Source organism: Streptomyces sp. NBC_00887 (genome assembly GCF_045207585.1).
Genome location: NZ_CP108788.1, coordinates 9327827 through 9554004 on the forward strand (window position 1 = coordinate 9327827; position 226178 = coordinate 9554004).

Sequence of the window (226178 nt, forward strand, 5' to 3'; positions counted from 1 at the left end):
TGACCTACTTCGTCGACGTGACAGTGCGCGGCTACGAGCTCGACACCCAGGGCCACCTCAACCAGGCCGTCTATCTCCAGTACGCGGAACACGCGCGCTGGGAGCTGCTGCGGGCCGCCGGACTGCCCCAGGAGAAGCTGCTGGCCGACGGAATCGGCCCGGTGCAGCTGGAAGTGACGGTGAAGTACCTGAGCGAACTTCGTGGCGGTGACAGCGTGCGCGTGAGCTGCGCGTTCGTCTACGGCGCGGGCAAGACGTTCGAGGTCGTGCAGCAGATCGTCAAGGAGGACGGCACCCTGGCCGCGGACATCAGGGCCGTCGGCGGCATCCTCGATCTGGCGGCCCGTCGGCTGGTCGCGGATCCGGCCCGGCGTCTCGCCTCGCTGGCCGAGAAGCCGGACCTCCTCGGCGTCACCGTCTGACCGGGTCGGGTGACGCCGGCCTGACCGGGGCCGGGTGACGCCGACCTGACCGGGCGACACCGGCCACCGGGGCCGGGCGGCTCAGTCCGCCGTGCCGCCCGACTCCAGCTTCGTGATCGCCCGTGCGAGGCGGGCAGCCCTCAGCCCGGGCGTTCTCGCCTTGAGGAGCTCGAGAATCACCAGGTACCTGTCCGTCCTGCCGAGCTCCTCGAACCGCCGCGCCGCCAGGGAGCCGGGGACCAGCGCGGCCGCGAGGTCCTCGGGCACGGTGGCCTCCTTCTGCGAGGGGTAAGCCGCCGCCCACCGCCCGTCCTCCCGCGCGGCCCGTACCTCGGCCAGCCCCGGCTCCCGCATCAGTCCGGCCGCCGTCAGCGCCTCGACCTTGCGCACGTTGACCTGGGACCAGTGACCGCCCTTGCGACGGCGCGAGATCCGCTGGAGGTAGTACGTCTCGTCGAGGGACTTGCGCTGCCCGTCGATCCAGCCGTAACAGAGCACGGCGTCGATGATCTCGGAGGCCGTCACGGACTCGATGCCGGTGCTCTTCTTCGCGACCTTCACCCACAGGTCCGACCGCACCCCGTGATGCCGCTCCAGCCAGTCCCTCAGTTCCTCGACCCGCTCGAAGACCTGCGGCTCCACGCCCGGTTCCGTGCCGTCGGCCATGGTCACGTCCGCCTCCTCCAGGGGAGCCTGGGGCATCTCCCCGAGCTCCTGAGCACACGTTAGGCGCCCTGTAGGACAGTTTCCGTCCTACAGGGCGCCGGGGTGATCCCTGTCAGGCGGAGGCGGCGAACTGATGGGTGCCCGATCCGGCGGCGAAGACCGCACATCCGTCGTCCAGGCGCAGGAACCTCGCGGAGGCCTGGCCGGCGCTCCGCTCGTCGCCACCCGGAATCCACACCTCGGCGGTCGTGTTGGCAGGCAGGACGACCCTCAGCGCGAAGCCGTCCGCATCCGTCTTCCAGCGCGTCGTGACCGGCCCGTACAAGGAGTCGAACCGGCCCTCGGCCTGCGTCACTCCGCCGCCCGGACGCGGTCGCACGACGACCTTCCGGAAGCCGGGGCTCCCCGGTGCGATGCCCGCGATGTTCGCGTACATCCACTCACCCACGGAGCCGTACGCGTAGTGGTTGAAGGAGTTCATCCCTGCGTCCTGGAAGCTGCCGTCCGGCCGGATGGAGTCCCACCGCTCCCACATCGTCGTGGCGCCCCGGTCGATCTGGTAGCCCCAGCTCGGGAAGGTGCGCTGCGTCAGCAGCCGGTAGGCGACATCCGTGTGCCCGGTGTCGGTCAGCACCGGCAGCAGCCGCGGGGTCCCGAGAAACCCCGTCGACAGATGCCAGTCCTTCGCCTCGATGAGCGCGACCAGCCGGTCGGCCGCCGGCCCTCGGTCGCCCTCCGTCAGCAGATCCATGGACAGAGCAAGTACGTAGGCCGTCTGTGTATCGCCCTTGACGCGTCCGCCGGCCGTCACGTACGCGGCCCGGAACGCGTCGCGCACCCGGCCGAAGAGGCTCCGGTACGGCGCCGGGTCCTTGCCCAGCGCCTCGGCGATGCGGGCGACGAGGTCGGCGCTGTGGGCGAAGTACGCCGTGCCGATGACGTCCTTGGGCGTCTCGTCCTCGATGTTGAGCCAGTCGCCGTAGCCGTCGGCGGGCCGCAGCAGCCCGGTGCTGTGTGCCTCCAGGTACTCGAGCCACTTCAGCATCGAGGACCAGGACTGCTCCAGGACCCGCACATCGCCGTACGCCTGGTACAGGGCCCACGGTACGGTCACCCCGGCGTCTCCCCAGCCCGCCGCACCGCTGCCGACACCCGGAAGGTCCGGGGCGACGTTCGGGAACGCGCCGTCGGCGACCTGGTCGTCGCGCAGGTCGTGGAGCCACTTCGTGAGGAAGCGTGCCGACTCCATCGTGTACGCGGCGGTGGGCGCGAAGACGTTGATGTCACCGGTCCAGCCGAGGCGCTCGTCCCGCGCGGGGGTGTCCGTCGGGATGGAGAGGAAGTTGCCGCGCTGCCCCCAGGTGATGTTGCTGTGGAGCTGGTTGAGCATGGGCACATCGGTCGTGAAGTCCATGGTGAACGGTGCCGAGGTGTGGATGACACGGCCCACGATCGCGTCGGGACCCGGCCGGCCGGGATAGCCCGTCACCTCCACGTAGCGGAAGCCGTGGAAGGTGAAGCGGGGTTCGTACGTCTCCCGGCCGCCGCCCTTGAGCGTGTACGTGTCCGTGGCACGGGCGGTGCGCAGGTTGGTCGTGTAGATCGTGCCGTCCGGGTTCAGGACCTCGGCATGCCGCAGCCGCACCGTCGTGCCGGCCGGCCCCGACACGGTGAGGAGCGGGGTGCCCACCATGTTCTGGCCGAGGTCGAACACGAACACACCGGGCTCCGGTTCGGTCACCTCACGTGCCGTCAGTTCGCGCTCGACACGACATGCCCCGTCCACTTCGGCGACGAGTGCCGCCGTGACGTCGTCCACCCGATCGGCGCCGAGCCACCCCGACGCGTCGAAGCCGGCCCGCGTCCAGCCGTCGGTCTCCAGTCGGGCGTCGTACTCCTCGCCCGCCATGAGATCGGCGCCGGTGACGGGCCCGGTCGCGGCGCGCCAGTCGGTCCCCGACACCACCCGATCGGTCGAGCCGTCCGTGAAGGTGATTTCCAACTGGGCAAGAACGGCAGGCTGTTCGCCGTACTGATGCGGGCCGAACCAGGCGATGTTTCCGGCGTACCAGCCTGCCGCGAGCGTGACCCCGAGTGCGTTCCCGCCCGGTGCGAGCAGTCCGGTCACGTCGTACGTCTGGTACTGGACCCGCTTGTCGTAGTCGGTCCAGCCCGGTGCGAGCCGGTCCTCGCCGACCCGCCGACCGTTGAGGAACACCTCGTACAGCCCGAGTGCGGTCGAGTACAGCCTGGCGCGCGCCACCCGCTTGCGGCCGAGCCGGAACTCCCTGCGCAGCTGGGTGGCGGGGGAGTGCGCCACCTGGACGCGGCCCCAGGGCCCGGAACCCCAGGGGGCGAGGACCTTGGCGGCGGACCACGCCCTGTCGTCGTAGGTACCGGACCCCCAGTCCCCCGAAGGCTCCTTGTCGGTGGTCCGCCAGTCTGCGCCGGTGGCCAGGGTGACCACACCGTCAGCGGTGGTCACCTCCAGCAGGCCGAGCAGTCCGGCGGGTCCTTCCGTCGCGTTGGTGGCCGACACGGCGATCACGTGGACGCCCGGGGAGAGCCGGTCCGTCACATCCCTCAGGACGGGCCGCTGCCAGTTGTTGGCGGGGCCGTCCGCCTCGGTGTGCGCCACCTCCACGCCGTCGACCCGGGCGGTGAACCCGTCATCGGCCGTCATGACCAGGCGCGCGCGGGTGACACCGGCCGGAACCTCCACCCGGCCCCGGAACCAGCGGGTGGCCGCGGGCGCACCGGCGGCCGGATCGCCCTCGGGGAACCAGATCCACGAGGCGTCGTCCAGAGCGGGCGCAGCGGTCAGCGCGGCCGGCGCGCCGATCCAGCCTGCCGACCAGTCCGATTCGGCCAGGAGCCCGGTCTCCCACCAGGACGGCTCGCTCCACCCGGAGACCTGCCCGCCGGAGTCCCACACACGCACCGACCAGTGGTAGCGCGTACGGGACACCGGCGCCGGGCCCGCGTACGGGACCAGCACCGACCGGTCGGACTCGACCTTGCCGCTGTCCCAGACGTCGGGCTTCGTGAGGCGTTCCGGGGCGGTGGCGACCCGCACCTGGTACGCGGTCTGGGTCCGGCCCGGGACCTCCGACGCGACCGGCCAGCTCAGCCTCGGACGCGGGGTGTCGAGACCGAGAGGATGGCGCACGTACTCGACGGTCGGCTCGGTGACACGGGCCCGGCCGGCGGCTGCCCGCGCCGGTCCGGCAGCGTGCGCGGCTGGTGCGGACACCGCGGCGAGCGCCGCGGTGGCTGCGGTGGTGCTGAGCAGTCGTCTTCTGCTGATCACAACTCGGCTCCGTAACGACGCGGGGATGAATCGTTTCAGTCCTGTGAAGCTAGAGTTGTGTCCGGTCCCTGTCAAGGGTTCGTTCGCGATCGAGGTCTTTCTGGCTTGATGATTGAAAGCCTGCTGTGTGCGGCATTGACGTCCGTAGGGGAGGGGGTTTACGTTCGCCCGCAGAAGCAGGTTGAAACCTTTCACGTGATCGGCCAAATGGGCCTGCCCCGGTACCGATCTTTGCGCTGTCCGGCTGACGCGACTCAAGGCGCGCCCGGGATGTGGACGAAAGGTCAGGTGTTCGCACCTCGCGGGCCTGTCCTGGTCCGCGACCGGATCCTCCACGTCAAGGGAGAACGCATGCGCCTGCGCGCCCACTGGGCCCCGGCCGCTCTACTGTTGATCGCCCCGCTGATCGGCACCACCCCGGCCACGGCCGACACCGGCGACCGTCTCGTACCGGTGCAGAAGTCGTCCCGGGCCGTGCCCGGTCAGTACATCGTCACCCTGTCGTCCGCGCAGACGGCTGATGCCATGACCGAGGATCTCGGGGTCGCCACGCTGTTCACGTACAGCAAGGTCCTGCACGGCTTCGCGGCTTCGCTCACCCCCGCCCAGCTGGACAAGGTGCGCGGAACGGCAGGCGTCCAGGCCGTGGAGGAGAACAGCGAGGCCTCGCTCGCACCGCCGCCCGCCAAGAAGACGGCAGGTGCCCGTGCGGCCGCCACAAGCTGGGGGCTTGACCGGATCGACCAGCGGGCCCTGCCGCTGGACTCCATGTACAACGCGGCCGGTACGGGTGCCGGCGTGACCGCCTACATCGTCGACACCGGCATCGAGGCCGCCCACAGCGAGTTCGGCGGCCGGGTGGGCGAAGGCTACGACGGCATCGGCGACGGCCGGGGCGCCGAGGACTGCAACGGCCACGGCACGCATGTGGCCGGTACGGTCGCCGGCGCGACGTACGGTGTCGCGGGCTCCGCCTCGCTCGTCCCCGTCAGGGTGCTCAACTGTGAAGGGTCGGGAACCTGGGCCGGGATCATCGCGGGGCTCGACTGGATCGCCGAGAACGCCGAGCCGCCCAGCGTGGTCAACGCGTCGCTCGGCGGACCCTCGTCCGCGGCGGTCGACGACGCGTTCGACGGACTGGCCGAGCTGGGAATCCTGCCTGTCGTCGCGGCGGGCAACGAGAACCAGGACGCCTGCGACGTCTCCCCGGCGGGCGCCGACCAGGTGCTCGCCGTGGGTGCCAGCGACAACCAGGACCGGCAGGCGGACTTCAGCAACTGGGGCACCTGCGTGGAGGTGTACGCCCCCGGGGTCGACATCGTCTCCGCCAGGCTCGGCGGCGGCTCCACCGCGCTGAGCGGAACGTCCATGTCCAGCCCGCACGTCGTCGGCGTCTCCGCCCTCTATCTGGAGCAGAACCCTGCCGCGACTCCCGGGGAGGTCTCCGACTGGATGGCCGGCCAGGCCACGACGGACGTGCTGACGGATCTGGGTACCGGCTCGCCCGACCGGCTTCTGTACACCGGCGGCCTCTGACCCCCGTCCCGGCCGCACACTGATCCGCCTCCACCGAGCGGGGTCCGCACATGCGGGCCCTGCTCCGTGCTGTGCCGTGGAGCAGGCACTTTGCAGCGCCTTTCCATTGTGCGCAAACAGCTTGCGTTGATTGCGCTTCCTTGCGGTCTCTGAGGCTTCCTTCCGGTCGCACCCAAATCTCATTGAAAGCACGGTGCTTGTGCTCCCATCGCTTCTCGATCCGGATCGCTCGGTTCTGTCCCAACGGTGGACGCTCTCGCAGTTCTCTGCAATTCTCTGACCGCAAAACGCAAAACTCATGCTCAGTGAGCGCAGAAACAGGTGTCACCGAGCCGAGCAGACAGAGCCGCGCCCTCGGTGCGCTTCGCGCCGAGGCCGAAGATCGGGGACCAATGAGAGCCACACGCTGGAGATGGCGGGTTGTTTCCGCCGCGGTCACCACCAGTCTTCTGATGATCGGATGGCCGTCGCTCGCCGCCTCGGCGGCCGACGGCCCCAGCATCGCCGCGGGCAGGGCCGCGGCGGCGAGCAGTACGGGCGACGGGCACGCCGCCCGGAGCGTGACGGACGGCAACCAGTCGACGTACTGGGAGGGATCCGGCAGCTCACTTCCGCAGTGGGTGCAGACCGACCTCGGCCCGGATGCCCGGATCGACGAGGTGACGCTGAAGCTTCCCGCAGGATGGGAGAGCAGAAGGCAGACCCTCTCCATCCAGGGGAGCGCCGACGGCACGAGCTTCGCCACCCTGAAGACCTCGGGGACGTACACCTTCAGCCCCGGTACGTCCAACAAGGTGACGATCCCCTTCCCGGCCACGAAGACCCGCTTCGTACGGGTGAACATCACGGCCAACACGGCGGGACGCAACGCCCAGCTCGCCGAACTGGAGGTCCGTGAGGCCGAGGAGTCGTCGGCCGACCTCGCCGCAGGCAGGACCCTCACGGCGAGCAGCCACACCGAGGTGTACGTGGCGGCCAACGGCAACGACGGCAACAGGGCCAGCTACTGGGAGAGCCGGAACAACGCCCTCCCGCAGTGGATCCAGGCGGACCTCGGCTCCTCGGTCCGCGTCGACCGGGTCGTGCTGCGGCTGCCCGACGGCTGGGAGCAGCGGACCCAGACACTGAAGATCCAGGGCAGTGCCAACGGGTCGGAATTCAGTGACCTGACCGCCTCCAAGGCGTACACCTTCAACGCCGCGGGCGGGCAGGCGGCGACGATCTCCTTCGACGCCACCACCACCCGCTACGTACGGGTGCTGGTCACCGCCAACTCGGTCCAGCCGGCCGGGCAGGTCTCCGAACTGGAGGTCTACGGCCCCGGGACCGGCGACACCCAGGCGCCCACGGCCCCGGCCGACCTGGCCTTCACCGAGCCGGCCACCGGGCAGATCAGGCTGACCTGGAAGGCCTCCTCGGACGACACGGGTGTCACCGGTTACGACATCTACGCCGGCAACACACTGCTGACGAGCGTGGCGGGCAACGTCACCACGTTCACCGACACCCGGCCGGCCGGCGAGAGCGTCTCGTACCACGTACGGGCCCGGGACGCGGCGGGCAATGAGTCGGGCAACAGCAACACCGTCACCCGCCAGGGCACCTCCGGCGACACGCAGGCACCCACCGCACCCTCGCAACTGGCCTTCACCGAGCCGTCCGCGGGACAGATCAGGCTGACCTGGCAGGCGTCCTCGGACAACAAGGGCGTGACCGGCTACGACATCTACGCCAACAACGTGCTCCGCAGGAGCGTGGCCGGTGACACCACGACGTACACCGACACCCAGTCGGCCGGCACCACGGTCACCTATGTGGTGCGCGCCAAGGACGCGGCCGGCAACATATCCGTCGCGAGCAACTCCGTGACCCGCAACGGTTCCACGAACGCCGCGTCCAACCTCGCCGTCTCCAAGCCGATCACCGCCTCGTCGGTGGTCCACACGTTCGTCGCGGCGAACGCCAACGACAACTCCGTCACCACCTACTGGGAGGGTGCGGGCGGCAGCTACCCCCACACCCTCACCGTGAAGCTCGGTTCCAACGCAGACACCGAGAGCGTCGTCGTCAAGCTCAACCCCGACAGCAGCTGGGGCGCACGCACCCAGAACATCGAAGTGCTCGGACGGGAGCAGAACGCCACGTCCTTCACGAGCCTGGCCGCGGCCAGGAACTACGCGTTCGACCCGGCGAGCGGCAACACGGTGACGATCCCGGTCACGGCCAGGGTCGCCGACGTCCAGCTGAAGTTCACCTCCAACACCGGGGCCCCGGCAGGCCAGGTCGCCGAGTTCCGGGTGATGGGCGCTCCCGCCCCCAACGCGGACCTGCAGGTGTCGGCAGTCGGCGCCTCCCCGGCCGCTCCCGTGGAGTCCGACCAGATCACCCTGTCGGCGACCGTACGCAACACGGGCGCCCTAGCCGCTCCCGCGGGCAGGCTCGACTTCGAGCTGGGCGGCTCCAAGGTCGCCACCGCATCGGTGGGCGCTCTCGCCGCCGGCGCGTCCGTACAGGTCACCGCCGGTATCGGAGCGCGCGACGCGGGCAGTTACACACTGGGCGCGGTCGTCGACCCGGCGGGCGAGATCATCGAGGAGAACGAGACCAACAACCGCTTCACCAGCAGTTCCCCGCTGGTCGTGAAGCCGGTCTCCAGCTCCGACCTCGTCGCGAACGCGGTCACCACCGCCCCGTCCGCCCCCTCCGAGGGCGACACCGTGGCCTTCTCCGTCGCCCTCAGGAACCAGGGCACCGTGGCCTCCGCGAGCGGCAGCCACGGCATCACCCTGACTCTGGTCGACTCCAAGGGAGCCACGGTCAAGACCCTGACCGGCGCGCACAGCGGCGCCATCGCGGCGGGCTCCACGACGGCGCCGGTCTCCCTCGGCACCTGGACGGCCGCCAACGGCTCGTACACGGTGAAGGTGGTGGTCGCCGACGACGCCAACGAGCTTCCGGTGAAGCGCGAGAACAACACCCGCACCGAGTCGCTGTTCGTCGGACGTGGCGCCGACATGCCGTACGACATGTACGAGGCCGAGGACGGCGTCGCGGGCGGAGGCGCCAAGGTGGTCGGTCCCAACAGGACCGTCGGCGACGTCGCAGGGGAGGCGTCCGGGCGCAAGGCGGTCACCCTCGACAGCACGGGCAACTACGTCGAGTTCACCACCCGGGCGTCCACGAACACCCTGGTCACCCGGTTCTCCATCCCGGACTCCGCGGGTGGCGGCGGCATCGGGTCGAAACTGAACGTCTATGTGGACGGCACCTTCCTGAAGGCCATCGACCTCACGTCGAAGTACGCGTGGCTGTACGGGAACGAGACGGGACCGGGCAACTCCCCGGGCTCGGGAGCGCCCCGGCACATCTACGACGAGGCGAACCTCATGCTGGGCAGGACCGTCCCGGCAGGCAGCAAGATCCGCTTGCAGAAGGACACAGCCAACACCAGCACCTACGCGATCGACTTCGTCAGCCTGGAGCAGGTCGCCCAGGTGGCCAACCCGAACCCGGCCACGTACACCGTGCCCGCCGGCTTCACCCACCAGGACGTCCAGAACGCCCTGGACAAGGTCCGGATGGATACCACGGGCACCCTCGTGGGCGTCTACCTGCCGGCCGGTGACTACTCCACCGCCAGCAAGTTCCAGGTCTACGGCAAGGCCGTGAAGGTCGTCGGCGCGGGACCCTGGTACACCCGCTTCCACGCCCCGTCCACACAGGACAACACCGACATCGGGTTCCGTGCGGAGGCCAGTGCGAAGGGTTCGTCGTTCTCGAACTTCGCGTACTTCGGCAACTACACCTCCCGCATCGACGGGCCGGGCAAGGTGTTCGACTTCTCCAACGTCTCGGACATCGTGATCGACAACATCTGGAACGAGCACATGGTGTGCCTCTACTGGGGCGCCAACACCGACAGCGTCACCATCAAGAACTCCCGGATCCGCAACATGTTCGCCGACGGCGTCAACATGACCAACGGATCCACCGACAACCACGTCACCAACAACGAGGCGCGTGCCACCGGGGACGACAGCTTCGCGCTGTTCTCCGCGATCGACGGCGGCGGCGCGGACATGAAGAACAACGTGTACGAGAACCTGACGTCCATCCTCACCTGGCGTGCCGCGGGTGTGGCCGTGTACGGCGGGTACGACAACACCTTCCGCAACATCCACATCGCCGACACCCTGGTCTACTCCGGAATCACGGTCAGTTCGCTGGACTTCGGCTATCCGATGAACGGCTTCGGGACCGGCCCCACGGCGATCGAGAACGTGTCGATCGTGCGGTCGGGCGGACACTTCTGGGGGTCGCAGACCTTCCCGGGCATCTGGCTGTTCTCGGCCTCCAAGGTGTTCCAGGGCATCCGGATCTCCCATGTGGACATCGTCGATCCGACGTACAGCGGGATCATGTTCCAGACGAACTACGTCGGTGGACAGCCCCAGTTCCCGATCAAGGACACGGTGCTCACCTACATCTCGATCACCGGAGCACGCAAGAGCGGTGACGCGTTCGACGCGAAGTCCGGCTTCGGTCTCTGGGCCAACGAGATGCCGGAGACGGGCCAGGGCCCGGCGGTCGGCGAGGTCACGTTCAACGGGCTGAAGCTGAGCGGCAACGCCGTGGACGTCAGGAACACCACCTCCACGTTCAAGATCAACATCAACCCGTAGGGGGCCTGGGAGGTACGGAGGACCCAGAGGGTTCCACGGGAAAGGAGTAGGGATGAGGGGGTGCCTCGCGACTTCCGCGAGGCACCCCCGCCTGCGTACACTCTTTGCGGCGATAAGTCGGTGACTTGCATGAGTTGCGCTAGCGTTGCGGTCATGACGCGACGACTTGCCCAGGTGGCACAGAAGGTAGGGGTCAGCGAGGCCACGGTCAGCCGGGTGCTCAACGGCAAGCCCGGAGTCTCGCGGACGACCCGCCAATCGGTGCTGACGGCACTGGACGTGCTCGGATACGAGCGGCCGACCCAGCTGCGCGGCGAGCGGGCCAGGCTCGTCGGCCTCGTCCTGCCCGAGTTGCAGAACCCGATCTTTCCGGCGTTCGCCGAGGTGATCGGCGGCTCCCTCGCACAGCAAGGGCTCACGCCCGTGCTGTGCACCCAGACCAAGGGGGGCGTCTCGGAGGCCGACTACGTCGAACTGCTGCTCCAGCAGCAGGTGTCCGGAGTCGTCTTCGCGGGAGGACTCTTCGCGCAGGCCGACGAACCGCACGACCACTACCGGCGGCTCGCCGAGCGCCGCATCCCGGTCGTGCTGATCAACGCACCCATCGAAGGGCTCGACTTCCCCTGTGTGTCCTGCGACGACGCCGTCGCGATCGAACAGGCGTGGCGGCACCTCGTGTCCCTCGGGCACGAGCGCATTGGCCTGGTCCTCGGCCCCTCCGACCACGTCCCCTCGCGGCGCAAACTCGCCGCCGCGCTCGCCGTCGCGGGAGCGCTCCCGCAGGAGCGCATCGAGCGGTCCATGTTCTCGCTCGAGGGCGGCCGGGCCGCGGCCTCGCGCCTGCTGGAGCGGGGTGTCACGGGGATCGTCTGCGCCAGCGACCCGCTGGCGCTCGGTGCCGTTCGTGCCGCCCGCCGGCGGGGCCTCAGGGTCCCCTCGGACGTCTCGGTCGTCGGCTTCGACGACTCCGCCTTCATGAACTGCACCGAACCGCCGCTGACCACGGTCCGTCAGCCCATCGAGGCGATGGGGCGGGCGGCCGTCGAGCTGCTCTCCGCGCTGATCCAGGGCGGCACCGTGCCGCCGGGCGAGCTCCTCTTCGAGCCCGAGCTCGTGGTCCGCGGCTCGACCGCGCAGGCGTACACCTGACGGCCCCGCGGGACGGATCGCAGTCCGGGGCGGCGGGTGCGTCACCGGGCGCGTCACGCTTCGGATGCGGAAGGCTGTCAAACATTTACGAAAACTGCGCGAGATATTGCGTTCACATGTCGGCGGTGGTTGAGTAAGCCGCGCCCCGGCAGAGAGTTCGCCGAGGGCCTTCCATGCTCATGCCCGAAGGGGACCACCGATGAGAAGTGCTGGGTTCCGCCGTTCTCGCACACGTCGAACCTCCGCCGCCGCGCTCGTCACCGCGCTCGCGCTGACTGCCCTTGCCTCCTGTGGCACGAGCAGCAGCAACAGCGACGACGACAAGAGCGGTTCCGGCAGCGGCTCGTCCGATCCGTCAGCACCGCTGGACCCGAAGGCCAAGGTGACGCTGTCGATCGACTGCATGCCGCCGGCCGCGAAGGCCGCGGAGCTGCGCGAGTGGAAAGAGGACATCAAGGCGTTCGGCAAGATCTACCCGAACGTCACGATCAACGGAAAGTCCACGCCCGGACAGTGCCTGGAGCCGCCGCGCTTCACGGCGATGCTCAAGGGCAAGTCGCAGCCGGACGTGTTCTACGCCTACTTCACCGACCTGCAGCAGGTCCTGGACAACGACGGGGCGGAGGACATCTCGGCGTACGTCACCGACAAGTCCGTCCCCGCACTCAGGGACATCCAGCCCCAGGTGCTCGACGTGGCCCGCAAGGACGGCAAGCTCTACGCCCTGCCGACCAGCAACTACACCATGGGCCTGATCGTCAACCGGAAGCTGTTCACACAGGCCGGCCTGGACCCGAACACCCCGCCCTCGACCTGGGAAGAGGTCCGCGCGGCGAGCAAGAAGATCGCGGCGCTCGGCAAGGGCATCGCCGGCTTCGGCGAGTACAGCGCGGGCAACAACGGCGGGTGGCACTTCGCCGCGACGCAGTACGGCCTCGGCGGTGACGTGGTCGACGCCAGTGGCAATAAGGCGGCCTTCAACGACGAGAAGGGCAAGCAGGTCCTCCAGCAGCTGCACGACATGCGCTGGAAGGACAACAGCATGGGCCAGACCCAGCTGCTGAAGTGGGGCGATCTGCAGAAGCAGATATCCACCGACAAGCTCGGCATGTTCCTTGCCGCGCCCGACGACATCGCGTACATGGTCCAGCAACTCGGAGCCGAGTACGAGAACTTCGGGATCGGTCCGATCCCCGGCGCGCAGGGAACCCTCTTCGGCGGCAACAACTACATGATCAAGAAGGGCAGTTCGCCCGACAAGATCAAGGCGGCCGTCGCCTGGCTGAACTTCAAGAACCTCTCGCCCGGCAAGGGCCAGTTCGACTGGGCCCGCACCAAGGCCGACCAGCTGCCCGTCGGGCTGCCGCAGCCGAACTTCTTCACCGGTGAGAGCAAGGCCAAGGACGACGCCAGTCGCGTCGCCAACGCGACGATGCCCATCGAGAACTTCAAGGCCTTCATGGACAACCCCGTCCAGGGCAAGGCCGAGCCGCCGAAGGCCCAGGAGATCTACAAGATCCTCGACGTCGCGATGTCTGGAGTCCTGACCAACAAGGACGCCGACATCGACAAGCTGCTCTCCACCGCTGAGCAGCAGGTCAATCAGGTTCTGGCGAACCAGTAACGGACGCGCGGGGCCGGGTCACGCGGACCCGGCCCCGCAATCCCGACCGTCCGACTGCGAGCGACTGCACCGGCACCGAGGAGACACCATGTCGGCCCCCACCCTGTCCACGAGCAAGGCGAGCCCGCCACCGCCCGGACACCCCCGCCCCGCCCGGCCGGACTTCCCCCGCGAGGAGTTCGTGCGCGCCCTGCGCCGCAACATATCCGCGCACGGCTTCCTGATCGGCGCGGTCCTCTGCTTCTCGTTCTTCTCCTGGTACCCGATGGTCCGGGAGTTCTTCCTGGCCTTCCAGAAGACCGAGGACGGACGCACGACCTGGGCCGGCTGGTCCAACCTGAGCTACGTCTTCAACGACCCGGCCTTCTGGCAGGCCTGGCGCAACACCCTGCTCTTCACCGTCCTGGCCCTCGTGCTGGGCTTCGCGGTCCCGTTCGTCATCGCCGTCGTGCTCAACGAGTTCCGGCACGCGCAGGGATACCTGCGGCTGCTGGTCTACCTGCCGGTCATGCTGCCGCCGGTCGCCTCCGTACTGCTCTTCAAGTACTTCTACGACCCCGGCTACGGACTCTTCAACCGGATCCTGGAATTCCTCCATCTCCCCGCCCAGCAATGGCTCCAGGACCCCGACACCTCCATGCTCTCCGTCGTCATCGCGGCGACCTGGATGAACATGGGCGGAGCCACCCTCATCTACCTCGCCGCGCTCCAGGGCATCCCCGGCGAGCTGTACGAGGCGGCGGAACTCGACGGGGCCGGACTGCTGCGCAAGATCTGGCACGTCACCATTCCGCAGACCCGGCTCATCCTGTCGCTGCTGCTGCTCATGCAGATCATCGCGACGATGCAGGTGTTCACAGAGCCCTTCCTGCTCACCAACGGAGCGGGTCCCGAAGGCTCCACCACGACGGTCGTCTACCTCATCTACCAGTACGCCTTCAATTTCAACAACTACGGCAGCGCGGCGGCTCTCGGACTCGTCCTGCTCGTCGTACTCGCGGGCTTCTCCGCGGTGTACGTACGGCTCAGCCGCAACAGCGAAGACTAGGACGGGAGTACGAGGATGGCATCGAACACGCTTGTCTCCCGGCGAGGTACCGGCGGGCGCAGGGGAGGCCCCCGCGAGTCGGACCTCGGCCGCCAGCGGACCCTGATCTCGCCCGCCCAACTGGGCCGCCCCCGCGGCAAGGTCCTCTACTGGGTCATCTTCGCCGTGGTGATCGCCGCCTTCACCATCGCATTCCTCGGGCCCCTGTACTGGATGGTCACCGGGGGGCTCAAGACCACGCAGGAAGTCGTACAGAGCCCGCCCACGGCCTTCCCCACCTCGGTCCACACGGAGAACTACTCCCAGGCGTGGAACGTGATGGACCTGTCCCGGCTGCTCTTCAACACCCTGTACTACGCGTTCGGCGCGCTGGCCTTCCAGCTGATCTTCGACGTCGCCGCCGCCTACTCGCTCTCCAAGCTGCGGCCGGTCTTCGGCAAGGTCATTCTCGGCATGATGCTCGCCACCCTGATGATCCCGGCGACCGTCCTCGTCGTACCGCAGTACCTCACCGTGCTCGACGTGCCGATCTTTGAGCGCAACCTGCTCAACTCGCCGTGGGCGATCTGGCTGCCGTCGGTCACGAACGCCTTCAACATCTTCCTGCTGAAGCGGTTCTTCGACTCGATCCCACGCGAACTGCTGGACGCCGCCGCCATCGACGGAGCCTCACCCCTGCGCACCCTGCGCTCCGTGGTGCTGCCGATCTCCCGGCCGATCCTCGGCGTCGTCTCCATCTTCGCCGTCGTCGGAGTCTGGAAGGACTTCCTCTGGCCGATGCTCACCCTGCCCGACCCGAGCAAGCAGACGCTCAACGTGGGCATCTACTCCCTGGCCAGCGGAGTCCCGGAGAACGTCCTCATCGCCGCGCTCACCATCGCGTCCGTCCCGACGCTGCTGATCTTCCTTCTCTTCCAGCGCAACATCATGAGCGGTCTCACCGCGGGCGGCCTCAAGGGCTAGGGATTCTCGTCCGGATCACGATCCCGCCTGATCCGGACGGAAGACCCCAGCAGCACCCCTGCCGCCCCCCACCAGCACTCCGCCGCCGGCCATCCCACCACGCGCCCCGTGTCCGGGGCCGGCGGCGGAGTACCACCTGCCCGAAAGGAACGCCACGTGGCAGCCATCCGTCCGACCGAGGCCACCGCAACCTGGTGGCGCGACGCCGCCATCTACCAGATCTACGTACGCAGCTTCGCCGACGGCGACGGAGACGGCACCGGCGATCTCGCGGGAGTACGGGCCAGGCTGCCCTACCTCGTGGAGCTGGGTGTGGACGCCCTCTGGTTCACCCCCTGGTATCTCTCGCCCCTGGCCGACGGCGGCTACGACGTCGCCGACTACCGCGTCATCGACCCCGCCTTCGGTCATCTCGCCGAAGCCGAGAAGCTGATCGCCGAGGCCCGTGCACTGGGCATACGCACCCTCATCGACATCGTTCCGAACCACGTCTCCGACCGGCACAGCTGGTTCCGGGCGGCTCTCGCGGCGGGCCCCGGCAGCCCCGAGCGCGATCTCTTCCACTTCATGCCAGGACGCGGTGAGAACGGTGAGATCCCGCCCAACGACTGGGTGTCCGAATTCGGCGGCACCCCCTGGACCAGGCTCGACGACGGCCAGTGGTACCTCCACCTGTTCGCTCCCGAGCAGCCCGACCTCAACTGGGCACACCCGGCCGTCCGCCAGGAGCACGAGGACGTACTGCGCTTCTGGTTCGAACGGGGAGTGGCGGGCGTACGCATCGACTCGGCGGCCCTGCTGGCCAAGGACCCGGCACTGCCGGACTTCACCAAGGGCGTCGACCCCCACCCGTACATCGACCGCGACGAACTCCACGGCATCTACCGCGCCTGGCGTGCGATCGCCGACGAGTACGAGGGCATCTTCGTCGGCGAGGTATGGCTTCCCGACTCCGAGCGCTTCGCCCGCTACCTGCGGCCCGACGAGCTGCACACCGCCTTCAACTTCAACTTCCTGGCCTGCCCCTGGGACGCCCGGCTGCTGCGTACCGCGATCGACGACACCCTCGCCGAGCACGCGCCGGTCGGCGCCCCCGCGACCTGGGTGCTGTGCAACCACGACGTGACACGCACCGTGACCCGGTACGGACGCGAGGACACCGGGTTCGACTTCGCCGCCAAGGTCTTCGGCACCCCCACGGATCTGGAACTCGGTACCCGCAGGGCCCGGGCCGCCGCCCTGCTCTCGCTCGCACTGCCCGGCGCCGTCTACCTGTACCAGGGCGAGGAGCTCGGCCTTCCGGAAGCCGACATCCCGCAGGCGCGGATCCAGGACCCCATGCACCTGCGCTCCGGCGGGATCGACCCCGGCCGCGACGGCTGCCGGGTGCCGCTGCCGTGGGCCGAACAGGAACCGCACGCCGGATTCGGGTCCGCGGACGAACCCTGGCTGCCGCAGCCGGCCTCCTGGCCGTCGTACGCCGCCGATCGCCAGAACCGCGATCCCGGCTCGATGCTCAACCTGTACCGCGAAGCCCTGAGTCTGCGCCGCAGCGAACCCGGATTCGCCGCAGCCGCCGCGGAAACGGCGGACGGCCGGCTGAACTGGCTGCCCTCGGAACCCGGGGTGCTCGCCTTCACCCGGGCCCACGGCCTGATCTGCGCCGTCAACCTGTCCGGGGCTCCGGTGCCGCTCCCCGACCACACCGAGGTGCTGCTGACCAGTGCTCCGCTGGACGGCTCCGGCCTGCTGCCCAGTGACGCGGCGGCCTGGCTGCGGAGCTGATACCGCCACCGGGCCGGGCCGTCACCGTACGCATCGGTGGCGGCCCGGCCCGAGGCGGATAGCGGGGGAGCGGAGGCTGCGGCACAGTGGTCGTATGGATGATCTCAACGCTCTCGCCGACGAGCACCTGACCGCAGCCCGCGCCAGCGCGCACGGGCGCAGCGCGCACCTGCTGCTGCGGCAGGAACCGCTGCGGCAGACGGTGATCGCACTCACCTCGGGATCCGCCCTCGACGAGCACAACGCACCCCCCGCCGCCTCGCTCCAGGTACTGCGCGGCCGGGTCCGGCTCACCGCCGCCTCCGGGGACGTGGAACTGACCACGGGCGGGCTGCACCCGATTCCCCAGGAACGGCACGGGCTGCTGGCACTCGAGGACGCCGTGGTGCTGCTGACAGCTGTCAACGACTGAGCGCCCAGGAATACACCTGCGATACGGAGGCATGAGAGAAAGGTGGCAGCCGGGCCGTTCTCCGACGCCGTCCGGCCCGCCGATTCTTCCTTCGTCCCCCGGAGTACCAGCGTGCCCAGCAGGACCGACGCCCCCGCCGCGGACAGCACCGCGCCCCCTTCCGGGCGGGCCGCACCGAGCTGGCGCACCGCCTTGCGCCGTACTCCCCTCTCGCTCTGGAACGACGACCTCTCCGACTGGGCAGCGGCCCTCACGTACTACGCCATCCTCGCCCTGCTCCCGGCGCTCCTGGTCACGGTGTCCGTCATCGGCCTCGCGAGCCCCGGCGCCACCAACGCCCTGATCATCGACATCACGGCCTTCGCGCCCGCCGAGTCCGGAGCGGCGCTGCGCCAGCCCCTGGAGGCGGCCACCCACGAGCGCACCGCCGTCTGGCTCCTCGTGGCCACCGGGAGCGTCAGCGCCGTGTGGTCGGCCTCCAGCTACCTGGCGGTCTTCCGCAGAGCGCTGCACGCCATGCACGACGTGAAGGACACCAGGCCCGCCCTGCGCCAGGCGCACATCATCGTGGCGTCCGCGATCGGACTGCTCGTCCTGCTGATGGCCAGCGCGTTCGCCCTGGTCCTCACCGGTCCGCTGGCCCGCTGGTTCGGGGAACGGACTGGCCTGACCCACGCCGGTGAGACTGTCTGGGCGGTCCTCAAGTGGCCCGTGCTGCTCTGCCTGGTCGCCTGTCTGATCCTGGTCCTCTTCAGCACCGGTCCGCGTACCGCCCGGGGCGTCCGGCGCGGGCTGCCGGGCGGAGTGCTCGCGGCGTTCCTGTGGCTGTTCGCGTCGGCCGGATTCGCTCTGTACGCCACCCACATCGGCAGCTACAGCCGGCTGTACGGTTCGCTGGCCGGTCTGGTCGTCTTCCTGATCTGGATCTGGTTCACCAATCTGGCACTTCTGGCCGGTGCCCAGTTCAACGTCGAACTCGGGCGCTTGAAGGGCGGCGACAGCTGAGGGCAAAGCCCTTGTGGGAGCGCTCCCAAATAGGCAGGATGGGGCGATGACCCAGGCAGCGCACGTACGTCCCTACCGACCCGGCGACCGTGAGGCCCTTGCGGAGATCTGCATCCGCACAGCGGACAACGGCGGTGACTCCCGGCATCTGTACCCCGATCCGGAGCTGATGCCGGCGCTGTTCGCGGCGCCCTACGCGTACCTCGAACCCGAGCTGACGTTCGTCCTGGACGACGGGTCCGGGCAGGCGGTCGGCTACATCCTGGGGACCGCGGACACCCGGCAGTTCGTGGACGCGTTCCGCAAGGTCTGGCTCCCGCTGGTGACGGAACGCTTCCCCCGGCCCGACGGAACGCCGAGCACCTCCGTCGAGGAGATGACCGCGCTTCTCTACAACCCCGAACGCATGATCCTTCCCGAGCTGGACGGACATCCGGCGCATCTGCACATCGACCTGCTGCCGCCCTGGCAGCGCAAGGGGCACGGGAGGGAGCTGATGGGCACCTTCCTGGACGCGCTCCACTCCAAGGGGGTCCCGGCCGTCCATCTGTCGATGCTGGTGGCGAACACCCCGGCCAGGGCCTTCTACGACCGCCTCGGATTCCGTGAGATCGAGGTCCCCGATCCGGGGCCACTCGCCTATGTGGGACGTTCCACCGAGGGGTGTGGCGACGACCGGCTGGGCAGGTAGTCAGCTGCGAGCCCGGGTGAGGGCCGAGGCAGCCGGTACGGAGGAGTGAGAGACGTGACGGAGCAGAGTGCGTGGAGGTTCGCGGACGACCGGGGGCAGCAGCTGGCGGCGGAGCGGCGCCCTTCGCGCGTGCTCGCCTACGTCCAGGCCGGAGCGACGCTGTGGGACTACGGTGTGCGCCCGGAGGGGATCTTCGGTTCCGGCCATGACGGTACGGCGCCCGACCGGGCGAAGACCGGCACGCTCCCGCTGGACACCGTCGACTACCGGGGTGCGGGCGCGGGCCTGGACGTGGAGACCCTCTTACGCGGACGGCCGGACCTGGTCGTCGCCGTCAGCTACGGCCACGGACAGGTCTACGGGCTGGACCCGGACGCCGCCAAGCAGTTGGAGGGGCGGGTACCGGTCGCCGTGATCGACGTGGGTCAGGCGCGCACGCTGGACCGCACAGCCGAACGGTTCGCCGAGCTGGCCCGCTCGCTCGGCGGCGCACCGGTCCCGGGTGTCGCCGAGGACCTGGAAGCCGCCAGGGCGCGGCTGCGCGCCGTGGCCGGAGCCGTTCCCGGCGGCCCGAGGGTGGTGGCACTGTCCCCGGCCGGCCAGGAGCAGGCCCACATCGCCCGCCCGCCGATGTGGCCCGAGCTGCGGGTGCTGGCCGAGCTGGGGGTCAACCTCGTGTCACCGGCCGCGGGCGGGGGAGTCAACTGGTCCACCACGGACTGGGGCCGGGCGGCGGAATTCCGGCCGGACGTCGTCCTCGCGGACGTCCGGTCGAACGCGACCCCGCTCGGTGAGATCGGTGCACCGGACTGGCGGGCGGCCACGGAGGCGGTGTGGATCGTCCCGTGGAACCCGGAGCCCTTGTGCAGTCCCCAAGCCCATGCCCGCTTCCTCGCGCTGGTGGCGGACGCCCTGGAGGGGGCGCGGAACGACTGAACAGGTTTCCCAAAAATATTCTGCAAAAATACTTTGGGAAAGTGCGGATCTCATCTAGCCTGCTGCCATGGACAGCGACGGCTCACCCCGAAAACTCGATCCCGCGCAGGACTCGGCAGCGCTGAAGGCGCTCACCCACCCGCTGCGTCTCCGGCTGCTCGGCCTGCTGCGGCAGCACGGTCCGGCCACCGCGAGCGAGCTGGCGGTCAGGACGGGAGAGTCGTCGGCGTCGACCAGCTACCACCTGCGCGTGCTGGCCAGGTACGCGTTCGTCGCGGAGGCTGAGCACCGGGACGGCCGCGAGCGACGGTGGCAGGCCGTGCACGCCGTCACCTCGTGGAGCAACGATGGGATGCTGGCCACGTCAGAGGGCCGGGCGGTGCTGGGCACGTTCTGGCGTCGCTCGCTCGAGCACCTGCAGCAATCGGTGGTCCAGCACGAGGCGGACATCGAGGACGGCAGGCTGGGGGAGGAGTGGCACGAGCCCTCCGGTGTCAGCGACCTGATGCTCCGACTGACACCGGAATCCCTGAGAGAGCTCTGGGACGCGTTCGAAGCCAAGGTGGCGGAGCTGAACGCCCGGGACGAGCACGATCCGAGGGCCGAGCAGGTCGTGCTGGTCACGGCCGGACTCCCGCTGGCGGCGAGCGAACCCACGTCACCTGAGTCCGCGAATCCCCTCACCGCGGACCTCCGCTCCGACCGCGACACACGTACCGGCGGCACTCGCGCCGACGTCACGTCCGAGGCCGGCCCGCGCTCCCAGGGCACCTCATGACCCGGCCCGCGCCCGCCACCGCGCGCACCGGGCTGGACGAACGCACCGCGCGGCGCCGCTTCGTCACGGTGTCGTTCCTGTTCTGGCTGCCGGCCGGCCTGACCGCCGCGCCCATGGTTCTGCTCTTCACCGAACGAGGCCTGGCCCTCGCCGCCGTGGCCGCGGCCTTCGCCGCACACTCCCTCACCGCCGCCGCCCTGGAACTCCCCACCGGCGGGCTCTCCGACGTCATCGGGCGCCGTACCGTCCTGGCCGGCGCCGGAATCCTCAACGTGTGCGCCCTCACCCTCATAGGACTCGGAACGGCCGGCTGGGTCCTCGCCCTCGGCATGGCGCTGATGGGCGCGGGCCGGGCCCTGTCCAGCGGACCGGCCGAAGCCTGGTACGTCGACACCGTGCACGCCCGCTCCGGCCCCGACACCGACCTGCGCACGGGACTGGCGCGCGGCGGCGCCGCGTCCTCGGCCGCCATGGCACTCGGCATGATGCTCGGCGGCGCGCTGCCCTGGCTGCTCGGCCTCGGCCCGGACTTCGGCGCCCGGCTGCGCGCGTACACCTCCGACCTCGTACTGCCGCTCTCCGTCCCCGTCCTCCTGGGTGTGGCCGTCGAGACCGTCTTCGTCCTCTACGCCCTCACCGCACTGCCCGAACCTCCCCGCCCCCGGGCCACCCTGCGGGGTGTGCTGCGCGGTGTTCCGGAGGCCATCGGCGCGGGTCTGAGGCTCGGCGCCCGGGACACGCTGATCCGCCGCATCCTGATGACCGCGGGCGCCGCCGGCACCGCGCTGGCCGCACTCGAACTGCTCACGCCCGGCCGCGCCGCAGCCATCACCGGAGCCTCCGAGTCCGGGGCGGTGCTCTTCGCGGGACTGGCAGCCGTCGGGTTCGTCTGCTCGGCAGTCGGCAGTCAGATCGCCCCGCTCGTCGCCCGGTTCGCGGGCGGGAGCGAGCGTGCGGTCCTGGCGAGTCTCGCGGCGAGTGCCACCGGTCTCCTGATGCTCGCAGCGACCGTGTCCTTCACCGGGGCGGCCGCCCTGACCTTGGCCGTCGCCGGATACGCCCTGGTGTACCTGGGGCTCGGGGCCGCCGGTCCCAGCGAGAACGACCTCCTGCACCGCCGCGTCGACACCTCGGGCCGAGCGACGGCCCTTTCCGTGCAGTCACTCTCGTTGCAGCTCGTCGGGGCGGCCGGAGGGCTGGTCACGGGTGTGCTGCCCGCAGGCCCCCTGCCCTGGCTGCTCGGTGCCACGGCGCTGCTGGCAGGCGCCCTGCTGTGGGTCCGTCGCGCCGCCGGCCCTGCCGTACGGCTCAGCGGCCGGCCGGGACCCGTCACGGGAGACGGCATCGGCTGACGTCCGCACGCACCGCCGCGCGTGAGGGACGCCCCTGGTGTCGGTACCGGGCGCGGGGTCTCCCGGAACCCTCCGCGCACGAGGCAGAATCGGCGGCAGCGTGTCCGCCGACCACCGCGTGCCGGACACTCCCGCCCGGCGCCACTCCTGGAGATCCTCCTCATGCTCGACAGACTCGCTCTGCTGGTCATCGGCGAATGCGTCGCCGACATCGTCCGGGAGCCGGGCGCGGCAGACCGCGTCCACGCGGGCGGCAGCCCCGCGAACGTCGCATACGGTCTGGCCCGCCTGGGCCGGAGCACCACGCTCCTCACCCAGCTCGGCCAGGACGTGAACGGACGGCTCATCCGGGACCATCTGGCATCGGCAGGCGTCCGTGTGCACACCGACGGGCGCGGCGCGCCCACACCGTCCGCCGCCGTCACCCTGGACGACGCGGGGCGGGCCTCGTACACCTTCGAGATCACCTGGTCACTGGCCCCGGTGACGCCGGAGCGGCCGCCGCAGCATGTGCACACCGGGTCGATCGCCGCCGTCGTCGAGCCGGGGGCCGGTACGGTCCTGGCCACCGTCGAAGCACTCCGGGCGACCGCGACCGTCAGCTACGACCCGAATGTGCGCCCTGAGCTGATGGGAGACCACACCGAGGCCGTACGCAGGGTCGAACGCTGTGTCGCCCTCAGCGACGTGGTCAAGGCGAGCGACGAGGACCTGGCGTGGCTGTACCCGGGTGAGACACCGGAGGAGACCGCCGGGCGGTGGCTGCGCTCCGGTCCTGCGGTCGTCCTCGTCACGCGGGGAGCCGAAGGGGCGCTGGCGGTTCTCCCCGGTGCGACGGTGAAGGTCGACGCGGTGCCCGTCCGGGTCGTCGACACCGTGGGAGCGGGTGACGCGTTCATGTCCGGCACGCTGCACAGCCTGGCTGCGCACGGACTGCTCGGAGAGGGCGGCCGCGCGCGGCTGCGTTCACTGGACACCGGGACGCTGGGCGACGTGCTGCGCCACGCGGCGGCATCGGCCGCCGTGACCGTCGCACGGGCCGGTGCCCTTCCGCCCGATGTGGAGGAGCTGGCGGCGGGACTGACCGGGGCACCTGTCCCCAAGGCCTGACAACGCCGGTGTCCTCCCGCCCGCCCCGGTCGTTTAGTCCTTCATGACCGTGACCCTTACCGACACCGTTAAACCGTCCACGGCCGATCTGCTGACCGGCGTCGTCCTCGGCGCGGACTTCCGCCGGGAGCACGGCTTCTGGCGGCGGCTGATCGGTACAGAACCGTTCCGCCGCCCCGCGGGCGGTACGCCCGAAGAGCGTCTCGCCCTCGCCTACGACCGGCTGCGCATCCTCAACCGCTCCCTCGACAGCGGAGCCCGCCTCGCAGCCGACCCGCGCGCGCTGGCCGCCCTGCACGAATGGCTGGGCCCGGTGGACCCCGCGCTCACCACCGTGGCGGGCATCCACTACAGCCTCTTCCTCGGCAGTCTCCTCGACCACGACGCAGGCACGGACCGCGATCTGTCCGACTTCCTGGGGATGCGGCGCATCGGCACGTTCCTCTGTACGGAGGTGGCGCACGGCAACGACGCGGCCTCCCTGGAGACCACCGCGACGTACGACCGTGAGCGGGACGGGTTCGTCCTGCGCACCCCGAACGCGGGGGCGCAGAAGTTCATGCCCAACACCAGCCCGGCGGGCGGACCGAAGACCGGTCTCGTCGCCGCACGTCTCCTCGCCGACGGTAAGGACCACGGCGTCCACCTCTTCCTGGTGCCGCTCACCGACGACGTACAGGCTCTTCCAGGGGTACGGATCCGGCGGTTGCCGGCCCGGATGGGCAGCCCCGTGGACCACTGCCTGACCTCGTTCGACCGGCTGTTCGTCGGGCGGGACGCCCTGCTGGGGGAAGGGAGGGGACTCGGCGGGGACGGCGAGGTCAGCAGCACCCCCGCCGACCGGCGGCGCCGCTTCCTGACATCCATCGGCCGTGTGACCCCGGGGCGGATCTCCATGAGCGCCTGCGCGGCCGGCTCCGCCCGCGCCACGCTTGCGGTAGCCGTCCGCTACGGCAGCCATCGCATGGTCTCCGGCGCCCGGGGCGCCGGGCAGATTCCGGTGAACGCCCACCGGACCCACCACGGGCCGCTCGCCTCGGCGATGGCCACCGTCTTCGCCATGAGTCTGCTGCACCGCAGGGCACTCGACCGGTGGGAGCGCCGCACCGACGCGGACAGGGCGGAGGCGGAGCGCCTGGTGGCCGTCGCCAAGGGGTGGATCACCTGGCAGGCCCGCTCGGTCATCGTCGAGTGCCGTGAACGCTGCGGGGCGCAGGCACTGTTGGAGAACAACGGCATGACGGAGCTGGTCACCGGAATCGAAGGTGCCATCACGGCGGAGGGCGACAACCTCGCCGTCCACGCCAAGGCGGCGGCCGACATGGTCTTCGCCCCCGAACCCGCCTCCGTGGACCCCTCGCAGGACGCGGCGGACGGGACCGGCGACACCCCGGCCGACCGGACCCCCGGTGAGCTGGCCGACCCCCGGTTCCTCGGCAGGCTCCTCGACGCGGTGGAGGACATCTGGTTCGCCCGGGCCAGGAAACGCGCGCTCCGGGCAGCGCACGGCGACCCCCTCGCGCGGTGGAACGCGGCCTCCGGAGCCGCACTGCGCGGGGTCGAGGCCCACGCGTACAGACAGGCGGCCGAAGGCTACGCCGAGGCGCTGACAACGCTCCCCGAGGGCGCCGCCCGGGAGCGGCTGGCCGAACTGGAGCGGCTTTTCGCCCTCCAGTGGGTGGCCCGCAACAGCGGGGACCTGCTGGCGGCAGGTCACCTGACCCCCCAGCAGGTCGACGAACTGCCCGAAGCCACCGAGGAACTGATCGCAGCCGTCGCCGCACACGCACCCGAACTGGTCGAGTCCTTCGCGCTGCCGGAAGAGCTGCTCGCCGACTGGCCGATCGCGGGACCGGACTACGCCGACGCGTACGACGACGCGAAGGGCCCCTGGCACCAGGGGTCCGCCGAGCCGTCGCCGCCCGCCGCGCCGTGAGCGACCGACGGGCCGCGACGGTGTGGACATCGCGCCGCCGCCCGGTGCCACGCTCGGACTGCTGGGGCCGAACGGATCAGGCAAGTCCACGCTCCTCCGCATCCTGGCCGGAGTTCTCGGCCCCGGCGCGGGCACCGTGACCCTCGACGGCCGGACCTTCGCGGAGACCGGCCGCCGCACCGTCGCCCGACGCGTCGCCGTGGTCGACCAGCACGCCACCACCCAGGTCGAGTTGAGTGTCCTGGACGTCGTGCGCCTCGGCCGCATCCCGCACCGCCGTGCCTGGACGGCGCCCGGCCGCGAGGACGAGGACGCCGTGATCGAGGCGCTGGAGCGCACAGGCCTCGCCGAACGCGCCGAGCAGTCCTGGCACACCCTGTCCGGCGGCGAGCGCCAGCGCGTCCAGATCGCCCGTGCACTCGCGCAGCAGCCTCGTGAACTCCTCCTGGACGAGCCGACGAACCATCTGGACATCCAGCACCAACTGGAGCTGCTGGCCCTCGTCTCCGCGCTGCCCGTCACCGCTGTCGTGGCGCTGCACGACCTCAACCTGGCCGCGACGTTCTGCGACCGCGTCACCGTGCTGAAGGAAGGACGGGTGGTGGCCTGCGGAACGCCCGCGGAGGTGATCACCGGGGAACTCATCGCCGACGTCTACCGGGTACGGGCGGTGGTGACGCCCGAAGGGCCCGACGGCAGGCCTTCGGTGCGCTTCCTGCCGGGGGGCGCCGCGGGCGGCCCGGCTTCCGGCTGACCCACGGCGAAGGGGCGGGCCCTTGTCGTCCGGGTCCCGCCCCTCGCTGCTTGTCGCGCGGCCTGTCGCCGCTGAGTGAGGGGGTCAGCGGCGGCGTCCCTGGCCGAACTCGCCGCCCGTGTCCTTGCCGCTGCCCATGTCCTTGCCGTCCGCGTAGTCGATCTTCTCCTTGCGGAGTTCGGCGGAGACTTCCTTCTGCTCGGTGACCTTGTTGGTTTCGAGGCGGACGCGTTCCACCGGGACGGCCTCCTTACGGACGGTGGCGCGTTCGGCGTGCAGGGTGACTTCGACGTCCTCTTCGCCGATGCTCGTCGTTCCGGTCGACTTCTCGCCCGGCCGCATGGGTTCGCGCACCACGCGTACTTCCTCGTGGGACACGGGTACGGTCCGGGTGACGTTCTCGGTCACGACGTACTTGTGCAGGTGTGCCTTTCCGCTCTCGTACTCCTCCGTACCGACGAGGAGCTGTTCCTCGGAACGGACCATCTCCTCCCGGCCCCCGGTGCCCGCGGCGGACCGTTGGGCCCCGGCCCCGGCTCCGGCGAGCGGGCGCGACGTGGAGGACGTCTCCGTGTCACGGTGCCTGCCCATGCCGGCCCCCGAGGTGGCTGCGCCCGTGGTGCCGACCGCGGTCGCCTTGCCGGTCGTCCCGGGGCGGGCCGTTCCCGCGGCGCCGGCCGTTCCCGCGGCGCCGGCCGTTCCCGCGGCTCCGGCGGCGCCCATGGCTGCCGTTCCGGTGCCGGACGTGGTGCGCGCGTCGCCGCCGTCGGTGCCGGTGGTCTTCCTGGTCATGCCGTAGTGCCGGTAGAGCTCTTCCTCCTCGGCCACGGAGAGATGAGCGTCGGCGTCCACCCGGGGGGCGTCCTTGACGCGGTCCTTCGTGTGCGAGACGTGCAGGTCGGAGCCCACGCGGCGGGCTCCGGCGAGCGGTACGAAGCTCTCCTTCATGCCGAACATGCCGGTCTTGACCGTGATCCAGTCGGGCTTGCCGGTGTCGTCGTCGACGTACACCCGTCCTACACTGCCGACCTTCTCGCCATCACTGTCGTAGACGGTCAGACCGTCGAGTTCTCCGGAATCCGTGAAACCGTCAGCGGCTCCCATGGCCGATTCCTCCTCGCCCGGGCACGCCCTGTGGGTGGGTCCAGCAGAGAAGACGCGTCCGGCTTCCATCGCGCCTCACCCGGTTGGACGCTGCAACCTCCCGGCTCGGGCAGTGGGCGGCCCGGAGCAGCCGGGGTGGGCGGTGGCCCCGCGCAAAGCCTGTATCGGCCCCTTCCATCCGTTACGCCATTCGGGTGAGCACCCTCATGGGTGCACCGGGGATGCGGTCCCGCTCCGCACGTATGATCGACGCGCCGTCGCCGACCGTCGGGCGGCCTGTCCCCGGGGGTGCGCCATCGAATCCGTACGGACCCGCATCCCCGGACAGCGCGGTGAACTGCTGGCCAGGCAGGAGGAAGGCCTCCGCCTCCACCACCTGGTCTGGCGGCTGGGACCCGGCTGGCGGGTCTGCAGCAGCGCTGTCCTGGGCGGCGGCATAGGGCCGCGGGCCTGGATTCTCAATGCGCAGGTACCGGGTGGATACCCGCGGCTGGACCCGGACCGGCACCTCGCCGAGATCGCCGCGGCCGAGGAGCTCGGCGGCCCCGGGGCCGGTCTGATGACGGCCGCGGACGTCACCGCGTACACCGTCGCGTGCGACGCGGGCGTCACGGCCACCGTCACCAGCGGTCTCGGGGTACGGGGATGGGCCGCGGACCCGGCGGGAGGCACCGACGGCCCGCTGCCGCCGGGCACGGTCAACATCGTCGTCACCGTCCCCGTGGCCCTCTCCGACGCCGCTCTGGTCAACGCCGTGGCAACGGCCACCGAAGCCAAGGTCCAAGCGCTCGTGGACGCCGGCCTCAACTGCTCGGGCACCCCGACGGACGCCGTGTGCGTCGCCGCTCCGGACCCCGGGTCGCAGGCCGGGGAACCCTTCGCCGGCCCGCGCTCACGCTGGGGATCACGACTCGCCCGGGCCGTACACCGCGCCGTACTCGACGGCGCGCTGCGGCAGGCTTGAGTCCCGTCGCTCCGCCGCAGCCGTGCGGGGCGCACCGAGGAAGGGAATGCCCCCTTGACCACCGCCGCCCCCACGCCGACCGTCGCGGTCCTCGGCACCGGGATCATGGGATCCGGTATGGCGCGCAGCATGCTCAGGGCCGGACTCCCCGTCCGCGCCTGGAACCGTACGCAGGCCAAGGCCACGCCTCTTGCCGCGGACGGGGCAACCGTGACGGACACCGCGGAGGAAGCGGTGCGCGGCGCCGATGTCGTCCTCACCGCGCTGAACGACGGCCCGTCCGTGGCCCGGACACTCACCGCCGCGGCCCCCGGACTCCGCCCCGGACAGGTCTGGCTGCAGAGTTCCACCGTCGGCCTCGACGCCACCACCGACCTCGTCCACCGGGCCGCCGGCCTCGGACTCGTCTACCTGGACGCCCCGGTCTCCGGAACCCGGCAGCCCGCCGAGCAGGGCACCCTCACGGTGTTCGTCTCCGGTCCCTCCTCCGCCCGCGCGACGGCGCTGCCGGTCCTGGACGCGATCGGGCAGCGCACCGTATGGGTCGGGGAGGACCCGGGAGCGGCCACCCGGCTCAAACTGGTCACCAACACCTGGGTGATCAACTTGGTCAACGGCGTGGACGAATGCCTCAATCTCGCCGAAGGGCTCGGTATCGACCCGCAGTTGTTCCTGGACGCGGTGAGGGGCGGCCCGCTCGACACCCCGTATCTGCGGGGCAAGTCCGCCGCGGTGCTCTCCGGTGACCTCACCCCGAGCTTCGCGCTCTCCACGGCGCTCAAGGACACCCGGCTGATCCTCGACGCGGCCGAGACGTCCGGGGTGACGCTGGATCTGGTCGCCGCCTCCGCCGAGCGGTTCACCCGGGCGGAGGCGGCCGGACACGGAGCCGAGGACATGATCGCCACGTACTACGCGGGCCGCGCCGAATAGCGGCGGGACGGTTCAGGCGACCGTCACGGGGTGGCGGACCACCGCGTCGAAATAGCGGCGGGACGGTTCAGGCGACCGTCACGGGGTGGCGGACCACCGCGTCGAAGAGGTAGCCCTGGGCGTTGTGGGCCGCCGTCGCAGGCTGGGTACGGCCCGACCGGTCCGTCGCCCGGGCGAGCAGCACGGCGGGGCCGGTCTCCTTCGGAACCCAGTCGGCCGTCCAGCGGACCCAGCTGCCGCTCCTGGGCTCGTCGCGCAGCCGGGCGGGCCGCCACCGGGTGCCGCCGTCGGTGCTGACCTCGACGAGACGCACCGGTGCGCCGCCCGACCAGGACCGGCCCGTGAGCAGGTGCCTGCGGTGGGCGGCGAAGGTGGCACCGGGCGCCACCTCGAAGGCGCTCTTGAGCGTCTGCCGGGTCAGCGGATCGCTGCCCTCCGGCGGGTACCCGGGTCCGAACAGCCGGTACAGGCCCGTGTTCCACGGACTCAGCAGCGGCTCCGCGCTCACCTCGATGTCACCGACCCACTTGATGTTCGCGATGCCGACCCAGGACGGGACGATCAGCCGGACCGGATGGCCGTGGTCGGGCGGCAGCGGCTCGCCGTTCATCTCGTAGGCGAGGAGGACGTCGTCCAGAGCCTTCGACACCGGCAGAGGCCTGCGCACCCGGCCCAGGTTCGTCCCGTCGCTGACGACCTCCGCGTCCAGTCCACGCGGCAGGACGTCGACCGCGTTCCTGCCGATTCCGGCCAGCCGCAGCACATCGGCGAGCCGCACCCCGCGCCAGCGCGCCGTACCGATCGCACCGAGGGTCCAGGCGGTGCCGCTGACCTGCTGGTTCTGTTGCGAGGTGAAGAAACTGCGGCCGTTGCCCGCGCACTCGACATACGCGGTACGGGTGACGGACGGCAGGGCGCGTAACGCGGCGTACGAGAAGTCCACCGGCCCGCCCTCCAGCCCGCTGCCCCAGACCGTCAGCGTCCAGTCCGCCGCCTCGATGCGGGGTGTCGCGGTGTGGTTGCGGACGAAGAAGCGGTCGACGGGGGTGAGCAGCCCGGTGTCGCGCAGTGCGGCGAAGTTCGTCTCCGCGTTGGTGCCGCGCACCGTGAACAGCTCCGGCGGCAGCGGCTTCACCACCCCTGCCAGGGTTCCCGCCGCATGGGCCGGCGAGGCGGCGGCCGGTATCAGCGGGACGGCAGCCGACGCCGCCACGACCAGCTTCAGAAGATCGCGGCGGTCGACCCCCGCCGATCTGGCGCCGCCGCGGGACCACTGACGCAGTCTCATCCGGTCGTACGCGGCTTCGGACGGCTCTACGGAACTCATGGGCGCTCCAGGGGTAGGGGAGGGGAAGGGCGGTTACGAAGCGGGCAGTAACTCTTCTACGAGGCGGCCCACCTGGCCGGTCTCGATGAGGAAACCGTCGTGTCCGTAAGGTGATGCGATGATCCGGAGCCGGTCCGCACCGGGCAGCAGCGCCGCCAGTTCCGCCTGCTGCGAGGGCGGATAGAGCCGGTCCGATTCGATTCCCGCGACCAGCGCGGGCATGCCCGCACGGTGCAGCGCCTGCGCGACACCGCCGCGGCCCCGGCCCACATCGTGTCCGTTCATCGCCGCGGTGAGCGTCACATAGCTGCCGGCGTCGAAGCGGCGCACCAGCTTGGCGGCATGGTGGTCGAGGTACGACTCCACCTGGTAGCGCCCGCCCTGCGAGGGAAGCTCTCCGGACTGCGCCTCCCGGCCGAACCGCGCGCCCAGCTCCGCCTCGCTGCGGTAGGTGACATGGGCGATCCGCCGAGCCTGGCCGAGCCCACGGTGCGGACCCGAGCCGGGCGGGGCGTCGTGGTACCGGCCGCCCCGCCAGCCCGGGTCGGCGCGGATCGCGGAGATCTGCACGCTGCCCCAGGCGATCTGTTCCGCCGACGCCGCGGCCGGGGTGGCGAGTACCAGCAGCGATCCCGTACGGTCCGGCCGGCTCACCGCCCATTCGAGGGCACGCATGCCCCCCATCGAACCGCCGACGACCGCAGCCCAACGGCCGATGCCGAGAGCGTCGGCGAGCGCGGCCTCGGCCGCCACCTGGTCGCGGACCGTCAGATACGGGAAGTCGGTTCCCCAGTGGGTGCCGTCGGGGCGCCGGGAGGACGGACCGGTGCTGCCCTGACAGCCGCCCAGAACGTTCGGCGCGACGACGAACCAGCGGTCGGTGTCGAACGCCCGGCCCGGCCCGATCAGTGCGTCCCACCAGCCCGCGGTCGGATGCCCCGGGCCGGGAGGGCCCGCCGCGTGACTGTCACCGGTCAGCGCGTGCAGGACCAGCACCGCGTTGGCGCCGTCCGGCGCGAGCCTGCCCCAGGTCTCGTACGCGAGCCGTACGCCCGGCAGCTCGGACCCCGACTCGAGCCTGAGCGGACGGTCCAGCGCCACCCAGGAGCGGCGGCCGGACGGATCCCCCTCCCGCCAGCCTCCGGCGGCCGGCGGGAGAGGGAGTGCGGGGGACGTGGCGACCCGGTTCAGGACGACGCCTTGGCGGCGCGGAAGCCGGCCTCCAGATCGGCCTTGAGGTCGTCCACGTTCTCCAGACCCACCGAGAGCCGCACCAGGCCGGCGGTGGCGCCCGTGGCGGCGAGCTGTTCCTCGGTCAGCTGGCTGTGTGTCGTGGACGCGGGGTGGATGATCAGGCTCCGTACGTCACCGATGTTGGCGAGGTGGCTGAACAGCTCGACCGCGTCCACGAACCGCCTGCCCGCCTCCACCCCGTCCCGCAGCTCGAAGGCGAGCACGGCTCCGGCACCGCGCGGCAGGTAGCGCCGCCCCGCTGCGTACCAGGGACTCGACTCCAGCCCCGCGTAGTGCACGGCCGACACCTCGTCGCGGCCCTCCAGCCACCTGGCGAGCGTCAGCGCGTTGGAGGTGTGCCGCTCCAGGCGCAGGCTCAGCGTCTCCACACCCTGGAGCAGCAGGAACGCGGAGTGCGGAGAGAGGGCGGGCCCCAGGTCGCGCAGCAGCTGGACCCGCAGCTTCACGGCGAAGGCGCTGTGCCCCAGGTCCGGCCAGTACCGCAGACCGTGGTAGCTCGGGTCCGGGGTGTGGAAGTCCGGAAAGCGCTCCGCGTGGGCACCGAAGTCGAACGTGCCGCCGTCCACGACGACACCGCCGATGGTGGTGCCGTGCCCGCCGAGGAACTTCGTCGCGGAGTGGATGACGACGTCCGCGCCGTGCTCGAGGGGCCGCAGGAGGTACGGGGTCGGCACGGTGTTGTCGACGACGAGCGGAATCCCCGCCCCGTGCGCAGCGTCCGCCACGCCCCGGATGTCCAGGACGTCGCCGCGCGGATTGCCGAGCGTCTCCGCGAACAGGGCCTTGGTGTTGGGCCGGATCGCCGACCGCCACGCCTCGATGTCGTCGGGGTCCTCGACGAACGACACCTCGATGCCGAACCGGGGGAGCGTGTGCCGGAACAGGTTGTACGTACCGCCGTAGAGCGAGGCCGAGGAGACGATGTGGTCGCCGGCGCCGGCCAGCGTCAGGAGCGCGAGCGTCTCGGCGGCCTGTCCGGAGGCGAGTGCCACGGCGGCGACTCCACCCTCCAGCGCGGCGATCCGGTGCTCCAGGACGTCCTGCGTGGGGTTGTGGATCCGGGTGTAGATGTTGCCGGGCTCGGCCAGCGCGAAGAGGTCGGCCGCATGCTGCGTGTCACGGAAGACGAAGGACGTCGACTGGTAGATCGGTACCGCACGGGCACCGGTCGTGGGATCCGGGACGGCACCGGAGTGGATCTGCTTGGTCTCGAAGGACCAGGCGGCCCCGGCGTCCTGCCGGTCGTGGTCCTGCGGAGTGTGTCCTGCGGTGACGGAGTCGACGGGCTGGCTCATGTCATTCCTCGCACGGTGGTTCAGTGGCGGATGCGCGCGAGCACGGATGGCGACGCGGCGGCGACGGGCTGATTACGGACCGTAGAGGGCCGCACGAGGGGGTGGAAGCGTGCCGTCGGGATGGCCACGAACCTGCAACACCGCAGCAACAGAGGGCAGTTGTGTTGCCGGAATCGGTCCGCCGCACTCCGCGCATGTCGCGCGGAGTGCGGCGGACCGGGATGGCACGGGAGGCGGTGGGGAGGCCCCGATGGGCTCCCGACGAGATGCCTGTCGGGGTCGGGGCCGGGTGTCAGTCCTGCGTGAACATCCCGGTGCGGAGCTTGTCCAGAATGCGGCCCAGCAGCCGGGAGACATGCATCTGGGAGATCCCCAGACGGTCGCCTATCTGGGCCTGCGTCAGTTCCTGGCCGAACCGCATGTCGATGATGCGGCGCTCACGCGCGTCGAGTTCACCCAGCAGGGGCGCGAGTGCATGAAGATTCTCCACCGCCTCCATGGCGGGGTCGATCCTCCCCAGCACATCCGCGTAGGTGCGGCCGCTCGTCATGTGTCCCGCGGAATCCGCGGCGTCGGTCGGCATGTCGAGCGATCCCGCCGTGTAACCGTTGGCGGCGACGATGCCCTCGGTGATCTCCGCATCCTCGAGGCCCAGATGCTCGGCGAGTTCGTGCACGGTGGGGTCCCTGTCCAGGCCGGCCGACAGGGTCTCCTTCGCCTTGGCGAGCTCGACCCGCAGTTCCTGCAGGCGCCGGGGCACATGCACGGACCAGCTGGTGTCGCGGAAGAACCGTTTGATCTCACCGACGATATACGGCACGGCGAACGAGGTGAACTCCACCTCACGGGAGAGGTCGAAACGGTCGATGGCCTTGATCAGGCCCACGGTGCCGACCTGGACGATGTCCTCCATGTCGCCGCTGCCCCGGTTGCGGAAGCGCCCCGCGGCGAAGCGGACGAGGGACAGGTTCATCTCGATGAGCGTGTTGCGCGCGTACTGGTACTCGGGCGTGCCCTCCTCGAGCACCTGCAGCCGGTCGAAGAAGAGCTTCGACAGGGTGCGTGCGTCCTTGGGCGCGATCTTTCCCGCGTCCTCGATCCACGGCAGCTCGTCCGCCGCTCCTGCTCGCGTCACGTCGGCGGTCTGCGCGGTGTGCTCCGTCATATGCCGTCACGCTCCTCAGGTCGTAGGCCATGAGGTCTGGGCGCCTTCCCGGAGGCTCTGCCCGCATGCGTGAAAGGCGGATTTGAGCCGCATATGTGCCCGGAATTGGCCGGGAATCATCGCTATCGCCCCAGAAGCCGTCCCTGGGGGCCGTCCAGAGGAGCCGTTCCCGGAAGCCCGTCCCGCAGGCCCGCTGGGCGCGAGCAAGCACGGAACCGCCCCTGGGCGCGAGCAAGCACGGAACCGCCCCACCGGTACGGGGGAGCCCGGTGGGGCGGCCGTCTCCAGGGTGCCACAGCGAAGGGCACGTTGGGGGCACGATCCCCTTAGCGGCCCGCGATCCGGCCGACTGTCCTGCAGCGGCTGCCGGGGCGAGCCCGCCACCGGCCGTCGAGGGCCGCTGCCCGGTGCCTTGATTACACGCTCATGAACAGTCGGACGTCCCGGGAATAGGTGCATGGCGAATGGGCTTTCCGATGCTGTCGTCAGCTGCTGAGACCAACCGGAGCGAGGAGCCCATGCCCAAGGCCTGTGTACGCGACCGCCATGACGGACCCGGAACGGGAAGCCGACTTCCTGTGCCGTTCGTCGGTGCCGCCGTTCGGATCCGGGCAGTGGCACCCGAAGGGGTCGGTGCGCACGCGAGCGGGGCGGTGGCATGAGCTCCTCCGGCGACCCGACGCGTCCGGACGCGGCGCACCCTCTGGGCGACGCGGCGCACCCTCTGGACAATCCGGCCCGCGCCTCGCTGACCGGACCCCATGCCCACTTCGCGGAGCACCGGGGCAGGATCCTGCGCTACCCGCCCGACGTCACCCCGTGGCTCGCCCTGCCGGACCGGCCCGAGGCGCAGGACTGGGCCGATGTCGCCGCGCTCGCCGGGCCGGGCGAGTCCATCACCCTCACCGCCTTCCGGGAGCCGCCGCCGGACGACTGGGAGATCGTCTTCCAGGCCGAGGGTGTGCAGCTGGTGGACGACGGCGTGGACACCGCACCCGACCCGGAGGCGGTGCTCCTGGGCCCCGCCGACGTGCCGGAGATGCTGGAACTCGTCGCGCGCACCCGGCCCGGCCCGTTCCTGCCGCGCACGGTCGAGCTCGGTACCTATCTGGGCATCCGTCGCTCCGGGGTGCTCGTCGCGATGGCGGGCGAGCGGCTTCACCCGCCCGGCTGGACCGAGATCAGTGGCGTGTGCACCGATGAGTCCGTACGAGGGGAGGGGCTCGCGACGCGGCTCGTTCGGGCCGTCGCCCACGGCATCGAGGAACGCGGTGAGACGCCCTTCCTGCACGCGGCCGCGTCGAACGTCAACGCCATCCGGCTCTACGAATCGCTCGGCTTCCGGCTGCGCCGCCGGACCGCGTTCCTCTCGGCGCTGGTCCCTGCGGAACCGGAGCGGCGCACCGACGCCAGGACCCCGGCCCGAGGGAAAGGTAGTTTGGAACAGGTGGGATGACACCGACGAATCGGCGAGAGGCCTTTCGTGGTCATGGGGCTCCGGCTGCCGGCAGCGGCGCGCCGGACGCCGCTGCCCGGGACGGATCCGGGTGAGGCGGCGGCCGGTGCCTCCCGCGTCAGGAGCTGGGCGCTCGCCGCAGGGCTGGTGCTGCTGTCTGTCATGGTCGTCCTCCTCGACGTCCTCAGCGGCGAGGAGCTGCCCATCATTCCGCTCCTGGTGGTCCTGCCCGCGCTGGCCTCGGTCTTCTGTACGGTCCGCCAGACGATCTGTGTGGCGCTGTGGGTCACGGTCGTGGTGGCCGCGTCCCTCATCGGGTCCGCCGGGGCCTTCTGGGACGTCACCTTCGTCATCTGCTTCACCGCTGTGGCCAGCGCCCTGGGAGTCGCGGCCTGCGCCGCCCGTATCCGGCATGCCAGGGAGATCGCCCGGCTGCGTTCGGCGGCCGTGGCACTCCAGCGACAGATTCTCCGGCCGTTGCCCATCGTCACCGAGCAGGTCCGGGCGCACGGGATCTACGAGCCGATCGAGGAGGACCGCTTCGTCGGCGGCGACATCTACGACGTCGTGCAGTCGCCCTACGGGACACGGGTCATCATCGGTGACGTCCAGGGCAAGGGACTGCCCGCGATCGGCGCGGGCTTCGCCGCGCTCGGTGCCTTCCGCGAAGCGGCCATCCGGGAGGCCGAGCTCACCGGGGTGGCCGACGCCCTGGAGGCCGCGGTGGCCCGGCACAACCATTTCTCCGCCGAGACCGGGGACGCCGAGCGGTTCGTCACCGCCCTGCTGCTCGGATTCGACGGCGGCGACCGGGTGCGGGCCGTGAACTGCGGACACCTTCCGCCGAGATTGCTGCGCGGTGGGTCGGTGTCGAAGGTGCCCCTGCACCGGACGTCCGTACCCCTCGGGATGGCGGAGCTCAGCACGGAGGCGCGCGCCGCCGAGTGGCTCGCCTTTCCTCACGGCGCGGCGCTCCTGGTGTTCACGGACGGGGTGACCGAGGCCCGCGACTCCGGTGGGACCTTCTACCCGCTGGACGAACGGCTCGCCGAGTGGGCGGGGCGCGACCCCCGCCAGGTGCTGGACGCGCTCCAGGCCGACCTGGAGAAGTTCTCCGGAGGGGTGCGCCGCGACGACGTGGCGGCGCTCGTCCTGAGCAGGCCGCAGGACACGGGCAGGCTGCGCCGGATGCCCGAAGGTGACGACGCGCAGCACGCCACGGGAGCGTTGAGCGACCACTGACCCTCGCCTGCTGCCCCGAAGAGCGGTCCCACGAAGTGGCGGCCGCCCCAGTCTTGTCGCATACATGACCCTCGACAACTAAGGAACGCCTCTCCTTCGGCCACGGTGTGCACTACTGCATCGGCGTGCCGCTGGCCCGGCTCGGGGCGACGATCGCGCCGCCCGCACTCTTCGCCCGGTTCCCGGAACTGCGCCTGGCCGACCTGTCGGTCCCGGCCGGACAGGTCGAGTCGTTCATCGCCCACGGATTCGGCGCGCTGCCGGTACGCCTGACCTGACCCCGGCACGCCCTGCGAGCCCGACAGCCACCGCCGACGACCCACGACGACGGCTCGGAGCGCACAGCTCCGGGCCGCCCCGGCCGAAACCGATGCCGGTATCCGTCGGAGCGTGATTACACTGACCGCATGGGTTCGTACTCCTTCTTTCTCTGATTCCCGGCCAGGACGCCGCCGCGCGACGCCGAGCGTCGCCGCGTGACCCACCGGGTCGCGCAGTCGTGCCGCAGTCCTTCCCGCCGACCGACACCGCCGCCCCGCAGCTGTTCCGCTGAGCGCTGCCGAGGCCTGTCACCCCAGGGAAAGCCCTCATGACTCCCCAGTGCCACCGCGCCCAGTTGTCCATGAAAGACGTCTCCAAGGCCTATGGAGACCGACCCGTCCTCGACCAGGTGTCCCTCACCGTCCGTCCCGGCGAGAAGGTCGGCGTCATCGGCGAGAACGGTTCCGGCAAGTCCACCCTGCTCCGTCTGATGGCCGGGGCCGAGGCCCCGGAGAGCGGCGACATCACCGTCACCTTCCCCGGCGGCACCGGCTACCTCGCCCAGACCCTCACGCTCGACCCCGCCAGCACCGTCCAGGACGCGATCGACGCGGCCCTCGCCGAGCTCCGCACCCTGGAGCGCCTGATCGGCGCGGCCGAAGCGGCAATGTCCGACGGGAATCCCACCGAAGCGGAGCTCGGTGCGTACGGTGACCTGCTGTCGGCGTACGAGGAACGCGGCGGGTACCAGGCCGACGCCCGGGCCGACGCGGCGCTGCACGGCCTCGGTTCGGGCCACCTCGGCCGGGACCGCAGGCTCGGCACCCTGTCCGGCGGGGAGCAGTCCCGACTGGCCCTGGCCTGCGTACTCGCCGCCGCTCCGGAACTCCTCCTGCTCGACGAACCCACCAACCATCTCGACGTCGCCGCCGTCACCTGGCTGGAGGACCACCTCCGCGCCCACCGCGGCACCGTGGTGGCCGTCACCCACGACCGGGCGTTCCTGGAGCGGACCACCACCGTGATCCTGGAGGTCGACCGGGACCTGCGCGGCGTCTCCCGGTACGGGGACGGCTGGGACGGCTACCGCAAGGCCAAGGCGGCCGCACGTCGGCGATGGGCGCAGGAGCACCAGGAGTGGCTGGCCGAGCTGGCCCGTACCGAGGAGCTGGTGGGCGCGGCCGGTCAACGTCTGGCGGCCACCGGCAAGGATCCCGGGCAGGGCTTCGGCAAGCACCGCAGATCACACGAAGCCAAACTGTCAGGGCAGGTCAGGGCGGCAAGGACCCGTCTGGAGGCGCTGCGCCGCACGCCTGTGCCCGCGCCTCCCCGCCCGCTGAGCTTCACGGCCGAACTCGCGACATCAGCCGGCCCGGGGGCAGGGAGCTCCGAGCCGCCGGCCGAGCTCGATTCCGTCGTCGTCGGCGACCGCCTGGACCTGCCGGCGCTGCGCATCGGCCCGGGGCAGAGACTCCTGATCACCGGACCCAACGGTGCGGGCAAGTCCACCCTGTTGCGCGTTCTGGCCGGGGACCTCGCGCCCGACGCCGGCACGGTCCGGCGCCGGGCACGGATCGGCTTCCTCCCGCAGGAACTCCCCGTCAGGCCCACGCGCCGCTCGCTGCTCGCCACGTTCGCCGCGGGCCGGCCGGGGTTCGCCGATGAGTACGCCGAGGACCTGCTGGCGCTCGGCCTCTTCCGTCCCGAAGACCTGACCGTCTCCGTCGCCGCGCTCTCCGTCGGGCAGCAGCGCAGGCTGGCCCTGGCGCGCCTGGTGACCAGGCCCGCCGATCTGCTGGTTCTGGACGAGCCGACGAACCACATCGCGCTGAGCCTGGTCGAGGAGCTCGAGGCGGCACTCGCCCGGTACCGGGGCGCCGTCGTCGTCGTCTCGCACGACCGCAGCTTCCGCAGCCGCTTCACGGGGGACCGTCTCGAACTGCGGGCCGGCCGCCCGGTGACGGGCGCCGGGAACATGGATTCCGGGACTTACGGGTCCGTGGGCGCCCGCCCGTCCCGGACGTAACCGCGCAGCCGGTCGACGAAGACGCGCTGGCCCGCCACCAGGCGTTCCGCGGCCTCGTCCGGTGTGCACCAGGCGAACCGGTCCATTTCCGGGAACTCCCGCTGCACACCGGACCCTCTGGGCCACTCCATGGTGAACGTTCCCGGAACCGCCTGCGCGGGGTCCAGTTCGGCCTCCACGGCCCAGACGGTCACGGTCTTGCCGCTCGACTGACGCGCCTCGCCGAGCGACACCCACGTGCCGTCCGGTACCGGCAGCCCCAGCTCCTCCTCGAACTCCCGCCGGGCGGCTGCCGCCGGCTCCTCCCCGGGCTCGTACTCACCCTTGGGGATCGACCAGGAAGCCGCCTCGCGGCCCGCCCAGAACGGGCCGCCCATGTGCCCGATCAGCACGTCGACGTCCCGCCCGCCCCCGGTGATCCGGTAGAGCAGAACGCCCGCACTGCGCCTTGATGTCGGCATGTCGCCAAGTCTGCCGGGCGGTGTTCCGGAAGGCCATCGACGGCCGCCCGTTCGGCCGAGAACCGAGCCACCCGGTCCGACGGTCATTCCTTCGCCGCCCGCTGTTTCTCCTGATGTCCCCGTTGTCCTCTGGTGCGGCACCGCACGCCCGGCCATGCTGTGCGCCGACAGCGCTTACTGCCGGCGCAACCAGCTCTGCACCAGGAGGACTTGTGGGCCTTGGCATACTCGGCACCGCAGTGCGGCCGCTCGTGCTGCTCGCGACGGTGTCCGCGATGACGGTCGGGGCCATAGCGCCCGCAGCCGCCGATTCGGGTCCGGATCCGCGCCCCCGCAACTCCGCCGAGGTCCTCAGACCGGTGGCCCCGCCACCCGCGAGCAGTCCGTCGGGTGGGGCGAGAGCCGTCGTGGACGGCGACGGCATCGAGACCGCCCGGAGCTCCCGGCCGCTCGCCCCCGGCATCCGGCTCAGCTCCTACGACCGCCTCGAATCCGACAAGTGGCTACGGGTCGACACCCTCTCGGTCGACCTGGACGGCGGAGCGCGCGCCGACTACCTCTCGGCCGGCAAGGTCGCGGAACGGCGAACGGTCTCCGAACTGGCCGCCGGGCACGACCCGGGTCAGGGCCGGCGCACCGTGGCCGCGATCAACGCGGACTTCTTCGACATCAACCAGACCGGAGCGCCGCAGGGCCCCGGGATCAAGGACGGCAGCCCGGTCCACTCGCCCGCCCCGGGCGTCAACCGTGCTGTGGGCATCGGGCCGGAGAACGCAGGGCGTGTCCTGCAGCTGTACTTCGAGGGAAGCCTGACGCTTCCCTCCGGCCAGCATCCCCTCGCCGCGTACAACGCCGCGAACGTGCCCGCCGGGGGAGTGGGCGCCTACACCTCCGCCTGGGGCAGCGCGGACCGCGCCCTGACCGTCGACGGCGCGTCCCCCGTCGCCGAGGCAGCCGTACAGGACGGCAGGGTCGTCTCCGTGTCGGCCACCCCGGGCTCGGGGCCCGTACCAGAAGGCACCACCGTCCTCGTCGGACGCGAGGCCGGAGCGGCACTGCTGACCGCTCTGCAGCCGGGTGACCCCGTCGCCATGGAGTACCGGGCACGCACCGACAGCGGTGCGGTGCCGCGGACCGCCGTCGGCGGCAGGGAGCTCCTGGTCGTCGACGGCGCCGCCCAGAACCACGACGGCGAGGGCAACAACACGGCCGCGCCCCGCACCGCGGTCGGCTTCTCCAAGGACGGCCGCACCATGCAGGTCATCACGGTCGACGGCCGCCAGACCGACAGCGGCGGCGTCACGCTCACCGAACTGGGCCTGATGATGCGTCAGGCGGGCTCGTACAGCGCGCTCAACCTGGACGGCGGCGGCTCGTCGACACTCGTCGCCCGCGAACCCGGCAGCGACACGCTCCAGGTGGAGAACAGCCCGTCCGACGGAAGCGAGCGCACCGTACCCAACGGCCTCGCCCTCACCGCGCCCGACGGCAGCGGCAGCCTCCACGGATTCTGGGTGGAGACCCGCACACCGGCCGGCGCCGCCCCCGGCGCCGACCCCGTCGGGGGCGGCCACCCCGAGCGCGTCTTCCCGGGCCTGACGCGACAGCTCACGGCCGCCGGGTTCGACGAGACGTACGGGCCCGCCCGAGGCACTCCGCGCTGGCGCACCACCGCCCCGGCCATCGGCAGCGTCGACTCCCACGGCACCTTCACCGCCCGCCGCGGCGGCACGACCGACGTGCGGGCGGAACGGGCCGGTGCCCACGGCGCCACCACGCTCACCGTCCTGGACCGGCTGGTCCGGATCCAGCCGACGACGGTCCGGGTCGGCCTCGCGGACACGCAGGCAACCGGCACCTTCGGCATCGTGGGCCTCGACGCCCACGGCACCAGCGCACCCGTGGAGCCGGACGACGTCACTCTCGACTACGACCGGGCCCTGTTCGACATCGGCGACGACGGCCGGGGCTCGTTCACCGTCAGGTCCCGCACGGGCAGCGGTGCGGGACAGATCAAGGCCACCGTCCAGGGCGCCACCACCACCCTCGCGGTGAGCGTCGGGCTCACCGAGCAGGCGGTGTCGGCCTTCGACGACGCCGGGTCCTGGAAGTTCAGCCAGGCCAGGGCGGCCGGCTCCCTCGCCGCGACACCCGAGGGGCACACCGGTACCGGACTGCGGCTCACCTACGACTTCACCATGTCGACCGCGACGCGCGCCGCCTACGCCGCGCCACCGCAGCCCGTCCCCGTACCCGGCCAGCCCCAGTCGTTCACCCTGTGGATCAAGGGTGACGGCAACGGCGCCTGGCCGACCCTGCACCTCAAGGACGCCGCGGGTTCGGACCAGCTGCTGCGCGGCCCCTACGTCACCTGGACGGGCTGGCGCCAGGTCACGTTCGCCGTACCGCAGGGCGTGGCGATGCCGTTGTCCGTACACCGCTTCTATCTCGCCGAGACGGCGGCCGCCCGGCAGTACACCGGTGAGATCGTCATCGACGACCTGTCCGCCCAGGTGCCCCCGACCGTCGAGCTGCCCGAACAGACAGCCCCTGCGGACCCGTTGATCGACCCGGCCGCCGTCACCGAACGCAGGGACTGGCAGTTCGCGGTGATGTCCGACGCCCAGTTCGTCGCCCGCGACCCGGACAGCGCGATCGTCCGGCAGGCCCGTCGCACCCTGCAGGAGATCAAGGCCGCACAGCCGGACTTCCTGGTCGTCAACGGAGACCTCGTCGACGAGGGATCACCCGCGGACCTCGCCTTCGCCCGCCGTGTCCTCGAGGAGGAACTCGGCGACACACTGCCCTGGTACTACGTACCGGGCAACCACGAGGTGATGGGCGGGAAGATCGACAACTTCATCACCGAATTCGGCCCCGCCCAGCGCACGTTCGACCACAAGGGCACCCGTGTCATCACGCTCGACACATCGAGCCTCAGCCTGCGGGGCGGCGGCTTCGCCCAGATCAAGGAACTGCGCGCGCAGCTGGACGCGGCAGCGAAGGACTCGTCGGTCGGCTCCGTCATGCTGGTCGAGCACGTGCCGCCGCGCGACCCCACCGTCCAGAAGGGCAGCCAGCTCGGAGACAGGAAGGAAGCTGCTCTCGTCGAACAGTGGCTCGCCGGCTTCCGCCGCACGACGGGCAAGGGGGCGGCCCTGATCGGCAGTCATGTGGGCGTCTTCCATGCCTCGCACGTCGACGGCGTCCCGTATCTGATCAACGGGAACTCCGGCAAGGCACCGGCAGGGCCGGCGGACGAGGGGGGCTTCACCGGCTGGAGCCTGATCGGCGCCGACCGCGTGTCGCCCGCGGAGCAGACGACGGCACGCCACCGGCCGTGGCAGGGCGGACCCGACTGGGTGTCGGCCCAGACGCGTGCCCACGTCGACGCCCTGACGCTCGACGTGCCGTCCGTGATCGGCACGGGAGAGCGTACGAAGGTCGGCGCGAGCGTCACCCAGGGGGCGAGGACCGTGCCGGTCGCTTTCCCGCTCAGCGCCGACTGGACCGGTTCCCCGAATCTCCACATCGGCGAACCGGGCGATACCCGCGGGCGTCACGTCGCGGCGCTGGACCCGGTCACCGGCACGCTCATCGCCCTGCGGCCGGGCACCGTCACCCTCGCGGTGAGTGTGAACGGCACGACCCGGCAGGTGCGGATCGAGGTCGCTGCCGGGGCGGTGCTCGCCCCGGCAGCCTGAACCACCACCGGTGCGGCACCCTCCGAAGGGTGCCGCACCGACCCCTGGAACCGACGGTGCGGCCGGGGCCGCACCGCGCCCGGACGGTTCAGACGCGCTGATCGTCGGCCTTCTGATCGCCGGCCTTCCGGACGGATTCCTCGCCCCGGCCGACGGGCACGCCGACCGGGGCGGCGGCGGCCTCCGGCCGTGAACCCGGCTTCGAGTGAAGGTGGTTGAAGAGAATGTTCAGCACGATGGCCGTCAGACAGCCCGCGCTGATCCCGCTGTGCATCACCGTCTGGAACCAGGCCGGGAACTGGTCGTAGAGCGTCGGCACCCCGACCGGCAGCACACCCATCGCCACCGAGACGGCGACGATCGTCAGATTGTTGTTGTCCTTGAACTCGACCTGGGCCAGGGTTCGCAGACCGCTCGCCGCGACGGTCCCGAACATCACCAGGCCCGCACCACCCAGCACCGGAGCCGGAATGGCCGCGATGACGGCGCCCAGCTTGGGCAGCAGCCCGAGAAGGACGAGGATTGCGCCCGCCGCGGCGACCACCCAGCGACTGCGGACCTTGGTCATGCCGACCAGGCCCACGTTCTGGGCGAACGCCGTGTAGGGGAAGGTGTTGAACACGCCACCGAGGACCGTGGACAGACCGTCGGCCCGCAGCCCGTCGGCCAGGGCGCGCGGCTCGACCCTGCGGTCGGTCATCTCGCCGACGGCGATGAAGTCCCCGGTCGTCTCCGTCATCGTCACCAGGGCCACGACCAGCATCGCGATGACGGCCGAGGCGTGGAACGTCGGAGCGCCGAAGTGGAAGGGCGTGCTGATGCCCACCCAGTGTGCGTCCCCGACCCCGCCGAAGTCCGTGAACCCGAACGGCACCGATACCGCGAGGCCCACCGCGATGCCGATCAGCACGGCGATCCGGCTCAGGAAGGCCGGCGCGAAGCCCTGGACAGCCAGGACTACGACCAGGACGAAGCCCGCCAGCGCAAGGTTCTTCGGGGCGCCGAAGTCCGGCGCACCCGCGCCGCCGGCCACCCAGTTGCCGGCCACCGGCAGCAGCGAGACACCGATGATCAGGATCACCGTGCCCGTCACGAGAGGCGGGAAGAACCTCAGCAGCCGTCCGAAGACCGGGGCCAGGAGGACGATCGCGAGTCCGGCGACGATCACGGATCCGTAGATGGCCGGCAGCCCGCCGCCCTGCGTGCCGATCAGCACCATCGGCGAGACGGCTGCGAACGTACAGCCCTGCATGATCGGCAGACGCACACCGAAGCGCCAGAAACCGACACACTGGATGAGCGTCGCCACCCCGCATATCAGCAGGTCCGCGGTGATCAGATAGGCCAGATCGGCGGGCGGCAGCTTCATCGCGCCGCCCACGATCAACGGCACGGCCACCGCGCCGGCGTACATGGCGAGCACATGCTGCAGCCCGAAGGCCGCCAGTTGGCGTATCGGTGGGACCGCGTCGACGGGATGTACGGGTGTTGCGGACACCATGGGGCGCTCCAAGGGCGGGCGGGGAGGGACGGAGAAGGTCCAACAGCACGAGACCGTATGGGCTTTAAACAATTTGTTGATTGCGTGCCTGTTGCCGGGATGTGTCGTACCCGCCGGACCGTGTGCGACCCGTCCGCGCGGCGTCCGGCGTGGGGTGGCGCGGGAAGTGTTACGGAGGGGCCCTTGTGGAGAGTCCCGACAGCCCCATAGGTTCCACGCCGGAGCAAGAACTGGGAGCGCTCCCATCATCGGGTCCTACCGAAAGGACATCATGAAGAGCCTCATCGCCTCTCTCAGGTCCGCACGGAGCGCCGTGACGGCGTTACTCGTGGCACTGGCCTCGCTCGCGGCGCTCGGCACGGTCGCGACACCCGCTCACGCCGACACCCTGATCTGCGACCAGTACGGCACGGCCGTCATCCAGGGGCGGTACGTGGTCCAGAACAACCGCTGGGGCACCGCTGACGAACAGTGCGTCAACGTCACCGCCAACGGCTTCACCGTCGAGAGGGCCGGCGGGTCGGTTCCGACGAACGGGGCACCCAAGTCCTACCCGTCCGTCTTCAACGGCTGCCACTACACGAACTGCTCGCCCGGGACCGCACTCCCCGAGCGGCTGAGCTCGATCAGCAGCGCGCCGAGCAGCATCACGTACGCCTACGTCGCCAACGCGGTCTACAACGCGTCCTACGACATCTGGCTCGACCCGGAGCCGAAGACCGACGGAGTCAACCGGACCGAGATCATGATCTGGTTCAACCGGGTGGGTCCCATCCAGCCGATCGGCTCGCAGGCCGGCACCGCCTCCGTCGGCGGCCGCACCTGGGAGGTCTGGACCGGGAGCAACGGCGGCAACGACGTGATCTCGTTCGTGGCACCGTCCGCGATCAGCAGCTGGACCTTCGACGTCATGGACTTCGTCGACCAGACCGTCGCCCGGGGCATGGCCCAGCCCTCGTGGTACCTCACCAGCGTCCAGGCAGGGTTCGAGCCCTGGCAGAACGGCGCCGGCCTCGGAGTGACCTCCTTCTCCTCGGCCGTCAACACCGGTGGCGGCACGGAGAACCCGGGTGAGCCGCCCGTGCCCGGCACCTGCCGCGTGGCCTACGGCACGAACTCGTGGTCGGGCGGATTCACCGCCGACGTCGCGGTCACCAACACCGGAACCGCACCCGTCGACGGCTGGAAGCTCGGCTTCACCCTGCCGTCGGGACAGAAGGTCACCCAAGCCTGGAACGCGGCCCTCTCGCCGTCCTCGGGCGCGGTGACCGCGACCAACGTGGGCTTCAACGGCCGGATCGCCGCAGGCGGCACCCAGTCGTTCGGCTTCCAGGGCACGTACTCGGGTACCTTCACCGAGCCCCAGCAGTTCACGCTCAACGGAGCGGTCTGCACGGTGACCTGAACACGCGGGTGACTCCTGGCAGGCCGCCCCGCCGCGCGCGGGACGGCCTGCCTCCGCTCACACCTTGCGGTAGTCGTAAGCGTCCGCCGCCGCTGCCTCCACCGCGGCCAGATCGCCCCCGGCCGACGCGGTCACCAGGGCGGCGACCGCGCCCTCGACGAACGGCGCGTCCACCAGCCGTGCGCCGTACGGCAGTTCGCCACCCTCGGACAGCATGGCCTTCACCGTCAGCACCGCGCTCCCGAGATCGACGAGCAGCGCGACCCCCACGCCCCTGTCCACCGACCTCGCGGCCCCGGCGATCAGCTCCGCACTGGTCCCGAGCCCTCCGGCGGAGGTGCCCCCGGCCGCAGCAACCGGGGCGGTCGCCCCACCGGCCGCCAGCTCCTTGGCCAGCTCCACGACGGCTTCGGCCACCGGGCCGCTGTGCGACACCAGGACGATCCCGACCTGCTTCTCCTCACTCACGCGTCTCCTCCGCCGCTCGTCCCCGCGGCCTCGGCGAGCGCCGCGACCAGGAGCGCCGACGACGTCGCACCCGGATCCTGATGTCCGATGCTGCGCTCGCCCAGATAGCTGGCCCTGCCCTTGCGCGCCTGCAACGGCACGGTCGCCAGCGCACCTGCCTGCGCCGCGTCCCGGGCCGCCGCGAACGAAACCCCAAGCACGTCGACGGCGGGCAGCAGCGCATCGAGCATCGTCTTGTCGCCGGCCTGTGCACCGCCCAGCTGAGCCACAGCGGCGACGCCCGCACCGAACGCCTCGGCCAGTTGACCGGGCGTCACCTCGGGTGTGTCGCCCAGCGCCTTTCCGGTACGCCGCAGGAGCGTCCCGTACAGCGGTCCGGACGCCCCGCCCACCGTCGAGATCAACTGCCGCCCCACGAGCCTCAGCACGGCCCCGGGTGTCGCGGGAGGATCCTTCTCCAGTACAGCCGTCACCGCGGTGAAGCCGCGCTGCATGTTGCTTCCGTGATCGGCATCCCCGATCGCGGCGTCGAGGTCGGTCAAACGGCTCGCCTCACGCTGGACGGCCGCCGCGGTGGCGGCCATCCAGCGAAGGAAGAAGTCGGTGTCGAGCACAAGATCTCCTGTTCCCTCACGCGTGCCGGGCAGTGGTTCACCGGCCCCAGCGGAGCGCAGACGTCTGAACCGGCGCGTCCCAGAGCCGTAGCATCTCCTCATCCACCTGACAGAGCGTCACCGAGCAGCCCGCCATGTCGAGCGACGTCACGTAGTTCCCCACCAGCGTACGAGCCACGGCCACGCCCCGCTCGGACAGCACCCGATGTACCTCGGCATTGAACCCGTACAGCTCCAGCAGCGGTGTCGCGCCCATCCCGTTGACGAGGGCCAGCACGGGACCGTTCGGCCGCAGATCCTCCAGCACCGCGTGGACGGCGAAATCGGCGATCTCTCCGGACGTCATCATCGAGCGCCGCTCCCGCCCCGGCTCCCCGTGGATCCCGATGCCCAACTCCAGTTCCCCGGGCGGGAGATCGAAGGTCGGACTGCCCTTCGCCGGAGTGGTCACCGCGCTGAGCGCCACCCCGAAACTCCGGGAGGACTCGTTCACCCGCCGCGCCACCGCCTCCACCCTTTCGAGCGGCGCACCCTCGTCGGCGAGGGCACCGGCGATCTTCTCGACGAACACCGTCGCGCCCGTGCCGCGGCGGCCCGCCGTGAACGTGCTGTCGGCCACCGCCACGTCGTCGTCGACCAGGACCCGGGCGACCCGAATGCCCTCCTCCTCGGCGAGCTCGGCCGCCATGTCGAAGTTCAGCACGTCACCGGTGTAGTTCTTGACGACGAACAGCACTCCCGCACCACTGTCGACCGCGGCGGCGGCCCGCACCATCTGGTCGGGCACGGGGGAGGTGAAGACCTCCCCGGGACACGCGGCGGACAGCATTCCCGGCCCGACGAACCCCGCATGCAAGGGTTCGTGCCCGGACCCGCCGCCGGAGACGATCCCCACCTTCCCGGCCACGGGCGCGTCGCGCCGCACGACCAGACGGTTCTCGACGTCCACGGTGAGCTCGGGGTGGGCGGCGGCGATGCCGCGAAGGGCGTCGGCGACGACGGTCTCCGGCACGTTGATGAGCATTCTCAACGGTTCCTCCTGGGTTGGTTGCGGGCTGGGCCCTGGTCCAGGCTATTGCCCGCTCAGTAGGTCTGAAGGGGTTCGTGGGTTGTGGTGGCCGGTGGGTCTCTCGGGCGGTGTCCGGCGGGGCTGGAGGTCGAATGTGACCTCAGTGCCCGCCCGGTGGAACGGAACGCACCGGTCGAGGTCTGCATCTCGACCGGCGCCTCCGCGTACGACTGCCGCCCAGCAACTCGCACGAGTGGCGGGGCGACCCTGCACCTCGAATCTCCGGGCGGGGCCGGTGGCGAAACGCTGCGGGAGTGTCAGTCGGTGCGCCTCGTGAAGGCTGATGCTGCGAGCTTCCGGTAGTGCTGAGCGTGGGCATTGCTCGGGTGGAGGACTCAGCCCGGACCGAGGAGGGCGTCGCCCAATCCGCTGCCCGCAGCAGCGGCGTCCAGGAGGCGGCTGGGGTCCCAGTCGAAGCGTCGGAGCACCATCGCGGCGAGGACGACGGCAGCGATCAGCAGAATAGCCACTTCGGCCAGTTGTACGCGGGCTGTGCCGCGGATCCCGCCGTGGACGGCCAGGAACAGCATCAGTCCGCCGACGGTGATGATGACTGCCGAGGTGGTCGTGGTTCCGGAGAATCCCCTCACGAAGCTCGTGAGCCGGCCCATCGCGGTCGAAGCGCTGCTTGCCCGTTCCCGCTTGACCACTGGACCAGGCCCCAGGACCGGCAACGGCGCGGTGCCCGAGGGGCACCGCGCCGGAGCGAGTGGGTACGTGGGACGCCGAGGTCAGCCCACGCTGCAACTGCCGACCGATGGGGACGGGCTGCTGGGTCCGCTGACGGTGAAGCCGAACGACGTCGACTGCCCCGCGCCCAGGGTGCGGTTGTGACTGACCGGCGTCACGGTCAGAACGTTCCCGCTCCGGCTCGAGGTTCCGTTCCAGAGGGAGGTGACCGTCTGGCCGCCGGCCAGCGTCACCGGCACCTTCCAGTTGGTGACGCCGCTGCTGCCCGCATTGATGGTCACCTCACCGTTGAAGCCGTTGTTCCACGAGCTGGTGGTGCGGTAGGTGGCGGTGCAGGCACCTGTCGCCGGAGGAGGAGTGGTACCCCCGCCCGGAGGCGGGGTGGTGGGCGTGGTCCCGCCACCGCCCAGGCTGACGCTGGAGCTGCCGGTGCTCTGGTAGCCCTCCGTGGCCATGATCATGTAGTAGTTGAACGCCCCCATCGGCATCCCGGCCGCTTGCCAGGCGTCGAAGTGCGCGCCGGTGTTGATGGTGCCGCTGCTGCGCTTGCTCTGCCGGATGCTCCAGTACTGCTGGAAGGTCTTGGTGCCTTCCACGGAGGGCTGGTTGGTCCGGGTGGACTCGTAGATGTCGTACGTACCGCCGCCGTCGGTGACCGTGCCGCGCCTCGTGCCGGCGGAACCGGGGTTGTACGGGCCGAAGTTCTCCACGATGTAGTACTCGACCAGCGGGTTGGCGGTCCACCCGTACAGCGCCAGGTAGCCGTTGCTGCCCGGGTTGAACGAGCCGGAGTAGGTGACGGCCCGGCGGCTGCCGTTGCTCCAGCCGAGACCGCCGACCCAGTTGTTGGTGTTGCTCCACTGGCTGCTGTACGAACCGGCCGTGTCCGACAGCGTCATGCTGACGGAGCCCGGGGCGTCGGTCCAGAAGGAGTAGTAGTAGCCGTTGTGCGTACCGGTCGCGTTGCTGGTGAGGACCGTTGCGGCGCGCGCCGTGCTGGGAAGGAGCAGCCCTGCTGTCCCGGCCGCCACCAGCGCCCCGGCACCGCCGAAGACGAGCTTCCTGCGGCTGACCTGACGTGGTTCGGAGTTGTGCGGGGTGTCGCTCATGCGTTGATTCCTCCTCGCGAATTGCGCGGTCTGTGACCAAAAGACACGCCGAGCACACGTCGGCGTTCATCGATGAGGTGACACAGCCCGGCCGTGCGCATCCCGTGCACGGCCGGGGAGCGTCACAACAGTCGGGCCTGGCAAGGAAGTTGTCAACGGTTTACGTAACCTTTCCGAAACTCAGGCGACATTGTGGATCTCTTCTGTGCTGGTCAACACAGGTGTGGGAAGAAAAATGGTTGAGGGAGGCCGGGATGTCGCCGAACAGGCGGCACCGAAACTTTCGGAGTCTCGAAAGTTTCGGTGCCGATTTCGGCGGGGTGCGAGGCGGCTGCTCTCCGGACGGGACGGCCGTGGCGGCGGGGGACTTCCGGGGGCTCCATGGCAGTGGTCGTGCGGTGGCCGGCGGGGAGAAGACGGCACCGGTACCGATCCGGACCCGGCAGGGACGGACGGCCGGCCCGTCTCGTGGTCTGCGGGCCCGAGCACGGTCTGCCGGGGGATGCCGGAGGCCGTACCGCGCTCCCCTCTGTGGAGGCAAGGGCGGGGCGCGCGGTCACCCGAGGTGGCAGGCTAGCGGGGTGCTGATCAAGGGATACGACTGCGGCCCGCTGGTTGCGGGGGAGTCACTGCTGGCTCGCCCGGGCTTCTGGTCGAACTACCTCATGGCGATGTGTGTCGACGTGACAGGTGCTGAGAGGCCTGTTCCGGAGTGGTTCGGCGACGACGGTGCCGATGTCGATGCCCTGTCCGAGATCCTCTTCGATCCTGAACGCTGGCCGGTGTTCCGGCTGCCCGCGGCAGACGGCTCCGGAGTCGTGGTGGTCTGCCGCAACACGGTCGGCGACTACGGCTTCGACTATCTCCTCACTCACCCGGGGCAGAGGCACGGACAGCGGATCGCCACCTGGGAAGGAGGGTTCTCGGGGGCCGGGATCGACTGGAACCAGCTGGCCCGCATCGCTGACAACCCCGCTCCCGCGGCTGAAGGGGTGGAGGAATCCGCCGCCAGACTCCTGCTCGCCCTTCCCCTTCTCAACGACATGCACTGCCCGGAGTCGGCGCAGGCGCGGCTCGGTGCCGCCCTGACTGCGGCGGGCGCCCCCCGAGCCACCGCCCCGGACACCGCGGGGCTGCTGCTTGCGCACCTGATGGGCAGAGCCCACCACGACCACACCTGGGGCTCGCCGCTCAGCGGTACCTGATGCCGAGGCCGGCCCTGAGTCGCGGCGCGGGCCCAGCCCGGCCTCGCCCCCACCGGTGCGAACCTTCCTACCGGGCGTCCTGCCGGCGCACCAGCTCGGTGATCCAGACGGGCGCGAACGGCGACGTGCATCCCGGGGAAGTCGGGTAGTCCTTGAGTACTTCAAGACGCTCACCGATGCCGATCGCACGGGCGCGGTGCCCGGCGTGGTCGATCCCGATCTGAGCCAGGCAGTGGTTCATCGCCCACTGAAGGCGGTCCGGGGCGTTCTTCATCTCCGCCTCGATGACGTCGAGCAGTCCTGAGAGGTCGAGGCCCTCGGGCTTCTTCGCCACGCGTTCGGTGGTCAGCGCCCATCCGGCACTCGCGACCGCTGGATCCGGATCGGCGAACCAGGCCAGGCGCAGCTCTTCGGCATGCGGGTTCTTCTTCACCACGTAGTTCACGAGCCAGTCGTGCACCTTGGGCGTACGCGCTTCGCGCACCATGGCGTCCAAGTCGTCGCGCTCGAACGCCTTAGGGCGGCAGATCAGAATCGCCAGCAGCCGCGCCGCGGTGTCACCCGTCTCCCAGAGCCCGCACGCGAGATCCTGCTGCGTCTTCAGCCGCTTCGCGAGGGCGCGCAGCTTGCTGAGGTTCGCACCGTGGTCGTCACCGTGCTTCTTGTTCACCGCGCGCGCTTTCGGGTCCTCGAGCTCGGCCAGCTCGGCCATCACCTCGGCCAGCGTCGTCCCGGCCACCTGAGCCTCCTGTCCGTCACGTGCGAGGTCTCAGCCTACGACGGACCTCGGCCTCCTTCCGTACGCGCAGGTCCGACGACACCTCGTGCTGTCGGCCTCCCGGGAACAGCCGGACGGTGCCGGCGCCCCGGATGCAGGCATCCTGCCCGCGCTTCGACGACCGGGCCGCCGCTGTCGACGTCTGCCGGAGCGAGGACCCGCAACGTGTGAGCGCAGGCGAACGATCACGCGGAGGCCGCAGGCCACAGCGTGGACACTTCGGTACGCAGTGCCCTTCTCCCGTCGTATCTCTGTGCGATGGCACGGGGGAAGCGGTGAATCGCGTGTGGGTTCTGGCGGCGGTCGCCGCCACGGTCGGCGCACGCCGGGGACACCAGGTGGCGCAGCACCGGTTCTTCCGGCTATGCCCGCATGATCAGCCTGTCTACGACGCCGACCACCACGCCGTCTACGACCCGGCTCTGTCCTCGCCAAGGGCGCCTACCTGCCCCGAACCCAGGCGGGTGCCCCGCCGGCACCTTGTCCCCGCCCGGCCCCTCACCCCGTCCGCCCGGCGCGTCGAAGGTGGGGGCGGCGCTCCCGCGCGTTGCCGGCACGAGGGCTGAGGCTCGGTGGCAGGCTGCAGGGCACGAGCACCTGTCGTGCGCCCCGGGTCGTTCGCCACGGATGTGCGCCACGGGACAAGCCTGCCGCTTTCGAGGAGCAATGATGGAAGCCACCCGCATCACAGTGAATCTCCGTGTGCCGGACATCGCGGCCGCCCGTGACTTCTACACCGGCTATCTCGGCCTGAGCGTCGAGGACTTCAATCTGGGCTGGGTCGCTCGCTACCGGTCGCCCCACGGAGGTGCGGAGCTCCAGCTCCTCACCCGCGACGCCACCGCACCCCAGGACCCGGTCGCCTCGGTCAGGGTCGGTGCGGGCGTCGACGACGCGTACGCCGAGGCGCGACGGCGCGGGTACGAGATCGTGCACCCGCTCACCGACGAACCGTGGGGCTTGCGCCGATTCTTCGTCCGCGCACCCGACGGCAACATCCTGAACATCGCCGGCCACCCGGACGCCTGAACGGCGACGAGTGGCCCGTCGGTGGTCACCCAGGCCGTCGGTCCCGGGGGGCGGGTGTTCTGCGCGGGCGGAGGGCGCAGCGTGGACCAGCGTTCCAGCAGGCGCGCGCGGCCGGTGCCGCGCAGAGGCGGCCGAGTGCGTGCAGACGGTCGTGGTCGCGGGTCATGTCCGCGACCACACCGAGCCGGTGGACGAGGCGCTCCCCGGGCGGAGACGTAGCCCCACTCGAAATCCTCCGCCGGTACCCGCGCGAGGTGGTCGACCGACTCGCGACGGGCGCGTCCGACGAGTGCGTCGCCACGGATGAGCCAGCCGGCGCAGGCGTCGGCGAGGTCGCCGGGGACGTCGGTGCCGGTGAGGCTCCGCCAGAGGGCACGGTAGACGCCCTCGGCTTCCGCGAGGGGCGCACCGGTGACCGACATCGCACACCAGCAGGTCGGGAACCCGATGCGGAGGTAGGCGAGTTGGGCCAGGCCGTTGCCCAGCGACGGTGCTCGAATTCGACGAAGCGGACGTCGGTGGCGGTGCGCAGGTCGTTGCCTGGGCAGGGGTCGCCGTGAGGCAGCGCATGGTGGGGTGCGGGCCGGAGCCGGTCGATCAGGCCGGTGAGTTCGTCGGCACCGCGGGTGGGACAGGGACGTCGAGGGCCTCGGCGAGGGCGAGGAAGGAGTCGGCGTCCGCGGTAGTCGGCCCGGACCATGCGGGGAGCGTGCCCGTATCGGCCGGTCCGGTGAGTCCGCAGCCGGGCCAGGGACTCGGCGTAGCCCGGCATCCAGTCGTCGGCCGCGCCGAGGTCGTCCAGGTGTTCCGGAACCATCACACGGGAGGCGGGATCCGTTCCGGGCAGTGCGGGTGCGACGCTCGGGCGGGTGGCCCGTGCGGCGAGCCGCAGCGCGGCGACCTCCCGCGCATAACGCGCGTCCCCGGGCGGCGCGGTGCCGCCCCCGCCCCCAACGGTGATCTGTTTGACGATCACCCGGCCACCGTCGCGCAGCCCGACCCGCCACACCCGGGAGCGCGGGCTGCTGTCCAGGAGTACGGCCTTCGTGGGGAGCCCAACGCGGAGCGCAGCTCGTCGCTGATCGGCACCCGGGTCGGCATGCCGGTCAGCGTAGGCTTCCGCCGTGCGGTGTACGGACATCCGGTGAGCGCCCCACCGCTGTCCGGCCGGTCGACGGAACGCCTACTTCGGCTGCGTCGCGATCTGGATCAGGTTGCCGCAGGTGTCGTCGAAGACGGCGGTGGTGACAGGCCCCATGTTGAGGGGCTCCTGGATGAAGCGGACGCCGAGGCCGCGCAGGCGCTCGTACTCCGCCTCGACGTCGTCGACGGCGAACTGGGCGAGCGGGATGCCGTCCTCGACGAGCGCGTCGCGGTAGGTCCTGGCGGCCGGGTGGCCGACGGGCTCCAGGAGGAGTTCGGTACCGCCGGGCTCGTCGGGCGAGACGACGGTCAGCCACCGGTCCTTCTCGCCCAACGGGACGTCGTGCTTCGTCACGAAGCCGAGGATGTCGGTGTAGAAGTGCTGGGCCTTGGCCTGGTCGTCGACGAAGACGCTGGTCAGATGGATCTTCATGGGGTGCTCTTCTCCGGTCCGGATGTGTCGGGCACGAGCCACCGCTCGGCGATATGCCGCAGAGGGGCCGTGTTCAGGTCGTGGAACTTGTAGCGGCCCTCCCGCCTGGTCTCGACGAGCCCGGCGGCTTCCAGCACGGCGAGGTGCTGGGAGACCCCCTGGCGCGAGATGCCCAGCTGATGCTTCATGCTCAGCCGCGAGCAGATCTCGAACAGTGTCTGCCCGGACTTCTCGGTGAGCTCGTCGAGGATCGTGCGGCGGGTGGGGTCAGCCAGGGCTTTGAAGACGTCGTCGGCCACGCCCCCAAGAATAGGCAAACATTCACTTGCCTATCAAGTCGCGGTGCACCCCGCGTGGCGTTCACGATCCGAGGCCTGGACCGGCCGTCGCCCAGATGCTCCTCCATGCCGGTGCCTGGCAGCGCGGGGGCCCACCCCGCCGGGCACGCCGCCTTCCCCGCCTCCCGGAGGCCGACCGCCTTCCCGGAGGTCAGGCCCCGCCTTCGCCGGTGACCGACACGGCGGCCGCATCCAGTCCCGGTGCGGCCCTCCGTGCGAGTTCCGGGGCATCGTCCCGATCCGCCGCGTCCGCCAAGGTGATGCCCACGCGGGCGGACTGCAGGCTCGCGCCGACGACCGGGTGCTCAGCGACCACGGCCTCGTACGCGGCGATCGCCTCCGTCGGGAGGCCACCGTCGACGTCCGACTGGACGAGGAGGCCGGGCCGCACGTCGCGCCCCGTGCGGACCTCGACCGATGTCACATCCGACAGCGGTCGGTGCCGGCCGCCGCTGTCGGCCATGTCGTCGAACCCAAGGGCGCCGGCGGAGTCGACGGCGGTGACCTTGGACAGCCAGCGGTGGCCCTTCTTCGAGGACGAACCACTGATGTCGCCGTCCACCACCCGTTCATCCGTCGCCAGTGACCGCCACAGTGCCACGACTTCGCCGGCACGCCGCTTGTCCGCGTCAACGGTGACGGTGATGCCGTCCGCCGTGATCCGGCCGGTGATCGAGTCGTTGCGTGCGACGTACTCGCTCAGCTCGTTCGCCCGCTCGGCCACACGGTCGGGCGGGGTGTCGTCCTTGAGGACGAGCACACCGATCGCCTTTCCCATGAAGGGCAGGGTGTTGTCCCCGAGGGTGCTGACCTTCTCGACGTCCGAAGCGCCGACCCAGTCCTCTTCGAAATCCGCAGCGAGCGCCGTTCCCTTGTCGACGGCGCAGCCGGTCAGCAGCGGCATTGCCAGAACGAACGCGATGATCGGTATCGGCCACCGTGAGGCGTTGCTTCTCACCGCCGTCTCCTCGAATGCAGGTGAGCAGGCCGGAGCGGATCGGGCCCGGGCCCCGCCTGCGATAGTCAGTCAGGACAGCCGTAGCCTATGGCTGCGTTTGCTGACGGAAAGGAGGTTCGCCTTCTCCGGTGGCCGCTTCACTGTTCGGGCGTGCCCGCTGCTTCCATGGGGAACTCCTCGACGCCGAGCACGCGCAGCAGCTCCAGCCGCTCACGGGCCTCGTCGTCCGCCGTACACCCGGTCGCCGACCTGCAGATCGAGTACTCGCTGATCTCCCGCGCGGTGGAGGCGGACATTCTGCCCACGCTGCGGGAGCTCGGCATCGGCCTGACCGCGTACGGCGTCCTCAGCCGCTGCCTCATCTCCGGGCACTGGTCCGCCGGCCACACCGCCGGTCCCGGTGACAGCCGCAGCTTCAGCCCGCGGTTCTCGAGCGGGAACGTGGAACACAACCTCACCCTCGTGGAGGCTCTGCGCCGGGTCGCCGAGGCGAAGGGGTGCACCGTCGCCCAGCTGGCCATCGCCTGGGTGGCCGCCCAGGGCGAGGCCATCGTGCCGCTGGTCGGCGCTCGCACCCGCGAGCGGCCGGCCGAGGCGCTGCCCGCGATCGACCTGAACCTCACCGACGACGACCTCGCCGAGATCGAGAAGGCGGTGCCGCCGGGCGCGGCGCGCGGTGACCGGTACCCGTCCGCCTTCATGTCCGGCCTCGGCGTGGGGAACTGAGCGCACTCCCGGCGCGGGCGACGTGAGTCAGCCGGCCGCTTCGACGTAGGACGCCAGGTTGGCCAGCGAGGAGGCGATCCCGGCCTCGTGGTCCGTCCGGTCGATGCCGGGCGGTACGTCCGTGGCGGTGACGGTCACCTCGGTCCCCTCACCGGCGGCGGCGAGGTACCAGGTCATCGTCATGGTGCCCGCGTACGACGGGTCGTCGGCCTCGAACACAGCCCGCGTCACCACACGCTCCGGTGGCACGAGGTCGGCGAACCCGACGTCGACGACATCCGTCGCATCCGAGGTCTTGCCCGGGCTGTCGGTGGCGTCGAGGTAGGTGAGGATCATCCGGAATCCGCCACCCGGTCGGGGATCCCACCGCTCGACCCGCCCGCGCATGCCGTCCGGCGGCAGCCAGGCCTCGAGCGACTCCCGGTCGAGGAGGGCGCCGTAGACAGCCGCCGGTGGTGCCGCGATCATCCGGCTGGCGCGGTCGGTCCTGCTCATGGCCCGATCCTAGGGCCAGTGGACAAGGCCGGGCTGCCGAAGCCGGCGGGTCGATCGAGAAGCGCGCCAGGTGCCGTGGCGCAGTGCCCTTGAACGCCGTCACCAGACGATGACCCCGCCGCCCTCGGCCATGGCCCGCACGGCGGCGACAAGGATGTTGTCGAACCGTGCGGCGATGTAATCGGCGTCGTAGCCGCTCCGTTCAGCAAGATGATCAAAGTGTGCGCGTACCACTTCGCACTCGGCAAGGAAGTCGTCGACCTCGACCGGCTCCACGTAGAGGTCACCCCCGTCCAACCGGGGGAAGAACCGCGCCCCCAGAGCCCGGATCGCCTCGGATCCCCACAGGCGGCTGCGGGTGTTCTCGAATCCGGCCATGGTGTCGGCGTACTCGGGATCTTCCAGGAATTCGCGTGTACCGTCGGCGTCGTAGACGTAGGTGTGCACAAGGAGAGTCATGCGCCGATTCTCGGGAGCGGGGCCACCCGAAGTCGAACGCAATACTCGCTGCCGAGTCCCGCCCCGGACACAGGAAAGCCCCGCCCCAAGTCCTTCGTCAGCCCTATGGACCTGCCCCGTCGACCATGATCCACTGTCGGCGGCGCGGAACCTCATCACCAGGACGTTCGGGGCCTCCCCAACCGGCCGACCGCTTTCACTGCCCGACGTCTGTCGCTCGCCGGGCAGCCCGGTGCCCTGTATCCGCCGTATGCGCGTTCGGTTAGGCTGGCCTTGCCTGACGCGTGGACCTGCGCGGCGGGTTCGGGTTCCGGCGCCGCGGGAGGGACCCCGGTAAACGGAACGGGCAGAGGCAGGGCGCAGGTGAGAGACGGTGACCGGGATCGTGCGGGTCGTACTCCCGGTGGGGCGGGAACGTCCATGCGCGTGACGGGGGACGCGGGTTCTTGCCCGGCGTTCCGGACGAGGCGTCGTGGATAAGATCGCGCACACGGCCGGAGCCCTGTACGTCATCGTCCTGCTTCGCGCCGGAGGGACGTTCGCCGTCGGGTGGCTCGCCGGCGCGGGTGCCAGGCGCAGCAGGTTCGCCGGGCGGATCTCCTCGGCCAAGTTCCGGCGCGCGGAGCGGGCGATCCAGCGGTGGGGCGCGCCGGTGGTGGCCGTCTCCTTCCTGACCGTCGGTTTCCAGACCGCCGCCAACTTCCTGGCGGGCAACATGCGCATGCCGTTGCCGCGCTACCTCCCCGCGCTGTTCGTGGGCGGAGCGGCCTGGGCGCTGATCTACGCGACCGCGGGCCTGGGCGTGCTCGACGTGCTGGGAAGGCTCTTCGCCGAGCGGACGGCCCTCGGGGTGTCCGGCGTGGCCGTCCTCGTCCTCGCGGTGTGCGGAGTGGTCGCGTACCGCAGCCGGAGGGCGGTCCCGTCCTCCGGTGACACGGTGGCCGACGAAACATGAACCGGCCCGACCGGTGAACCTCCAACGCGCCGACCGCACCGCGAGCGGTCTGCGCGCGGGCCGTGTGGATCAACGCCTACGCGGACATGAGTGCCGGCACGGTCCCCTTCGGCGGCTCAAGCAGTCCGGCTTCGGCGGCGAACACGGCATCGAGACCCTGGACGCCTGCTCCGCGACCAAGACCGTCGTGGTCCACATCCGACCGGTCCGGGAACCGCCACGCTCCTTCCGGGCGTCGTCAGGCGCGCGTCACCATGCGTGTGCCACGCCGAAATGCCTTGCGTGCCACGCCAGATACCCAAGGAGCAGCAGCATGAGCGTTCACGGCAGCACGCGGCCCCGGAGCAGCAGACGAAGCAGCACCGGTGCGTCCTCGCGGCGCGGTCCTCGTACGGGCGTCAGGGCGGTGCTGCTCCTTGCGCTCGTCCTGGGGGCCACCACCGCCTGCAGCGAATCCTCCGGCGGCGGCGATCAGAAGGCCCGGGAGTGGAAGGTCGGAGACTGTGCCGGACCTGACAGCGGCGGGGCGAAGGGCAGTTTCCAGAGCCTCGACTGCGACGACCCCAAGGCGACGATCAAGGCCCTTGCCGTCATGGACGGTTCCTTCTTCGCCGGGGCCGTCGAATGCCCGGCCGGTACGGACGAGATCATCTCGGTGAAGGTCGCCATCGGCTCAGGTGACGCCAGCAACGGCCTCCCCAGCAAGACGATCTGCGGCCGTAACCTGTCCGGCGACCACCCCGGTGATGCCGGAGCGGGTGGTGGCCAACTGGTGGTGGGCGACTGCGTGGACGATACCGCCAAGGAAGTGGCCTGCGGTGCTGGGGGCAGCGGCGCGAGCAAGGTGGTGGCCCTGACGAAGACCGCCGAGGAATGCCCTGCGGGAGCCGACCCCATGGACCTGTTCCCGAGCCCGGGCAGGCCGTACGACACGATCTGCACCAGCAAGGCCTGACCTCCTGCCGGCCGAAGACGGTGCGGCGAGGCGGAGGTCCGCTTCGCCCCACCGTGGTGTCGACCCCCGCCCCGGCTACGGGGTCCCGCCGAACCCGTCCCGTGTCGCCTCAGGGTGCTCGCCCCGGCCTGCCACTGCGGATTCCCGGGGAAGCGCGTCCAGGCAGCTTGCGGCGTCCGAGAGTGCGGTGAGCAGGGCGCTCAGTGACGGCGGGACCGTCGTCGTGCCGCGCACGGCGGCGCAGATCTTCCTGACCGGTTCGGGCCCCCGGACCTGGCGCACGACGACGTCCGCATCGGTACCGCGCAATCCCATTCGAGGAATCAGTGCGACGCCGATGCCTGCGGCGACGAAACCCAGGGCCGTCGCGTAGTCCCCGCTCTCCACCGTGAAGCCGGGGCTGAAACCGGCGGCCGCGCACGCGGTGAGCACGATGTCCAGACACCGGTCGGAGGCCCGTTCGCTCCCCACCCATGCCTCGTCGGCGAGCGCGCCGAGATCGATCACCGGCTGCCCTGCGAGGCGGTGCCCGACCGGCAGGACCACGTGGTACGGGTCGTCGAGAAGAGGTACCAGACGGACCCCGCCCGGGATATCGCCCTGTGGCCGGACCACTACCGCCAGATCGGCCGAGCCCTCTTTGACCTCCGGCAACGGGTCGTGCGGATCGCTCAGCTTGAGCTCGACCCGGATTCCCGGGTGTCCGTGCCGCATGCGGGCGAGGGCCGGAGCCACCAACGAGGCGCCGGCGGAGCTGAAGTAGCGGACGCTCACATGGCCGGTCCGGCCCTCTCGGAGGTCGGCGAGTGCCGTCTCCGCCTCGGCCACGGTCCTGCTGATGGTGTCCGCGTAACGGGTCAGCAGCCGTCCGGCCTCGGTGGGCCGTACGCCCCGGCCGGCTCTCTCCAGCAGCGGCGTCGCGGCCTCCTTCTCCAGAGCCGAAACCTGCTGGCTGATGGCCGACGGTGTGTAACCGAGGTTCGCGGCCGCGGCGGACACGGATCCGCTGGTGACCACAGCGCGGAGGATCTGCAGACGCCTCATATCCAGCATGTAGGTGAGCTTAACAGTCGCTATAGATCATTTCACTTGTCCTGTCGAGTTGCTGGATGCAGGGTGAGCAGTGGAAAGCAGCGGCGGCCCTCGCCGAGGCGCCCGACACGACAGGAGCCTTCACCATGCCCTTCGGCCAGGATCCACACGAACCGTTCGACATCACGCACGGAATGGCGGATCTGTCCCCGGGCCTCCGGCTGCACTACGTGTCGGCCGGCGAGGGTGTCCGCACGATCGTGCTGGTCCACGGATTTCCCCAGACCTGGTGGGAGTGGCGTCGGGTGATGGGACCGCTCGTCGCGGCGGGCTACCGCGTGATCGCTCCCGACTACCGGGGTGCCGGGCACTCGTCGCGCCCTGCCTCCGGCTACGACAAGTGGACCGTGGCGCGCGACATCCACCAACTGCTGCACGAGCACCTCGGAATCCACGAGCCCGTCGTACTCGTCGGCCACGACATCGGCCTCATGGTCGCCTACGCGTACGCACAGCAGTTCCGCCACGACGTGTCCCATCTCGTGGCAGTGGACGCACCGCTTCCCGGTACCGAAGTGTTCGACCGGCTGCGCACCGACTCACGGGTGTGGCACTTCGCGTTCCACGGGGCGCGTGACATCGCGGAGATGCTGGTGGCCGGACGTGAACGGCAGTACCTCCAGGCATTCTTCGCCGTACGCAACTCCGATCCCTCAGCCATCGACGAAACCGACTTCGACGTCTACGTCTCGGCCTACTCCGCGCCCGGAGCGATGCGTGCGGGATTCGAGCTGTACCGAGCGTTCGACGCGGATGCCGAGGAGAACCGTGCAGCACTCGGGCGCGACGGCAAACTGACCGTACCGGTGCTGGCCGTCGGCGGGGCGATGAGTACCTCGGGGGCGCTCGTCGAGGAGATGATGCGGGAAGTGGCCCACCGGGTGACGGGCTTCATCGTGCCGGGTACCGCGCACTGGATCCCCGAGGAGAACCCGCAGGAATTCACCGCCGCAGTACTGGCGTTCCTCCGCGCACAGGACGGCTGACTGCGATCGGCCCGGCGCCCGGCGGTGTACGCCCCCTGCCTCGGAGCCGTCCCGGCCACGCGACCTGCCCGTCCGCCAGCGGCTGCTGCAGTGGGATCGGTACGAACCTGCAGGCGAGCGGCGACACGGATTCCGGGGCGGGTCATTTCCCGCAGTCGTTCACGGATCCGACCCGGAACGTGCCCGGGTCGGCCCGGCGGCCACAGATTCGTGACCGCCGGGCCTCGCCTCGGACTTCGCGGCGACATTCAGTCGCCCAGACAGAACTTCCGGTCCGTCATCCACTGGCTGAACCAGTCGCTCAGCGGGACGCTGATGCACCAATCGGAGCCGTTGGTGTCCGGTGCGGGCACGATCGGTGTGGGCTTGTCGGGCTTGGGCGTCCCGCTCGGCATGGGTACGGGCGAGGTGGGATCGGCGGTCCCCGGCTCCTGGTTCAGCATCTCGCGGTACACCCGGGACGACTCGGGGTTCGCGGCGCACTGCCACACACCGTGCGGGCAGTAGTCCGTGATCGTCTGGTACACCGGCTTGTGCTGCTCGAACCACTTCAGCATGCGACGCATGTACTCCGGGTTGTCGCCGTTGCGGAACAGGCCCCACTCCGGGAAGGAGATGGGCTTGCCGCGCTCCGCCGCGAAGTCGACCTGCTTCTGCAGCCCGTACGGTTCGTTGACCTGCTCGTCGAACGTCCGGGCCGGAGGCTGGTCGTAGGTGTCCATGCCGATGATGTCGACGACGTCGTCGCCGGGATAGCACTCGGTCCAGGGGACGGCGTCGCGCCCACGGCTCGGTGCGAAGTCGAAGCGGAACTTCTGGCCCGGGACCGAACGCATCGTGGTCACGATGCGACTCCAGTACGCCTTCCACGCGACGGGATCCGGACCGCAGCGGTGCGTGTACGTGGTGCCGTTCATCTCCCAGCCGAGGACGATGACCGTGTCGGGGATGCCCAGCAGGACGAGCCGGTCGGCCAGTCTGCGGAAGTGCTCGTCGAACTCTCCCCGGGCACCCGCCCGCAGGAGCCTGCGTACCTCCGAGTCCGGGACGCGCGCCTCGTTCCGTTCCAGCATCGGTGTGTTGAGCACGAACATCCGGTCCTCGGACGCACGCCGCCAGGCGCCCCACGCCGCGAGGAATCCGGGGCGGCCCTCGATGTTCTCCCACCGGTCGCCCGGCAGGTAGCTGTGCCCGACACGCAGATCGGTCCCGCCGAGCCAGCGCGACAGCTCCGCCATCCGCCGGATGCCGTCCGGTCCGTAGTTCAGGTAGGCGCCGATCGCGGTGGTGTCGGCAGACGCGGCGGGAGCAGGTGAGGCGCCCTTCGCGGCCTTGGAGTCCGACTCGGTCCGCTCCGTGACGACCGCGCCACCGACGAGGAGGCCGAGCACAGCCGTCCCGATGCAGAAATTGATGAGACGGCGCTGTGCGGGCACGGCTCCTCCTTGGGTTTTCGGCATACCTGCGACGATCTCGACCCTAGGGAGAAACGCCCGACAATGGGCTGCGTGGGAGCTTTTGAGTAGGCCATTTGTGACATCCGGAGAATCAGGCCGGACCATTCGGGTGACAATTATCGAAGGTGAAGGGAAGTGAGCGGACGCGGTTGTCGAAATTTGAATCGACCAGCACCGGTTCGCCCACCGCCCGCACGTTCGCGAGCCGCGTGAGCAGTTCACGGAAGAGCGCTTTCATTTCCAGCCGCGCCAAATGTGCTCCCAGACAGTGATGGGGCCCGCCCCCGCCGTAGCCCAGATGCGGATTGGGAGAGCGGGTGATGTCGAAGGCGTCGGGGTCGGTGAATACCGAGGCGTCCCGGTTCGCCGAAGCGTAGAGAAGCATGACCTTCTCGCCGGTAAGAAAGGTGCGCCCGCCGAGTGTGGCCTCGGCCGCGACCGTCCGGCGGAACTGGATGATCGGCGTCGAGTGCCGGACGATCTCGTCCACCGCGCCGTCGGCGTACCGGTCGAAGTCGGACTCGAGGAGGGCGCGCTGCTCCGGGTGCGCGGTCAGCAGGAGCAGGCCGTGGGCGATCGCGTTGCGTGTGGTCTCCACCCCCGCCACCAGCAAGAGGGAGAAGAAGGCGCCGAGCTGACGCGAGGACAGTGCCTGTCCGTCGACGTCCGCGCGCACCAGAGCCGAGATCACGTCGTCGGCGGGCCGGCGACGACGTTCATGCGCGAGTTCGGCCATCACCATCTGCATACGGCCCAGGGACCGCAGACCACGGCCGGGCACCCGCAGCCGGGCGCGGCCCCGGCGCTTCACGCCCACGTATTCCGACGCCTGATCGATCTGGGCGGCGATCCCGGGGCGATGGCGGCCGGGGATTCCCATCAGGTCGCAGATGACCTCGAACGGCATGCGGGAGGGAGCCGAAGGCATGAAGTCGCCGGGGCCGTCGGCGATCATCTCGTCCACCAGCCGCCGCGCGACGTCGTGGATGTTCTCCTCGGCGGCCGCGAGAAGCCGCGGGGCGAACGCACGGGAGATGGTCCTGCGCAGACCCGCGTGCTCGGCGCCGTCCATGTTGACCATGGAATTACCGAACACCGCTTTGGCCCAGCGGGCCGGTTCCGGCGTGGTGACACCGGGCGCGCTCGCGAAGAGGTGCGGCTGCCGGCTCGCCGCCTTCACATCGGCGTGCCTCACCAGCGCGTGGAAAGGCGCGTGCGAGCCCGTGCGAGGGGTGAACAGGACCGGTGCGTCGAGCTCCCGCAGCAGCGCGAACGCGGACAGCCGCTCGGGCCGGGGCAACCGCCAGAACGACGGGTCGGCCAGATCGACGTCCGCCGTCCTGCGCACGCGGCTCGTGGGTACCTGCGTCGGCGCGTCCATGCAACCTCCGTGAGATCGAACGGCCATGCTGACCCGCCGCGCGCTGCCGCCCGGGCGACACGGCCGTACGGACCCGGAAAATTCCCACGGTCGCGTGATTCGCGCACGACGAGAACCGTTCACGCGCCGCCTCGTTGTCAACTTCGAGAGAGAAGACACCTCGGAAGCGTGGATGAGAGGCAGGAAACAGACTATGGATCCGACCACCGGCGCGAGCGGCGCACAGGCCGGCAGGAAGGGCCCGGGCCGCCGCGTCGTGCTGCGCGCCGCCTTCACGGCGAGCGTGGTCGCCGGGACGGGCGGCGCGCTCGCTCCGATTCTCGTGGCGGGCCGGGAGAACCGGGCCGGCACCGCGCAGGATCGGACCCCCGCCACGGGAACCGCCATCGGCGGGCAGGGGCGCCCTTCCGGGCCCGAGCGGTTCGCCGAGATGTACCGGGGCCGTGACATCCGCGGGACGGCAGCGGTCATGGTGCCTGCCGGCGGTGCAGCGGCCACCGGCCGGACCGGAGCCCTGTCCGCGATCGCCGGCACGCAGGTGAGCATCGACGGCAGAACGCTGCATGTGATGAGGCGCTCCGACGGGAGCTACCTCAGCACGGTCAACCACTACGAATCGTTCCCGACGCTGCTCGAGACGGCCCGCGCGGCTGTCGACGAGATCGGCACCGCCCAACTGGCCAAGGCCTCCCCGCACACCATCTGAACCACGAAGGACGAGCACGGGTGTACAGCCGCAAGAATCAGCGCAACCTCACACGCACGGAGAAGAAGCGCCTGGTCGGTGCGATCCTGGAGCTCAAGCGCTCGGGACGGTACGACGAGTTCGTCGACCTGCACCGGGAGTTCTACGTCACCGACGCCGAGAGCGGGCTACGGCCCGCTCATATGACCCCGTCCTTCTTCCCGTGGCACCGCAGGTACCTGCTGGAGTTCGAGAAGGCCCTGCAAGCCGTCGACCCGGGGGTATCGATCCCCTACTGGGACTGGACGCGGGACAACACGCCGGCGTCCTCCCTCTGGGCGGAGGACTTCCTCGGCGGCAACGGCAGGTCAGGCGACCGGCAGGTCATGACAGGGCCGTTCGCGTACCGGGAGGGAAACTGGCGTATCAGCGCGGGAGTCACCGACGACCCCTTCCTGCGCCGGAACCTCGGCGGCCCCTCCGCGCCCGTCACCCTGCCCAGCAAGGCCGATGTGGACCGGGCGCTGAGCGACCCGGTCTACGACGCCGCGCCATGGAACAGCGTCAGCACCACCGGCTTTCGGAACAGGATCGAGGGCTGGGGGGTCAGAGGCGGACGAGGGGTGGCCAACCACAACCAGGTGCACCGCTGGATCGGTGGCTCCATGGGGGGTGCCGCGTCGCCCGACGACCCGGTCTTCTGGCTGCACCACGCCTACATGGATCTGCTCTGGACACGCTGGCAGAAGGCGCACCCGCGCTCCCGCTATCTGCCGGGCCACGCACTCCCGGCCGACGATCCGCAGCGCGGCCGGATCTTCGCCCTCGACGAGCCGATGCCCCCGTGGGACGTGGCGCCCGCGAAGCTCCTGGATCACACCCTCCTGTACCGCTACGTCTGAGGCGGCAGGATCCGGGTGCCGCCCGGGAAACGGCCGGGCCGCCCCTCCCGGTGGGGAGGAGCGGCCCGGTGGCGTGCGGCGTGGAGATCAGTGGCCGTAGCCGTAGTCACCCTTGTCCTTGTGGCTGTCCGACACGTTCGCGCAGGTGTTGCCGAAGGCCGGGTTGAGCAGCGCGATGACGTTCACCGTGTTGCCGCAGACGTTGACCGGGACGTGCACGGGCACCTGAATGGCGTTGCCCGAACCCACACCCGGGGAGTGGGCGGCAACGGCCTCGGCTCCGGCGTCGGCGGTAGCCAGGCCGGCACCGCCGGCGATCAGGGCACCGGTACCCGCCATGACTGCGGCTACCTTCGAGATGCGCGACATCTGTTCTCCTTGAGAGGTTCGAAACCGGCTGCAGAAGGTGCGCCGGCATGCCCTGACAACGCGAAAATCGACAGACGGTAACGGATCGGATCAAAAGTCGTAATCCGCGGTCATCTCCGGCCGATGACGGAGAGGCCTCCGGCAGGCAGAGCGCTCAGCCGGCTGTGCCAGTCACGTGCGGCGGGAAAGCGGTTCTTCACGGCTTCCGCTGCCCGGTCCCGCGCCACCACCTGCGTCTCGCGCAACCGGAGCAGCGGTTCCAGAGCGGACCGAGCGATCAGCAGGCGCTGGTTGACGACGGGAACGGGTTCCCAGCTGTTCTTGTACTGCTCCGAGCCGCGCAGCAGACTCAGCACGCTGCGCCCCGTGTCCGCCGCCTGCTGGGCCACCTCGCGCAGCAGCATCACCGACACGTCCACCTTCTTCTCCCGGAGCCCCGGATCGGCTCCGTGCAGATAGGCGCCGGCCAGACGCGCGGACCTGAGCGACAGGTCGGCGGCCACCACTTCGCCGTCGAGCACGAACTCCGTCAGCGACGCCTCGCCGTCGCGGACCATCCGGCGGGTCGCACGCACCAGATGCGCGGAGAAGCGCGGCCGCAGGTGCTCCGGGTTGATCCCACGGCCGCGCCACTGGCGTTCGTGCAGCCGAACCAGGGTGTCGACCGCGTCCGCCACGCGGTGCTCCGGTGCGGGGCGGCACTCGATCCTCAGGGCGTCCAGCTTGCGCAGTTTGGAGCGGACGCGCTGGGCACGCGAACCGGACATCCGTGTGAGGAGAGCGCCGATGGGCTCGGCGGGCAGTTCCATGCAGGTCGAGTCCGTGAGCCTGCTCCTGGCGCCGGACCAGTTCTCGTACAGCAGCTGGGCCGAGGCGTCGGGCCGCACCTCCCGCAGATCGATCACTGTGTGGACGGCGGCCCGTTCGAACCCGCGCTCCAGGGCCTTGACCGCGTCCTTCGCCTCCTCGTCGTCCACGAGGATGTCGAAGAAGTCGGAGATCGCCCCGCCCATGGGCACCAGCAGGGGCATCGGGCGGTGTACGAGCATCAAGGGAGCGGCACCGATCAGCCGCCCGTTCCGCCGGGTCAGTACGACACGGAGCCTGCCCGGCGCTCCGTAGGAGAGCCACCACGAATGCAGCCAGGCGTGGCTCTGGAACGGAGTGGAGGTCGAGCACCGGCGGTGCAGGGCGTCCCATTCCCCGGAGAGTCCGGCGAAGTCCTCCAGGTCACGGCAGAGGGTGACGGTGAGTCGCCTGTCGAGGTCGACGGTCATCGCACGAGCTCCCGTTCGTCGGCCGGGAGCGGACCGTCCGCCTGGGCGGGAGCCGGCACCTGGGCGGGGACACCCCGGTGTCCCTGGCGGGGCCGCACGAGGAGGATCAGGCCGCCGATCAGCCCGCCCGCACTCCCACCCACAGCCGTACCGAGGGGCACCGAGGGTGACACCGGCTCCGCCGACGGAACGGCGTGCGAGAACTTGAGGAGTTTCACCCCGGTGTCCTTGGCGACATGACCGCTGCTGACCACCACGGCCTCGGTGACCGCGTTGGCGATGTCAGCGGCCCGACGCCGGTTCTCCGACGTTCCGGTGATCGCGATCATGGGCGAGTCGGGGGAGGTCTCGGAGCGTACGTGGGTGCGCAGTTCCCGTACCGGCTCGCCCGCGGCGCCGCGGGCATAGACCAGGGTCGCCTCGCTCGTGGCCAGGCGGCCGTAAGACTGGGCGTAGCCGAGCGCGGCTGACGGATCGATGCCCTTGTCGGCCGCCACGACGGCGTAACTGGTCGCCGCGTACTCGGTCGGGGCGAGCAGCCCGTAGGAGAACCCGGATGCCGTTCCGAGCAGGATGCAGGCGGGCAGGGGCCACCAGTGGCGTAGGGCGGATTTGGGGCGGCGTCCGTGGGCGGCCGGCTGCTGCTCGGGCGACTCGGTCATGAGTGTGCTCTCCAGGTCGAAGGGGCGGTGTCGAGGGCGTGCGCGTAGACATCCATGAGGCGCTCGCTGCTGAGCCTGATGTCGTACTGGTCCACGGCAGGGGGCGGCGGCAGTCGTCGTCCGCCGCTCTCCATCCGATGGCGCAGCGCGGCCGTCAGCTCGTGCGTGAGGTCGGCGGAAGTGGAGAGGGACCCGGCGTCGCCGATGCGGGTGGCGCCCGGTGCCCGGCCGGCCGGGAGGTCCTCGATGGCGGGACAGGCGCTGTGCACGACGGGAAGTCCGGCGGCCAGTGCCTCGACGGCTGCCAGCCCGAACGTCTCCTCGCGGGACGCCGAGACGAAGGTGTCCACGGCCGAGAGCACCGCGGGGATCCCGGGGCCCGCCGTGCCACCGTCCGCGTCGCACTCGCCCAGGAAGCGGACCCGCCCGGTGATCCGGAGCCGGGTGGCCAGGGCGCGCAGCGAACCGGCTTCGGGGCCGTCCCCGGCCAGCACGAGCCAGGCGCCCGGGAGCGCCGCGACGGCACGGATCAGTACGTCGAAGCGTTTTCCGGGTACGAGTCTGCCGACGCCCCCCACCACGAACGCGTCGTCCGGGATACCGAGCAGCGCCCGGGTCGCCCGGCGCCGACCGCTGTCGAAGCGGAACCGGGCCGCGTCGATTCCATTGGGCACGGTGTGGATCCGGGCGGCCGGCACACCCCAGTCCAGCAGGCGGCCGGCGATGGTGGGGGAGACGGCGACCGTCGCCGCCCCGAGGCGCTCGGTGCGCAGGTACAGGGCCCGGGTGCCGCGGGTGAGCGGCCGCCCTTCGATCTCCGCATGCCCCAGCGAATGCTCTGTGGCGATCGTGGCACGCGTGGTCCCGGCGAGCCGGGCCGCGATCCGCCCGTAGACGCAGGCCCGGTACAGATGGGTGTGCACGAGGTCGTACGCGCCGCGGCGGATGAGCCGGGCCAGCCTGGGTACAGCGGTGAGGTCGCGGTTGCCGTTCATGCCCAGGTGCCCGACGCGGATTCCGTCGGCGCGCAGCCCTTCGGCGACCGGGCCGGGGTTGGTGAGCGTCACGACGTCGCAGGGCACCGGCAGATGACGGAGCAGCAGACGCAGCTGCTGCTCCGCGCCGCCGACCCCGAGGCCCGTGATGATGTGCAGGGCCTTCATCGGGGCCCTCCGGTGGGGACGGGCGCGGGGGCGGCGTCGGGCCGGTGGCGCAGCCGGTGCCGCAGTTCCTTCGCGCGCAGGCGGGTGCCCCGGTCGGCGTGGCTGATGTGCGTACGGGGCAGGGCCAGCGGTCCGATGAGGGCACCGGGGCCGAGCGCGCAGCCGTAGCCGTACCCCGCGTCCCGGACCGACGCCAGCACCCGCCGGTCGGCCGTGCCGTACGGGTAGCAGAAACCGGCCGGAGCGGTCCCGGTGATGCCGCGGATCGCCTTCCTGCTGCCGTGCGTCTCCAGGCGCAGTTCCTCGTCGGTCAGCGCCGTCAGATCCAGGTGGCGCATGCCGTGCGAGCCGACTTCCAGTCCCGCGTCCGCGACGGCACGGATGCCGTCCTCGGACAGCAGGGGCTTCCGGGGGCCGAGCGGATCCCACGCGTTGGATCCGCCCGTCCGGCCGGGCAGGACGAACACCGTCGCCGTGAAGCCGTGCCCGAGCAGGACCGGGAGCGCTTCGTCGAGGAAGTCGGCGTACCCGTCGTCGAACGTCAGCCCGACCAGCCCGCGCCGGCCGGCGGCGTGTGCGCGCAGCAGCGCGCCGACCCCCACGCCGGTGAGGCGGCGACGGCGCAGCCAGGTCAGCTGCTGGTCGAGGCGGTCGGCGGAGACGGTGATGCCGTACGGATCGTCCGTGGGATCGCTCACCGAGTGGTAGGTGAGAATCCACGGCTGGGCTCGGAGAACGGACGGGACGGCTGCGTGTGCCGATGTGTCAGCGGCCATGAAGGAACCTCTGTCGGGTGAGAGCCAGCAGATGAACGACTTCGGGAGCTCTGAGGACAAGTCCGGTGAGGAGGAAGGCCGCCGGGACGAGGACACAGCCGGCCGCCAGGCTGAGTGCCGGATGGCCGATCGCGGGGGCTGCAGCCCATCCCGCGGCCCCTGCGACCGCCGCCGCGACCGCAGGCCGGCCGAGGGAGACCGCGACGGAACGGACCCGGATGGCGACCGCGCGCGAGCCCAGGCCCAGGAGGAGCAGCAGCGCGGCCGTGCTGATGCCGACGGCGTTCGCCGCCGCGATGCCGTTCACGCCGAACGGGCCGGCCAGGGCCAGACCGGCCCCCGTGGTGACCAGCAGCCCGACGCCCATGGCGCAGACGGGGTACCAGGTGGGCTTTCCGGCGGAGAAGAACGGCCTGCACAGCGTTCCGACCAGGGTGTGGCCGAGCAGCCCGAGTGCGTAGATCCGCATCACCCCGGCAGTGGCCGCGGTGTCCTGTGCGCCGAAAGCGCCTCGCTGGAAGAGCACTTCGACGATCTGGTGCGCGTAACCGAGCACCATCGACGTGCCCAGCAGGACCACCGTCCCGGCCAGTGCGAGATCGCGCTCGACCCGTCGGCGGGCGCCGTCCCGGTCCCCGGCCGCCATCGCCCGGGCGACGACCGGGAAGGTCACCGTACAGATCATCATGGACAGCACCATCGGGAGCTGCGCGACCTTCTGCGCGTAGTTGAGATGCGAGATGGCCCCGTCGGGCAGGGACGAGGCGAGGAACCGCTCGACGAACACCTGCGACTGACGGCCCACCACGAACAGCACGACGGGCGCGAGGACCGTGGCGCCCAGGAGCGGCGAGAGGCCCTCCCGCGCCGGGCGCGGCCCGTCGGCGCGTGGCACCCGCCGCCGCAGCAGCCGTGCGAACGTGGGCAGCTGGGTCAGGATCATCAGCACACTGCCGACGGCCACCCCCGCCGCCGCGGCGCGCACGCCCCAGACGGAGTGCAGCGCGAGCGTCATACCGATGATGCCGATGTTGTAGGTGATGTAGACCCCGGCGGGGGCCAGGAAGCGCCCGTGCGCCCGCAGGGCCGCGCTGAAGTACCCGGTGACGCCGAAGGTGAGCACCGTGACCGCGGTCAGACGGGTGCATTCCACGGCGAGTCCGGGATCGCTCAGACCGGGCGCCAGAACCTTGACGACCCATGGAGCACCCAGGACCAGCAGGGCACCCGCACCGGCCAACGAGGCGAACAGCCGGGGAAAGGTGTCCGCGACGAGCGCCCGCACGGGATCGTCCGCGAGTCCGTCCGCATCGGATCCGGCGGCGGCACGCCGGGCCAGCGCATGGCTGAAGGCAGGGACGAGCAGCAGGGCCATCCCGTCCTCGATCAGCAGCGTGGCCGCCATCTCGGGCACGGTCCAGGCGATCAGGAACGCGTCGCTGGCATGGCTCGCGCCGAAGAGCCGGGCGATGGCCTGGTCCCGTACGAGCCCCAGCAGGGAGGCGATCACGGTCAGCCCGGCGGCACCGGCGGCCGCCCGGGCGAGGAACCGTCCCGGCCCCGCCGGAGCTCCGGGCGCGGATGTCCCCGAGCCCTTCGCCTTCTCGGCCGTCGCTGCGGAGACCCGGCTCACGCGACGGTCGCCCTCTCCGGCTCGGCCAGCGCCCACCACGCGGCCAGTCCGAGCACGATTCCCGTGAGGACGGTGGAGGGACCGCCGATGTCCGCGTACAGGAAGTCGACGGTCTGCCAGGTCATCAGCCCCACCGCCGCGAGACCGCAGTCGACGGCCGCTGCTCCCCGGGCCCGGGCGAGGACCAGCCTGCGCACCCCGCCGGCCAGGATCACCACCCAGGTGCCCGCCAGGGCGGTGAGGCCGATGAGGCCCTGCTCGCTCAGCACGAGCAGATACATGTTGTGGGGGGACAGCAGCGGCTGCTTGCGGAAGTCCTGCCCGGCGCCCGCGGTGTCACTGCCCGACGAGAGGCCGATCGAGGCGTGTCCGTCGCGGTGCGCGGGGAAGCCCTTGAGGCCGACGCCGGTCACGGGCTGCTCGCGCCACATGCCGGCGGCGGCCGCCCACATGGTGTACCGGTCGTTGACCGACCGGTCGGGGGCGCGCGTCACCTCGGTGATGCTGGTGAGCCGCTGCGAGATCATCTCGGACCCGACGCCGAAACCGCCGACGAGTACGACTCCGGCCGCGCACACCACGGCCAGCGCGCGCACGGCCTGTCGCAGCCCGGTCAGCGCGATCACGGCCAGGGCACCCGCGACCGTCGCGATCCAGGCCCCCCTGCTGAACGACAGGGTGAGCGGAACGACCAGGAGTGCGGCAACACAGAAGGCACCAGGACGCAGCCACCGGGGCCCACCGGCGCGGGTGCCCAGCGCGTACGCGGCGGCTGCGAGCAGCCCGTAGGCGACCACCGTGGCCATGCCCATCACGTCGCTGGGCCCGAACGTACCGACGGCGCGGATGTCCTCACCCATGTACGAGGCGCCGGACCCCGTGGCGTACTGGTACACCCCGGTCGCGCCCTGGACGAGCGCGAGGAGCACCAGCGTGCCCGTGATGGTCCGGAACGCCCTGGCGTCCTGGACCAGGATGAGGACGGCGGCCGGTACCAGCACGAAGATCTGCAGGTACCGGACGAATCCGGGGAGCGCCGCCGCCGGGTCCGCCGCAGTGACCGTGGCCACCGCCAGGCCCACGGCCGGGAGCCCCAGGACGACGGCCGCGGCCGGGGTGAGAGGGCGCATCCGCAGGAACAGCAGGCGCCCCGGACAGACGAGCACCGCGACGCCCGAGACGAGGTCGGCCGGCGGAACGCCGTACACGGTCCCGGGCCCCGAGCCGTCGGCCGGTACGGCCAGGAGCAGTACCGTCGCGATCAGGGGCAGCAGCGGCCATGCGGTCGTCCACCGGCGCACGGCCGGGGGCGCCGGGCCGGACCGGACGACGGGTACCGCCGGCGCGGCGGTCACGGTGAGAGTCACGGTTCAGCTGCCTCCGAGGCGGAAGACCGAGCCCGCGGTCCGCGCGAGGACGCACACGTCCTGCCAGAGCGACCAGGTCCCGATGTACCGGTTGTCGAAGCGGACACGGTCCTCGATCGAGGTGTCGCCGCGCAGACCGTGCACCTGGGCCAGCCCCGTGATGCCGACGGGCATGCGGTGACGCGCCCGGTAGCCGGGGTGGATACGGCTGAAGTGCTGCACGAAGTAGGGGCGTTCCGGGCGGGGGCCGACCAGGCTCATGTCGCCGCGCACCACGTTCCACAGCTGCGGCAGTTCGTCGAGGGACGTCCGGCGGAGCGTCCTGCCGACGCGGCTCATGCCCTCGTCGCCCGACACGTTCCACCGGGTGGCGGACTCATGGGCGTCGGCCGGGCGCAGGGTGCGGAACTTCAGCAGGACGAACGGCCGTCCGTGCCGTCCGATGCGCTCCTGCCTGAAGACGACTCCGGGGCCGTCGCAGACGCGTACGGCAAGTGCGCACGCGGCCAGCAGGGGGGCTGCCGCAATCAGGGCGATCATGGCCAGGACGGCGTCCATCACCCGCTTGACCCGGTGGCCGGCCGGCCGGTGCCGGCCGTCGTCCAGCGCGTGGGCCGCGAACCCCCACACATGGTCCGGTCTGGACGCGGTCCGGCAGGGGGCGATCGTCCCCGGCTCGGTGATCAACCACACGCGGCAGCCCTGCCGGACGAACTGCCCGAACAACGCGGCCCCGCCGGGTGCCGACTCGGGCGGCACCGTGAAAACGGCGTGCCGCACGGAGTTCTGGATGACCGCCCGGCCGACGTCCTGCGCGGTCGTGAGGACGGGGAGCAGAGCTCCGCCGGACGTCGCACCGGCCCCGGGGACAACGGCCGTCGGAACGTCGGACCCCACCCGGCCCACCGGCCGCAGCCCGTACTCCGGGTGCTCCTGCAGGACAGTGGTGACCCGGTCGGCGACCTGACCGTCGCCCACGACCAGGGCCGACTGGGGGCTGCGGGCAGCCGACCGCAGCCGGGTCCGGTGGACCGCAGTGCGCGCACCGCAGCTCAACAGCGTCTGCGCGGCGACCGCGCAGGCCAGCGCGGTCCAGCCGATGCCGTAACGGGGGTCGTACGCGGTCAGTGCCTCGGCCGTCACGCACCACTGGACCAGCGAAAGACCGAGCAGCGCGGGCAGCTCCGCCAGGACGGACGGGGACAGCCCGATCCGGTACAGGCCCCGACGGGCGTGCAGCAGCACCTGGGCCGCGGCCTGGAGGACGAAGACCCCCGGAGGCCACGGCAGGGGAGCCACCAACGCCAGGGCGAGAGCCAGCGCCAGGCCGTCGGCGGCGACGAGCCCCGACGGGGACCCCCACCTCCTGAGGCTCCGGGCGGCCCGCAGGGACTGCGCGCGCCCGGTACCGCCGCGCGGTGGGCGGGCAGCGGAAGCCGTACGACGTACGGCTGTTGCCTGGGCGGCTCGGGGGACAGGTGCACTCTCCGTCGTCATTGCTCGGTGCGCTTCCTCGTCGTGGGGTGGGACAGGCCGACTAGTTCCTGGTAAAGGCTCAGAACCGCTCCGGCGGTCTTCCTCACATCGAAGACCGACCGGGTATGTCTCTGCGCCGTGCTGCCCAGCTCCTTCCGCAGCGGCGGGTCGGTCAGCAGAGCGGTCAGGGCCGTCGCGAGGGCTGCAGGGTCCTCGGGCGGCACAAGGCAGTGGGATTCGTGGCCGGGCGGCAGGCTCTCCCGGGCGCCGTTGACATCGGACATCAGCACGGGGGTGCCGCACGCCATCGCCTCGAGCGGGGCCAGTGCCATCCCTTCCCACCGCGACGGCAGGACCAGGACGTCCGCGGCGTGGATCCACGGCCGCACGTCCCGGCTCGATCCCGCGAACAGCACACCCGGAGGTGCGGCGCGCCGCAGTTCGTCATGGCACGGTCCGTCACCGACCAGGACGAGCCGCGCCCCCGGTACCCGCGTCCGCCGCCAGGCTCGCAGCAGCACGTCCTGGCCCTTCTGCCGGCTCAGCCGCCCGACACACACGACCAGGGGGGCACCGGCGGGGACGGTCTCCGGGAGCGGCAGGGCGGCGCGGGCCGCCAGCGCGGCCTCCCGGCCGGCCGGCCGGAAGTGGCCGAGGTCGATGCCGTTGTGGATCACGGACCAGTGGGCGGCGACGCCCGCGCGCTCGCCCGCGCGGCGTTCGGATTCGCTGACGCAGAGGATGCGGTCGCTCCACCGTGCCCCGAACCGCTCCCACTTCAGGGCCAGCCGGGCGGTCCGGCCCTCCACGGCATCGAACGACCAGGCGTGGGGCTGGAACACCGTCGGCACCCGGCCCCGGACGGCCAGCCGACCCGCGAGACCGGCCTTCGCGCTGTGGGCATGGATCACGTCGGGTGCGTACGCGCTGATCAGACGGCTCGCGGTGAGGACCTCCCGGCCCAGCCCCGGCCCCGGGGCACGCTCGGCCGGCCAGGTACACACCCGGGCCCCCGCCACGGAAGCCCCGGACGTCAGCGAACCGCCCGGCGGGCAGGCCACGACAGGCCGCAGCCCTGCCCGGACCTGCGCGGCGACGAGGTCGGTCACGACCCGTGCGACTCCCCCCTCCACCGGCTGGACCAAATGAAGGACCGTCAGTTGTCTTTCCTCAGTGCAACTCTTCTGCAGCACGCACGGCTCTCTTCTCACATGCCCCCGACGAGCCGGTTCGGGTAAGGACCGACGGAAAGGAATATGGCGGCGGAGATAAGTGGGTTAGACCGAAATGCACTGTGGCAGACAGTCTGTGGGAACACACGCATGACTCGCGCATCAGGTGATGCGGATTGGCTCCGACCAGGGGTACTGACACCGGATCGCTGAATGCTGCGGCGTGTCATGGCCCCGCATCTTCTGCAGTTCGGGACTGTGCCCCATGATGGCAATGCCGTGCCTATTCCTCTTGCGTTCGGCCGATCAGGGATGCCGTCGACGCGTCGATGAATTCGGGATACCGGAATCCGCGGGATCCTGAAGTGCCGCCACCGGATGCCGAGTCGTACGAAGCGAATTGCGGCCCTCGGTGTACCGCCCATGAGAGGGGCCTCCGGGCCCTGCCCGTTCCGCCGTGTCCTGTGCGGGAACCGGCCAATTGTCGCGAACGACCCCGGGCGGGGACCGTGCTCCGGATCTACTGCTGTCGGGCCGCGGGTACCCGTGCGTGCGGCCGAAGGCGCAGTATCGGGTACAACTCGTGATGATCGTCCGCCCCGTGACGGTGGTCCGGTCCGTGGACGCACCGACGACGACAGAGGAGAACCGATGGTTCACGAACGGGCCGGTCAGCCGGCGCAGCCCGGAGACCTGGTGGACGTGGCGCGCCTGGTGACCGCCTATTACACGGTCCACCCCGACCCGGCCGAACCCGGCCAGCGTGTCGCGTTCGGCACCTCCGGGCACCGGGGATCGGCCGTGGCGGCAGCCTTCAACGAGGACCACATCGCCGCCACGACCCAGGCGATCTGCGACTACCGGATGCGGCAGGGCACCGACGGGCCGCTGTTCCTCGGCGCCGACACCCATGCGCTGTCCGAACCGGCGCGGGTGACCGCCCTGGAGGTGCTGGCCGCCAACGGGGCCACCGTACTGATCGACAGCGACGACGGCTACACCCCCACCCCGGCCGTGTCGCACGCCATCCTGACGTACAACCAGGACCGTGGCAGCGGTCTCGCCGACGGCATCGTGGTCACCCCGTCGCACAACCCGCCGGCCGACGGCGGCTACAAGTACAACCCCCCGCACGGCGGGCCGGCCGGCTCGGACGCCACCTCCTGGATCCAGGACCGGGCCAACACCCTGATCGAGGGCGGGCTGAAGGAGGTCCGGCGGATCCCGTACGCCCGGGCACTCGCCGCCGACACCACGGGGCGGCACGACTTCCTCACCGCGTACGTCGACGACCTCCCGGCCGTCCTGGATCTGGACGCCGTACGCGACGCGGGCATCCGGATCGGTGCCGACCCGCTCGGCGGCGCCTCGGTCGCCTACTGGGGCCGGATCGCCGAACGCCACCGGCTCGATCTCACCGTGGTCAACCCGCTCGCCGACCCCACCTGGCGCTTCATGACGCTGGACTGGGACGGAAAGATCCGGATGGACTGCTCCTCGCCGTACGCCATGGCGTCCCTGATCGAGCAGCGCGACGCGTTCACCGTCTCCACCGGCAACGACGCGGACGCCGACCGGCACGGCATCGTCACCCCCGACGGCGGGCTGATGAACCCCAACCACTATCTGGCCGTGGCCATCCGCTACCTCTGCTCCCACCGCGACGGCTGGCCCGCCGGCACCGGCATCGGCAAGACCCTCGTCTCCTCCTCCATGATCGACCGGGTCGCGGCAGACCTCGGGCGCCCGTTGGTGGAGGTGCCGGTGGGATTCAAGTGGTTCGTCGACGGACTGTTCGGCGGCACCCTGGGTTTCGGTGGGGAGGAGTCCGCCGGAGCGTCCTTCCTGCGCCGCGACGGCCGGGTGTGGACCACCGACAAGGACGGCATCCTGCTCGCCCTGCTGGCTTCGGAGATCACCGCCGTCACGGGTTCCACACCCTCCCAGCACTACGGCGAGCTCACCGCGCGTTTCGGCGACCCCGCCTACGCCAGGATCGACGCTCCGGCGACGCGTGAGGAGAAGGCGGTACTGGCCGGGCTCTCCCCGGACCAGGTCACGGCGGACACCCTGGCGGGTGAGCCCATCACCGCCGTACTCACCGAGGCGCCGGGCAACGGTGCGGCCATCGGCGGCCTGAAGGTCTGCACGGACAGTGCCTGGTTCGCGGCCCGTCCCTCCGGAACGGAGGACGTGTACAAGGTGTACGCGGAGAGCTTCCAGGGCGCCGGGCACCTGGCCAGGGTCCAGGACGAGGCGCGCACCCTGGTCGCCGAGGCGCTGGGCGGCACGGGCTGATGCGGGCCGGCGCGCACCGGACTGTCGTGAGCGGGGCTGCTACGCGGCGGGAACGGTGTGCTGGACCTGCCGGAGGAACGTGGCGTTGTCCGGGGTCGCGCGGACCTTCTCCAGCAGGACCTCCAGGGTGGCCTGTCCGTCCCTGGACCGCAGGGCGCGGCGCAGTCCCCGTACGGCGGCCAGTTCCGCGGCGGGCACCAGGAGCTCTTCGCGGCGGGTGCCGGACAGCGTGATGTCGACGGCGGGGAAGACCCGCCGGTCGGCCAGCCGTCGGTCCAGACGCAGTTCCATGTTGCCGGTGCTCTTCAGTTCTTCGAAGAAGTAGTCGTCGGCACGGGATCCGGTGTCCACCAGTGCGGTCGCCAGGATGGTCAGCGAACCGCCCTCCTCGGCCAGGCGTGCCGCCCCGAACAGCTTCTTCGGGCCGATGAGGGCGGAGGCGTCGACACCACCGCTGAGGGTGCGTCCGCCCGCCCCGGCGGCGTTGTTGTGGGCCCGGCACAGCCGGGTCAGGGAGTCGAGGAGGATCACGACGTCCTGGCCCTGCTCGACGAGCCGCTTGGCCCGTTCCACGGCGAGGTCGGCGAGAGCGATGTGCTCCTTCGCGGGCCGGTCGAACGTGGAGGCGTACACCTCGCCGCGTACGGAGCGGCGCATGTCCGTGACCTCCTCGGGGCGTTCGTCCAGGAGGACGACCATCAGATGGCATTCCGGATGGTTGGTGGCGACGGCTGCGGCGAGCTGCTGCAGGAGCACGGTCTTGCCTGTCCTCGGGGGCGCGACGATGAGGCCGCGCTGCCCCTTGCCGACCGGTGAGACGAGGTCGACGACGCGCGTGGCGGGTCCGCCGCGCGGTGTCTCCAGGCGCAGCCGCTCCCGGGGGTGGAGAGGGGTGAGGTCGCGGAAGTGCGGCCGGCCCCGAAGGTCCTGTGCCGCACGGCCGTTGACCGAGTCGATCCGGGACAGTGCCCGCGGTCGTTCGCAGGTTCCGGAGACGACGTCGCCCTTGCGCAGGCCGTACTGCCGGATGAGTGAGGGTGACACCTGGATGTCACCGGGGGAGGGATGGCCGCCGTCGGTGCGCAGTACGCCGTGTCCGTTGTTCGTGGTGTCGAGGACACCCGCGGTGCGGACGGGCTGATTCTGTTGCGTGACGGGGCGTTCGAGTGTGCTGGTCATGGGTGGGTCCTTTCGCGGACAAGGCGAATGAGGTGTCCGGCGAAGCGGAGGCGGCGGAATCACGCCCCGGGTGACGGGCAGAAAAGCCCGGACCGGACAGAAGAAGTGGTGCGGAGAAGCCGGATCGCCGGTCCCTGGAGGACGGGCACAACAGCAGAAATGAGAGGAAACAGCACCGGCGCCCAATTCGTGGCGTACACACGTGCTGATCGCACCGTAGCACGCAAGCCGAGGGGAGGGAAGGAGGCCGCCCGGCTACCTGGCGCCGTCGGCGCCGGCCCAGACCCGCTGGACCGCGCGGTAGTCGGTCACCACGACGGCCTCCTGCCGAAGGATCTCGTGCGCCTCGGGCGATGTGAGGAATTCGAGGTCCGTGCTGCGCACCTGCCATCCGCCGTCGATGGCCCGTGACTCCTCGTCGGCCAGCCCGGGATGCACCGCCCACTCGCTCAGCCCTGCCGGAAGGGAGCGCAGCAGCTCGGCGAAGCGGGCAGCCTTGCCGTCGAGGTCCAGCGCGAAGCTGTCCAGGAAGGCGTGATCAGTGACCGGCCGACCCTGTCGCAGCATCTTCTGCCTGGCGGGCTCGAGCCAGATTCTCACGGCCAGGCCGTACTCCCCGGCCAGGGCCACGGTCAGGTCGAGGATGTCCTCGCGCCCGCCGTCCGCCAGACAGTGCCAGTCGAGATGGGTCGGCTCGAGACCGGCGTCCACGACGGCGTCTATCTGTGCACGGAACTCGCGCTCGACCTCTTCCGGGCGGGCCCGGCCGAGCAGCTCGGGGATGCCCGCCGGCGTGAAGAGCTCGCCTGCGTCGTCCAGCAGCGAGGGAACCCTGTCCTTCGCGCTCAGCGGCCCCCAGCGGTAGTCCGTCGTGTCGCAGACGAGCGTGAGGTGGATCCCGAAGGGGATCTCCGGCCGCTCCCGGAGCAGACGCATGCCGTGCACCGCCCACGGGCACGGCACCATGAGACTGCACGAGGCCGCGATGCCGTTCTCGATCGACGCGATCACGGCGGAGTTGACCGCGTGGTACATCCCGAAGTCGTCGCAGTTGACGATGAGCACCCGGGCATCGGGCGCGAATCCCAGCAGCTCGCTGGAACGGGTCGTGGGTGCGGTGTCATCGGTCACCGCACCCACTGTGCGCGAACGGGCCTCAGTTGTCTTCCGGTTTCTTCCCGCCGGCCGTGGCCGGCGGAGCCGCCGCATCCCCACGGAACGCTCCGAGGATCTGTTCGGCGGCCAGAGTGGCCGTCAACTCGCCCCCGCGTACCCGCTGTTCGAGCTCCGGGGTGAGCGCACGCACGGTCGGATGGCTGCGAAGGCTGTCCAGCAGCTCGTCGCGGACCATCGTCCATGTCCAGTCCACCTGCTGCTCGCGGCGCTTGGCCGTGAGCCGCCCCGTGCTGTCCAGGAGCGTTCGGTGCTGCTCCAGCCGCTCCCACAGTTCGTCCAGACCGGTCGACTCCCGGGCGCTGCAGGTCATGACCGGGGGAGTCCACGCCGCGTCCACGGGGTGCATCAGCCGCAGGGCGCCCGCCAGTTCACGTGCCGCCGAGCGGGCGTCGCGCTCGTGGGGGCCGTCGGCCTTGTTGACCGCGATGGCGTCGGCCAGTTCCAGGACACCCTTCTTGATGCCCTGCAGCTGGTCGCCGGTGCGGGCCAGAGTGAGCAGCAGGAACGTGTCGACCATGTTGGCGACCGCGGTCTCCGACTGCCCGACCCCGACCGTCTCCACCAGGACCACGTCGTAGCCCGCCGCCTCCATCACCACGATGGACTCACGGGTCGCCTTGGCCACCCCGCCGAGCGTCCCCGCGGTGGGGGAGGGGCGCACGAACGCCCGGGCGTCCACCGCCAGCCGTTCCATCCGGGTCTTGTCCCCCAGGATGGAACCGCCCGTACGGCTGGACGAGGGGTCGACGGCCAGTACGGCGACCCGGTGCCCGAGCCCCGTCAACAGGGTGCCGAGCGCATCGATGAACGTGGACTTCCCCACGCCGGGAACCCCGCTGATACCGATGCGCCTGGCCCGCCCCGAACAGGGCAGCAGCTCGCCCAGCAACCGCTGCGCCAGTACCCGGTGATCGGGGCGGGTCGACTCGACGAGAGTGATCGCGCGCGCCACGAACGCACGCTTCCCGTCGAGCACGCCCTTGACGTATGCGTCGACGTCGATGTTCGGAGCCATCCGTCAGCGGCTCACAGCTCGTGGCCGAGCGCGGCACCGAGCCGCGTGACCAGGTCGTGGGCCGCGTCCGGGATCACGGTGCCGGGCGGGAACACCGCGGCGGCACCCGCCTCGTGCAGCGTCTCGATGTCCTGCGGCGGAATCACCCCGCCCACCACGATCATGATGTCCTCCCGGCCCTCGGCCGCCAGTTCCGCGCGAAGCGCGGGTACGAGCGTGAGGTGCCCGGCGGCCAGCGACGAGACGCCCACGATGTGCACGTCAGCCTCGACCGCCTGCCGGGCGACCTCGCCCGGCGTCTGGAACAGCGGGCCGACGTCGACGTCGAAGCCCAGGTCGGCGAAGGCGGTGGCGATCACCTTCTGGCCACGGTCGTGGCCGTCCTGGCCCATCTTCGCGACCAGGATGCGCGGACGCCGGCCCTCGGCCTCCTCGAAATCGTCGACCAGCGTGCGGGTACGGTCCACGGACGGGGACTCTCCTGCCTCTTTGCGGTACACGCCGGAGATCGTACGGATCTGGCCCGCGTGCCTCCCGTACACCTTCTCCAGAGCGTCCGAGATCTCGCCGACCGTGGCCATCGCACGGGCCGCGTCGACCGCGAGCGCCAGCAGATTGCCCTCCAGGCCCGGTCCCGGGTCCCGTTCGGCCGCCGCCGTCAGCGCCCGCAGGGCGTCCTGGCAGGCCGCCTCGTCCCGCTCCTCGCGCAGCCGCCGGAGCTTCTCGATCTGCTGCGTACGCACCGAGGAGTTGTCGACCTTGAGCACGTCGATCTTCTCGTCGGTCTCCACCCGGTACTTGTTGACGCCGATGACCGGCTGGCGCCCGGCGTCGATCCGCGCCTGGGTACGGGCCGCGGCCTCCTCGATCCGGAGCTTCGGGATGCCCGCGTCGATGGCCTTCGCCATGCCACCGGCCGCCTCGACCTCCTCGATGTGCTGCCAGGCCCGCCGCGCCAGGTCGTACGTCAGCTTCTCCACGTAGGCGCTGCCGCCCCACGGGTCGATGACCCGCCCGGTGCCGGACTCCTGCTGGAGCAGCAGCTGCGTGTTGCGCGCGATCCGGGCCGAGAAGTCCGTCGGCAGGGCGAGCGCCTCGTCCAGGGCGTTGGTGTGCAGCGACTGGGTGTGGCCCTGGGTGGCGGCCATCGCCTCCACGCACGTCCGCGTGACGTTGTTGAAGACGTCCTGAGCGGTCAGCGACCACCCGGATGTCTGCGAATGGGTGCGCAGCGACAACGACTTGGAGTTCTTGGGCTCGAACTCCTTCACCAGCTTGGCCCACAGGAGCCGGGCCGCGCGCAGCTTCGCGATCTCCATGAAGAAGTTCATGCCGATCGCCCAGAAGAACGACAGCCGCGGCGCGAACGCGTCCACGTCGAGACCGGCGTCGCGTCCCGCCCGCAGGTACTCCACACCGTCGGCCAGGGTGTAGGCCAGCTCCAGGTCGGCCGTCGCCCCCGCCTCCTGGATGTGGTAACCGGAGATGGAGATGGAGTTGTAGCGCGGCATCTTCTGCGAGGTGAACGCGAAGATGTCGGAGATGATCCGCATCGACGGACCGGGCGGATAGATGTAGGTGTTGCGGACCATGAACTCCTTGAGGATGTCGTTCTGGATGGTCCCGGCCAGCTTCTCGGGCGGCACGCCCTGTTCCTCCGCGGCCACGATGTACAACGCGAGCACGGGCAGCACGGCGCCGTTCATCGTCATCGACACCGACATCTTGTCCAGGGGAATGCCGTCGAAGAGCTGGCGCATGTCGTAGATCGAGTCGATCGCCACGCCCGCCATGCCGACGTCACCGGTCACCCGGGGATGGTCGCTGTCGTAGCCGCGGTGCGTGGGCAGGTCGAACGCGACGGAGAGACCCTTCTGGCCGGCCGCCAGATTGCGCCGGTAGAAGGCGTTCGACTCCTCGGCCGTGGAGAACCCGGCGTACTGCCGGATCGTCCAGGGCTGGTTGACGTACATCGTCGGGTACGGGCCGCGCAGGTACGGGGCGATGCCCGGGTAGGTCTCAAGGAAGTCGAGGCCCTCCAGGTCCTGCCCGGTGTACAGCGGCTTGACCGCGATGCCCTCGGGTGTTTCCCAGAGCAGCTCGTCCTCGGACGTACCGGTCGACTCCTTCACCGCGGCACGCCACCGGTCGCCGGACACCTCCGCAGGGGCGTCGGCGGCCAGGGGGACATCGGAGAAGTCCGGAACAGGGGTTCCCGCATCCGGGATCCCGGAGGTCTCGGTGGTCTGCATCACGCCACTCCCATGCAGTCGAGTACGGAGGAGAGGACGGCGACCACATCGCAGCCCGCGAACACGTGGCCGTCGACGGCCGGGTAGTCGCCGGGCCGGCCCGCGAGGAGGACCTGCAGCGCTCCGGCCGAGGCGAGGGCCCCGGCGACGGCGTCGGCCTGCTCGGCGTAGAGCGCGTCGGAGGAGCACAGGCAGGCGATCGTCGCCCCGCTGGCGACGAAGGCCCCGGCAGCGGTCGTGGCGTCCACGGAAGCCGGTTCGTGGACGGGTTCGATGCCGCCCGCGACGAAGAGGTTCGCTGCGAAGGACGCCCGCGCCGTGTGCACCGAGGCCGGGCCCAGGGCGGCGAGGAACACCTTCGGGCGGCTTCCGGTGGCGGCCAGGTGGCGGTCCGACCGGGCCCGCAGAGCCTCGAAGGCCTCGTCGCGACGGACCTTCGGCAGTCCTCCCGACGCAGGGGCGGGGTGGGGCTCGCGCTCCACGGGCCGCTCGGTGAGCGTCGGGAACTCGCTGACGCCCGTCACCGGTTCCTTGCGCCGGGCCAGGTCCTTGCTGCGGGCGGCCCAGGTGCCGGCGAGCCGCTCCTCGACCATGCCGGAGCGCAGCGCGGCGGCCTGACCGCCCGCCCGCTCGACCTCCTGGAAGAACGACCAGGCCGCGGCCGCGAGTTCATCGGTCAGCCGCTCCACGTACCAGGAACCGCCTGCCGGATCGATGACCCGGGCCAGATGCGACTCCTCCATGAGGATCGTCGACGTGTTCCGGGCGATCCGCCGGGCGAACGCGTCCGGCAGACCCAGTGCGTGATCGAACGGCAGGACGGTGACGGAGTCGGCCCCGCCGACCCCCGCGCCGAGGCAGGCGAGCGTCGTCCGCAGCATGTTCACCCACGGATCGCGGCGGGTCATCATCACGGGCGAGGTCACGGCGTGCTGCTGCTGCGCACCTGCCGCGGTGCTTCCGCACACCTCGGCGACCCGGGCCCACAGCCGTCGCGCGGCCCGCAGCTTCGCGATCGTCAGGAACTGGTCGGCCGTCGCCGCGTACCGGAACTCCAGCTGCGCACACGCCTCCTCGACGGAGGCTCCCGCCTCGGTCAGCGCCCGCAGATAGGCGACGCCCGTCGCCAGCGAGAGCCCCAACTCCTGGGCGGCCGAGCCGCCCGCCTCGTGGTACGGCAGTGCGTCGACGGCCAGAGTGCGCAGCCCGGGGTACTCGCGGCCGCACAGCCGCGCCCAGTGGACGGCGGCCGTCAGGTCCGGCTCGCCGCCGGTGCGGGCCGCGTGGCCGAGCGGGTCCGCGCCGAGGCTGCCGCGCGCGGCAGACTTCGCGACGCCCCGCGCCTCGTAGAGCGCCAGCAACTCCCGTACCGCAGGCTCGAAGTCGCTCCCGGCGTCGAGCGATACGGGCGCCAGGTCGAGATAGACGCCTTCGAGCGCACGGGCGAGGCCGGTGGCCGGAACCCCGCCGGGCCCGCCCACGGCCAGCCACAGCGAGGTGACGCCGTTCTCGAGGTCGCCGAGTACGGCCTCGTTCAGGCGTACGGGGTCCGTCAGCGCGTGGCGTTGCCGTACGTCCCAGCCGCCCGCAATGCTGCCCGCAGCCTTGCTGCCCCGGGTGAAGGGGGCAAAGCCGGGGAAGCCGGAGTCGGTTGATACGTCGTCGGAGGTGTACAGGGGGCGGGCGGTGAGCCCGTCCCCGAGCGCGGTGGACAGCGCTTCCTCGGCGGCCGTGCCCGTGACTTCCTTGCCAGACTTGCGCAGTACGCCTTCGACAAGGCTCTGCCACTGATCATGGGAGGGGTCAGGGAACTCGGCGGCCAGAGAGAGCCCGTCAGCAGGCAGGACCGTCATGCTCAGATGCTAGGTCAGCGCTCTGACGGGCAGCAGTGGCACCGGCTGTGACCTTGCCCTCTCCGGAACGCACCTGATCCTTTACGGACCGTCGCGTTTCCCCCGTCCGGGGGACGAGCGGGTTCGGTCCCGTCGTACTCGTCGATGGTGGGCAATGCGGCGAATACGTTGCCTCAGTCATGAAATTTCACAGTGCGTCACTGAATGTCCGAAGTTATGCTTCTGACGTTCCAGCAACGCAGGAAAGGGGCGCGTCGTGGCCGTGGGACCCGTGGAGTACCTCGTCGTCGTCTTTCCCGGCAGCACCCTCACCGGTCCGATGGCATCGGCTCTGGCCGACGCGGTCGCGTCGCAGGCGGTGCGGGTCCTGGACCTGTCCTTCGTCCACCGCGGCGAGGGCGGCGCGCTCGCGTTCAAGGAGCTGCGGGACGTCGACCCCGACGGGCTGGTGTCGTTCGAACCGGTCGCCGGTGAGGTGGCCGGCCTGTCTGCCGTCAAGGACATCGACTCACTCGGCCGGAACGTGCCACCGGGCAACTCGGCCGCGCTGATCGCGCGCGAGGACCTCTGGGCGGTGCCCCTCACCCGTGCGGTCCAAGAGGCCGGCGGACAGCTCGTGGCGCATGAGCGCCTCCCCGCGGAGGGGGGCGCGGGGGAGCCCGCGGACGGCGGGGACGATGTCATCACCCTGCTCGAGCGGCTCGCCGAGCTGCGGCAGCAGGGCGTACTCACCGACGCCGAGTTCGCGGCGCAGAAGACGAGGATCCTCGCCGACTGACATCCCCGCCGGTACCCGGCTCTATCCCTTTGTCGATTTTCGCGCTACGTGCGACGTTGATTCTGACCTGTGGAGTTCGTCGGGAATGAGGCAGTTCATCGTGCAGACAGCCCGGGCCGTCCCTGCCGCCACCGTCGTCAACCTGCGCGACCTGGGCGGCATCGCCCTGGGACGCGACCGCCGCCTGCGCCAGGGAATCCTGTTGCGTTCGGGTCAGCTGAGCGACTTCGACGCCGAGAGCGACATGGCGGTGGCCGCACTCGGTATCCGTACCGTCGTCGACCTCCGCACCGCGGACGAGCGCCAGTGGGCGCCCGACCGCCTGCCGCCCGGCGCGCGGCTCTTCGTCGCCGACGTCCTGGGAGACAACCCAGGCGTGGCACCGGCCAGGATCAGGGCGCTGCTCTGCGACCCGGACGGCGCAGCGAGTGCGCTCGGCGACGGCAAGGCTGAGGAACTGTTCGCCCAGACCTACCGGAAGATGGTTCTCTCGCCCGGTGCCGCGGCCGCCTACCGCGCCTTCCTGGAGACAGCCGCGGACCCGCGTGCGCGACCTGTGCTGTTCCACTGTGCGACCGGCAAGGACCGGACCGGCTGGGCCGCCGCGCTCCTGCTGCTCATGGCGGGCGCGTCGCGTGACGTCGTCCGGGCGGAGTTCCTGGCCGTGAACCAGGCCGTCCGGGGCGCTTTCGGGCCCGGTGTCCAGCGCTTCCTCGAGGCGGGCGGCGACCCGGACATCGCGTCCGCGATCATCGAAGTCCGCCCCCGCTACCTCGAAGCGGCCCTGGACGCGATGGACGAGAAGTGGGGCGGACTCGACGGCTATCTCCACAAGGCGCTGCGGGTACCCCCGGCGGTGGTGGAGCGGTTGCGCGCAGACCTGGCGGTACCGGCCTGAAACGCCGCGTGGCCCGGTGCGACGTCCTCGAAGGACCTCGCACCGGGCCGCCGTTGCGGGGTTCCGGTCAGACTCGCAGGAGCCGTTCGCCGACGTCACGGTACTGCTGCAGGGCGACCCGCAGCTCCTCCGTCCGGGCCTCGGTGTCCTCTGCCTGCCAGCTCGTGCGCAGGCTGCGCCTGCGTTCCTCGAGCGCCTCGGTCAGATCCGCCACGATCCTGTCGAACGTGCTTTCGGCCTCCTCGACCGCCTGGCGCGGGCTCTCGACGAAGTCGGCGATCGCCTGCTTCATGCGCTCGGTCAGCGACTCCTGCTCCTTGACGGGCAGCAGGGGCATGCCCGCCGGGGTGGCCTCGGGCCGGCCGGCCGGCCGACCTGCCGGGGCCGACGCGGTGGACGGGCGTGCGGCGGGCGGCGCACCGGCATCGCCGGGACCCCGGTTCATGACCTGGGTCGGGTCGGAGCCAGGTGTCGCGGTCCGCTTCGCGGCAGTCCCGGGCGCAGGGGCGTGCCGCGTTTCCGGGGCGGTCCGGGGTGTCTCGGTGTGCCGCGTTTCCGTCGAGGCCGGAGAAGTCTCGGTGTGCCGCGTTTCCGCCGCGGTCCGGGGCGCCTCGTTCGCGGAACTGTCGGTGGGTCCGGTGCGGTGCATCATGCGGTCCTTCCGTTCGTCCGGTGCCGGCTCGCGTGGGCCGGTTCATCCGGGGCGTGTCCGAGCAGTACGTCGAAGAGGGCACGGGACTCGATCAGCGCCTTGCGCATGTCCTCGGTGCCGCCCTGGCCGCGCACCGCCGTGTGCACCTTGCGGTACCCGTCGACATGCTCGGCGTGATGCACCGAGATGGCGGCCGTCTGCTCCTCGAAGCCGGCCCCGTCGGGGAAGCCCCGGTCCCGGGCGAGCTGCGCCAGCAGTGCGTCGGCCTGGGCGACCGCTTCGGTGGGCGAGTCGATGAACTGCTCCTGCACCGCGGCCCAGCGGTCGGTGTATCCCTCGCGCGCCTCCGGAGGCAGGGGTCGCTCCTCCAGGTGGCCGTGCAGCTTCACGCGCTCGGCGAGCTCGTGCTCGGCGGCCTTCGTGTCGCCGTTGTGCCGCTCGACCGTGCGGTCGTACTCGGGTCCGAAGCGACGCCGCAGCCCATGGCCGCCGTCCGTCCGGCGACGGACGAGGAAGTAGCCGAGTGCCGCCAGCAGGACGACGGCAACGATGATCACCACAGTCGTCATGACTGACCCTCCTGTCGGTTCGCGGTCGGTGCGTAGCGCTGTCTCACTTTCGTCAACTCCCTTCGGACGGGCCCGGTCGAAGTGCCGGGCCGTCTGCAAGCAGTCGTGTACCCGCTTGACGGAGTTCATGCGGACGGGCTGCTCGGTATCGTGGAAAGCGCCGGACCCGGGCCCGAACCCGGAGTCCTGCCGGACGGGTTCTGAGAGGGGCACACGGTGACCGAGCGCAAGCCCACCGGCGTCAGCTTCGAATCCTGGGTGGACAAGCAGATCCGTGAGGCCGAACAGCGTGGTGACTTCTCCGCGTTGCCCGGTTTCGGCAAGCCGATCCCCGGGCTCGAACGGCCCTACGACGAGACGTGGTGGATCAAGGCCAAGATGCAGCGGGAGGGACTGTCCGTGCTCCCGCCGTCGCTGACCCTGCGGAAAGAGGCGGAGGATGCCAGGGAAGCGGTCTCGGCTGCCAGGACGGAAGCCGAGGTCCGGCGCCTGCTGAACGAGATCAACGACAAGATCCGCAAGGCGCTCCTCATGCCGCCCGAGGGTCCGCCCCTGAACCTCACGCCCTTCGACGTCGAGGCCGTCGTGGGGGAGTGGCGGGAGCAGCGGGGCCGGGGCTGAGCCGGAACCGGTGGGCCCCCTGCGCACCGGGTCCCTGCGCGCCGGGAGTCCTGGGTACGTAATACTCGCCGTATGAAGTCGAGCGTTACCTACCGGCGTGGCGGGTCCACCGGACCCGCAGGGGTCCGCATCAGGCGGGCCGTCGCGCGGGATGCCAAGCGGCTCACCCGTCTCGTCACCACCTCACGCGCCTACGACGGGCCGTACGCACCGATGGTCCAGGGGTACCGGGTGGGCCCGGACTACATCGAGACCCACAGGGTCTTCGCCGCCGTCGGCGCCGACGACCGCGTGCTCGGCTTCTACTCGCTGATCGTCTCCCCGCCCGAACTCGACCTCATGTTCGTCGGCGACGACGCCCAGGGGCTGGGCATCGGCCGCCTCCTCATCGCTCACCTGCGGGACGAGGCGCGCCGCGCGGGACTGAGCGGCGTGCGGGTGGTCTCGCATCCGCCCGCCGAAGGCTTCTACCGCAGTGTGGGCGCGGAGCGCACCGGCACGGTGACGGCCCGCCCGCCCGCGGTGATGTGGGACCGCCCCGAACTGACCCTCCCGGTCGAGAGCCCCTGACGGCGGGTGGCCCGGCCGGATCCCGGCCGGGCCACCCGGATGCGCTACGGACAGCCGCTGTTACGACCAGCCGCCGTACGGGCGGGTGATGAGTTCCATCCCGTGCCCGCTCGGATCGGGGAAGTAGATCCCGCGCCCGCCGTCGTTGTGGTTGATCTCGCCGGGGAGCTTCTGATGGGGATCCGCGTAGTACGTGATCCCCTGCGCCTTGATCCGCTCGAAGGCCGTGCCGAACTCCGCCTCGGAAATGAGGAACGCATAGTGCTGCGCGGTGATCGATTGGGCGGGAACGGTCGCGAAATCCAGCGTGACGCCGTTCGCGAGGACGAGCGGAATGAAGGGGCCCCATTCCCTTCCGGCGCCCAGGCCCAGAATGTGCGCCAGGAAATCGGCGGACTCACGGTTGTCCCGGCAGTGAATGATGGTGTGATTCAACTCGACTGACACTGTGGAATGCCTCCAAAAGGCATCTCACGGGCTACCTCCACGCCTCACCCGGACGGTGACCGACGCGCGATGCCGTACACAAGATCTTAGGCGAGGGGTCACGGTGCGTCGAGGGCTTGGCCTCTGATCGCCCGGTTTCGGCCGCTCGCCGGGCCGCCGTCCGCACCGGCCGAGGGTGAGGGCGAGGCCAGGCCGACGTGGTGAATTCCCAGGTAGGTGCCACTATGGACAGCACGCGCGAATGTGCCGTTCCCCTGCGCACCGCCGGTTCGCCGGTACGGGCCCGGCCCGCCATGGCCCGGACGGATCACCACCTGCTTTCCCGCCGAAAGGATTCGCAGCGCGACCGCGGGGCACCAGTACCAGCCACTCGACGTGGTGGAGGCACCGATGGGACGGATATCGGCGGATGCCGGTGGCAATGGTGGGGAACGGGGCGCGACGGCCGGAAGAGGCCGTGAGGAGACGAAGGAGGAACGGGCGGACCGGCAGTGGACGGATCTGCTGCAGGAACTGCGGGTCGCCCAGACCGGCGTGCAGATCCTGTTCGGTTTCCTGCTCGCGGTGGTCTTCCAGCCCCGGTTCGCCGACCTCTCCACCGCCGACCGGAACATCTACGTCGTCACCGTCATGCTGGGATCGGCCACGGCGGCCGCACTGATAGGGCCGGTGTCCTACCACCGGCTGCTCACCGGCAGACGGATGAAGCCGCAGACCGTCACCTGGGCCTCGCGCCTGACGAAGCTCGGGCTCGGACTGCTCTTCTGCACGATGTGTTCGACCCTGCTGCTCATCCTGCGGGTGGCGCTCCACAACGTCCTGGCCCTGTGGCTGGTGGGCGCGATGGCGCTGTGGTTCCTGGCCTGCTGGTTCGTCTTCCCGTTGTGGGCCATCGCCCGGGGCCCTCGCTCCGGCGGTGGCCGGAGGGGCGACGGGGATTCCGGTTCGGCAGGGTGACCCGTTCAGTCGTCGTCCCTGTCGGCGGGGCTGCGTACGTCCGTCACGGTGAACAGCCCGCCGTCCGGGTCGCGCAGCGTCGCCTCACTGCCGTGGGGCACGCTGCGCCGCTCCATGAGCGTGCCTCCGTGCTCCTCCGCGAGGCGGACCGTCGCCGTCACATCGGTGGTCGGGAACTGCACCTGCCAGTGCGGGCGCACCATCGGGTCGGGTGCGGCCTCGACCGCCCCCGAGCTGATCCGGGCCAGCGGACGGCCGTCGCAGCGCACGAGGACCTCCTCCTTGACGTACGAGACCTCGCAACAGCCGGGCGCCCCGCTCTCCCAGTCGAGCACCTCGCCGTAGAAGATCGCGGCGTCGAAGGCGTTCCTGGTGCGCAGCCTGAGCCAGGCGTGCGCCCGGTGACCCGACGGCGCGAGGGACGCCGCGCGCCCCGTCCACTCCCAGACGCCGAAGGACGCGCCGTCCCGGTCGGCTGCCAGGACGGCGCGTCCCTTGCCGATGGTCAGCGGGCCCACCGCCACCGTGCCGCTGCGTTCGCGGATGCGGGCCGAGGCCACATCGGCGTCCCGGACCGAGAAGTACGGGGTCCAGGCCACGCCCACCTGGTAGGCGGAGGCGACGGCGCCGATTCCCGCCACGGGCACCCCGTCCGAACGGGCCATGGCGTAGTCCCTGCCCAGCGGGCCGGTGCGGAACGTCCAGCCGAGGACGGCACCGTAGAAGCGCTGGGCGGCCCCCAGCTCCCGGGTCACGAGATGGACCCAGCACGGCGCGGTGGCGCCGGTCAGCGGTGCCGGTTCGCTTGCGGTCATGGTCGCTCTGCCTTATCGGTTCTGCGGCATGACTTCTTCGGTGCCGCGGGGGCCAGCACCAGCCTCATGTGTGCCGACCGCTCCCGCAACACGCGACCTCCTCGCCGTCGAGGAGGCGAGGAGGTCGCGGCAGGATGCGCGCTCGGGCTCAGGCGCCCGTGTCTCGGTCACGCGGGCGGTCGGTGTCGGGCGGGATCACCTCGTTGCCGTGGTCGCCGAGCTCGTAGGGCGAGAGTCCCCGGCCGTTGTCGGGAAAGCTGTCCGAGCCGTGCTTGTCGCTCTCCCGGATCTCCGTCCGGTGATCGGGGCGGTGAGGCTGTTCCTCGGGGCGCGGCGGCGGAAGTTCCTGGTCCCGGCGCCGCATGCCCCACCAGAAGGCGCCGATCAGCACGACCGCCACGGCAAGTCCCGCGATGCCGACGACAACCCCGATCGTGCCGGGCCCGGCAAGGGTGACAGCGAGAGAATCCCTGACTCCGTTTGTTACGTCCATGCATGGCGGATACCCGGGAGGATCGAAAACAGACAGTTGGCGAAGGTAATTCATATTTTGTGACGGTGTCCTGGTGAATGTGTTTCACGCGGGCGGAACCGGCTACACGATCACGAGGGAACGGGTCGACCCCTTCGGCAGGTCCTTCCGCCGGCTGAACCTGCGCGTGTCGCCGACACGCAGCCACCGGGTGAGCCTGGAGAGTGGGTGCGCTCCGTGGCAGGCCGCGCCCGCGCGTCCGAACGGGGCGGAGTGCCCGTTTGCTCGGGATCCGCAGCCCCGCGTACCGCGTCGTCGGCCGGACCCGGCCGTCGTCTGGCCCTCCACATGGGCTCGCACGAGTGAACCGGCCGACAGGTTCGTGACGATGCGCCCCGGCAGCGGTATCGCCTTCCTCGAAGCCGAAAGGAACCACTGTGAACAGCACGGACGCACAGGCACAGGAGCACCGGGAGAGCGGCGACGTAGTGGTGGCGGTGACCGGCTGCCCGAAGGAGGACGCGCGCACCGTGTTCGACGTGCTGCGCCGTGCCTTCGTCTCGGACCGCGCCGCGAGCGACACCCCCGAGGAGGCGTCGACGACACGCCCGACCGTGTGGACGGCGACCGTCGACGTGTCCGAGGAACTCGCCGGTGCCCGGCCCACGCAGCTGTCCGCACCCGTGACCGTCGAGGCGCAGGGCGGCTACTGGGCGGTCGACCGCCTCCGTCAGCACCTGGCGGACACCTTCGCCGTCCGGGTGGTGGGGACGGCCGCGGGTGACCAGGAACAGGAGATCCGGCTGCGGCTGGAGAGCCGCGGCCCCGCGTGATGCCCGCACCGCACGAGACCGGAAGGCACCCGTCCATGGACGACCTCACCCCCGGGAACGGTGATCCCGACGCCGGACAGGTTCCCCTTCCGGACACCCGCTCGACCTTCACCCTGCACATCAACGGCACCGCACGGACGGTGACGCTCGATCACCGCACCACGGTGCTGGACGCGCTGCGCGACCACCTCGGCCTCACCGGTTCGAAGAAGGGCTGCGACCACGGTCAGTGCGGTGCCTGCACCGTGCTCGTCGACGGCCGCCGCGCCAACAGCTGCCTGCTGTTCGCCGTCGCTCAGGAGGGCGCCCGCATCACCACCGTCGAAGGGCTGGCCGACGGCGACCGGCTGCACCCACTGCAGGCGGCCTTCCTGGAGAGGGACGCCCTGCAGTGCGGCTACTGCACCCCCGGACAGATCTGCTCGGCGGTCGGCATGCTCGGCGAGGCGGCGGACGGATTTCCCTCCCACGTCACCCCGAGCACGGCATCCGCCCCCGACGGCCCGGCGGTCCTCGGACCGGAGGAGATCCGCGAACGGATGAGCGGCAATCTCTGCCGGTGCGGCGCGTACCCCCACATCGTCCGAGCGATCGAGGACGTGGCCCCGTGAAACCCTTCGCCTATCTGCGCCCCGGCTCCGTGGCCGAGGCCGTCCGCGCCTGTGCCGAACGCCCCGGAGCCCGGTTCCTCGCCGGCGGCACCAACCTCGTCGACCTCATGAAGCTCGGCGTGGAGTCGCCCGGCCTGCTCATCGACGTCAGCCGGCTCCCGCTGGACCGGGTGACGCGGACGGACGACGGCGGCCTCCGGATCGGTGCGACCGTACGCAACAGTGACCTCGCCGCCCACCCCGCTGTACGGACCGGATACCCCGCCCTGTCGCAGGCTCTCCTCGCCGGTGCCTCCGGGCAGCTGAGAAACACCGCCACGACCGGCGGGAATCTGCTCCAGCGCACCCGGTGCCCGTACTTCCAGGATGTCTCCAAGCCCTGCAACAAGAGAACTCCGGGCTCCGGCTGCCCGGCCCGAGAGGGAACCCATCGCGATCTCGCGGTGCTCGGCCACTCGCGGGAATGCGTCGCCACCAACCCCTCGGACATGGCGGTCGCCCTCGCGGCCCTCGACGCCACCGTCCGGCTGCACGGACCCGAGGGCGAACGGACCGTGCCCGTCACCGGCTTCCACCGGCTGCCGGGCGGCAATCCGGACCAGGACACCGTGATCAGGCCCGGCGAGCTGATCACCGAAGTGGTGCTGCCGCCGCGTCCGGACGGCGCCGCCTCCCTGTACCGCAAGGCCCGTGACCGTGCCTCGTACGCCTTCGCGCTCGCCTCCGTCGCCGCCGTGCTGACCGTCCGCGACGGCCGTGTCGAGCAGGCCTCGCTCGCCTTCGGCGGGCTCGCCCACCGGCCGTGGCGCGCCTTGGCCGCAGAAGAGGTGCTGCGGGGCGCACCCGCTACCGACGAGACCTTCGCCCAGGCGGTGGACACCGAACTCGAAGCCGCCGTGCCCTTGCGGGACAACGGGTTCAAAGTGGCCCTGGCACGCAATCTGGCGATCGGGGCCCTTGCGGAACTCACCGCCCTGCCCGCACCGCCCCGCTGAGCCGCCCGGCCCGACCCCGACGAACCGAGGACCTCCGCCATGAGCCACCCAGCCCAGCCGCCCGGCGCCCCCGTCGTCCGACGCGAGGGCCGGGACAAGGTCACCGGCACGGCCCGGTACGCCGCGGAGCACACCCCGCCCGGCTGCCTGTACGGCTGGATCGTCCCCGCCACGGTCCCGAGCGGGCACGTCACCGCGACCCGCACCAACGACGCTCTCGCCGTGCCGGGAGTGCACACCGTCCTCACCCTGGAAAACGCGCCGCGGCTGAAGGAACCCGACGACCCGATCCTCTCGGTCCTCCAGGACGACCGGGTTCCGCACCGGGGCTGGCCCGTCGCCCTCGTCCTGGCCGAGAGCCCCGAAGCCGCCCGGGCAGGTGCGGCGGCCGTCCGCGTGGAGTACAGCACGACCGGCCACGACGTGATCCTCACCGGGGACCACCCCGGCCTCTACACCCCCGAGCAGGCCAACGGGGGCCACCCCGCTGTACGCGAACGTGGCGACGCCGACGCCGCGTTCGCCGGCGCCCCGGTACGGATCGACGCCACCTACACGCTCCCTGGCCTGCACAACCACCCCATGGAGCCGCACGCCTCCACCGCCCTGTGGGCCGACGGACATCTGACCGTCCACGACTCGAGCCAGGGCTCCGGCACGGTGCGCGACAGCCTCGCCCTGGCGCTGGGGATCGAGCGGAACCGCATCACCGTCATCTCCGAGCACGTCGGCGGCGGCTTCGGCTCCAAGGGCACCCCGCGCCCCCAGGCCGTTCTGGCCGCGATGGCCGCGCGTCACACCGGGCGCCCGGTCCAACTCGCCCTGCCCCGGCGCTACATGGCGGCGATCGTCGGCCACCGGGCGCCCACGCTCCAGCGGGTGCGGCTGGGTGCCGACCGCGACGGCGTACTCGTCTCCGTCTCCCACGAGATCGTCACGCACACCTCGACGATCAAGGAGTTCGTCGAGCAGGCCGCCGTACCGGCCCGCGTGATGTACGCCTCGCCCCACAGCCGCACGGTCCACCGGGTGAGCGCCCTCGATGTGCCGAGCCCTTCCTGGATGCGCGCACCGGGCGAGGCGCCGGGAATGTACGCCCTCGAATCCGCCATGGACGAACTGGCCTGCGCCCTGGGGATCGACCCGGTCGAACTGCGCCTGCGCAACGAACCGGCGGCCGAACCCGACAGCGGACGCCCCTTCAGCAGCCGCAACCTCGCAGCCTGTCTGAACGAAGGGGCCAGGCGGTTCGGCTGGCACGACCGGGACCCGAGCCCCGCCGCCCGGCAGGAGGGGTCATGGCTGCTCGGCACCGGGGTCGCCTCGGCGACGTACCCGGTGCTCGTCTCGAAGTCCGCCGCCTCCGCGTATGCCGCGCCGGACGGTTCCTTCCATATCGGGGTGAACGCCACCGACATCGGCACCGGCGCCCGCACCGTCCTGGCGCAGATCGCCGCCTCGGCACTGGGCACCCCGCAGGAGAACGTCCGGATCGACATCGGCAGCAGCGACCTGCCCGAGGCTTCCGTGGCCGGTGGGTCCTCGGGCACGGCGTCCTGGGGGTCGGCGGTGCACAAGGCGGCCACCGCTCTCGCGGACCGGCTCGCAGGACACACCGGGCCGGTACCGCAGGAGGGCATCACCGTCACGGCGGACACGGAACAGGAGACCGCACAGGAGTCCCCGTACGCCCGGCACGCCTTCGGCGCCCACTTCGCCGAGGTGGCGGTCGACTCCCTCACCGGTGAGGTCCGGGTGCGCCGGATGCTGGGCGTCTTCGCCGCCGGACACATCCTCAACTCCCGTACCGCACGCTCCCAGTTCATCGGAGGCATGGTGATGGGCCTCGGCATGGCCCTCACCGAGGGCAGCACCATGGACCCCGTCCACGGGGACTTCACCGAGAGCGACCTGGCCTCCTACCACGTTCCGTCGTGCGCCGACGTCCCCGCGATCCAGGCGCACTGGATCGACGAGGACGACCCCCACCTCAACCCGATGGGCAGCAAGGGCATCGGCGAGATCGGCATCGTCGGCACGGCGGCCGCCATCGGGAACGCCGTGCGGCACGCCACCGGGGCGCGGCTGCGCACACTCCCGCTCACCCCGGACAAACTGCTGCCCTACCTGTGACACAGCGTTGCCCAGTCCTTCGGTTGCGCAACCGGCCCCCTCGGGTCACCCTGATGAGTGACCCAGAAGTGGATACTGCTCACGCTTCGTGTTCGGGGGTCGTTGGTACAGACGGGGTGAAGCACGTGGGCCTCGCGGTGAGGAGCCTCGACGATGACCGTTCCACTCGACCGGCACTATCTGGTCGAACTGCAGGTGTCGGCAGAGCGCATTTCCCAGCTGCGGCGCATAGTCGCCGCGCACCTTCGTCATTGGAATCTCGATCTGCACGTCCGGCCGGTGTGCCGGGCCGTGGACGAGCTCCTGACCAACGTCCAGCGGCATGTCGGTGACGACAACAAGTGCGTCGTCGAACTCCGCTGGAGCGGCCGCCATCTGACGGTGTCCGTGGCCGACAACGATTCCCGGATGCCCAGGCTGCTCAGCGGCGGTGGCGGTGGCCTCAGCCGGGTCATGGCACTCAGCGACAGCTGGGGCACCTGCCGGACCACCGACGGCAAGGTCGTGTGGTTCACGCGCTACGCCGAGACACCGCGGACCACCGGACTGCTGCCGCGTACGCCGCTCCCCGGTGGCCGTACGTTCCTCAGCCGTCCCGATCCGGTGCCCGTCCTCGTGTGAGGAACGGCCCGGCGCCCGCCCGGCCGGCGCGGACCGCGTGCCTCGCGCACGCATGATCCGCGCCGGCCGGGTACGTGTGCACCACGGGTCGCGTTGCGCGGCAGGGCGTGGCGCGGCACGGTCGGAGAACCCATGCAAGGAGGCCACTGCCATGCCCATCGCGACGGTCAATCCCGCGAACGGCGAGACACTCGCGACATTCGACGCACTGGACGAGCAGGAGACCGAGCGCAGGCTCGCGGCCGCCGACCGTGCGTTCCGTCGCTACCGGACCACACACTTCGCCGAGCGGGCCCGCCTGCTGAACCGGGCCGCCGATCTCCTCGACGAGGACCAGCAGGACATCGCGCGCACCATGACCACCGAGATGGGCAAGCCGGTCAAGGCGGCCCGCGCGGAGGCCGCCAAATGCGCCAAGGCGATGCGCTGGTACGCGGCCAACGCCGAACGCCTGCTCGCCGATGAACACCCCGAGGACGCGGACGTCAAGGACTCCGGGGCGTCCAGGGCCCATGTGCACTACCGCCCGCTGGGCGTCGTCCTCGCGGTGATGCCGTGGAACTTCCCGCTCTGGCAGGTCATGCGCTTTGCCGCACCCGCCCTCATGGCGGGCAACACCGGGCTGCTCAAGCACGCCTCGAACGTGCCGCAGACCGCCCTGTACCTCGAGGACCTGTTCACCAGGGCCGGGTTCCCCGCCGGGTGCTTCCAGACACTGCTCGTCGGTTCGGGCGCCGTCGAGGCGATCCTGCGCGACCCCCGGGTCGCCGCGGCGACCCTCACCGGCAGTGAACCGGCGGGCCGGGCGGTCGCCTCCGTCGCGGGTGACGAGGTGAAGAAGACCGTGCTGGAACTGGGTGGCAGCGACCCGTTCCTCGTCCTGCCGTCCGCGGACGTCCGGCGGGCAGCGGATACGGCCGTCACCGCCCGCGTACAGAACAACGGGCAGTCCTGCATCGCAGCGAAGCGCTTCATCGTCCACGCCGACGTCTACGACGAGTTCGCCGAGCGTTTCACCGCCGGGATGCGCGCCCTGACCGTGGGCGACCCGATGGAGGAGTCCACCGACGTGGGCCCCCTCGCCAGCGAACAGGGCCGCACCGACCTGGAGGAGCTGGTGGACGACGCCGTACGCGAGGGCGCCACCGTGCTCTGCGGCGGCGGCCGGCCCGAAGGGCTTGCCGGTGGCCTCGACCGGGGCTGGTTCTACTCCCCGACCGTTCTGGCCGGGATCACCCCCGGCATGCGCATCCACCGGGAGGAGACGTTCGGCCCGGTGGCGACGGTCTACCGGGTCGCGGACCTGGACGAAGCCGTGGACCTCGCCAACGACACGCCCTTCGGGCTCAGCTCCAATGTCTGGACGCGCGACCCGGGGGAGACGAGCCGCTGTGTACGCGACCTGGAGGCGGGCGGTGTCTTCTTCAACGGCATGACCGCTTCGCATCCCGCCCTGCCGTTCGGCGGAGTCAAGCGTTCGGGCTTCGGGCGGGAGCTGGCCGGGCACGGCATCCGTGAGTTCTGCAACGCCACGACGGTCTGGTACGGCCCCGAGCCGGATGTCCGCTAGGGGCGTTCGGTATCAGCACCCCGGCCGGCCCGCTGGGAAGCGGGCCGGCCGGGGGCGTGCGGGGGTGTCCGCGGGTTCGGGTGCTCAGCGCACCGTCGCGCGGACGACGGGTGAGACCGCGCCGCCGCCGACGATCCGGAGCGCGTTCTCGCCCTTGATGCCGAGCTTCACCCGCAGGCTGTAGCTGTTGCTGCCGGTGGTCCTGATGGTGGCGGGGAGCGAGACCCAGTGCTTGCCCTGCTTCTGCTGGAGGGCGATGGGCGTGCCGGAGCGGATGTTCTGGGCGGAACCGTGGATGCGGAACTCCTGCCAGGCGCCGACGCTGTTCAGCGTCACCTGCGCGGTGAGTGCGGGCCGTGTCGCCAGGTCCTCCGCGCTCGCCCCGGAGGGCGGTGCGGGGACACCGGACGACGCCGCTGCCCCGCCCACCGCGCCGGCGAGCACCGCCGCTGTCAGCAGGGCTGCCGCCGATGCGCGCCTGAATCGGTCCATGAATGGCTCTCCTTCGTGCACAAGCGTGATCAGTGAGATCCTGGAGCGCCAAACCTAGAGATAATTCACATAATCTCCATGTAGGGACACGCCGTCAGAAGCGCAGGACCGCCGAGATCCGGCCGTGGTCGGCGAGGGAGTCGTCCGCGACGAACGCCACCTCGCAGCCGCTGTCCAGTGCCGCCTCGATGAGCTCGTCGACGATGTCCTCGCGGACCTGGTCGTCCACCTCCCGGGTGCCCGCCGTGTCGACCGGCTCCAGGTGCTCGTCGGTGACCCTGACCGTCTGCTGGAAGTGCTCCTCGACCGCGACCAGCCCGGCGCGGCCCTCGCGTACCGCTGCCCACACCTCGTCGAGTCCGCCGGCGAAGGAGCGGCTGCCGCGGGCGTTGTCGAGCCTGCCCTGGATCTCGGCGGCTGCCTGCTTCCGCCGGTCCTCGAGTGCGGGGCGCAGGTCCTTGAGCAGCTCGGGCGCGGTCGTCTCCGGGGTCGTTCCCTTCGCGACCCTCCCGATCGCCGACTTGGCGCTCTCGCCGACCTCGTCGAGCAGTGCGAGCGCGGGGGCGAGGCCGACCAGGAACAGCGGCCGCGGGTCCGCCGCGAGCACCGCGCGCAGTTTCTCGTCGACGGAGCGCAGGAAGTTGCGCGCGTCCTCGCTGCTGTAGGTGCTCGGGGTGTCGCCGATCCGCTCCTCGCGCTGGGGGTTGGGAGCCTCGTGCGGAGCCGTGAGAGGGAATCCGCCGATCTGTTCGCCGCGCAGGTCGTCGTTCGTGCCGGACCACAGGGTGGCGTGCTCGGCGGAGACGGCGAGCACCCAGAACAGCTGGGCCCCGGCCTTCGCGGCGACCAGGTTGCGGGTCAGGTAGGAGTCGCTCAGGACCACCCGTTCGGGTGCCGTGCGCGGCAGTTGCCAGATCTGGTAGCCCTCGGCGTCGGCGAGGATGACCAGAGCCTCCAGGGCGCGGCGCTGGTCCACCTCCTCGGCCGCCCGCTGGAGCTGGGCCTTCACCGCGGCCCCGGCCTCGCGGGTGACGCGCGGGTCACCCTCCAGCCGGTTGCCTGCCTCGGCCACCAGGTTGCGCAGCCGTACGGCGTCCTGGGCGTTGTCGGGCGCCCGGCGGTGGGTCGGCATCGTCAGGGACAGGGCCGGATAGGGCCTGGTCGCTCTCAGCTCCTGCAGCAGACCGGCGGTCAGGGCGTCCGTATCCATCGTTCCCTCCCGGAGGGTTCGGGGTTCGCGGTGCTGGGGTGCCCGCTCCCACGGAGAGGTGCGGGTCGTTCAGCGAGTCAATTCATACCTTTTGATCCTAATATGAGCGAATTATTACGTTTCCCTCTGGAGGTACGCGATGTCCACGCTCACCGTGTGGAAGTTCCAGTCGGCCGAGGGCGCCGAGAACGTGGAGACGGCCCTGAAGTCCCTCCAGAAGGAAGGCCTGCTCAAGATCCTGGACGCCGCCGTCGTGACCTGGCCCGCCGAGAGCTCGAAGCCGAGGACGAAGCAGCTGATCAACCTCGTCGGCGCGGGTGCGCTGAGCGGCACCTTCTGGGGAATGCTCTTCGGGCTCATCTTCCTGATGCCGCTACTCGGGGCGGCCATCGGAGCCGCGGCCGGGGCGCTCGGCGGGAAACTCGCCGACGTCGGAATCGACGACGACTTCATCGCCGAGGTCAAGCAGAAGGTGACGCCCGGGACTTCGGCGCTCTTCCTGCTCACCATGAACGAGGTGCCCAGCCGGATCGGCGAGTCCCTCCCGGGGGGCGGCGCCGAGCTGCTGCACAGCAACCTAGACGCCGAGCGCGAGGCCAAGCTCCGCGACATCTTCGGTGACGACGCGCAATGAGTGGAGGGAGGCCGTCCCCCTCCGCCGGGACGGATCCGGGATGACCGCGTCCGAAGCCGTCACGGACGCCCTGCGTGAACTGCACGCCCGGTTCGCCGGCATGCGCGGTGGAGAACGTGCCGACTACATCCCGGAGTTGACCAGAGCCGACCCGGACGACTTCGGGCTGGCGCTCGTCAGCATGGACGGCCACTGCTACAGCGCAGGTGAGGCCGGTGTCCCCTTCACCCTGCAGTCGGTGTCCAAACCCTTCGTCTACGCGCTCGCCCTGTCCTCACTGGGCCTCGACGAGGTGGGCCGGTGGGTGGGCGCCGAACCCAGCGGCGAAGCCTTCAACGCCATCAGCCTGGAACCCCGCACCGGCCGGCCGGCCAACGCCATGGTCAATGCCGGAGCCATCGTCACCACCGCGCTGGTGCCCGGTACCCCGGCGCTCCCCGCCTTCGACCGGATCCTGATCTGTCTCAGCAGGTTCGCCGGACGACGGCTGGACGTCGACGAGGAGGTGTACGTGTCCGAGGCGGCGACCGGGGACCGCAACCGGGCGCTCGCCTACCTGATCCGCAGCACGGGCACCCTGCGCGTCGACCCCGTGGCCGCTGTGGACACCTACTTCCGGCAGTGCTCGGTTCGGGTCACCGCCGTCGACCTCGCCGTGATGGCCGCCACGCTCGCGCACGGCGGAGTCAACCCGATCACCGGCGAGAGCGTCGTCTCCCCGGCCGTCGCCGCTCAGGTCCTCGCCGTCATGGCCACCTGCGGCATGTACAACGCCTCCGGCGACTGGCTGCTGCGCGTCGGGCTGCCGGCCAAGAGCGGTGTGTCGGGCGGGCTGATCGCCGCGGGCCCGGCACGCTTCGGCCTCGCCACCTACAGCCCGCTGCTGGACCCGGCAGGTACCTCGGTACGCGGACATGCCGCGCTCGGCGCCCTGTCCGAGCGGCTCGGGCTCCACCTCATGAGGAACCCGGCACTCCCGGGCTCCACCGTCACGCTGGCCACCACCGCCGATGTGCTGCCCTCTGCCCCCGCGAGCCGGCGCGAGCGCGCCCTGCACGAACGGGTCGGGATCGTCGCGGCGCAGGGCGCCCTCGACTTCACCGCCGCGGAGCGGGTGCTCTACGCCATGGACGAGTCGGGCCCCGAACAGACCGGCTCCGTCGTGCTCGACCTGCGCGAGGTGACCGGTGCCGACTCCGTGGCCGTCACCCTGCTGCACGCCGGTCTGGCCCGTCTCGCCGAGGACGGGCGCCGCGCCGCCGTCGTCGACCCGGGCAACCGGCTCGGCCCGCCCGACCTCGTCCGCGAGCGGACCGGCCAGGACCTGCCGCGCTACGGCACCCGCGAGGAGGCCGTGGAACGCTGCGCACAGGCCCTGGCCGGCCCCGGCTGAGCCCTACCAGATGGCCTCGACCCATTCGGGGTGGTCGATGAACGGGTTCCGGTTGTGCTGGTACGTGTCGAATATGACGTCGTTGCGGTGCTGCTCGAAGCTGTCCGGCGGGTCCTCCTGACTCCACTGCTTGAGCACGGAGAGCCGCCCGATGTTCGGGGCCGAGCCGTTGCTCACCCTGTCGTTCGGTTCGAGGTCGGCGAAGGCGTCGTCACCCTCGTACCGCACGGCCATGTACAGGATCATCCGGGCGACGTCTCCCTTGACGGCGTCGCGCGGCTCGAAGGAGTCACTGTCGGTGTAGTTGCCGGGCGCCCCCGACACGCTGCTGCCGCCGTTGTCGAAGTCCTTGTTGCCGCGGATGGAGTTGACCTGGACGTCCTCGGGACGCAGGTGGTGGATGTCGGTGCCGGGGCCCGTCGCCGTACCGAAGTCGCCGTGCGACTTGGCCCAGACGTGCTCGCGGTTCCAGTCGCCGGTGTCGCCCCCGTTCCCGCTCTTGGACTGGGAGCGGCCGGTGTACAGGAGGATGACGTTGGAGGCGTTGGACGGGTCCTCGTCGGTGGCCTTGAGCGCGTCCCAGACCTGGCTGTAGGAGAGCTTGGTCTGGTCGCTGATGATGGTGTGCAGGGAGCTCTTGAGCGCGGTGCCCGTCCTGCCGAGCGCGTCCTGGTAGTAGGTGTCGTCGAGAGCGGTGAGCGACGCCGGGGCGGCAGTCGCGTCCTTGGGGGTCGCGGCGGGTGCGGTGGCCGCGACACCGGTGATGACGGCGATCGCGGCAGCTGTTGCCAGCAGTGGACGCGCGTAGAAACGGCGACGACTGGACATGTGGGGTGTCCTCTCCGAAGCTGCGGGAACCGCGCCGCCGGCAGGGAAGACAGGCGGGGAAGCGGTGCCACGGCGGCCATGTGATGTCTGGTCAGCCGGGAGCCTTCCACACGCACCGTGCCAGTCGTGTGAACGTTGCGTAGTTATCATGTGCAAGTCAAGTGACGTCGTGGCGTCCCGGCAGCTGGGGCATCGGATGCGGCGACGCCGCCCCGGCGCGAGAATTACCGCAAGGACGAGGAGGCGGTATGAGCGAAGAGTCCGAATCCGTATCCGTACCCGTGCCGGAGATCAGGGGGGTGACTCCGGACCGCCTGCTGCACACCGGTGGGAGCGACCGGCCCGCCGCGGAGGATCTGGTGCTCGCCTCCGGGCGGGATCTGACCCCCGCGACCCTGGAGTGGGCGCAGCGCAGGCTGGCCGAGGAAGGTCGGTCGGCCATCGACAAGCAGCTTCCGTAAGGGCCCTGGGCGGGGAGCGTGCGGGGTGCTTCCCGCCACTCGGTTAGCCTGAACGCAATATGAACCGTTTGACTACGTCACAGGGCGGACTCGATCTCGCCCGATTCCCCGAGGACCCGCGCGACCCGTTCCGTGCCTGGGACGCCGCCGACGAGTATCTGCTGCGTCGGCTGGAGGATCCGGAGGGAGGCGAACCGGTCGACCTGACCGGAGAGGTCGCCGTGGTCGGCGACCGCTGGGGCGCCCTCGCGACCGCGCTCGCCGTACACGGCCCCGTGCAGATCACCGACTCGTACCTCGCGCAGCGTGCGACCCTGGCCAACCTGGCACGCAACGGCGCGGCACCCGGCTCCGTGCGGCTCCTGTCGGCGCGCGACACCCCGCCGGAGCGCATCGACGTCCTGCTCGTACGGGTGCCGAAGAGTCTCGCGCTCCTCGAGGACCAGCTGCACAGACTCGCTCCCGCCGTCCACGCCGGCACCGTCGTCATCGGCACCGGCATGGTCAAGGAGATCCACACCTCCACCCTCAAGCTCTTCGAGCGGATCATCGGACCGACCCGCACGTCGCTCGCGGTGAAGAAGGCCCGGCTCATCTTCTGCACCCCGGATCCGGCGCTGCCCCGGACGCCCAGCCCCTGGCCGTACCGCTACGAACTGCCCGACGACGTCGGCGCCGTCTCCGGCCGGACCGTCACCAATCACGCCGGGATCTTCTGCGCCGAGCGCCTGGACATCGGCACCCGCTTCTTCCTGAAGCACCTGCCCGGCCGTACCGGTCCGGACCGTGTCGTCGACCTCGGCTGCGGGAACGGCGTCGTGGGCACCTCCGCCGCGCTCGCCAACCCCGAGGCGTCCGTCACCTTCATCGACGAGTCGTACCAGGCGGTGGCCTCCGCGGAGGCCACCTTCCGGGCGAACACCGAGGCGGACTCCAAGGCCGACTTCCTCGTCGGTGACGGGCTCGCGGACGTGCCCCCGGGAAGTGTCGACCTCGTCCTCACCAACCCGCCGTTCCACTCCCACCAGGCGGTCACGGACGCGACCGCCCGCACCATGTTCCAGGGAGCGCGGGCCGCACTGCGCCCGGGCGGTGAACTGTGGGTCGTCGGCAACCGGCACCTCGGGTACCACACGCAGCTGCGCCGCACGTTCGGCAACTGCACCACCGTCGCGGGCGACCCGAAGTTCGTGGTCCTGCGGGCCGTCAAACGCTGACCCGCGGGCACCCGGGGGGGCGGCACGCCCCCCCCGGGTGCCCGCGCAGGGCCCGGCCCCTCCCCGGAACGTGCACGGTTGCGGTATGCATGGAGTGGTGCCGGGGTGGCGCAGCACCTCGCACGCTCTTCCGACGACGACCGCGCCCCGGCACGACCCGGCCGCGAGGCCTCCCCGTTCCACAGCCGAGCGGAAGGTACGAGCCGATGAGCGACGCAGACCCGGGCCTGTTCGGACCCGGTTCCGTCACCTGGCAGATGCACGGGGACCCCATGATGTGGGTCGCCGGTGTACGCGCCCTCTACCTGCAGGCGCTGCACCCGCGCGCCGTACGCGGCGTCATGCAGAACTCCGACTTCCGCAAGGACGCCTGGGGGCGCCTGATGCGCACGGCCGACTTCGTCGGCACGCTCACCTACGACACCACCCAGGCAGCTGAGAAGTACGGCGCCCGGGTCCGCAGGATCCACCGTCTCCTCAAGGCCACCGACCCGGAGACCGGCGAGAGCTACGGCATCGACGAACCCGGGCTCCTGCTCTGGGTGCACTGCGCCGAGGTCGACTCCTACCTCCAGGTGCAGCGCCGCTCGGGCTTCCGGCTCACCGACGCCCAGGCCGACCGGTACGTCTTCGAACAGCGCGAGAGCGCCCGCCTCGTCGGCCTCGACCCCGCCGGCGTCCCCGCCACGACCGTGGCACTCGCCTCCTACTTCGACCGGGTCCGCCCCGAACTCGACGCCGGTCCGGAAGCGCTGGACGTCGACGACTTCCTGCGCAACCCGCCGGTCCACGCCCTGCTGGCCCCGGCGCGCGCACTGCTGTGGCGGCGCGTGGCGGCACTCGCGTACGACTCCCTGCCCCCGTACGCCCACGAGCTGTACGGCAGGCGGGCGCCGTCCCCGGACGTCGTCGACCGCCGCCTGCGCACCACCGGCACCGCCCTGCGCTGCGTTCCCGCACGCATCCGCTGGTGCCTGCCACCCGGACACATTGTGAAGGCGATGGCACGACTCGGCCCCGGGAGCCGCCCCGCCCCGTACAAACTCCGCAGACAGGCCGCCATACTGGACGGGCCGGGGAGGGCGCAGCAGTAGGCGATGCGACGGGGGCGACAGCAGGCGATGGCGGACACCAGGCTGATCCAGAGCCGGTACCGGCTGCTCGATCTGATCGGGCGGGGTGGCATGGGCGAGGTGTGGCGTGCCCGGGACGAGTCCCTGGGACGCCAGGTGGCCGTCAAGTGCCTGAAACCGATGGTGCCCCAGCACGACCCGTCCTTCACCCGCATCCTGCGCGAACGCTTCCGCCGCGAGGCGCGGGTGGCAGCGGCGCTCCAGCACCGAGGTGTCACCGTCGTCCACGACTTCGGCGAGTCCGAGGGCGTCCTCTACCTGGTCATGGAGCTCCTGGAAGGACGCAACCTCAGCCAGCTCCTCGAGGACAACAAGCAGAACCCGCTGCCCGTACCCGACGTCGTCGACATCGCGGAGCAGGTCGCCGACGCCCTCGGCTACACCCACCAGCAGGGCATCGTGCACCGCGACCTCAAGCCCGCCAACATCATGCGGCTCGGCGACGGCACCGTGAAGATCTGCGACTTCGGCATCGCCCGGCTCGGACACGACATCGGCTTCACCTCACGCCTCACCGGCACGGGCATCGCCATGGGCACTCCGCACTACATGTCGCCCGAGCAGATCAGCGGCGGTGAGGTCGACCACCGCAGCGACCTCTACTCGCTGGGCTGTGTGCTGTACGAGATTGCCACGGGCGTACCGCCGTTCGACCTGGACGACGCCTGGGCGGTCCTCGTCGGACACCGTGACACCCAGCCCGAGCCCCTGCGCACCCACCGTGCCGAACTTCCCGGGTTCTTCGACCGGGTGGTCCTGGACCTGTTGGCCAAGACCCCCGAGGGCCGGCCGGCCGACGCCGGCGACCTGCGCAGGCGCATCACGCTCGGACGCACCGGCGAGCAGACGCATGGCCAGGACACCGGGAGGGTCCGGCTCGCCCCGCCCGCCCCCGTCCTGCACCCCGGCCGTCGGCCCGCGGGCGGCGCGCAGGGACTGCCGTCCTGGACCCGCAACATGACCACCGGTCACAAGGCGACCGGTGCGATACCCCCGGGCACCGCACCCATCGACCTCTCGCTCGGCCTGACCGGCTCCTGGACGACCGGAACCGGCCTGCGGGTTCTGCCCGCCGGCCTTCCCGCGGCCCGGACCGACCGGCCCACCCCGTCGCCCGAGCTGCTCGCCACCCTGGCCAGCCGGCACAGCGCGGGCCTCAACCTGGGGCGGCTCGGCCACTGGGACGAGGCGGGCGAAGTGCACCGCGCGGTCGCCGCCGAACGCGAGCAGGCGCTCGGCCCCGACCACCCCGACACCCTCGCCAGCCGGTACGAGGTCGGCTTCACCCTCAGCCGCACCGGACGCGCCACGGATGCCCTGCGCGAGTTCGGCCGGGTCGCGGACGGCCGCGAACGCACCCTGGGGCCCGACCACCCGGAGGCACTTGCGGCCCGGCAGGAGACGGCGTACGTCCTGGGCCAGCTCGGCCGGCACTTCGAAGCCCACCAGGTGTACGCGGCGGTGCTCGCCTCCCGGGAGCGTTCGATGGGCCCGGACCACCCGGACACCCTGCGCTGCCGCCACAACCTGGCGTTCAACCTCAGCAGGCTGGGCCGCCTGGAGGACTCGTACCGCATGGCCCGCGAGGTGGCGAACGCCCGCAGTCGCCTCCTCGGTGCGACCCACCCGGACACCCTGGTCACGCTGTACGAAGTGGCGTACACGCTCGGCCAGCTGGGCCGGTGGCCGGAGGCACTGCAGACCTACCGCGACGTCGCGCAGGCCCGTGCCGTGGTGCTCGGGGCCGACCACCCGGACACCCTCTCCGCCCGCTACGAGGTCGGCATCAGCCTCGGCAGGCTGGGCCGCAGCGCCGAGGCGCTCGCGCTGTACCGCGCGCTGGTCGACGACCGCACCCGGGTCGACGGAGCCGCCGACCCTGAAACCCTGCGCGCCCGGCACGGACTCGGCGTCAACCTGGGGCGGATGGCGCGCTGGGAGGAGGCGCTCGTCGAATCACGCGAGGTGTGCGCGATCCGGGAGCGCACCCTGGGACCCGACCACCCCGACACGCTCGTCAGCCGCCGGGAGGTCGCCGTCGGCCTGGGCTGGCTGGGCCGATGGGCCGACGCCCTCACGGACTACCGGAAGGTCGCCGAGGCCCGTGAGCGGGTCCTCGGAGCGGACCACCCCGACGCGCTCGCCAGCCGCAACGACGAGGCGCACTGCCTGGAACAGCTCGGGCGCAGCACCGAAGCGGTGGACCTCTACCGGCGGGTCGCGACCCTGCGCAGGCAGCGGGGGATACCGCCGCACTGAGCGGGCGTCAGACGTTCTGCCCGCGGTACAGGTCGCGGAGCAGCGCGATCTCGGCGCCGTGGTGCAGCAGCTCCTGATTGACCCACCAGACGATGTCGATGAACGGGTCCTCCGGGTCGCTGCCGTGCGGGTACGTGCTGTACCCGACCGTGTCCAGCGCGGTGTCGTCGGCGCCCATCAGGGCCGCTCGCCACGCGGCGGCCGCGGTCGAGAAGGCGGCGAGCGCCCCGGCCGCGTGCCCCTCGACGCGGAAGTCGTCCCGGGTCAGACTGTGGCTGCCCGCCGAATGGTCGGCGCGCAGGGCCAGCAGCTCGGTGAGATGGCTCAGGCGCCACGCGATGGTCGTGAACGGCGGCGGCGAGGGGTGCGGGAAAGCCGCCGTGTCGCGCCCCCAGTCACCGGTGCCGGCCAGAGCGGTCGCACGCGGTCCGGGACCCGCGGTACGCGGACGGACCGACCAGCAGCCGGGCACCGGCTCCCACAGGTACTCCTCGTCGGTCATCGGCGGGGCCTCGACGTCGGTGCCGTTGCCGCTGTCCACGACGGGCCCGGCCATCCGGTTGCCGAGGCGTTCACGCGCCCAGTCGAACTGTTCGAGCAGCGGGATCAGGCGTGCCGGTGTGACCATGAACTCTCCTGGGACGGGGCGCGGCGGGCAAGCGAAGGCGGGGGACAGCGTTTCGGGAAAGCACCCTGCCACAGCCGCCCCGCGCCGCCCACCGATTTGCGTGCCGGTGCACCAGGCCCGCACCGCCGCCCCGCGCCGCCCTTCCAGCACCCGGACTCCGACACTCTCCGGCCCTCTGGCCAGGGATGATCGTTCCGTGTTACGAAGGGCCCATGGCCACAGACGAGACGCACACGCCCGGCACACCCGCGCACGACAGCTACGACACGGTGATCGTAGGCGGCGGCCACAACGGTCTGGTGGCCGCCGCCTACCTCGCCCGTGCCGGGCAGTCCGTCCTCGTCCTGGAGCGCCTCGGCAGCACCGGGGGAGCGGCTGTGTCGACCCGCCCCTTCGACGGGATCGACGCCAGGCTCTCCCGCTACTCGTACCTCGTCTCGCTGCTCCCGCAGAAGATCGTCCGCGATCTCGGTCTCGACTTCGCCGTCCGCAAGCGCACGGTTTCCTCGTACACCCCGGCCGTGCGCGGCGGACGGGCCACCGGACTGCTCGTCGGCGGCGACAACACCCGGGCGTCCTTCGCGGAACTCACCGGCGACGACCGCGAGTACGAGGCCTGGCAGCGCTTCTACACGATGACGCAGCGGGTCGCCGAGCGTGCCTTCCCGACGCTCACGGAACCCCTGCCGACCCGCGACGGGCTACGGGCGCGGATCGACGACGCCGAAGCCTGGCGCACGCTGTTCGAGGAGCCCATCGGCGTCGCCGTGGAGGAGAGGTTCACCGACGACCTCGTACGCGGAGTGGTGCTGACCGATGCCCTGATCGGCACCTTCGCCGATGCCCATGACCCGTCCCTGCTCCAGAACCGCTGTTTCCTCTACCACGTCATCGGCGGTGGCACCGGGGACTGGGACGTCCCGGTCGGCGGCATGGGGGCACTCACCGATGCCCTGGCCGGAGCGGCCCAGGCGGCGGGTGCCGAGATCCGCGTTCGGCACGAGGCCACCCGTATCGAGACCGACGGGTCCCACGCCGAGGTCACCGTCCGCTCGCCCGCCGGAGAACGGGTGCTGGGCGCCCGCAGGGTGCTCGTCAACGCATCACCGCAAGCCCTGGCCGCTCTCCTCGGGGACGAGCCGCCGGCCCCGGCAGAGGGGGCGCAGCTGAAGGTGAACATGCTGCTCACGCGGCTGCCGAAGCTGCGTGACCACTCCGTCGACCCGCGCCGGGCGTTCGCCGGAACCTTCCACATCGCGGAGGGGTACGGGCAACTGGCCGACGCCTACCGCGAGGCGGCGGCGGGACGGCTGCCCGCAGCCCCGCCGTCCGAGATCTACTGCCACTCACTGACCGACCCGTCGATCCTCGGCCCCGACCTCGCGGCACGCGGCTACCAGACCCTCACCCTCTTCGGGCTGCACACCCCCGCCCGGCTCTTCGCCGCCGACAACGACGCCACGCGCGCGGCCCTGCTCAAGGCCACCCTCGCGGAACTCGACGCCCATCTGGAGGAGCCGATCGCCGACTGCCTGGCACTCGACGGCAACGGCGAGCCGTGCATCGAGGCGAAGACGCCGCTCGACCTGGAGCAGGACCTGAGGCTGCCCGGCGGCCACATCTTCCACCGGGACCTGTCCTTCCCGTACGCCACAGGGGACACCGGCCGCTGGGGCGTCGAGACCGCACACGCCAACGTCCTGCTGTGCGGTGCGGGCGCGGTGCGCGGCGGCGGGGTCAGCGGGGTGCCCGGCCACAACGCCGCCATGGCGGCGCTGGGCCGGTGACGGACTGCCGTCGCCTACCGGCCGAACACGCCGCGCAGCGCGGAGAGCTTGCGCGGCAGCGCCGCCCTCGTGGCCGTTGTACGGGGACACCTCGATCTCGGCCGGACCGGCGTAGGCGTGGTAGGCCGCGTACACGGTCGAGGACGGGCAGATCCGGTCCATCAGCCCCACCGAGAACCACGCCGGAGCGGTCGCCCGTGCCGCGAAGTTGACGCCGTCGAAGTACGACAGGGTCTGCATCGCCTCCTCGACCCGGAAGCGGTGCCCCGACAGCCAGCGGGCTATCTCGGCGTAGGGCCCCGCGTCCGTGATCTGCGAGCCGCGCCGGAAGTGACACAGGAACGGCACATCGGCCACCGCCGCCGCCACGTCCTCGCGCAGCCCGGCCACGGCGAGGGCGAGGCTCCGGGCGCGGCGAAGGCCACCGCCGCCACGCCCGCCGCCGTCAGTACCCCGCGTCTCGCGGGCCCCCGGCCGGTCACTGCGGGCACGCGCCGGTCGGCTCGTACTCGCTCGCGTACGTACCGACCGCGTCGCCACCGGTGTTGCCGCTCATGGTGTTCGTGCACACGGGGCCCTGCGGGGTGCGCATGAACTTGATGCCGCCGCCCGCGTTACCGGTGATGGTGTTGCCGTACACGCTCGTGTCGACGCGAACCGCCCCTGACCACGGTCCGCCAGCCGCTTCCGGAGATGGCGGCCGAGCCTTCCAGCAGCTGCGGGCCCGGATCGGCTCGGCCCCGGGCGCCGGACGGTCGCTGCTGATCAGGCCACGGCTGGTGGTACGGGAATCCACGGCACCTGCGCCGTCCGCCGTTCCGGCACCGTCCCCCGCGCCCGCCCTGGCCGAGGCCGGATAGCGGCGAACCGCCCCGCCAGGTCTCGGGACCGGGCGGGGCGGTGATGAGGAACGGGGCGGGTGGGCGCGGGTTTCACGCGCCCCGTTCCGGCCGGCGGCCGACTCCGGTCAGGAGGCGGTGCAGGAACCGACGGTGGGCGCGGAGGTGTTGCCGTTCGTCGCGACGGTGAACCCGAAGCTCGTCGAGGCACCCGCGGCGAGGCTGCCGTTGTTGCTCGGCTTCATGGTCATCACGTTTCCGCTCGAGTCCCAGGTGGGCGAGCCGTTCCAGGTGGCACTGACCTTCTGCGGGGAGGTCACGGTCACCGGCACCGTCCACGTACTGATGGCGGAACTGCCGGCCTTGATGGTCACCTGTCCGTTGTACCCGCCGTTCCAGGTGGCGGTCTGGGTGTACGTGGCGGTGCAGCTGCCGGTGCCGCCACCGCCTCCACCGGTGGATCCGCCGAGCGCGGCGAGCACCGCGTCGTACGCCGGCTTCTTGTTGTAGTTGCCGTCGAACAGGAGCGGAGTGCCGCTGCTGCGCCACGAGTACTTGTCCGTGACACCCCAGACGGTGATGCCGGTGCAGCGCGACACGGCCAGGCAGGCGTTCACCACCTTGGTGTATCCGGCGGCCTGGGCCGAACCGGACCCCTCGATGTCCAGCTCGGTGATCTGCACGTCGACACCGAGGGCGGCGAAGCGCTGAAGGTTGGCCTGGAAGTCGCTGGGAACGGGGGAGTTGCTGTTGAAGTGCGACTGGAAGCCCACGCAGTCGATCGGCACACCGCGCGCCTTGAAGTCCTTGACCATGTCGTAGACCGCGTTGCTCTTCGCGTTCTGGCCGTCGGTGTTGTAGTCGTTGTAACAGAGCTTGGCGTTGGCATCCACCGTGCGGGCGGTGCGGAACGCCTCCTCTATGAAGCCGTTGCCGAGCTTGTCCTGGAACGGTGAACTGCGCCGGGCCCCACTGCTGCCGTCCTGGTAGGCCTCGTTCACCACGTCCCAGGAGTGGATCTTGCCCTTGTAGTGCGTCATCACCTGGGTGATGTGGTTGTTCATCGCCGTACGCAGATCGGCGGTGCCCAGGCCGCCGACCCAGCCGGGGAGCTGGGAGTGCCACACGAGCGTGTGCCCCCGGACCTTCATGCCCTTGCTCTGGGCACGGCTGACGATCTGGTCGGCTGACGAGAAGTTGAACGAGTTGCGGGTGCTTTCGAGCGCATCCCACTTCATCTCGTTCTCGGGCGTCACCGAGTCGAACTGGGCGTCCAGCGTGGACGCGTACTGCGCTTCGCCGAGGTGATTGGCGGCCACCGCCGTACCGAAGTACCGGCCCTTCGCCGCCGCGGCGTTGCCGAGCGTGCCGACCGCCTCGGCCGTACCGGCGAGCGAGACCACGCCCGCCGCGGCGAGGACGCCCGCCGTGATGAGCGAGACCGCCCTTCTGGCACGGGCCGGCAGGTGCGGACGGGCGAGGGGGTCGCCGGGGGACTTCTTGGCCATCACGTTTCCAGCCTCTTCTTCCGGTTGCCGGGCGGAGGGAACTGGGGACCCGGCAAGGTGGTTCGGACCGTTCGAGGTGCTGTGCAGCCGCCGCGGGTGCACCCGGTGGGCACTCCCGCGGCGGGAGGACGAGCGTTGGAGCAGCAGGGGGCGCGAGGGAGAGTATGCGCTCAACGTGACGAACCGTCAACGCTGCATTTCCGAAATATTTCCGAGCGAATAACCGCTCATCTGTGAGCAGGCGGTGAGATGACCTGCGCAGACGGTATGACTCCGGTACGTATGGGAATCCATCCGGCAGAGTCTCCCGTAATAATGCTCGCGCATGACGAAAGACGTTCGGGGTGTCAGCGAAAGTTTCGGATTCGGATATGGCGGAGCGCGGACCCCCCTGGGTGGTCCGCGCTCACTGTCCGCCTCTCTCATGCTCCGCGCGCCGGGGCGCGCGTCCTCAGCCGCTGCTGAGCGAAAGCCCGATCACTACGCCCGCCGACACGGACACCCTGCCCGGCGTCAGGTCGCCTTCACCACCGCCGCTCTGCCCGCCGTGGCCGCGGTAGTTCTGCAGTTGCTCGGAGTCCACGTCCTTGATGTGGATGACGGGTCCGAGCCGCACATCGGCCGCCTCGGCGTACAGGGCGGCCTTCTCCCGTGCCGCGGCCACGGCCGCCGTACGCGCCCGGGCGCGCAGTTCCTTCTTCGTGCTCACATCGAACTCGACTCCCTTGACCTGGTTGGCCCCCGCGTCGACGACATCGATGAGAACGGTCTCCAGGATGTCCAGTTCCCGCAGCTCGATCACGAACGAGGCGGTGCACTCGTAGCCGAGGAACTTGCGCTCGTCGCCGTAGCTCCACCGGGACGACAGGTTCAGCCGCGACGTCGACACGGCGGTCTCGGGCACCCCGTGCCCGCGCAGGACCTCCCGGATCCGGTTCACACCGCTCCGGGTGGCGGCGAATGCCTCACCGGGCTTGTTCCTGGTCTGCTCGATCGCGACCCGGAGACGTGCCAGGTCGGGCGCGGCATCCACACTCGCCGCACCGAACACCGACACGCCCCACGGGGCGTCTATGGACTGTGTTCCATTCATGCCGTCATCCAACCAGCGGAACGCTCAGTCGGCGGAGAGGATCCAGCCCGTCGCCTCGATGCGGCCGGAGTCGCCGGGCCGGTTCCCGTCGAAGAGCGTGCGGCTGCCGTCCCGGACACGTACACCGTCGACGTACGCACCACGCCCGACGTACAACTGGTCGGTGGTGTAACGCCATCGCAGCAGGACCTCCGTGCCGCGCCAGGCGGCCAGATCCGCCTCGAGACGATGCCAGACCCGGCCCGACCAGCCCGACACCGAGCCCGTCGGGTGCGGCTCCGGCTGCGGGGGCCGGGTTCCGTCCGCCGGTACGGTCGTGAACGGCACGGGCAGCCACGTCGCCCCGGCATCGGACGACGCCTCCAGCCGCAGGGAGTCCGAGCCCGGCTCGGTGTCCCACCAGAGCGCACAGTTCAGCACCGCGTGCGCGGACGCCGGACGCAGCGCGGGCAGGGCGAGCGTGGCGGTCGAGGCGCTCGCCATGCCGGAGAACCAGGCGGTACGGCCATGGGCGGGACGGACAGGAACGGCGCGCGCCATCCGGTTGGCCGCGGCGACCCGCGGCGCACTGCCCGACCGCCAGCTGCGCACGGGGTGCACCGAGTTGCCGAGGACGATCAGGAACGAGTCCGTCGTCGGATCGAGGACGAGACTGGTGCCGGTGAACCCCGTGTGTCCCGCGGTGCGCGGCGTGGCCATCGCACCCATGTACCAGTGCTGGTAGAGCTCGAAGCCCAGGCCGTGCTCATCACCCGGGAACGCGGTGTTGAAGTCGGTGAACATCAGCTCCACGGAGTCCTCGGACAGGATCCGGGACCTGCCGTAGACGCCCCCGTTGAGCAGCGTACGGGCCAGGATCGCCAGATCCCAGGCGCAGGAGAAGACCCCCGCGTGCCCGGCGACCCCGTCCAGGCTGAAGGCGTTCTCGTCGTGGACCTCGCCCCAGACCAGCCCGCGGTCCAGGCCGGACCAGGGCAGCCGGGCGTCCTCGGTGGCGGCGATCTTCGGCTTCCAGGAGGCGGGCGGGTTGTAGCGGGTGCGGTGCATCCCGAGCGGAGCGGTGATCTCCTCGCGGAGCAGCACGTCCTGGGCGTGGCCGGTGATCTTCTCCAGGACCAGCTGCAGCGAGATCAGATTGAGGTCGGAGTAGAGGTACTTCGTGCCGGGGGCGGAGGCCGGCACCTCGTTCCACAGCAGGCGGAGCTTCCCCTCCCTGGTCGGCTCCTTGAAGAGCGGGATCCAGGACCGGAAGCCCGAGGTGTGGGTGAGGAGTTGACGGATGGTCATGTCCTGCTTGCCGCCGCCCGCGAAGTCCGGCAGATAGGAGGCGACCGTCGCCTCGAGCTCCAGCGTGCCCCGCTCGATCTGCTGCACGGCCAGGATCGAGGTGAACAGCTTGGACACCGACGCCAGGTCGAAGACCGTGTCCTCGGCCATCGCGATCTGCTGGTCCGCGGGGAACTCCACCCCGGTGTCGGTCTTCTCGTCGTACGCCGCGTAGCGCACGGCCTTGCCTATCGGCCGGTGCAGGGCCACGGTGCCGCCGCGCCCGGCGAGCAGCACGGCCCCCGCGTACCAGGGGTGCTTGGGGGAGTCGGCGAGATACGTCTCGGCATCGGCGACGAGCTGGTCGAGCGGCTCGGACAGCAGCCCCGCGCGCTCGGCCGAACCGCGGCGCAGTGTGGGCCTGCCCTGCCCCGGCCTCATACCCGTACCAGCTCCCGACTGTGCGCCCGCCTGTGTGCCCGCCTCCGCCCCGCGTCCGGCGGCCACCGCCGCACCCGCGAAGGGCATCGGCGCGAGGGCGAGGGCTCCGCCCAGCGCCAGTATCCCGCCCCCCAGCCTCCGACGGCTCATTCCCCTGCCCGACACGTCCCCGGCCATTCGGAACCCCTTCCCCTTGAGTGGAAAGCACGTGAGCGAAAGTAACTTTCGAAATCTCGTCCGAGTCTGAAACTTCCTGCCGAAGCAGAGATTACTGTCACCCCTGCCGTCCCGTACGTCTCTGACGGACAGAAGAATCTGACGTGACATCAGGAAACCGCGTGCGTGCGGATCGCGACGCATTGGCGATCGCGAAGACGGCGGAGCCCGCGTTCCCGGCCGGCCCCGGCGCCGTGGCACCGAGCGCTCCCGGGTCGCCTCTGGCAGCCTGTGGCCATGAACGTGAGCACGACGGCCCGGGCCCTGGTCAACCGGTGGACCGTTGCGGTACCGGTGATCGCGGCCGTCGCGCTGGTACTCAGCTGGGGCCGCGAACTGTCCCCGACGGCCGTGGCCGTGGTGGCCCTGTGCCTCGCGGGCGCGGTGCTCGCCGCCGTCCACCACGCCGAGGTGATCGCGCACAGGGTCGGTGAACCCTACGGCTCGCTCGTCCTCGCCGTCGCCGTGACCGTCATCGAAGTGGCCCTGATCGTCACTCTCATGGTCGACGGCGGGCCGAAGACCTCCTCCCTCGCCCGCGACACGGTCTTCGCCGCCGTCATGATCACCTGCAACGGCATCGTCGGCCTCTCCCTCCTGGTCGGGGCCGTACGCACCCGGGTGGCCGTCTTCAACGCCGAGGGCACGGGCGCCGCACTGGCGACAGTGGCGACACTGGCCACCCTGAGCTTGGTCCTGCCCACCTTCACGATCGGAAAGCCCGGCCCCGAGTTCTCCTCCGCCCAGCTCGGCTTCGCCGCCGTGGCCTCGCTCCTCCTGTACGGACTGTTCGTCGCCGTACAGACCGTGCGGCACCGCGAGTACTTCCTGCCGCTCACCCAGGACGGCCGGCCGCGCAAGGCCGAGGACGACCCCGCGCCGCTGCCCGGCCGGGGTGCGACCGTGCTCAGCCTGGTCATGCTCCTGGTGGCCCTCGTCGCGGTCGTCGGCGACTCCAAGGCCGTGTCGCCGACCATCGAGTCGGGTGTCGAGGCCGCCGGGATGCCGCAATCGGTGGTGGGCGTCGTCATCGCGTTGCTGGTTCTTCTGCCCGAGACCCTCGCCGCCGTACGGGCCGCGCGGCGCGAGCGGGTGCAGACCAGCCTCAACCTGGCCCTCGGCTCGGCGATGGCCAGCATCGGCCTCACCATCCCGGCCATCGCGCTCGCCTCGATCTGGCTGGAAGGACCGCTCCACCTCGGCCTCGGCGCCACCCACATGGTGCTGCTCGCCCTGACCGTCGTGGTGGGCGCCCTCACCGTCGTGCCTGGGCGTGCCACCCTGCTCCAGGGCGGGGTGCACCTCGTCATCTTCGCCGCGTTCGTCTTCCTGGCGATCAGCCCCTGACGCGTCCTGCCGGTGCGTCAGGGGCCGATGGGGGCGGACGGAGCGAGGCCTATCGCCTCTCGTGGACCCGCACGACCCGCAGCGCGGGTGAGCGTGCGATGTCCTTCTCGCAGAACCGCGACGTCACCCAGCGCTCGCCCGAGTACAACCGGGTCTGGTCGCTGTAGTGCGGTGACGCCGGGTTCGACGACTGGGAGTACGTGAGCAGGGTCCTGGCCACCGGGCACGGACCGCCGTCCCAGCCGACCACCTGGATGTAGCTGGAACCGGCCGACACCTCCGTGTAGCCGCCGCCCGCCGCATTCCACACGGGTTCGGTCTTGTTCCAGACGCCGAGCGACTCCGTGCCGCCGCCCACCGGGATGCGCTTGCCGTTGCGCACGACGAACTGATGGCTGCCCACAGGAGCGTCCAGCGCGATCCCCGCCGCCCGCAGCTCGGCCACCGAGTCGGCCAGTGCCGCGGCGATCCCGGGCGCCGAGGTGTTCAGGGTGTTCGGGGTGCGGACCGGATCGGCAGCGGAGAACGGCACCTTCCACAGCTTGTCGGCGGGGACCGTCGCGGTTGCCCTGCGCCAGAAGCGGTCGAAGAGCAGGGCTCCGGCGCTGGCGGTGTCCATGGTCCGGTCCCAGCCCTTCAGCACGCCGCACGCCGCCGACACGTCGACCGGCGAACCGTCGGTGCCGGACGCGGTGCCGCCGGGCAGCGCCGAGCATGCCCGCGCCAGATCACCGGCCGTCATGTCACCGGCGGGCGCCCGGTTCGCGAACTGCTGGAGCTGCAGGTCACCGACGGTCAGCCGGCCCTTCTCCGCCATCGCGGACACGTCCTCGATCGCACCGCGGGTACGCATGGAGCGCGGTGTGCCGATGGTGCCGAAGACACGCTCGTAGCCGGTCAGCGGTGTCTGCGCATGGGTCAGCCAGGCACTGTCGTTGGAGTTCTCCACGTACGGGGTGTCCTTGAGCACGGGCATCCTGCCCGGCCCGAAGATGCCGGGCTGGAGCGCGTCCGGGTCGGATCCGAGCGCGCACTCGCTCCTCGACCCGTCGAGCACCGCAAGCCCCGACGAGGGGTACGTGGCCTTGCCCAGCGCGGTGGAGCAGCGCTGGGCAAGGTCGTCGGTGATCCTCGGCAGCACCTGGGACTGGGAGAAGAAGGAGTGCCCCCGGGAGTCGGCCGCGACCGTGTTCACCCATGGCAGGCCCTGGGTGCGGCGCAGCGCCGACTCGATGTCCGCCGTACTGCGAGCCCTGCTGAAACCGAGCGAGGTGTCCGAGGCGCGCAGGTTCGAGGCGTTGGGATCGTTCAGCGCGTACGCGGTCGTCGCCGTCCAGGGCAGCGGCAGCCCCGCCCCCAGTGAGGTGACCACGGGGCCGTAGCGGGTCCACCACTGGCTGCGGGTCACCGGGGCGGCGCCCTTCACGGGAACCGTGACCGTCCGCTTCGTCATCCGCTCGCTCCGGCCGTCCACCAGATAGGCCGTCGGATCGGCGGGATCGAGCGTCAGCTGATGCAGGTTGAGCGTGACCCCCGTGGCGACGGTATGGCTCCAGGCGATGTTCCTGTTGTGGCCGATCGACATCGTGGTCGAGCCGAGCAGGGAACCGCCCGCCACATCGAGCTCGCCGGGAATGGTCTGCTGGGACTGCCAGAACCGGCGCCCGCCCTGCCACGGATAGTGCGGGTTGCCGATCAGCAGCCCGCGCCCACCGGCCGTCGTGGACCCGTTGAAGGCGACGGCGTTGGAACCCATGTCGGCGTTCTGCGTGGACAGCAGCCGCCGCGCGGCGCCGGCTGCCTCCTCGGGCGACACACCCGGGACGGCCGGGACCGAGGACGGCGGCCGCGCGGCCGTGATGCCTTCGATGCCACGGCCCTGGCCGCCGAGCACCGAGATCGCGAAGCCCCGGACGGCCACGTCCAGCGTGGTGACGGGCCGCACCCAGGAGGCGCCCCGGCAGGCCGGATCCGTGATCCGGTTCTGCTTGATCCACGCGTTGTACCCGGCGGCCCAGCCGCGCATGGTCTCCTTGACGTCGTGACTCGGACCGGCCGGCGCCGGGACCTTCAGCAGCTTCTCGACGGTGCCGCTCGCGCGTACCCCGCGGAAGTACAGATCGCTGGAGAGGTTCTTCGTCGCCGAGGACAACGAGCCGTCGGGGGCGGCGTCCTGACCGAAGTACGCCGACCGCTCGCCGCGCACCGTGACGAATCCGTCGGCGAGGACGCACAGCTGGTCGGCGGCCTGGGCCCAGCCGTTGCCGAAGCCCAGATCCGCGTAGTCCTTGGCCACGACGTGCGGGATGCCGTATTCGGTGTACCGGATGACGGCGGACAGTCCGCCGCCCGAAGGGCGGTGCTCGGGCGACGTGCGGGCCGCGGCCGGAGGCAGCGACGCGGCCGCGGTGAACAGGGCGAGTCCGGAGACCGCGACGAGTCTCAGACGGTTACGGAGGGGCAAGGGTCCTCCCAACTGTGCGGGTGGGAAAGGCGGTTGCCCGGTAGTCCCGGACAGCCACGCGCCACTCAGTCAGCCCACCCGTGCACCTGTCAACCGGCTGGTCGGTATCCGGGCCCTTGACCCCCGGCGGCGGGCCGCCCAGGATCACGCCATGACAGGTGTACGCAGCAGCACAGTCGACGGAGTCGTGGCGCGCAGCGCCCGGCGCACCCCCGAGCACATCGCCGTCCGCTACGCCGGGCGGTCCTGGACCTATGCCGCCCTCGACGCGTCGGTGAGCACGGCCGCCGCGGTGCTGACCGGCGCACACGGACTGCGTCCCGGTGACCGGGTCGCCTCCTTCGCCCACAACTCCGATGTCTATCTGATCGCCTACCTGGCCTGCGCCAGGGCGGGGCTGGTCCACGTGCCGGTCAATCAGAACCTCACCGGCGACGACCTGGCGTACATCCTCGAACAGTCCGGCAGCTCCCTCGTCCTCACCGATCCCGACCTGGCTTCGCGCATCCCGGAGGGACACGCCGTACGCGCACTGCGCGACGCACCGGACTCCCTCCTCGGCGAACTGGACACCCGGCGCCCTTTCACTCCCGACCGCGCACCCGGCGCCGACGACCTGGTCCAGCTGCTGTACACCTCGGGCACCACGGACCGGCCCAAGGGCGCGATGATGACGCACGGCGCCCTGGTCCACGAGTACGTCAGCGCCGTCACCGCGCTCGACCTGCGCGCCACCGACCGGCCCGTGCACTCGCTGCCGCTCTACCACTCCGCGCAGATGCACGTGTTCCTGCTGCCGTACCTCGCGGTGGGCGCCGAGAACACCATTCTCGACGCCCCGGACGCGGACCGGATCTTCGACCTGGTCGAGGCAGGGCAGGCGGACAGCCTCTTCGCCCCGCCCACCGTCTGGATCGGCCTCGCCAACCACCCGGACTTCGGCACCCGGGAGCTCGGTGCCCTGCGCAAGGCGTACTACGGTGCCTCGATCATGCCGGTGCCCGTACTGGAACGGCTGCGCGAGCGGCTGCCCGGGCTGGCCTTCTACAACTGCTTCGGGCAGAGCGAGATCGGCCCGCTCGCCACCGTCCTCGGCCCCGACGAGCACGAGGGCCGGATGGAATCGTGCGGGCGGCCTGTGCTCTTCGTCGAGGCGAAGGTGGTGGACGAGCACGGCAAGGACGTGCCTGACGGAACGGCAGGCGAAGTGGTGTACCGCTCCCCGCAACTGTGCCAGGGCTACTGGGACAAGCCTGAGGAGACCGCCGAGGCGTTCCGCGACGGCTGGTTCCACTCCGGCGACCTCGCCGTCCGCGACGCGCAGGGCTACTTCACCGTCGTCGACAGGGTGAAGGACGTCATCAACTCCGGAGGCGTGCTCATCGCCTCACGACAGGTGGAGGATGTCCTCTACACCCATCCGGCAGTGGCCGAGACGGCTGTCGTGGGGCTGCCCGACGAGCGCTGGATCGAGGCCGTCACCGCGATCGTCGTACTGCGTGGCGAGGTCACCGAGCCCGAACTGATCGCGCACGCCCGCGAGAAGCTCCCCCACTTCAAGGCGCCGAAGAGGGTCCTCTTCGTGGACGGGCTGCCGCGCAACGCCAGCGGAAAGATCCTCAAGAGGGAGCTGAGGGACCGGTTTTCCGGCAGCCGGACCCTGGGGCCGGGGGAGTAGGCGGCGGGCGCTCCGGGACGGTCGGGTCACCTGCCGCGCTTAGCCCGTTCGCCGTCCGCCGGCCGGTTCCTCCGCCGTCCCTGCCTCCGCTTCGGTGACCTGCGTAAACGATCACGCAGGGGCGGCCTTCTGCGCCTGGCCGGGTGACGTATGTGGCGACATGTCATGTTGCGGAGGTGACGGACTGTCGGTTGCCTCGGGAGCGGAGCACAGCAGAGGTGCCGCGCAGACAGGCCGGACCCTGCTCCCGTAGGAGGATCCTCATGCGCAACACACGCGTCGGTGCGGGTATCTGTCTGATCGTCGGTGCCCTCGGGCTCTCGGCCCCGGCCGCGGTCGCCGCCGTCGGACCCGCCGCCGAGCCCAGCATCCGCATCAGCCCAGGCAGGGCAACGCCCGGTTCCCAGGTCACGGTCAGTACCCGGGCATGCGGCAAAGAGACCTACGGCAAGGGCACGTCGGAGGTCGGAGGGGCGTTCCACCTCTTCGCGGGTGAACGCAAGGGCACGCTCGTCGGCGTGTTCGAGATTCCGGCGGGGACGGTCGCCCGTACCGACACCGTGATCGTGAAGTGTCCGCCGCGGATCATGATCACCGATACGTACCGGATCGCCGACCGCGTCCAGAGCGGCGGTGGTGCCCAGAACGGCGGTGGTGCCCCGAGCGGCGGGGGCGCTCCGAGCGGCGGTGTCGACGCCGGCTTCGGTGCTCCCACGGACAAGGGCACGCAGCTCGCCGCGGGAAGCGTGCTGCTGGCCGGTGCGCTGGCCGGAGGTGTGGTCAGGATGCGCCGTCGGGCGAGCGCCGTCGAAGCCTGACCGCGGTCGTGTCCGACCGCGGTCGTGTCCGACCGCGGTCGTGTCCCGATGGCGGCCGTGTCCTGTCCGCGGGCCCCGGACGCCGTACCGGCCCGGGGGCCCGCGGGCATCCCCAGTAACTCAACCGCTGCGAAGCAGAGGCACACGAGATGGAAACCGGGCGCAGGTCCAGCACGTCACCGCAGTCGTTCCCCGCGGTCAAGCATCTTGTCTGGGCCCTGGTCGCGGGCACCGCGCTCGTGATCAGCGGAATGCGGGACGACACCCCACCGCAGCCGCCGGCCACACAGGCCGTCGCGGCTCCCGCATTTCCCGCGCCCGTCCGCAGCGCTCCGGCGCCGGCTGCCGCCCCTCCCGCGCGACCGGCGATCTCCCAGGCCTACACGGATCCGGTAGGTGCCACCCGAGCGGTGCCCGCCTACGTGAGCCCCGCCCCCGTGCCACCTGAGCTCGCACCCCGGCCACCCGTACGTCCGGCCCCCCTGCGCCCCCTGCCGGCCACGCCCGCACCGGTGACCACGGCCCCCGTGACTCCCACCCCGTCTCCGAGCCCCAGCGCCCCGGCCGCGCGGCCCACCGTCCACCCGCTCCCGCCGTCGGACCCGGTCCGGCTGCGTATCCCCGCCGCCGGCGTGGACGCCCCGGTGGCCCGGCTGGCCCTCGACGCGGCAGGGGCGCTGCAGCCTCCGCCGGACGACAACCCGGTCCTGGCCGGCTGGTACGCCGACGGCACCGCTCCCGGCGCCGTGGGCACCGCCATCACCGCCGGACACGTGGACACCCGTGTCGGACCCGGCGTCTTCCACCGGCTGGGATCCGTCCGCAAGGGCGCCACGATCGAGGTCATCCGGGCGGACCTGCGCACCGCCGTGTTCACGGTCTACGCCGTCGAGTCCTACGACAAGAAGAACTTCCCGGACAAGAAGGTCTACGGCCCGTCGGCCCGCCCCGAAATCCGGGTGATCACCTGTGGTGGGGGCTTCACGAAGAAGTCGGGGTACCGGAGCAATGTCGTCGTCTTCGCCGCTCTGACGGCGACCCGCTGACCGGCCGGGCCCGCACCGGGCCGTACCTCAGGTGGCGTCCCTGAGGTCGATGATCCGCTTGATCTTTCCGACCGACCGCTCCAGCACCTCCGGATCGACGATCTCGACCCCCACCGTCACCCCGACCCCGTCCTTCACGGCCGCCGCGATCGACCGGGCGGCGGCGGCACGTTCGTCCGTCGTGGCCCCGGCCCGCGCCTCCGCGCGTACCGTCAGCGCGTCCAGGCGGCCCTCGCGGGTCAGTCGCAGCTGGAAGTGCGGAGCCACCCCCGGCGTCCGCAGCACGATCTCCTCGATCTGCGTCGGAAAGAGGTTCACCCCGCGCAGGATCACCATGTCGTCGCTGCGCCCGGTGACCTTCTCCATCCGCCGGAAGGCCCGCGCCGTACCGGGAAGCAGCCGCGTCAGATCACGGGTCCGGTAACGGATCACCGGCATGGCCTCCTTGGTGAGCGAGGTGAACACCAGCTCGCCCTCCTCGCCGTCCGGCAGCACCTCGCCGGTGAACGGATCGACGACCTCCGGATAGAAGTGGTCCTCCCAGATGTGCAGCCCGTCCTTGGTCTCCACGCACTCCTGCGCGACACCCGGGCCCATCACCTCGGACAGCCCGTATATGTCGACCGCGTCGATGGCGAACCGCTCCTCGATCTCGCGGCGCATCTGCTCGGTCCACGGCTCGGCGCCGAAGATGCCGACCTTCAGCGACGTCGTACGGGCATCGACCCCCTGGCGCTCGAACTCGTCCAGCAGGGTCAGCATGTACGAGGGCGTGATCATGATGATCTCGGGACGGAAGTCCTGGATCAGCTGAACCTGGCGGGCCGTCATGCCGCCGGACGCGGGAATGACGGTGCAGCCGAGGCGCTCCGCCCCGTAGTGCGCCCCGAGTCCGCCGGTGAAGAGCCCGTACCCGTAGGCCACATGGACCTTGTGCCCCGGGCGCCCGCCCGCGGCCCTGATCGACCGGGCGACCACGTCCGCCCAGGTGTCCAGATCGCGCTCCGTGTACCCGACCACGGTCGGCCGGCCGGTCGTCCCGCTGGACGCGTGGATGCGCCGTACCCGCTCTTCGGGGACGGCGAACATCCCGAAGGGGTAGTTGTCCCGCAGGTCTGCCTTGACGGTGAACGGGAAACGGGCGAGGTCGGCGAGCGTACGGCAGTCCTCGGGCCGCAGGCCGGCCTTGTCGAAGGCCGCCCGGTAGAAACCGACGTTGTCGTACGCGTGCCGCAGCGTGCCCCGGAGCCGTTCCAGCTGCAGCGCCTCCAGTTCGTCGCGGCCGAGCCGCTCGGCAGCGTCCAGCAGAGCCGTCATGCGGATGATCCTCTCGCCGAAGCAGACGACCGATCGTTCGGTCGATGTCCCTGGGAGTAGTAATTCAGGATGCCGACGCCATGGCAAGAGGGGTGACGTTCCTCGGGAGATGTGCCCGGTCAGAAGCCCAGATCGGTGAGTCCGGGGTGATCGTCGGGCCTGCGGCCCAGCGGCCAGTGACAACGCCGTTCGGACTCCTTGATCGGCACGTCGTTGATGGACGCGTGCCTCACGCGCATGAGGCCGCCGGCGTCGAACTCCCAGTTCTCGTTGCCGAAGGAGCGGTACCACCGCCCCGTGGTGTCGTGCCACTCGTAGGCGAAGCGCACGGCGATCCGGTCGCCGTCATGCGCCCACAGCTCCTTGACGAGCCGGTAGTCCAGCTCCCGGGCCCACTTGCGGGTGAGGAAGGCGACGATCTCCCTGCGGCCGGTGACCCACTCGGAGCGATTGCGCCAGCGCGAATCAGGTGTGTAGGCGAGCGCGACCTTCTCCGGGTCGCGGGTGTTCCAGCCGTCCTCCGCGCGACGGACCTTCTGGACCGCGAATTCCCGTGTGAACGGCGGGACCAGCGGCTCTGCGGTCATGGGATCTCCTTCGACAGAAGGGGAGAACGATCGTTCTCCCCTCGTGCTGCCGTACTGTAGGAGAACGTACGTTCTCACGCAAGGGGAGTCTCGGTGGATCTCGCGCAGGCACGGACCGCGGCATTGGAGGCCGCGGAGCACCTGTTCTACGAGCGGGGCATCCAGGCGGTCGGCATGGACGACATCCGGGCCACCTCGGGCGTTTCGCTCAAGCGCCTGTACGGACTCTTCCCCTCCAAGTCGGCACTCGTCCGCGCCTGCCTGGAAGCCCGGGACACCCGCTGGCGCGCGCGGCTTGCCGCGTACGTCGCCGCACGCCCCGCACCGCGGGACAGGGTCCTCGCCGTGTACGACTGGCTCCACCAGTGGTTCTCCGAGCCGGGCTTCCGCGGCTGCGCCTTCGTCAACGGCTTCGGCGAACTCGGAGCCGTCGACTCCGGTGTCGCCGACATCGCACGCCACCACAAGGACGCATTCCGCACCTACGTCACCGGACTCGTCGTGGCCGCGGGCGGGCCGGAGGAATCCGCTGCCGCGTACGTGCTGCTCGCCGAGGGTGCGATCGTCACCGCGGCCATCTCGGGAACGCCCGATCCCGCACACCAGGCCGGACAGGCGGCCGCCCGGCTCCTCGCGGGCAGCGTGCCCGCCTGATCGCTCTGTGCGTACGCGCCCGCAGCCGCCCGCCTGCCCTGTCTGGATGTCGGGCATGCCGACTTTCCGCACGTACGACGGGACCGAACTGGCCTACCACCTCGTGGGTGACGGCCCTCTGCTGATCTGCCTGCCCGGCGGCCCGATGCGGGCCGCCCGCTACCTCGGGGACCTCGGCGGACTCTCCCGGGTGCGCCGACTGGTCCTCCTCGATCTGCGCGGCACCGGGGACTCCGCAGTCCCGGAGGACCCGTCGACGTACCGCTGCGACCGGATCGTCGACGACGTCGAGGCCCTTCGTACGCACCTCGGCCTCGAACGGATCGATCTGCTGGCCCACTCCGCGTCCGGTAGCCTCGCGGCCCTCTACGCCGCGAAGTACCCGCAGAGACTGCGTACCCTCACCCTCGTCACCCCCAGCACACGTGCCACCGGTATCCCCGTCACCGACGAGGACTGGCGCCAAGCCTCCGAACTGCGCAGCCAGGAGCCCTGGTACGCCGAGGCCAGGGCCGCGCTGGAGGAGGTCTGGGCCGGGCGCGCCACGGCCGGCGTCTGGGCAGCCACACTGCCGTTCACCTACGGGCGATGGGACGCCGGTGCCCGGGCACACGCCGCCGAAGCCGCCGCCCAGACCAATGCCGAGGCGCGGTCGCTCCACTATCCGCAGGACGGCTTGGAGACCGCTGCCGTCGTGGAAGCCCTGCGGGAGCTGGAGGCGCCGGTACTCGTCGTCGCCGGGGAGTACGACGGCGGCCCCAGCCCCGACCGCGCGGCCGAGCTCGCCGCGCTCTTCCCGCACGGCGAGCTCGTCGTCCAACGGGGCGCCGGACACTACCCGTGGATGGACGACCCCGGCTCCTTCGTCCGCACCGTCACCGCCTTCCTCGACCCCGGGGTCAGCAGCGTGTACGCAGGCGGGAACCGGCTCGCCCACCGCACCTGGGGCGATCCCGCGTCCCCGCCCGTCGTGCTCGCCCACGGACGGGGCGGCAACAGCCTGGACTGGACGGGAATCGCCGAACGGCTCGCCGTACGGCACCGGGTGTACGCACTCGACTTCCGGGGCCACGGACTCAGCGACTGGCCCGGCCGCTACTCCTTCGAGTTCTTCCGCGACGACCTGCACGCGTTCCTGGAGGTCCGCAATCTGGCCGGCGCCGTCGTGGTCGGGCACTCGATGGGCGGCGCGGCGGCTCTGATGCTCGCCGAGCAGTACCCGGGGCTGATCGGCGGACTCGTCATCGAGGACGCCCCGCCCATGCTCCCGCTCGACCCGCCCCGCGCACCGGCCGAGCGGCCCGCCGGAGAACTCGGCTTCGACTGGCCGGTGGTGGGCGCCATCGACACCCAGCTGAACGCCCCCGATCCGGCGGTACGGGAGCGCCTGGGCGAGATCACCGCCCCCACGCTCGTGGTCGGCGGATCCCGCAGCCACATCGACCAGGAACAACTGGCGTGGATGGCCCGCCGGATACCCGGCGGGCGGTACGTCCGCGTCGACGCCGGGCATCTCGTGCACCACGACAACCCAGACGCCTTCCTCACCGCCCTGAGGTCGTTCGGTGTCGGGTGAGATGCGGCGGGCGAGGCGCGCCCGCAATCGCTCAGTCGCGGTGGAGCAGCGTCGTCAGCGCCTCGTACAGAGTCGCCTCCGCGTCGGTCACGCCGCCCTCGGACCGCCAGGCCACGAAGCCGTCGGGGCGCACGAGCACCGCACCCTCGGGGCTCGTGCCGTGGGCAGCACTCCAGTCCGCCTCGTTCGCGGGCTGCAGATCGGCACCCGTGCCCGCACCGATCGTGAAGGCGTCCAGGCGGACCTTCAGGCGCTCCGCCGCCCGGACAGCCGCCGCTCGCCATTCCGGGTGGCCCGCGTCGCACAGGAGCACGAACGACCGCTCGTACAGATCCAGGGTCGACAGGCGCACCCCGCCCCGGTCGACCCACAAGTGTGGTGCACGCGTGCCGGGTTCGCCCGTCAGACCCATGCCCTCGGGTACCACCGGCAGGTCGGTGTCCGTGCCCAGCACCGCACCCCGGAGATAGCGGTATCCGAGCGCGACCGTGAGCATGCCGCCCTTGCGCCCGCCGGTCGGACCGGGTGCCCCGGCGTAACCCGGGTGACTGTGCTCCCCCGAACGGGCCGACGCGCGGGCGCTCGTGGCCTTCGCCACCGGCAGGCGCTCCGCCTCGTACGTCCCGAGGAGTCCGGGACCCGCCTCGCCGGAGATCACCGCAGCCAGCTTCCACGCCAGGTTGTGCGCGTCCTGAATACCGGTGTTCGAACCGAACGCACCGGTGGGGGACATCTCGTGGGCCGAGTCACCGGCAAGGAAGACCCTGCCCACCCCGTAACGCTCCGCGACCCGCTCCGCCGCGTGCCACGGTGCCTTGCCCGTGATCTCGACGTCGAGACCGGGCGCTCCGACCGCCCTGCGGATGTGCTCCGCGCACCGCTCGTCGCTGAAGTCCTCCAGCGTCTCGCCCCGGTCCGGCTGCCACGGCGCGTGGAAGACCCACTGCTCCTCGTTGTCCACCGGAAGCAGTGCCCCGTCCGCCTCCGGGTCGGTCAGGTAGCAGACGATGAAGCGCCGGTCGCCCACGACCGAGGCGAGCTGCCGGGACCGGAAGGTGATGCTCACGTTGTGGAACAGATCGCCGGGCCCCGACTGACCGATGCGCAGCTGCTCCCGGATCGGGCTGCGGGGCCCGTCGGCGGCGACGAGGTAGTCCGCCCGCACCGTGGTGTGCTCCCCGGTCTCCCGGTCCTTCACCACAGCGGTCACGCCGTCCGTGTCCTGCTCGAAGGTGAGCAGCTCGCTGGAGAACCGCAGCTCGCTGCCCTGGTCACGGGCATGGGTGACCAGCACGGGCTCCAGGTCGTTCTGGCTGCACAGGCACCAGCCGCTCGGGCTGAACCGGGCGAGACCGCCACCCGGGTCGATCTCCTTGAACAGCCACTCCTGGTCGTCCCCGGTGAGCGACCCCGCCTGGAGGATGCCGTGGTTGTCCTCGAGCACCGAGGCGGCGTCCCGGATCAGCTGCTCGGCACCGGCGGTGCGGAACAGCTCCATGGTGCGGACGTTGTTGCCGCGCCCGCGGGGGTGGGTCGACGTGTTCGCGTGCTTCTCGACGAGCAGGTGGCGGACGCCGAGCCGGCTCAGGAAGAGGGAGGCGGACAGGCCCACCAGGGAGCCGCCCACGATGAGGACTGGTACGCGGAGGTCGGTCTTCTCGTTCATCAGTTGCTCCAGCTCGGACGCGGGACGGATGCAGTGTCCATGCCCTTGTGCCGAGGCTTCGGTCACCGCCTCACCTGAACGGTTCATAAATCTCGCGCCGCCCGTACCAGCGTTCCACGATCAGTCGCGGGAGCGAACTCGCGATGCGGGGCGACAACACGCATCAGCGGGCAGGACCTGCTCCGCTTCCCGAAACCGACGGATGACGAGGGACCACGGGACGTGGCCGCCGATCCGTCTCGAAGGAGAGCGAAAGATGACAACCCTCTCGGAACGCATATCGCAGTCCGCCTTCGACGGTTCGAGGCTCCGGGTCATACTGCTGCTGGACCTGCACGACGGCGCCCAGAACCAGTTCCTCGAGGCGTACGAGCACATGCGGAACCAGGTGGCCTCGATCCCCGGGCACATCAGCGACCAGCTGTGCCAGTCCATCGAGAACCCCTCGCAGTGGCTCATCACCAGCGAGTGGGAGAGCGCCCCGCCCTTCCTCGCCTGGGTGAACAGCGAGGAGCACGTCGCGACGGTGCAGCCGCTGCACAGCTGCGTGCGCGACACCCGCTCCCTCCGCTTCAGCGTGCTGCGCGAGACCGGCGTCGCGTTCGAGCAGCGGACCCCCGATCCGGCCAAGGGCCGCCTCCAGGCCACCCCGCGTCTGGGTGACGGCGTGGTACGCCACGCGCTCACCTTCACGGTGAAGCCGGGAACGGAGGAGATGGTCGCGAAGATCCTCGCCGACTACGACTCCCCGCAGGCACGCGTCGACGAGAACACCCGGCTGTGCCGTACCTCGCTCTTCATGCACGGGAACCGTGTCGTGCGAGCGGTGGAGGTCGAGGGCGACCTGATGGCGGCGCTGCGCCACGTCTCGCGCCAGCCCGAGGTCAGGGCTCTCGAAGAGGCCATCAACCCGTACCTGGAGCAGGACCGCGACCTCAGCGACCCCGACTCCGCACGGATGTTCTTCACCCGGGCCGCACTCCCGACCGTGCACCACGTGAAGGCCGGCCGTCACGCCGCCGCGGACGTCCAGCGGCACGCGCTGTTCTACCAGGCCAAGGAAGGCTGCGGCATGGCGTTGGCCCGGCTGCTCGCAGGCCAGGACGAGGAGGCCGCGGACGACGTCGCCAGCCCCATCGAGAGCAGCACCATCTTCCAGCGCGACGACATCGTGGTGCGGCTCCTCGAAGTGAGCGGCCCGTTCGACGCCCAGCCCGCCCAGGCGCTCGGCATCGGCGGCAACCGCAAGGCGGCCATGCTCGGCCGGCTGCTCGACGGCGGTGCCAACGGCATGCCGACGACCGACCAGGAGGCCGCGCGTTTCCTCGCCCAGGCAGAGATGAGCCTGATCACCGACCGTCGGGCCACCGAGTCCTGAACGGCTTAACCGGCAGCACCGGGTACCGCCCCGGGCTGCCGTCACACCGCACAACGCGCCTGGAGGAGAGCAGTCATGACCACGCACCGGCCTCGCATCGTGGACCTCAGCGAGACTCAGCCCAACCGCAGGCGCGGAGGCGACCTGCGCGCCCTGCTCACACCGACCGCCGTGGGCGCCACCAGCGGCTTCATGGGGCTGGCCATCGTCGGCCCGGGTGAGCGCATCGGCGAGCACTACCACCCGTACTCCGAGGAATTCGTGTACGTCGTGGAAGGACTCCTCGAAGTGGACCTGGACGGAGAGCCGCACGCGATGCGGCCCGACCAGGGGCTGCTGATCCCCCCGCACGTCCGCCACCGCTTCCGCAACGTGGGCGACGTGGAAGCGCGCATGGTCTTCCACCTCGGTCCGCTCGCCCCGCGCCCGGAGCTCGGGCACGTGGACACCGAACACACGGACGTAGCCGAGCGCGGAGCCCCGCCAGAACGAACGGAGGCTGCGTCATGACCCGTCGTGTGGCCGTCACCGGAGTCGGAGTCGTCGCACCCGGCGGCATCGGAGTCCCGGCGTTCTGGGACCTCCTCTCCAACGGACGTACAGCGACCCGAGGCATCACCCTGTTCGACCCGGCGGCCTTCCGCTCGCGCATCGCCGCCGAGTGCGACTTCGATCCTGCGGCCCACGGCCTCGACGCGGACCTGGTCGCACGATCGGACCGGTACGTCCAGTTCGCCCTGGTTGCCGCCCGGGAGGCGCTGAGCGACGCCGGACTCGACCCCGAGAAGGAGGACCCCTGGCGCATCGGGGTGTCCCTCGGCACCGCGGTCGGGGGCACCACCCGCCTCGAGCACGACTACGTCGCCGTCAGCGGGAGCGGCAAGCGCTGGGACGTCGACCACCGGCCGGCGGGCGCCCACCTGGAGCGGGCCTTCTCGCCCAGCACCCTCGCCTCGGCCGTGGCCGAGGAGGTCGGCGCCCACGGGCCCGTACAGACCGTCTCCACGGGCTGCACCTCGGGCCTCGACGCGATCGGGTACGCCTTCCACTCCATCGAGGAAGGCCGGGTCGACGTGTGCATCGCCGGTGCGTCGGACACCCCCATCACCCCCATCACGGTGGCGTGCTTCGACGCGATCAAGGCGACCTCGGCGAACAACGACGACCCGGAGCACGCTTCCCGGCCGTTCGACGCCCGCCGGGACGGCTTCGTCATGGGCGAGGGCGGCGCCGTCCTCGTACTCGAGGAGCTCGAACACGCCCGTGCCCGCGGGGCGACCGTCTACTGCGAGATATCGGGCTACGCCACCTTCGGCAACGCCTACCACATGACCGGTCTGACCGGCGAAGGCCTCGAGATGGCCGAGGCCATCAACACCGCCCTCGCGCACGGTCGGATCAACGCCTCGCAGGTCGACTACGTCAACGCGCACGGCTCGGGCACCAAGCAGAACGACCGGCACGAGACGGCAGCGGTGAAGCGGGCCCTGGGCGCACACGCGTACAAGGTGCCGATGAGCTCGATCAAGTCCATGGTCGGCCACTCGCTCGGCGCCATCGGCGCCATCGAGATCGCCGCGTGCGTACTGGCCATCGAGCACCAGACGGTTCCGCCGACGGCCAACTACGAGACCGCGGACCCCGAGTGCGACCTCGACTACGTGCCGCGCACCGCACGGCCCCTGAAGCTGCGCAGCGTGCTTTCGGTCGGCAGCGGGTTCGGCGGATTCCAGTCCGCCGTCGCTCTGACCCGAACAGGCGGGAGGACCCCATGAGTACCCGGTCACACCGGCGATCCGTCATTACGGGGATCGGTGTCGTCGCCCCCAACGGGACCGGCGCCGGTGCCTTCTGGAAACAGACGCAGGAAGGCGTCAGCGTCCTCGACCTGGTCTCCCGCGAGGGCTGCGAGAACCTGCCGCTGCGCGTCGCGGGCGAAGTCAGGGACTTCGACCCGGTCGCGTTCATCGAGGAGCGTTACCTCGTCCAGACCGACCGCTTCACGCACTACGCGATGGCGGCCGCCGATCTGGCCCTGGACGACGCACGGCTCGGCCGCGCCGACTACGAGAGCGCCCCGTTCAGCGTGGGCGTGGTGACCGCCGCAGGGTCAGGCGGCGGCGAGTTCGGCCAGCGTGAACTGCAGCGGCTGTGGGGGCAGGGCTCCCGCTACGTCGGCCCGTACCAGTCCATCGCCTGGTTCTACGCCGCCAGCACCGGTCAGATATCGATCCGCGGCGGCTTCAAGGGGCCGTGCGCCGTCGTGGCCAGCGACGAGGCCGGTGGCCTGGACGCGCTCATGCACGCAGCACGCTCCATCCGGCGCGGCACCGACGCCGTCGTCGTCGGCGCGGCCGAAGCGCCCCTGGCGCCGTACTCGGTCGTCTGCCAGCTCGGCTACGAGGACCTCAGCACCTGCGACGAACCGACCCGCGCCTACCGCCCGTTCACCTCGGACGCCTGCGGATTCGTGCCGGCCGAGGGCGGCGCGATGCTGGTCGTCGAGGAGGAGACGGCGGCCCTCGGCCGCGGTGCCCGGATCCGTGCCGAACTGGCCGGCCACGCCGCCACCTTCACCGGGGCGTCCCGGTGGGAACAGTCCCGCGAGGGACTGGCGCACGCCATCGAAGGGGCGCTCGAGGAGGCCGGCTGCGCGCCGGAGGAGATCGACGTCGTCTTCGCGGACGCGCTCGGTGTGCCCTCGGCCGACCGCGCCGAGGCACTGGCCATCGCCGACGCGCTGGGCCCGCACGGTCGGCGCGTACCGGTGACGGCACCCAAGACCGGCATCGGCCGCGCCTACTGCGGAGCACCCGTGCTGGACACGTCTGCCGCGGTACTCGCGATGGAACACGGTCTGATCCCGCCGACGCCCAACGTCTTCGAGGTGTGCCACGACCTCGACGTGGTCATCGGCCGTGCGCGCCCCGCGGAACTGCGGACGGCGCTGGTACTGAGCCGAGGGCTCATGGGCTCGAACGCGGCGCTCGTGCTGCGCCACTGCACCGACACCCCTCAGTGAGAAGGAGTCCCGCATGACCACTCAACTGACCTACGAGGAACTGGCCGCGCTCATGAAGAACGGCGCGGGTCTCACGGTCGACCCGCTGGCGATGGAGAGCCGTCCCGGCTCGGCCTTCGACGAGTACGGCCTGGACTCGCTCGGCCTGCTCGGCATCGTGGCCGTGCTCGAGAACCGGTTCGGCCGCCCGCTGCCGGCCGACGCCGACCGCTGCAAGACCCCCGGCGAGTTCCTCGACCTCGTCAACAACACCCTCGTGACAGGAGCCTGAAGTGTCCGGACACACGGAGAACGAGATCACCATCGCTGCCCCCCTCGACCTCGTCTGGGACATGACGAACGACCTCGAGCACTGGCCGCAGCTGTTCAGCGAGTACGCGTCCGTCGAGGTGATCGAGCGGAAGGGCCAGACGACGAGGTTCCGGCTCACCATGCACCCGGACGACAACGGCAAGGTCTGGAGCTGGGTCTCGGAGCGCACCACCGACCGGCCGGGGCGCACCGTGAACGCCCGCCGTGTCGAGCCCGGCCCGTTCCAGCACATGGACATCCGGTGGGAGTACTCGGAGGTCCCCGGTGGCACGAGGATGCACTGGCGCCAGGACTTCGCGATGCGTCCGGACGCACCGGTCGACGACGCGTGGATGACGGACAACATCAACCGCAACTCCCGCGTCCAGCTGGAACTCATCCGCGACAAGATCGAACAGCGTGACCGGGAGCGCCGCTCCGCCTCGGTCCCGGCCAACTGACGCCGTGCCCGTCCACGGCCGGCCCGCGACACCGGGTCCGGCCGTCCCGGGTACCCAGAAAGGCAGCCCGATGCACCACGCTCTGATCGTCGCCCGGATGGCGCCCGAGTCCGCCCCGGACATCGCCGAGTTGTTCGCCGAATCCGACAACACCGAGCTTCCCCACCTCGTCGGCGTCAACAGGCGCACCCTGTTCCAGTTCGGCGACGTGTACCTGCACCTGATCGAATCCGACCGGCCCCCCGGCCCGGAGATCGCCAAGGTGACGCAGCACCCCGAGTTCAAGGCCATCAGCGACCGGCTCACCGCCTTCGTGAGCCCCTACGACCCGCAGACCTGGCGCGGTCCGAAGGACGCGATGGCCCAGCAGTTCTACCGGTGGCAGCGCGAAGGCGTCTGACGCGACCGAGGACCGCCCCGGGTCCGGCACCTAGGTGCCGGACCCGGGGCGGTCTCCGTGTACCGCGGTCCGTCGTGGATGTCAGTCCGGTACGACGCACTCGAACGCGTGGAGATACGCGTTGACCGGGCGGACCTCGCCGACCCGGAGGCCGGCCTCGGACATCCGGCCGAGCAGGCTCTCCCTCGTGTGCTTCGCGCCGCCGACGTTGAGGAGGAGCAGCAGGTCCATGGCCGTGGTGAACCGCATCGAAGGCGTGTCGTCGACCAGGTTCTCGATGATCACCACGCGGGCGCCCGGACGGGCCGTTTCGACCACGTTGCGCAGGGTCCTGCGGGTGCTCTCGTCGTCCCACTCGAGGATGTTCTTGATGATGTAGAGATCCGCCTCGACCGGGATGTCCTCCCGGCAGTCCCCGGGCACGATCGACACGCGCGACGCCAGTGAGCCGCCGTCGCGGAGCCGGGGGTCCGCCTTCGCGACGACACCGGGCAGGTCCAGGAGCGTTCCGTGGACCGTGGGGTGCTTCTCCAACAGGCTCGCGAGCACATGCCCCTGGCCGCCGCCGATGTCGACCACCGAGGACACCCCGGTGAGGTCGAGGAGCTCGGCGACATCCCGCGCCGACTGCATGCTGGACGTGGTCATGGCGCGGTTGAACACATGGGCGGACTCGCCCGCGTCCTGGTGGAGATAGTCGAAGAAGCCCTTGCCGAACGTCTCAGGGAAGACGCTGGTCCCGGAGCGCACGGCGTCGTCGAGCCGCGGCCAGACCTCCCACGTCCAGGGCTCCGTGCACCACAGCGAGATGTACCGCAGGCTGTTCGGATCGTCCTCGCGCAGCAGCCGGGACATCTCCGTGTGGACGAACCTGCCGTCCCCGTTCTCACCGAAGATGCCGTAGCAGCACAGCGCGCGCAGCAGCCGCTGCAGCGGTACGGGCTCGGTGTGCACGGCCTGGGCGAGCTCCGCCGCCGAGGCGGGCGTGTCTCCCAGCGCGTCGGCGACGCCCAGCCGGGCCGCCGCCCGGACGGCTGCGGCGCAGGCCGCCCCGAACGCCAGCTCCCGCAGCCGCATGGCCGGCGGCGGGGCCGGAGCGGCGGTGGGGGCCAAGGGCGCGGCGATGGTGGACGCCACAGGGGTGGTGTCGGGGGTGGGACTCACGGTGGTCATACCGTCTCGTTCCTCCTTGTACGGCGGTGGTCCATTACTCGGCACACATTCCGGCCGGTACGGACGTCCCGCACCGGTTGCTGGTGAAGGTGTTGCCCTTGCCCGTGGTGTCCCTGTTGGCCAGGTCGGCGGGCTTGTTGCCCCGCACGAGATTGCCCGTGATGGCGTTGTCCGTGTTGAGGGCGCCCACGAAACTCTTGAACAGCAGGATCCCGCCGGAGAGCGGGGTGGCCCCCACGTTGTTCCGGATGTCGTTGCCCCGTACGACCGTGGCCTCGCTGCCGGTGAGGACGATGCCGGACCCCTGGATGGCCGACAGCCGCGGGGTCGCCGCGCAGAACTTGTTGTTCTTGAGGATCCGGTTGCCGCTGACGGTCATCGCGCCGGCCGCGGGCTTGGACTCGTCGCCCACGACGAAGACCCCGCTGCAGTTGCCGCTGATGAGGTTGCCGTCGATCAAGAGGTTCCTGACCCGCCGGGCGGTGACGCCGATGCGGTTCCCGCGCAGGGTGTTGTTCTGGATCTCGGTCCCACGGGTGTCGGTGGCGCCGCCCTCCTCGCTGACCGAGTTCGCGATGAAGATCCCCGCGTCACCGTTGGCGGTGGCGGTGTTGCGCCGGAAGTCCCCACGCGTCGAACGCTCCTGGGCGACGCCCCAGGTGCCGTTGTTCCTGGCGGTCACCCGGTGGACGGCCAGTCCGTCGGTCCAGGAGGCCCAGATGCCGCTCTTCTTGAAGCCGGAGACGGTCAGGGACCGGATGTGGACGTCCTCGACGATCCGGGTCCTGGTGCCCACGACGCAGATGCCGTTGCCGCCCGCCGCGCACGTGTTGGCGGCCTTGGTCTTCTTGGTCGCCTTCGCCGGCATGATGACGGTCCGGCCACCTGTGCCGCGCAGCGTCAGTCCCGGCTTCGTGATCAGGACGCTCTCGCGATAGGTACCGGGCAGGACGACGACGGTGCCGCCGGGTCCTGCGGCGTTCACCGCCTTCTGGATCGAACCGCCTGGCCGGACCACGTGCTCGCGCGGTGCGGCTGCCGAGGACGGAACCACTGCCGCGCCCATCGCCGTAGCCGTGATGACAGTGACGCCTACCAGGCATTTGATGTGTCTTTTCCTCATGAGCCGAAGCTATGGGCGATGACCGCCCGCTGCCACGCAAGGTGAGCGTATGGATACATGGCGTGCCTGAATGGCTTACTCGTTCCGCTGCCCGCCGGTGCCCGGCGCATGACGCCGGGCTCTGCCGCGCCCTGTCCCGGGCCGTCGGCGGTGGCTAGGCTTTGGCCGGACGACGAGCGGGAGGAGAAGCCGTGACGGAGAGCACCACCGGCCGCCAGCAGTTCGCCAGCTGGGACAAGCCGGAGCTCGACCTCAGTGACGCGGACTGGCGGTCGGGCAGCCAGGGTGCGGGTGATGTCCAGATCGCCTTCGTGGAGGGATTCGTGGCGATGCGCAACGCCGGCAAACCCGGCAGCCCTTCGCTGATCTTCACCCCGGCCGAGTGGCGGGCCTTCGTGATCAACGCGCGGGACGGCGAATTCGACCTCGTGTGAGCCGTGCCCCGGCGTCCGTGCGGGTGCCGTCACCACGAGCGGCACCGCACAGGAGAGCCGTAACGTTGCCCCCATGACCGGCGAGCGCGATCTGCGAAAACTGCTGCACGGCATGCGACCGGAGCTGAATCCCGGCCGTTACGTCTTCACGACGGTGCCGGACGGTGAGGTGCCCGGCGGTGTGACCCCGGTGGTCGCCGTCACCGAGCGCGAGGGGCTGACCCTGGTGGTACCCGAGGCGCAGGCGCTGGAGTCCGGACTGGCCCACGACTTCGTCGCGGGCTGGATCACGCTCCGGGTGCACTCCTCCCTGGACGCCGTCGGCCTGACCGCGGCGGTCTCGCTGGCCCTCACCGACGCGGGGGTGAGCTGCAACGTGGTCGCGGGATTCCACCACGACCACCTGTTCGTTCCGTACGCGCGTGCGACCGAAGCCGTCGAGCTGCTGGAAGCGCTGGCCGCGGAGTCCGCTTAGGGAGTGCCCGGCTCCGCAACGTGAGCCGGGACACGTAACATGGCTGCATGTCCTTCCTCCGCCGCCGTAGCGCCGCCACACCCGCGGGCCCGGACTTCGACGTCCTGGCCATGGATCCGGGGGACTGGCCCGGCAACCTCGGCGCCGGTCTGCTCCCCGCTCCCGACGGGAGCTGTCAGGGCGTCTTTCTGCGCTACGACCTGTTCGGCGGCCGCGGCCCGGCGATGATCATCGGCAATCTGCCGGAGGGGTCGCCCGCCCGCGAGACCGAGGAGGGCCAGGTCCCGTTCGAGGTCGCCCAGCTCCTCCTCGCGCTCGAGAACGACGAGCCGGTCGAGGTGACCGGCACCGAGGACGTCCCCGTCATGCAGGGGGACGGCCTTCTGATCGTGCGCAGGGTCAAGCTCTCGGAGAGCCGTATCTCCTGCGTTCAGTTCGACCGGAGCGACGGCGTGCTGGTCACCATCGCCAGCTGGGACCGGCCGATCACGGACGACCTGTACGCGCTGCTGAAGCCATTGCCAGCGGAGCTCTTCCAGCAGGGCTGAAACGTCCCTGCGCGGTCAGCAGCTGCGTCACCCGTGCCGCCGACGTACCGAACCCCGTGGGGCCACTGAGATGCCACGGGGCACCGGTGCCCCGCCGTAGATCCTCCTCCCGGTAACGCCGGCAGTCGCGGTGCCAGATCAGGATCCCCGCCATCCAGTGCTGGAGCTCCACGACATAGCCCGCGAGGACCTCCCGCGCCTCCGCGTCCAGTCCGAAGTCGTCGTACAGCACGGGGAGTTCGCGTTCGGCGATGTGTTGGAACTGGCGCATCCGCGAATTCATCAGATCGTCCACGATCGACACGGCCGTCGGATAGTCCACCCCGAAGAAGTTCTGCACGACCAGGACACCGTTGTGCACCTCGCCCTCGTACTCGATCTCCTTCTGGTACGAGAACAGGTCGTTGACGAGGCAGGCGTAGTCCGACGCCGCGTTCTCCAGGGAGCGCAGGGGACCACTGCGGTAGACAGCGTCCGGCACCTTCCTGCCGTGACCCAGCCGGCACAGGCTCATCGTCAGATCCGAGCCGAACGTCGCCCTGCGCATCTCGACGTAGTCCACCGGGTCCGGGATCCGGTTCTGCGCCTGGTTCGCCAGCTCCCACAGCCAGCTCGCCGTCATCGACTCGACCGCGTCACGGAACGTACGGCGCCCGCTCGCGTCCATCGGCTCGACGGTCCGCCGCCAGAGGTCGGCCAGCCCCCGCTCCAGGGCGTTGACCGGCTCGGGCACGGACGTCCCGTCCAAGGGCATGAAGAGGGACAGCCGCTCGTTGGCCAGCCGGGCCCCGGCAAGGTCACGCGTCCGGCCGTGCACCACGGGGAACCAGTCGTCGCCGTACGTTCCCCAGGTCAGCCACTGCGATGACAGGTCGAGCTCGTCGGGCGTGGCGTCGGGGTGCAGGCCCGCGGCGCAGAGCGGCAGATCGGCCGCGACAAGCCGTTCCTCGTCCCAGATGTGCGAACCCGGCACACCCGGCTGAGCCTCCAGAAGCCCCATCCGGCGCGACCAGTCCACGATCCGTACCCGGGCCCCGTCCAGGTGCGGACTCAGCGTCGTGGTGAACGGCATGTCGAAGTCGGGCAGCAGGGACGGGCCGACGTGCTGGTACGGCACATGGGTGTGGCCGCGCAGACGGGCCGACTCCGAACGGGGCGTGAAGCGGATGGAGGCGGCCGCCATTCCGAAACCGGGCACAGCGCCGTCCGTGCCACCGCCGTTCATGTAGCGGCTGGAGCGCATGTGCCACTCGTGGCCGCCCGACTGCCAGTCCTGAAGCCCCTTGACGTACGCGAGCACGGCGACCGTCTCCTCGGGTGTGAGCCCCCTCTCCGCGCAGAGGGGCCCGAGTTCGGTGAGGGCCGTGTTCTCGAACTGCTGGAGCCGCGAGGTCAGCAGATCGTTGACGGCCTCGGCCGCCTCCTGGGTCGAGCAGCCCAGGAACGTCTCCAGGACGAGCACACCGTTGCTGTTCTCGCCCTCGTCCTCGACCTCACGCTGGTACGAGAACAGGTCGTTGCGCAGGTGGACCCCGTCGGAGAAGGCGTCCCGCAGCACCCGCAGTGCCCGCGCATCGGCCACCGACGCCGGAACCTCGGCATTCGCCGCGTACTCCACCAGCCCCGCCGACCAGGGTGCGCCGCCCACCTTGCGCCGCATCTCGATGTACTCGACGGGGTTCGCGATCCGGCCCTCGTTGATGTTCGCGAGCTCCCACAGGGACTCGTTGAGCAGATTCTCCGTAGCCTCGGCGAACCTGGCCCGCCAGGCGTCGGACATGGCCGGCACGGTCCTGACCCAGAGGTCGGCCAGACCCGCCTCGACCGGGTTCGCTGGCTCGGGCGTCGCCGCCCCCCGCTCCATCGGCATGAAGGCGGGCAGCCGGTCCAGATACCGCTTCCCGCCCTCACGGTCCGGAGTGCGCTTGAACAGTTCCAGGAAGTGGTCGTCGAAGAAGAAGACCCACACATACCAGTCGGTGACCAGGGAGAGGGCCTCGGACGAGCAGTCGGGGTGGGTGTACGCGCACAGCAGCGCGTAGTCATGGGACTCGAGGTCCTTCTCCTCCCAGATGCCGGACCCCTCGAGCATCCCCATTCCGCGCGCCCACTCCCGGGTATGGCTCCTGGCCGCCTCCACATGAGGGTTGAGACGCGCCGGATACGGCACGTAGAAGTCCGGAAGGGAGAAGGGCTGTGCCATGTGTGCGTCGGCCTTTCGAGAACTCCGCCCGGTCCGCTCGGACCGGTCCTGTCGGCGGCAGCACTACCCCTCGGCCATCCGGGGCACGCACAGTCCGAAATAGTCACACAAGCTCAATACCCGTGGCCCACTGTGCTCTTGACTCACCAACACCTCACGTCACAGAGTGTCCGCCGACGGCGGAACGCTGAGATCACCTCGGGAACGCCTCCGGTAGGCCCGGCCCAGGAAGGGTTGTCATGACGTCCAAACAGAGGACCAGGCTCGCACTCGCACTGACCACCGCGGGAGCGCTGAGCGTCGCGCTCCTCGCCCCCGCGACGCAGGCCGGCGCGGACGCGGTACGGCCGGAATGCCCGCGCAGCCTCAACTGCGACTGGGTACCGGCGGCCTACCAGCAGACCGGCGATCCGGCCGACAAGGACACGTACGGCAATTACGACACGGCGGACCGGCCGCACAGCAACCCGGTCAAGTTCATCGTCCTGCACGACACCGAGGTGGACTACGACACCACCCTGAAGATCTTCCAGAACCCGCTCAACCAGACCTCCGCCCACTACGTGGTGCGCTCGGCCGACGGCCACGTCACCCAGATGGTGAAGAACAAGGACGTCGCCTGGCAGGCGGGCAACTGGTACCTCAACACCCATTCCATCGGGATCGAGCAGGAGGGTGTCGCTGCCGAGGGCGCCAAGTGGTACACCCCGGAGATGTACCGGTCCACGGCCCGGCTCGTGCGTCACCTGGCAGCGAAGTACGACATCCCCCTCGACCGGCAGCACATCCTCGGCCACGACGGCGTGCCGCCGACCGGCGCGGCCGGTACGAGGAACATGCACTGGGACCCGGGCCCGTACTGGGACTGGAACCGCTTCATGGCCCTGCTCGGCAGACCCGCCGTGCCCAGTGCACCCAAGGACAGCGAACTGGTCACGGTCAGCCCCGACTTCGCCAGGAACGAGCAGGCGTTCCGCGACTGTGAGAAGGGCGTCGACCTGCCGTTGCAGGGGAGCAGCGCGGTCCCGCTGCACACCGGGCCCTCCGACGACGCCCCGCTCTTCTCCGACCCGGGGCTGCACCCGGACGGTTCGGCGGGCACCAACTGCGCAGCCGACTGGGGCAGCAAGATCAGCGCCACCCAGCAGGCCGTCGTCGCGGAACGGGCCCGGGGCTGGACGGCGATCTGGTGGTACGGCCAGAAGGCGTGGTTCCGCACTCCCGGCGGTACCCGGGTCACCGTTCCCACGTCCGGCCTCGTCGTCAGGCCGAAGGCGGGCAGGACCGAGGTGCCGGTGTACGGAGTGGCGTACCCGGAAAAGGGGGAGTACCCCTCGGACTTCGTGAAGCCGACGGTGGGCACACCCCTCGTGTACACGATCAAGGCGGGGCAGGCGTTCCCCGGCGGAGGTGAGGCGCCCACCGGCTACTACTACGCGCCGACGATCGACGCGTCGAAGCCGTACGACCACACCTACTTCACCGGCGCACAAAAGTACCTGACGGTGCAGATCGGGCACCGGATCGCGTTCGTGAAGGCGTCCGACGTGGATGTGGAACGGGTGCGCTGAGAACAACCGGTCAACATGCTGCGGGACCGGCGTGTCGGCACCGGTCCCGCAGCACTCGTCCCCCGTCGGTCAGGTTCTCCGGCCCGGCGCGCTCAGCGAGTGCCCACTGCGGCGCGCACGGCGCGCCGCGCCATGGCGCAGTCGTCGTGCAACCTGCGCAGCAGCAGACGCTGTTCCTCGCCCGAGGAGAGCGCGCCCTGCCGGGCCTGGCCGCCACCCGACGGCGCCCCTTCGCGCATCGCACGCTGGACGGCGGTCTCGTACGTCCGGATCTCCCGGGTCAGTACGAGCATGAGGTTCACCAGGAACGCATCACGTGCCGCGGCACCCGGCGCCTGCGCCAGCTGGCTGATCTGGCGGCGCGCCGCCGGTGCGTCACCGAGTACGGTCCAGAGCGTCGCCAGGTCGTAGCCCGGCAGGTACCAGCCGGCGTGCTCCCAGTCGACCAGCACCGGGCCGGTGGGCGGCAGCAGGATGTTGGAGAGCAGCGCGTCACCGTGACAGAACTGGCCCATGCCCCCCCGGCCGCTCGCGTGGGCCAGACCGTGCAACAACTTCTGCAGGTCACCCAGATCACGGTCGGTGAAGAGCCCCAACTCGTGATACCTGGCGATGCGTGAGGCGTAGTCCAGCGGTGCGTCGAACAGGCCCGCCGGAGGTCGCCAGGCATTGATCCTGCTGACCGCTCCGAGGGCCGCCCGCACATCCGCCCGGGGCGGTGCCTCCGCGGGGTGCCTCGTCAGCGCCGCGACCCGGCCGGGCATCCGCTCGATCACCAGCGTGCAGTTCTCGGGGTCGGCTGCGATGAGTCGGGGGACCCGAACCGGTGGACGATGCCTGACGAAGGCGCGGTACGCAGCTATTTCGTGCCGGAACCGCTCGGTCCACACGGGGGAGTGGTCCAGTAAGCACTTGGCCACCGCGGTCGCACGGCCGGTGGTGCCGACGATGAGCACCGAGCGCCCACTGCGACGCAGCACCTGGACCGGATTGAACTCCGGACAGATGCGGTGCACCGAGGCGATGGCCATCCTCAGCTGCGCACCCTGAGGGCCGGACAAGTCGAGTCGCCCGCTGAGGGGTTGGGCGCCGGTGCCCGCCGCCCGCCGGGTCCGACCCATGCCGGACGCCGGCGAGGCGGCGTTGGGGTCGAGAAAGGGCCCGCCGCCCGCACCCATGGGGCGGAACGCGCGGGGTGGGGCGGACACGGAGGACGATGCTGTGTACATGGGCGAGACAGATCCCTTCGTGCGCCGACAAGTTACGTGCGCCGCCCCGGCCGACGGCCGTTCGGCACCCTGGGGAGTCCCGAGGGCTGCCGGGCGGGGTGGCGCACTCCTACCTGACACCGGGTCATGGGTAGTGGACCATCTGGCGCACCCTGGCGAAGCCTGGCGAATAGTCACTCAGCATCTGACAGCGGGTTAGTGTCAAGTCAGCCGAGAACCTGGGGGCTTGACGTGACCGGAGAACCCAACACCCGCCTTTCTGATCTGTTCGGCCTGGCCGGATGGTCCAAGGGGGAGCTAGCGAGAATGGTGAACCGGCAGGCGGCGGCCATGGGCCACCTCCAGCTGGCCACCGACACCTCGCGGGTCAGGCGCTGGATCGACATGGGGGAGTCCCCCCGAGATCCCGTGCCCGAAGTGCTGGCAGCTCTGTTCACCGAGCGGCTCGGCCGTGTCGTGACCATCGAGGACCTCGGGTTCGGCCGACGCGGGCGTGTGGGGAAACGGCAGGACACCGGGACGGAGAAGAATCCCGACGGAATGCCGTGGGCGCCCGAACGGACGGCAGCGGTCCTCACCGAATTCACGGGAATGGACCTCATGCTCAACCGACGCGGCTTGGTGAGCGCGGGCGCCGCGCTCGCCGCTGGCTCAGCCATCACAGGCGCCATGCACGACTGGCTGCATTCCGACCCCGCCCCGGCGGCCAAGGCAGCCGGCCTCAACGACCCCATGTACGCCGACGCGGCCGGCTTCGACCGGTACGAGGCCGCCCCCATCGGATCCGAGGAGATCGAGGCCCTCGAGCGCTCGGTCGAGGTATTCCGTGCCTGGGACGCCTCACGCGGCGGAGGGCTTCAGCGCAAGGCCGTCGTGGGCCAGCTCAACGAGGTGGGAGGCATGCTCGCCTACCACCACCCCGACCATCTGCAGCGCCGGCTGTGGGGCGTCGCCGCCAACCTCGCAGTCCTCGCGGGCTGGATGTCCCACGACGTAGGCCTCGAACCCACCGCCCAGAAGTACTTCGTCATCGCCGCGCATGCGGCGCGCGAGGGGGGAGACCGGCCGAGGGCCGGCGAGGCCCTCTCTCGCGCGGCACGCCAGATGGTTCATCTGGGCCGTCCGGACGACGCCCTGGACCTGATGAAGCTCGCCAAGTCCGGTTCGGGGGAGGAGACTCTGCCCCGCACACAAGCGATGCTGCACACCATCGAGGCTTGGGCCCAGGCGTCCATGGGGCGCGGACAAGCCATGCGGCGCACGCTCGGCGAGGCCGAGGAGCTCTTCGTCTCGGACAAGGGCGACGTGCCGCCCCCGAGCTGGATGCAGATGTTCGACGAGGCGGACATGCACGGCATGCAGGCCCTGGCGTTCCGTACGCTCGCGGAGCACGATCCGGCTGTGGCCGGCACGGCCCAGCGCCACGCGAAGCAGGCGCTCGAGCTCCGTATAAACGGTCGTCAGCGGTCCAAGATCTTCGACTACATCTCGCTGGCGTCGGCCTGCTTCATCGCCGACGACCCCGAGCAGGCCGACCGGTACGCACGGCTCGCCCTGGTGTCGATGGGGGAGACCTCCTCCCACCGCACCTGGGACCGCCTGCGCGAGATGTACCGGCTCACCGGTCAGTTCGCGGGGTACGCCAAGATCGAGGACCTTCGCGAGGAGATCCAACTCGCCCTGCCGCAGAGCACGTTCACCCAGAAGCCGAGGGGCTCACAGATCTGATCCGGGGCGCCGTCGACCGGCGCAGTGCCGTCGTCCGGCCCAGTCGGAGCAGCGAATCAGCACATCCACGGGCGGTCGTGCCGTCCTGCGATTCCTCATGCCCCGACGCGGGCCACCAGCACACATGCGTCGTCGAGCCGTTCGGTTCCGCCGAACTCCTCGACGACAGTCCTTACGCAGTCCTGCGCCGTGCGGGCCTGCGCGAACCGCGGGGCCAGGCCCAGCAGCGCGTCCGGGCCGGCACTGCGGTCCCTCTGCCGTGTCAGCCCGTCGGTGTGCAGCATCAGCACATCGCCGGGAAGCAGGGTCACCTGGTCCTGCTCGTAGGAGACGGCGGACGCCGCGCCGAGCAGCACGCCGTCCGGCATCGGAAGAGGACGCCCCACTCCGTTGCGGAAGAGCAGCGGCGCGGGGTGACCTGCCTGCGCCCAGGCGAGCGTGCCTGTCGCAGGGTCGAACCGGCAGCACACGGCGCTGCCCAGAACGGGCTGGACCGAGGATTCGATCAGCTGGTTCAGATGGCCCATCACGGCGCCCGGCTCGATGCCGGCCATCGCCATGCCGCGCAGCGCGCCCAGCAGCATCGCCATGGCCGAGGTGGCGGGGATTCCGTGGCCCGTCAGGTCACCGACGGTGAGCAGTGTCCTGCCGTCGGGGAGCTGCAGCGCGTCGTACCAGTCGCCGCCGATCAGGTTGCTCGACTCCGACGGAAGATAGTGGGCGGCGGTGTCCAGGGCGCCGGAGCCCCGGCCGGGAGTGGCGAGTGATCCGCGCCAGGGGGGCAGCACGGCCTCCTGCAGTTCCACGGCCATCCGGTGCTCGGTCCGCGCGATCTGCTGTCCGCGCCGCAGCGAGTCCCGGGTCCGGCTCATGAGGTGCTGACTGCGCCGGAGCCTGCTGACATCGCGCAGGACCGCCCACATCGAGGCGGTGCAGCCGTCGGCGTCGAGAACGGGTTCGCCCATCATGTGAACCGTGCGCATCCGGCCGTCGGGCAGCAGGATCCGGAATTCGCCGTCTATCGGCCTGCCGTCGACCAGGCAGTCGGTGACCATCGACATCAGCAGGGGCTGGTCCTCGGCGAGGAGCAGGGACGGCAGCTCGTCCAGGGACAGCGGCTCCGTTTCCGGTGACCTGCCGAAGATCTGGTAGAGCTCGTCCGACCAGCTGACCTCGTCGGTGAGCAGATTCCATTCGGCGCTGCCCACCCTGCTGAGGAGCGAGCCGGGCCGCGGTACGTCCGTCGTGTCCCCGTCGGCCGCCCCGGCGGGTTCGTCGTCCGCCTCCGCCGGAATGCCGTCCTTGAGCTGTCCCAGGTGCTCACCGAGGTCGTCGAGCTGGTGGACGGCCAGATCGCAGAGCGCGCGCTGCCAGCGCACCTGGGGGTCGTCCTCCTCGATGACCGAGGTGTCCCGCCGCACGGCATCCACGTCTCCGCGCAGCCGTCGGGTCCGGCTGATCAACGCCTCGACGGCATCTCGCTCGGGCGGCTGGGGGGCGGGGCGGTCCGCGAACGTATGGGACGGCATCTCGTACTCCGATACAGGCATGGCACGGCCGGTTCATGGGGGTGGACCGAACACGACTGTTGCACAGGCTCGGGGAGCCCGTAAGGGATTTGGCAACACTCGATGCGTTGTTGCTTCCGGCATATGCCGTCGGCCGAGTGAGGTGAGGTCTCGCCGAACACCCTTGCCTTTACGCGGGTGTTGACGCAAGTCGTCGGGCGTGAGCGGCTGCGTGTACGCCCGCGTGCGGGGCTGTCGCGCGGCGCACCTCTGCGGGGATCAGGGCATATGCGTGCTCCGGGAGCCGTTGGATCAGTGATGCCGCTGCGGTCCGGGGTCCTGTCCGGCGCCCGGTCCGAGGAGGCGCCGCCGGTGGTGTCCGCGGCGATGGACAAGTGTGCGTCGGGCAGGTGTTCCGACGGGCGGATCGGTTCCCGGGAATGCGGGTGGCCCTGGCCGCGTTACCCGACCAGAACGAAAACGATACCCATTCCCATTACGGGGAGGGGGTCGGTGCTCTCGTCTGGAGGTGCCCATGGCACGCAGTGAGGTCAGGCCGGTCATCACCCTCCGGTCCACGGCCGGAACCGGCCACAGCTATGTGACACGCAAGAACCGCCGCAACAGCCCCGACCGGCTCGAGCTGCGCAAGTACGACCCGGCCGCGGGAGCGCACGTCCTCTTCCGTGAGGTTCGCTGACCGCTCACGCCGCCCGGCAGGACCCTTGTCCGTGAGGAAGGAACGCCCATGAAGTCCAGCATCCATCCCGTATCCCGTCCCGTGGTCTTCCGTGACATCGCCGCCGGAACGGCCTTCCTGACCCGCTCGACCGCGGATGCCGAGCGACGCGTCGAGTGGGAGGACGGCAACACGTATCCGGTCATCGACGTGGAGACCTCGTCGGCCAGTCATCCCTTCTACACCGGTACGCGCCAGGTGCTGGACGCGGCCGGTCGTATCGAACAGTTCCGGCGCCGCTTCGGCGCGGCCGGAGACGTCAAGGGCTGACATCGTCCCTGGTGAGCATGGTGTGGATCACATGTGCGGCTGCCGATTCCCGGGAACGGCCCTCGGTGGTTTATCGTTCATATATACGTGGGACCGAGCGGGCCGCGCCCGCGCGCGGCGACCGAGATTCGCACCCCGTACACAAGCCGCCCCGGCTGGATTCCCCCGATCCGGCCGGGGCTCCTTTTTGCTCCCGGGCTGCTGCGAGCGGTCCGCCGGCTGCCCACGGGTCGGGTTCACATCGTCTGGTTGAGGTCCGTCGCGTAGTGCTCGATGGCGGGCCGGTACCTCCGCACTCCGGGGCTGTCACTCGTCTCCGCGACGAGGCGCAACAGAATCTGCATGGCTTCGTGATGCTCGCCGGTGTTGAACAGTGCCATGGAGAGGAACGTCCGCAGCGCGCCGTCGTCCGGGAACTCCGACACACCGCGGCGCAGCGTCTCGACGGCCTGCCCGAACCTGCCCAGCACCCGGTAGGTGCTCCCGAGCCCGAGCAGCGCTCCCCGGCGGTCCTCCTCACGGAGGGCGTCGCCCTGGAGGCAGCGCTCGTAGTACGGGACGGCCTCGGCCTCGAGGCCGAGCACATCGTGGACCCAGGCGGTGTGATAGGCCACGTCCACGGCATCGGGATAGTCGGCGGTGAGGGAGAGCAGGCGTTCCCTGGCCTGTTCGGGGTGGCCCTGTTCACGCAGCCGCACGGCCTGCGCCAGCAGCTCGTTCTTGTCCGATGCGCTCATGTCCACATCGTCGCACCCGACTCCGGGTGTGGCTGTCAGGGTTGGGGGCATCCGTTCCGCCATGACTGTAGAGGCGAATCGTAGTGCACAACACCGAAGCTGGGGCCGTCTTGCGCTGCGCGTGTTGGTGCTGATCGCGGCATTTCTGAGCCTTGTGGCGTTCTCCGTCGTCCTGGCGAAGGTGACGCTGACCCCCTCGCCGGCGTCCGAGGGCATCGTCACCTCGAACCTGCAGCCGGGGCGGTCGCTGCGGCAGTACGCGCAGGACTACACCTTCCTGGCCGCGTGCAAACAGGCGGGAGGCAACCTTCTGCTCGGCGCGCCCTTCGGTGTCCTGCTGCCGATCCTGGTGCCGCGTCGGCTGCGCATGATCCGGATGATCCTGCTGACCGGGCTGGTCATGGCGGTCGTCGAACTCACGCAGGGGGCGCTCGTCGCCGGGCGGGCCTTCGACGTCGACGACGTGATCCTCAATACGAGCGGCGCTCTGCTCGGCTACGCGCTGGTGGGCCGGCGGATCAGCCGTCGCTACCACGCCCTTTCCGACGTGCCGCCCGTGGAGGACACTGCCAGGACGAAGCCTACGAGGAAGGCCGCGGACCGGACAGGGGCAAAGAGCAAGCCGGGCACCAAGAGCAAGGCCGGTGCCAGGACCGGTGCGGGCAACAAGGCCGGTATCAGGACGAAGGTCGGTGCCGGTGCCGGTGCCGGTGCCGGTGCGAAGAGGGGTATCAGGAACAGGTCCGGGTCCGCCAAGGCGGTTCCCGCCAAGGTCTCTTCCGGCCGGAGAGCGTCCGCGTCGGCCGCCCGCGGACGCGCCCTCATCGGCCGGATGTGGAGCCGTCGGCCGGGCCCGGGCGGGGGAGCGTCCGGAACCGGCCGACGTGGAAACTAGAGCGCCGGGTGGGCGTTCTTCATGAGCTCCTGGAACTGGGCGGAGAACCAGTGTCCGGAAACCGGGGCGTTGCCCAGCGCTCCGGACGGGTTGTTGCCGTTGCGTGCGTTACCGCCATAGGCCGGGTCGCACATCCCGTCGAATCCCTTGCCCTCGTCGTTCGGGATCGCCTTGCTGGAGCCGTCGGACTCACCCGGCGGCTTCATCCAGACGTACGCGTCGATCCCGGCTGCGGGGGCGGCCTTCGGCCGTTCGCCGAGACCGGCTCCGGCCTGGTTGCACCAGTTGCCCAGGTGGATGCGCCGGTCGTAACGGCCACCGTCCACGTAGGTGTCGACGCTGGTGGACGCACCCGGTCCGGTCGGCCGCTGCGTGCCGCCCCAGCCGTTGCGCGAGGTGTCGATCAGCATGCCGATGTCGGAGTTGAAGCCGACCGAGATGAGCTTTTGGCGGAAGGCCTGAGCGTAGGACTGCTCGTCTGTGTAGCGGTTCCAGTCGACCCACTTCGACTGACGCACGGACGTGCCGTTGACGGAGTCGCCGATGGAGAAGTTGTCCTCCTTCGTCGCGCCGTAGTTGGCCGTGTTGGTGATGAAGCCGTGTACGTCGTTGACGGTCGCGCCCTCGGTCGTCGCCGCCACCTTGAAGATGTCGGCGGTCGCGCCGAAGTTGTCGTCCCAGCCGATCCAGCCGTGGTGCCCCGCGTCGATGTAGTTGTAGACGTTGGGCACGTCACCGAGCTTGTTCAGCGCGTAGCCGACGCCCTTCTGGTAGTTGCCGTTGGCCTTCATCACGTCGCAGGCAGGGGTCGCGGTGGGGCGGCTGCCGGTATTGGTCACGAGGTTCGGCAGCGAGTCGATCTCGACCGTGGTGACGATGCGCAGCCCCGCGTACTTCGCGTCGCCGAGGATCGCCGCGATCGGGTCGATGTACTCCGTCTTGTAGCGGCCGATCTCCGTGGGGCCGAGCTCACCGTTGGAGGCGAGCGCCGAGCAGTCACGCCCGGGCAGGTTGTAGATGACGAGCTGGACGACGAGTTCGCCTGAGCCCTTCTGCGTCAGAGCCGCGTCCAGATGGTCGCGCAGGCCCATTCCGTCGTTGGCGCCCTCGATCGCGGCGATCCGGTCGAGCCAGACACCCGTGGGCTGGTTGGATACCCGGGTGCCACCCGGCTCCGCGGCGGCCTTCGCCGACCACTCCGGGTTCACATAGACCTTCGCGCCCTCGTACGGGTTGTTGACACGGCTGCCCGCCGGAGGATCGGTGGGCGGATCCGTGGGGTCCGGCGGGTCGGTCGGCTCCGTGGACCCGTTGCAGGTGACGCCGTTCAGCTTGAAGGTCGCGGGAACGGCACTGTTTCCGTTGCCCGTGGCGTTGAACCCGAAGGAGGTGGAGGCTCCGGAGGCGAGTGTGCCGTTGTAGGAGACGTTCTTGGCGGTGACGGCAGCGCCGCTCTGCGTCACGGTGGCGTTCCAGCCCTGGCTGACCTTCTCGCCGCCGGCGAAGGACCATTCGAGCTGCCAGGTGGAGATGGCGGCACCCGTGTTCGTCACGCTCACGGCGGCCGTGAGTCCGCCGTTCCACTGGTTCTGGATCTTGTAGTCGACGGTGCATCCCGCCGCCGCGGCAGCCGAGGCCCCGAAGGGTGCTGCCGCCGCTGCGGAGCCGGCGGCTGCGGCGACAAGTGCTCCCGCCGCTATGAGTGCTGTTCGTGATCGGCGCATGGTGGTGCGGCTCGTGCGGCTCATACGAATTCCGTTTCCTCAACTGTCGAGGGCGCGCAGATGATCGCGCAGCCCGATTCCGTACGGGGTGGGGGTACCGTCGTAGTCGCTGATCAAGGACGGGCCCGTGAAGCTGTCCCCGGGGTTCCGGGTCCATCCGAGCTGGGAGAGCCCGCGGTCGTCGAACCACTGCATGACCCCGCCGGCACAGCCGTGGGAGCAGGTGTTCTCGCCGATCTCGTCTGCGACGAGGGGGACATCGGCGGCGACCGGTGCGAGCGGGGAGTTCCAGCAGTCCTCGTTCGCACAGAGGTTGACTTGTAGACATGCCAGGCCTCGGCGAGATTGCCCGCCGGGTCCTGGGGCCGGTGCCGGAGCTGCCGTCCCGCCGGCAGGTCCGGGCCTGCTCGACCGCGGGAGCAGCGGTCGTGGCAGGGCTCGTTGAATAGATCGAACACCACGGTCGGATCGTCCTTGAGAGCCGAGGCGACCGAGGGCCAGAAGTCCGGTGTACAGCGGGAGTTGTGCATCGGCTTCCCGCAACTGGCGTGCGCGTCGGAGCAGTCCGCCGGGCTTCCGGTGTACTGCCCCCAGGTCCAGTGCGGTTCGACCGTGGTTGTCATGCCGTGCTCCCCGACCCGTCGGCCAGGTCCTTCACGGCGCTGATGGAGTTCTCGCCCGCACCTCGCGGGTCTATCGTGTCCAGGCCCAGCCGGCACTCCTCGTTCAAAGGGATTCGGACGGTGTTGGCGTTCCGGTCGGCGATCGCCTGTACGGAGGCGTCGTCGACCGGGCCGTCGTGGATGCCACGGCCCTGCGCGCCCATGAGTTCGCCGCCGGAGCGGTTGACGCCGAGGATGCGGCGGGTCGCGCCGTTCTCGTCGACGAGCTGATTGCCGGAGACCTTCGGTCGGGGCGGTTCCCCGGCAGGGGCGGGCGGTTCGGCCGGATCAGTGGGATCGGTCGGATCCGGGTCCGGATCCGCTGTGCAGAGCGTGCCGTTGAGCCCGAACGCACCGGGTGTGGACCCGGACCCCGCACCGGACGCCAGGAAGCCGGAGATGACCCTCGCGCCGTTCGCGAGTGCTCCGTTCCAGCCCTCGCTCGCCGTAGTGACGGCACTGCTCGCTGCACCCAGGTCGGTGAGCGTGACGGATCCCTGGAAGCCGCCGTCCCGCTGACTCACAGTGCTGTGTTCCACCGTGCATGCGGGGGCGGATCCGGAGGCCGTCACCATGGGTGCGGCAACCAGGCCGGCCGTGGCGAGCACTGCTCCGAGGAGCAGCCTGAACAGGTGCGATAGGTGCGGGGGGTGTCGCATGAGCGACTCCTTGCAGATCGGGCGCGCCCCCTACGGCACGTCGACTGATGGAACCGCTCCCACTGGTGTGGCTTGACGTTAGAGCGTCAAGTGGTGTCGGTCAACACACCTGTTCTCATCTCTTGCTATCGAATTAATTCGACTCTTCAAGTCTCTTGACTCTCTTTTTCCTCGTCCCCATGCTGGGAGCGCTCCCACTGGTTCAAGGCTTGTGTTCAACCCCGCTTGCCCCCCATGTCGCCGAGCCGCGAGGAGGAACCCGCGCATGCCATCGGGAAGCGCACGAAGAACATGGTTACGAAGAAGATCCGCCAGAACTGGAGTCGGATCCAGACGGTTGTGGACGGCATTCGTCGTCACACTCGCTCTTCCACTGGGCATGACCGCCGCTGCGAACACCCCGGCCCAGGCCGCGGCCGTCGAGTGCAGCGTCGACTACAAGGCCAATGACTGGGGATCCGGTTTCAGCGCCGAGCTCACCGTCACCAACCGGGGCTCCGCCGCGATCAACGGCTGGACCCTGAGTTACGCCTACACGGGAAACCAGCAGCTCACCAACGGCTGGAACGGCACCTGGTCCCAGTCCGGGAAGACCGTCACGGTCAAGAACGCCGCCTGGAACGGTGGCATCGCCGCCGGGGCCGCGGTCTCCACGGGCGCACAGTTCAGCTACAGCGGCACCAACGCCGCCCCGACCGCCTTCTCCGTCAACGGCACGGTCTGTGCGGGCGCCCACAAGGCACCGATCACCGTTCTCACCTCTCCGGCGGCGGGCGCCGTCTTCACCGCCGGCGATTCCGTACCACTGGCCGCCACCGCGGCGGCGGCGGACGGGGCGGGGATCAGCAAGGTCGAGTTCTACGACAACACGACGCTGTTGGGCACCGACACCACGTCCCCCTACACCTACAGCGCCGCAGGTCTGTCCGCGGGGAGCCATTCGGTCTACGCGAGGGCGTACGACAGTCTCGGAGCCTCGGCCGAGTCGACGCCTGCGGGCATCACTGTCCGCTCCGGTCCGGCAGTTGTTGCCACGCCTGCCCAACTGGGAGTCCAGCAGGGCAAGTCGGGGACGTTCAACGTCGCGCTCTCCACCGCGCCGACGTCTGCGGTCACTGTCGGGGTGGCCAGGACAGCAGGCAACTCCGGTCTCGCCGTCACCGCCGGCGCGAGCCTCAGCTTCACTCCGTCGAACTGGTCCACGGCCCAGAAGGTGACCGTTTCGGCCGACGCCTCCGGTACGGGAGCCGCGACGTTCACCGTGACAGCCCCCGGCCACAGCAAGGCCGAGGTCACCGTCACCCAGCTGGCCGCGGCGAAGGAGTACGACGCGCGCTTCCTCGAGCTGTACGGGAAGATCACCGACCCGGCGAACGGCTACTTCTCGCCGGAAGGTATTCCGTACCACTCCGTCGAGACTCTGATAGTCGAGGCCCCCGACCAGGGGCACGAGACGACATCGGAGGCCTACAGCTATCTGATCTGGCTGCAGGCGATGTACGGGAAGCTCACCGGGGACTGGACGAAGTTCAACGGTGCGTGGGCCACCATGGAGAAGTACATGATCCCCACCCACGCCGACCAGCCCACGAACTCCTTCTACAACGCCTCGAAGCCCGCCACCTACGCGCCCGAGCACGACACCCCGAACGAGTACCCGGCGGTACTCGACGGATCGGCGGCCTCCGGATCGGACCCGATCGCGGCCGAGCTGAAGAGCGCGTACGGCACCGACGACATCTACGGCATGCACTGGATCCAGGACGTCGACAACGTCTACGGATACGGCAACACGCCCGGAGGGAAGTGCTCGGCCGGTCCCACCGAGACCGGACCGTCGTACATCAACACCTTCCAGCGCGGACCGCAGGAGTCGGTATGGGAGACCGTCACCCACCCGACCTGCGACAACTTCACCTACGGCGGCGACAGCGGCTATCTGGACCTCTTCACCGGGGACGCCTCGTACGCCAAGCAGTGGAAGTTCACCAACGCTCCGGACGCGGACGCCCGTGCCGTGCAGGCCGCTTACTGGGCCGATGTCTGGGCCAAGGAGCAGGGCAAGGCGAGCGAGGTCGCGGCGACCGTCGGCAAGGCGGCGAAGATGGGTGACTATCTGCGCTACTCGATGTTCGACAAGTACTTCAAGAAGATCGGCAACTGCGTCGGTCCGACCGCCTGCCCGGCCGGAAGCGGCAAGGACAGCGCGCACTACCTGATGTCCTGGTACTACGCCTGGGGCGGTGCCACCGACACCTCGGCGGGCTGGTCCTGGCGCATCGGTTCCAGCCACGCCCACGGCGGATACCAGAACCCGATGGCCGCCTACGCCCTGAGTGCGTCGGCCGGCCTCAAGCCCAAGTCGGCTACGGGGCAGCAGGACTGGGCCAAGAGCCTGGACCGGCAGCTGGACTTCTATCAGTGGCTGCAGTCGGACGAGGGTGCCATCGCGGGCGGTGCGACCAACAGCTGGAAGGGCAGTTACGCCCAGCCGCCGGCCGGTACGCCGACCTTCTACGGCATGTACTACGACGAGAAGCCCGTCTACCACGACCCGCCGTCCAACCAGTGGTTCGGCTTCCAGGCGTGGTCGATGGAACGCGTCGCCGAGTACTACCACGAGTCGGGTGACGCCCAGGCCAAGGCCGTGCTCGACAAGTGGGTCGACTGGGCCCTGTCCGAGACGACCATCAACCCGGACGGCACCTACCTCATGCCGTCCACCCTCAAGTGGTCGGGCGCGCCCGACACCTGGAACGCGTCAAGTCCCGGTGCCAACGACAGACTTCACGTGACCGTCGCCGACTACACCAACGACGTCGGGGTGGCAGGGGCCTACGCCAGGACCCTTACCTACTACGCCGCCAAGTCCGGTGACACCGAGGCGAAGGCAACGGCCGAGGCACTGCTCGACGGCATGTGGGGGCACTACCAGGACGACGCAGGTGTGGCGGTGCCGGAGACCCGGGCCGACTACAACCGGTTCGACGACCCGGTGTACGTCCCCAGCGGCTGGACGGGCGCCATGCCCAACGGCGACACCGTCAACAACGACTCGACCTTCCTCTCCATCCGCTCCTTCTACGAGGACGACCCGAACTGGCCCAAGGTGCAGGCGTATCTGGACGGCGGAGCAGCGCCGGTCTTCACCTACCACCGGTTCTGGGCACAGGCCGACATCGCACTGGCTCTGGGGGCGTATGCCGACCTTCTGGAGTGAGTGACCCGGCGCCATGAGATCCCGGCGCCATGAGGTCCAGGCACCATGAGGTCCCGGTCGTCGGCCGTCCAGCCGACGGCCGGGATCACGCCCACCCGGGAAAGTGGCCCGTGTAGTTCTCGGCGAACTCCGCAGCCGCATGCGGCGAGTCCGCGATCCTGTGCAGCTGCGCGAGCTGGAGACGGGCCTCGAATGCGCTCTGTGCCGGATCGGTGTGGAGCGTCGTCGTCATGACGTACGAGAAGTGCTCGGCCCGCCACACGCGTCGCAGGCACGTCTCGGAGTAGGCGTCGAGCAGCTCGGAGGAGCCGGTCCGTTCCAGCTGGGCGAACGCACGGGCGAGGACCACGACATCGGCGGCGGCGAGGTTCAGCCCCTTCGCGCCGGTGGGCGGCACGATGTGCGCCGCGTCCCCGGCGAGGAACACCCGGCCGTGGCTCATGGGCTCGGTGACCTGACTGCGCATCGGCAGCACGGACTTGGCCGTGATCGGCCCCCGTTCCAGCTTCCGGCTGCCCGCCGAGGCCAGCCGGACGTCGAGCTCGTCCCAGATCCTGTCGTCGGACCAGGCGGCGGGGTCCTCCCCGTTCGGCACCTGGAGGTACAGTCGGCTCACGGCAGGCGAACGCATGCTGGCAAGGGCGAATCCACGCGATGAGTGCGCGTAGACCAACTCGTCGTACACCGGGGGAGCATCGGCCAGGATGCCCAGCCAGGAGTAGGGATAGGCCCGGGAGTACGACCGCAGTACGCCCTCGGGGACGGACCGACGGGTCACACCGTGGAAGCCGTCGCAGCCGACCACGTAGTCGCACTGCAGCGTCCGCTCGGTGCCCCCGTGCCGGTAGGCGATCACCGGCCGGTCCGCACCCGACACCGACACCGCCTCCGCCTCGAACAGCAGCGGTGGGCCCTCGGCGAGCTGCAGGGCGATCAGATCCTTGACGACCTCCGTCTGCGCGTACACCCACACGCGGCTGCCACCCGTCAGCGACGGGAAGTCCACGCGGTGGGACCGGCCGTCGAAGCGCAGCTCGATGCCGTCGTGCGCGATGCCCTCCCGGTCCAGACGCGCACCGGCCCCGCTCGCACGCAGGGCGTCGACGGCACTCTGCTCCAGGATCCCGGCCCGCTGACGCTGCTCGGCGTACGAGCGGTCACGGCTCTCCAGGACCACACAGTCGACGCCGTGCCCGTGCAGCAGCCTGGCCAGGAGCAGCCCCGCCGGGCCAGCCCCCACGATGCCGACACGGGTACGACGGGGGAGGGATGAGGCGGTGTCCACGGATGTCTTCCCTTCACGAACGGGTTCGGTGCCGCTCACGTACGAAGACTCGCCGCTGAGGAGGAGGACGACAAGAGTGGCGGTCGGCGCGGACCGCGCGCACCGCTGTCCGGTGGGGCGGCGGATCCGGCGGCACCCGTTCGGGCCCCGGCCGATTGCCGGGCAGGCGCCACGCGCCCAGCGTGGGAACGAGGCCGTGCGTGCCGACGCCGTACGGATCACCGGCCGAGGAGAAGCGACATGGCTGACGGACAGTGGAGCCCGGGGCGGACCGCGGGGCATCCGGAGGAATTCCTGCCCGTCCTGGACGTCAACGAGCCGACGCGCCAGCGCCGGCTCACCGTTCTGCTGCGACTTCTCCTGCTGATTCCGCACTTCATCGTGCTGTTCTTCCTGCACGTCGCCGCCGTGCTCACCGTGATCGTCGGCTGGTTCGCCGCCCTGGTCCTGGGACGGCTGCCGGAGCCGGTCTTCCGCTTCCTCGCCGGATATCTCGGCTACCGCATGCGGGTGGCCGCATCCGAGATGCTGCTGATCGACCGGTACCCGCCGTTCGCCCTCACCCCGCCGCCCGACTACCCCGTGCAGATCGAGGTCCGGCCCACCGACCTGAACCGCCTCGCTGTGTTCTTCCGGCTGCTCCTGATGATCCCGGCAGCCGTCGTCCAGAGCCTCGCCATGTCCGGCTGGTGGATGCTGTCGTTCGTCTGGTGGCTGATCACGCTGATCCTGGGCCGGATGCCGCGGCCCCTCATGGAAGCGACAGCGGCGACCCTGCGCTTTCAGATGCGCTTCATCGCCTACGCGCTGATGCTCACCCCCGCCTACCCCAAGGGACTCTTCGGCGACGAGGACCTCTCCGTCGGCCAGCGGTACGCTCGCACGCTCACCAGGCCGCTGATCATGAGCGGGGCGGGGAAGGCCCTGGTGGTGCTCTTCCTCGTCCTCGGGATCATCGGCGGCATCACGGCATCGTTGACCACGCCGGAGGACGGCGACAGCGGCGACTACGGCATGCACCGCCAGCAGGCCGCGCGAGACGGCATCCTCCTGGTGTGACCGCGGCATGACTCGACCGCCCGTACAGGAATTGGCGTAGTCGTGGAGCCGGGTGGACTGAAAGCGCCGGGCCGGGTCACACGGAAGGGATGACGTCCACAGGCGTAAGGACAGACAGTGCCGGAGAACCCGACGGCAGGAGCGCCCGCCGCCCCGCCCGTAGGCGTGGGTGCCTGACAGCAGTCGGCCTGTGTGCCGCAGCGGTCGTCCTGCTGCTCCTCGGCACCCGGCTCAGCCTGCTGCCGGGGCTCGGCGACGTATTCGGCGAGGAGACCACGGACCGTTCGGGCCCCGCGGTCCTCAAGTCGATCCAGGACATGAGCGCGTACGAGGCGGCCTCCGGCAACTTCCAGGTCGTCGTCGACCTGGAGAAGGACGCCAAGTTCCTGCCCGACGCCATACGTGGAACCCGGACCCTCTACGTGGGCGCGGGCACCGTGGGCGCCTTCGTGGACCTCGGCAAGGTCACGGAGAACGGCGTCGTCGTGAACGAGGACCGCACCACGGCCGAACTCCGGCTGCCGCACGCCGTGCTGGGCAAGCCCGCACTGGATCCGGACCGCTCCTACGCCGTGTCCAAACAGCGCGGACTCCTCGACCGGCTCGGTGACTTCTTCTCCGACAACCCCGGAAGCGAGCAGGCGGTGAACAAGCTGGCCGCCAAGCACATCGGCGCGGCGGCCAAGGAGAGCGGGCTCACCCAGCGAGCGGAGAAGAACACCACCTCCATGCTCCAGGGGCTGCTCGGCTCACTCGGATTCGACACGGTCACCGTGCGCTACATCGACCCGCCGGCCTGAGTCGCCCCCTGATTCGTCCCCCCGCCCGCAGCCGCGAGAGCGGCTGCGGCATAATCAACAAACTGATCATTCACATTGTTGAGCAAGGAGAGTCGGGGAGATGTCCATGACTGCTGCCGAAACCACGGAGCGCTTCCGAACCGCCGTCGAGAAGAGTGATCTCGCGGCACTGGACGATCTGTTCACCGAGAACGTCCGCTTCTTCAGCCCGGTGAAGTTCACCCCCTTCGAGGGCAAGGCGATGGTCCTCGGACTCTTCGGCGTGCTCCTGCGCACGTTCGAGGACTTCCGCTACATCGGACAGTTCGAGGGCGAGGCGCTGACCAGCGCGGACGACGTCCAGGTCCCCTCGGAGATCCTGCTCTTCAAGGCGTCCGTGAGCGGCAAGGAGATTCACGGGATCGACCTGCTCCAGTTCGACGGGGAGGGCAGGATCCAGGAGTTCACCGTGATGGTCCGCCCGCTGTCCGCAGTCCAGTCCCTGAGCGCGGCGGTTCTCGCGGGACTTGTGGCGGACGGGCTCGTACCGGATCCGGCCGGCAGCTGAGGGACCGGGCCCCGGCACCGAATTCCGGTGTCCGGGGCCCCGGAGGCATGGCATGAGCAGGTTTGCCGGAACAGCAAGATCTCTTGCCCGACGTGCGTGCTGCGCCGAATGATCGTGACGCAGGACGACACCGGGATCCACAGGAGGACACATGCCGCAGCCCGCCCGCTCGCCCGAGCCCTCCAGGTCCGTTCCCGGGGCGGTCCATCGACTGGTGGACGTCCCCGGAGGCCGGATCCATCTGATCGAACAGGGCAACGGACCACTCGTCCTCCTGGTCCACGGCTTCCCGGAGACCGCGTACTCATGGCGCCACCAACTGCCGGCCATCGCCGCGGCGGGCTACCGCGCGGTCGCCATCGACGTACGCGGCCACGGGCGCTCGTCGGCCCCCGCGCCCGTGGACGCCTACCGGATGACGGCCCACGTCGGCGACAACGTCGGAGTCGTACACGCTCTGGGCGAGAGGACGGCAACGGTCATCGGCCACGACTGGGGCTCGCCCATCGCAGCGAACAGCGCACTGCTGCGCCCCGACGTGTGCACCGCGGCGGGGCTGCTCAGCGTCCCCTACGCCCCACGGGGCGGAGTGCGGCCCACCGAGGGTTTCGCCCGCATCGGTGGCGACGACGAGTTCTACGTCAGCTACTTCCAGGAGCCCGGCCGTGCCGAGGCGGAGATCGAGCCCGACGTACGGGGGTGGCTCGCCGGGTTCTACGCCGCACTCTCCGCGGACACCATGCCGCCGCCCGGCAGGGACAGCGTCTTCTTCGTGCCCCCGGGCGCACAACTGCGCGACCGCTTCCCGGCCGATCAGCTCCCGTCGTGGCTCACCGAGGCCGACCTCGACGTGTACAGCGGCGAATTCGAGAGGACCGGACTGACCGGGGCACTCAACCGCTACCGGAACGTCGACCGCGACTGGGAGGACCTTGCGGCCTGGGACGGAGCACGGCTCACCCAGCCCTCGCTCTTCATCGGTGGAGCCCTCGACGCCTCCACCACGTGGATGGCCGAGGCCATCGCGGAATACCCCACCACACTCCCCGGCCTGGTCTCCTCGCACATCCTGGACGGGTGCGGACACTGGATCCAGCAGGAACGCGCCACCGAGGTCAGCAACCGGCTGACGCAGTGGCTGGACACCGTCCACGCCTGACGGACGCCGGACCGGCCCGCCCGGCGGCTGCGGGACGCTTCAGCAGACCGGTCCGGGCGCCGCCGCAGTGGCCGTGAGCAGATCCCGTACGAGGTCGAAGTCGATGCGCTCCGGCTTACGGAAGCGAAGGCATCCCTTGCCCATGTCCTGACCCGCCAGCCGGGCTTCGAACGCCTCGCGGACATCGCCGCGCAGCAGGTAGAAGGAGATGTACTGCTTCTGGCTCGCGAAGGAGATCTCGAGGGTCCCGCTCCGTTCGTAGCCCGGCATGCCGTACGCCATCACTTCGGTGAACCCCGTGAGTTCGTCCCGGCACAGCTCGCGCAGCCGGGTCAGGGCCGCCCGGCGCTCCGGCTGGAGCTCGGCCAGGTACTGATCCACATCCACCGCGTCGCTCTGTGCCATACGGACATGCTAGATCCGTTCCGGCTCACCCCGCGGAGCAGGCGAGGCCGTCCCACTGGCTCCGGCCGCGTGTCGAAGTCCGGGCCCCGCAGACACACCGGCCATGGTGGTCATATGAACAGTGCAGGCATTCTCGCCGATGCGTTCGAGCGCATCCATGACACGGTGCACGCCGCGGTCGAAGGTCTCCCTCCCGACGACCTCAACGCCCGGCTGGACGAGGACGCGAATTCGATCGCCTGGCTCGTGTGGCACCTCACGCGCATCCAGGACGACCACGTCGCCGACGCCGCAGGGACCGAGCAGGTCTGGTTCTCCGAGGACTGGGCCTCCCGCTTCGAACTGCCCTTCGCCAAGGGGTCGACCGGGTACGGTCACAGCAGCGCGCAGGTGGCTTCCGTACAGGTGGCTTCGGCGGATCTGCTCCTCGGCTACTACGACGCCGTGCACGAGCAGACCCTGGCCTTCGTCCGCAGTCTCGACGACCGGGCCCTGGACCGCGTGGTGGACGAGTCCTGGTCGCCGCCGGTGACCCTCGGCGTGCGGCTGGTCAGCGTCGTCGCGGACGATCTGCAGCACGCAGGTCAGGCGGCGTTCGTGCGCGGCTCGCTGGAGCGCGGGTAGGGCCTTTCGTCAACTGCGGCCGCGGTGCGCGCGTAGCGCCCCGGACTGGTGCCGACGACGCGCTTGAAGTGCCGGGAGAAGTGGGACTGATCGTAGAAGCCCACCGACGTGGCCACGTCGGGCGAACGCATCCCTCCGAGCAGCAGGCGCCGGGCCAGGTCCACGCGGCGCCCTGTCAGGTACTGGTGCGGGGCCATGGCGAACTCCTTGCTGAACGCCCTCACCAGATGGGTGTGGTGGGCGTGCAGCAGCTCCGCCGCTTCCCGCAGCGTCACGCCCTCCACGAAGCGCGCATCGAGCAGATCGCGAAGCTCGTGCGCGACCCGGCGGTCGTGCGGTGACGGAGGAGCGCCGAGCTGTCCGCGCAGGTGCTGGGCCAGGCGTTCGGAGACGAGCGCGAGGCGGCTCTGCGCCTCCAGTTCGTCGCCGGGCCGTTCGAGCGTGAGGTGCAGCTGGTGGATGCGGCGCCGCAGCGACGGATCGTGCAGCACGGGGCGGTCCACGGCCCGGCCGATGAGGCCGGCTTCGATCTGCGCGGTGTTGAGGTAGAGGACGCGCTTGCGGAATCCTGCGGGGGTCGCGGCGCCACCGTTGTGCGGGATGTGCGGAGGCAGCAGCGTCACCACCGAGCTCCGTGCCCCGTGCTCGTGGCGCTCCAGGTCGTAGCGGACCATGCCTTCGTCGACGATGAGCAGCGTCCACGCGTCGTGTGTGTGCATGGGGTAGGCGTGATCGGCGAAGCGGGCGTGGAAGACCTCGTCGATTCCCTCGACGCGCGGACGCCAAGCGGTGATGTCCGGAGGGGCAGCCATGGGGAGAGCGTACAAGCCCGGTCCGGCCCGCAGGCCGTGCAAAGTTCGTACAAGACGGCACCGGCCGGGCTCGGCAGGCTTCTCGGCATGACCGATGACAGCACCCCCGTACGCTTCGACACCAAGATCGCCGTCCTGCTCCGTGACGACCTGCAGACCTGGCAGTGCCTCAACGTCACGGCGTTCCTCGTCAGTGGCCTGGGTACGCGGGTGCCGGAAGTGATCGGCGAACCGTACGCCGACGCCGACGGCACCGAGTACCTGCCCATGTTCCGGCAGCCCGTCCTCGTCTTCGCCGGTTCGAAGGAGTTGATGACGGCGGCGCACACCCGGGCGGTCGGACGGGGCGTGACGATGGCCGTGTTCACGTCCGACCTCTTCGCGTCCGGCCACGACGAGGCCAATCGGGCCGCCGTCCGGGCCGTGAAGCGGGATGCGATGGACCTCGTGGGACTGGCCGTCCACGGGCCGCGCAACGCGGTGGACAAGATCCTCAAGGGTGCCTCGATGCACTCCTGAACGGCCCCGCGTCCGGTGCATCTCACGGTCACCGAACGGATACGCACTGGCACACCTGTGCGACTGGCGGTCTGCGGTGTCATACTCGAAATCAGTCCGCTAGACAGGCTTGTCACTGTCCGAAAGGCGACGCGTCATGAACTGGGCATCGTGGACTACCTGCGGTGTCTTCGCGGGATCCGGCGGAGTTCGCACCGAAGAGGTAGGCGTCGTGAGCGGTGATCTGACCGTACACACGACATGGTCCGACGGGCAGGCAGAGGTGGCCGTGCAGTTCAGCGGTGCCTCGGACTGGTTCACGCTGGTCGGCAGTCCTGTGCCGTGTCCCTCCGAAGAAGCCAGCCGTTATTTCCATCAGCAGATCGTCGAGGCGGTACGCGCCGGGGACGGAGCGACGGTTCCGGTCTCGCGCGCCGTGGAGTGATCCGCGCCGCTCACCGCTCCCCGAAGCGTCGTACGAACCGCCGCTGCCAGGGAGTCTCCACAGCCCCCGGGTGATAGTGCCGGCGGACGAAGGCGACAGCCTCGTCCGTCGGTACTCCGTCGAGGACCGCCAGACAGGCAAGCGCGGTCCCGGTCCGTCCACGGCCACCTCCGCAGGCAACTTCGACCCGTTCCGCGACCGCGCGCTGCCACGCTTCGGCGAGCACGCTCCGGGCTTCCTCCCGGTCCGTGGGAAGCCGGAAATCGGGCCAGCGCAGCCACCGCGACTCCCAGGCCTCCGGAGGCGGTTGCTTTCCGAGCAGATGCACCGCGAAGGTCGGCTCGAGACCCTCGGGAAGCGGGCGCCGCAGCGCGCGGCCGCGGACCAGCCGCCCCGAGGGGAGGGCGATCACGCCCGCACCTTCCGGATCCCACATCTCCGTCACGATCAGGCCTTCGCGTCGAGGTCCTTCGCCGGCAGGGCGGCCGGTTCGTCGATGATCCTGTACCACCGCACGGGCGGCGGACAGCCCCAGCGTATCGCCGTGCCGGACCGCCGGACCGCCGGAGCGAGCACCGCGGCGGCGAGAGCCGACGGAGCTGCTCCGTCCGCGGTCAGGTAAGCCCGCGCGGGAGGCGTCTCCCGCGCCGACGTCGCCGCGGACGGAAGGGAGCGGGGGAGGAGTGTGCTCAGCCGGTGCGACCGGCCCCATGAGTCAGGGGCCGCGCGAGCAGAGGCACTCCGAGAACCTGATGTCCGCCACTCGCCACCATGCGGACCTCGCCCCGCTCGCTGATCTCGGCACGCACGATTCCCGTCTCGTCCTCGTAGACCGGGTAACCGCCCGCCCCCGACCGGGCCGTGAGGTGGACGACGACCACATCATCCGTGGCACCGGCCGCCTGGAATATCAGCTCGTAACTCTCCGGGTAATCCATGAGTGCCTCCCGACCGGGCACCGGCAGAGGCCGGGCGCCTGTCACCTCCATTATTTCCCACCCGCGCGCCCGGCGCTCCAGGAACCGGCAGCGAATGACCCTCCGTGATTCCGGATGCGGATTCGGTGAGCGGGGGTGACCATCATCTGCAAGGGATCGGATGCGTGCTGACACTTCGCACGGCCGCCCGCATCGCCAGGCGTACCGCCGGCGCGATCGGATTTCGTCGGCGCGGGGCCATGTGCTCCCGGCCGCCCTGTGGAGAGGAACTGCCGTGCTGATGGCCAATCCCGCAACGCTGCGGAATCTCGTCAAGCGCTACGAGACACTGCGACGCGCCCACGCACGGCTGGGGACTTCCGAGAGCAGCCGCCATCTCGAGGACATCACCTACACCCTCTGCGTCACCACCGGAACCCGGACCGTGAAGGACGCGCTGACCGCTGCGGAGGCCCAGTTGCGTGCCGTCCCGTCCGCGGCATCCGTACTCTCGGCGGCGGAACCGTCCGAGGTACAGCTGACCGCCTGACGCCTGTACAGAGTCCGCACGGATGACGCCGGTTACGGTGAACCGGCGTCATCCGCTGCGTTCTGCCGTGTTCCGCGCCGTGTTCGGCGGTGCGGAGACCTTCACGCGCCCTGGTCGGCGGGCTTCTCGGACCCGGTCACGACCCGCGTGCCCGGGTGGCAGAGCGCACACACGAACGCAACGGCCAGGGCGCCGGCCATGCAGGAGAACACCCACTGATTGGCCTGTGCGAAGTCCATGCGGATGGCGCCCATGGAGTCCCGCATCACCTCGGCGACCTTCCCCTCGCCGGACGGCTGGCGCGCGTCGCCGTTGCCCGTGACGGCCTCGGCGACGCTGTGGGCGGCGTCCTGTGCAGCCGCGTCCGACAGTCCCGCGGAGCGCAGCGTCGTATGCACGCGGTTGGTGGTGACATGGGTGAGGACCGTGCCGAACACGGCCAGGCCGACGCTCGCCGCGAAGTTCCGGACCGTCTGCGTGATCCCGGTGACCTCGCCGTACGAGGCGCCGATCGCCCGGTTCACCGCGTCGGTCGAAGCGGGTGACAGCAGAAGGCCGATGCCCGCGCCGGCCATGGCCGCGTACGGCCACTGGTCGTGCATCGACAGCGTGGTCAGTTTCCCGGCCCAGAGGGCGAAACCGACGGCACCCAGCGCCGTGCCGAGTTTCAGCGCCGGCCGGGCACCGCGGCGGTCGAGGATGCGCCCGCCCCACTGCGACGCGATGCCGAAGCCGATGAAGAAATACAGAAGGTAGAGAGCCGCCTGATTGGGTGACGCGCTGAGGGAGACCTGTGCGTAGACGGAGGCGAAGAAGAACACCGGGACGAAGGCCAGCATGGAGAAGAACAGCACCGCGGCATCCACGGCGAACGCACGGTCACGGAAGACCTGGAGCCTGACGAGCGGGTACCGCGTACGCAGCTCCAGTCGGCAGAACAGCGCGAGCACCAGCAGGCCGCCGACGATGCACGCCCACGTCGCGGCGCTGCTCCAGCCCCAGCCGGCCGCCTGCTGGAAGCCGAGCACCGTCAGGCCCATACCGGCTGCCATCAGGACGGCCCCCGGTACATCGAGGGGTTCGCGACGCGACCGGTTCGGGATGCGGGCCAGGAGCGTCAGCACGATGGCGATCACAGCGACCGGCACGTTGATCCAGAAGATCGAACGCCAGGTCCAGGAGGTGAGCCAGCAGCCAAGGATCGGGCCGACGGCCGTGAGGGCCCCGGAGAGGCCGAAGAACAGGGCCAGAGCCCGGCCGCGCCGTTCCACCGGGAACACCGCGATGACGACGGCGAGAGCGGCGGGGAACATCAGCGCCGCCCCGAAGCCCTGTGTGGCGCGGAAGACGATGAGCCATGTCTGGGCGAGGTCCCCGGAGGGCACCGCTCCGCACAGTGCGGAGGAGATCACGAAGACGAGTGTGCCCGCCAGCATGACCCGGCGGTGCCCGAGGACATCCGCGAGCCTTCCGCCGAGGGCGAAGAACGCGGCCAGGGACAGCAGGTAGGCGTTGACTACCCATTGCATCCCGGAGGCCGACAGCCCGAGTTCATGGACGATGTCGGGGGCCGCGATGGAGACGACTGTCTGGTCGATGAACGTCATCGAGACGGCGAAGAGCATCGCAGTCAGGGTCAGCGCCTGGTTGGGCGGCGGGCTCCCCGGCACTGCGGGATCCGGATCGGTCGCGTTCCCCGGGCGAGGTGTGGTCATACGCGGAATTCTGCTTGCGAAGGATCATCGGCGCATTCCGCGCGGCCCGCAGGACGGTGTCGGCGACGGTCACCGGACGGGGAGCCCACCACGACCACGGCGAATGGGCGGAGGCGCACAGGCGATCGGGTGACAGCCGACTGTCGGACAACATGACTGATCGCCGGGGCGGCTAGTCATGCGGTATGAGATTTGAGCCCCGACCTAACAAGACCGTTTCCACGCGTACCCGCCGGCTCCGTGGCGTCGGCGCGCTGTGCGCCGTCCTTGCATCCGCCGCCATGGTGACGGGATGCGGCCAGGACAACGGTGACGAAACAGCCGCGGCGACCTCAGAGGCTGCCAAGGTCATTCCTCAGCAGACGACCACCCCGTACGAGAGCCCCTCCGGTACGGCTGCGCAGCTGACCGAGGACCAGACCGAGCGCAAGGAACTTCTCTCGACCGTCAAGGTCACCTACGACAAGGCCGCCACGACGGCCGTGGGTGAGGTTTCCGGCGGCAAGCTCACCGACCTCGACCTCGAGGGTCTGGACGACGACGAAGAGAGCGCCAGCCCCAGTGCGAGCGCGAGCCCCAGCCCCGACGGCAGCCCGAGCCCCAGCCCGACAGGCAGCCCGAGCCCGACAGGCAGCCCGAGCCCGAGCGGCAGTTCCACGGGCCCGAAGTGGATCGCGGAAGTCGTCGAGGCGGACGGAACCGCGCACACGGTGAGTATCGACGCGGTGTCCGGAGACGTGATCGACTCCGTCACCGAGGCCGAGCAGAGCGACGCCGAGAAGCAGGAACTGGCCGACTGGGTCAGCAAGGCTCAGCAGACCTGGAAGCAGGCGGCCAAGGTCGCCACGGACAAGCAGAAGGGCACGGTCACCTCGCTCAACCTGGATGAGAACGACAGCCAGACGCTCGTCTGGCAGGTCGATGTAGTCACCGAGGACTGGAAGAAGACCGCCTTCGACGTGGACGCCGCGACGGGCAAGATCACCGACGAGGAAGTCGACAACGACTGATCACGACACAGCCCGACCCGCATCGGTGGCGGTCCGCCACCGATGCGTTCTCAGAGAGGGCGGTCGATCGGAAGCCGCGTGAAACTCAGCCCGGGGCGTCCGTCCAGGGTGAGTTCACCGACGCGGACGAATCCGTTGCGGGCCAGCACGGCCTGCGACCCGGCGTTGTCCAGTGTCGTCTCCGCCCGAAGAACACTCAGGCCGTACTCGGCGAAAGCCAGCGCGCACACCTGCCGGACGGCGGACGTGGCCAGGCCCTGGCCGGCTGCCCGCTCGGCGATCCGGTACCCGAGTTCGGCCGAACCGTCCGCGACACCGACGAGATTGACACGGCCGAGGACGGCGCCCTCGCTGTCGGCGATGATGTGGAAGTGGTGCAGCCCCGCAGCCTGTTCGTCGAGCAGCTCGCGGTGACGTGTGTCGAACCCGGCGAAGTAGCCGTCGCCGCGGTCCGGGATCGAGGCAGCGAAGTACGTGCGGTTCTCCAGCTCGAAGGCGAGCAGCGCCGGCGCGTGATCGGGACGAAGACGCTCAAGAACAGTCATGCGAGAACGTTATCGGGCGTCGTCCCGCTCACTGTTCCGGGGTTCGGGGCAGCACACGATAGGTCACGTGCGTGACGGAGTTGGCCGCTCGCGACTCCACCTGCTCAAGATTCAGCGACGGCACCCCGTCGAACAGTCGAGTGCCGGCGCCGAGCGTGAACGGCACGATGTGCAGCCGCAGTTCATCGATCAAGCCTGCGGCGAGGTACTGGTTGACGGTGGTCGCGCCCCCGTGGATCGACACGTCGCGGTCCCCGGCCGCCTCGCGGGCCTGCCGCAGTGCGGATGCGATGCCGTCGGTGACGAAGTGGAACGTGGTGCCGCCCTCCATCGGCTGCGGGTCGCGCGGATGGTGGGTCAGCACGAAGACCGGCGTGTGGTAAGGCGGATTGTCGCCCCACCACCCCTTCCATTGTCGATCCCACGCGCCGCGTACGGGGCCGAACATGTTGCGCCCCATGACGAAGGCGCCGTACGCCGTCAGCCGTTCCAGCTCGGCCTGCCGCTGCTCCGGGGTTTCGAACATCCAGGAGTGCAGCCTGCCGCCCCAGCCATCGCCGGCGTCGTCGCCGAACGGGCGTTCCTCGCGCTGGTTGAGCCCGGCCGAGTACCCGTCGACGGAGATCGAGAGTTCGCAGGTCACCTTGCCTGTGGTCACTGTTCTGTCCTCCTGGTGACGGCCTTCTGTCGCCTTCGTGGTGAGCTGCACCACTGGGGTAGACCGCTCCGGGCCTGCGAACTCATCGTCCGGCCGCACCGCCGTCACCCGCGCCGCCCGGCTGCTGACGCTGTGCTGTGTGCTGCCCCTGTGCCGCGTGCTGTCCGGCCAGAACCGTCTCGCGGAACGAAGTGACGACGGGCCGGAGGTCGACCCGGTGCCACGCGGCCCACAGGCCGACGGAGCGTTCGTACCAGAGGAGTTCTCGCACCACGACTCCGTCGGTACTGCCGCGGACCATGCTCTTCTGTACGAGCGCGAGGCCCAGGCTCGACGCGACCAGGCCGAGTGCGGTGAGCGGCTCGGCAGCGTCGAGGCGGATGTCCGGAGTGAAGCCGGAGGCGACGCACGAGGCGAGGAACGAGTCACGCCAGGCCGCGTCCTGGGCCTTGCCCACCGCGATCCAGGGCTGCCCGGTCAGGTCGTCGGGCGTCAACTCGGCCTTTTCCGCCAGCAGATGATCCGCAGGAAGCGCGAGAAGCAGGGGATCCTGAAGCAGCGCGGCGGCGCTCAGGTCCGGGTCGTCCTCCGGCGGGGGAGTGCGTACCAGCGCGATGTCGAGGCTGCGCTGCCGCAGTCCCTCGAACTGCTCGGCGGACTCCTGGTCGTACAGGGCGACGTGAATGCCGGGGCGTTCCTCGCGCAGAGCCCGAAGAGCGGCGGGCAGGATGCCCGTGTGCATGGCGTCGGCGACGTACCCGATGCACAGCCCGCCCTCCTCGCCCCGGCCGAGCCGCCGGCCGAGGTTCTCCAGCCGGTCCGCATGACGCAGCAGGGCGCGGGCCTCGGTCAGGAAGACACGGCCGTCGGAGGTGAGACGGATCCGCTGCTGGCTGCGCTCGAAGAGGGTCAGGCCCAGGTTCTTCTCCAGCTGCGCGATCTGGCGGCTGAGCGGTGACGGGGAGATGTGCAGCCGTTCGGCGGCGCGACCGACGTGCTCCTCCTCGGCGACGGCGACGAAGTAGTGAAGAAGTCGCAGGTCAAGCATGTGGGACCTCGGAGGACTCAAGTGAGTCGAGGTAAGTCTTGGGCAGTCTCATGTCTAGGATTCTAACCTCGAGAGCACAAGACGGATGCATGCCGCATTCGCTTGCGAAACAGTATTTGTCACCCTAGGTATCGCAAGGAACCTCCATGACGATCAAGACCCTCCTGCCCGGCCTGCTCGGTTTCGGTACCGCGCCGCTCGGCAACATGTTCCGGGCCATCCCCGAGGAAGAGGCGGCAGCCACCGTCGAGGCCACCTGGGACCAGGGCATCCGCTACTTCGACACCGCGCCCTTCTACGGTGCGGGTCTGTCCGAGATCCGCCTCGGCGGCGTACTGGCCCGTCATCCGCGCGACGAGTACGTCCTGAGCACGAAGGTCGGCCGCGTCGTCCTCGACGAGACGGAGGACCCTGCCGCACGCGACCTCGGCGAGAAGGGGGGCCTGTTCGAGCACGGCCGCCCCAACAAGATCTCGTTCTCGGGCGGGCGTTCCGGACACCGCCTCGATCCACCATCTCGTACAGATGTACGAGATGGTGACCTCGGTGCTGTCCGCGCGTTGTACAAGTCGTGCCCAAGTCCTCTTCCAGCTCGCCCCACGTCTCGGCCGCGCCGGTGGTGGCGACCACTCCGAAGCCCTTCCTGCTGACAGCTGTGCAGGGAGAGGCCGCCCGCCGGCTCCTGACCTACGTGGGGTCGCTGCCGCTTGCCGGCAGTGACGCGCAGCTCCTCGCGGTGGTCGTCGCGATCCGCGCCGCCCGGGGCGGGGTCGGGAACATCACCGGCCAGGATCTGAAGTCCCTGCGTCTGGACGACGCGGAGAGCGCCGTCACCGCCCTGGGCACTCTGGGATGGCAGGTGCGGGGCGATCTGTTCGGAGGCAGCCCGGACACACCCGTGGCCGTCGCCGTGCCCGACCTTGCCGACACCTCGGACCGGCGGCTGGTCTTCGGCAAGGAGAAGAGGTCCCGGGTGTCCGGGTGGACCACCCGCACCCTTGCCGCCAAGCCGGCCAGGAAGACGTCGTGCAACGCGCGCCTGGCCGCACTGTTCCTGGCAGCCCACGCCCGGGCCGAACGCCATGCGACCCTGCCGGCCGACCTCCCCGGTCCGTGCCGGGCGGCCCTGCCCGAACTGCTCTCCAAGGGTTTTCTGCTGGAACTGGAGGGAAACCGGTACCTGCTGGCCGACGCCGTACGGCACCTCTCGGGCATGCACGCGCTGCCCGACCCGCCGCGCCCTCGCGACACGACCGCCGAGGAACCACTGAGCTGGGACGCGTGGAAGGCACAGGCGAGCGCGGCACTGCGTCGGCACGCCGAGGCCGTCGAGCACTGTCCGCTCTGCCACATGGCCACCGTGAGAGTGGCGGAAGCGTTCATGCGCAGGGCCGTTCCCGCCCAGATCCCGGCGAGTGCGCACACGACCTACGGCGTGTGGAAGGACTCCCAGCCCGACTGCGGTCCCCGCGCCGCGGAGTTCGCCGCCGCCTTCCGCGCGGAACACGGGCACGGTCCGTCCGTGAAACAGCTGTGCGTGGGACTGGGATGGAAGAAGCAGTCACGTGATCTGCGGATCCTCATCGTCAGGCGACTGATCGCCGACGAGTGGCTGACGAACACCGAGCCCGTGCCGTGGACCCTGCGCCCGGGCAAGGCCGCCCAGACCTCCCGGGCCGCCCCGGCGCCGGTTCCCACCGGGGCGCGCCCGGCATAGCGCGGCGCCGAACCGCCGGGCCCGACACGGATACCGCCGGACGCGGGACATGATCCGAACGGTGCCCGCCGCCGGGCCGCACGGCTGTTAGCGTCCTCGCCCACGGGACCGGCACGGGCGCCCCCATTGCCGGCAGCGCGGCGAAGGAGTGGTGCACCCATGCGTGTCCTCTTGGTCGGAGCGGGAGGCGTGGGCACGGCGATCACCAGGATCGCGGCCCGCCGGCCCTTCTTCGAACACATGACGGTCGCCGACTACGACCTTGAGCGCGCGGAGAAGGCCGTCGCGGCCCTGGGGGAGAGCGGGCACCGGTTCAACGCCGTCCGGCTGGACGCCTCGGACCCCGCAGCGGTGCGCGCCGCTCTCGGTGAGAACCGCTGCGGTGTGCTTCTCAACGCCACCGACCCCCGATTCGTGCTGCCTCTGTTCGAGGCAGCGCTGGCACACGGCGCGAACTACCTCGACATGGCGATGTCCCTTTCCCGGCCGCACCCTGACCGTCCGTACGAGAAGTGTGGCGTCAAGCTCGGGGACGCCCAGTTCGAACGGGCTGCGGAGTGGGAGGGAGCGGGCCGTCTCGCGCTCGTGGGCATGGGCGTGGAGCCCGGCCTCTCCGATGTGTTCGCCCGGTACGCCTCCGACGAACTCTTCGACGAGATCGAGGAGATCGGCATCCGTGACGGAGCCGATCTGGTCGTGGAGGGCTACGACTTCGCCCCCTCCTTCAGTATCTGGACGACCATCGAGGAGTGCCTGAACCCGCCGGTCGTGTACGAGGAAGGGCGCGGCTGGTTCACGACAGCTCCCTTCAGCGAACCGGAGCTCTTCGACTTCCCGGAAGGCATCGGGCCGGTCGAGTGCGTCAACGTCGAGCACGAGGAGGTGCTTCTCGTACCGCGCCATGTGAAGGCCGGGCGGGTCACGTTCAAGTACGGGCTGGGCGACGAGTTCATCGGGGTGCTCCGCGCGCTCCACAAACTGGGTCTCGACCGTACGGAGCCCGTCCGCGTGAACAGCGACAAGGGCGAGGTCCAGGTGTCGCCCCGTGATGTCGTGGCCGCCTGCCTTCCGGACCCGGCCGGGCTCGGCGAGCGGATGCACGGGAAGACGTGTGCGGGCACCTGGGTGAAGGGCACCAAGGACGGACGGCCCAGAGAGGTCTTCCTCTACCACGTCGTCGACAACCAGTGGTCCATGCGGGAGTACGGCTCCCAGGCCGTGGTCTGGCAGACCGCCATCAATCCCGTCGCCGCCCTCGAACTCATCGCGTGCGGCACCTGGCACGGAAGCGGTGTGCTCGGCCCGGAGGCCCTGCCTCCCCGGCCCTTCCTCGATCTGTTGACGGAGTACGGCGCACCGTGGCACATGCGCGAACAGTGACAGCTGCGACCGCTGTGCCCCGTACGGCGGTGTCCTGCCCCTGCCTGGGAGGCGCGCCCGAAGACCCGCAAATAGCATGAAGGGGGCCTATTAGCCTTTTTCTTCAGGCCGTTACGGAGCGAGGGAGCATGGCAGAGGAACCGGCCGGACCACCAGCACCGCAGGCGACCTTGAAGCCGAACGCGATCGGCTTCGTCGACGCGCTGGTCATCGGATTGAACGCCACCTCCCCGGCCTACTCCGTGGCGGCCGTCATCGGACCGATCGTGGCACTCGTCGGCATCTACGCCCCCGGAGTGCTCTTCGCCTCCTTCGTGCCGATGCTGCTGATCGCTTCGGCGTTCTACTACCTCAACAAGGTGGACCAGGACTGCGGCACCACGTTCTCCTGGGTGACCCGCGCGATGGGGCCGTGGACCGGGTGGCTCGGCGGCTGGGCCATCGCGATGACGGGCGTTCTGGTCGTCGGGTCGCTGGCGGACGTCGCCGTCAGCTTCGCCCTGATGGCCGTCGGTCTCGACAGCTGGGTCGAGAACGATTTCGTGCGCCAGCTCCTCACCGTGCTCCTGATCCTGGTCATGACGGGTCTGTGCGTCATCGGCACGGAGCTCTCGGCCAAGGTCCAGAACGTTCTGATCCTGGCGCAGGTGGCCTTCCTGCTGGTCTTCGTGATCGTGGCGCTCTACCGCGTCTACGCGGGTACGACCGATTCCGACTCCATCAAACCCTCGGCCGAGTGGCTCAACCCCTTCGGGGCCGGCGGCGCGGCGCTCACGAGTGGGCTGCTGCTGGGCGTGTTCATCTATTGGGGCTGGGAGTCGGCCGTCAATCTCACCGAAGAGGTCGAGGACTCCGCCACCGCTCCCGGGAAGGCCGGCGTCTGGTCGACCGTCATTCTGCTGGTGACCTACCTGTCCGTCGGCTTCGCGGTCGTCGGCTTCGCCGGAACGGCATACCTCGCCGACAACGCGGACGAGGAGGAGTTCATCTTCGCCCTCCTCGCCGGCGAGGTGATGGGCGGCTGGGACTGGATCGTCCTGCTCGCGGTCGCCACGTCCGCACTGGCATCGACCCAGACCACCATCATCCCCGCGTCGCGCACAGCACTGTCGATGGCCCGCCGCCACGCGCTGCCGGCGCACCTCGCGCGTATCCACCCCCGGTTCCGCACCCCCGACGTGAGCACCTGGTGGGTGGCCGGAATCGCCATCGCCTGGTACCTCATCGTCAACCGGATCAGCGAGAACGCCCTCTTCGACTCACTGACGGCCCTGTCCCTGCTGATCGCCTTCTACTACGCCCTCACGGGTGTGGCCTGTGTGATCTACTACCGCCGTCACCTGACCGAGAGCCTCCGCAACTTCCTCCTCATCGGCCTCGGCCCGCTGATCGGCGCGGGGCTGCTGACCTGGCTTCTCGTGCGGTCGGTGATGGACATGTCGGACCCGGAGAACTCCTACACCGGAACCTCGTGGTTCGGGCTCGGCCCGCCGCTCGTCATCGGCATCGGCATCAGCGTGGTCGGTGTGGTGATCATGGTGGTGTGGCGTCTCAGGTCGGCCACCTTCTGGACCGAGCGCCGCAGTGTGGTCGACCCGGACCTCGTGCACGGTAAGGAGTCCTGATGTCGGTGGTTCTCGGGTACGACGAGTCACCCGGTGCCGCGCGCGCTCTGCGCATCGCGATCGAGGTGGCCGCGGCGTTCGGCGAGCGACTCGTCCTGGTCTACGGAGCTGCGCCTCCCGGCGCGGCCGGCGAGGAGTACAGGTCCCACTACGAAGCCATCCGCCAGGCGGGACGAACCGGGTTGGAGCATGCCGTCGAGGCCGCCGACGAGGCCGGCGTGCCGGCGGCCGTCGAGGTCATCGACAAGAACCCCGCCCAGGCGCTGATCGACGCCGCTTCACGCCACGGGGCGCGGGTCATCGTCGTCGGCAGTTGGGGCGAGAGCCCCATGCGAGGCGCTCTGCTCGGCTCGACCCCGCACAAGCTCCTGCACCTGTCGACCGTGCCGGTGCTCTGCGTGCCGACCGAGGTATGAGCTGCTTCCGGCGGGGAGCGCGTTCGGGCAGCGGCGCTAGGAAAGTGCGGGATCTGCGGCGCCGTCGGTGCGCTGACGCCTGTAATGGCGTGCCGCGCGGGCCCGGTTCCCGCAGGACGGCTTGCACCATTCCTGCCGCCCGTGGCTCTTGACGAAGTAGCGCACGCAACGCGGCGCCGTACAGGCCCGGAGTTCCCCGCGCCGGGGGCCGCTCAGGAAGTCGATGGCGGCACGGGCGAGTTGTGCCACCAGCCGGATGGACGGGTCGTCCTGCGCCGACAGCAGCCGCGTGGTGGGGTCTCCTTCGAGGGGCCAGTCGAGCTGCGGGGTGACCGGTTCCCGGGCGGCGACCGCATTGAGGTGGGCGACGGCCCGGTCGGCGGGCATCAGCCGATGGGCGTCCGCGGGGCTGGGCGGAGCGGGACTGACCACGCGGGCGAACAGGGCCCGGACCGCCCGCCGCAGCTCGATGACCGCGAGCCTGAGGTTCTCGTCCACCACGAGTTCGCCGGACGGGGCGGGGCCGCCGAGCAGTTCGCCCTGACGGCGGATCCAGAGGGCTGTCTCCCGGACCGTGGCGAGGTCGTCGGTGACACCGCCGTCCCCGTCATGGCGAATCGTGCTCGCCAGTTCCAACGCCAGCCAGCGTTCCATGAAGGCCTCCCTGCCTTTCTGCGACCGGTCGACAACCACTTGAGCACATCTCCCCGCGCCCCCTAGAGTACCTAACGGTAAAACAAAATTTTCCGTTAGAGGTAGAGGTGGCGGCACCACTCCCGGCGCAGGCCGGCTGCCCCGTGAGCGCCACCGGAGAAGAAGGAGGAGCGATGACGCTGCTTGCCCACATCAGCGACCTGCACCTGGACGGCAGCGAGAGGGCGACCCGACGTGCCACTCGCGTCATGGACCACCTGCGCGCCCTGGCGCACCCGGTCGACGCCCTCCTGGTCACCGGGGACATCGCCGACCACGGTGAGGCTGCCGAGTACGAGGAGGCGAAAGGCATCCTGGCCGCCTCCTTCCCGGTGCTGACCTGCCCCGGCAACCACGACGCGCGCCCCGCCTATCGCAAGGCCCTCCTGGGTGAGGCACCCGAGCGCGGCCCCGTCAACGAGGTCCACCACATCACCGGCACCGCGATCCTGATGTGCGACTCCACCATCCCGGGCCGTGACGAGGGACGCCTCGACGCAGGGACACTGGCCTGGATCGACGCCACACTCGACGGCCTGCCGCAAGGGACCCCGGCGCTGATCGCCTTCCATCAGCCGCCGGTCGACCTCCACCACCCGCTCCCCGACTCCTGCAAGCTCGAACAGCCCGGGGAACTGGCCGACTTGCTCGCGAGGCACCCGCAGGTCGCTGCGGTTCTCACCGGCCACGCCCACACAGCTGCCGCCTCCACCTTCGCCGGGCTTCCGCTGATCGTCGCACCGGCCGTCACCTGGACCCTGCGCATGCCCTGGGAGGGAAGCGCCCCCGCGGACCGCGAGCAGCCGCCCGGCCTCGCCTTCCACGTCCTCGACGACCAGGCACGGCTGACCACGCACTTCCGCGTCGTGCTCTGAGCCCTCTGCCGGCCGATCCCCGAAGGAGCGACGGGCTCGTGCCGAATCCCGGCGTCACCGCAGGCCGTCGGGACCGGTGTTCGGCCCGGACTGCTACGCGTCGGCCCCGTACGTCCCGTACTCCGGCAGACCTGTCGATTCGTACACGTGAATTGCCAGTCCGCCCGGTGTCGTCCGAGTGCTCAGGAGCCGAAGGCCGACCGGGGCGCCGGCGTCCGGGAACAGGCGGCGGCCCGTGCCCACGACCACCGGGGCGATCGCGAGACGCAGTTCGTCGACCAGCCCCGCAGCCAGCAGGGACTGACCAAGCCGACCGCTGCCGTGGATCTGCAGCTCGCGACCGGACTGCCGCTTCAGCTCGGCGACCTGGGCAGGAATGTCGCCGGACAGGATCGTGGTCGGGTCCCACGCGGCCTCGGCCAGGCTGTGGGAGGCGACGTACTTCGGCAGGCCGTTCAAGATGCCGGCGAACGGGTGCTCGGTCATTCGCGGCCAGTCCCTGGCGAAGTTCAGGTAGGTGCGGCGGCCGAACAGGAACGCGTCCGCCGTACCGAGCCAGGTGCCGACCTGCCGTTCGAACTCCTCGTCCATGTGCGGAACGAACCACCCGCCCCGGGTGAACCCGTCACTGGTGTCCTCGTCAGGCGACCCCGGGCCCTGGTAGACGCCGTCCAGCGAAAGGAACTCCTGCAGTACCAATCTCATCGCGCACCACTCTCTCTTGGGCACCGGACGTTTCCGTAGCCCCCCGTGAGACACCGGGCCGCCGGAGAACTCATCGGTCCGAGCTCCGCACCCCGCGAGGTCCCCCCTTACAGAACCAGATGACGGTGATGTTCGCCGTCACCGTCACGCGGACGGCTGACCGTGGTGTGGCTGCCGCTACGGGGCGACGCCCATGGACTGCCGCGCCGGTCCTTGTCCGGACGCACGGACAGCCGTTCCGGACGCTGAGCCATGGCAGCTCGGGGCCCGCCGGGACACGCTTGCGTCATGACACAGAAGGACGAGAAGGCGCCCGTCGACGTACTGGTGACCGGTGGTACCGGCAAGACAGGCCGCAGGGTCGTGGCCCGCCTCCGCGAACAGGGCGTGCGGACACGCGCGGCGTCGCGGTCCGGGGAGACCCGGTTCGACTGGGCGGACCCGAACACCTGGAAGGCCGCCCTGGAAGGAGCCACCGCCGCCTACATCGTTCCGCTGGACACCTCGCCCTCGCCGACGCCTGCCCTGGTCGAGCAGGCAGTCGCGAGCGGGGTGGAGCGCCTCGTGCTGCTCTCCGCCCGGGGCGTCGACGTGCCCGGCTACTTCGGCGAAGCCTACGAAGGAGAAGGTCCGCACATGGAGGGCGAGGCGGCCGTACGGGCCTCCGGGGCGGACTGGACGATCCTGCGGCCCGGCTGGTTCGCCCAGAACTTCAGCGAGGGAGTCTTCCTCGACGGCGTGAAGGGCGGCGAACTCGCGCTGCCCGTCGGGGACGGAGCCGCCGCGTTCGTCGACGCGGACGACATCGCGGCGGTGGCCGTCGCCGCACTCACCCAGGACGGTCACACGGGCGAGGTGTACGAGCTGTCGGGCCCCCGGGCGCTGGGCCTCGCCGAGGTCCTCGACGAGATCGCGAGGGCGACCGGCCGACGCGCCACCTACGTCGGGGTGGACGATTCCGCGTTCAGGGCCGGGCTCGTGGCCCAAGGAATGCCGGAGGCCGAGGCCGCGCTGTGGACCGACGCGCTGCTGCCGATCCGCACGGGCAGGGAGGCCCAGGTTTCCGACGGGGTGCGGCGGGCGCTCGGCCGGGCACCGCGTGACTTCGCCGACTTCGTGCGCGACGCGGCAGCCGAAGGTGCCTGGCGCTGAGTCACAGCGGCCGAGGGGGCGCACGGGTGGGTCGATGCCCGTCCGCCCCCACGTGCATCAGGCGGTCGGGGCGGCGGCCCGGCCCGGCGCGCGGTCGACCGCCTCCAGGCGATACGTGCTCGGGCTCTCGCCCCGAAGCCGTTTGAACGCCGCGCTGAAACCGAACGCGTCCGCGTACCCGACCCGGCGCGCGATCGCCGCCACGGTCAGCTCGGGGCGGCTCAGCAGATCGGCGGCCAGGGTCATCCGCCACTCCGTCAGATACGCGACCGGGGCCTCCCCGACGAGCTCGGTGAACCGTTTGGCCAGTGTCGTACGTGACACTCCGGACCGGGCAGCGAGGCCCGCCGTCGTCCAGGGGTGCGCGGGATCCTCGTGAATCGCCTGCAGCGCGGGACCCGCCACCTCGTCCCCGAGTGCCTGGTACCACCCCGGCGACTCGGCCTCCGGGCGGTCGAACCAGTCCCGGAGCGTGCACACCAGCAGCCAGTCCAGCAACCGGTCGAGCACGATCTGGCGGCCCGGACGCGCCCCGGCTATCTGCACCTCCAAGTAGTCCCGCATCGCGGTGCAGTCATGGCCTTCCGGTACGACGAGAGCCGGGGGCAGGACCCGGAGCAGCCGCTGCGGAACCTGGGTCCGCACGTCGTAGGCCGCCGCCAACAGGACGGTGGACCCGCTGAGTTCGTGATCGGGGTCCTGCCCGCCCTCCGTCCCCTCGCTCCAGCGCACCTCCCGCGCGCCCGCTCCGGGTTCCCGGGTGATGTCGTCGGTGAAGGTGAACGGCGCGGGGCCCCGGACGATGGCGGCCTCACCGAGTCCCACATGCCGCGGCTCCCCGCCCTCCGGAACGATCCAGCCGGCACCACGCAGCGGCACACAGAAGGTCAGATACGCCCCGTCGGTGAACCGCAGCGACCACGGCGGCCACAGCATCGACCGGCCGAACACCGCTCCCCGGCCCCGCACGCTCCGCAACAACTCGTCGAACACGTCCATGGCGCAACGATATGCAGCCCGCCGCACCGGCACGGACGATCGCCCGCTGTTCAGACAGCGGGCACGGGGAACAGCAGACAGCTGCTCGTCGCGTGGGCGAGCAGCCGGCCCCCGGCGTCGAGCAGCTGTGCCTCGGCGAGCGCGGTGCGGCGGCCGCTGCTCACGACGCTGCCCACGGCCCGGACCCTGCCGGTCTCGACAGTGACCGGGCGCAGGAACTTCACGGTCAGGTCCAAGGAGGTGTATCCGGTGCGCGCGGCAGCGTGGACTGGACGGCACAGCCTGCCGCGGAGTCGAGCAGGGTGGCGAAGATGCCGCCGTGCACGCTGCCGATGGGGTTGTAGTGCTCCTCTCCCGGGAGCAGTGAGAACACGGCGCGCCCGTGCTCGACCTCATCGAGGGTGAAGTCCACGGTCGCTCCGACCGGTGGTCCGGGGAGGCGGCCGGACGCGATGTCACGGAGGAACTCCAGGCCGGTGCCCCGACCGACGGCGCCCGCCGTGACGGCCGGGTCCTGCCATTCGTACGTGCGAGATCGCCCCACGGTGCTGCCCCTCCATCGCTGACTATGTCAGATGAAGCTAGCCAGGTCGCAGCTGACTGTCAACAATGAAGTCAAGGGGTCTATCATCGTCGGATGGAGTGGCTGGAGACGAGTACGGAGAACTGCCCCGTCCAACGCACGCTCGACATCGTCGGCGAGAAATGGACGCTGCTGATCCTGCGTGACGCGGCCAACGGCGTACGGCGCTTCGACGACTTCCACCGTCATGTGGGGTTGTCCGAGGCGGTCCTCGCGGACCGGCTGCGCAAACTGACGGCGGCCGGGGTCATGCGCACGGTCCCCTACCGGGAACCGGGTCGACGCACCCGGCAGGAGTACCGCCTGACCCGGAAGGGCTGGGAGCTGTGGCCCGTCCTGGTGGCCTTGCGGCAGTGGGGCGAGGCCCACGCCGTGGACCCCGAGGTGCCTGTGCTCGAGCTTCGCCACACCGCGTGCGGTGGGCCGGTGCGCGCGGTCGTCGAGTGCGCCGCGGAGCACCTGGCGCTCGACCCGTCCGACGTCGAGGTCACCTCCGGCGCCGCCGCGCCGCCTTCGACCTCAGGCGCAGCGACGAGCGCACACCGGGACTGATGAACAGCCTCCCCACGGACCTCGCTGGAGAGCCAGGAGTCCTGATGGGCATCGCTGCCGTGCACACGGGCGCAAGCCGATCACTCGTCCGCGGGAAGGCGCTCGATCGCCACCAGGGCCGCGTCATCACCGAGGCTGCCACCCGCGTGGCGCAGAAGGTCCGCGCACAGATGATTCAGCAACGCCTGCGGGTTCTTCCCGTGTTGCGAGGCGATCCGTTCGGTCAAGGGATAGAAGTCGCCTGAACGGTCACGGGCTTCGGTGACACCGTCCGTGTACAGGAGAAGCATGTCCCCTGTGTCGAAAGCGAACACGTCCTCCGTCGGCCGGCCGGCCAGCAGACGCCCGAGCCCGAGCGGTGGGGCCGGGTCCTTCGTTTCGAGCAGGCACACCTGACCCGCACGGAGGATCAGCGGCGGAGGATGCCCGCAGCTGATGAGGCGGACCACCTCGGCGCCGTCGGGAATGTCCAGCACAGCCGCAGTGACGAAGGCCTCGGCGATGTTCTCGTCCTCCGCCTCGTGCAGTGCGTCGATCTGGTGCGCGGCCACGCTGCTCTCCAGACGGCTCACCAGATCGGGCAGGTGCTTCTCCTGGCGGGCCAGCGCGCGAAAGGCACCCAGGACGCCGGCGGCACTGTTGATGGCGTCGAGGCCCTTGCCCCGGACATCACCGATGATCACGCGGGTCCCCTCGGCGGTGCGCGCGGTCGCGTAGAGGTCACCACCGAGCTGGGCACCCGCTTCGGCAGCCAGGTACACAGCGGCCAGACGCAGCGGACCGCTGCGGGCCGGCGGAGGGCGCAGCACACCCCGCTGAGCCGCCTCGGCCACGGTACGAAGCTGCACCATTTCCGTGGAATGGCGCTCTCGCAAATGGGCGAAGAACGTCACGATCGCGGAGATCAGGAACAGCGCGATGATCTGGTAGGTGTGGTTGAGGTCGTTGATGCTGGTCCGTGCCACCGCCACCATGGCTTGCGCGAGTACGGCCACCGCACCGACGAACGCCGTCATTCTCGGGCCGGCGAACGAGGCGGTGAGTGCCGGAGCCGCGACGAGAAACGGACCGAGGTGGACTTCCGGCGGGGCGATGATGTCGACCACCGTCACGACGGCGATGAGGGCGAACGGAACCACGATCAGCGCGCTGCTCCGCCGGGCACCGCTGCGGAGGGAGTGGAGCCATTGCCGGAAGACCATGACTCCGGGATACCTCACCCTGCCGCGGAGCGCTTCCCCTGAACCGCGAGTCTCCGCGTCGGTCCGCACTCCGCCGCCTCCCGACGCGTGAACAGTCACCCCATACCGGTGGTGGCACGCCGGGCACGCCTGGCCGGTCCGGGGCGGCACGTGGGGTTACGGTCGGCGGCATGGACGGTGATCGCCGAGGGTGGCGCCAGTGTTTCCTCAGCGGGGCGGTGTTCGCCGTGTGCATGGCAGGCACCACGCTGCCGACCCCCCTCTACGGCCTCTATCAGGACAAGTTCGGGTTCTCCGAGCTGACGGTGACCGTCGTGTACGCCGTCTATGCCTTCGGCGTCATCGGTGTGCTGCTGCTGGCCGGCAACGTCTCCGACATCGTGGGCAGGCGACCGGTGCTGCTGGCGGGTCTGGGGTTCGCGGCGGCGAGCGCCGTCTGCTTCCTGTGCGCCACCGGGCTGGGCTGGCTGTATGCGGGACGGTTGCTGTCCGGCCTGTCCGCCGGCCTGTTCACCGGGGCCGCCACGGCGTACGTGATGGAGCTGGCACCGTACGGCGGCGCCTCCCGGGCCACGTTCGTGGCGACTGCCGCCAACATGGGCGGGCTGGGCTGCGGCCCGTTGCTTGCCGGGGTGCTCGCGCAGTACGCCCCCTGTCCCCTGTACCTGCCGTTCGCCGTGCACCTCACCCTGCTGGCCGCCTGTGTGGCGATCACGATGTGGCTCCGCGAGACAGTACGGGAGCGACGGCCGCTGAGTACCGTACGGCCGCGGCGGCCCGGCCTGCCCCCGCAGGTGCGGTCGGTGTTCGCGCCGGCCGCGATCGCCTCGTTCGTCGGGTTCGCGCTCTTCGGCGTGTTCACGTCGGTCAGCCCGGCGTTCCTTTCTGAATCCCTCGATGTGAACAACCACGCGGTGAGCGGACTGGTCGTCGCGCTGGCCTTCTTCGCCTCGACCGCCGGACAGTTGGCAGTCGGCAGGGTCGGCGTGGCGCGATCGCTGCCACTGGGCTGTGCGGGTCTCCTCGCCGGGCTGGCGCTTCTCGCGGGAGCACTGCGATGGGACCTGTTGTTCCTGGTGGTGCTGAGCGCGCTGGTCGGCGGGGTCGGACAGGGGCTGGCCTTCCGCGGGGCGCTGTCCGCGGTGGCCGGGGCGTCTCCCGAGGACCGGCGCGCGGCTGTGATCTCGACTCTGTTCGTGGTGGCGTACGCGGGTATCTCGGTGCCTGTGATCGGTGTGGGGGTGCTGTCGGGTCCCATCGGTCTGGAGGGTGCGGGGCTGGTGTTCATCGCGTGCATGGCCATCCTGGTGTCGACCGCCGCCGTGTACCTGCTCCGGCGGCCTGTGCGGGCGGGGATGTGAGGATGTCCGTAGGCGAGGGCGGATCCGATGCCCGCGCCCCCGAACCGGGATGGACGGCCGCTCCGTCCCCGACGCGCCCCGCCCGGGGGCGCCCAGGAGGTTTTGACCATGCGGGGCTCCGGTGCCCGACGCGCCGTATGCGGTGTGCTCGCCATGCTTCTGGCCGTCCCTGCGGCGGCCTGCGGCCGCCAAGATGTTCCCCCGGCCTCGCCCACGCCCCCGGCCTCGTCCGCTGTGACGGGGGAGGAGTCGGGGGAGGGGGCGGGACCGGACGCGGGGGAGTCGGCCCGTGAATTCAAGGAGCTCGAGCGCAAGTTCGACGCCCGGCTGGGTGTCTACGCTGTCGACACGGGCACCGGACGCGAAGTGGCGTACAACGACGGGGAGCGGTTCGCCTACGCCTCGACGTTCAAGGTCCTGGCCGCCGGTGCCGTTCTGCGGAAGTACTCCCCGGACGGAATGGGACGGACAGTCAGGTACTCCCCGGACGAGCTGGTTCCTCCCTCTCCCGTGACGTCGAAGCACGCCGGGAGCGGGATGACCCTGGACGCCTTGTGCGACGCCGCCGTCCGCTTCGGCGACAACACCGCTGCCAATCTGCTGCTCGACCAGGTGGGCGGCCCTCGGGGTCTGGGCACCGAACTCCAGGAGATCGGCGACGACGTGACGCGGATGGAGCGTTCCGAGCCGCAGCTGAACGACTGGACCCCCGGCGCCACGCGGGATACGAGCACGCCGCGGGCCCTGGCCGCAGACCTGCGAGCGTTCGTCCTCGGTGACGTCCTGGGCAAGGGCGAACGAGCACAGCTCACGGAGTGGCTGCGCACCAGCACCACCGGAGCCGGGCTCATCAGGGCCGGAGTGCCCGACGGCTGGGAGGTCGGCGACAAGTCGGGGGCCGGGGGCACGTACGGCACCCGCAACGACATCGCTGTGGTGTGGCCGCCCGGCGCCGCCCCCATTGTCATGGCCGTCATGTCGAACCGCACCGAGGACGGGGCGGAGTACGACGACCGGCTGATCGCGCAGGCGGCATCCGTGGCCGCCGACTCACTGTCGTAGCGGGCCGGGTCGTTACTTCAGGACTCGGCCACGTGCCCTGCTCCGTGCCGTGATGAGCTCGGTGTGATTACCTCCGTGACATCTCGTAAGCCTCGCGAATCTCCGCAGGGATCCGACCACGATCATTTACGAGATAGCCGTTCGTGCGTGCCCAGAGACGTATCGGCTCGTCTTTCGGCCGGGGAGCGGGCCCGCCAGATCCAGCCGGACCGGCGGGGCCTCTCCAGTCCCCCGAGGCGACTCCTTCCAGCCGGTCCGCCACCTCTTGGAAGAAGGCGAACAACGAGGCAAAGGCACCTTCCTCAGGACCGCGCGCCTCAGCCCACGTTCCGACGGTTCCGTTGCGGGTGTCCAGAAACGTCCCGTAGAGGCCGTCGCGTTCCGCGGCGATCGGGACCCACTCACGGCGCCAGAACGAGCAGTCGGGGTCTGGGGACGGCTGCGTCTCCTCCAAGGCCATCCGGCTGAGGTAGACGCCCTCAATGTCCGCCAGGCCGAGAAGGAGATGGTCGCCGGGGATGGCTGCCTCGCACCCGAGTGCCACCAGACTTGATCGTCCATCGGATTGCCTGCCGGCATCGATGTCGGTCGCCAGGAGCCACTCCCGCATCTCCCTCGGCAGTGTCAGACCCATGCGCAGTTCGGCATCGCCGATGGCCGCCTGGTTCCCCGGGCCGCAGAGGGCAGCGAAACCCCCGGGGTCGTTCCGCTCGAGCCACGCGGTTACCCGGCCCCACGCTTCTCGTACGTCTCCCGCCTCGTACATCGGCGTCTCACTCACGTGCGGTCTCCATCCCAGCGGGGTGCACAGATGCGCGGAGCCCGCCCCACCGGGCCGCCGGCGCTTGGGGAGCGCTGCCCGGGCACCCGGACTGTGAGTTTGTCCATGTGAGGAAGCGACACCGCTGATCATCCATGGGAGAACCGTATGCGGGACCACTGACAGCGAGTGAACCGGAACGCGTAGCCGCAGACCAGCACGGTGCAAGGGGGCCGCCGAAGCCCCCGCCGGCGCCGTCAGCGCCGGCCCAGTGTGGCGGTGAAGCTGCGGCCATGGGCGTGATGGGTCGTGACGTCGAGGCGAGTGCCACCGAGGAAGCGGCGGACGCGGACGCCGTCATCGGCCGAAAGGGCCCGCAAGGCCGGTCCGTGGACCGTGACCGAGACCGTGCTCCGCTGAGTCGTGGGATCGGACACCGCGATCGAGCACGTGCCGTCGGGAGCCCGGCGAAGCATCACAGACGCCGGGCCGTCGATGGTGAGGCGCTCGGCGCGGTGCCTGCCGGGGGCGAAGGAGTTGGCGGCGACCAACCCCAGGCGAGTGTGCGTGACGGCCTGCAGGCGGACGGTGTTGGCCAGTACGGAGAGCGGGCCGTGGGCGTAGGCGGCCAACTGCCGGGTCGAGGCGTTCGGGACGAGGACGTGCGCCATCGCGGCCGGCCGCTCCTCGGCGGCCTGCTCGTACGAGAGCGTGAAGACCTGCTTGGTGACGGGGGTGTCGGGATTGGTCAGTCGCACGAGACGCCGGCTGCGGGTGACTGTGTCGAGTGCGACAGCCGGTCGCGGACCGGACAGGAAGACGTACCCGATCGCCGTCCCCTGTTCGGCATCGGCATAACGCAGCCAGGCCAGTGGCGCGGTCCCGGTGCCCTGCCAGGGCGTCCCGTCACGGAGGCTCCCGGTGAGGGTGACGGGTGCGGAGGGAGCGGCGATACGGCTGTCGACGGTGGTGGTCACCGCGCGGTCCTCGAGTCCGGTCACTCCTGCGGCGAGGACGACTATCTCGTCGTCGAGCATGAACCACGACTTGGTGGCACGGGCCCCCTGGTAGGCGACGAAGTCGTCGGGGAGTTCACCGGCCTGCTGGGCGGTGTAGGCCGCATCGTCGGACTGGACGAGACCGGCCACACCGTAGGGGCCCAGACGGGCGCCGCCGGAGAAGGCGTTGCCGCCGCGCGGGAAGTAGACGTAGGCGTTCTGCGACTCGGACGATGCCGTGAACCCGCGCTCGGGGTTGTCGTACCAGAGCGTGCCGTAGAGCTCGGGAACGGTGCGGCGCGTCTCCACAGGCGCGGTGACGCCCGCCAGGCGGTACGGGGAGACGGCCGTGAAGTAGTCGATGCCGAACGACTGCCGTTGGTCCTGACCGGAGAGGTAGAGGTAGTGCGCGCCGTCGCCCTGGAACCACGGCATCAGGTTCTCGCCGCTCATGTACTCGTACTTGCTGATGCGCGCGGAACTGCGGGTCAGGGCGAACGCGTAGCCGGACCGCCGGTGGACAGTCCTGTCCATCGCGTCGAACGCGGTGTGCGAGGCGGCTGGACCCAGATCCCTCGCGGGCGACGATGACTTCAGGATGTCGGCGTGGCGGGCGATGCTGACGGGGGAGACGAAGGAGGCCGGGTCGAGGCCGGCCTTCGAGGTCTGCCCGACGTACTTGACGTAGCCCTCGAGCGCCTCGGTGTCACTGCCGGTGGTGTACGAGGCGAGGTCGACGACGGCTTCCACGACGGCGGCGACGTCCGCGTACCCCGTGCCGGTCCGTGAGACCGCGCGGCCCTTGACGATCTCCATCATCCAGCCTTCGAAGATCAGAGGGGCGAAGGCTTCGGTCACCCAGCCCTGCACGACACCGACGAGGCTGTCGCCGGGCACATAGCCGGTTCCGTCGAGGATCTTTATCGTCTGGACGATGCGGGTGAGCAGGCCCTTTCCGTAGGAGCCCGTGTACGCGACGGAGCCGTGCTGGACGAAGGAACCGTCGGCGTAGAAACCGTCGGTGACGCCGTGCTGCGGGTTGTACGGGTCGATCGTCGCGAAGACGGTCAGCTGGTCGGCGATGGCCTTCCCTGTGCGGACCTCGTCGCCGAGGACGGCACCCTGGAGGATCCGGTTCGTCGTGATGTCGGCGAGATTGGCGCCGGTGTGGAAGCGCGAGTCCAGATCGACGTCGCCGCCCTTGCCGTTGCGGAGGTAGGCGTCCATGGAGGCCACGTAGGTCGCGGCGAGCTGGGGCCGGTACACCGCGAGCTCGTCCCTCAGGAGGACGAGGGTCTTGCTGACGTAGGCGGAGATTCCGATCTCCCAGTGGAACCAGTTGCCGTAGTAGCCCTTCGACTGATCGCCGTAGTAGGCGTCGTGGAGGTGGACCAGAGCGTCGATGACCCGTCGCCGGACCGCGCTGTTGTCGCGGAGCTCCGAGGCGCCGGTACCCGGCAGAGCGGTGGCGAGGGCGATTTCGTACAGGTACTGGAAGGACAGGCTCAGGTTGGGGTCGCTGGTGCCGAGCGGTACGCCCGCGAAGAGCTCGCCCTGTCCGGCGCTGTCCATCGCGGCGAGCCTGGTGCGAGCTGTCGTCTGCAGGGCAGTGAGTTTCGGTGCGACCTCGGGGCGGGCGTTGACTTCGGTGGTGCCGGCGAAGATCGCAACGGTGTTACGGACCAGAGCGTCATGGTCGGCCACTGTGCGGCCGGACGCGTCCGGCTCGCGCCGGACCGCCGCTCGGGCTTGAAGCGTCTGTGCCACGGCCAGCAGGGCCACCGCCGGGATCATGGACAGCACGGAACGACGCGAGAACTCCACCTGAACGCTCCAAAGTCCGGCCGGAAAGCGCTTGTCCTCAGCCAAGCAACGGGTTCTCACCCATGTCAACGGGCCGGATGGACGGTTCGCCGGGGGAGTCGTGCTGTCGCGTCGGCGCGGGCCGGAGGTATGGGCGGAAACCCGCCGATCGTCGGCCACCGGCACCCCCGCCCCCATCGGCCGGCCCGTCGCCGGGCGCGGAACGCCCCGCGTCGGCCGGAGCGACCCGGTGCTCCGCACGCCCCGCAGGAGCCGGCCCGTCACGGTGCGTGAACCGGACCTCACCCGTTCCGCAACTCGTCCGCGCGGGAGAGCCTTTGCCGAGCCCGGCGAAATCCGCCGCGCCGACATGGCCGTGGTTACCCTGGCCACATGCTGATCATGAACACGGAAGATGATGCGCAACTGGCTCTGGCGGCAGCACGGGCAGGAGCGGCCGTGGTCAGCGACATGTACGGGGAATCCCTGGAGCGGTTCGCGAAGTCCGACGGCGACTTCGCGACAGGCGCCGACCTCGCGGCGGAAAACGCGATCCTCGGCATCCTGAGAACCGCCCGACCCCATGACGCCGTGACCGGAGAGGAGAGCGGACACAGCGGCGCAGACGGAGCGGAGCGCAGATGGCTCGTCGACCCGTTGTGCGGGACGCTGAACTACGCCGTACACACCATGCTGGCCTCGGTGAACGTGGCCCTGCGGGTGGGGCCCGACATCACCGTGTCCGCGGCAGCCGACCCGTTCAGCGGTGAGGTCTTCTGGACCGACGGCAGGCGCGCCCGTCTCCGAAAGGGCGAGGTGGACGAAGAACTCGCACCCTCGGCAGCGTCCCGGCTGGTCGACGTCAATCTCGACCCGCCCTTCCCCAACGCACCGGACTTCCGGGCAGCACTCCTCCTCGCCGCCCCAGGGTTCACAGACCACTTCCGGCCACGCGTCGTCTCCACGACCCTGGCCGTGGCCTGGGTCGCCGCCGGCCGAAGAGCCGCCTACGTCACCGACGGCGACCTGCGCGACTCCGTGCATTTCGCCGCCGGGATCGCCCTGTGCGAAGCGGCCGGGTGCGTGGTGACCGGCATTCACGGCCAACCGCTGCACACCGGCGCAGGTGGACTGATCGCGGCGGCCGACCAGCGGACCCACACCACGTTGCTGGAAATGGTCCGGAACCAGGCTGCGGCTTCCCCGACCGCTGCGGGCTGATGCTTCGGCTGCCGCCGTCAAGAACCGGTGTCATCCACGGAACGCGGCGGTAGCGGCGCCGACATGGGCGACCTGGGAGGGAACGGGTCAGCCGGGAGTCGTGACCTGCCCCGTTCCGGTGCCCTTCTGTCCCGTGACGTCAGGCCGGACCGACCTCCCAACCTTTCGAAGGTGTCAGCGGCCGAGCGGATCGCTCTTCGGCAGGAGCCTTCGGCGGCCCGATGTCAGAGGCGGACGGAAGACTCCCCGACATGATCGAATCAGAGTCGAAGGTGGACCTGCTCCACTACTTGCAAGCCGCCCGTGATGCCCTGCTGTGGAAGCTCGACGGTCTCTCCGAGTACGACATCCGTCGTCCGCTGACGCCGACCGGCACGAACCTCCTGGGCCTGGTCAAGCACCTCACCGGCGTGGAACTGGGCTACTTCGGGGACACGTTCGGGCGCCCGTTCTTCGATGAGCCGCCGTCCTGGTACGGAGAGGACGCCGAACCGGGCGCGGACATGTGGGCCACCCCGGACGAGTCGCGCGACATGGTCGTGGGGCTGTACCGCCGGGCCTGGGAGCACGCGGACACCACGATCGCCACGCTCGGTCTCGATGCTGTCGGCCGCGTCCCGTGGTGGCCGGAGGAGCGAAGCGGCGTGACGCTGCACCACGTGCTGGTACGCGTGCTCGGCGACACCCAGCGGCACGCCGGGCACGCCGATATCGTCAGGGAACTCATCGACGGGGCCGTCGGGATGGCGAAGGGGAACGACAGCATGCCGCCCGGCGATCAGTCCTCGTGGGAGAGCTACCGCGGCCGGCTGGAGCGTGCCGCGCAGGACGCCGGTCGCGGCTGATCCCTCCGCCGATGCCGGGGCGGGCGCGTCCGCGTCGACGTGTGGGGGAGTCGCTCGGACCGGTACGGCCCCGCTCGTGTCCAGGCGGACGCCGCGGGGCCCGTGCGAACCCCGCGCTCTCCCGCCGGCCCCGCGTGCGGCCGGCTTCCCGGACTTCCCTACGTGGCATGGGCGAGGCCGGGACCGCCACGATCGCCCTGGCCCGCCACGGCCTCCGGTTTCAGGAGCGCGGTGGGATCCGCCTGCCGCCCGACGGGCCGGCTCGCTCCTCGCGTGTTGGCTGAGCCTTCATCACCTCGACATCAGGTGGTGCTCGGTCCGTGTGCCGAGGGATTCAGCATGGTTGCGATGGGCATGTCAATCGTAGCCGCGTGACCCCCGACACGCGTCGACCAGGAGGCAGCAGTGAAGAGCAGAGCACGAGTCCGCAGGGTGTCGCTCGTCGTGGGCAGCGCCCTGGTAATGGTCATCGCGTCCTCCGGCAGCGCGTACGCCGCCCCGCCCGGCGCTCTGCCGCTCAACGCCGATGGAATGGAGCAGTCGTTCCAGCCCGCCTACGACTACGACACGGACGGCTGCTACCCCACTCCGGCCATCGGGCCGGACGGTGCCATAGCCCCTGGTCTCAACACCACCGGGGCCGTCAACGGAAGTTGCCGTGACGCCTCGGACCTGGACAACACCAACGGGTACGCCCGCTACAAGTGCAACAACGGCTGGTGCGCGATCATCTACGGGCTCTACTTCGAGAAGGACCAGGCCGTGGCCGGCAGCGGGCTCGGCGGGCACCGGCACGACTGGGAGCATGTCGTGGTGTGGGTGCAGAACAACGAGGCCCGCTACGTATCCACGTCCGCTCACGGCGACTTCGACGTCTACAACCGCGATCAGATCCGGTGGGACGGAACGCATCCCAAGATCGTGTACCACAAGGACGGGTTGAGCACCCACTGCTTCCGCCCCGCGAATTCCAACGACGAGCCGCCCGAGAACCACTATCACGGATGGCAGTTCCCCAAACTCGTCGGCTGGAACGGCTACCCGGCGGGTCTGCGGGACAAGCTGACACAGGCCAACTTCGGAAGTGCCGTCTTCGGCCTCAAGGACGGCAATTTCAACCCTCACCTCGAGAAGGCCAAGCCGGCCGGCATCCCGTTCGACCCGAACGCCTGACGAGCCGCTCGGTGCCGGGAGGCGGGCGTGCGGCCGGGAAACCCGCACGCCCGCCTCCCGGCCCTGCGGCCCGGCAGGTTTTGCCGGGTGATGTCCGCGTAATCCGATTCGCGTGCACCGGATTCGCTGCTGCGCGACGGTCGTTCACATGTCGGAGCGTGCGCGATGTCTTGACGTGCCCCTGGCGTGATGGCTTTATGGGAGCGCTCCCACCTTCCCGGTTGATGTTTTTTGGCGCTCATCCTCTGGAGTCGTAATGAGAACAACTGGACGTATGAAACGTAAGAGCCCGGTCACCGTCGTCCTGACCGCTCTGGCCGCCTTACTCGGACTCGTCGTTGTCGGGACCCCGGGCCCGGCCGCCGCCCAGGCCCGGGTGCAGGCCCACGAAGCCGGCGCGCTCGCCACGGGCCTCCATGTCAGTGACGGCCGCCTGCTCGAGGCCAACGGCAACGACTTCGTCATGCGCGGCGTCAATCACGCCCACACCTGGTACCCCGGCGAGACGCAGTCGCTGGCCGACATCAAGGCCACGGGCGCCAACACGGTCCGCGTGGTTCTCTCCGACGGACACCGCTGGAGCAAGAACAGCCCCGCGGACGTGGCGAGCATCGTCGACCGGTGCAAGGCGAACCGTCTCATCTGTGTGCTCGAGGTGCACGACACCACCGGCTACGGCGAGGACGCGGCGGCCGGAACGCTCGACCACGCCGCTGACTACTGGCTCGGCCTGCAGAGCGTACTCACCGGTGAAGAGAACTACGTCATCATCAACATCGGCAACGAGCCCTGGGGCAACACCAATCCCGCGGGCTGGACCGATCCCACCATCTCCGCCGTCAAGAAGCTGCGCAACGCGGGGTTCGAGCACACGATCATGGTGGACGCGCCGAACTGGGGCCAGGACTGGCAGGGCGTCATGCGTGCCAACGCCCAGACCGTCTACGACGCCGACCCCACCGGCAACCTGATCTTCTCGATCCACATGTACAGCGTCTACAACACCGCCGACAAGGTCACCGACTACCTGGACGCGTTCGTGGACGCCGGCCTGCCGATCCTGATCGGCGAGTTCGGGGGCCCCGCCGACCAGTACGGCGACCCGGACGAGAACACCATGATGGCCACCGCCCAACAGCTCAAGCTCGGCTACCTGGCCTGGTCCTGGAGCGGTAACACCGACCCGATCCTCGACCTGACGATCGACTTCGACCCCACCCGGCTCAGCTCCTGGGGCGAGCGCATCTTCAACGGCGTCAACGGCATCGCCCAGACGTCCCGGGAAGCCACCGTCTTCGGCGGCGGCGAACCGGGCGACACCGAGGCCCCCGGAGCCCCCGGCACCCCGACCGCTTCGGCCGTGACGGCCACCTCCGCCACCCTCCGCTGGACCGCCGCCACCGACAACGTCGGCGTCGCCGGCTACGACGTCGTCCGCGTCAGCAGCGGATCCGAGACCACGGTTGCCGCCTCCTCCACCAACAGCGCCACGGTGAGCGGCCTCACCGCAGAGACGTCGTACACCTTCGCCGTCTACGCCCGCGACGCGGCCGGGAACCGCTCGGCCCGCTCGGCGACGGTGGCTGTCGTCACCGACGAGGGCACCGGCACACCCGGAGCGGCCTGCTCCGTCGGCTACCGAGTGGTCGGTGACTGGCCCGGCGGCTTCCAGGGCGAGATCATCATCCGTAACACCGCCACCACCGCGATCAACGGCTGGACACTGGCCTTCTCCTTTGCCGACGGCCAGACCGTGAGCCACGCCTGGGGCGGATCCTTCACGCAGAACGGCGGCGCGGTGAGTGTGGTCCCCGCCTCGTACACCTCCGTCATACCCGCCGGCGGTTCGGTCACCGTCGGCTTCAACGGCACCCGGGGAGGGACCAACACGGCCGCGACCGGGTTCACCCTGAGCGGGACCGCCTGCGCCACCGCTTGATCAGGAGTCCTGACCAACGGCTGACCGGCGTGGGGCACCCTGCTCACGCCGGTCGGTACGCCGTGGCGGGTGAGGCCGCGGACACACCGTCCTGCGGGCCGTCGCGAGGTTCTGCCCCGGGACGCCCTCACCTCAGCCGGGCGAGGGGCCCTGTCCGCTCTCCGTGAGCAGTTTCGCCAGGTGGTCGGCGAATTCGGTGAGCCGGTCCGGTCGAGATCCGGTGCGGGCCCTGCGGAATCCGTGGCGCCGACCCCAGAACGCGGCCTGGACGGCATGAAACTGAGCCCATCGCCGGACGCGTACGCGATCGAGCTCCGCTGCCTCGGCGAAGGCGTCCAGAGCGCGGTGGACGGCCCGGCCCAGGTCGTCCGCTCCGAGCATCGTCAGTGCGCGCGATTTGAGCAGCGTGCCGCCGTCGTAAGCGGGGTCTCCCGCGTACCCCTTCGGATCGACCGCCAGCCACGGCTCACGATCGGCGCGAGGATGTTTCCGCCGTGCAGGTCGCCGTGGACGAGAGTGTCGGACTGGACCCGGCCCAGCTCCCGTACGGTCGCCACCGCCGCGTCGACCACGTAGGGCGACAGCGCGTGCGTCAGCTCCTCGGCATCCCTGCGCAGATGCTCCTCCCAGGATTCGGCCTGCTCCCGCAGCCGCGGCAGGCCGGGCGGCGCGGGGACCGCCAGCCGGCGGTTGATCCTTCCGGCGACCGTCACCACCTCGTCGTCGTCCCCGACCTCCGCAAGTGTCGACGCCCTGACCCGCTCCAGCAGCATGGCGAAGGACTCGTCGTGGCGCTCGTGCAGCAGTACGGCTCCGCGCCCGCCCCACGCCGCGAACGCGTCCGGCTCGTGGACGTTGCCGGGGTGGGGGAAGGACACCTTCAGCACGGCGGTCCCGCCGTCCCGCCGCCGTACGGAACGATGATCCCGACGCCCCCGTGCATCACTACGCCGTCCGGCACGCAGTCCCAGCGTGCCAGCGACTCGTCGACGACGGTGGGCAGGACGGCGAGCCAGGCCGCCCCGGCTTCTCCCTCGCGCGCGATGGTGCTCCGCGAGAACGCCTCTGGTGTCCCGATCATCCAGGCACACTACGCGCCCGGCCGGCACTCGGATCCGGTACGCCCGGACGGCCGGTGCTCCTGCTGGGAGGACGGGACGCCTTCGATGTCGTCCCTCTGCCGGGGTGGCGTGCCGCGGCTGCGATGTGGCCGAGGCCGTCCGGGCGGCAGATGCGTAAGGCCGACCCTAATGGTTCACGTGTTCGAATGCGGGGTACTCTGGAGGCATGGCGGCGCACCAGGTCCAGGGGTCCCTGTTCGATCAAAGCGAGGACGTGCTCCTACGTCCGCTGGACGGGCTGCGCAGGACCGGACTCGGCGACGGCGCCTGGATCGACCTGCTGCCCGGCTGGCTGACCGGCGCCGACGTCCTGTTCGAACAGCTGGCCACGGATGTGCCCTGGAAGGCCGAGCGGCGGCAGATGTACGAGCGGCTCGTCGCCGTCCCTCGCCTGCTCGCCTTCTACCGCTCCGGCGAACCGCTGCCGCACCCCGTGCTCGACGAAGCACGCCAGGCTCTGTCCACGCACTACGCCGCCGAACTCGGTGAACCCTTCACGACAGCCGGCCTGTGCCACTACCGCGACGGCCGCGACAGTGTGGCCTGGCACGGCGACCGCATCGGCCGGGGGGCGAGCGAGGACACGATGGTCGCCATCCTGTCCGTGGGAGCGCCCCGCGACCTGCTGCTGCGCCCGTGCCGCGGCGGTGCTGTCGTCCGGCGCCCCCTCGGGCACGGCGATCTGATCGTGATGGGCGGTTCCTGTCAGCGGACCTGGGAGCACTCCGTCCCCAAAACCGCGCGAGCCGCGGGAGGACGTATCAGCATCCAGTTCCGGCCCCGCGGGGTGCAGTGAACGGGAAGGCGCCGGGCCCCGGCGGACACACCGGCGGCCGGACACAAGAGCTGCTCCCCAACTCGCCCCCGCTGAAGGGGCAAGGCGTTCCAGCAGGGGCGGTTGCCTCCCTACGATGTGGTCATGACGATCTCCGGGCAGGAACAGCCGCTGATACGTGTCCTGCACGACGAAAGCCGCCCTGATCTGATGGACCCGCAACGTCCGCGGCCGATCCGGCTCTATCTGTGGGAACCGTCGCCCCCGCCGGCCGCACCTGCTCCGCTGATAGTCGTCTCGCACGGCACCGGCGGTTCAGGAAGCGACATGGAGTGGTTGGTGAGCCCGTTGCGCGAAGCAGGGTTCCGGGTGGCCGCCCTTGATCACCACGGAAACAACTTCGTCGACGGCTACGAGCCGGAGGGCTTCCTCCACGTATGGGAGCGGCCCCGGGATGTCTCGTTCGCCCTCGACGCACTCGCCCGCGAACAACCTCTGGGTCAGGTCGGCGCGGCGGGCTTCTCTCTCGGTGCCTACACGGCGGCGGCGCTCGCCGGGGCCCGCGTCGATCCGCAGATCCTGTGGGCCGTGCTGACGGGGGCAGCGCCCCTGCCGGAGGTTCCTGAATTCCCCGGGGTCCTGGAGGCACTGAGGAAGAAGCACCCCGAGGCCGAGACGGCGAAGCGCGTTCTGCACGGCGCCGGAGCGGATCTTTCCGACTCCCGGGTGCGGGCGGTCTTCCAAGTGGCCCCCGGAATCGGCAGCCTGGTGACTCCGGAGAGCCTGGCGACCGTGCGCGTACCGGTGGAGATCCGCTGGGCCGGGGCCGACACGATCGCCCCGTACGAGGAGGACACCAGGCCGTATCTGGAGCACATCCCGACGGCCGGCGGCCGTTCGGTGGGCCCCGACGTCCGCCACGACGACTTCTTCGCCCCGGAACCCTCCGACCCTGCGGCCCGCGTCACTGTCGGCCGGGAAGCGGCCGCCTTCTTCCTGCAGCACATGAGCTGACCTCGCGAAACCGAGGCCGCCACCACCGCCCGACGCACGTCCTGCTGACGGGCAGCCACCACCACCCCGGCCAGGTCGGCAGCTGTCTCGCCGGTAGCCTTGCGAAATGACCATGCACAAGACCGTCGGCGCGAGCGTCGACGCGATGATCGAGGACCTCAGGACACTCGTGGAGATCGAGTCTCCGTCGCGCGATGTCGACGCCCTGCGGGACTCGGCCAAAGCTGTCGCCGCCGTCCTCGAGAGCCGCCTCGGCGGACATGCCGTCCTGGTCGAGAGCACAGCGGGTCCCCACGTCCACTGGTCGGCCGGTGGCGATCCGAAGGTCCTGATCCTGGGTCACCACGACACGGTGTTTCCGCTCGGCACCCTTGAGCGCCGCCCGTTCATGGTCCAGGGCGGCCGTGCGACCGGGCCCGGGGTCTTTGACATGCTGGGCGGTCTGGTGCAGGCCGTCCACGGCGTGGCGACGCTCGACGACCGGTCAGGCATCGAGATCCTCGTGACCGCCGACGAAGAGGTCGGCTCGCGCTCCTCCCGAGCCCTCATCGAGGAACGAGCCCTCGCGTGCGGCGCTGTACTCGTGGTCGAAGGCGCCGCCGACGGGGGAGGCCTGAAGACGGGACGCAAGGGCTGCGGCACCTTCCAGGTCTCTGTGAGGGGCCGGGCGTCGCACGCGGGCCTTGAGCCCGCAACCGGAGTCAACGCCCTGATCGAGGCGGCACATCAGGTGCTGGACATCGCAGCGCTGAGCCGACCCGACATCGGGACGACAGTCACCCCGACCGTTGCCTCCGCAGGAACCCTGGACAACGTCGTTCCCGCAGAGGCGACCGTCATCGTCGACGTGCGGGTCGAGTCGGCGGACGAGAAGGAACGAATCGAGTCCGCGTTCACGGCACTGTCTGCCCATCTCGACGAGGCGGAGATCTCGGTCCAGGGAGCTGTCGGCCGTCCCCCGATGCCCGAATCGACATCGACCGAACTCTTTGCGGTGGCGCAGCGGCTCCTTCCCGGCATCGAAGGCAAGTCGGTCGGCGGCGGAAGCGACGGCAACTTCACCGCCGCACTGGGGGTACGGACCCTCGATGGCCTCGGTGCGGTCGGGGGTGGCGCCCACGCGGACCACGAGTATCTGGTGATCGACGCCATGACGGAGCGGGCGAACCTCATTGCCGGACTGGTGAACGCGATTCAGAACGAGTAGGAGAACAGGGCGGGGGAGGGACCGACGACCGGCGAACGATTCCACGGACCGCCTGCCGTGCCAGAGGCCCCGGTGCCGGCGAGCCCCGGCTCGCCGGCATCGAGCACGGCTGGAACGCTTCCCCGACCGCGAGTTCGCGTGCGACGAGATCCGGTCCGTTCGGCATCCGGCCCGTCGTCGGCTCGTCCTGAGGGCTTGCCGGCCCAGTTCGTCCACGGCTGCCGGACGGCGGCAAAGACCGCGAAATCGCTACGGAGCGGGGTCCTCGTTCCTATGATCGATTCTGGCTCCCGGACGCCCGGGAGGTCGACAGGAGGAGGGGCCGTGTCGGAGATGTCGAGACGCAAGCTGCTGGGGTACTCGGGGACTGCCGCGGCGGGGGCCGTGTTCGCGTCCACCGCGACGGCCGAGGCCGCGGAGACGGACGAGGCGCCGGCGACGGTCGAGTTCACGGACGGAACCGAGTTCCGGGCGGACGCGAGCATGGCCGAGAGCGACCTGAGGATGGACATGAGCTTCAAGGTGCGCGTCGACAAGCCGAACGGCTATCCGTCCGCGCAGGACATCACGCCCCTGGAGGTGGCCCAAGCGCTGTCCGCGCTTGCCCAGTCCAAGGGCTGGCCGCCGCTCACCTTCTACGGTACGCCGCCTCCCGTAGCGCTGAACTGACGCTGCGGGACGCCGGGCTGTTCACGAGGGGTACGGCCGACTCCCGGCGTCGCGTCCGAGCCCGGAGGACCGGTGCCGGCCCGGGGGCCCGCTTTCGCCGGATGGTCATCGCGAAGGCTGGAAGCTCATGCGGCGAGGGCGGGCGGCGAGGGCGGGCGAGCGGTCCTCTCCGCCTGTCAGCGGTGAGATTCCACCGCAGCTTCGCCCCGGCCGGTCGGCAGCGTAGGCGCGCGGCAGGGCGCTCTTCGCGGGGGGAGCCATTGGGACGGGCCGCCGTCTTGGGGGCATTCCCGGTTGCTCGGTGGCTTCGTCTCAGGGCGAGAAATGGGGAGCGCTCGGGGGTGGGGGTCCGGACAATGGTCTTCATGACGCTCCTCCACTCCAACCCGCTCTTCACCCGGCTCGCCGATGCCGAACGGATCCTTGTCGCGGGTGCGGGCGGCGGCTTCGACATCTACTCCGGTCTTCCATTGGCTCTCTCCCTGCTGCATCAAGGCAAGCAGGTACATCTTGCGAACCTCTCATTCAGCGCACTAACCGGTCTCCCGCTCGAGGACTGGGTCGTTCCTGATCTGGCCGCTGTCACACCCGGCTCTGCTTCGCACCAGAGCTATTTCCCGGAACGGACCCTCGCGCAGTGGCTGCGTCTGCACGGCTACCCCTCCACCGTGTACGCCTTCCCCCAGACCGGGGTACGCCCCCTGCGTGCCGCCTACGAGGCGCTGGTCGAGTTGCACGATGTCGACGCTGTGGTGCTGGTCGACGGTGGTACGGACATTCTGATGCGCGGGGACGAAGCCGGGCTCGGGACTCCGGAGGAGGACCTGACCAGCGTGGCGGCGCTTGCGGGTCTGGACGGCATACCGACCCGGCTCGTCGTGTCAGTCGGCTTCGGAGTAGACGCCTACCACGGGGTCAACCACGTGCAGGTATTGGAGAATATCGCCGCTCTGGACCGTGACGGTGCCTACCTCGGCGCGTTCTCGATACCGCGTGCCACCCGTGAGGGCGCCCTCTACCTTGACGCGGTGGCGCACGCTCAGCACCACACCCCGGAGCATCCCAGCATTGTGAACGGTTCGATCGCGGCAGCCGTGCGCGGCTCGTTCGGCGATGTCCGGTTCACTGACCGCACCCGGGGCAGCGAGTTGTTCGTGAATCCGCTGATGTCCCTGTACTTCGCCTTCGACCTCCCCGGCCTGGCGGACCGCTGCCTCTACCTGGATCGCATCGAGGACACGTACCTGATGCGCCAAGTCCATTCGCGGATAGCTGAGTTCCGGGAAACCGTAGTGACTCGCCCGCCTCGCCGCTTCCCGCACTGAAGCATGCGTCGGAAGTGCTCTAGGTTGGCTGGTGTGAGTGGGCGGGGGCGGAATTACAGGTACGTCGGACCGGTCGAGCTGAAGACTGCGGTCCGGCCTGGTGACGGCGGGTGCCGGATTGGCTCAGCGGCTGACTTCGGTGGCTGGATCGTGGAGCAATCGGCGGCGGAGCTGGCTGAACCGTTCACCTTCGTGGTCGGTAGGGATGGTGTGCTTCGGCTGGCGCCGCGACGAAGCGAGCACGTGGCCTGTGCCGGCGGAGACATGGTTCTGAGTGCCGGCGAGATCAGCTTCATGCGCGAGGCGGACCGGTGGGCCGTGGGAGAGATCAGCAACCAGTCCACCGGGTACTGCCCGGACGTCACCTCCTGGTCGGCAGTCGCCCGTGCTCTGGACGGCGTACAACTTGGGCGGCCCTCCGGCTTCACCCACGAGGTGGTATTCCGGCGGTGCCCCGACTGCCAGGAGCACAACATCGTGCGCGAGGACGACTTCGTCTGCGTCTTCTGCGACAGCGATCTGCCCGCGGCGTGGAACGTGGATCCCACCGCCTGACGGCCAAGGGTCACAGCCACTCGTTGACGGCCGCGACGAGGACAGTCGCCTCGTTGCGGGCGGCGAGCCTGATCGCATTCTGGCAACGTGCCCAGACGTTCTTCACCGGCCACGGCACTACCGTCGAACGGGTCCTGACCGACAACGGCGCCTGCTACAAGTCCAAGCACTTCACCCAGTCCTTCACCACGGCCGGCATCGCCCACAAGCGCATCCGCCCTTACCGGCAGCAGACCAACGGCAAGGTCAACGCTTCAACCGCACCCCGCTGGAGGAGCGGGCCTACCTGCGGCCCTGCACAACCAACGCCGAACGCACCGCGGCCCTGGCGGACTTCCTCCATACCTACAACACCCACCGCTGCCACACCGCACTCAACGGCAAGCCACCAATCAGCCGAGTCAACAACGCTGAGGGTCAATCCACTAGGCCCTGTTGCGAAAGTGAGTGCTGAGGCGCGCTAGCTACGGAGTTGGGTGAGTTGCCGGTTGCGCCCCTGCTGCCCGAAGGATCTCGGCAGTGTCAGGGTGAGGGCCGCTGTTCGCCCAGTCCAGCGGGGACTTGCCTGTGCCGTGGTCTTCGCGAAGGTTGGGATCGGCGCCATGCGTCAACAACTGCCGGATCGTTTCGGTGTGCCCCCAGCAGGCGGCTGCGCAGAGCGGTGTGCCCTCAGAGCCGAGGCCGCTGCTTTCGGTGTCGGGAGAAGCCCCGGCTTCGATGAGCAAACGAGCTATCTCGGCTTCGCCCTGCACTGAAGCCAGGTACAGCGGAGTGGTGCCGTCACTGTTCCGTCTCTCTGGACTTGCTCCACTGCGCAGCAGGGCCTTCGTGCGCATGGCGTCACCTGCCAGGACTGCTTCGAAGAGGTGGCGGGAGAGCTTCTTCTGCTGGCGCTGCTTCATAGCCGGTGAGGCTAGCGATTATGAGTACGCCGGAGCCATTCATATCCATTCGTTGATCGCCGCGACCAGCACAGTGGCTTCGTAGTGGACGGCGAGTTTGTCGTATCTCGTGGCCACGGCTTGGTGTCGCTTGAGGCGATTGATCCCGCACTCGACCGCGTGGCGCTCGCGGTAGTCGGCCGGATCGAAATGCGGCGGCCGGCCGCCACGGGAGCCGAGCTTCTGGCGGTTGCGTGCCTGGTCGTGCAGCGGATCCCGCGTCGGCGCAGGTAGGCGCGGTTTTTGCGGGAGGCGTACGCCTTGTCTGCCCGCACGCGATCGGGGCGGACGCGTGGCCGGTCCGGCCCGATGCGAGGCACGCGAACCTTCTCCAGCACGGGTTCGAACTGCGGTGAGTCCCCGCGCTGCCCGGCGGTCACCACGATCGACATGGGCTTCTGGCCTTGCTCGACGGCCAGGTGCAGCTTGGTGGTGAACCCGCCGCGCGAGCGTCCCAACCCGTGATCATTCGGCTCGGTGAACACACCGCCCGGTGGTTCCTTCTGCAGATCACCCTGCTTGCGGGCCCCGGCCGCATGCTGATGAGCGCGGCACACTGTGGAGTCGACGCTCAGTTCCCACGTGATCGCGCCTTTCGCGTCGGCCAGGGACTGGAGCCGGGTGAGGATCCGGTGCCACGTGCCGTCCCGCTGCCACCGGCGGAACAGGTCGTAGACCCGGTTCCACGGTCCGTATCCGACCGGGATGTCTCGCCACGGCACTCCGGTTCGGACCCGGAACCGTATGCCGTCGATCAGTTGCCGTCGAGGCCAGATCGGTGGCCGCCCCGCCCTGGCACCCTTCGGCAACAGTGTTTCCAGCACCGCCCACTGTTCGTCTGTGAGATCTCCCGACCCATGATCTGTGATCATGCACAACCCAAGATCCACTTTCGATACATGGCCTAGCGGCGTGCTGACGGTCGTCCGCGACTGCCGAGTCAAAGCGAAGGCGTCCACCGCGCCTTGGCCGGCATCGGTCATATGCCCAACGTCGCCCTCGCCGGATAGGCGTCAGTTCCGCAGTGTCCCCTGGATGATGCGGGCGACGACGGCAGCGGCCTGTTCCGGTGGATGATGCGGGCGACGACGGCAGCGGCCTGTTCCGGGTGTTGAGCCAGCCATGTGCCGAGGTACGTCTGGACGGCCTGCTCGACGCAGTCGTGCACGGTTGCGCCGCCCAGCTGGCCGCCGGTCGGGCCCAAGTATTCGGGACTCGCCAGTTTCACTGAGACGACCGCTGTCAGGCCATGACCGATTCGGTCGGCGGTGAGATCGGCATCTTCCGTTGTCAGCAGCTGTCGCTCACGCGCGTACGTGTTGACCGCAGATGCCACCCCAGTCCGAAACCCGTCTGCGTGGGTGCCGCCCTCCGGGGTGGGCACGCTGTTGGCGAAGGTCCGGATTCGTTCCTCGCGCACACCGTGCCAGGTCAGGGCTACCGCTACTGTTCCTGCCATCCGCGTGTCTTCGTGTTCGAAGCCAATGATGTCCGCGGTAGCGTGCGCCCCGGATTCAGAGTCGAGAAAGGCCACGAAATCCTTGGGACCGTCGGGGTACTGGAAGCGTACCGACCGGACTCCGCCCGGTGGGCGTTCGTCGGTCAGTGAGATGCTCAGGCCCCGGTTCAGGAGGGCCACCTCCCGGAAGCGCTTGGCCAACGCAGCGAACGAGTAGTCGATGGTGTCGAAGATGTCGGCATCGGGCCAGAAGGCGACAGAAGTTCCGCTGCCGGTCGCCGGCCCCATGGCTGCGGGCGGGGCGAGAGCGGCGCCGCGTGAGTACTCCTGGACCCAGAGCGTGTGCCCGCGCCGCACCTCGGCCGTGAGGCGGCTCGACAGAGCATTGGTGACACATGGGCCCATACCGTAGAGGCTCCAATTCACGGCGTGAGGGTCGCCGGGCCCGGCTCGGGGGTGCGGGCGTGTCAGGAGGGCTTCGAGGCCGGCACTGTTGGTGTTCCCGGCCGTTCTGACGGGGACACCTGGCCCGTCGTCGGTGACACGGACACCGCCGTCGGGTGTGAGGGTGACGTCGACACAACCACCACCGTCAGCCAGTACGTCGTTCACCGACCGGCTGATGACCTCGAACAACAGGTGGTGCAGGCCGCGTATGCCGGTCGAGCCGACATACATCCCGGGCCTCTTCCGAATGGCCTCACACCCCTCCAGAACTGTGATGCTCGTGGCGTCATATCCGCTGGCTCTCCCGCTCACGGAGTCCCCTCTGGCGTCCGACAGGACTTTCCACGCTACCTGAACTCTTGGAAAACACCAGGTCAGAGCAGGTTCATCGACGGCTGGGGTAGGTATGTGAGAGCCCGCCTCCAGGCAGTTGACCGAGAGGTCGCGGGCAGCGGCAAAAGTGCACCGGCGGTCCCGCCGAGGCTGCGAACGACCCTGCTCCGGGGCGAGCCGAGGCCCTCAATTCCTGTGCGTCGAGCCACAAAGCGACAAAGCTCGCTGAGGTTTCGAACTGGGGCGTGCAAGCGGCCCAGGTCGGCTGACCGGCGGGCACCTGGCTGCCGTGGTGAGTCAGCGCGGCGGTGGCGAGTAGGTGCCCGGGTTGTCGAGCACGTGGAGCTCCAGTCAGGTCGAAGGCCTGGCAATCAAGGCCAAGTTCCTCGATCGCGCGGACTACGGCTGGGCCGGCCCAGGCCATTTCCGCACCCGCATCGTCCTCGGAGCCTGACGGAGTACCTCCACGTCAGCTCACACCTCCCACCCCGAGCCGACCCGCAATCGGCTGGCCGCAGGGCAGCGGCGAACGGGAAGATGCCGTCATGCGCTTTCCTCGTTCCTCGGATTTCGAGCTGCCCGAGGTCATCGATCGCTTCGGGCCGGCCATGGAGCCCTCTCTGCGGGAGGACCAGGTCCTGCTGGTCGCCGCGTACTGACTGACGAACCTGACGCTGCGGCAGCTCGCCCCGCTCTTCGGGACCTATTGGTCCTTCTGCTCAGCTGTCTCTTGAAAGGCAACGACGGCCTCACCGTTGGTTCTTGCCCACTCGGTGAGCCTTCTGATGGGCTCCTCCAGGGTGCGCCCGAGCTCGGTCAGGCTGTATTCCACGCGTGGTGGTGCTTCGGCGTACGCGCGTCGCTCGATGAGCCCGTTGTCCTGGAGGCGGCGCAGCGTCTGCGTCAGTGCCTTGCGTGAGACGCCTCCGATGAGCTCGACCAGCTCGCCGTGGCGCACGGGGCCGTCGCTCAGAGCGAAGAGCGTGACCACGGCCCACTTGCCGGCGATGATCTCGATGGCCAGGCGGGCTGGGCAGTCGGCGAGGAAGACGGTGCCGGGACGGAGGCTCACGAGCTGAAGGGTACCTTTGGGTACCTGTCGGCTGCCTGGCGTCGAGGGCATGCAGCTCACCCATTCGAAGGGCGCCGAAGTCGAACTCGGCGTCATTTCCCTTACCGATTTCGTCCCAGGCGCCACCAGCTCGCAACGAGTCCGCGACATCGAGGACGCCGGCGTCCTCACCGACCAGGCAGGACTCGACGTATTCGGTTGGAGGGTCACCGGACAGCGCCCGCCGTGCGGCTGTCGGGGGCTGCCGATGACGCCGGCGCGTCTGGGAGGCAGTCCCGCCCGGGCCCAACGGCCGCCGATCCGTACTGGCAGACCGGCGAGATGGCCGCGCACCCGCGGGCCGCGCTCGGAATCGGTGCGGCGGCCCATCTCTTCGTCGGTGCGAGGTCGCAGGGAGCCCGCGAGACCTTCTACCCCTACTACCGCGTGTATTTCGCGCAGGGCCGCGGCGTTCACCTTGATCGTCCGACCTTCGAGGCGATGGCCGGTCCCGACGGCGCCCTCATGGTCGGCAGTGCGCAGGAGACCACCGAGAAGCTCATGATCGAAAAGGAACCGTTCGGTGCCAACCGGTTCATCGGACGAGTCGATCTCGGCGGACTGCCGCGTTCGAGCGTTCTGGGGTCCATGGACAAGTTCGCGTCCGGCGTAGCACCCGCCGTACCAAGCGAATCAGGCTGAACCGTCGCCTCAGCCGTCATCGTGCCGGGCCTGTCAGCCGCCCTGCACCGCAAGCACGCCCCAGCCCGTGCGCGCGTGGAACACAAGTTCACCCGTCAGTGAATACACACCCATGTCAAGGAGACAGTCATGACCTGCCCGACCACCTACGTCCTCGTGCACGGTGCATGGCACGACGGACAGTCCTGGAACCGTGTCGCCCCACTACTCACCGCCCAGGGCCGCCGTGTCTTCACGCCGTCCCTCACCGGCCACGGTGACAAGGCACACCTTCTCAGCCCCGAGATCGGCCTCACCACCCACGTCGACGACATTGTCAGCCTCATTCTCGCCAACGACCTGAACGACATCGTCCTCGTCGGACACAGCTACGCGGGAATGGTCATCTCCAGCGTGGCGAACCAGGTTCCCGAGCGCATGTCACGCCTGCTGTACCTCGACGCGATGGTGCCGACGCACGGCGAGAACGCCATCGACGTCATGCCGCTCACACAGGTGATGATCGACGGTGCCGCCGGCAGTGCAGAGCCCTGGCGCATTCCGCCTCTGCCGGAGTTCCCCGCGCCACACGGCCTCTTCGGAGTCACCGACCCCGACGACATCGCCTGGCTCAAGACCACGCTGGCAGATGAGTCGGTCCTCTGCTTCCGACAGTCGGCCGAGATGGACAACCCCGCGCAGGCGTCCATCCCTCGGGTTCACATTCTCTGCATCGGCAACGAGCCCGAGGGCGTCACACGTCGGCCCATCCCGAAGCTTCAGCCCAACGGCGAACCGTCTTGCGTCCACAAGCTGGACACCGGCCACGACGCCATGATCACCAGGCCGGCGGAACTCAGCGCCCTGTTGCTCGAAATCGCCTGACCTGCGAAGCAAAGCACCGCCAGGTCGGCGAATGTCCAGATACTCCACCCCCGTTGAACAGTCGAGGTCTCACCATGTTCATCACCTATGCCATCGTCGCTGCACTCATGTCGGCGGTGCTCCTGGCTTCGGCAGGCGCCAAATTCACCCGGCCGACGCGGCTCGTCGACCAGATGTCCACCCTTGGCCTGCCCTATAGGGCGTGCTGCCGTTCCTGGGCGTCGCCCAGATAGCCGGCGCCGGCGGCCTCGTCATCGGACTCTGGTGGGTGCCCCTCGGAATCGCCGCCGCGTCCGCCCTGACGCTCTACTTCATCGGCGCAGTCGCCACGCACCTGCGCGCCAGTGACTACAAGGGAGCACCACCGGCAGCCGTCCTCACAGCTGTCGCCATCGCCCTCATCGCACTGAGCTCCTCAACCCTGTGACTGCCCTCCACCACCCCACTCGGCATCACCGCGCCGCCCTGCAGCCGACCACCCCGGGCAATCGCGTGACGGGTCGTGGCTGTCACAGATCCGGGCCGGCAGCGGACCTGCCCGGCATGAGCCGGTCGTGGTCCGTGTCCTGGCCTACCGGCGCTACCGGGAACGCGCTCCTTCATCGAAACCCTGCGTTCCGCCCGCCGCAGCGTGACTGTCACACCGGGCAAGTTTCCTCTGACCTCTTGGTCAGGGCCTTGGTGATGTTCCAGGAGGACCTTCTGAACGACTCCTGCCCGAGAGACGTCTGCGCAGCCGACTCCGCGTCTTGAAACTTGAGATGTCCCACTACCGGCTCGAACGACCTGAGCACCATGACTGACATGGGGCCCAAATGGTCTCCTGGCGAGGTCGCGCCCGCCCTGCATCGCGAAGGCCGGTGCCGCCTCCGCAGCGAGACCCCTGGTCCTGGCGGGCTGGTTCGGACAAGCTGCTGCGCATGAACTGGATGCCTCTGCTCTCCACACTGGCCGGTGCCGTCATCGGCATCTCGGCCACTCTGATCGCGGATCGTAATCGGTGGCAGCGGGAGTGAAGAGTCCACAGGGTGGGGGCTGACGTCGTAACAGAACGCGCCCAGCGGTACGCCCGAGCCACACGCAAGGAGCAGGCTTCCCGGTGACCGTCGATGTTGACCTGCCCGACCACATACGCGCTCGCTGCATCGAGCTCGGCGACGGTGTCCTGTACGCGGTCAAGACCCTGGCCCGGCAGCTGGCCGACGATCCACGCCTGGGCGAGCGCGCCGGCAGGCTCGGCCTGTACGCGGCGACGATCGACAGTGACACCTTCGATGCGTGCCCATCCCTGATCGTGCGCTACGCCCATGGTCCGCCTCTGCTGGACGTAGACCGGATCGAGATCCGGGACGTCGAGGCGACCGGGCCGCTCCCCGACGCCGGCGACGAGCAGGCCCCCGCGGAAGTGCCGGATCCCCGTAGGCAACAGATCGTTGCGCGACAGGTGACCGATGCATGGCGGCGGATCATCAGCTGGCTCGAGCAGCACGCGTCCGCCACCCGCGCGGCGCTGCTGCCCGGCGCGTCCACGTACGAGATCGCCGCGCTGGAGCAAGCACTTGGGGTACGTGTACCCGTGGAGCTACGGGCGTTGTGGTTGCTGTGCGCGGGGGGCAAGGACACTCCGGGGGCGGGCGTGATGCCTGACTACGACTGGGCGTTGATGCAGCTGGGCACGGTGGCCACGTCCTACCGGTGGCAGAGGGACAACCGGCGGAAGCTGGGACTCGGGTGGAGCGCGGACGACGAGACGGTATGGAAGCCGTCGTGGATTCCGTTCTGCTCATGGTCGGTGACCGACACCAGCTATGGCCTGTTCGTCGACGCCGAGACGGGCAAGGTCGGCCACTGGGACGACACGTCCGTGCGTACTGTCGGGGACCAGACGTTGAGCATGCTGCTGGAGGAGACGGCCGACAAGCTGGAGAATCCGCAGCCGGCCACCGGCCGCCTGCCGGGGCTGATCGGCGGCAGGCTGGTGTGGGAGCCACCGCTCGCCGCGGATGAGGCTGCCCTGTGGGAGCGGTTCACCGGCTGACGTACGGGGACGCGGAAGGGGTGGACAGGTGATGACCTGTCCACCCCGGTCAGGATCCGTTGATGCCACCGTATCGATGATCATCCAATGGTCCCGCTATCCACCACCACGCGACGGAGCCGGCGGGAGTAGACGCCGGATCCGCTTCCGCCCCCCATTCCGGCACCCGGTGCTGCTGTCGACCGACCCGTACTCCGGTGGGGGCACAAGGCTCACGCTCGACTTGCTCTGTTCGGGACTGCGATGCACCGAGGAGAGAGGGGGGCACCTCCGCCGGATTCGCCTGCCCGTTCCCACGTTTCCGGCCTTCTCAACTGCGCCGCTATGGCCTGTCCCGCCTTCTTCGCGGCGATGGCCGAGACAGAGCGGGAGCACATCCGCGAGTCCACCCTCGAAGGGCTCGACACCGCGGCCCGCAAGGGGAAGCATGACGGCCGACCGCCCGTCATCACCGACGACATGCTGCACACCGTCCCGCGGCGTCACTCGGGCGGCGAGTCCGTCGAGCAGATCCAGCCCGACCTGATCATCCCCACCGGCAAGCGCAAGGGACAGAACCCCTCCGTCGCGAGCATCTACCGGGCGCTCGCCGAGCACGCCGAGCGCGAGGCGTATCCCGAAGCCGTCGAACAGGCCCACACCGACTTCGCCGCCCTCCAGGTCGGCGAAGTCCCAGGACCCGCCTCGCTGTCCCTGACTGAATGTCACTCTGATCACAGAGAGCTACTTGTCACTTCGTCGTGGCTTCGGGAGAACACGGCCGTAACGGCCACATCGTGCGGGCAACCAGGGCTGTGTGACCTCGAGGTGGTGGTGCATTTTAGGGTGTGGGCTCGTTTCCCGCCGAATTCCCGCTCTTTCCAATCCTGTTGGGCGCCGGTGGGTAGCCTCGGCGATCACCACCTGGTTCGGAGGTATGAAACGGGCCGGGTTCGTCCGAGGCTGAGGGAGCGAGTACCGATGTTGAGTGTGGAGACGTCTCTGAAGGAGGCGATGACCGCGATCGAGGGGAGCGTGGGGGTTGCGCTGGTCGACTACACGTCCGGCATGGCCCTGGGAACGCTGGGGGGAGGCAAGGACCTCGATCTGACGGTAGCCGCCGCGGGGAACACCGATGTGGTCCGGGCGAAGATCCGAACGATGGAGATGCTGGGTATCAGGGAGGACATCGAGGATGTGCTGATCACCCTCGGCAGTCAGTACCACCTCATCCGGCTGATCAAGGGGCGCGGGGGCAACGGCCTGTTCCTCTACCTCGTCCTGGACAAGGGAAGGGCGAACCTCGCCATGGCCAGGCACCAGCTCAGACGCATCGAGACGGAACTGGAACTGTAGACGTTTCTCCTGCTTCCCGGCTCCGCATGCCCACGAGTTGAAGAACTCTTCAACTCGGCACATCTGAAAGTGCTCAGTCAAGGGCGCAGGGGGTTCGGGAAGCAGGAGGATGGACGGACTGGGCGCCGAGGACCAGCAGGAATGGTTGTCGGCTCATGGAATGGTCGACCCGGGTGGGAGTGCAATTCGCATGCAGGTGCCGCTGTACCAGGCCAAAGCGGAGTTCTTCCGCATGCTCGGACACCCAGTCCGAATCCGTGTACTGGAACTTCTCCAGAACGGCCCCGTGCCCGTACGCGAACTGCTGAACGCCATCGAGATCGAACCGTCCAACCTCTCCCAGCAACTGGCCGTACTACGCCGCTCGGGGATCGTCATCTCCATCCGAGAGGGCTCCACCGTCAGCTACGCACTCGCCGGGGGCGATGTGGCGGAACTCCTTCGGGCCGCACGGCGCATTCTCACCGAGCTGCTGGCCGGACAGAACGAACTGCTCGCGGAACTGAGGAACGCCAACTCCCTCGACGCCTGAAAGCCGCGCAGCGCGCCACCGAGGGCTCAGGGATGACCATCGGATCGGCTGGCGGGCGCAGAAGGGCGCGAGGCATGACCCTGAGCCCGGCCACCCTTCCTCACCGGAGGGTGGCCGGGCTCCCGTCCGGGCGCCTGGCCTGTTCACCTGGTCCGCTCCCAACGAGCTCGTGCACGGTGAGCGGTGGGACGTCGAAGGGGCCGGTGGGGCTTCCGTGCTCACGTCTGCCGAGCCGGGATCTGGTCTGCGGTCTGCTGCTGGGACAGAAGGCCGGCGACGGCTTGGACGGTGCCGTCCATGTGCTCACGGCGGCCGAGGTGACGGCGAAAGTCGGCGTCGCCCGGTCGCCCGAGTCGGGCGAGTGGGGGCTGGACGGCCGTCCGGCCGCTCTGCGCGCTCAAGTCGAACAGGTCCTGCGCCGACTGCGCGTCGAGCGGATCGAGCTACTGCAACTGCACCGCATCGATCCGGAAACACCTCTCGCCGACCAGCTCGGCACGCTACGGGAGCTGCAGACCGAGGGGAAGATCGGGCGGATCGGACTGTCCGAGGTCACCACCGCCGCACTCGACCGGGCTCTGGAGATCATCGACGTCTCGAGCGTCCAGACCGCTACAACCTGCTCGACCTCGACCTCGACCTCGACCTCGACCTCGACCTCGACCTCGACCTCGACCTCGAGCACGAGCCCGTGCTCGCGGCCTGTGAGGCGGCGGGGATCGCCATTCTGCCCTGGCGGCCCGTTGCGTGGGGAGCGTCGGGCGAGAGGGCAGAGATCGCCGCAGGCCGCCGAGACCGGCGACACCCCCACAAGTCGCCCTCGCCTGGCTTCTCGGGCATTCGCCGGTCATCCTCCCGATCCGGGTACCGCACGCATCGACCACCTGGAGGAGAATCCTGCGGCGGCAGGCCTTGATCTGACGTCGGCTCAGCGGCACCGCCTCGACCGGCTGTTGGAGAAGCCCGATCGGACCGCTCGGCCTTGAGTGTCCGCTCACGGGACACCCCAGAGTTGGCGAATGCGTCGCTGAACATCTCGGCACACGCAGCGCAGGCCCGGCTGGTCCGTCGCCGACCCCGCCCCGTATGCACGGCAGGCCGACTACGTCCTGCCGTGCGGTTGCTTCCGGTCTGCGGGTTTGTCTGCTTCACCCGCCTGATCGCGGCCTGGTGACGGCCCAGAAGGTCGTCGGCACCGGCACCTCCAGACTGATGGGTCCAGGGGATCCGTGGCCCCTTCTCATTTGCTTGCCCCACCAGGTATCTTGCATCGCATGGAACCAGGTGATTCGGCCAGGCAGGCCAGGGCAGCCGCCCAGCTGCGCAAGGGTGTCCTGGAGTACTGCGTACTCGCCCTGATGCGGGACCGCCCCCGGTACGGCGTCGAACTCCTCCACGCCCTACAGAACTCCGGCGCCCTGGCCACCAGTCAGGGCACGGTCTACCCGCTGCTCTCCCGGCTCCGCCGCGACGACCTGGTCACCACCACCTGGCAGGAGTCCGCCTCCGGACCACCCCGCCGCTACTACGCGCTCACTGACAGCGGCCGGGCCGCACTCGACGAGTTCACCCGGGTCTGGCCCGGCTTCCGCGACGCCGTCGACGCCTTCCTGACCACCCCGCACCCCTCCACCGGAGACCACGAATGAAGACCTCTGCCGATCCCGTACGCGACTACCTCTCCGCCGTCGAGCGCGAGACCTCCGCGCTCCCCGCCGAACGTCGCCAGGAACTCCTCGCCGACCTTGCCGAACACATCGAGGTGACGCGCGCCGAACACCCGGATACCCCCATCGGCGAGGTCCTGGCGGAGCTGGGGGACCCCCGCATGATCGCGGCGACAGCGCTGGCCGAGTCGGGGAACGCGGCTGTCGGGACCACGGGCGGAGACGGTGTCGGTACACCCGCCCGACGGGGCAAGGTGCACCCCCTGGTCCCGCTCCTGATGCTCACTCTCTCGCTGCCCTTCATGATGGTCTTCCCTGACCTCCCCGGGCCGGTGTTCGGCGTCCTGTTCCGCATCACCGGCGCGGTACTTCTCTGCACCTCGGTGCACTGGGCCGCCGTCCAGAAGACCACTGGCGTGCTGCTTGCCGCCGTCCTGCCGAGTGCCTTCATAGTCACGTGGAACCTGTCCAGTGGCGGCCCGTCGGGCGACGGCCCGGCCCTCCTCGCCAACCTGGCGACGCTGGTTCTGCTGGCCGGCACGGCAGTGTGGCTCTGGCGGGTCCGCCGCGCCTGAGACGTTGCTCCTGACCTGAGGGTTCGTCAGGAGCCGTCGGAGGCTGGTGCGGTGGCGGAGGGTGGCCGGTCGGCCGGTGATGCGGAGGGGCAACACCCGAACCTCGTCACGAAAGGCGCCGCCGGCGCTTGCGGGACCCGATCCAGTCCTGGAACAGCCACTTTCGTGACCGCAGCAGCGAACACGGTGATGGCCCAGAAGGCCGCACGTCCGCTTCAAGCAGCACCGGGCAGTCGCCACTCGCTACGACAAGCGCGGCTACGTCTTCCTCGGCACCGCCACCGCGGCAACCTTCGTGATCTGGCTCCGCAGGTGACTACCGGCGTCACAAGACGATCGGCCGATACCCCAAGGCATGGTCGACCACGTCCTCGGCCGACAACTCCCGCACCGGCGGCCAGAAGACCAGGTCGCTGACGTGACCGGACGGGCAGGAAAGAGCTCTGTCGAGCCTGTCCAGCCAGTCGTTCACCTCATCCTCACAGGCGTAGTAGTCCGCCTCCATGATCCGCTGCACGAGCGCGATCGCTTCCGCCCGACTCAGCCCCACCGCACTCATCGGGCCCTCTCCCTCGCTGCACCTCACCGAGCGGCGTGATCGGCCGGACACGTCATGGCAGGGTGCTGGGCTCAGCACGACTGGGTCTCGGCCCGGTGAACAGCGACGCAGTGCACGGCGCACCGTACGGGGGTGTGGTCATGGCCTTCGAACCGAGTTCGCGTACGCCGCGTCTGCTTGCGACTGATGCCCGGTCCGGGAGGTGTTCCGACTCGCGAGGTGACGGATTCGCGGGTGGCTGTATCAGTCTGATCCTGCTGCTCATCGAGGTTCCGGTCGCCCTTCTGCTGGGGCTGACGTTGGTCATCCGAGGAAGGAATCCTGGCGACGAACGAAGCGGGGCATTCGCGATGGACTGGGTTCCGGTCCTTTGGCTCGGCGGGTTCACAGTGGGCGTGCTCGTGATCGCAGTGATCTTCCTCTACTCGGAGCATCCGTTCGCGTACGAGCGTGCCCACCCGTCTCCGCTGCCGACGTGTCCAACCAGGGCCGGGACACCATGCGCTCCATCACATTTCGTGACCGAACGGTGAGAGGCCCTGGGGCAGTAGTTCCGCCATCACGGCGAGCGGCAACGACGGGTTGGCTGCCGCCGCTTCGGCTACCTGACCGTTCCCATCAGTGAGCAGCTCTGCGACAACCAGCGGCGGGAGTGTCGGATGACCGGCGGCTATCGGCCTCGCCCGATGGTCCGCCAAGCAGGCGAGCAGTGCCGGGGCCGTCGCGTTGGGGTGACGGGCGATCTGGCGGAACGCCTTCTGTACCAGTGGTTCGTGTCGGGTCAGGTACTCCAGCAGTGCCGGAGTCGCGTCCGGGTTGGCCGCCACTTCGGCGATGACCCGGACTCCGTGCCGGACGACCATGGAGCGCAGCTGCGAATCGAGGAGGCCGGGGTGCGGAGCGACGGACTTGACCACTTTGGCGTCGGGATCGGTGGCCAGCGCGTCGCGGATCTCGGCCGGGAGGTCCCGTCGGTGGGCCACGAGCATCCGCGCGGCCGGGTCCGGCGACTGGGCCAGCTCCCTGACCTCGGTGGGGGAGGCGGACGCGATCCGCGGCAGCAGGGTGGAGCCGACTGTGGCCATGCCGGCCAGCCGGGTCAGCACGTCGAGCGGTACGTGTGGGTTGTGCGCGACTGTCGCCGCACGGTGTGGTCCTCGTCCTCGGCCAGGGCACGGATCACGTCGTCGTCGATCGAGGGATTTGCGGCGAGGTCGGCGCGGACACCGGGAACGGGATCTACGGCGATCCGTGCGCACACCTCGGGGGGCAGGTCGGGGCGGGCGGCGAGTGCCCAGCGCAGGAGCATCGAAGGATGATCGGCGAAGCCGACAACGGCTTCCACGGGCGTGGCCGGGTTCTGCAGTGCCGCATGCAGCAAGTCGTGCACGGTGGATTCGTGGGAGCCGTCGCAGGAGGCGCCCGGCAGCAGATCGCAATCCAGCCGTGAGCATTGCGGATCGTGCACGAACGGCGGATCTTCGCGGTCGCAGACTAGGCACCGCCGCGCGTGAGACAGCCCGTCGCTGCTGATGAGCGCCGCCAGTACGGCCGGGGGCGTCGCCTCATTGACCGCCACAGCGCGGCGGACCTCGGCATGTGGATGCCCCGCAAGCCTGGCGGCCGCATCAGGCGTGGTCCACAACGCGAACTCCGCGACGACGCGCACGTCCGAGTCCGTGGCGAGCATCTCCACCACATCGGGCGGGAGGTCGGGGCAGCGGGCCAGCTTCTCCCGATGGTCGACAACGGGATCGGCCGCAAGGAGACGAGCCCATTCCGGTCCACCGGCACCCTCTTCGAGCAGGGCGAGGGCGGCGCGAGGCTGTGCCGCGGGATCAACGTCGGCGGCGGTCAGCCGGCCCTGGTACGCGAGCCGCACCGCACTTTCTTCGGCGGACGAGGCCAACGCGACCGCCTGCGCAGGGCTGAGGTCCGCGTGACCGGCGAGGGCCGCGGCGATATCGGCGTCCGCGACCGTGATCAGCCGGTCGACCAGCTCGGACGGCAGAGCCGCGTTGGCAGCGAGCCCGCACAGGACATGGTTCACGGAAGGCATCATGCATGGACCTTGACCGGATGGCTCGTGGATTTCCAGGCAGACAGGCGGTTGGCGGTGCTCGGTGACGGTCACCGACCACCCTTCAGGAGGGCACTGTTCGCCTTGGTCGTGGCCCTGGCTGTGAAACGGACGGAAAATGATTTGAAAGACCGCCCGCCCTACCGACAACATCCGCCCATGACTACGACCACCGCCGCCGTGCTCCTGACCTCCACCGCCCGATCGGTGCGAGCCCAGCAGCAGCCTGGCCGACCGCGAAGGCCTAAGTTCCCGCACTCGTGAGCGCCGTTCTGGTCGCGGGGCTCCTCGCCGGCTTCGGGATCGCCATGCCGGTGGGAGCGGTCGGGACGTACCTGGTGGCCCTGACAGCCCGTACGTCTCCCAAGATCGGTGCGTTCGCCGCTCTGGGGGTGGCAACCGCTGACGGCCTCTACGCGTTGATCGCCGTGGCCGGGGGCTCCACGATCACTCCCCTCGTCGAGCCGGTCATGCTTCCCCTGCAGTGGGCCTCCGCCTCGGTCCTCATGGTGCTGGCGCTCTGGGGCGGCGCCACGGGCATCCGCCAGTACCGCAAACGGCAGACCGCGACCCGAACAGAGTCGACGCCCCTCACTCCCGCGCGTGCCTTTGCGGCGTTGCTGGCGATCACGATGATGAACCCCATGACCGTGATCTACTTCGCGGCGCTCGTGCTCGGCAGCGATATCGCGGCGGCTGCCCACTTCATGGAAAAGGCGGTATTCGTCCTCGCTGCGTTCGTGGCCTCCACCAGCTGGCAGTTGTTGCTCGTCGGCGGCGGGGCACTGCTGGGACGAACGCTGACCGGCAGCCGCGGGCGGCTCGTCACCGCCTTGCTCTCGAGCGGCCTGATCGCCGCACTCGCCACTCACCTCTTCATCTCGGCGTTCTGACTCGACTCGACTTGACTCGACTGCTGAGAACACCTCTCAGCGTCGTGCCGCACCGCTTCCCGTTGGGGAAATCAGTCGCGCCCCGTGGGGCGGGCCGTTAGTTTCCGCCTGAGCGCAACGGGATAAGAGACGGCGAGGGGAGCCGGGCATGGCGATCGAGGGCGCGCGGACCGATCGTTTGGGCGTACTGCTCGACCAGTTCGACCAGGCCAGGGAGATGGCTCAGGTGAGGCCAGCAGGCCTCGGCGACGTGGAGTACCTGTGGGACCCCGTGCCCGGTTGCTGGTCGGTCCGGCGCCGGACACGCCAAGAAGGTCCTCAGCTACTCCCGGCCGCCCGTACGGCAGACGGATCGCGCCCGCTACCCGGTCCTGCTCGGCTCGCCATCCCCGCGTGCCGTGGCCACGTCGTCGGCAGCCAGGGAGTGGATGCGCGGTATGGGCGAAGAGAGCAGCCAGAGCAACGACAGGGCTCCGCCGACGGCCCCGACGAGCAGCGCCGTCCGCAGGTCGAAGACGGTGGCGAGCAGGCCGCCGACGAGGGCCCCGACAGGGCGGATGCCGTAGTTGAGCGTGCTGTAAGCACCTGCCACGCGGCTGCGCATCCCGTCGGGGATCACGCTGGTCTGCAGGGAGTTGAGATTGACGTCGAAGAGCATGACGCCGACTCCGGAGAGGAACCTCGCCGCGGCCAGCGCTCCGGCACGCGCCCAGAGCGGGCCTCCCGCGCACGCCGCGATGGCGATGGGCGCCGGGAACAGCACCGCTCCCACCACGATGCTGCGGCCCACACCGATACGGCGCGAGACCCGCGGGGCGATCACGGCACCGAGGAGAGCGCCGGTGGAGCCGATGCCCATCGCCAGGCCGATGACTCCGGCGGACAGTCCGAGCACACGGCTGGCGAACAGCACCATCAGCCCGCTGCCCGCAACAAAGGTGAAGAAGTTGACGGTCGCTGCACAGCCGAGCCCTGCACGCAGTACCGGGTGCCGCCCGACGAAGGCCAGCCCTTCCCCGGCACGCCGGAGCAATGAAGGAACCGCGGTTCCGCCGGTGTCGGCGCGATGTTCACCGAGCGGGATCCGCCCGATCAGGAACGCGGAGGCCAGATACGACAGGGCATCGACGACGACAGCGACGGGAGCGGTCAACGCCTGCACGAGACCGCCGCCCACCGCCGGCCCGACCACGTACGACACCGACCGGCTCGTACTGAGCTTGCTGTTGGCCTCGACATAGGACGAGCGAGGCACGAGCTGAACGAAGAAGGGCGGATAGGCGGTGCTGAACAGCACGGCTGCGGCGCCGGTCAGCAACGCCACTGCATACAGCTGACCGAGGCTCACCGCATCGAGCAGGTACGCGACGGGCAGGCTGATCAGCACCGCACCGCGCACCAGATCGGCGAGAACCATCAGGCGTCGTTTGTGGACGCGTCGGTCGACCCAGGCCCCCAGGAAGATGCCGAGGAGGTTCGGCGTCCAGATGAGCGCGGTCAGCCATGCCACCTGGTTGGCCGAGGCACCGAGCGCTGTCACCGCGATCAACGGCAGTGCCAGTTCGGTGATCCGGTCACCGAACTCCGATATCGACTGTCCCGCCCAGAACCGGCGGAAGCGCGCGTTACGCCACAGGGATGCCGGAGTGTCCGTCGCCGGGGCGGTCACGGGCGACCGTCCGTGCGCCCCTCGTCCCGCTCCGGCAGTGCGTAGCGCATCAGCCGGACGCCACGGCTTCCCGCCGGACGCTCGGCAGGGTCGCGTGTCACGTACGGCGCAAGCACCCGCTCGATCCCGTCCTGAATCGCCGCGAGTTCCTCCGCCGAAACGACCACACGGGTGTGGGCAAGTCCACTGGCCCTCTGCCAGACGGGCTCCAGGCCGGGCTCGACCTCGGCCAGCCATCTGTCCGGCAGATCCCCGTAGCGCACGAACATCTCCCGGGACAGGACCTGCGCGGCCGCCCTGCCCTCCTCGTCCTCCGGCGCCTCGAAGCGGAAACCACGGGCTGCCGCCTCCCACCGCCGTTGCCGGCGGTCCGCCCCGGCCTCGGCATCACGGACCAGCCCGAAACCCGCCAGGTGCCGCAGATGCCAGCTGGTCACCGAGGGAGTTGCTCCCACTTCGGGTGCGAGTTGCGTTGCTGTCGCCGGCCCGTGTCGTAGCAGACGGTCGAGGATCGCCAGCCTCACGGGATGCGCCAACGCCCGCATCGCCTGCGGATCGGTGATCTCGATATCGCCCAGCCGGTTCCTGGAATCCATGATGTGAGAGTTTCCTCTCACATCATGTGAGAGTCAACTCTCACATCTGCGGGCTGCAAGCCCGGTGCGTTCCGGGGCTCGGTGTTCGGTGACCAGGAGGGCGAGGGCCGGAGCCGTCTGTCGCAGGCGAGTGGGAGCTCCAGGTGGGCGAGTCTGCTGAGCCGTCGGACGGCGACACGCTCACAGCCGTACCCGAAGCCCCAAGCCTCCACCCGACCTGCGAATGGCCGGCTCGGGCGCGTGTCCTCAAAGAGCGGTGTCCTCCTGGTCCGCGTCCCCGAAGGCAGGCCCCTCTACGTCGCCGCCGCGAAAGCGTTGACGCCTGTGAGGTCGGCCGACAGCGCCCACAGGCGCGCGGCCTGCTCGGGGTCGGTCGCATGTGCGTGCACACCGCCCTCCGAGCCGTCGCCGGCCGGCTCGGCCACGTCGCAGTCCTCGCAGTACACGCCGCCCAGGCCGGCGAGTTGGCGAGAGGTCGCCGCCCACACCTGAGTCGCCGCGCCCTGCTCGGGCGTCTTGAAGGTGGGATCGGTCGGGTTGCCGCTCTCGTCGATCCAGCCCGCCTCGACCATCTCCGACTTCGGAAGGTGGCGCTGCAACGGGGTGAGGATGCTGCCCGGATGCAGCGCGAACGCCCTGACTCCCGAGTCCCGACCGAGCGCATCGAGATGCACGGCGAACAGCACGTTCGCCGCCTTCGCCTGCCCGTACGCCTGCCACCTGTCGTAACCGCGCTCGAACTGCACGTCGTCCCAGCGCACGCCGGTGATTCCGTGGGCGCCGGAGGACACGGCGATGACGCGCGCGCCACCGCGTGCGATCGCCGGCCAGAGATGGTTGACCAGCGCGTAGTGACCGAGGTGGTTGGTGGCGAACTGCGCCTCCCACCCCGGGCCGACACGCGTCTCGGGGCAGGCCATGATCCCGGCGTTGTTGATCACGATGTCGACTTCGCGACCGGAGGCCAGGAACCGTTCGGCGAATCCGCGGACGCTGTCGAGGTCGGACAGGTCGAGGTCGTCGGTCTCGACGCCGTCGATGCCCTTGACCGCCTCCTCGGCGGCCGCCCGTCGCCGGGCGGGGACGATGACGCGGGCTCCGGCACCCGCCAGGGCGCGGGTGGTCTCCAGGCCGAGTCCCGAGTAGCCACCGGTGACGATCGCGGTGCTGCCGGAGAGGTCGACCCCGCTCAGTACGTCGTCCGTGGTGCTCCGCGCACCGAAGCCCGATCCGATCTTGTGCTGAGGTGTCGTCATGGCCGAGACGCTAGGTGCTGGAGAGGACTCCAAGTCAAGGGCCGGTGACGAACAGCCACGTCGGACGGATCCGGGGACCAACTACTCCGCAAGCCGGCCAAGCAGATCCCAGGTACGGCGGCGGTCGGTGTCCCCGGCGATGTCCGTCCCTGAGAACACCACCTCCGTGGCCCCGGCGTCCCGATAGCGTCGCACCTCGTCGGCGACGATGCGCTCGTCGCCGATCACCGCCACGTCGGCAGCCCGTTTGCCGCCGGAGAGCTCGATGGCCCTCGCATTGGACGGGAACTGCTCGTAGAACGCCAGCTGTTCGGCTGCCTTTGCGCGTACGGCGTCGGCATCATCGGTGACCACGCCGTACACCAGAGCCACAATTCTGGGCGCTGGGCGGCCCGCCGCCTCCGCCGCCGCGGTCACGGTCGGCACGATGTGCTCGGACAGGGCGCGGGGTCCGGCGAGGTAGGGAAGGATTCCGTCCGCCAACTCGCCACTGACGCACAGGGCTTGAGGTCCCATCGCGGCGACGAGGAGGGGCACGCCGGCTTCGGCTCCCGGAACGCGGGCCGGCAACGGTGTGGTCGCGGTGAGCAGTTCGCCGTGGATGACCGATCCGGCGGATCTCCGTCCCCCTCGGCCGGACCTGGCCGACGATTCTCGCCCTGTTCGCACCCCGCACGCCCGAGCACCCACACCCCCGGGCACCTCGTCGAAAGAATCCGGCCGCGCCAGAGGTCTTGAGCCGCTCACCCTCACCCTCACCCTCATCCGAGAGCGTTGATCGCCGCACGCACCGGACCTTGCTGCCCAAGAAGATCGGTGTTGTCCGTCCACTGGTCCACGCTCCCGGACAGAGGCAGGCCCCGCAGAACCTGGTCGGTGATCGTCCGTTCCAGAGCGTGCGCGAAGCGTTCGGCATGCAGCACCTGGAACGGGCGGTTGTGGTACCGCCGCCGTGTCGGGTCCACGTACTCGGCGAGCCCCGTGTCGTTCTGCAGAGCGGCCACGACCTCGTAGGCGTCACAGAGGTGCTGCTCACGCGCCGCGTACTCCGTTGCCGTCACCGCGCCCCGCAGCGACGGCATCAGGTCCTCGGCGACCGGCAGCCGACGGAACGCACTTCCCAGCCACTTGCTGTAGGGCGCGTACGTTCGTCCGAGGAGCAGGCACAATCGCATCAGGTCACGCACGAGCCGCCCGGTGACCACGGCCGATCCGAGATCGTCTCCCACCTCGGCGCAGCGTCCGACGAACGCTTCCTCCTGGGAGATCCGCTGCCACTGGCACGCCAACAGGTACCGCCACACCTCATCGGGGTACCAGGCCAGCTGGCGCCGTGCCGCCGTGAGCGTGCCGAGCCCGTCGTGGAACACCGCGCCCCCGGTGACCTCGGCGAGCCTCTGCTGCGGCATCGCCAGCCAGTCGCCCACCGTCGGCTCGCCGGACGCCGAACCGGGGCCGAGCCGACCGGCCAGCCATGTGCTGACGTCGTTCACCGCGACGCGGTGGTTCACCGGACCGTCCGTGCGCTCCATGAGACCCACCGGGTCGACCGGGTCCCCATGACGGAAATGGGTCGGCCAGCCCCGCACGTCCTTCGGCAGCCTTTCCCTCAGGAGTGCGTGCAGGTCGGCCCCGTACTCGGCAGCCGCCTTCGGTGCGAGAAAGAGATCCAGGCGCGGGCCCCAGTCGTGATCCGCCGACCGTGCGGTATCGAAGCCGAGCACCTCGGATCCGACACCTACCCTCGCGGCGGCGTACTGAAGCCCTGGATACGCCTCATCGAGAATCGGCCGCACCGCCTCCTCGTAGAGGATCCGCGACAGCTCGAGACCGGGGAGGAACTCGGGAACGGGAGTCGTCATGCGATCACTCTGCGAGGGAAGGACCACGAAAGCCACCGGGTATCCCCGTCCGCTCCCCGATCGGAACCGGTGGGGGAGCACCGCCGACGAGCCCGGTCGGAGCACCGGGCGGGGCGGGGGAGTGGCGAGAACCTGAGCGCTGACCGGCCGCTCGTACGCTCTGCTGCATGAGCGCACGCCGTCACCCAGCGGAATCCTGGCTGATACCCAGCGCCGCACTACCCTCGTCCCCGATCGAGGGCCAAGGTCTCTACGCCACGGTCCCGATCCCCGCCGGCACGGTGGTGATGCGCCTCGGCGGCACCCTGATCGACGACGCGGCCTTCGCGGCTCTCACGCCTTTCTGCCGACCGGGCACGACTGCCCGCAACCGACCGGGGCGTCGGCAGGAAATCCCTACCGTGACAGTCGGAAAGGGCGGAGACTCGTCCCATGGCTGACATGGGATTGTTCCGGGAGGCGGTCACCGCGTGGGCGGCCGGTGGTCCCGGCGACCCCGCGCGTGAACTCGCCACGGGACTGGGCGTCCGGGCAGCAGTCCTGCTCGAAGGGCCGAGCGACGTCGCAGCGGTCAGCGCTCTGGCTGGGAGCCGCGGCCGGAACCTGGCGGCCGAAGGAGTGTGCGTACTGTCGATGGGCGGTGCGATGAGCGTCGGGCGCTTCGCACACATCCTCGGGCCACCGGGCCTGGGCCTCCGCCTCACCGGACTGTGCGACGAGGCCGAGGCCCGCTACTACGCGCGGGGCTTGGAGCGGGCCGGTGCGGCACATCAGGGGTTCTTCGTCTGCGCGGCGGATCTGGAGGACGAGCTCATCCGCGCAGTGGGTGTGGGACGGGTGGAGGAGCTCGTCCAGGAGGAGGGCGACCTGCGTGCCCTGCAGACCTTCCTGCACCAGCCCGCACAGCAAGGCCGCACCTCGCAGCAGCAGTTCCGGCGCTTCCTCGGCACGAAGAAGGGACGCAAGATCCGTTACGGCCACGTCCTCGTCGAGGCCCTCGAGCCCGACCGCGTACCCGCACCACTCGACGACTTGCTCGCCGCCCTCTGACCGACTCGGCAGTTGAGGCTTCCACCGTCATCCGCCGGAACCTCCGGACCAGAGCGCGCGAGCCGCTCTGTCGAGTATTCAGAGGTTCCTGTCACGGGCGAGCAGCGGCAGGTTCCCGTGGGCAGAGGTAGAACAGCTCGGGGTCGCCCTCGTCCAAGCCGTGGAGCAGGCCGACCGGGCTCCAACCCGCCCGCTGCAGGAGCCGCTGCATCGGCTGGTTGGACACGTTCGTCGAGGTGAACAGCTTCGGGGTGGTGCGTGATGCCGCCGCGTGGGCGAGCAGGCGCGTACCCACGCCTCGGCCACGGGCGGCGGGCGCCACCATGAGCATTGCGACAAAGCCCTGCTCGAAGAACGTGTACTCCACCACGCAGTAGCCCAGGGCCCCCGACGCATCCTCGGCCATGGCGACGAGGCCCCGTCGGCACCACCGGTGGATGCTCATGCGCCGCTCGTCGTCGCCGTCCATCGCCACCGAGTCGATCTGAAGCAGCGCGTCCGCATCCCATTCGCGTGCGCAGCGCACGGCGATCTTCCCCAGTCCCTCTACGGCCATGAGGACCATGCTGCCAGCACGCCTCGCCTCGCTGCCCCGTCAACTGTCGTGGACCATGGCGTTGGCCGCCATCGCCATGCCGACCGGCCTCGTTCGGCAGACATGTGCCCGTTGTGACGTCGGAACGGCCGGCACAACGCCGGGTGGCCGGTGTCAGATTGCGGAGTTCTGCTTCAGGACCGACAAGGCGGCTACGGTCCGGTATCCGCGCCACTCGAGGGCGGCGGCCGGCGAATAGCTTACGAAATCGACCAACCAGCCACCGTCGTCCTGCTGTTCGGCAGCCAGCCGACTCAGCTCGGTGTCGATGACGTCCGCGTCGTACAGCGTGCGAGCGGGACGACCGGGAGCGGGGGCGATGTCGAGTGGCCGGATGACCTCGTCCGAGGAACCACCTTCGACAGGCAGCACACCACTCTCGGGGATGAACCGGCGGAGGCGGTCGAGCAGCGCTACCGCCTCCGGGCGGGTATCGGACACGGCGTCGAGGAAGCGCAACGCGAACGACAATTCGATCGCGTGCGGTCTGTCGCCGATCGCTTCGATTGCGGTCAGGCAGTACTGCGTCGCCCGGTCGAGCCAGGGATGGGCGGCGACGGCGGAGTCGTACGCGGCCACCCGCAAGGCAGCGCCGACTGCGAACGACGTGCTCTGCAGGGTGGAGACCTTCGGGTCGGCCTGGGCCCAGAACGGTGCGCAGCCGCTCGCGTCCTCGACCGGCAGGGCCAAGGGCAAGCCGCCGTCGGGTAGCGAGACCGACGCCAGCCAGTCGCACAGTTGCACCGCGTGTGGCGTTGTGGCCGGAGCGACCTCCTGGAACACCTCGAACGCGTGCAGCGCGCCAGCGGGCTGACTTTCGGGCGCACGCAGGTCCGGTTCGAGCCCCCAGCCGTACCCGCCGTCCTGATTGCGGTAGCCGTCGACGGCCGCGAGTACGGAGCCGGCGTCGGCTTCGCCGAGGATCATCTCGAACCGTCGACGATCGAGAACTCGGGCATGAGCGGCCATGAACGAGGAGGCCGCCGAGAGGTCTGCATTCATGCATCCACCATGGCACCGTCGCCGGCGTTCCGTCGGAACGTTCGGACACGTCCCGCTTCGGCAGCCCGGACGGGCTACCGAAACCGTCAGATCGGTTGGCCGACGGAACTGATAGTGCCGGAAATCCCGGGCGAGGTGTGTTCCGTGACGGGTGCGTCTCGTACGGCCGCCTGGCTACCCGCCTTCCGATCCGATTGCCAGGTCTGCCGTGGCAGGACGGACTGCGGGTGGGCTGCGCCCGGGACAGCCCACCGTTTGGAGGTCGGCTTGGCGGGTGCCGGGCGGATGTGAACTCGCTCTGGGTGACAGATGGGCCGTATCGCCGAGGGAGCCATGCGTCCCAATGTGCTGGCCCGCACGTCCCGTTGTCGAAGTCGGCGACGGCAACGAGGCGTACGGAGTGGGTGTCGGCTGCGGTGGCGTGAGGGTTCGGCCGGATTCTGCCCGGGTCGCATCAATGACGTGCAAGGATTCCACGCCATGCGACCACTGACTGACGAGGACCCGTCACACCTCGGCCCTTACTGGCTGCTCGGCCGACTGGGGGCGGGAGGCATGGGGCGGGTATATCTGGCGCGGCACCGTGACGAGACGGGTGACGCTCTGGTCGCAGTGAAGACGATCAGGGCGGAGATCGCCGAACATCCCACCTTCCGTGCCAGGTTCGCCCGTGAGGTGCGTGCGGCTCGTCGGGTCGGTGACGTGTGGACGGCACCAGTTCTCGATGCGGACACCGCTGGGACACCTCCGTGGATTGCCACCACCTACATCGCCGGCCCCACCTTGCAGAATGTGGTGGACGGGGGGTTCGGACCGCTGCCCTCGGCGTCCGCCCCTGTACTCGCCCATCGGATGGCTCTGGCCCTCACCGCGATCCACCGTGCTGGGATCGTCCACCGCGATCTCAAGCCGTCCAACGTGCTGCTCACCGCGCAAGGGCCCAGGGTCATCGACTTCGGTATCGCCAGGGCCCTGGAAGGGACCGACGCCGACACGCTGTCCTCGGCCGGTTCCGGGCCGGGTTCGCCTCGGTACATGGCGCCCGAGCAGGTGCGAGGCCAACAGGTCACCCCGGCCGGTGACGTGTTCTCCCTGGGTTCCGTGCTGGCCTACGCGGCAACAGGCCGGACTCCGTTCGGGGACGGGAGCTCCGGGATCCACGCCCTGCTCTTCCGTATCGCCTACGAGGAGCCGGATCTCACCGGGCTTCCGGAGTCGGTTGCCGACCTGGTCAGGGATTGCCTGGCGAAGGATCCGGCGGAGCGGCCAAGTACGACGCAGATCGCCGAGTGGACGAGGACCGCACCTGAAGGTGCGTGGCTGCCGCCGACCCTGCTGGCCCGGGTCCACCAGTTCGCCGGGGAGCCGGTGCCTGCCGTGGCCTTACGCGAGGAGGGCCGGGCGGGCTCCGGCCTTGCGGTGTTGTCAATCCACACGTCCGGGCCGTCGGCAGACTGGGACATGGGGCCGGAACCGGAAGTGGTGCATGCCTCCCCGCCCGCAAAGGACGAGACAGGCACGGACGTAGCCCTGGAGCCCGCGCCGAAACGCCGGCGCGGGCGCGTCGTGGCCGCCATGCTGACAGCCGGGGTCTTGGTCGCAGCAGCAAGTGCGTACGGACTCTGGGGCAGGGAGGACTCCCCTCGGGAGTCAATCCTCGACGCGACCGGGCCGGGCACCGACTTCTCGGGTGGGTGGCTGGCAGAGCACGGCGAGGACGTTCCCCTGTTCGTCATCCGCCTGGACATACCCCGGCGTGTCACGTCCGCCAACGGGATCGACGTCGTGGCGGCCACGGGTGACGGCATCTGCCGGGGCAGCGCGGTCGCGACGTCCAGGAGCGAGAAGGCGCTGGTTGTCTCTGAGTTCACGATGGACGGGGCTGGCCCGGGCCCGTCACGGACCTGCGGGGTACCGCGCAGCATGCGCCTGGAAGCCCGTCCAGACGGTTCGATGGCCTGGGTGGAGGGCAACGCCTCGACCGACGTGGAGTACGTAGAGCCGGGGTACGTGGAGGTGCCCGCCGTCCTGCGCGGTGTCTGGCGGGACGGCAACGGGCTGCGGATCACGTTCGGTGAAGGCGAACTCGGGTCGGACGCGGTGACCGGTGAACTGGTCGCAGGCAACCGTACGTGCCGATGGGAGGCCGCTCTTCTCTCGTACGAAAACGGGGTGCTGCAGACGACCGGTGCTCAACCGGTCGGCCGCGCGCCGAAGTGTAAAGCGCCGCGTGGCACCTACGACTATCAGCTGGCTGCCGGAGACCCAGACGTCCTCGTGCGGTCCTCGAAATCGGAGGCGCTCACCACGTTGCTTCGCCGCCAGAAGTAGGACGCAGTTCGCGGCTACCTGTCCGTGCCGAGCTGGTCCGGGCTGCCGCCGTCGAAGCGGTGATCGCCGTAAGCAGGGTGGTGCTGAATGTCTGGGGGAGTGCGGCCTGTGCCCATCACGCGTGTACGGGTGCAG

At 70.1% G+C, this 226178-nt stretch carries 200 protein-coding genes and 13 pseudogenes (1 of these 213 cut by a window edge); 117 read left to right on the top strand and 96 right to left on the bottom strand.

The genetic code is table 11. The annotated features are described in order from the left end of the window. Positions 1-422: the 3' portion of an acyl-CoA thioesterase gene (locus tag OG844_RS42410; RefSeq protein ID WP_406387952.1), read on the top strand. The gene continues 1 nt to the left of window position 1, outside the view; 422 of the gene's 423 nt are visible here — the last part of the coding sequence; only part of the start codon is in view: it crosses the left edge, with 2 bases visible at positions 1-2; the stop codon is at positions 420-422. Positions 423-503: 81 nt separating this feature from the next. Here OG844_RS42410 and OG844_RS42415 read toward each other — a convergent pair whose 3' ends face one another. Next, a complete protein-coding gene (locus OG844_RS42415; protein WP_406387951.1) occupies positions 504-1124 on the bottom strand; it encodes a YdeI family protein in 621 nt (206 codons plus the stop codon). 76 nt (positions 1125-1200) lie between these two features. Beyond that, a complete protein-coding gene (locus tag OG844_RS42420; RefSeq protein WP_406387950.1) occupies positions 1201-4398 on the bottom strand; it encodes an alpha-L-rhamnosidase in 3198 nt (1065 codons plus the stop codon). 351 nt (positions 4399-4749) lie between these two features. On the opposite strand from OG844_RS42420, the gene OG844_RS42425 reads away from it, so the two are divergent. From OG844_RS42425 to OG844_RS42500, 16 genes and pseudogenes are all read left to right on the top strand, one after another. Then, on the top strand, positions 4750-5934 hold the full coding sequence (locus tag OG844_RS42425) for a S8 family serine peptidase (protein WP_406395983.1): 1185 nt from the start codon (positions 4750-4752) through the stop codon (positions 5932-5934). Between the two features lie 392 nt (positions 5935-6326). Next, positions 6327-10616 carry a discoidin domain-containing protein gene (locus OG844_RS42430; protein ID WP_406387948.1) on the top strand — a complete coding sequence of 1430 codons (4290 nt, stop codon included), beginning with the start codon at positions 6327-6329 and terminating at the stop codon, positions 10614-10616. A 153-nt stretch (positions 10617-10769) separates the two neighbouring features. After that, positions 10770-11765: a LacI family DNA-binding transcriptional regulator gene (locus tag OG844_RS42435; protein ID WP_406387947.1), complete on the top strand. Its 996-nt coding sequence runs from the start codon at positions 10770-10772 to the stop codon at positions 11763-11765. Between the two features lie 199 nt (positions 11766-11964). Continuing rightward, a complete protein-coding gene (locus tag OG844_RS42440) occupies positions 11965-13389 on the top strand; it encodes an extracellular solute-binding protein (RefSeq protein WP_406387945.1) in 1425 nt (474 codons plus the stop codon). Between the two features lie 88 nt (positions 13390-13477). Then, complete coding sequence (locus tag OG844_RS42445) at positions 13478-14437, top strand: carbohydrate ABC transporter permease (protein ID WP_406387944.1); 960 nt, start codon at positions 13478-13480, stop codon at positions 14435-14437. 15 nt (positions 14438-14452) lie between these two features. After that, positions 14453-15400, top strand: a complete 948-nt coding sequence (locus tag OG844_RS42450) for a carbohydrate ABC transporter permease (protein WP_351176996.1) — start codon at positions 14453-14455, stop codon at positions 15398-15400. Between the two features lie 156 nt (positions 15401-15556). After that, on the top strand, positions 15557-17185 hold the full coding sequence (locus OG844_RS42455; RefSeq protein ID WP_406387943.1) for a glycoside hydrolase family 13 protein: 1629 nt from the start codon (positions 15557-15559) through the stop codon (positions 17183-17185). A gap of 94 nt (positions 17186-17279) precedes the next feature. Beyond that, positions 17280-17597 (top strand): cupin, encoded by a 318-nt coding sequence (locus tag OG844_RS42460; RefSeq protein ID WP_351176990.1) that lies wholly within the window; start codon positions 17280-17282, stop codon positions 17595-17597. Between the two features lie 111 nt (positions 17598-17708). Next, entirely contained in the window at positions 17709-18602 is an 894-nt protein-coding gene (locus tag OG844_RS42465) for a YihY/virulence factor BrkB family protein (protein ID WP_406387942.1), read from the top strand. Between the two features lie 46 nt (positions 18603-18648). Then, a complete protein-coding gene (locus OG844_RS42470) occupies positions 18649-19293 on the top strand; it encodes a GNAT family N-acetyltransferase (RefSeq protein ID WP_406387940.1) in 645 nt (214 codons plus the stop codon). Between the two features lie 54 nt (positions 19294-19347). Continuing rightward, positions 19348-20229 (top strand): ABC transporter substrate-binding protein, encoded by an 882-nt coding sequence (locus tag OG844_RS42475; RefSeq protein ID WP_406387939.1) that lies wholly within the window; start codon positions 19348-19350, stop codon positions 20227-20229. 67 nt (positions 20230-20296) lie between these two features. After that, positions 20297-21007: a helix-turn-helix domain-containing protein gene (locus tag OG844_RS42480; protein ID WP_406387938.1), complete on the top strand. Its 711-nt coding sequence runs from the start codon at positions 20297-20299 to the stop codon at positions 21005-21007. Further along, positions 21004-22359 carry an MFS transporter gene (locus OG844_RS42485; RefSeq protein ID WP_406387936.1) on the top strand — a complete coding sequence of 452 codons (1356 nt, stop codon included), beginning with the start codon at positions 21004-21006 and terminating at the stop codon, positions 22357-22359. The genes OG844_RS42480 and OG844_RS42485 overlap by 4 nt, the downstream gene beginning before the upstream one ends. 162 nt (positions 22360-22521) lie before the next feature. After that, the gene (locus OG844_RS42490) at positions 22522-23469 is read left to right on the top strand and encodes a carbohydrate kinase (RefSeq protein WP_406387935.1); all 948 of its coding nucleotides are present in this window, start codon (positions 22522-22524) and stop codon (positions 23467-23469) included. A gap of 43 nt (positions 23470-23512) precedes the next feature. Then, on the top strand, positions 23513-25405 hold the full coding sequence (locus tag OG844_RS42495; RefSeq protein WP_406387934.1) for an acyl-CoA dehydrogenase: 1893 nt from the start codon (positions 23513-23515) through the stop codon (positions 25403-25405). 16 nt (positions 25406-25421) lie between these two features. Beyond that, a pseudogene (locus OG844_RS42500) lies at positions 25422-26159 on the top strand (ABC transporter ATP-binding protein); the annotation flags it as partial. A gap of 84 nt (positions 26160-26243) precedes the next feature. Here the strand turns inward: OG844_RS42500 and OG844_RS42505 are convergent. Next, positions 26244-27263, bottom strand: coding sequence for a PRC and DUF2382 domain-containing protein (locus OG844_RS42505; RefSeq protein ID WP_406387933.1), 1020 nt, complete (start codon positions 27261-27263; stop codon positions 26244-26246). A gap of 340 nt (positions 27264-27603) precedes the next feature. Here OG844_RS42505 and OG844_RS42510 point away from each other — a divergent pair, with 340 nt between their 5' ends. Together OG844_RS42510 and OG844_RS42515 are read left to right on the top strand one after the other, a co-directional pair. Next, entirely contained in the window at positions 27604-28227 is a 624-nt protein-coding gene (locus OG844_RS42510) for an adenosylcobinamide amidohydrolase (RefSeq protein ID WP_406395981.1), read from the top strand. 54 nt (positions 28228-28281) lie between these two features. Further along, complete coding sequence (locus tag OG844_RS42515; RefSeq protein ID WP_406387932.1) at positions 28282-29160, top strand: NAD(P)-dependent oxidoreductase; 879 nt, start codon at positions 28282-28284, stop codon at positions 29158-29160. A gap of 67 nt (positions 29161-29227) precedes the next feature. On the opposite strand, the gene OG844_RS42520 is transcribed toward OG844_RS42515, so the two are convergent. From OG844_RS42520 to OG844_RS42535, 4 genes are all read right to left on the bottom strand, one after another. Further along, positions 29228-30487 carry a sulfite oxidase gene (locus tag OG844_RS42520; protein WP_406387931.1) on the bottom strand — a complete coding sequence of 420 codons (1260 nt, stop codon included), beginning with the start codon at positions 30485-30487 and terminating at the stop codon, positions 29228-29230. A gap of 33 nt (positions 30488-30520) precedes the next feature. After that, positions 30521-31678: a homoserine O-acetyltransferase gene (locus tag OG844_RS42525; protein ID WP_406395979.1), complete on the bottom strand. Its 1158-nt coding sequence runs from the start codon at positions 31676-31678 to the stop codon at positions 30521-30523. Further along, positions 31675-33036 (bottom strand): bifunctional o-acetylhomoserine/o-acetylserine sulfhydrylase, encoded by a 1362-nt coding sequence (locus OG844_RS42530; RefSeq protein WP_406387930.1) that lies wholly within the window; start codon positions 33034-33036, stop codon positions 31675-31677. Before OG844_RS42530 ends, OG844_RS42525 begins: the two co-directional genes overlap by 4 nt. A 292-nt stretch (positions 33037-33328) precedes the next feature. Beyond that, positions 33329-34201: an RNA polymerase sigma factor SigF gene (locus OG844_RS42535; RefSeq protein WP_406387929.1), complete on the bottom strand. Its 873-nt coding sequence runs from the start codon at positions 34199-34201 to the stop codon at positions 33329-33331. Positions 34202-34859: 658 nt separating this feature from the next. On the opposite strand from OG844_RS42535, the gene OG844_RS42540 reads away from it, so the two are divergent. From OG844_RS42540 to abc-f, 4 genes are all read left to right on the top strand, one after another. Further along, positions 34860-35657 carry a GNAT family N-acetyltransferase gene (locus tag OG844_RS42540; protein WP_406387928.1) on the top strand — a complete coding sequence of 266 codons (798 nt, stop codon included), beginning with the start codon at positions 34860-34862 and terminating at the stop codon, positions 35655-35657. A gap of 27 nt (positions 35658-35684) precedes the next feature. Continuing rightward, on the top strand, positions 35685-36899 hold the full coding sequence (locus OG844_RS42545; protein WP_406387927.1) for a PP2C family protein-serine/threonine phosphatase: 1215 nt from the start codon (positions 35685-35687) through the stop codon (positions 36897-36899). 107 nt (positions 36900-37006) lie between these two features. Continuing rightward, positions 37007-37177 (top strand): hypothetical protein, encoded by a 171-nt coding sequence (locus OG844_RS42550; protein WP_406387925.1) that lies wholly within the window; start codon positions 37007-37009, stop codon positions 37175-37177. Between the two features lie 311 nt (positions 37178-37488). Next, positions 37489-39186 carry a ribosomal protection-like ABC-F family protein gene (abc-f, locus tag OG844_RS42555; protein ID WP_406387924.1) on the top strand — a complete coding sequence of 566 codons (1698 nt, stop codon included), beginning with the start codon at positions 37489-37491 and terminating at the stop codon, positions 39184-39186. Here the strand turns inward: abc-f and OG844_RS42560 are convergent. Continuing rightward, positions 39150-39647, bottom strand: a complete 498-nt coding sequence (locus OG844_RS42560; RefSeq protein WP_406387923.1) for an NUDIX domain-containing protein — start codon at positions 39645-39647, stop codon at positions 39150-39152. The two genes, abc-f and OG844_RS42560, sit on opposite strands and share 37 nt — an antisense overlap. A 275-nt stretch (positions 39648-39922) precedes the next feature. Here OG844_RS42560 and OG844_RS42565 point away from each other — a divergent pair, with 275 nt between their 5' ends. Beyond that, positions 39923-43351, top strand: coding sequence for a phosphodiester glycosidase family protein (locus OG844_RS42565; RefSeq protein WP_406395978.1), 3429 nt, complete (start codon positions 39923-39925; stop codon positions 43349-43351). Positions 43352-43439: 88 nt separating this feature from the next. Here OG844_RS42565 and OG844_RS42570 read toward each other — a convergent pair whose 3' ends face one another. Further along, a complete protein-coding gene (locus OG844_RS42570) occupies positions 43440-44852 on the bottom strand; it encodes a nucleobase:cation symporter-2 family protein (RefSeq protein ID WP_406387922.1) in 1413 nt (470 codons plus the stop codon). Between the two features lie 271 nt (positions 44853-45123). Between OG844_RS42570 and OG844_RS42575 the strand changes: the two genes are divergently transcribed. Then, positions 45124-46257: a GH12 family glycosyl hydrolase domain-containing protein gene (locus tag OG844_RS42575; protein ID WP_406387921.1), complete on the top strand. Its 1134-nt coding sequence runs from the start codon at positions 45124-45126 to the stop codon at positions 46255-46257. Between the two features lie 57 nt (positions 46258-46314). Here the strand turns inward: OG844_RS42575 and OG844_RS42580 are convergent, their stop codons facing one another. The 5 genes from OG844_RS42580 to OG844_RS42600 form a co-directional block, all read right to left on the bottom strand. Beyond that, positions 46315-46725 carry a PTS-dependent dihydroxyacetone kinase phosphotransferase subunit DhaM gene (locus OG844_RS42580; RefSeq protein ID WP_406387920.1) on the bottom strand — a complete coding sequence of 137 codons (411 nt, stop codon included), beginning with the start codon at positions 46723-46725 and terminating at the stop codon, positions 46315-46317. Further along, on the bottom strand, positions 46722-47339 hold the full coding sequence (dhaL, locus tag OG844_RS42585; RefSeq protein ID WP_406387918.1) for a dihydroxyacetone kinase subunit DhaL: 618 nt from the start codon (positions 47337-47339) through the stop codon (positions 46722-46724). Before dhaL ends, OG844_RS42580 begins: the two co-directional genes overlap by 4 nt. A gap of 37 nt (positions 47340-47376) precedes the next feature. Beyond that, positions 47377-48363, bottom strand: a complete 987-nt coding sequence (gene dhaK / locus OG844_RS42590) for a dihydroxyacetone kinase subunit DhaK (protein ID WP_406387917.1) — start codon at positions 48361-48363, stop codon at positions 47377-47379. A gap of 380 nt (positions 48364-48743) precedes the next feature. Beyond that, a complete protein-coding gene (locus OG844_RS42595; RefSeq protein WP_406387916.1) occupies positions 48744-49019 on the bottom strand; it encodes a hypothetical protein in 276 nt (91 codons plus the stop codon). 120 nt (positions 49020-49139) lie between these two features. Continuing rightward, the gene (locus tag OG844_RS42600; protein ID WP_406387915.1) at positions 49140-50207 is read right to left on the bottom strand and encodes a glycoside hydrolase family 11 protein; all 1068 of its coding nucleotides are present in this window, start codon (positions 50205-50207) and stop codon (positions 49140-49142) included. A 581-nt stretch (positions 50208-50788) separates the two neighbouring features. On the opposite strand from OG844_RS42600, the gene OG844_RS42605 reads away from it, so the two are divergent. Further along, entirely contained in the window at positions 50789-51412 is a 624-nt protein-coding gene (locus tag OG844_RS42605) for a hypothetical protein (RefSeq protein WP_406387914.1), read from the top strand. Between the two features lie 67 nt (positions 51413-51479). Here OG844_RS42605 and OG844_RS42610 read toward each other — a convergent pair whose 3' ends face one another. After that, entirely contained in the window at positions 51480-52124 is a 645-nt protein-coding gene (locus OG844_RS42610) for a DNA alkylation repair protein (RefSeq protein ID WP_406395976.1), read from the bottom strand. Between the two features lie 735 nt (positions 52125-52859). Here OG844_RS42610 and OG844_RS42615 point away from each other — a divergent pair. Beyond that, positions 52860-53219, top strand: a complete 360-nt coding sequence (locus OG844_RS42615) for a VOC family protein (RefSeq protein WP_406387913.1) — start codon at positions 52860-52862, stop codon at positions 53217-53219. Between the two features lie 47 nt (positions 53220-53266). Here OG844_RS42615 and OG844_RS42620 read toward each other — a convergent pair. The 5 genes and pseudogenes from OG844_RS42620 to OG844_RS42640 all read right to left on the bottom strand — a co-directional run. Next, a pseudogene (locus tag OG844_RS42620) lies at positions 53267-54320 on the bottom strand (aminoglycoside phosphotransferase family protein); the annotation flags it as partial. A gap of 82 nt (positions 54321-54402) precedes the next feature. Continuing rightward, positions 54403-54795 carry a VOC family protein gene (locus tag OG844_RS42625; protein WP_406387912.1) on the bottom strand — a complete coding sequence of 131 codons (393 nt, stop codon included), beginning with the start codon at positions 54793-54795 and terminating at the stop codon, positions 54403-54405. Next, positions 54792-55094, bottom strand: a complete 303-nt coding sequence (locus OG844_RS42630; RefSeq protein WP_406387911.1) for an ArsR/SmtB family transcription factor — start codon at positions 55092-55094, stop codon at positions 54792-54794. Before OG844_RS42630 ends, OG844_RS42625 begins: the two co-directional genes overlap by 4 nt. 190 nt (positions 55095-55284) lie before the next feature. After that, positions 55285-56091 carry a hypothetical protein gene (locus tag OG844_RS42635; protein WP_406387910.1) on the bottom strand — a complete coding sequence of 269 codons (807 nt, stop codon included), beginning with the start codon at positions 56089-56091 and terminating at the stop codon, positions 55285-55287. A gap of 137 nt (positions 56092-56228) precedes the next feature. Further along, the gene (locus tag OG844_RS42640) at positions 56229-56387 is read right to left on the bottom strand and encodes a hypothetical protein (protein WP_406396390.1); all 159 of its coding nucleotides are present in this window, start codon (positions 56385-56387) and stop codon (positions 56229-56231) included. Between OG844_RS42640 and OG844_RS42645 the strand changes: the two are divergent. Continuing rightward, positions 56320-56817 (top strand): annotated as a pseudogene (locus OG844_RS42645) (aldo/keto reductase); the annotation flags it as partial. The gene OG844_RS42640 and the pseudogene OG844_RS42645 overlap by 68 nt on opposite strands. A gap of 27 nt (positions 56818-56844) precedes the next feature. Here OG844_RS42645 and OG844_RS42650 read toward each other — a convergent pair. After that, on the bottom strand, positions 56845-57312 hold the full coding sequence (locus OG844_RS42650) for an SRPBCC family protein (protein ID WP_406387909.1): 468 nt from the start codon (positions 57310-57312) through the stop codon (positions 56845-56847). Positions 57313-57411: 99 nt separating this feature from the next. Next, positions 57412-57771 (bottom strand): hypothetical protein, encoded by a 360-nt coding sequence (locus OG844_RS42655; RefSeq protein WP_406387908.1) that lies wholly within the window; start codon positions 57769-57771, stop codon positions 57412-57414. A gap of 472 nt (positions 57772-58243) precedes the next feature. Between OG844_RS42655 and OG844_RS42660 the strand changes: the two genes are divergently transcribed. Then, on the top strand, positions 58244-58726 hold the full coding sequence (locus OG844_RS42660) for a DedA family protein (protein WP_406387906.1): 483 nt from the start codon (positions 58244-58246) through the stop codon (positions 58724-58726). 313 nt (positions 58727-59039) lie between these two features. Further along, on the top strand, positions 59040-59681 hold the full coding sequence (locus OG844_RS42665) for a hypothetical protein (RefSeq protein WP_406387905.1): 642 nt from the start codon (positions 59040-59042) through the stop codon (positions 59679-59681). Positions 59682-59756: 75 nt separating this feature from the next. On the opposite strand, the gene OG844_RS42670 is transcribed toward OG844_RS42665, so the two are convergent. Then, the gene (locus tag OG844_RS42670) at positions 59757-60734 is read right to left on the bottom strand and encodes a LysR family transcriptional regulator (protein ID WP_406387903.1); all 978 of its coding nucleotides are present in this window, start codon (positions 60732-60734) and stop codon (positions 59757-59759) included. A gap of 56 nt (positions 60735-60790) precedes the next feature. Here OG844_RS42670 and OG844_RS42675 point away from each other — a divergent pair, with 56 nt between their 5' ends. Next, positions 60791-61759, top strand: a complete 969-nt coding sequence (locus OG844_RS42675; protein WP_406387902.1) for an alpha/beta fold hydrolase — start codon at positions 60791-60793, stop codon at positions 61757-61759. A 248-nt stretch (positions 61760-62007) separates the two neighbouring features. On the opposite strand, the gene OG844_RS42680 is transcribed toward OG844_RS42675, so the two are convergent. Next, the gene (locus OG844_RS42680) at positions 62008-63195 is read right to left on the bottom strand and encodes a glycoside hydrolase family 26 protein (RefSeq protein WP_406387900.1); all 1188 of its coding nucleotides are present in this window, start codon (positions 63193-63195) and stop codon (positions 62008-62010) included. Positions 63196-63307: 112 nt separating this feature from the next. Next, the gene (locus OG844_RS42685) at positions 63308-64597 is read right to left on the bottom strand and encodes a cytochrome P450 (RefSeq protein ID WP_406387899.1); all 1290 of its coding nucleotides are present in this window, start codon (positions 64595-64597) and stop codon (positions 63308-63310) included. A 193-nt stretch (positions 64598-64790) separates the two neighbouring features. Between OG844_RS42685 and OG844_RS42690 the strand changes: the two genes are divergently transcribed. Both OG844_RS42690 and OG844_RS42695 read left to right on the top strand, forming a co-directional pair. After that, entirely contained in the window at positions 64791-65303 is a 513-nt protein-coding gene (locus OG844_RS42690) for a tyrosinase family oxidase copper chaperone (RefSeq protein ID WP_406387898.1), read from the top strand. Positions 65304-65323: 20 nt separating this feature from the next. Further along, positions 65324-66184: a tyrosinase family protein gene (locus OG844_RS42695; RefSeq protein WP_406387897.1), complete on the top strand. Its 861-nt coding sequence runs from the start codon at positions 65324-65326 to the stop codon at positions 66182-66184. Between the two features lie 87 nt (positions 66185-66271). On the opposite strand, the gene OG844_RS42700 is transcribed toward OG844_RS42695, so the two are convergent. The 9 genes from OG844_RS42700 to OG844_RS42740 all read right to left on the bottom strand — a co-directional run bounded on the left by OG844_RS42700 (position 66272) and on the right by OG844_RS42740 (position 76100). Further along, complete coding sequence (locus tag OG844_RS42700) at positions 66272-66553, bottom strand: chaplin (protein WP_406387895.1); 282 nt, start codon at positions 66551-66553, stop codon at positions 66272-66274. Between the two features lie 110 nt (positions 66554-66663). Continuing rightward, complete coding sequence (locus OG844_RS42705) at positions 66664-67830, bottom strand: GNAT family N-acetyltransferase (protein WP_406387893.1); 1167 nt, start codon at positions 67828-67830, stop codon at positions 66664-66666. Continuing rightward, the gene (locus tag OG844_RS42710) at positions 67827-68492 is read right to left on the bottom strand and encodes a lipopolysaccharide biosynthesis protein (RefSeq protein ID WP_406387891.1); all 666 of its coding nucleotides are present in this window, start codon (positions 68490-68492) and stop codon (positions 67827-67829) included. The genes OG844_RS42705 and OG844_RS42710 overlap by 4 nt, the downstream gene beginning before the upstream one ends. After that, positions 68489-69655 carry a glycosyltransferase gene (locus OG844_RS42715; protein WP_406387890.1) on the bottom strand — a complete coding sequence of 389 codons (1167 nt, stop codon included), beginning with the start codon at positions 69653-69655 and terminating at the stop codon, positions 68489-68491. Before OG844_RS42715 ends, OG844_RS42710 begins: the two co-directional genes overlap by 4 nt. Next, positions 69652-70431, bottom strand: a complete 780-nt coding sequence (locus tag OG844_RS42720; RefSeq protein ID WP_406387889.1) for a polysaccharide deacetylase family protein — start codon at positions 70429-70431, stop codon at positions 69652-69654. Before OG844_RS42720 ends, OG844_RS42715 begins: the two co-directional genes overlap by 4 nt. Further along, on the bottom strand, positions 70421-72064 hold the full coding sequence (locus OG844_RS42725; RefSeq protein WP_406387888.1) for a lipid II flippase MurJ: 1644 nt from the start codon (positions 72062-72064) through the stop codon (positions 70421-70423). Before OG844_RS42725 ends, OG844_RS42720 begins: the two co-directional genes overlap by 11 nt. Then, the gene (locus OG844_RS42730) at positions 72061-73431 is read right to left on the bottom strand and encodes an O-antigen ligase family protein (protein WP_406387887.1); all 1371 of its coding nucleotides are present in this window, start codon (positions 73429-73431) and stop codon (positions 72061-72063) included. The genes OG844_RS42725 and OG844_RS42730 overlap by 4 nt, the downstream gene beginning before the upstream one ends. Before the next feature lie 3 nt (positions 73432-73434). After that, positions 73435-74928 carry an exopolysaccharide biosynthesis polyprenyl glycosylphosphotransferase gene (locus tag OG844_RS42735; protein ID WP_406387886.1) on the bottom strand — a complete coding sequence of 498 codons (1494 nt, stop codon included), beginning with the start codon at positions 74926-74928 and terminating at the stop codon, positions 73435-73437. Then, the gene (locus tag OG844_RS42740; protein ID WP_406387885.1) at positions 74925-76100 is read right to left on the bottom strand and encodes a glycosyltransferase; all 1176 of its coding nucleotides are present in this window, start codon (positions 76098-76100) and stop codon (positions 74925-74927) included. Before OG844_RS42740 ends, OG844_RS42735 begins: the two co-directional genes overlap by 4 nt. A 630-nt stretch (positions 76101-76730) precedes the next feature. Between OG844_RS42740 and pgm the strand changes: the two genes are divergently transcribed. Next, a complete protein-coding gene (gene pgm / locus OG844_RS42745; protein WP_406387884.1) occupies positions 76731-78377 on the top strand; it encodes a phosphoglucomutase (alpha-D-glucose-1,6-bisphosphate-dependent) in 1647 nt (548 codons plus the stop codon). A gap of 39 nt (positions 78378-78416) precedes the next feature. Here pgm and rho read toward each other — a convergent pair whose 3' ends face one another. From rho to OG844_RS42770, 5 genes are all read right to left on the bottom strand, one after another. Next, on the bottom strand, positions 78417-79556 hold the full coding sequence (rho, locus tag OG844_RS42750; RefSeq protein ID WP_406387883.1) for a transcription termination factor Rho: 1140 nt from the start codon (positions 79554-79556) through the stop codon (positions 78417-78419). A 255-nt stretch (positions 79557-79811) separates the two neighbouring features. Next, positions 79812-80687 (bottom strand): polysaccharide deacetylase family protein, encoded by an 876-nt coding sequence (locus OG844_RS42755; protein ID WP_406387881.1) that lies wholly within the window; start codon positions 80685-80687, stop codon positions 79812-79814. A 25-nt stretch (positions 80688-80712) separates the two neighbouring features. Then, entirely contained in the window at positions 80713-81747 is a 1035-nt protein-coding gene (meaB, locus tag OG844_RS42760; RefSeq protein WP_406387880.1) for a methylmalonyl Co-A mutase-associated GTPase MeaB, read from the bottom strand. Between the two features lie 11 nt (positions 81748-81758). Continuing rightward, positions 81759-83999 (bottom strand): methylmalonyl-CoA mutase, encoded by a 2241-nt coding sequence (gene scpA / locus OG844_RS42765; protein ID WP_406387879.1) that lies wholly within the window; start codon positions 83997-83999, stop codon positions 81759-81761. Next, complete coding sequence (locus tag OG844_RS42770; protein WP_406387877.1) at positions 83999-85852, bottom strand: methylmalonyl-CoA mutase family protein; 1854 nt, start codon at positions 85850-85852, stop codon at positions 83999-84001. The genes scpA and OG844_RS42770 overlap by 1 nt, the downstream gene beginning before the upstream one ends. 256 nt (positions 85853-86108) lie before the next feature. On the opposite strand from OG844_RS42770, the gene OG844_RS42775 reads away from it, so the two are divergent. Further along, a complete protein-coding gene (locus OG844_RS42775) occupies positions 86109-86630 on the top strand; it encodes a DUF6325 family protein (RefSeq protein ID WP_406387876.1) in 522 nt (173 codons plus the stop codon). Positions 86631-86730: 100 nt separating this feature from the next. Further along, on the top strand, positions 86731-87528 hold the full coding sequence (locus OG844_RS42780; protein WP_406395974.1) for a tyrosine-protein phosphatase: 798 nt from the start codon (positions 86731-86733) through the stop codon (positions 87526-87528). A 67-nt stretch (positions 87529-87595) separates the two neighbouring features. Here the strand turns inward: OG844_RS42780 and OG844_RS42785 are convergent, their stop codons facing one another. Together OG844_RS42785 and OG844_RS42790 are read right to left on the bottom strand one after the other, a co-directional pair. Then, positions 87596-88177: a hypothetical protein gene (locus OG844_RS42785; protein ID WP_406387875.1), complete on the bottom strand. Its 582-nt coding sequence runs from the start codon at positions 88175-88177 to the stop codon at positions 87596-87598. Continuing rightward, positions 88177-88749 (bottom strand): hypothetical protein, encoded by a 573-nt coding sequence (locus OG844_RS42790; RefSeq protein WP_406387874.1) that lies wholly within the window; start codon positions 88747-88749, stop codon positions 88177-88179. The genes OG844_RS42785 and OG844_RS42790 overlap by 1 nt, the downstream gene beginning before the upstream one ends. A gap of 216 nt (positions 88750-88965) precedes the next feature. On the opposite strand from OG844_RS42790, the gene OG844_RS42795 reads away from it, so the two are divergent. Both OG844_RS42795 and OG844_RS42800 read left to right on the top strand, forming a co-directional pair. Next, positions 88966-89370 (top strand): DUF1992 domain-containing protein, encoded by a 405-nt coding sequence (locus OG844_RS42795; RefSeq protein WP_406387873.1) that lies wholly within the window; start codon positions 88966-88968, stop codon positions 89368-89370. 72 nt (positions 89371-89442) lie between these two features. Further along, positions 89443-89940, top strand: coding sequence for a GNAT family N-acetyltransferase (locus OG844_RS42800; RefSeq protein ID WP_406387871.1), 498 nt, complete (start codon positions 89443-89445; stop codon positions 89938-89940). Positions 89941-90000: 60 nt separating this feature from the next. Here OG844_RS42800 and OG844_RS42805 read toward each other — a convergent pair whose 3' ends face one another. Next, positions 90001-90387 (bottom strand): VOC family protein, encoded by a 387-nt coding sequence (locus tag OG844_RS42805; RefSeq protein WP_406387870.1) that lies wholly within the window; start codon positions 90385-90387, stop codon positions 90001-90003. Between the two features lie 390 nt (positions 90388-90777). On the opposite strand from OG844_RS42805, the gene OG844_RS42810 reads away from it, so the two are divergent. Next, positions 90778-91344 (top strand): DUF6328 family protein, encoded by a 567-nt coding sequence (locus OG844_RS42810; RefSeq protein WP_406387869.1) that lies wholly within the window; start codon positions 90778-90780, stop codon positions 91342-91344. Between the two features lie 5 nt (positions 91345-91349). Here OG844_RS42810 and OG844_RS42815 read toward each other — a convergent pair whose 3' ends face one another. Continuing rightward, the gene (locus tag OG844_RS42815; RefSeq protein ID WP_406387868.1) at positions 91350-92159 is read right to left on the bottom strand and encodes a VOC family protein; all 810 of its coding nucleotides are present in this window, start codon (positions 92157-92159) and stop codon (positions 91350-91352) included. Between the two features lie 148 nt (positions 92160-92307). Further along, positions 92308-92652, bottom strand: coding sequence for a DUF6479 family protein (locus OG844_RS42820; RefSeq protein ID WP_406387867.1), 345 nt, complete (start codon positions 92650-92652; stop codon positions 92308-92310). A 416-nt stretch (positions 92653-93068) separates the two neighbouring features. Here OG844_RS42820 and OG844_RS42825 point away from each other — a divergent pair, with 416 nt between their 5' ends. The 6 genes from OG844_RS42825 to OG844_RS42850 all read left to right on the top strand — a co-directional run bounded on the left by OG844_RS42825 (position 93069) and on the right by OG844_RS42850 (position 99394). Further along, positions 93069-93464 (top strand): hypothetical protein, encoded by a 396-nt coding sequence (locus OG844_RS42825; RefSeq protein ID WP_406387865.1) that lies wholly within the window; start codon positions 93069-93071, stop codon positions 93462-93464. A gap of 35 nt (positions 93465-93499) precedes the next feature. Next, on the top strand, positions 93500-94075 hold the full coding sequence (locus OG844_RS42830; protein WP_406387863.1) for a 2Fe-2S iron-sulfur cluster-binding protein: 576 nt from the start codon (positions 93500-93502) through the stop codon (positions 94073-94075). Beyond that, positions 94072-95070: an FAD binding domain-containing protein gene (locus OG844_RS42835; RefSeq protein ID WP_406387862.1), complete on the top strand. Its 999-nt coding sequence runs from the start codon at positions 94072-94074 to the stop codon at positions 95068-95070. The genes OG844_RS42830 and OG844_RS42835 overlap by 4 nt, the downstream gene beginning before the upstream one ends. Before the next feature lie 39 nt (positions 95071-95109). Beyond that, positions 95110-97203, top strand: coding sequence for a xanthine dehydrogenase family protein molybdopterin-binding subunit (locus tag OG844_RS42840; protein WP_406387861.1), 2094 nt, complete (start codon positions 95110-95112; stop codon positions 97201-97203). A gap of 153 nt (positions 97204-97356) precedes the next feature. Then, the gene (locus OG844_RS42845; protein ID WP_406387860.1) at positions 97357-97824 is read left to right on the top strand and encodes an ATP-binding protein; all 468 of its coding nucleotides are present in this window, start codon (positions 97357-97359) and stop codon (positions 97822-97824) included. Positions 97825-97975: 151 nt separating this feature from the next. Continuing rightward, complete coding sequence (locus tag OG844_RS42850; protein ID WP_406387859.1) at positions 97976-99394, top strand: NADP-dependent succinic semialdehyde dehydrogenase; 1419 nt, start codon at positions 97976-97978, stop codon at positions 99392-99394. Between the two features lie 84 nt (positions 99395-99478). Here the strand turns inward: OG844_RS42850 and OG844_RS42855 are convergent, their stop codons facing one another. After that, the gene (locus OG844_RS42855; RefSeq protein ID WP_406387858.1) at positions 99479-99886 is read right to left on the bottom strand and encodes a hypothetical protein; all 408 of its coding nucleotides are present in this window, start codon (positions 99884-99886) and stop codon (positions 99479-99481) included. Between the two features lie 94 nt (positions 99887-99980). Beyond that, entirely contained in the window at positions 99981-101096 is a 1116-nt protein-coding gene (locus OG844_RS42860; protein ID WP_406387857.1) for a chemotaxis protein, read from the bottom strand. A 139-nt stretch (positions 101097-101235) separates the two neighbouring features. Between OG844_RS42860 and OG844_RS42865 the strand changes: the two genes are divergently transcribed. Together OG844_RS42865 and glsA are read left to right on the top strand one after the other, a co-directional pair. Beyond that, positions 101236-101730 (top strand): DUF1269 domain-containing protein, encoded by a 495-nt coding sequence (locus tag OG844_RS42865; RefSeq protein ID WP_406387856.1) that lies wholly within the window; start codon positions 101236-101238, stop codon positions 101728-101730. Positions 101731-101770: 40 nt separating this feature from the next. Next, complete coding sequence (gene glsA, locus OG844_RS42870) at positions 101771-103123, top strand: glutaminase A (RefSeq protein WP_406387855.1); 1353 nt, start codon at positions 101771-101773, stop codon at positions 103121-103123. A 3-nt stretch (positions 103124-103126) separates the two neighbouring features. Here glsA and OG844_RS42875 read toward each other — a convergent pair whose 3' ends face one another. Further along, positions 103127-103951: an endonuclease I family protein gene (locus OG844_RS42875; protein ID WP_406387854.1), complete on the bottom strand. Its 825-nt coding sequence runs from the start codon at positions 103949-103951 to the stop codon at positions 103127-103129. Positions 103952-104199: 248 nt separating this feature from the next. On the opposite strand from OG844_RS42875, the gene OG844_RS42880 reads away from it, so the two are divergent. The 4 genes from OG844_RS42880 to OG844_RS42895 all read left to right on the top strand — a co-directional run bounded on the left by OG844_RS42880 (position 104200) and on the right by OG844_RS42895 (position 109021). Continuing rightward, positions 104200-104412 (top strand): hypothetical protein, encoded by a 213-nt coding sequence (locus OG844_RS42880; RefSeq protein ID WP_329214348.1) that lies wholly within the window; start codon positions 104200-104202, stop codon positions 104410-104412. Positions 104413-104471: 59 nt separating this feature from the next. Next, complete coding sequence (locus tag OG844_RS42885) at positions 104472-105629, top strand: methyltransferase (RefSeq protein WP_406387853.1); 1158 nt, start codon at positions 104472-104474, stop codon at positions 105627-105629. A gap of 206 nt (positions 105630-105835) precedes the next feature. After that, positions 105836-106723, top strand: coding sequence for an oxygenase MpaB family protein (locus OG844_RS42890; RefSeq protein ID WP_406387852.1), 888 nt, complete (start codon positions 105836-105838; stop codon positions 106721-106723). Positions 106724-106750: 27 nt separating this feature from the next. Further along, the gene (locus tag OG844_RS42895; protein ID WP_406395973.1) at positions 106751-109021 is read left to right on the top strand and encodes a tetratricopeptide repeat protein; all 2271 of its coding nucleotides are present in this window, start codon (positions 106751-106753) and stop codon (positions 109019-109021) included. Positions 109022-109028: 7 nt separating this feature from the next. On the opposite strand, the gene OG844_RS42900 is transcribed toward OG844_RS42895, so the two are convergent. After that, positions 109029-109649: a DinB family protein gene (locus tag OG844_RS42900; RefSeq protein ID WP_406387851.1), complete on the bottom strand. Its 621-nt coding sequence runs from the start codon at positions 109647-109649 to the stop codon at positions 109029-109031. Between the two features lie 212 nt (positions 109650-109861). Between OG844_RS42900 and OG844_RS42905 the strand changes: the two genes are divergently transcribed. Continuing rightward, positions 109862-111436, top strand: coding sequence for a phytoene desaturase family protein (locus OG844_RS42905; protein WP_406387849.1), 1575 nt, complete (start codon positions 109862-109864; stop codon positions 111434-111436). A gap of 105 nt (positions 111437-111541) precedes the next feature. Here OG844_RS42905 and OG844_RS42910 read toward each other — a convergent pair. The 5 genes and pseudogenes from OG844_RS42910 to OG844_RS42930 form a co-directional block, all read right to left on the bottom strand. Further along, positions 111542-111976: pseudogene (locus OG844_RS42910) on the bottom strand (acetylxylan esterase); the annotation flags it as partial. Next, positions 111915-112076, bottom strand: coding sequence for a hypothetical protein (locus tag OG844_RS42915; RefSeq protein ID WP_406387847.1), 162 nt, complete (start codon positions 112074-112076; stop codon positions 111915-111917). The pseudogene OG844_RS42910 and the gene OG844_RS42915, both read right to left, overlap by 62 nt. Before the next feature lie 327 nt (positions 112077-112403). Continuing rightward, the gene (locus OG844_RS42920) at positions 112404-113783 is read right to left on the bottom strand and encodes an endo-1,4-beta-xylanase (protein ID WP_406387846.1); all 1380 of its coding nucleotides are present in this window, start codon (positions 113781-113783) and stop codon (positions 112404-112406) included. Between the two features lie 451 nt (positions 113784-114234). Beyond that, on the bottom strand, positions 114235-114876 hold the full coding sequence (locus OG844_RS42925) for an SIMPL domain-containing protein (protein ID WP_406387845.1): 642 nt from the start codon (positions 114874-114876) through the stop codon (positions 114235-114237). Between the two features lie 24 nt (positions 114877-114900). Beyond that, a complete protein-coding gene (locus OG844_RS42930; protein ID WP_406387844.1) occupies positions 114901-116760 on the bottom strand; it encodes a serine hydrolase in 1860 nt (619 codons plus the stop codon). Positions 116761-117036: 276 nt separating this feature from the next. On the opposite strand from OG844_RS42930, the gene OG844_RS42935 reads away from it, so the two are divergent. After that, positions 117037-118146 (top strand): calcium:proton antiporter, encoded by a 1110-nt coding sequence (locus OG844_RS42935; RefSeq protein WP_406387843.1) that lies wholly within the window; start codon positions 117037-117039, stop codon positions 118144-118146. A gap of 49 nt (positions 118147-118195) precedes the next feature. Here the strand turns inward: OG844_RS42935 and OG844_RS42940 are convergent, their stop codons facing one another. Further along, positions 118196-120610, bottom strand: a complete 2415-nt coding sequence (locus OG844_RS42940; RefSeq protein ID WP_406387842.1) for a penicillin acylase family protein — start codon at positions 120608-120610, stop codon at positions 118196-118198. Positions 120611-120761: 151 nt separating this feature from the next. On the opposite strand from OG844_RS42940, the gene OG844_RS42945 reads away from it, so the two are divergent. From OG844_RS42945 to OG844_RS42955, 3 genes are all read left to right on the top strand, one after another. Next, positions 120762-122288 (top strand): acyl-CoA synthetase, encoded by a 1527-nt coding sequence (locus tag OG844_RS42945; protein WP_406387841.1) that lies wholly within the window; start codon positions 120762-120764, stop codon positions 122286-122288. A gap of 263 nt (positions 122289-122551) precedes the next feature. Further along, the gene (locus tag OG844_RS42950) at positions 122552-123106 is read left to right on the top strand and encodes a sortase (RefSeq protein WP_406387840.1); all 555 of its coding nucleotides are present in this window, start codon (positions 122552-122554) and stop codon (positions 123104-123106) included. Positions 123107-123255: 149 nt separating this feature from the next. Beyond that, positions 123256-124152 (top strand): class F sortase, encoded by an 897-nt coding sequence (locus OG844_RS42955; RefSeq protein ID WP_406387839.1) that lies wholly within the window; start codon positions 123256-123258, stop codon positions 124150-124152. Positions 124153-124179: 27 nt separating this feature from the next. Here the strand turns inward: OG844_RS42955 and paaK are convergent, their stop codons facing one another. Together paaK and OG844_RS42965 are read right to left on the bottom strand one after the other, a co-directional pair. After that, the gene (paaK, locus tag OG844_RS42960; protein ID WP_406387838.1) at positions 124180-125469 is read right to left on the bottom strand and encodes a phenylacetate--CoA ligase PaaK; all 1290 of its coding nucleotides are present in this window, start codon (positions 125467-125469) and stop codon (positions 124180-124182) included. A gap of 119 nt (positions 125470-125588) precedes the next feature. Then, the gene (locus tag OG844_RS42965) at positions 125589-126056 is read right to left on the bottom strand and encodes a DUF1348 family protein (RefSeq protein ID WP_406387837.1); all 468 of its coding nucleotides are present in this window, start codon (positions 126054-126056) and stop codon (positions 125589-125591) included. Positions 126057-126149: 93 nt separating this feature from the next. Here OG844_RS42965 and OG844_RS42970 point away from each other — a divergent pair, with 93 nt between their 5' ends. Together OG844_RS42970 and OG844_RS42975 are read left to right on the top strand one after the other, a co-directional pair. Then, positions 126150-126710 (top strand): TetR/AcrR family transcriptional regulator, encoded by a 561-nt coding sequence (locus tag OG844_RS42970; protein WP_406387836.1) that lies wholly within the window; start codon positions 126150-126152, stop codon positions 126708-126710. A gap of 55 nt (positions 126711-126765) precedes the next feature. Next, positions 126766-128286 carry an alpha/beta fold hydrolase gene (locus OG844_RS42975; protein WP_406387835.1) on the top strand — a complete coding sequence of 507 codons (1521 nt, stop codon included), beginning with the start codon at positions 126766-126768 and terminating at the stop codon, positions 128284-128286. Between the two features lie 31 nt (positions 128287-128317). Here OG844_RS42975 and OG844_RS42980 read toward each other — a convergent pair whose 3' ends face one another. After that, positions 128318-129952 (bottom strand): FAD-dependent oxidoreductase, encoded by a 1635-nt coding sequence (locus OG844_RS42980; RefSeq protein WP_406387834.1) that lies wholly within the window; start codon positions 129950-129952, stop codon positions 128318-128320. Between the two features lie 256 nt (positions 129953-130208). Between OG844_RS42980 and OG844_RS42985 the strand changes: the two genes are divergently transcribed. The 7 genes from OG844_RS42985 to OG844_RS43015 all read left to right on the top strand — a co-directional run bounded on the left by OG844_RS42985 (position 130209) and on the right by OG844_RS43015 (position 135504). Then, positions 130209-131330: a SchA/CurD-like domain-containing protein gene (locus tag OG844_RS42985; RefSeq protein ID WP_406387833.1), complete on the top strand. Its 1122-nt coding sequence runs from the start codon at positions 130209-130211 to the stop codon at positions 131328-131330. A gap of 75 nt (positions 131331-131405) precedes the next feature. Beyond that, complete coding sequence (locus tag OG844_RS42990) at positions 131406-131840, top strand: cupin domain-containing protein (RefSeq protein WP_406387831.1); 435 nt, start codon at positions 131406-131408, stop codon at positions 131838-131840. Further along, complete coding sequence (locus OG844_RS42995) at positions 131837-133105, top strand: beta-ketoacyl-[acyl-carrier-protein] synthase family protein (RefSeq protein WP_406387829.1); 1269 nt, start codon at positions 131837-131839, stop codon at positions 133103-133105. Before OG844_RS42990 ends, OG844_RS42995 begins: the two co-directional genes overlap by 4 nt. Beyond that, entirely contained in the window at positions 133102-134352 is a 1251-nt protein-coding gene (locus OG844_RS43000; RefSeq protein WP_406387828.1) for a ketosynthase chain-length factor, read from the top strand. Before OG844_RS42995 ends, OG844_RS43000 begins: the two co-directional genes overlap by 4 nt. 13 nt (positions 134353-134365) lie before the next feature. Beyond that, the gene (locus OG844_RS43005) at positions 134366-134623 is read left to right on the top strand and encodes an acyl carrier protein (RefSeq protein ID WP_329214410.1); all 258 of its coding nucleotides are present in this window, start codon (positions 134366-134368) and stop codon (positions 134621-134623) included. Position 134624: 1 nt separating this feature from the next. Next, complete coding sequence (locus OG844_RS43010) at positions 134625-135104, top strand: SRPBCC family protein (RefSeq protein ID WP_383187178.1); 480 nt, start codon at positions 134625-134627, stop codon at positions 135102-135104. A gap of 70 nt (positions 135105-135174) precedes the next feature. After that, entirely contained in the window at positions 135175-135504 is a 330-nt protein-coding gene (locus OG844_RS43015; RefSeq protein WP_406387826.1) for a TcmI family type II polyketide cyclase, read from the top strand. 81 nt (positions 135505-135585) lie between these two features. On the opposite strand, the gene OG844_RS43020 is transcribed toward OG844_RS43015, so the two are convergent. Further along, positions 135586-136677, bottom strand: a complete 1092-nt coding sequence (locus OG844_RS43020) for a methyltransferase (RefSeq protein WP_406387825.1) — start codon at positions 136675-136677, stop codon at positions 135586-135588. Positions 136678-136711: 34 nt separating this feature from the next. Next, positions 136712-137800: a nitrous oxide reductase family maturation protein NosD gene (locus tag OG844_RS43025; RefSeq protein WP_406387824.1), complete on the bottom strand. Its 1089-nt coding sequence runs from the start codon at positions 137798-137800 to the stop codon at positions 136712-136714. 191 nt (positions 137801-137991) lie between these two features. On the opposite strand from OG844_RS43025, the gene OG844_RS43030 reads away from it, so the two are divergent. From OG844_RS43030 to OG844_RS43040, 3 genes are all read left to right on the top strand, one after another. Beyond that, positions 137992-138234, top strand: a complete 243-nt coding sequence (locus tag OG844_RS43030) for a DUF397 domain-containing protein (RefSeq protein ID WP_406387823.1) — start codon at positions 137992-137994, stop codon at positions 138232-138234. A 73-nt stretch (positions 138235-138307) separates the two neighbouring features. Beyond that, positions 138308-138709 (top strand): ACT domain-containing protein, encoded by a 402-nt coding sequence (locus OG844_RS43035; protein WP_406387822.1) that lies wholly within the window; start codon positions 138308-138310, stop codon positions 138707-138709. A 47-nt stretch (positions 138710-138756) separates the two neighbouring features. Continuing rightward, positions 138757-139257: a hypothetical protein gene (locus OG844_RS43040; protein WP_329214424.1), complete on the top strand. Its 501-nt coding sequence runs from the start codon at positions 138757-138759 to the stop codon at positions 139255-139257. Here OG844_RS43040 and OG844_RS43045 read toward each other — a convergent pair. Next, positions 139196-141460, bottom strand: a complete 2265-nt coding sequence (locus tag OG844_RS43045; RefSeq protein WP_406387820.1) for a terpene synthase family protein — start codon at positions 141458-141460, stop codon at positions 139196-139198. The genes OG844_RS43040 and OG844_RS43045 overlap by 62 nt on opposite strands. Before the next feature lie 239 nt (positions 141461-141699). Between OG844_RS43045 and OG844_RS43050 the strand changes: the two genes are divergently transcribed. Continuing rightward, positions 141700-143031: an N-acetylmuramoyl-L-alanine amidase gene (locus tag OG844_RS43050; RefSeq protein WP_406387819.1), complete on the top strand. Its 1332-nt coding sequence runs from the start codon at positions 141700-141702 to the stop codon at positions 143029-143031. Between the two features lie 92 nt (positions 143032-143123). On the opposite strand, the gene OG844_RS43055 is transcribed toward OG844_RS43050, so the two are convergent. Next, positions 143124-144260 carry an aminoglycoside phosphotransferase family protein gene (locus OG844_RS43055; RefSeq protein ID WP_406387818.1) on the bottom strand — a complete coding sequence of 379 codons (1137 nt, stop codon included), beginning with the start codon at positions 144258-144260 and terminating at the stop codon, positions 143124-143126. A gap of 231 nt (positions 144261-144491) precedes the next feature. Here OG844_RS43055 and OG844_RS43060 point away from each other — a divergent pair, with 231 nt between their 5' ends. Continuing rightward, positions 144492-145988, top strand: a complete 1497-nt coding sequence (locus OG844_RS43060; RefSeq protein WP_406387817.1) for a hypothetical protein — start codon at positions 144492-144494, stop codon at positions 145986-145988. Positions 145989-146083: 95 nt separating this feature from the next. On the opposite strand, the gene OG844_RS43065 is transcribed toward OG844_RS43060, so the two are convergent. Continuing rightward, positions 146084-147517 (bottom strand): PP2C family protein-serine/threonine phosphatase, encoded by a 1434-nt coding sequence (locus tag OG844_RS43065; RefSeq protein ID WP_406387815.1) that lies wholly within the window; start codon positions 147515-147517, stop codon positions 146084-146086. 514 nt (positions 147518-148031) lie between these two features. On the opposite strand from OG844_RS43065, the gene rpmG reads away from it, so the two are divergent. Beyond that, positions 148032-148196, top strand: a complete 165-nt coding sequence (gene rpmG / locus OG844_RS43070) for a 50S ribosomal protein L33 (protein ID WP_406387813.1) — start codon at positions 148032-148034, stop codon at positions 148194-148196. A gap of 48 nt (positions 148197-148244) precedes the next feature. Then, on the top strand, positions 148245-148505 hold the full coding sequence (locus OG844_RS43075) for a type B 50S ribosomal protein L31 (protein ID WP_406387811.1): 261 nt from the start codon (positions 148245-148247) through the stop codon (positions 148503-148505). Positions 148506-148741: 236 nt separating this feature from the next. Here the strand turns inward: OG844_RS43075 and OG844_RS43080 are convergent, their stop codons facing one another. Beyond that, positions 148742-149242: a tetratricopeptide repeat protein gene (locus OG844_RS43080; RefSeq protein WP_406387810.1), complete on the bottom strand. Its 501-nt coding sequence runs from the start codon at positions 149240-149242 to the stop codon at positions 148742-148744. Positions 149243-149303: 61 nt separating this feature from the next. Between OG844_RS43080 and OG844_RS43085 the strand changes: the two genes are divergently transcribed. Further along, on the top strand, positions 149304-150137 hold the full coding sequence (locus OG844_RS43085) for a VanZ family protein (RefSeq protein ID WP_406387809.1): 834 nt from the start codon (positions 149304-149306) through the stop codon (positions 150135-150137). Here the strand turns inward: OG844_RS43085 and OG844_RS43090 are convergent. Continuing rightward, positions 150134-151885 (bottom strand): glycoside hydrolase family 6 protein, encoded by a 1752-nt coding sequence (locus OG844_RS43090; RefSeq protein ID WP_406387808.1) that lies wholly within the window; start codon positions 151883-151885, stop codon positions 150134-150136. The two genes, OG844_RS43085 and OG844_RS43090, sit on opposite strands and share 4 nt — an antisense overlap. Positions 151886-151900: 15 nt before the next feature. Further along, positions 151901-153182 (bottom strand): annotated as a pseudogene (locus OG844_RS43095) (cellulase family glycosylhydrolase). 379 nt (positions 153183-153561) lie between these two features. Between OG844_RS43095 and OG844_RS43100 the strand changes: the two are divergent. Beyond that, positions 153562-156402 carry a glycoside hydrolase family 48 protein gene (locus OG844_RS43100; RefSeq protein WP_406387806.1) on the top strand — a complete coding sequence of 947 codons (2841 nt, stop codon included), beginning with the start codon at positions 153562-153564 and terminating at the stop codon, positions 156400-156402. 85 nt (positions 156403-156487) lie between these two features. On the opposite strand, the gene OG844_RS43105 is transcribed toward OG844_RS43100, so the two are convergent. Next, a complete protein-coding gene (locus OG844_RS43105; RefSeq protein ID WP_406387805.1) occupies positions 156488-157687 on the bottom strand; it encodes a 4-hydroxybenzoate 3-monooxygenase in 1200 nt (399 codons plus the stop codon). Positions 157688-157927: 240 nt separating this feature from the next. Here OG844_RS43105 and OG844_RS43110 point away from each other — a divergent pair, with 240 nt between their 5' ends. The 4 genes from OG844_RS43110 (at position 157928) to OG844_RS43125 (ending at position 161252) form a co-directional block, all read left to right on the top strand. Continuing rightward, entirely contained in the window at positions 157928-158746 is an 819-nt protein-coding gene (locus tag OG844_RS43110) for a DUF4389 domain-containing protein (RefSeq protein WP_406387803.1), read from the top strand. Between the two features lie 89 nt (positions 158747-158835). Then, positions 158836-159546: a DUF4230 domain-containing protein gene (locus OG844_RS43115; protein ID WP_406387802.1), complete on the top strand. Its 711-nt coding sequence runs from the start codon at positions 158836-158838 to the stop codon at positions 159544-159546. A gap of 106 nt (positions 159547-159652) precedes the next feature. Next, a complete protein-coding gene (locus OG844_RS43120) occupies positions 159653-160093 on the top strand; it encodes a nuclear transport factor 2 family protein (protein WP_406387801.1) in 441 nt (146 codons plus the stop codon). 151 nt (positions 160094-160244) lie between these two features. Then, entirely contained in the window at positions 160245-161252 is a 1008-nt protein-coding gene (locus OG844_RS43125; protein ID WP_406387800.1) for an alpha/beta fold hydrolase, read from the top strand. Positions 161253-161291: 39 nt separating this feature from the next. On the opposite strand, the gene OG844_RS43130 is transcribed toward OG844_RS43125, so the two are convergent. Continuing rightward, on the bottom strand, positions 161292-161657 hold the full coding sequence (locus OG844_RS43130) for an iron chaperone (protein ID WP_406387799.1): 366 nt from the start codon (positions 161655-161657) through the stop codon (positions 161292-161294). A 114-nt stretch (positions 161658-161771) separates the two neighbouring features. Between OG844_RS43130 and OG844_RS43135 the strand changes: the two genes are divergently transcribed. Further along, positions 161772-162281: a mycothiol transferase gene (locus OG844_RS43135; RefSeq protein ID WP_406387797.1), complete on the top strand. Its 510-nt coding sequence runs from the start codon at positions 161772-161774 to the stop codon at positions 162279-162281. Here the strand turns inward: OG844_RS43135 and OG844_RS43140 are convergent. Beyond that, positions 162242-163093 (bottom strand): helix-turn-helix domain-containing protein, encoded by an 852-nt coding sequence (locus OG844_RS43140; RefSeq protein ID WP_406387796.1) that lies wholly within the window; start codon positions 163091-163093, stop codon positions 162242-162244. The genes OG844_RS43135 and OG844_RS43140 overlap by 40 nt on opposite strands. Before the next feature lie 87 nt (positions 163094-163180). On the opposite strand from OG844_RS43140, the gene OG844_RS43145 reads away from it, so the two are divergent. Both OG844_RS43145 and OG844_RS43150 read left to right on the top strand, forming a co-directional pair. Then, positions 163181-163612 carry a DUF2000 family protein gene (locus tag OG844_RS43145; RefSeq protein WP_406387795.1) on the top strand — a complete coding sequence of 144 codons (432 nt, stop codon included), beginning with the start codon at positions 163181-163183 and terminating at the stop codon, positions 163610-163612. 136 nt (positions 163613-163748) lie between these two features. Next, the gene (locus OG844_RS43150) at positions 163749-164036 is read left to right on the top strand and encodes a hypothetical protein (protein ID WP_406387793.1); all 288 of its coding nucleotides are present in this window, start codon (positions 163749-163751) and stop codon (positions 164034-164036) included. A gap of 10 nt (positions 164037-164046) precedes the next feature. On the opposite strand, the gene OG844_RS43155 is transcribed toward OG844_RS43150, so the two are convergent. After that, positions 164047-164472, bottom strand: a complete 426-nt coding sequence (locus OG844_RS43155) for a protein-tyrosine phosphatase family protein (RefSeq protein ID WP_406395972.1) — start codon at positions 164470-164472, stop codon at positions 164047-164049. 253 nt (positions 164473-164725) lie between these two features. After that, positions 164726-164974, bottom strand: coding sequence for a DUF6296 family protein (locus OG844_RS43160; RefSeq protein ID WP_406387792.1), 249 nt, complete (start codon positions 164972-164974; stop codon positions 164726-164728). 274 nt (positions 164975-165248) lie between these two features. Between OG844_RS43160 and OG844_RS43165 the strand changes: the two genes are divergently transcribed. After that, positions 165249-165503: a DUF5133 domain-containing protein gene (locus OG844_RS43165; protein ID WP_406387791.1), complete on the top strand. Its 255-nt coding sequence runs from the start codon at positions 165249-165251 to the stop codon at positions 165501-165503. 101 nt (positions 165504-165604) lie between these two features. On the opposite strand, the gene OG844_RS43170 is transcribed toward OG844_RS43165, so the two are convergent. After that, complete coding sequence (locus OG844_RS43170; RefSeq protein ID WP_406387790.1) at positions 165605-167218, bottom strand: MFS transporter; 1614 nt, start codon at positions 167216-167218, stop codon at positions 165605-165607. Positions 167219-167403: 185 nt separating this feature from the next. Here OG844_RS43170 and OG844_RS43175 point away from each other — a divergent pair, with 185 nt between their 5' ends. Next, positions 167404-168228, top strand: a complete 825-nt coding sequence (locus OG844_RS43175) for a PepSY domain-containing protein (protein ID WP_406387788.1) — start codon at positions 167404-167406, stop codon at positions 168226-168228. Positions 168229-168278: 50 nt separating this feature from the next. Here the strand turns inward: OG844_RS43175 and OG844_RS43180 are convergent, their stop codons facing one another. The 3 genes from OG844_RS43180 to OG844_RS43190 form a co-directional block, all read right to left on the bottom strand. Further along, entirely contained in the window at positions 168279-168773 is a 495-nt protein-coding gene (locus OG844_RS43180) for a GNAT family N-acetyltransferase (protein WP_406387786.1), read from the bottom strand. Between the two features lie 28 nt (positions 168774-168801). Continuing rightward, entirely contained in the window at positions 168802-169431 is a 630-nt protein-coding gene (locus OG844_RS43185) for a dihydrofolate reductase family protein (protein WP_406387785.1), read from the bottom strand. An 82-nt stretch (positions 169432-169513) separates the two neighbouring features. Continuing rightward, positions 169514-170479, bottom strand: coding sequence for a LysR substrate-binding domain-containing protein (locus OG844_RS43190; RefSeq protein WP_406387783.1), 966 nt, complete (start codon positions 170477-170479; stop codon positions 169514-169516). A gap of 146 nt (positions 170480-170625) precedes the next feature. Here OG844_RS43190 and OG844_RS43195 point away from each other — a divergent pair. The 5 genes and pseudogenes from OG844_RS43195 to OG844_RS43215 form a co-directional block, all read left to right on the top strand. After that, positions 170626-170952 (top strand): annotated as a pseudogene (locus OG844_RS43195) (aldo/keto reductase); the annotation flags it as partial. Between the two features lie 98 nt (positions 170953-171050). Continuing rightward, positions 171051-172196 (top strand): hypothetical protein, encoded by a 1146-nt coding sequence (locus OG844_RS43200; RefSeq protein ID WP_406387781.1) that lies wholly within the window; start codon positions 171051-171053, stop codon positions 172194-172196. 159 nt (positions 172197-172355) lie between these two features. After that, positions 172356-173576: a saccharopine dehydrogenase family protein gene (locus OG844_RS43205; protein WP_406387779.1), complete on the top strand. Its 1221-nt coding sequence runs from the start codon at positions 172356-172358 to the stop codon at positions 173574-173576. Between the two features lie 128 nt (positions 173577-173704). After that, positions 173705-175201: an APC family permease gene (locus OG844_RS43210; protein ID WP_406387778.1), complete on the top strand. Its 1497-nt coding sequence runs from the start codon at positions 173705-173707 to the stop codon at positions 175199-175201. Then, complete coding sequence (locus OG844_RS43215) at positions 175201-175617, top strand: universal stress protein (protein WP_406387776.1); 417 nt, start codon at positions 175201-175203, stop codon at positions 175615-175617. The genes OG844_RS43210 and OG844_RS43215 overlap by 1 nt, the downstream gene beginning before the upstream one ends. Before the next feature lie 36 nt (positions 175618-175653). Here the strand turns inward: OG844_RS43215 and OG844_RS43220 are convergent, their stop codons facing one another. Next, positions 175654-176271, bottom strand: coding sequence for a CGNR zinc finger domain-containing protein (locus tag OG844_RS43220; protein WP_406387774.1), 618 nt, complete (start codon positions 176269-176271; stop codon positions 175654-175656). A gap of 173 nt (positions 176272-176444) precedes the next feature. On the opposite strand from OG844_RS43220, the gene OG844_RS43225 reads away from it, so the two are divergent. Beyond that, positions 176445-177185 (top strand): phosphodiesterase, encoded by a 741-nt coding sequence (locus OG844_RS43225; protein ID WP_406387772.1) that lies wholly within the window; start codon positions 176445-176447, stop codon positions 177183-177185. A gap of 93 nt (positions 177186-177278) precedes the next feature. Here OG844_RS43225 and OG844_RS43230 read toward each other — a convergent pair whose 3' ends face one another. Continuing rightward, positions 177279-177890: a dihydrofolate reductase family protein gene (locus OG844_RS43230; protein ID WP_406387771.1), complete on the bottom strand. Its 612-nt coding sequence runs from the start codon at positions 177888-177890 to the stop codon at positions 177279-177281. Positions 177891-178178: 288 nt separating this feature from the next. On the opposite strand from OG844_RS43230, the gene OG844_RS43235 reads away from it, so the two are divergent. After that, entirely contained in the window at positions 178179-179042 is an 864-nt protein-coding gene (locus tag OG844_RS43235; protein WP_406387770.1) for an NAD(P)H-binding protein, read from the top strand. A gap of 57 nt (positions 179043-179099) precedes the next feature. On the opposite strand, the gene OG844_RS43240 is transcribed toward OG844_RS43235, so the two are convergent. Then, positions 179100-180041: an AraC family transcriptional regulator gene (locus OG844_RS43240; RefSeq protein WP_406387769.1), complete on the bottom strand. Its 942-nt coding sequence runs from the start codon at positions 180039-180041 to the stop codon at positions 179100-179102. A 50-nt stretch (positions 180042-180091) separates the two neighbouring features. Further along, a pseudogene (locus OG844_RS43245) lies at positions 180092-180585 on the bottom strand (PaaI family thioesterase). A gap of 93 nt (positions 180586-180678) precedes the next feature. Between OG844_RS43245 and OG844_RS43250 the strand changes: the two are divergent. Further along, entirely contained in the window at positions 180679-181176 is a 498-nt protein-coding gene (locus OG844_RS43250) for a winged helix-turn-helix transcriptional regulator (RefSeq protein ID WP_406387767.1), read from the top strand. An 80-nt stretch (positions 181177-181256) separates the two neighbouring features. Here OG844_RS43250 and OG844_RS43255 read toward each other — a convergent pair whose 3' ends face one another. Next, complete coding sequence (locus OG844_RS43255; protein WP_406387766.1) at positions 181257-182378, bottom strand: PP2C family protein-serine/threonine phosphatase; 1122 nt, start codon at positions 182376-182378, stop codon at positions 181257-181259. Positions 182379-182548: 170 nt separating this feature from the next. Between OG844_RS43255 and OG844_RS43260 the strand changes: the two genes are divergently transcribed. Both OG844_RS43260 and bla read left to right on the top strand, forming a co-directional pair. Further along, a complete protein-coding gene (locus OG844_RS43260; RefSeq protein WP_406387765.1) occupies positions 182549-183739 on the top strand; it encodes an MFS transporter in 1191 nt (396 codons plus the stop codon). Between the two features lie 108 nt (positions 183740-183847). Further along, complete coding sequence (gene bla / locus OG844_RS43265; RefSeq protein ID WP_406387763.1) at positions 183848-184801, top strand: class A beta-lactamase; 954 nt, start codon at positions 183848-183850, stop codon at positions 184799-184801. Positions 184802-184868: 67 nt separating this feature from the next. On the opposite strand, the gene OG844_RS43270 is transcribed toward bla, so the two are convergent. Together OG844_RS43270 and OG844_RS43275 are read right to left on the bottom strand one after the other, a co-directional pair. Further along, on the bottom strand, positions 184869-185582 hold the full coding sequence (locus tag OG844_RS43270) for a histone-like nucleoid-structuring protein Lsr2 (protein ID WP_406387761.1): 714 nt from the start codon (positions 185580-185582) through the stop codon (positions 184869-184871). Positions 185583-185818: 236 nt separating this feature from the next. Continuing rightward, on the bottom strand, positions 185819-188383 hold the full coding sequence (locus OG844_RS43275; RefSeq protein ID WP_406387760.1) for a polysaccharide lyase family 8 super-sandwich domain-containing protein: 2565 nt from the start codon (positions 188381-188383) through the stop codon (positions 185819-185821). Positions 188384-188755: 372 nt separating this feature from the next. On the opposite strand from OG844_RS43275, the gene OG844_RS43280 reads away from it, so the two are divergent. The 4 genes from OG844_RS43280 to OG844_RS43295 all read left to right on the top strand — a co-directional run bounded on the left by OG844_RS43280 (position 188756) and on the right by OG844_RS43295 (position 193540). Further along, positions 188756-189583, top strand: coding sequence for an inositol monophosphatase family protein (locus tag OG844_RS43280; RefSeq protein WP_406387759.1), 828 nt, complete (start codon positions 188756-188758; stop codon positions 189581-189583). A 251-nt stretch (positions 189584-189834) separates the two neighbouring features. Beyond that, complete coding sequence (locus tag OG844_RS43285) at positions 189835-190428, top strand: DinB family protein (protein ID WP_406387758.1); 594 nt, start codon at positions 189835-189837, stop codon at positions 190426-190428. A 462-nt stretch (positions 190429-190890) separates the two neighbouring features. Beyond that, complete coding sequence (locus OG844_RS43290; RefSeq protein WP_406395970.1) at positions 190891-191601, top strand: NPP1 family protein; 711 nt, start codon at positions 190891-190893, stop codon at positions 191599-191601. A gap of 256 nt (positions 191602-191857) precedes the next feature. Next, positions 191858-193540, top strand: coding sequence for a cellulase family glycosylhydrolase (locus OG844_RS43295; protein ID WP_406387757.1), 1683 nt, complete (start codon positions 191858-191860; stop codon positions 193538-193540). 132 nt (positions 193541-193672) lie between these two features. On the opposite strand, the pseudogene OG844_RS43300 reads toward OG844_RS43295, so the two are convergent. Continuing rightward, positions 193673-194427: pseudogene (locus OG844_RS43300) on the bottom strand (aminoglycoside phosphotransferase family protein). Then, positions 194421-194621 (bottom strand): hypothetical protein, encoded by a 201-nt coding sequence (locus tag OG844_RS43305; protein ID WP_406395915.1) that lies wholly within the window; start codon positions 194619-194621, stop codon positions 194421-194423. Before OG844_RS43305 ends, OG844_RS43300 begins: the two are co-directional and overlap by 7 nt. 206 nt (positions 194622-194827) lie before the next feature. Between OG844_RS43305 and OG844_RS43310 the strand changes: the two genes are divergently transcribed. The 7 genes and pseudogenes from OG844_RS43310 to OG844_RS43340 form a co-directional block, all read left to right on the top strand. Continuing rightward, positions 194828-195457: an alpha-ketoglutarate-dependent dioxygenase AlkB gene (locus tag OG844_RS43310; protein WP_406387755.1), complete on the top strand. Its 630-nt coding sequence runs from the start codon at positions 194828-194830 to the stop codon at positions 195455-195457. Between the two features lie 123 nt (positions 195458-195580). Further along, entirely contained in the window at positions 195581-196450 is an 870-nt protein-coding gene (locus OG844_RS43315) for an alpha/beta hydrolase family protein (protein WP_406387753.1), read from the top strand. Between the two features lie 106 nt (positions 196451-196556). After that, positions 196557-197657 carry a M20 family metallopeptidase gene (locus OG844_RS43320; protein WP_406387751.1) on the top strand — a complete coding sequence of 367 codons (1101 nt, stop codon included), beginning with the start codon at positions 196557-196559 and terminating at the stop codon, positions 197655-197657. A gap of 333 nt (positions 197658-197990) precedes the next feature. Continuing rightward, the gene (locus OG844_RS43325) at positions 197991-198326 is read left to right on the top strand and encodes a hypothetical protein (protein ID WP_406387750.1); all 336 of its coding nucleotides are present in this window, start codon (positions 197991-197993) and stop codon (positions 198324-198326) included. 365 nt (positions 198327-198691) lie between these two features. Then, positions 198692-199651 carry a DUF1152 domain-containing protein gene (locus tag OG844_RS43330; RefSeq protein ID WP_406387749.1) on the top strand — a complete coding sequence of 320 codons (960 nt, stop codon included), beginning with the start codon at positions 198692-198694 and terminating at the stop codon, positions 199649-199651. A 3-nt stretch (positions 199652-199654) separates the two neighbouring features. After that, positions 199655-200206, top strand: coding sequence for a hypothetical protein (locus tag OG844_RS43335; protein WP_406387747.1), 552 nt, complete (start codon positions 199655-199657; stop codon positions 200204-200206). A gap of 74 nt (positions 200207-200280) precedes the next feature. Continuing rightward, positions 200281-200660, top strand: a pseudogene (locus OG844_RS43340) (integrase core domain-containing protein); the annotation flags it as partial. A gap of 10 nt (positions 200661-200670) precedes the next feature. On the opposite strand, the gene OG844_RS43345 reads toward OG844_RS43340, so the two are convergent. The 4 genes and pseudogenes from OG844_RS43345 to OG844_RS43360 form a co-directional block, all read right to left on the bottom strand. Continuing rightward, entirely contained in the window at positions 200671-201108 is a 438-nt protein-coding gene (locus OG844_RS43345; protein WP_320780720.1) for an ankyrin repeat domain-containing protein, read from the bottom strand. A gap of 39 nt (positions 201109-201147) precedes the next feature. Then, positions 201148-202019 (bottom strand): annotated as a pseudogene (locus OG844_RS43350) (IS5 family transposase). Positions 202020-202126: 107 nt separating this feature from the next. Next, on the bottom strand, positions 202127-202894 hold the full coding sequence (locus OG844_RS43355; protein WP_406387745.1) for a hypothetical protein: 768 nt from the start codon (positions 202892-202894) through the stop codon (positions 202127-202129). Between the two features lie 1195 nt (positions 202895-204089). After that, positions 204090-204509, bottom strand: coding sequence for a winged helix-turn-helix transcriptional regulator (locus tag OG844_RS43360; protein ID WP_406387743.1), 420 nt, complete (start codon positions 204507-204509; stop codon positions 204090-204092). A 270-nt stretch (positions 204510-204779) separates the two neighbouring features. Between OG844_RS43360 and OG844_RS43365 the strand changes: the two genes are divergently transcribed. From OG844_RS43365 to OG844_RS43405, 9 genes are all read left to right on the top strand, one after another. After that, positions 204780-205139, top strand: coding sequence for a hypothetical protein (locus tag OG844_RS43365; protein ID WP_406387741.1), 360 nt, complete (start codon positions 204780-204782; stop codon positions 205137-205139). A gap of 129 nt (positions 205140-205268) precedes the next feature. After that, positions 205269-206003, top strand: a complete 735-nt coding sequence (locus OG844_RS43370; protein WP_406387739.1) for an alpha/beta fold hydrolase — start codon at positions 205269-205271, stop codon at positions 206001-206003. Between the two features lie 202 nt (positions 206004-206205). Then, positions 206206-206430 carry a DoxX family protein gene (locus OG844_RS43375; protein WP_406387738.1) on the top strand — a complete coding sequence of 75 codons (225 nt, stop codon included), beginning with the start codon at positions 206206-206208 and terminating at the stop codon, positions 206428-206430. Between the two features lie 672 nt (positions 206431-207102). After that, complete coding sequence (locus tag OG844_RS43380; protein ID WP_406387737.1) at positions 207103-208041, top strand: SMI1/KNR4 family protein; 939 nt, start codon at positions 207103-207105, stop codon at positions 208039-208041. 960 nt (positions 208042-209001) lie between these two features. Further along, positions 209002-209376 (top strand): hypothetical protein, encoded by a 375-nt coding sequence (locus OG844_RS43385; protein WP_406395969.1) that lies wholly within the window; start codon positions 209002-209004, stop codon positions 209374-209376. Between the two features lie 190 nt (positions 209377-209566). Then, the gene (locus tag OG844_RS43390; RefSeq protein WP_329204919.1) at positions 209567-209908 is read left to right on the top strand and encodes a metalloregulator ArsR/SmtB family transcription factor; all 342 of its coding nucleotides are present in this window, start codon (positions 209567-209569) and stop codon (positions 209906-209908) included. Positions 209909-210084: 176 nt separating this feature from the next. Further along, on the top strand, positions 210085-210894 hold the full coding sequence (locus tag OG844_RS43395) for an aldo/keto reductase (protein ID WP_406387735.1): 810 nt from the start codon (positions 210085-210087) through the stop codon (positions 210892-210894). Between the two features lie 288 nt (positions 210895-211182). Then, complete coding sequence (locus OG844_RS43400) at positions 211183-211557, top strand: PadR family transcriptional regulator (protein WP_406387733.1); 375 nt, start codon at positions 211183-211185, stop codon at positions 211555-211557. Then, the gene (locus OG844_RS43405) at positions 211554-212150 is read left to right on the top strand and encodes an HAAS signaling domain-containing protein (protein WP_406387732.1); all 597 of its coding nucleotides are present in this window, start codon (positions 211554-211556) and stop codon (positions 212148-212150) included. Before OG844_RS43400 ends, OG844_RS43405 begins: the two co-directional genes overlap by 4 nt. A 325-nt stretch (positions 212151-212475) precedes the next feature. Here the strand turns inward: OG844_RS43405 and OG844_RS43410 are convergent, their stop codons facing one another. Together OG844_RS43410 and OG844_RS43415 are read right to left on the bottom strand one after the other, a co-directional pair. Further along, the gene (locus OG844_RS43410) at positions 212476-212709 is read right to left on the bottom strand and encodes an e9imm peptide (RefSeq protein WP_406387731.1); all 234 of its coding nucleotides are present in this window, start codon (positions 212707-212709) and stop codon (positions 212476-212478) included. Positions 212710-213218: 509 nt separating this feature from the next. Beyond that, positions 213219-214759: pseudogene (locus tag OG844_RS43415) on the bottom strand (hypothetical protein). A 290-nt stretch (positions 214760-215049) separates the two neighbouring features. On the opposite strand from OG844_RS43415, the gene OG844_RS43420 reads away from it, so the two are divergent. Then, positions 215050-215682 carry a LysE family transporter gene (locus OG844_RS43420; RefSeq protein WP_406387730.1) on the top strand — a complete coding sequence of 211 codons (633 nt, stop codon included), beginning with the start codon at positions 215050-215052 and terminating at the stop codon, positions 215680-215682. A 148-nt stretch (positions 215683-215830) separates the two neighbouring features. Next, a pseudogene (locus OG844_RS43425) lies at positions 215831-216004 on the top strand (DinB family protein); the annotation flags it as partial. Between the two features lie 39 nt (positions 216005-216043). Here OG844_RS43425 and OG844_RS43430 read toward each other — a convergent pair. The 5 genes and pseudogenes from OG844_RS43430 to OG844_RS43450 form a co-directional block, all read right to left on the bottom strand. After that, positions 216044-217351 (bottom strand): MFS transporter, encoded by a 1308-nt coding sequence (locus OG844_RS43430; protein ID WP_406387728.1) that lies wholly within the window; start codon positions 217349-217351, stop codon positions 216044-216046. Further along, positions 217348-217947 (bottom strand): ArsR/SmtB family transcription factor, encoded by a 600-nt coding sequence (locus OG844_RS43435; RefSeq protein ID WP_406387727.1) that lies wholly within the window; start codon positions 217945-217947, stop codon positions 217348-217350. Before OG844_RS43435 ends, OG844_RS43430 begins: the two co-directional genes overlap by 4 nt. Before the next feature lie 293 nt (positions 217948-218240). Beyond that, positions 218241-219203: an SDR family NAD(P)-dependent oxidoreductase gene (locus tag OG844_RS43440; RefSeq protein ID WP_406387726.1), complete on the bottom strand. Its 963-nt coding sequence runs from the start codon at positions 219201-219203 to the stop codon at positions 218241-218243. An 81-nt stretch (positions 219204-219284) separates the two neighbouring features. Continuing rightward, positions 219285-219803, bottom strand: a pseudogene (locus tag OG844_RS43445) (LLM class flavin-dependent oxidoreductase); the annotation flags it as partial. Positions 219804-219964: 161 nt separating this feature from the next. Continuing rightward, positions 219965-221065 (bottom strand): DUF4037 domain-containing protein, encoded by a 1101-nt coding sequence (locus tag OG844_RS43450; RefSeq protein WP_406387725.1) that lies wholly within the window; start codon positions 221063-221065, stop codon positions 219965-219967. A 432-nt stretch (positions 221066-221497) separates the two neighbouring features. On the opposite strand from OG844_RS43450, the gene OG844_RS43455 reads away from it, so the two are divergent. Beyond that, a complete protein-coding gene (locus OG844_RS43455; RefSeq protein ID WP_406387723.1) occupies positions 221498-222115 on the top strand; it encodes a TOPRIM nucleotidyl transferase/hydrolase domain-containing protein in 618 nt (205 codons plus the stop codon). 91 nt (positions 222116-222206) lie between these two features. Here the strand turns inward: OG844_RS43455 and OG844_RS43460 are convergent, their stop codons facing one another. After that, complete coding sequence (locus OG844_RS43460; RefSeq protein ID WP_406387721.1) at positions 222207-222671, bottom strand: GNAT family N-acetyltransferase; 465 nt, start codon at positions 222669-222671, stop codon at positions 222207-222209. A 153-nt stretch (positions 222672-222824) separates the two neighbouring features. Beyond that, positions 222825-223679, bottom strand: coding sequence for a hypothetical protein (locus OG844_RS43465; protein ID WP_406387720.1), 855 nt, complete (start codon positions 223677-223679; stop codon positions 222825-222827). 513 nt (positions 223680-224192) lie between these two features. On the opposite strand from OG844_RS43465, the gene OG844_RS43470 reads away from it, so the two are divergent. Then, positions 224193-226043, top strand: coding sequence for a serine/threonine-protein kinase (locus OG844_RS43470; RefSeq protein ID WP_406387718.1), 1851 nt, complete (start codon positions 224193-224195; stop codon positions 226041-226043). Positions 226044-226178 lie beyond the last annotated feature (135 nt).

What these genes read in the sequence shown, in the direction of transcription:
- OG844_RS42415 (WP_406387951.1), bottom strand. Translation starts at nt 1,124, where the DNA reads ATGCCCCAGGCTCCCCTGGAGGAGGCGGACGTGACCATGGCCGACGGC.
- OG844_RS42425 (WP_406395983.1), top strand. Translation starts at nt 4,750, where the DNA reads ATGCGCCTGCGCGCCCACTGGGCCCCGGCCGCTCTACTGTTGATCGCC.
- OG844_RS42430 (WP_406387948.1), top strand. Translation starts at nt 6,327, where the DNA reads ATGAGAGCCACACGCTGGAGATGGCGGGTTGTTTCCGCCGCGGTCACC.
- OG844_RS42435 (WP_406387947.1), top strand. Translation starts at nt 10,770, where the DNA reads ATGACGCGACGACTTGCCCAGGTGGCACAGAAGGTAGGGGTCAGCGAG.
- OG844_RS42440 (WP_406387945.1), top strand. Translation starts at nt 11,965, where the DNA reads ATGAGAAGTGCTGGGTTCCGCCGTTCTCGCACACGTCGAACCTCCGCC.
- OG844_RS42445 (WP_406387944.1), top strand. Translation starts at nt 13,478, where the DNA reads ATGTCGGCCCCCACCCTGTCCACGAGCAAGGCGAGCCCGCCACCGCCC.
- OG844_RS42450 (WP_351176996.1), top strand. Translation starts at nt 14,453, where the DNA reads ATGGCATCGAACACGCTTGTCTCCCGGCGAGGTACCGGCGGGCGCAGG.
- OG844_RS42460 (WP_351176990.1), top strand. Translation starts at nt 17,280, where the DNA reads ATGGATGATCTCAACGCTCTCGCCGACGAGCACCTGACCGCAGCCCGC.
- OG844_RS42470 (WP_406387940.1), top strand. Translation starts at nt 18,649, where the DNA reads ATGACCCAGGCAGCGCACGTACGTCCCTACCGACCCGGCGACCGTGAG.
- OG844_RS42480 (WP_406387938.1), top strand. Translation starts at nt 20,297, where the DNA reads ATGGACAGCGACGGCTCACCCCGAAAACTCGATCCCGCGCAGGACTCG.
- OG844_RS42485 (WP_406387936.1), top strand. Translation starts at nt 21,004, where the DNA reads ATGACCCGGCCCGCGCCCGCCACCGCGCGCACCGGGCTGGACGAACGC.
- OG844_RS42490 (WP_406387935.1), top strand. Translation starts at nt 22,522, where the DNA reads ATGCTCGACAGACTCGCTCTGCTGGTCATCGGCGAATGCGTCGCCGAC.
- OG844_RS42495 (WP_406387934.1), top strand. Translation starts at nt 23,513, where the DNA reads ATGACCGTGACCCTTACCGACACCGTTAAACCGTCCACGGCCGATCTG.
- OG844_RS42505 (WP_406387933.1), bottom strand. Translation starts at nt 27,263, where the DNA reads ATGGGAGCCGCTGACGGTTTCACGGATTCCGGAGAACTCGACGGTCTG.
- OG844_RS42520 (WP_406387931.1), bottom strand. Translation starts at nt 30,487, where the DNA reads ATGAGTTCCGTAGAGCCGTCCGAAGCCGCGTACGACCGGATGAGACTG.
- OG844_RS42530 (WP_406387930.1), bottom strand. Translation starts at nt 33,036, where the DNA reads ATGAGCCAGCCCGTCGACTCCGTCACCGCAGGACACACTCCGCAGGAC.
- OG844_RS42535 (WP_406387929.1), bottom strand. Translation starts at nt 34,201, where the DNA reads ATGACGGAGCACACCGCGCAGACCGCCGACGTGACGCGAGCAGGAGCG.
- OG844_RS42540 (WP_406387928.1), top strand. Translation starts at nt 34,860, where the DNA reads ATGAGCTCCTCCGGCGACCCGACGCGTCCGGACGCGGCGCACCCTCTG.
- abc-f (WP_406387924.1), top strand. Translation starts at nt 37,489, where the DNA reads ATGACTCCCCAGTGCCACCGCGCCCAGTTGTCCATGAAAGACGTCTCC.
- OG844_RS42560 (WP_406387923.1), bottom strand. Translation starts at nt 39,647, where the DNA reads ATGCCGACATCAAGGCGCAGTGCGGGCGTTCTGCTCTACCGGATCACC.
- OG844_RS42565 (WP_406395978.1), top strand. Translation starts at nt 39,923, where the DNA reads ATGACGGTCGGGGCCATAGCGCCCGCAGCCGCCGATTCGGGTCCGGAT.
- OG844_RS42570 (WP_406387922.1), bottom strand. Translation starts at nt 44,852, where the DNA reads ATGGTGTCCGCAACACCCGTACATCCCGTCGACGCGGTCCCACCGATA.
- OG844_RS42575 (WP_406387921.1), top strand. Translation starts at nt 45,124, where the DNA reads ATGAAGAGCCTCATCGCCTCTCTCAGGTCCGCACGGAGCGCCGTGACG.
- dhaK (WP_406387917.1), bottom strand. Translation starts at nt 48,363, where the DNA reads ATGCTCATCAACGTGCCGGAGACCGTCGTCGCCGACGCCCTTCGCGGC.
- OG844_RS42595 (WP_406387916.1), bottom strand. Translation starts at nt 49,019, where the DNA reads ATGGGCCGGCTCACGAGCTTCGTGAGGGGATTCTCCGGAACCACGACC.
- OG844_RS42600 (WP_406387915.1), bottom strand. Translation starts at nt 50,207, where the DNA reads ATGAGCGACACCCCGCACAACTCCGAACCACGTCAGGTCAGCCGCAGG.
- OG844_RS42610 (WP_406395976.1), bottom strand. Translation starts at nt 52,124, where the DNA reads ATGGCCGAGCTGGCCGAGCTCGAGGACCCGAAAGCGCGCGCGGTGAAC.
- OG844_RS42615 (WP_406387913.1), top strand. Translation starts at nt 52,860, where the DNA reads ATGGAAGCCACCCGCATCACAGTGAATCTCCGTGTGCCGGACATCGCG.
- OG844_RS42625 (WP_406387912.1), bottom strand. Translation starts at nt 54,795, where the DNA reads ATGAAGATCCATCTGACCAGCGTCTTCGTCGACGACCAGGCCAAGGCC.
- OG844_RS42640 (WP_406396390.1), bottom strand. Translation starts at nt 56,387, where the DNA reads ATGTCCGCCTCCACCGCGCGGGAGATCAGCGAGTACTCGATCTGCAGG.
- OG844_RS42650 (WP_406387909.1), bottom strand. Translation starts at nt 57,312, where the DNA reads ATGAGCAGGACCGACCGCGCCAGCCGGATGATCGCGGCACCACCGGCG.
- OG844_RS42655 (WP_406387908.1), bottom strand. Translation starts at nt 57,771, where the DNA reads ATGACTCTCCTTGTGCACACCTACGTCTACGACGCCGACGGTACACGC.
- OG844_RS42665 (WP_406387905.1), top strand. Translation starts at nt 59,040, where the DNA reads ATGAGCGTTCACGGCAGCACGCGGCCCCGGAGCAGCAGACGAAGCAGC.
- OG844_RS42670 (WP_406387903.1), bottom strand. Translation starts at nt 60,734, where the DNA reads ATGCTGGATATGAGGCGTCTGCAGATCCTCCGCGCTGTGGTCACCAGC.
- OG844_RS42675 (WP_406387902.1), top strand. Translation starts at nt 60,791, where the DNA reads ATGCAGGGTGAGCAGTGGAAAGCAGCGGCGGCCCTCGCCGAGGCGCCC.
- OG844_RS42685 (WP_406387899.1), bottom strand. Translation starts at nt 64,597, where the DNA reads ATGGACGCGCCGACGCAGGTACCCACGAGCCGCGTGCGCAGGACGGCG.
- OG844_RS42690 (WP_406387898.1), top strand. Translation starts at nt 64,791, where the DNA reads ATGGATCCGACCACCGGCGCGAGCGGCGCACAGGCCGGCAGGAAGGGC.
- OG844_RS42700 (WP_406387895.1), bottom strand. Translation starts at nt 66,553, where the DNA reads ATGTCGCGCATCTCGAAGGTAGCCGCAGTCATGGCGGGTACCGGTGCC.
- OG844_RS42705 (WP_406387893.1), bottom strand. Translation starts at nt 67,830, where the DNA reads ATGACCGTCGACCTCGACAGGCGACTCACCGTCACCCTCTGCCGTGAC.
- OG844_RS42710 (WP_406387891.1), bottom strand. Translation starts at nt 68,492, where the DNA reads ATGACCGAGTCGCCCGAGCAGCAGCCGGCCGCCCACGGACGCCGCCCC.
- OG844_RS42715 (WP_406387890.1), bottom strand. Translation starts at nt 69,655, where the DNA reads ATGAAGGCCCTGCACATCATCACGGGCCTCGGGGTCGGCGGCGCGGAG.
- OG844_RS42720 (WP_406387889.1), bottom strand. Translation starts at nt 70,431, where the DNA reads ATGGCCGCTGACACATCGGCACACGCAGCCGTCCCGTCCGTTCTCCGA.
- OG844_RS42735 (WP_406387886.1), bottom strand. Translation starts at nt 74,928, where the DNA reads ATGACGACGGAGAGTGCACCTGTCCCCCGAGCCGCCCAGGCAACAGCC.
- pgm (WP_406387884.1), top strand. Translation starts at nt 76,731, where the DNA reads ATGGTTCACGAACGGGCCGGTCAGCCGGCGCAGCCCGGAGACCTGGTG.
- rho (WP_406387883.1), bottom strand. Translation starts at nt 79,556, where the DNA reads ATGACCAGCACACTCGAACGCCCCGTCACGCAACAGAATCAGCCCGTC.
- meaB (WP_406387880.1), bottom strand. Translation starts at nt 81,747, where the DNA reads ATGGCTCCGAACATCGACGTCGACGCATACGTCAAGGGCGTGCTCGAC.
- scpA (WP_406387879.1), bottom strand. Translation starts at nt 83,999, where the DNA reads ATGCAGACCACCGAGACCTCCGGGATCCCGGATGCGGGAACCCCTGTT.
- OG844_RS42770 (WP_406387877.1), bottom strand. Translation starts at nt 85,852, where the DNA reads ATGACGGTCCTGCCTGCTGACGGGCTCTCTCTGGCCGCCGAGTTCCCT.
- OG844_RS42785 (WP_406387875.1), bottom strand. Translation starts at nt 88,177, where the DNA reads ATGCACCGCACCGGACCCACCGACAGTTCCGCGAACGAGGCGCCCCGG.
- OG844_RS42790 (WP_406387874.1), bottom strand. Translation starts at nt 88,749, where the DNA reads ATGACGACTGTGGTGATCATCGTTGCCGTCGTCCTGCTGGCGGCACTC.
- OG844_RS42800 (WP_406387871.1), top strand. Translation starts at nt 89,443, where the DNA reads ATGAAGTCGAGCGTTACCTACCGGCGTGGCGGGTCCACCGGACCCGCA.
- OG844_RS42810 (WP_406387869.1), top strand. Translation starts at nt 90,778, where the DNA reads ATGGGACGGATATCGGCGGATGCCGGTGGCAATGGTGGGGAACGGGGC.
- OG844_RS42815 (WP_406387868.1), bottom strand. Translation starts at nt 92,159, where the DNA reads ATGACCGCAAGCGAACCGGCACCGCTGACCGGCGCCACCGCGCCGTGC.
- OG844_RS42820 (WP_406387867.1), bottom strand. Translation starts at nt 92,652, where the DNA reads ATGGACGTAACAAACGGAGTCAGGGATTCTCTCGCTGTCACCCTTGCC.
- OG844_RS42830 (WP_406387863.1), top strand. Translation starts at nt 93,500, where the DNA reads ATGGACGACCTCACCCCCGGGAACGGTGATCCCGACGCCGGACAGGTT.
- OG844_RS42840 (WP_406387861.1), top strand. Translation starts at nt 95,110, where the DNA reads ATGAGCCACCCAGCCCAGCCGCCCGGCGCCCCCGTCGTCCGACGCGAG.
- OG844_RS42845 (WP_406387860.1), top strand. Translation starts at nt 97,357, where the DNA reads ATGACCGTTCCACTCGACCGGCACTATCTGGTCGAACTGCAGGTGTCG.
- OG844_RS42850 (WP_406387859.1), top strand. Translation starts at nt 97,976, where the DNA reads ATGCCCATCGCGACGGTCAATCCCGCGAACGGCGAGACACTCGCGACA.
- OG844_RS42855 (WP_406387858.1), bottom strand. Translation starts at nt 99,886, where the DNA reads ATGGACCGATTCAGGCGCGCATCGGCGGCAGCCCTGCTGACAGCGGCG.
- OG844_RS42860 (WP_406387857.1), bottom strand. Translation starts at nt 101,096, where the DNA reads ATGGATACGGACGCCCTGACCGCCGGTCTGCTGCAGGAGCTGAGAGCG.
- OG844_RS42865 (WP_406387856.1), top strand. Translation starts at nt 101,236, where the DNA reads ATGTCCACGCTCACCGTGTGGAAGTTCCAGTCGGCCGAGGGCGCCGAG.
- glsA (WP_406387855.1), top strand. Translation starts at nt 101,771, where the DNA reads ATGACCGCGTCCGAAGCCGTCACGGACGCCCTGCGTGAACTGCACGCC.
- OG844_RS42875 (WP_406387854.1), bottom strand. Translation starts at nt 103,951, where the DNA reads ATGTCCAGTCGTCGCCGTTTCTACGCGCGTCCACTGCTGGCAACAGCT.
- OG844_RS42880 (WP_329214348.1), top strand. Translation starts at nt 104,200, where the DNA reads ATGAGCGAAGAGTCCGAATCCGTATCCGTACCCGTGCCGGAGATCAGG.
- OG844_RS42885 (WP_406387853.1), top strand. Translation starts at nt 104,472, where the DNA reads ATGAACCGTTTGACTACGTCACAGGGCGGACTCGATCTCGCCCGATTC.
- OG844_RS42890 (WP_406387852.1), top strand. Translation starts at nt 105,836, where the DNA reads ATGAGCGACGCAGACCCGGGCCTGTTCGGACCCGGTTCCGTCACCTGG.
- OG844_RS42895 (WP_406395973.1), top strand. Translation starts at nt 106,751, where the DNA reads ATGGCGGACACCAGGCTGATCCAGAGCCGGTACCGGCTGCTCGATCTG.
- OG844_RS42900 (WP_406387851.1), bottom strand. Translation starts at nt 109,649, where the DNA reads ATGGTCACACCGGCACGCCTGATCCCGCTGCTCGAACAGTTCGACTGG.
- OG844_RS42905 (WP_406387849.1), top strand. Translation starts at nt 109,862, where the DNA reads ATGGCCACAGACGAGACGCACACGCCCGGCACACCCGCGCACGACAGC.
- OG844_RS42920 (WP_406387846.1), bottom strand. Translation starts at nt 113,783, where the DNA reads ATGGCCAAGAAGTCCCCCGGCGACCCCCTCGCCCGTCCGCACCTGCCG.
- OG844_RS42925 (WP_406387845.1), bottom strand. Translation starts at nt 114,876, where the DNA reads ATGAATGGAACACAGTCCATAGACGCCCCGTGGGGCGTGTCGGTGTTC.
- OG844_RS42930 (WP_406387844.1), bottom strand. Translation starts at nt 116,760, where the DNA reads ATGGCCGGGGACGTGTCGGGCAGGGGAATGAGCCGTCGGAGGCTGGGG.
- OG844_RS42935 (WP_406387843.1), top strand. Translation starts at nt 117,037, where the DNA reads ATGAACGTGAGCACGACGGCCCGGGCCCTGGTCAACCGGTGGACCGTT.
- OG844_RS42945 (WP_406387841.1), top strand. Translation starts at nt 120,762, where the DNA reads ATGACAGGTGTACGCAGCAGCACAGTCGACGGAGTCGTGGCGCGCAGC.
- OG844_RS42950 (WP_406387840.1), top strand. Translation starts at nt 122,552, where the DNA reads ATGCGCAACACACGCGTCGGTGCGGGTATCTGTCTGATCGTCGGTGCC.
- OG844_RS42955 (WP_406387839.1), top strand. Translation starts at nt 123,256, where the DNA reads ATGGAAACCGGGCGCAGGTCCAGCACGTCACCGCAGTCGTTCCCCGCG.
- paaK (WP_406387838.1), bottom strand. Translation starts at nt 125,469, where the DNA reads ATGACGGCTCTGCTGGACGCTGCCGAGCGGCTCGGCCGCGACGAACTG.
- OG844_RS42965 (WP_406387837.1), bottom strand. Translation starts at nt 126,056, where the DNA reads ATGACCGCAGAGCCGCTGGTCCCGCCGTTCACACGGGAATTCGCGGTC.
- OG844_RS42975 (WP_406387835.1), top strand. Translation starts at nt 126,766, where the DNA reads ATGCCGACTTTCCGCACGTACGACGGGACCGAACTGGCCTACCACCTC.
- OG844_RS42980 (WP_406387834.1), bottom strand. Translation starts at nt 129,952, where the DNA reads ATGAACGAGAAGACCGACCTCCGCGTACCAGTCCTCATCGTGGGCGGC.
- OG844_RS42985 (WP_406387833.1), top strand. Translation starts at nt 130,209, where the DNA reads ATGACAACCCTCTCGGAACGCATATCGCAGTCCGCCTTCGACGGTTCG.
- OG844_RS42990 (WP_406387831.1), top strand. Translation starts at nt 131,406, where the DNA reads ATGACCACGCACCGGCCTCGCATCGTGGACCTCAGCGAGACTCAGCCC.
- OG844_RS42995 (WP_406387829.1), top strand. Translation starts at nt 131,837, where the DNA reads ATGACCCGTCGTGTGGCCGTCACCGGAGTCGGAGTCGTCGCACCCGGC.
- OG844_RS43000 (WP_406387828.1), top strand. Translation starts at nt 133,102, where the DNA reads ATGAGTACCCGGTCACACCGGCGATCCGTCATTACGGGGATCGGTGTC.
- OG844_RS43005 (WP_329214410.1), top strand. Translation starts at nt 134,366, where the DNA reads ATGACCACTCAACTGACCTACGAGGAACTGGCCGCGCTCATGAAGAAC.
- OG844_RS43015 (WP_406387826.1), top strand. Translation starts at nt 135,175, where the DNA reads ATGCACCACGCTCTGATCGTCGCCCGGATGGCGCCCGAGTCCGCCCCG.
- OG844_RS43020 (WP_406387825.1), bottom strand. Translation starts at nt 136,677, where the DNA reads ATGACCACCGTGAGTCCCACCCCCGACACCACCCCTGTGGCGTCCACC.
- OG844_RS43025 (WP_406387824.1), bottom strand. Translation starts at nt 137,800, where the DNA reads ATGAGGAAAAGACACATCAAATGCCTGGTAGGCGTCACTGTCATCACG.
- OG844_RS43035 (WP_406387822.1), top strand. Translation starts at nt 138,308, where the DNA reads ATGACCGGCGAGCGCGATCTGCGAAAACTGCTGCACGGCATGCGACCG.
- OG844_RS43040 (WP_329214424.1), top strand. Translation starts at nt 138,757, where the DNA reads ATGTCCTTCCTCCGCCGCCGTAGCGCCGCCACACCCGCGGGCCCGGAC.
- OG844_RS43045 (WP_406387820.1), bottom strand. Translation starts at nt 141,460, where the DNA reads ATGGCACAGCCCTTCTCCCTTCCGGACTTCTACGTGCCGTATCCGGCG.
- OG844_RS43050 (WP_406387819.1), top strand. Translation starts at nt 141,700, where the DNA reads ATGACGTCCAAACAGAGGACCAGGCTCGCACTCGCACTGACCACCGCG.
- OG844_RS43055 (WP_406387818.1), bottom strand. Translation starts at nt 144,260, where the DNA reads ATGTACACAGCATCGTCCTCCGTGTCCGCCCCACCCCGCGCGTTCCGC.
- OG844_RS43065 (WP_406387815.1), bottom strand. Translation starts at nt 147,517, where the DNA reads ATGCCGTCCCATACGTTCGCGGACCGCCCCGCCCCCCAGCCGCCCGAG.
- rpmG (WP_406387813.1), top strand. Translation starts at nt 148,032, where the DNA reads ATGGCACGCAGTGAGGTCAGGCCGGTCATCACCCTCCGGTCCACGGCC.
- OG844_RS43075 (WP_406387811.1), top strand. Translation starts at nt 148,245, where the DNA reads ATGAAGTCCAGCATCCATCCCGTATCCCGTCCCGTGGTCTTCCGTGAC.
- OG844_RS43080 (WP_406387810.1), bottom strand. Translation starts at nt 149,242, where the DNA reads ATGAGCGCATCGGACAAGAACGAGCTGCTGGCGCAGGCCGTGCGGCTG.
- OG844_RS43085 (WP_406387809.1), top strand. Translation starts at nt 149,304, where the DNA reads ATGACTGTAGAGGCGAATCGTAGTGCACAACACCGAAGCTGGGGCCGT.
- OG844_RS43090 (WP_406387808.1), bottom strand. Translation starts at nt 151,885, where the DNA reads ATGAGCCGCACGAGCCGCACCACCATGCGCCGATCACGAACAGCACTC.
- OG844_RS43100 (WP_406387806.1), top strand. Translation starts at nt 153,562, where the DNA reads ATGACCGCCGCTGCGAACACCCCGGCCCAGGCCGCGGCCGTCGAGTGC.
- OG844_RS43110 (WP_406387803.1), top strand. Translation starts at nt 157,928, where the DNA reads ATGGCTGACGGACAGTGGAGCCCGGGGCGGACCGCGGGGCATCCGGAG.
- OG844_RS43115 (WP_406387802.1), top strand. Translation starts at nt 158,836, where the DNA reads ATGACGTCCACAGGCGTAAGGACAGACAGTGCCGGAGAACCCGACGGC.
- OG844_RS43120 (WP_406387801.1), top strand. Translation starts at nt 159,653, where the DNA reads ATGACTGCTGCCGAAACCACGGAGCGCTTCCGAACCGCCGTCGAGAAG.
- OG844_RS43125 (WP_406387800.1), top strand. Translation starts at nt 160,245, where the DNA reads ATGCCGCAGCCCGCCCGCTCGCCCGAGCCCTCCAGGTCCGTTCCCGGG.
- OG844_RS43130 (WP_406387799.1), bottom strand. Translation starts at nt 161,657, where the DNA reads ATGGCACAGAGCGACGCGGTGGATGTGGATCAGTACCTGGCCGAGCTC.
- OG844_RS43135 (WP_406387797.1), top strand. Translation starts at nt 161,772, where the DNA reads ATGAACAGTGCAGGCATTCTCGCCGATGCGTTCGAGCGCATCCATGAC.
- OG844_RS43140 (WP_406387796.1), bottom strand. Translation starts at nt 163,093, where the DNA reads ATGGCTGCCCCTCCGGACATCACCGCTTGGCGTCCGCGCGTCGAGGGA.
- OG844_RS43145 (WP_406387795.1), top strand. Translation starts at nt 163,181, where the DNA reads ATGACCGATGACAGCACCCCCGTACGCTTCGACACCAAGATCGCCGTC.
- OG844_RS43150 (WP_406387793.1), top strand. Translation starts at nt 163,749, where the DNA reads ATGAACTGGGCATCGTGGACTACCTGCGGTGTCTTCGCGGGATCCGGC.
- OG844_RS43155 (WP_406395972.1), bottom strand. Translation starts at nt 164,472, where the DNA reads ATGTGGGATCCGGAAGGTGCGGGCGTGATCGCCCTCCCCTCGGGGCGG.
- OG844_RS43160 (WP_406387792.1), bottom strand. Translation starts at nt 164,974, where the DNA reads ATGGATTACCCGGAGAGTTACGAGCTGATATTCCAGGCGGCCGGTGCC.
- OG844_RS43170 (WP_406387790.1), bottom strand. Translation starts at nt 167,218, where the DNA reads ATGACCACACCTCGCCCGGGGAACGCGACCGATCCGGATCCCGCAGTG.
- OG844_RS43175 (WP_406387788.1), top strand. Translation starts at nt 167,404, where the DNA reads ATGAGATTTGAGCCCCGACCTAACAAGACCGTTTCCACGCGTACCCGC.
- OG844_RS43180 (WP_406387786.1), bottom strand. Translation starts at nt 168,773, where the DNA reads ATGACTGTTCTTGAGCGTCTTCGTCCCGATCACGCGCCGGCGCTGCTC.
- OG844_RS43190 (WP_406387783.1), bottom strand. Translation starts at nt 170,479, where the DNA reads ATGCTTGACCTGCGACTTCTTCACTACTTCGTCGCCGTCGCCGAGGAG.
- OG844_RS43205 (WP_406387779.1), top strand. Translation starts at nt 172,356, where the DNA reads ATGCGTGTCCTCTTGGTCGGAGCGGGAGGCGTGGGCACGGCGATCACC.
- OG844_RS43210 (WP_406387778.1), top strand. Translation starts at nt 173,705, where the DNA reads ATGGCAGAGGAACCGGCCGGACCACCAGCACCGCAGGCGACCTTGAAG.
- OG844_RS43215 (WP_406387776.1), top strand. Translation starts at nt 175,201, where the DNA reads ATGTCGGTGGTTCTCGGGTACGACGAGTCACCCGGTGCCGCGCGCGCT.
- OG844_RS43220 (WP_406387774.1), bottom strand. Translation starts at nt 176,271, where the DNA reads ATGGAACGCTGGCTGGCGTTGGAACTGGCGAGCACGATTCGCCATGAC.
- OG844_RS43225 (WP_406387772.1), top strand. Translation starts at nt 176,445, where the DNA reads ATGACGCTGCTTGCCCACATCAGCGACCTGCACCTGGACGGCAGCGAG.
- OG844_RS43230 (WP_406387771.1), bottom strand. Translation starts at nt 177,890, where the DNA reads ATGAGATTGGTACTGCAGGAGTTCCTTTCGCTGGACGGCGTCTACCAG.
- OG844_RS43235 (WP_406387770.1), top strand. Translation starts at nt 178,179, where the DNA reads ATGACACAGAAGGACGAGAAGGCGCCCGTCGACGTACTGGTGACCGGT.
- OG844_RS43240 (WP_406387769.1), bottom strand. Translation starts at nt 180,041, where the DNA reads ATGGACGTGTTCGACGAGTTGTTGCGGAGCGTGCGGGGCCGGGGAGCG.
- OG844_RS43250 (WP_406387767.1), top strand. Translation starts at nt 180,679, where the DNA reads ATGGAGTGGCTGGAGACGAGTACGGAGAACTGCCCCGTCCAACGCACG.
- OG844_RS43255 (WP_406387766.1), bottom strand. Translation starts at nt 182,378, where the DNA reads ATGGTCTTCCGGCAATGGCTCCACTCCCTCCGCAGCGGTGCCCGGCGG.
- OG844_RS43260 (WP_406387765.1), top strand. Translation starts at nt 182,549, where the DNA reads ATGGACGGTGATCGCCGAGGGTGGCGCCAGTGTTTCCTCAGCGGGGCG.
- bla (WP_406387763.1), top strand. Translation starts at nt 183,848, where the DNA reads ATGCGGGGCTCCGGTGCCCGACGCGCCGTATGCGGTGTGCTCGCCATG.
- OG844_RS43280 (WP_406387759.1), top strand. Translation starts at nt 188,756, where the DNA reads ATGCTGATCATGAACACGGAAGATGATGCGCAACTGGCTCTGGCGGCA.
- OG844_RS43285 (WP_406387758.1), top strand. Translation starts at nt 189,835, where the DNA reads ATGATCGAATCAGAGTCGAAGGTGGACCTGCTCCACTACTTGCAAGCC.
- OG844_RS43290 (WP_406395970.1), top strand. Translation starts at nt 190,891, where the DNA reads ATGGTCATCGCGTCCTCCGGCAGCGCGTACGCCGCCCCGCCCGGCGCT.
- OG844_RS43295 (WP_406387757.1), top strand. Translation starts at nt 191,858, where the DNA reads ATGAGAACAACTGGACGTATGAAACGTAAGAGCCCGGTCACCGTCGTC.
- OG844_RS43305 (WP_406395915.1), bottom strand. Translation starts at nt 194,621, where the DNA reads ATGATCGGGACACCAGAGGCGTTCTCGCGGAGCACCATCGCGCGCGAG.
- OG844_RS43310 (WP_406387755.1), top strand. Translation starts at nt 194,828, where the DNA reads ATGGCGGCGCACCAGGTCCAGGGGTCCCTGTTCGATCAAAGCGAGGAC.
- OG844_RS43315 (WP_406387753.1), top strand. Translation starts at nt 195,581, where the DNA reads ATGACGATCTCCGGGCAGGAACAGCCGCTGATACGTGTCCTGCACGAC.
- OG844_RS43320 (WP_406387751.1), top strand. Translation starts at nt 196,557, where the DNA reads ATGACCATGCACAAGACCGTCGGCGCGAGCGTCGACGCGATGATCGAG.
- OG844_RS43325 (WP_406387750.1), top strand. Translation starts at nt 197,991, where the DNA reads ATGTCGAGACGCAAGCTGCTGGGGTACTCGGGGACTGCCGCGGCGGGG.
- OG844_RS43330 (WP_406387749.1), top strand. Translation starts at nt 198,692, where the DNA reads ATGACGCTCCTCCACTCCAACCCGCTCTTCACCCGGCTCGCCGATGCC.
- OG844_RS43335 (WP_406387747.1), top strand. Translation starts at nt 199,655, where the DNA reads ATGCGTCGGAAGTGCTCTAGGTTGGCTGGTGTGAGTGGGCGGGGGCGG.
- OG844_RS43345 (WP_320780720.1), bottom strand. Translation starts at nt 201,108, where the DNA reads ATGAAGCAGCGCCAGCAGAAGAAGCTCTCCCGCCACCTCTTCGAAGCA.
- OG844_RS43355 (WP_406387745.1), bottom strand. Translation starts at nt 202,894, where the DNA reads ATGGGGCCGGCGACCGGCAGCGGAACTTCTGTCGCCTTCTGGCCCGAT.
- OG844_RS43360 (WP_406387743.1), bottom strand. Translation starts at nt 204,509, where the DNA reads ATGCCCTCGACGCCAGGCAGCCGACAGGTACCCAAAGGTACCCTTCAG.
- OG844_RS43365 (WP_406387741.1), top strand. Translation starts at nt 204,780, where the DNA reads ATGGCCGCGCACCCGCGGGCCGCGCTCGGAATCGGTGCGGCGGCCCAT.
- OG844_RS43370 (WP_406387739.1), top strand. Translation starts at nt 205,269, where the DNA reads ATGACCTGCCCGACCACCTACGTCCTCGTGCACGGTGCATGGCACGAC.
- OG844_RS43385 (WP_406395969.1), top strand. Translation starts at nt 209,002, where the DNA reads ATGTTGAGTGTGGAGACGTCTCTGAAGGAGGCGATGACCGCGATCGAG.
- OG844_RS43390 (WP_329204919.1), top strand. Translation starts at nt 209,567, where the DNA reads ATGCAGGTGCCGCTGTACCAGGCCAAAGCGGAGTTCTTCCGCATGCTC.
- OG844_RS43400 (WP_406387733.1), top strand. Translation starts at nt 211,183, where the DNA reads ATGGAACCAGGTGATTCGGCCAGGCAGGCCAGGGCAGCCGCCCAGCTG.
- OG844_RS43405 (WP_406387732.1), top strand. Translation starts at nt 211,554, where the DNA reads ATGAAGACCTCTGCCGATCCCGTACGCGACTACCTCTCCGCCGTCGAG.
- OG844_RS43410 (WP_406387731.1), bottom strand. Translation starts at nt 212,709, where the DNA reads ATGAGTGCGGTGGGGCTGAGTCGGGCGGAAGCGATCGCGCTCGTGCAG.
- OG844_RS43435 (WP_406387727.1), bottom strand. Translation starts at nt 217,947, where the DNA reads ATGGATTCCAGGAACCGGCTGGGCGATATCGAGATCACCGATCCGCAG.
- OG844_RS43440 (WP_406387726.1), bottom strand. Translation starts at nt 219,203, where the DNA reads ATGACGACACCTCAGCACAAGATCGGATCGGGCTTCGGTGCGCGGAGC.
- OG844_RS43450 (WP_406387725.1), bottom strand. Translation starts at nt 221,065, where the DNA reads ATGACGACTCCCGTTCCCGAGTTCCTCCCCGGTCTCGAGCTGTCGCGG.
- OG844_RS43455 (WP_406387723.1), top strand. Translation starts at nt 221,498, where the DNA reads ATGGCTGACATGGGATTGTTCCGGGAGGCGGTCACCGCGTGGGCGGCC.
- OG844_RS43460 (WP_406387721.1), bottom strand. Translation starts at nt 222,671, where the DNA reads ATGGCCGTAGAGGGACTGGGGAAGATCGCCGTGCGCTGCGCACGCGAA.
- OG844_RS43465 (WP_406387720.1), bottom strand. Translation starts at nt 223,679, where the DNA reads ATGGCCGCTCATGCCCGAGTTCTCGATCGTCGACGGTTCGAGATGATC.
- OG844_RS43470 (WP_406387718.1), top strand. Translation starts at nt 224,193, where the DNA reads ATGCGACCACTGACTGACGAGGACCCGTCACACCTCGGCCCTTACTGG.